This window comes from Mycobacterium sp. IDUB_5 (assembly GCF_055419565.1).
This window is the reverse complement of sequence record NZ_JBVAXX010000009.1, coordinates 1-227,780: the sequence shown is the minus strand read 5'-3', so window position 1 is coordinate 227,780 and position 227,780 is coordinate 1. Positions and strand designations below refer to the sequence as shown.

General features: G+C 68.6%; 219 protein-coding genes, 1 tRNA gene and 2 pseudogenes (1 of these 222 running past the window's edge). 141 read left to right on the top strand and 81 right to left on the bottom strand.

Annotated elements, in window-relative coordinates:
* The 5 genes in view from ACZY1G_RS26965 to sucB are tightly spaced (at most 14 nt apart) and all read right to left on the bottom strand, a layout consistent with a single transcriptional unit that may run on beyond the window.
* On the bottom strand, positions 1-603 hold the 5' portion of the coding sequence (locus ACZY1G_RS26965; RefSeq protein ID WP_463824078.1) for a DUF4191 domain-containing protein. It extends 153 nt beyond the left edge of the window; the window shows 603 of its 756 coding nt (coding positions 1-603); its start codon is at positions 601-603; the stop codon falls past the left edge of the window.
* 14 nt (positions 604-617) lie between these two features.
* Positions 618-1,562 (bottom strand): lipoyl synthase, encoded by a 945-nt coding sequence (gene lipA, locus ACZY1G_RS26960; RefSeq protein ID WP_463824077.1) that lies wholly within the window; start codon positions 1,560-1,562, stop codon positions 618-620.
* Entirely contained in the window at positions 1,559-2,245 is a 687-nt protein-coding gene (gene lipB, locus ACZY1G_RS26955) for a lipoyl(octanoyl) transferase LipB (protein ID WP_463824075.1), read from the bottom strand. The genes lipA and lipB overlap by 4 nt, the downstream gene beginning before the upstream one ends.
* Positions 2,246-2,255: 10 nt before the next feature.
* Positions 2,256-3,167, bottom strand: a complete 912-nt coding sequence (locus ACZY1G_RS26950) for a TIGR01777 family oxidoreductase (protein ID WP_463824095.1) — start codon at positions 3,165-3,167, stop codon at positions 2,256-2,258.
* 12 nt (positions 3,168-3,179) lie between these two features.
* Complete coding sequence (sucB, locus tag ACZY1G_RS26945) at positions 3,180-4,973, bottom strand: 2-oxoglutarate dehydrogenase, E2 component, dihydrolipoamide succinyltransferase (RefSeq protein WP_463824074.1); 1,794 nt, start codon at positions 4,971-4,973, stop codon at positions 3,180-3,182.
* Between the two features lie 166 nt (positions 4,974-5,139).
* Between sucB and ACZY1G_RS26940 the strand changes: the two genes are divergently transcribed.
* Positions 5,140-5,490 carry an oxidoreductase gene (locus ACZY1G_RS26940; protein WP_463818251.1) on the top strand — a complete coding sequence of 117 codons (351 nt, stop codon included), beginning with the start codon at positions 5,140-5,142 and terminating at the stop codon, positions 5,488-5,490.
* 4 nt (positions 5,491-5,494) lie between these two features.
* Positions 5,495-6,835, top strand: a complete 1,341-nt coding sequence (locus ACZY1G_RS26935; protein WP_463824073.1) for an SDR family oxidoreductase — start codon at positions 5,495-5,497, stop codon at positions 6,833-6,835.
* Positions 6,836-6,875: 40 nt separating this feature from the next.
* On the opposite strand, the gene ACZY1G_RS26930 is transcribed toward ACZY1G_RS26935, so the two are convergent.
* Complete coding sequence (locus tag ACZY1G_RS26930) at positions 6,876-8,408, bottom strand: leucyl aminopeptidase (RefSeq protein WP_463824072.1); 1,533 nt, start codon at positions 8,406-8,408, stop codon at positions 6,876-6,878.
* 40 nt (positions 8,409-8,448) lie between these two features.
* On the opposite strand from ACZY1G_RS26930, the gene gcvT reads away from it, so the two are divergent.
* Both gcvT and ACZY1G_RS26920 read left to right on the top strand, forming a co-directional pair.
* A complete protein-coding gene (gene gcvT, locus ACZY1G_RS26925) occupies positions 8,449-9,546 on the top strand; it encodes a glycine cleavage system aminomethyltransferase GcvT (protein WP_463824071.1) in 1,098 nt (365 codons plus the stop codon).
* 32 nt (positions 9,547-9,578) lie between these two features.
* The gene (locus ACZY1G_RS26920; protein WP_463818247.1) at positions 9,579-10,682 is read left to right on the top strand and encodes a branched-chain amino acid aminotransferase; all 1,104 of its coding nucleotides are present in this window, start codon (positions 9,579-9,581) and stop codon (positions 10,680-10,682) included.
* On the opposite strand, the gene ACZY1G_RS26915 is transcribed toward ACZY1G_RS26920, so the two are convergent.
* From ACZY1G_RS26915 to ACZY1G_RS26905, 3 genes are read right to left on the bottom strand one after another with little or no spacing between them, the layout of a single operon-like run.
* A complete protein-coding gene (locus ACZY1G_RS26915) occupies positions 10,679-11,410 on the bottom strand; it encodes an adenosylcobinamide-GDP ribazoletransferase (protein ID WP_463824070.1) in 732 nt (243 codons plus the stop codon). The genes ACZY1G_RS26920 and ACZY1G_RS26915 overlap by 4 nt on opposite strands.
* A 2-nt stretch (positions 11,411-11,412) precedes the next feature.
* The gene (gene cobT, locus ACZY1G_RS26910) at positions 11,413-12,456 is read right to left on the bottom strand and encodes a nicotinate-nucleotide--dimethylbenzimidazole phosphoribosyltransferase (protein ID WP_463824069.1); all 1,044 of its coding nucleotides are present in this window, start codon (positions 12,454-12,456) and stop codon (positions 11,413-11,415) included.
* 8 nt (positions 12,457-12,464) lie between these two features.
* Entirely contained in the window at positions 12,465-13,145 is a 681-nt protein-coding gene (locus ACZY1G_RS26905; RefSeq protein ID WP_463818244.1) for a DUF3043 domain-containing protein, read from the bottom strand.
* Positions 13,146-13,225: 80 nt separating this feature from the next.
* Between ACZY1G_RS26905 and ACZY1G_RS26900 the strand changes: the two genes are divergently transcribed.
* Positions 13,226-14,287, top strand: a complete 1,062-nt coding sequence (locus ACZY1G_RS26900) for a glycerate kinase family protein (protein WP_463824068.1) — start codon at positions 13,226-13,228, stop codon at positions 14,285-14,287.
* A gap of 111 nt (positions 14,288-14,398) precedes the next feature.
* Positions 14,399-14,776, top strand: a complete 378-nt coding sequence (locus tag ACZY1G_RS26895) for a HesB/IscA family protein (protein ID WP_463818242.1) — start codon at positions 14,399-14,401, stop codon at positions 14,774-14,776.
* A gap of 1 nt (position 14,777) precedes the next feature.
* Here ACZY1G_RS26895 and ACZY1G_RS26890 read toward each other — a convergent pair whose 3' ends face one another.
* The gene (locus ACZY1G_RS26890) at positions 14,778-15,446 is read right to left on the bottom strand and encodes an Rv0361 family membrane protein (protein ID WP_463824067.1); all 669 of its coding nucleotides are present in this window, start codon (positions 15,444-15,446) and stop codon (positions 14,778-14,780) included.
* A 192-nt stretch (positions 15,447-15,638) separates the two neighbouring features.
* On the opposite strand from ACZY1G_RS26890, the gene ACZY1G_RS26885 reads away from it, so the two are divergent.
* Positions 15,639-16,613: a carbohydrate kinase family protein gene (locus tag ACZY1G_RS26885; protein WP_463824066.1), complete on the top strand. Its 975-nt coding sequence runs from the start codon at positions 15,639-15,641 to the stop codon at positions 16,611-16,613.
* Here ACZY1G_RS26885 and asnB read toward each other — a convergent pair.
* Positions 16,610-18,541, bottom strand: coding sequence for an asparagine synthase (glutamine-hydrolyzing) (gene asnB, locus ACZY1G_RS26880; RefSeq protein WP_463824065.1), 1,932 nt, complete (start codon positions 18,539-18,541; stop codon positions 16,610-16,612). The two genes, ACZY1G_RS26885 and asnB, sit on opposite strands and share 4 nt — an antisense overlap.
* A 170-nt stretch (positions 18,542-18,711) precedes the next feature.
* Between asnB and ctaC the strand changes: the two genes are divergently transcribed.
* The 4 genes from ctaC to ACZY1G_RS26860 all read left to right on the top strand — a co-directional run bounded on the left by ctaC (position 18,712) and on the right by ACZY1G_RS26860 (position 21,831).
* On the top strand, positions 18,712-19,737 hold the full coding sequence (gene ctaC / locus ACZY1G_RS26875; protein ID WP_463818238.1) for an aa3-type cytochrome oxidase subunit II: 1,026 nt from the start codon (positions 18,712-18,714) through the stop codon (positions 19,735-19,737).
* Positions 19,738-19,745: 8 nt separating this feature from the next.
* Positions 19,746-20,165, top strand: coding sequence for a cytochrome c oxidase subunit 4 (locus tag ACZY1G_RS26870; protein WP_335330525.1), 420 nt, complete (start codon positions 19,746-19,748; stop codon positions 20,163-20,165).
* A 179-nt stretch (positions 20,166-20,344) separates the two neighbouring features.
* A complete protein-coding gene (locus ACZY1G_RS26865) occupies positions 20,345-21,208 on the top strand; it encodes an MmpS family transport accessory protein (protein WP_463818237.1) in 864 nt (287 codons plus the stop codon).
* Positions 21,209-21,213: 5 nt separating this feature from the next.
* Entirely contained in the window at positions 21,214-21,831 is a 618-nt protein-coding gene (locus ACZY1G_RS26860) for a DUF2561 family protein (protein ID WP_463824064.1), read from the top strand.
* Between the two features lie 108 nt (positions 21,832-21,939).
* Here the strand turns inward: ACZY1G_RS26860 and qcrB are convergent, their stop codons facing one another.
* Genes qcrB through ctaE form a run of 4 tightly spaced genes read right to left on the bottom strand, consistent with a single transcriptional unit; the run spans position 21,940 to position 26,319 of the window.
* Positions 21,940-23,634 carry a cytochrome bc1 complex cytochrome b subunit gene (gene qcrB, locus ACZY1G_RS26855; protein WP_463824063.1) on the bottom strand — a complete coding sequence of 565 codons (1,695 nt, stop codon included), beginning with the start codon at positions 23,632-23,634 and terminating at the stop codon, positions 21,940-21,942.
* On the bottom strand, positions 23,631-24,851 hold the full coding sequence (gene qcrA / locus ACZY1G_RS26850; RefSeq protein ID WP_463818234.1) for a cytochrome bc1 complex Rieske iron-sulfur subunit: 1,221 nt from the start codon (positions 24,849-24,851) through the stop codon (positions 23,631-23,633). Before qcrA ends, qcrB begins: the two co-directional genes overlap by 4 nt.
* Positions 24,848-25,660, bottom strand: a complete 813-nt coding sequence (qcrC, locus tag ACZY1G_RS26845; protein ID WP_463818233.1) for a cytochrome bc1 complex diheme cytochrome c subunit — start codon at positions 25,658-25,660, stop codon at positions 24,848-24,850. Before qcrC ends, qcrA begins: the two co-directional genes overlap by 4 nt.
* Positions 25,661-25,707: 47 nt before the next feature.
* Complete coding sequence (gene ctaE / locus ACZY1G_RS26840) at positions 25,708-26,319, bottom strand: aa3-type cytochrome oxidase subunit III (protein ID WP_335330519.1); 612 nt, start codon at positions 26,317-26,319, stop codon at positions 25,708-25,710.
* A 68-nt stretch (positions 26,320-26,387) separates the two neighbouring features.
* Here ctaE and trpD point away from each other — a divergent pair, with 68 nt between their 5' ends.
* A complete protein-coding gene (gene trpD / locus ACZY1G_RS26835; RefSeq protein ID WP_463818232.1) occupies positions 26,388-27,470 on the top strand; it encodes an anthranilate phosphoribosyltransferase in 1,083 nt (360 codons plus the stop codon).
* On the opposite strand, the pseudogene ACZY1G_RS26830 reads toward trpD, so the two are convergent.
* Positions 27,408-29,186: pseudogene (locus ACZY1G_RS26830) on the bottom strand (DEDD exonuclease domain-containing protein); the annotation flags it as partial. The gene trpD and the pseudogene ACZY1G_RS26830 overlap by 63 nt on opposite strands.
* A 153-nt stretch (positions 29,187-29,339) precedes the next feature.
* Between ACZY1G_RS26830 and ACZY1G_RS26825 the strand changes: the two are divergent.
* The 4 genes from ACZY1G_RS26825 to ACZY1G_RS26810 all read left to right on the top strand — a co-directional run bounded on the left by ACZY1G_RS26825 (position 29,340) and on the right by ACZY1G_RS26810 (position 32,806).
* The gene (locus ACZY1G_RS26825; protein WP_463824062.1) at positions 29,340-29,585 is read left to right on the top strand and encodes a hypothetical protein; all 246 of its coding nucleotides are present in this window, start codon (positions 29,340-29,342) and stop codon (positions 29,583-29,585) included.
* 152 nt (positions 29,586-29,737) lie between these two features.
* A complete protein-coding gene (gene ripC, locus ACZY1G_RS26820; protein WP_463824061.1) occupies positions 29,738-30,880 on the top strand; it encodes a peptidoglycan hydrolase RipC in 1,143 nt (380 codons plus the stop codon).
* Positions 30,849-31,664: a peptidase gene (locus ACZY1G_RS26815; protein WP_463824060.1), complete on the top strand. Its 816-nt coding sequence runs from the start codon at positions 30,849-30,851 to the stop codon at positions 31,662-31,664. The genes ripC and ACZY1G_RS26815 overlap by 32 nt, the downstream gene beginning before the upstream one ends.
* Positions 31,661-32,806 (top strand): glycosyltransferase family 4 protein, encoded by a 1,146-nt coding sequence (locus tag ACZY1G_RS26810; protein ID WP_463818228.1) that lies wholly within the window; start codon positions 31,661-31,663, stop codon positions 32,804-32,806. Before ACZY1G_RS26815 ends, ACZY1G_RS26810 begins: the two co-directional genes overlap by 4 nt.
* On the opposite strand, the gene ACZY1G_RS26805 is transcribed toward ACZY1G_RS26810, so the two are convergent.
* Positions 32,803-34,614: an AMP-dependent synthetase/ligase gene (locus ACZY1G_RS26805; RefSeq protein ID WP_463818289.1), complete on the bottom strand. Its 1,812-nt coding sequence runs from the start codon at positions 34,612-34,614 to the stop codon at positions 32,803-32,805. The two genes, ACZY1G_RS26810 and ACZY1G_RS26805, sit on opposite strands and share 4 nt — an antisense overlap.
* Positions 34,615-34,709: 95 nt before the next feature.
* Here ACZY1G_RS26805 and ACZY1G_RS26800 point away from each other — a divergent pair, with 95 nt between their 5' ends.
* The 6 genes and pseudogenes from ACZY1G_RS26800 to ACZY1G_RS26775 all read left to right on the top strand — a co-directional run bounded on the left by ACZY1G_RS26800 (position 34,710) and on the right by ACZY1G_RS26775 (position 38,935).
* Positions 34,710-35,099 (top strand): polyketide cyclase / dehydrase and lipid transport, encoded by a 390-nt coding sequence (locus ACZY1G_RS26800; protein WP_463818227.1) that lies wholly within the window; start codon positions 34,710-34,712, stop codon positions 35,097-35,099.
* Between the two features lie 99 nt (positions 35,100-35,198).
* Positions 35,199-35,636 (top strand): SRPBCC family protein, encoded by a 438-nt coding sequence (locus ACZY1G_RS26795; RefSeq protein ID WP_463818226.1) that lies wholly within the window; start codon positions 35,199-35,201, stop codon positions 35,634-35,636.
* Entirely contained in the window at positions 35,629-36,906 is a 1,278-nt protein-coding gene (locus ACZY1G_RS26790) for an ArsA family ATPase (protein WP_463818288.1), read from the top strand. The genes ACZY1G_RS26795 and ACZY1G_RS26790 overlap by 8 nt, the downstream gene beginning before the upstream one ends.
* A complete protein-coding gene (locus tag ACZY1G_RS26785) occupies positions 36,903-37,283 on the top strand; it encodes a hypothetical protein (RefSeq protein WP_463818225.1) in 381 nt (126 codons plus the stop codon). Before ACZY1G_RS26790 ends, ACZY1G_RS26785 begins: the two co-directional genes overlap by 4 nt.
* Positions 37,284-37,360: 77 nt before the next feature.
* Positions 37,361-38,086 carry a lysophospholipid acyltransferase family protein gene (locus ACZY1G_RS26780; RefSeq protein ID WP_463818224.1) on the top strand — a complete coding sequence of 242 codons (726 nt, stop codon included), beginning with the start codon at positions 37,361-37,363 and terminating at the stop codon, positions 38,084-38,086.
* A gap of 122 nt (positions 38,087-38,208) precedes the next feature.
* A pseudogene (locus ACZY1G_RS26775) lies at positions 38,209-38,935 on the top strand (hypothetical protein).
* On the opposite strand, the gene ACZY1G_RS26770 reads toward ACZY1G_RS26775, so the two are convergent.
* Positions 38,932-40,197, bottom strand: a complete 1,266-nt coding sequence (locus tag ACZY1G_RS26770; protein ID WP_463824059.1) for a glycosyltransferase 87 family protein — start codon at positions 40,195-40,197, stop codon at positions 38,932-38,934. The pseudogene ACZY1G_RS26775 and the gene ACZY1G_RS26770 sit on opposite strands and share 4 nt — an antisense overlap.
* A 96-nt stretch (positions 40,198-40,293) precedes the next feature.
* On the opposite strand from ACZY1G_RS26770, the gene ACZY1G_RS26765 reads away from it, so the two are divergent.
* From ACZY1G_RS26765 to ACZY1G_RS26755, 3 genes are read left to right on the top strand one after another with little or no spacing between them, the layout of a single operon-like run.
* Positions 40,294-41,166: a hypothetical protein gene (locus tag ACZY1G_RS26765; RefSeq protein ID WP_463824058.1), complete on the top strand. Its 873-nt coding sequence runs from the start codon at positions 40,294-40,296 to the stop codon at positions 41,164-41,166.
* Positions 41,166-41,654, top strand: coding sequence for a polyadenylate-specific 3'-exoribonuclease AS (locus tag ACZY1G_RS26760; RefSeq protein WP_335330574.1), 489 nt, complete (start codon positions 41,166-41,168; stop codon positions 41,652-41,654). The genes ACZY1G_RS26765 and ACZY1G_RS26760 overlap by 1 nt, the downstream gene beginning before the upstream one ends.
* A gap of 20 nt (positions 41,655-41,674) precedes the next feature.
* On the top strand, positions 41,675-43,063 hold the full coding sequence (locus tag ACZY1G_RS26755; RefSeq protein ID WP_463818220.1) for a class II 3-deoxy-7-phosphoheptulonate synthase: 1,389 nt from the start codon (positions 41,675-41,677) through the stop codon (positions 43,061-43,063).
* Between the two features lie 36 nt (positions 43,064-43,099).
* Here the strand turns inward: ACZY1G_RS26755 and ACZY1G_RS26750 are convergent, their stop codons facing one another.
* A complete protein-coding gene (locus ACZY1G_RS26750; protein WP_463824057.1) occupies positions 43,100-44,326 on the bottom strand; it encodes a protein kinase domain-containing protein in 1,227 nt (408 codons plus the stop codon).
* A 72-nt stretch (positions 44,327-44,398) separates the two neighbouring features.
* On the opposite strand from ACZY1G_RS26750, the gene ACZY1G_RS26745 reads away from it, so the two are divergent.
* The gene (locus ACZY1G_RS26745) at positions 44,399-44,803 is read left to right on the top strand and encodes an Rv2175c family DNA-binding protein (RefSeq protein WP_463818218.1); all 405 of its coding nucleotides are present in this window, start codon (positions 44,399-44,401) and stop codon (positions 44,801-44,803) included.
* On the opposite strand, the gene ACZY1G_RS26740 is transcribed toward ACZY1G_RS26745, so the two are convergent.
* The 4 genes from ACZY1G_RS26740 to ACZY1G_RS26725 all read right to left on the bottom strand — a co-directional run bounded on the left by ACZY1G_RS26740 (position 44,724) and on the right by ACZY1G_RS26725 (position 48,764).
* On the bottom strand, positions 44,724-46,280 hold the full coding sequence (locus ACZY1G_RS26740) for an alpha-(1->6)-mannopyranosyltransferase A (protein WP_463824056.1): 1,557 nt from the start codon (positions 46,278-46,280) through the stop codon (positions 44,724-44,726). The genes ACZY1G_RS26745 and ACZY1G_RS26740 overlap by 80 nt on opposite strands.
* A 2-nt stretch (positions 46,281-46,282) precedes the next feature.
* Positions 46,283-47,371: a bifunctional (2E,6E)-farnesyl/geranyl diphosphate synthase gene (gene idsA2 / locus ACZY1G_RS26735; RefSeq protein ID WP_463818216.1), complete on the bottom strand. Its 1,089-nt coding sequence runs from the start codon at positions 47,369-47,371 to the stop codon at positions 46,283-46,285.
* An 80-nt stretch (positions 47,372-47,451) separates the two neighbouring features.
* On the bottom strand, positions 47,452-48,102 hold the full coding sequence (locus ACZY1G_RS26730) for an LppM family (lipo)protein (RefSeq protein ID WP_463824093.1): 651 nt from the start codon (positions 48,100-48,102) through the stop codon (positions 47,452-47,454).
* Between the two features lie 74 nt (positions 48,103-48,176).
* Entirely contained in the window at positions 48,177-48,764 is a 588-nt protein-coding gene (locus ACZY1G_RS26725) for a GNAT family N-acetyltransferase (protein ID WP_463824055.1), read from the bottom strand.
* 229 nt (positions 48,765-48,993) lie between these two features.
* Between ACZY1G_RS26725 and ACZY1G_RS26720 the strand changes: the two genes are divergently transcribed.
* The 21 genes from ACZY1G_RS26720 to ACZY1G_RS26620 all read left to right on the top strand — a co-directional run bounded on the left by ACZY1G_RS26720 (position 48,994) and on the right by ACZY1G_RS26620 (position 70,998).
* Complete coding sequence (locus ACZY1G_RS26720; RefSeq protein WP_463818213.1) at positions 48,994-49,401, top strand: DUF3040 domain-containing protein; 408 nt, start codon at positions 48,994-48,996, stop codon at positions 49,399-49,401.
* A gap of 295 nt (positions 49,402-49,696) precedes the next feature.
* Entirely contained in the window at positions 49,697-50,131 is a 435-nt protein-coding gene (locus ACZY1G_RS26715) for a division/cell wall cluster transcriptional repressor MraZ (RefSeq protein ID WP_463818212.1), read from the top strand.
* Complete coding sequence (rsmH, locus tag ACZY1G_RS26710) at positions 50,106-51,206, top strand: 16S rRNA (cytosine(1402)-N(4))-methyltransferase RsmH (protein WP_463824054.1); 1,101 nt, start codon at positions 50,106-50,108, stop codon at positions 51,204-51,206. The genes ACZY1G_RS26715 and rsmH overlap by 26 nt, the downstream gene beginning before the upstream one ends.
* Before the next feature lie 5 nt (positions 51,207-51,211).
* Complete coding sequence (ftsL, locus tag ACZY1G_RS26705) at positions 51,212-52,219, top strand: cell division protein FtsL (RefSeq protein WP_463824053.1); 1,008 nt, start codon at positions 51,212-51,214, stop codon at positions 52,217-52,219.
* On the top strand, positions 52,216-54,180 hold the full coding sequence (locus ACZY1G_RS26700) for a peptidoglycan D,D-transpeptidase FtsI family protein (protein WP_463824052.1): 1,965 nt from the start codon (positions 52,216-52,218) through the stop codon (positions 54,178-54,180). Before ftsL ends, ACZY1G_RS26700 begins: the two co-directional genes overlap by 4 nt.
* A 52-nt stretch (positions 54,181-54,232) precedes the next feature.
* Positions 54,233-55,768, top strand: a complete 1,536-nt coding sequence (locus ACZY1G_RS26695; protein ID WP_463824051.1) for a UDP-N-acetylmuramoyl-L-alanyl-D-glutamate--2,6-diaminopimelate ligase — start codon at positions 54,233-54,235, stop codon at positions 55,766-55,768.
* Complete coding sequence (locus tag ACZY1G_RS26690) at positions 55,765-57,261, top strand: UDP-N-acetylmuramoyl-tripeptide--D-alanyl-D-alanine ligase (protein ID WP_463824050.1); 1,497 nt, start codon at positions 55,765-55,767, stop codon at positions 57,259-57,261. The genes ACZY1G_RS26695 and ACZY1G_RS26690 overlap by 4 nt, the downstream gene beginning before the upstream one ends.
* Positions 57,258-58,337 (top strand): phospho-N-acetylmuramoyl-pentapeptide-transferase, encoded by a 1,080-nt coding sequence (gene mraY, locus ACZY1G_RS26685; RefSeq protein WP_463818206.1) that lies wholly within the window; start codon positions 57,258-57,260, stop codon positions 58,335-58,337. Before ACZY1G_RS26690 ends, mraY begins: the two co-directional genes overlap by 4 nt.
* 1 nt (position 58,338) lies before the next feature.
* On the top strand, positions 58,339-59,781 hold the full coding sequence (murD, locus tag ACZY1G_RS26680; protein WP_463818205.1) for a UDP-N-acetylmuramoyl-L-alanine--D-glutamate ligase: 1,443 nt from the start codon (positions 58,339-58,341) through the stop codon (positions 59,779-59,781).
* Between the two features lie 9 nt (positions 59,782-59,790).
* Positions 59,791-61,323 (top strand): putative lipid II flippase FtsW, encoded by a 1,533-nt coding sequence (ftsW, locus tag ACZY1G_RS26675; RefSeq protein ID WP_463818204.1) that lies wholly within the window; start codon positions 59,791-59,793, stop codon positions 61,321-61,323.
* Positions 61,320-62,441, top strand: a complete 1,122-nt coding sequence (gene murG / locus ACZY1G_RS26670; protein ID WP_463818203.1) for an undecaprenyldiphospho-muramoylpentapeptide beta-N-acetylglucosaminyltransferase — start codon at positions 61,320-61,322, stop codon at positions 62,439-62,441. Before ftsW ends, murG begins: the two co-directional genes overlap by 4 nt.
* Positions 62,438-63,868 carry a UDP-N-acetylmuramate--L-alanine ligase gene (murC, locus tag ACZY1G_RS26665; protein ID WP_463818202.1) on the top strand — a complete coding sequence of 477 codons (1,431 nt, stop codon included), beginning with the start codon at positions 62,438-62,440 and terminating at the stop codon, positions 63,866-63,868. The genes murG and murC overlap by 4 nt, the downstream gene beginning before the upstream one ends.
* Positions 63,865-64,809, top strand: a complete 945-nt coding sequence (locus ACZY1G_RS26660; RefSeq protein WP_463824049.1) for a cell division protein FtsQ/DivIB — start codon at positions 63,865-63,867, stop codon at positions 64,807-64,809. The genes murC and ACZY1G_RS26660 overlap by 4 nt, the downstream gene beginning before the upstream one ends.
* 3 nt (positions 64,810-64,812) lie before the next feature.
* Complete coding sequence (locus tag ACZY1G_RS26655) at positions 64,813-65,625, top strand: alpha/beta fold hydrolase (RefSeq protein ID WP_463818200.1); 813 nt, start codon at positions 64,813-64,815, stop codon at positions 65,623-65,625.
* A gap of 191 nt (positions 65,626-65,816) precedes the next feature.
* Positions 65,817-66,983: a cell division protein FtsZ gene (ftsZ, locus tag ACZY1G_RS26650; RefSeq protein ID WP_463818199.1), complete on the top strand. Its 1,167-nt coding sequence runs from the start codon at positions 65,817-65,819 to the stop codon at positions 66,981-66,983.
* Between the two features lie 19 nt (positions 66,984-67,002).
* Entirely contained in the window at positions 67,003-67,716 is a 714-nt protein-coding gene (pgeF, locus tag ACZY1G_RS26645) for a peptidoglycan editing factor PgeF (protein ID WP_463824048.1), read from the top strand.
* Positions 67,713-68,528, top strand: coding sequence for a YggS family pyridoxal phosphate-dependent enzyme (locus ACZY1G_RS26640; protein WP_463818197.1), 816 nt, complete (start codon positions 67,713-67,715; stop codon positions 68,526-68,528). Before pgeF ends, ACZY1G_RS26640 begins: the two co-directional genes overlap by 4 nt.
* Entirely contained in the window at positions 68,525-69,193 is a 669-nt protein-coding gene (locus ACZY1G_RS26635) for a cell division protein SepF (RefSeq protein ID WP_463818196.1), read from the top strand. The genes ACZY1G_RS26640 and ACZY1G_RS26635 overlap by 4 nt, the downstream gene beginning before the upstream one ends.
* A 148-nt stretch (positions 69,194-69,341) precedes the next feature.
* Positions 69,342-69,632: a YggT family protein gene (locus ACZY1G_RS26630; protein ID WP_335330485.1), complete on the top strand. Its 291-nt coding sequence runs from the start codon at positions 69,342-69,344 to the stop codon at positions 69,630-69,632.
* Positions 69,633-69,847: 215 nt separating this feature from the next.
* Positions 69,848-70,666 (top strand): DivIVA-like cell division protein Wag31, encoded by an 819-nt coding sequence (gene wag31 / locus ACZY1G_RS26625; RefSeq protein WP_463818195.1) that lies wholly within the window; start codon positions 69,848-69,850, stop codon positions 70,664-70,666.
* Positions 70,667-70,677: 11 nt separating this feature from the next.
* Positions 70,678-70,998 carry a DUF308 domain-containing protein gene (locus ACZY1G_RS26620; RefSeq protein ID WP_463824047.1) on the top strand — a complete coding sequence of 107 codons (321 nt, stop codon included), beginning with the start codon at positions 70,678-70,680 and terminating at the stop codon, positions 70,996-70,998.
* A 6-nt stretch (positions 70,999-71,004) separates the two neighbouring features.
* Here the strand turns inward: ACZY1G_RS26620 and ACZY1G_RS26615 are convergent, their stop codons facing one another.
* Positions 71,005-71,673 (bottom strand): phosphoribosyltransferase, encoded by a 669-nt coding sequence (locus ACZY1G_RS26615; protein ID WP_463818193.1) that lies wholly within the window; start codon positions 71,671-71,673, stop codon positions 71,005-71,007.
* 107 nt (positions 71,674-71,780) lie between these two features.
* On the opposite strand from ACZY1G_RS26615, the gene ACZY1G_RS26610 reads away from it, so the two are divergent.
* On the top strand, positions 71,781-73,142 hold the full coding sequence (locus ACZY1G_RS26610) for a TIGR01777 family oxidoreductase (protein ID WP_463824046.1): 1,362 nt from the start codon (positions 71,781-71,783) through the stop codon (positions 73,140-73,142).
* Here ACZY1G_RS26610 and ACZY1G_RS26605 read toward each other — a convergent pair.
* Entirely contained in the window at positions 73,112-73,843 is a 732-nt protein-coding gene (locus ACZY1G_RS26605) for a type 1 glutamine amidotransferase (RefSeq protein WP_463818191.1), read from the bottom strand. The genes ACZY1G_RS26610 and ACZY1G_RS26605 overlap by 31 nt on opposite strands.
* Positions 73,844-74,040: 197 nt before the next feature.
* Between ACZY1G_RS26605 and ACZY1G_RS26600 the strand changes: the two genes are divergently transcribed.
* Together ACZY1G_RS26600 and ACZY1G_RS26595 are read left to right on the top strand one after the other, a co-directional pair.
* Positions 74,041-75,564: a GMC family oxidoreductase gene (locus ACZY1G_RS26600; RefSeq protein ID WP_463818190.1), complete on the top strand. Its 1,524-nt coding sequence runs from the start codon at positions 74,041-74,043 to the stop codon at positions 75,562-75,564.
* A 15-nt stretch (positions 75,565-75,579) separates the two neighbouring features.
* Positions 75,580-76,242, top strand: a complete 663-nt coding sequence (locus ACZY1G_RS26595) for a GntR family transcriptional regulator (RefSeq protein WP_463818189.1) — start codon at positions 75,580-75,582, stop codon at positions 76,240-76,242.
* A 1-nt stretch (position 76,243) separates the two neighbouring features.
* On the opposite strand, the gene ACZY1G_RS26590 is transcribed toward ACZY1G_RS26595, so the two are convergent.
* Complete coding sequence (locus ACZY1G_RS26590) at positions 76,244-76,912, bottom strand: response regulator (protein ID WP_463818188.1); 669 nt, start codon at positions 76,910-76,912, stop codon at positions 76,244-76,246.
* Positions 76,905-78,473, bottom strand: a complete 1,569-nt coding sequence (locus ACZY1G_RS26585; RefSeq protein WP_463818287.1) for a sensor histidine kinase — start codon at positions 78,471-78,473, stop codon at positions 76,905-76,907. The genes ACZY1G_RS26590 and ACZY1G_RS26585 overlap by 8 nt, the downstream gene beginning before the upstream one ends.
* 149 nt (positions 78,474-78,622) lie before the next feature.
* On the opposite strand from ACZY1G_RS26585, the gene ACZY1G_RS26580 reads away from it, so the two are divergent.
* The 4 genes from ACZY1G_RS26580 to ACZY1G_RS26565 are packed head-to-tail and all read left to right on the top strand — an operon-like array spanning position 78,623 to position 82,067.
* Positions 78,623-79,612, top strand: coding sequence for a Bug family tripartite tricarboxylate transporter substrate binding protein (locus ACZY1G_RS26580; protein ID WP_463818187.1), 990 nt, complete (start codon positions 78,623-78,625; stop codon positions 79,610-79,612).
* Positions 79,609-80,136, top strand: a complete 528-nt coding sequence (locus ACZY1G_RS26575) for a tripartite tricarboxylate transporter TctB family protein (RefSeq protein ID WP_463824045.1) — start codon at positions 79,609-79,611, stop codon at positions 80,134-80,136. Before ACZY1G_RS26580 ends, ACZY1G_RS26575 begins: the two co-directional genes overlap by 4 nt.
* The gene (locus ACZY1G_RS26570) at positions 80,137-81,678 is read left to right on the top strand and encodes a tripartite tricarboxylate transporter permease (RefSeq protein WP_463818185.1); all 1,542 of its coding nucleotides are present in this window, start codon (positions 80,137-80,139) and stop codon (positions 81,676-81,678) included.
* The gene (locus tag ACZY1G_RS26565; RefSeq protein WP_463818184.1) at positions 81,675-82,067 is read left to right on the top strand and encodes a universal stress protein; all 393 of its coding nucleotides are present in this window, start codon (positions 81,675-81,677) and stop codon (positions 82,065-82,067) included. The genes ACZY1G_RS26570 and ACZY1G_RS26565 overlap by 4 nt, the downstream gene beginning before the upstream one ends.
* Before the next feature lie 4 nt (positions 82,068-82,071).
* Here ACZY1G_RS26565 and ACZY1G_RS26560 read toward each other — a convergent pair whose 3' ends face one another.
* From ACZY1G_RS26560 to ACZY1G_RS26545, 4 genes are all read right to left on the bottom strand, one after another.
* Positions 82,072-83,655 (bottom strand): HNH endonuclease signature motif containing protein, encoded by a 1,584-nt coding sequence (locus ACZY1G_RS26560; RefSeq protein WP_463824044.1) that lies wholly within the window; start codon positions 83,653-83,655, stop codon positions 82,072-82,074.
* A 126-nt stretch (positions 83,656-83,781) separates the two neighbouring features.
* On the bottom strand, positions 83,782-84,096 hold the full coding sequence (locus ACZY1G_RS26555; RefSeq protein ID WP_463818182.1) for a Rieske (2Fe-2S) protein: 315 nt from the start codon (positions 84,094-84,096) through the stop codon (positions 83,782-83,784).
* Positions 84,093-86,558: a nitrite reductase large subunit NirB gene (gene nirB / locus ACZY1G_RS26550; RefSeq protein WP_463824043.1), complete on the bottom strand. Its 2,466-nt coding sequence runs from the start codon at positions 86,556-86,558 to the stop codon at positions 84,093-84,095. The genes ACZY1G_RS26555 and nirB overlap by 4 nt, the downstream gene beginning before the upstream one ends.
* Before the next feature lie 3 nt (positions 86,559-86,561).
* On the bottom strand, positions 86,562-86,915 hold the full coding sequence (locus tag ACZY1G_RS26545) for a molybdopterin oxidoreductase (protein WP_463824042.1): 354 nt from the start codon (positions 86,913-86,915) through the stop codon (positions 86,562-86,564).
* Positions 86,916-87,091: 176 nt separating this feature from the next.
* Between ACZY1G_RS26545 and ACZY1G_RS26540 the strand changes: the two genes are divergently transcribed.
* The 4 genes from ACZY1G_RS26540 to ACZY1G_RS26525 are packed head-to-tail and all read left to right on the top strand — an operon-like array spanning position 87,092 to position 93,056.
* The gene (locus ACZY1G_RS26540; protein ID WP_463824041.1) at positions 87,092-88,525 is read left to right on the top strand and encodes a nitrate/nitrite transporter; all 1,434 of its coding nucleotides are present in this window, start codon (positions 87,092-87,094) and stop codon (positions 88,523-88,525) included.
* A 2-nt stretch (positions 88,526-88,527) separates the two neighbouring features.
* Positions 88,528-92,460, top strand: coding sequence for a molybdopterin-dependent oxidoreductase (locus tag ACZY1G_RS26535; protein WP_463824039.1), 3,933 nt, complete (start codon positions 88,528-88,530; stop codon positions 92,458-92,460).
* A 21-nt stretch (positions 92,461-92,481) separates the two neighbouring features.
* On the top strand, positions 92,482-92,847 hold the full coding sequence (locus ACZY1G_RS26530) for a (2Fe-2S) ferredoxin domain-containing protein (protein ID WP_463824038.1): 366 nt from the start codon (positions 92,482-92,484) through the stop codon (positions 92,845-92,847).
* A gap of 32 nt (positions 92,848-92,879) precedes the next feature.
* A complete protein-coding gene (locus ACZY1G_RS26525; RefSeq protein ID WP_463824037.1) occupies positions 92,880-93,056 on the top strand; it encodes a hypothetical protein in 177 nt (58 codons plus the stop codon).
* Positions 93,057-93,185: 129 nt separating this feature from the next.
* Here ACZY1G_RS26525 and ACZY1G_RS26520 read toward each other — a convergent pair whose 3' ends face one another.
* The gene (locus ACZY1G_RS26520) at positions 93,186-94,043 is read right to left on the bottom strand and encodes an NmrA/HSCARG family protein (RefSeq protein ID WP_463824036.1); all 858 of its coding nucleotides are present in this window, start codon (positions 94,041-94,043) and stop codon (positions 93,186-93,188) included.
* On the bottom strand, positions 94,040-95,365 hold the full coding sequence (locus tag ACZY1G_RS26515; protein ID WP_463824035.1) for an FAD-binding oxidoreductase: 1,326 nt from the start codon (positions 95,363-95,365) through the stop codon (positions 94,040-94,042). Before ACZY1G_RS26515 ends, ACZY1G_RS26520 begins: the two co-directional genes overlap by 4 nt.
* A gap of 223 nt (positions 95,366-95,588) precedes the next feature.
* Between ACZY1G_RS26515 and ACZY1G_RS26510 the strand changes: the two genes are divergently transcribed.
* Positions 95,589-96,119, top strand: a complete 531-nt coding sequence (locus tag ACZY1G_RS26510) for a TetR/AcrR family transcriptional regulator (protein ID WP_463818174.1) — start codon at positions 95,589-95,591, stop codon at positions 96,117-96,119.
* A gap of 457 nt (positions 96,120-96,576) precedes the next feature.
* Here the strand turns inward: ACZY1G_RS26510 and ACZY1G_RS26505 are convergent.
* Positions 96,577-96,662 (bottom strand) — tRNA-Leu (locus ACZY1G_RS26505).
* 75 nt (positions 96,663-96,737) lie between these two features.
* Between ACZY1G_RS26505 and ACZY1G_RS26500 the strand changes: the two genes are divergently transcribed.
* Both ACZY1G_RS26500 and ACZY1G_RS26495 read left to right on the top strand, forming a co-directional pair.
* On the top strand, positions 96,738-98,072 hold the full coding sequence (locus ACZY1G_RS26500) for a M20/M25/M40 family metallo-hydrolase (protein ID WP_463818173.1): 1,335 nt from the start codon (positions 96,738-96,740) through the stop codon (positions 98,070-98,072).
* 26 nt (positions 98,073-98,098) lie between these two features.
* Positions 98,099-98,638, top strand: a complete 540-nt coding sequence (locus tag ACZY1G_RS26495; protein ID WP_463818172.1) for a YbhB/YbcL family Raf kinase inhibitor-like protein — start codon at positions 98,099-98,101, stop codon at positions 98,636-98,638.
* Here the strand turns inward: ACZY1G_RS26495 and ACZY1G_RS26490 are convergent.
* Genes ACZY1G_RS26490 through ACZY1G_RS26480 form a run of 3 tightly spaced genes read right to left on the bottom strand, consistent with a single transcriptional unit; the run spans position 98,635 to position 100,986 of the window.
* Positions 98,635-99,696: a quinone-dependent dihydroorotate dehydrogenase gene (locus ACZY1G_RS26490; protein WP_463824034.1), complete on the bottom strand. Its 1,062-nt coding sequence runs from the start codon at positions 99,694-99,696 to the stop codon at positions 98,635-98,637. The genes ACZY1G_RS26495 and ACZY1G_RS26490 overlap by 4 nt on opposite strands.
* Entirely contained in the window at positions 99,696-99,959 is a 264-nt protein-coding gene (locus ACZY1G_RS26485) for a DUF5703 family protein (protein WP_463818170.1), read from the bottom strand. Before ACZY1G_RS26485 ends, ACZY1G_RS26490 begins: the two co-directional genes overlap by 1 nt.
* 28 nt (positions 99,960-99,987) lie before the next feature.
* On the bottom strand, positions 99,988-100,986 hold the full coding sequence (locus ACZY1G_RS26480) for a YncE family protein (protein WP_463818169.1): 999 nt from the start codon (positions 100,984-100,986) through the stop codon (positions 99,988-99,990).
* Positions 100,987-101,163: 177 nt separating this feature from the next.
* On the opposite strand from ACZY1G_RS26480, the gene ACZY1G_RS26475 reads away from it, so the two are divergent.
* The 9 genes from ACZY1G_RS26475 (at position 101,164) to ACZY1G_RS26435 (ending at position 108,506) form a co-directional block, all read left to right on the top strand.
* Positions 101,164-101,475 carry a hypothetical protein gene (locus tag ACZY1G_RS26475; RefSeq protein ID WP_463818168.1) on the top strand — a complete coding sequence of 104 codons (312 nt, stop codon included), beginning with the start codon at positions 101,164-101,166 and terminating at the stop codon, positions 101,473-101,475.
* 44 nt (positions 101,476-101,519) lie between these two features.
* On the top strand, positions 101,520-102,350 hold the full coding sequence (locus tag ACZY1G_RS26470; RefSeq protein ID WP_463818286.1) for an undecaprenyl-diphosphate phosphatase: 831 nt from the start codon (positions 101,520-101,522) through the stop codon (positions 102,348-102,350).
* A complete protein-coding gene (locus ACZY1G_RS26465) occupies positions 102,347-103,057 on the top strand; it encodes a histidine phosphatase family protein (RefSeq protein ID WP_463818167.1) in 711 nt (236 codons plus the stop codon). The genes ACZY1G_RS26470 and ACZY1G_RS26465 overlap by 4 nt, the downstream gene beginning before the upstream one ends.
* Positions 103,058-103,099: 42 nt before the next feature.
* Entirely contained in the window at positions 103,100-103,687 is a 588-nt protein-coding gene (locus ACZY1G_RS26460) for a DUF3090 domain-containing protein (protein WP_463818166.1), read from the top strand.
* Positions 103,671-104,510 (top strand): SCO1664 family protein, encoded by an 840-nt coding sequence (locus ACZY1G_RS26455; RefSeq protein ID WP_463818165.1) that lies wholly within the window; start codon positions 103,671-103,673, stop codon positions 104,508-104,510. Before ACZY1G_RS26460 ends, ACZY1G_RS26455 begins: the two co-directional genes overlap by 17 nt.
* Positions 104,511-104,527: 17 nt before the next feature.
* Positions 104,528-105,295, top strand: coding sequence for a 3'(2'),5'-bisphosphate nucleotidase CysQ (locus ACZY1G_RS26450; protein ID WP_463818164.1), 768 nt, complete (start codon positions 104,528-104,530; stop codon positions 105,293-105,295).
* Between the two features lie 78 nt (positions 105,296-105,373).
* Positions 105,374-106,612 (top strand): cysteine--1-D-myo-inosityl 2-amino-2-deoxy-alpha-D-glucopyranoside ligase, encoded by a 1,239-nt coding sequence (gene mshC / locus ACZY1G_RS26445; RefSeq protein WP_463824033.1) that lies wholly within the window; start codon positions 105,374-105,376, stop codon positions 106,610-106,612.
* A 23-nt stretch (positions 106,613-106,635) separates the two neighbouring features.
* Positions 106,636-107,517: an SDR family oxidoreductase gene (locus ACZY1G_RS26440; RefSeq protein ID WP_463818162.1), complete on the top strand. Its 882-nt coding sequence runs from the start codon at positions 106,636-106,638 to the stop codon at positions 107,515-107,517.
* The gene (locus tag ACZY1G_RS26435; protein ID WP_463818161.1) at positions 107,514-108,506 is read left to right on the top strand and encodes a patatin-like phospholipase family protein; all 993 of its coding nucleotides are present in this window, start codon (positions 107,514-107,516) and stop codon (positions 108,504-108,506) included. The genes ACZY1G_RS26440 and ACZY1G_RS26435 overlap by 4 nt, the downstream gene beginning before the upstream one ends.
* On the opposite strand, the gene ACZY1G_RS26430 is transcribed toward ACZY1G_RS26435, so the two are convergent.
* Entirely contained in the window at positions 108,503-109,381 is an 879-nt protein-coding gene (locus tag ACZY1G_RS26430) for a PAC2 family protein (protein ID WP_463818160.1), read from the bottom strand. The genes ACZY1G_RS26435 and ACZY1G_RS26430 overlap by 4 nt on opposite strands.
* A gap of 249 nt (positions 109,382-109,630) precedes the next feature.
* Here ACZY1G_RS26430 and metH point away from each other — a divergent pair, with 249 nt between their 5' ends.
* Both metH and ACZY1G_RS26420 read left to right on the top strand, forming a co-directional pair.
* The gene (gene metH, locus ACZY1G_RS26425) at positions 109,631-113,413 is read left to right on the top strand and encodes a methionine synthase (protein WP_463824032.1); all 3,783 of its coding nucleotides are present in this window, start codon (positions 109,631-109,633) and stop codon (positions 113,411-113,413) included.
* Between the two features lie 4 nt (positions 113,414-113,417).
* On the top strand, positions 113,418-113,993 hold the full coding sequence (locus ACZY1G_RS26420) for a pyridoxamine 5'-phosphate oxidase family protein (protein WP_463818158.1): 576 nt from the start codon (positions 113,418-113,420) through the stop codon (positions 113,991-113,993).
* Here the strand turns inward: ACZY1G_RS26420 and ACZY1G_RS26415 are convergent.
* Positions 113,981-114,634 carry a nitroreductase gene (locus tag ACZY1G_RS26415; RefSeq protein WP_463824031.1) on the bottom strand — a complete coding sequence of 218 codons (654 nt, stop codon included), beginning with the start codon at positions 114,632-114,634 and terminating at the stop codon, positions 113,981-113,983. The two genes, ACZY1G_RS26420 and ACZY1G_RS26415, sit on opposite strands and share 13 nt — an antisense overlap.
* A gap of 237 nt (positions 114,635-114,871) precedes the next feature.
* Between ACZY1G_RS26415 and ACZY1G_RS26410 the strand changes: the two genes are divergently transcribed.
* The 8 genes from ACZY1G_RS26410 (at position 114,872) to ACZY1G_RS26375 (ending at position 121,911) form a co-directional block, all read left to right on the top strand.
* Positions 114,872-115,549 (top strand): HAD family hydrolase, encoded by a 678-nt coding sequence (locus ACZY1G_RS26410; RefSeq protein WP_463818156.1) that lies wholly within the window; start codon positions 114,872-114,874, stop codon positions 115,547-115,549.
* Positions 115,550-115,637: 88 nt separating this feature from the next.
* On the top strand, positions 115,638-117,110 hold the full coding sequence (locus ACZY1G_RS26405) for a sugar porter family MFS transporter (RefSeq protein ID WP_463818155.1): 1,473 nt from the start codon (positions 115,638-115,640) through the stop codon (positions 117,108-117,110).
* Positions 117,111-117,161: 51 nt separating this feature from the next.
* On the top strand, positions 117,162-117,443 hold the full coding sequence (locus tag ACZY1G_RS26400; RefSeq protein ID WP_463824030.1) for a phosphoribosyl-ATP diphosphatase: 282 nt from the start codon (positions 117,162-117,164) through the stop codon (positions 117,441-117,443).
* A gap of 14 nt (positions 117,444-117,457) precedes the next feature.
* On the top strand, positions 117,458-118,300 hold the full coding sequence (gene hisG, locus ACZY1G_RS26395; RefSeq protein ID WP_463824091.1) for an ATP phosphoribosyltransferase: 843 nt from the start codon (positions 117,458-117,460) through the stop codon (positions 118,298-118,300).
* Between the two features lie 38 nt (positions 118,301-118,338).
* A complete protein-coding gene (locus tag ACZY1G_RS26390; RefSeq protein WP_463818153.1) occupies positions 118,339-118,821 on the top strand; it encodes a DUF4126 family protein in 483 nt (160 codons plus the stop codon).
* A gap of 4 nt (positions 118,822-118,825) precedes the next feature.
* Positions 118,826-120,196 (top strand): FAD-containing oxidoreductase, encoded by a 1,371-nt coding sequence (locus tag ACZY1G_RS26385; RefSeq protein ID WP_463824029.1) that lies wholly within the window; start codon positions 118,826-118,828, stop codon positions 120,194-120,196.
* 70 nt (positions 120,197-120,266) lie between these two features.
* Positions 120,267-120,980 (top strand): TetR/AcrR family transcriptional regulator, encoded by a 714-nt coding sequence (locus ACZY1G_RS26380; protein ID WP_463824028.1) that lies wholly within the window; start codon positions 120,267-120,269, stop codon positions 120,978-120,980.
* On the top strand, positions 120,964-121,911 hold the full coding sequence (locus ACZY1G_RS26375; RefSeq protein WP_463824027.1) for a R2-like ligand-binding oxidase: 948 nt from the start codon (positions 120,964-120,966) through the stop codon (positions 121,909-121,911). Before ACZY1G_RS26380 ends, ACZY1G_RS26375 begins: the two co-directional genes overlap by 17 nt.
* Here ACZY1G_RS26375 and ACZY1G_RS26370 read toward each other — a convergent pair.
* The 3 genes from ACZY1G_RS26370 to ACZY1G_RS26360 are packed head-to-tail and all read right to left on the bottom strand — an operon-like array spanning position 121,908 to position 124,068.
* The gene (locus ACZY1G_RS26370; RefSeq protein WP_463818149.1) at positions 121,908-122,333 is read right to left on the bottom strand and encodes a pyridoxamine 5'-phosphate oxidase family protein; all 426 of its coding nucleotides are present in this window, start codon (positions 122,331-122,333) and stop codon (positions 121,908-121,910) included. The two genes, ACZY1G_RS26375 and ACZY1G_RS26370, sit on opposite strands and share 4 nt — an antisense overlap.
* Before the next feature lie 50 nt (positions 122,334-122,383).
* Entirely contained in the window at positions 122,384-123,181 is a 798-nt protein-coding gene (locus ACZY1G_RS26365; RefSeq protein WP_463818148.1) for a thioesterase family protein, read from the bottom strand.
* On the bottom strand, positions 123,178-124,068 hold the full coding sequence (locus ACZY1G_RS26360; protein ID WP_463824026.1) for a RecB family exonuclease: 891 nt from the start codon (positions 124,066-124,068) through the stop codon (positions 123,178-123,180). The genes ACZY1G_RS26365 and ACZY1G_RS26360 overlap by 4 nt, the downstream gene beginning before the upstream one ends.
* Before the next feature lie 84 nt (positions 124,069-124,152).
* Here ACZY1G_RS26360 and ACZY1G_RS26355 point away from each other — a divergent pair, with 84 nt between their 5' ends.
* Positions 124,153-124,983 carry a tRNA (adenine-N1)-methyltransferase gene (locus tag ACZY1G_RS26355; RefSeq protein ID WP_463818146.1) on the top strand — a complete coding sequence of 277 codons (831 nt, stop codon included), beginning with the start codon at positions 124,153-124,155 and terminating at the stop codon, positions 124,981-124,983.
* A gap of 3 nt (positions 124,984-124,986) precedes the next feature.
* On the opposite strand, the gene ACZY1G_RS26350 is transcribed toward ACZY1G_RS26355, so the two are convergent.
* From ACZY1G_RS26350 to ACZY1G_RS26340, 3 genes are read right to left on the bottom strand one after another with little or no spacing between them, the layout of a single operon-like run.
* Positions 124,987-125,283 carry a DUF503 domain-containing protein gene (locus ACZY1G_RS26350; RefSeq protein WP_463818284.1) on the bottom strand — a complete coding sequence of 99 codons (297 nt, stop codon included), beginning with the start codon at positions 125,281-125,283 and terminating at the stop codon, positions 124,987-124,989.
* 2 nt (positions 125,284-125,285) lie between these two features.
* The gene (gene lppK, locus ACZY1G_RS26345; protein WP_463824025.1) at positions 125,286-125,864 is read right to left on the bottom strand and encodes a lipoprotein LppK; all 579 of its coding nucleotides are present in this window, start codon (positions 125,862-125,864) and stop codon (positions 125,286-125,288) included.
* Between the two features lie 49 nt (positions 125,865-125,913).
* A complete protein-coding gene (locus ACZY1G_RS26340; RefSeq protein WP_463824024.1) occupies positions 125,914-126,375 on the bottom strand; it encodes an MTB12 family secreted protein in 462 nt (153 codons plus the stop codon).
* A gap of 174 nt (positions 126,376-126,549) precedes the next feature.
* On the opposite strand from ACZY1G_RS26340, the gene arc reads away from it, so the two are divergent.
* Positions 126,550-128,370, top strand: a complete 1,821-nt coding sequence (arc, locus tag ACZY1G_RS26335; RefSeq protein ID WP_463818143.1) for a proteasome ATPase — start codon at positions 126,550-126,552, stop codon at positions 128,368-128,370.
* Here the strand turns inward: arc and ACZY1G_RS26330 are convergent.
* Genes ACZY1G_RS26330 through ACZY1G_RS26320 form a run of 3 tightly spaced genes read right to left on the bottom strand, consistent with a single transcriptional unit; the run spans position 128,367 to position 131,313 of the window.
* The gene (locus tag ACZY1G_RS26330) at positions 128,367-128,975 is read right to left on the bottom strand and encodes a hypothetical protein (RefSeq protein WP_463824023.1); all 609 of its coding nucleotides are present in this window, start codon (positions 128,973-128,975) and stop codon (positions 128,367-128,369) included. The two genes, arc and ACZY1G_RS26330, sit on opposite strands and share 4 nt — an antisense overlap.
* Entirely contained in the window at positions 128,972-130,138 is a 1,167-nt protein-coding gene (locus ACZY1G_RS26325; protein ID WP_463824022.1) for a hypothetical protein, read from the bottom strand. The genes ACZY1G_RS26330 and ACZY1G_RS26325 overlap by 4 nt, the downstream gene beginning before the upstream one ends.
* Positions 130,135-131,313 carry a hypothetical protein gene (locus ACZY1G_RS26320; RefSeq protein WP_463824021.1) on the bottom strand — a complete coding sequence of 393 codons (1,179 nt, stop codon included), beginning with the start codon at positions 131,311-131,313 and terminating at the stop codon, positions 130,135-130,137. Before ACZY1G_RS26320 ends, ACZY1G_RS26325 begins: the two co-directional genes overlap by 4 nt.
* A 95-nt stretch (positions 131,314-131,408) precedes the next feature.
* Between ACZY1G_RS26320 and dop the strand changes: the two genes are divergently transcribed.
* The 8 genes from dop (at position 131,409) to ACZY1G_RS26280 (ending at position 141,407) form a co-directional block, all read left to right on the top strand.
* The gene (dop, locus tag ACZY1G_RS26315) at positions 131,409-132,917 is read left to right on the top strand and encodes a depupylase/deamidase Dop (RefSeq protein WP_463818140.1); all 1,509 of its coding nucleotides are present in this window, start codon (positions 131,409-131,411) and stop codon (positions 132,915-132,917) included.
* Between the two features lie 112 nt (positions 132,918-133,029).
* On the top strand, positions 133,030-133,224 hold the full coding sequence (locus ACZY1G_RS26310) for a ubiquitin-like protein Pup (RefSeq protein ID WP_046365221.1): 195 nt from the start codon (positions 133,030-133,032) through the stop codon (positions 133,222-133,224).
* Positions 133,221-134,138 carry a proteasome subunit beta gene (gene prcB, locus ACZY1G_RS26305; protein WP_463824019.1) on the top strand — a complete coding sequence of 306 codons (918 nt, stop codon included), beginning with the start codon at positions 133,221-133,223 and terminating at the stop codon, positions 134,136-134,138. The genes ACZY1G_RS26310 and prcB overlap by 4 nt, the downstream gene beginning before the upstream one ends.
* The gene (gene prcA / locus ACZY1G_RS26300) at positions 134,135-134,887 is read left to right on the top strand and encodes a proteasome subunit alpha (protein WP_463818138.1); all 753 of its coding nucleotides are present in this window, start codon (positions 134,135-134,137) and stop codon (positions 134,885-134,887) included. The genes prcB and prcA overlap by 4 nt, the downstream gene beginning before the upstream one ends.
* Positions 134,888-135,012: 125 nt before the next feature.
* Positions 135,013-136,503: an aldehyde dehydrogenase family protein gene (locus ACZY1G_RS26295; protein ID WP_463818137.1), complete on the top strand. Its 1,491-nt coding sequence runs from the start codon at positions 135,013-135,015 to the stop codon at positions 136,501-136,503.
* A 30-nt stretch (positions 136,504-136,533) separates the two neighbouring features.
* Complete coding sequence (locus ACZY1G_RS26290; RefSeq protein WP_463818136.1) at positions 136,534-138,069, top strand: APC family permease; 1,536 nt, start codon at positions 136,534-136,536, stop codon at positions 138,067-138,069.
* Positions 138,062-139,585, top strand: coding sequence for a GMC family oxidoreductase (locus ACZY1G_RS26285; protein WP_463824018.1), 1,524 nt, complete (start codon positions 138,062-138,064; stop codon positions 139,583-139,585). Before ACZY1G_RS26290 ends, ACZY1G_RS26285 begins: the two co-directional genes overlap by 8 nt.
* Positions 139,560-141,407, top strand: a complete 1,848-nt coding sequence (locus ACZY1G_RS26280) for a putative nucleotidyltransferase substrate binding domain-containing protein (RefSeq protein ID WP_463824017.1) — start codon at positions 139,560-139,562, stop codon at positions 141,405-141,407. The genes ACZY1G_RS26285 and ACZY1G_RS26280 overlap by 26 nt, the downstream gene beginning before the upstream one ends.
* A 4-nt stretch (positions 141,408-141,411) precedes the next feature.
* Here ACZY1G_RS26280 and ACZY1G_RS26275 read toward each other — a convergent pair whose 3' ends face one another.
* Genes ACZY1G_RS26275 through ACZY1G_RS26265 form a run of 3 tightly spaced genes read right to left on the bottom strand, consistent with a single transcriptional unit; the run spans position 141,412 to position 144,418 of the window.
* Entirely contained in the window at positions 141,412-142,494 is a 1,083-nt protein-coding gene (locus tag ACZY1G_RS26275; RefSeq protein WP_463824016.1) for a spore photoproduct lyase family protein, read from the bottom strand.
* Between the two features lie 56 nt (positions 142,495-142,550).
* Entirely contained in the window at positions 142,551-144,146 is a 1,596-nt protein-coding gene (locus ACZY1G_RS26270) for an alpha/beta hydrolase (RefSeq protein WP_463818132.1), read from the bottom strand.
* Entirely contained in the window at positions 144,143-144,418 is a 276-nt protein-coding gene (locus ACZY1G_RS26265) for a DUF7162 family protein (protein ID WP_463818131.1), read from the bottom strand. Before ACZY1G_RS26265 ends, ACZY1G_RS26270 begins: the two co-directional genes overlap by 4 nt.
* A 102-nt stretch (positions 144,419-144,520) precedes the next feature.
* On the opposite strand from ACZY1G_RS26265, the gene pafA reads away from it, so the two are divergent.
* Positions 144,521-145,879, top strand: a complete 1,359-nt coding sequence (gene pafA / locus ACZY1G_RS26260) for a Pup--protein ligase (protein ID WP_463824015.1) — start codon at positions 144,521-144,523, stop codon at positions 145,877-145,879.
* 26 nt (positions 145,880-145,905) lie between these two features.
* Here pafA and ACZY1G_RS26255 read toward each other — a convergent pair whose 3' ends face one another.
* On the bottom strand, positions 145,906-146,502 hold the full coding sequence (locus ACZY1G_RS26255; protein ID WP_463824014.1) for a class I SAM-dependent DNA methyltransferase: 597 nt from the start codon (positions 146,500-146,502) through the stop codon (positions 145,906-145,908).
* Between the two features lie 71 nt (positions 146,503-146,573).
* Here ACZY1G_RS26255 and ACZY1G_RS26250 point away from each other — a divergent pair, with 71 nt between their 5' ends.
* From ACZY1G_RS26250 to ACZY1G_RS26225, 6 genes are all read left to right on the top strand, one after another.
* Complete coding sequence (locus tag ACZY1G_RS26250; RefSeq protein ID WP_463818128.1) at positions 146,574-147,578, top strand: helix-turn-helix transcriptional regulator; 1,005 nt, start codon at positions 146,574-146,576, stop codon at positions 147,576-147,578.
* Positions 147,575-148,549, top strand: a complete 975-nt coding sequence (locus tag ACZY1G_RS26245; protein ID WP_463818127.1) for a helix-turn-helix transcriptional regulator — start codon at positions 147,575-147,577, stop codon at positions 148,547-148,549. Before ACZY1G_RS26250 ends, ACZY1G_RS26245 begins: the two co-directional genes overlap by 4 nt.
* A gap of 30 nt (positions 148,550-148,579) precedes the next feature.
* Positions 148,580-148,828 carry a Sec-independent protein translocase subunit TatA gene (tatA, locus tag ACZY1G_RS26240; protein WP_335330418.1) on the top strand — a complete coding sequence of 83 codons (249 nt, stop codon included), beginning with the start codon at positions 148,580-148,582 and terminating at the stop codon, positions 148,826-148,828.
* A gap of 75 nt (positions 148,829-148,903) precedes the next feature.
* Positions 148,904-149,869, top strand: coding sequence for a twin-arginine translocase subunit TatC (tatC, locus tag ACZY1G_RS26235; protein WP_463824013.1), 966 nt, complete (start codon positions 148,904-148,906; stop codon positions 149,867-149,869).
* Between the two features lie 5 nt (positions 149,870-149,874).
* On the top strand, positions 149,875-152,673 hold the full coding sequence (locus ACZY1G_RS26230) for a DEAD/DEAH box helicase (RefSeq protein WP_463824090.1): 2,799 nt from the start codon (positions 149,875-149,877) through the stop codon (positions 152,671-152,673).
* A 47-nt stretch (positions 152,674-152,720) separates the two neighbouring features.
* Positions 152,721-153,509, top strand: a complete 789-nt coding sequence (locus ACZY1G_RS26225; RefSeq protein WP_463824012.1) for a DUF4333 domain-containing protein — start codon at positions 152,721-152,723, stop codon at positions 153,507-153,509.
* A gap of 21 nt (positions 153,510-153,530) precedes the next feature.
* Here the strand turns inward: ACZY1G_RS26225 and ACZY1G_RS26220 are convergent, their stop codons facing one another.
* Positions 153,531-154,484 (bottom strand): 5'-3' exonuclease, encoded by a 954-nt coding sequence (locus ACZY1G_RS26220; RefSeq protein ID WP_463824011.1) that lies wholly within the window; start codon positions 154,482-154,484, stop codon positions 153,531-153,533.
* 66 nt (positions 154,485-154,550) lie between these two features.
* Between ACZY1G_RS26220 and ACZY1G_RS26215 the strand changes: the two genes are divergently transcribed.
* A complete protein-coding gene (locus ACZY1G_RS26215; RefSeq protein ID WP_463824010.1) occupies positions 154,551-155,684 on the top strand; it encodes a M24 family metallopeptidase in 1,134 nt (377 codons plus the stop codon).
* Here ACZY1G_RS26215 and ACZY1G_RS26210 read toward each other — a convergent pair.
* Entirely contained in the window at positions 155,681-156,094 is a 414-nt protein-coding gene (locus ACZY1G_RS26210) for a F420-dependent biliverdin reductase (RefSeq protein ID WP_463818122.1), read from the bottom strand. The genes ACZY1G_RS26215 and ACZY1G_RS26210 overlap by 4 nt on opposite strands.
* Before the next feature lie 35 nt (positions 156,095-156,129).
* Between ACZY1G_RS26210 and ACZY1G_RS26205 the strand changes: the two genes are divergently transcribed.
* Together ACZY1G_RS26205 and cbiE are read left to right on the top strand one after the other, a co-directional pair.
* Positions 156,130-156,891, top strand: a complete 762-nt coding sequence (locus ACZY1G_RS26205; RefSeq protein WP_463824009.1) for an SDR family NAD(P)-dependent oxidoreductase — start codon at positions 156,130-156,132, stop codon at positions 156,889-156,891.
* Positions 156,888-158,075 carry a precorrin-6y C5,15-methyltransferase (decarboxylating) subunit CbiE gene (gene cbiE, locus ACZY1G_RS26200; RefSeq protein WP_463818120.1) on the top strand — a complete coding sequence of 396 codons (1,188 nt, stop codon included), beginning with the start codon at positions 156,888-156,890 and terminating at the stop codon, positions 158,073-158,075. Before ACZY1G_RS26205 ends, cbiE begins: the two co-directional genes overlap by 4 nt.
* On the opposite strand, the gene ACZY1G_RS26195 is transcribed toward cbiE, so the two are convergent.
* From ACZY1G_RS26195 to ACZY1G_RS26175, 5 genes are read right to left on the bottom strand one after another with little or no spacing between them, the layout of a single operon-like run.
* Positions 158,038-159,117, bottom strand: coding sequence for a phosphotransferase family protein (locus ACZY1G_RS26195; RefSeq protein WP_463818119.1), 1,080 nt, complete (start codon positions 159,115-159,117; stop codon positions 158,038-158,040). The genes cbiE and ACZY1G_RS26195 overlap by 38 nt on opposite strands.
* A gap of 14 nt (positions 159,118-159,131) precedes the next feature.
* Positions 159,132-160,646, bottom strand: a complete 1,515-nt coding sequence (locus ACZY1G_RS26190) for a precorrin-2 C(20)-methyltransferase (RefSeq protein WP_463824008.1) — start codon at positions 160,644-160,646, stop codon at positions 159,132-159,134.
* Positions 160,647-160,653: 7 nt separating this feature from the next.
* Positions 160,654-161,280, bottom strand: coding sequence for a precorrin-8X methylmutase (locus ACZY1G_RS26185; protein WP_463824007.1), 627 nt, complete (start codon positions 161,278-161,280; stop codon positions 160,654-160,656).
* A gap of 9 nt (positions 161,281-161,289) precedes the next feature.
* Positions 161,290-162,420 carry a precorrin-3B synthase gene (gene cobG, locus ACZY1G_RS26180; RefSeq protein ID WP_463824006.1) on the bottom strand — a complete coding sequence of 377 codons (1,131 nt, stop codon included), beginning with the start codon at positions 162,418-162,420 and terminating at the stop codon, positions 161,290-161,292.
* Between the two features lie 35 nt (positions 162,421-162,455).
* On the bottom strand, positions 162,456-163,370 hold the full coding sequence (locus ACZY1G_RS26175) for a TauD/TfdA dioxygenase family protein (RefSeq protein ID WP_463818115.1): 915 nt from the start codon (positions 163,368-163,370) through the stop codon (positions 162,456-162,458).
* A gap of 240 nt (positions 163,371-163,610) precedes the next feature.
* On the opposite strand from ACZY1G_RS26175, the gene ACZY1G_RS26170 reads away from it, so the two are divergent.
* From ACZY1G_RS26170 to ACZY1G_RS26155, 4 genes are read left to right on the top strand one after another with little or no spacing between them, the layout of a single operon-like run.
* Positions 163,611-164,213, top strand: a complete 603-nt coding sequence (locus tag ACZY1G_RS26170) for an ABC transporter permease (RefSeq protein ID WP_463818282.1) — start codon at positions 163,611-163,613, stop codon at positions 164,211-164,213.
* The gene (locus ACZY1G_RS26165; protein ID WP_463824005.1) at positions 164,210-165,379 is read left to right on the top strand and encodes an ABC transporter ATP-binding protein; all 1,170 of its coding nucleotides are present in this window, start codon (positions 164,210-164,212) and stop codon (positions 165,377-165,379) included. Before ACZY1G_RS26170 ends, ACZY1G_RS26165 begins: the two co-directional genes overlap by 4 nt.
* Positions 165,376-166,158 carry an ABC transporter permease gene (locus tag ACZY1G_RS26160; RefSeq protein WP_463818113.1) on the top strand — a complete coding sequence of 261 codons (783 nt, stop codon included), beginning with the start codon at positions 165,376-165,378 and terminating at the stop codon, positions 166,156-166,158. Before ACZY1G_RS26165 ends, ACZY1G_RS26160 begins: the two co-directional genes overlap by 4 nt.
* Positions 166,155-167,132 carry a glycine betaine ABC transporter substrate-binding protein gene (locus ACZY1G_RS26155; RefSeq protein WP_463818112.1) on the top strand — a complete coding sequence of 326 codons (978 nt, stop codon included), beginning with the start codon at positions 166,155-166,157 and terminating at the stop codon, positions 167,130-167,132. The genes ACZY1G_RS26160 and ACZY1G_RS26155 overlap by 4 nt, the downstream gene beginning before the upstream one ends.
* A 258-nt stretch (positions 167,133-167,390) precedes the next feature.
* Here ACZY1G_RS26155 and ACZY1G_RS26150 read toward each other — a convergent pair whose 3' ends face one another.
* Together ACZY1G_RS26150 and ACZY1G_RS26145 are read right to left on the bottom strand one after the other, a co-directional pair.
* Positions 167,391-167,798, bottom strand: coding sequence for a VOC family protein (locus ACZY1G_RS26150; protein ID WP_463818111.1), 408 nt, complete (start codon positions 167,796-167,798; stop codon positions 167,391-167,393).
* A 19-nt stretch (positions 167,799-167,817) separates the two neighbouring features.
* Positions 167,818-168,639: an AraC family transcriptional regulator gene (locus tag ACZY1G_RS26145; protein WP_463818110.1), complete on the bottom strand. Its 822-nt coding sequence runs from the start codon at positions 168,637-168,639 to the stop codon at positions 167,818-167,820.
* Positions 168,640-168,670: 31 nt separating this feature from the next.
* Between ACZY1G_RS26145 and cobN the strand changes: the two genes are divergently transcribed.
* Genes cobN through ACZY1G_RS26110 form a run of 7 tightly spaced genes read left to right on the top strand, consistent with a single transcriptional unit; the run spans position 168,671 to position 177,690 of the window.
* Positions 168,671-172,249, top strand: a complete 3,579-nt coding sequence (gene cobN / locus ACZY1G_RS26140; RefSeq protein ID WP_463818109.1) for a cobaltochelatase subunit CobN — start codon at positions 168,671-168,673, stop codon at positions 172,247-172,249.
* 19 nt (positions 172,250-172,268) lie between these two features.
* Positions 172,269-172,649 (top strand): PPOX class F420-dependent oxidoreductase, encoded by a 381-nt coding sequence (locus tag ACZY1G_RS26135; RefSeq protein ID WP_463818108.1) that lies wholly within the window; start codon positions 172,269-172,271, stop codon positions 172,647-172,649.
* 3 nt (positions 172,650-172,652) lie between these two features.
* On the top strand, positions 172,653-173,048 hold the full coding sequence (locus ACZY1G_RS26130) for a PPOX class F420-dependent oxidoreductase (protein ID WP_463818107.1): 396 nt from the start codon (positions 172,653-172,655) through the stop codon (positions 173,046-173,048).
* Between the two features lie 47 nt (positions 173,049-173,095).
* Complete coding sequence (locus ACZY1G_RS26125; RefSeq protein ID WP_463818106.1) at positions 173,096-173,608, top strand: FxsA family protein; 513 nt, start codon at positions 173,096-173,098, stop codon at positions 173,606-173,608.
* A gap of 44 nt (positions 173,609-173,652) precedes the next feature.
* Positions 173,653-175,191: an amidohydrolase gene (locus ACZY1G_RS26120; RefSeq protein ID WP_463818281.1), complete on the top strand. Its 1,539-nt coding sequence runs from the start codon at positions 173,653-173,655 to the stop codon at positions 175,189-175,191.
* On the top strand, positions 175,184-176,908 hold the full coding sequence (lnt, locus tag ACZY1G_RS26115; protein WP_463818105.1) for an apolipoprotein N-acyltransferase: 1,725 nt from the start codon (positions 175,184-175,186) through the stop codon (positions 176,906-176,908). Before ACZY1G_RS26120 ends, lnt begins: the two co-directional genes overlap by 8 nt.
* A complete protein-coding gene (locus ACZY1G_RS26110) occupies positions 176,905-177,690 on the top strand; it encodes a polyprenol monophosphomannose synthase (RefSeq protein WP_463818104.1) in 786 nt (261 codons plus the stop codon). Before lnt ends, ACZY1G_RS26110 begins: the two co-directional genes overlap by 4 nt.
* A gap of 13 nt (positions 177,691-177,703) precedes the next feature.
* On the opposite strand, the gene rbpA is transcribed toward ACZY1G_RS26110, so the two are convergent.
* Entirely contained in the window at positions 177,704-178,039 is a 336-nt protein-coding gene (gene rbpA / locus ACZY1G_RS26105) for an RNA polymerase-binding protein RbpA (RefSeq protein WP_043409883.1), read from the bottom strand.
* A gap of 175 nt (positions 178,040-178,214) precedes the next feature.
* Between rbpA and ACZY1G_RS26100 the strand changes: the two genes are divergently transcribed.
* From ACZY1G_RS26100 to ACZY1G_RS26075, 6 genes are all read left to right on the top strand, one after another.
* On the top strand, positions 178,215-178,520 hold the full coding sequence (locus ACZY1G_RS26100) for a hypothetical protein (RefSeq protein ID WP_463818280.1): 306 nt from the start codon (positions 178,215-178,217) through the stop codon (positions 178,518-178,520).
* Between the two features lie 145 nt (positions 178,521-178,665).
* On the top strand, positions 178,666-179,400 hold the full coding sequence (locus tag ACZY1G_RS26095; RefSeq protein WP_463818279.1) for an ABC transporter permease: 735 nt from the start codon (positions 178,666-178,668) through the stop codon (positions 179,398-179,400).
* Positions 179,397-180,149 carry an ABC transporter ATP-binding protein gene (locus tag ACZY1G_RS26090; RefSeq protein WP_463818103.1) on the top strand — a complete coding sequence of 251 codons (753 nt, stop codon included), beginning with the start codon at positions 179,397-179,399 and terminating at the stop codon, positions 180,147-180,149. The genes ACZY1G_RS26095 and ACZY1G_RS26090 overlap by 4 nt, the downstream gene beginning before the upstream one ends.
* 20 nt (positions 180,150-180,169) lie before the next feature.
* Positions 180,170-181,189, top strand: a complete 1,020-nt coding sequence (locus tag ACZY1G_RS26085; protein WP_463818278.1) for an ABC transporter substrate-binding protein — start codon at positions 180,170-180,172, stop codon at positions 181,187-181,189.
* Between the two features lie 6 nt (positions 181,190-181,195).
* Complete coding sequence (locus ACZY1G_RS26080) at positions 181,196-182,290, top strand: LLM class flavin-dependent oxidoreductase (protein ID WP_463818102.1); 1,095 nt, start codon at positions 181,196-181,198, stop codon at positions 182,288-182,290.
* Positions 182,291-182,328: 38 nt separating this feature from the next.
* A complete protein-coding gene (locus ACZY1G_RS26075) occupies positions 182,329-182,898 on the top strand; it encodes a hypothetical protein (RefSeq protein WP_463818101.1) in 570 nt (189 codons plus the stop codon).
* A 13-nt stretch (positions 182,899-182,911) separates the two neighbouring features.
* Here ACZY1G_RS26075 and ACZY1G_RS26070 read toward each other — a convergent pair whose 3' ends face one another.
* Positions 182,912-183,592, bottom strand: a complete 681-nt coding sequence (locus ACZY1G_RS26070) for a hypothetical protein (protein WP_463824004.1) — start codon at positions 183,590-183,592, stop codon at positions 182,912-182,914.
* Between the two features lie 73 nt (positions 183,593-183,665).
* Between ACZY1G_RS26070 and ACZY1G_RS26065 the strand changes: the two genes are divergently transcribed.
* The 3 genes from ACZY1G_RS26065 to ACZY1G_RS26055 are packed head-to-tail and all read left to right on the top strand — an operon-like array spanning position 183,666 to position 187,561.
* The gene (locus ACZY1G_RS26065; protein ID WP_463818099.1) at positions 183,666-185,195 is read left to right on the top strand and encodes a carboxylesterase/lipase family protein; all 1,530 of its coding nucleotides are present in this window, start codon (positions 183,666-183,668) and stop codon (positions 185,193-185,195) included.
* Between the two features lie 18 nt (positions 185,196-185,213).
* Complete coding sequence (locus ACZY1G_RS26060) at positions 185,214-187,229, top strand: primary-amine oxidase (RefSeq protein ID WP_463824003.1); 2,016 nt, start codon at positions 185,214-185,216, stop codon at positions 187,227-187,229.
* Positions 187,230-187,234: 5 nt separating this feature from the next.
* Positions 187,235-187,561, top strand: a complete 327-nt coding sequence (locus ACZY1G_RS26055; RefSeq protein WP_463818097.1) for a YnfA family protein — start codon at positions 187,235-187,237, stop codon at positions 187,559-187,561.
* A gap of 4 nt (positions 187,562-187,565) precedes the next feature.
* On the opposite strand, the gene ACZY1G_RS26050 is transcribed toward ACZY1G_RS26055, so the two are convergent.
* Positions 187,566-188,459, bottom strand: a complete 894-nt coding sequence (locus ACZY1G_RS26050) for an SCO6745 family protein (protein ID WP_463818096.1) — start codon at positions 188,457-188,459, stop codon at positions 187,566-187,568.
* Positions 188,460-188,521: 62 nt separating this feature from the next.
* Between ACZY1G_RS26050 and ACZY1G_RS26045 the strand changes: the two genes are divergently transcribed.
* Entirely contained in the window at positions 188,522-189,265 is a 744-nt protein-coding gene (locus ACZY1G_RS26045) for a DUF4333 domain-containing protein (protein WP_463818095.1), read from the top strand.
* 2 nt (positions 189,266-189,267) lie between these two features.
* Here the strand turns inward: ACZY1G_RS26045 and ACZY1G_RS26040 are convergent, their stop codons facing one another.
* On the bottom strand, positions 189,268-189,969 hold the full coding sequence (locus ACZY1G_RS26040; protein WP_463824002.1) for a FadR/GntR family transcriptional regulator: 702 nt from the start codon (positions 189,967-189,969) through the stop codon (positions 189,268-189,270).
* A 162-nt stretch (positions 189,970-190,131) separates the two neighbouring features.
* Between ACZY1G_RS26040 and ACZY1G_RS26035 the strand changes: the two genes are divergently transcribed.
* Positions 190,132-190,644 (top strand): gluconokinase, encoded by a 513-nt coding sequence (locus ACZY1G_RS26035; protein WP_463824001.1) that lies wholly within the window; start codon positions 190,132-190,134, stop codon positions 190,642-190,644.
* Between the two features lie 29 nt (positions 190,645-190,673).
* Entirely contained in the window at positions 190,674-192,131 is a 1,458-nt protein-coding gene (locus ACZY1G_RS26030) for a GntP family permease (protein ID WP_463818277.1), read from the top strand.
* A gap of 23 nt (positions 192,132-192,154) precedes the next feature.
* On the opposite strand, the gene ACZY1G_RS26025 is transcribed toward ACZY1G_RS26030, so the two are convergent.
* Together ACZY1G_RS26025 and ACZY1G_RS26020 are read right to left on the bottom strand one after the other, a co-directional pair.
* On the bottom strand, positions 192,155-192,649 hold the full coding sequence (locus tag ACZY1G_RS26025; protein ID WP_463818092.1) for an RDD family protein: 495 nt from the start codon (positions 192,647-192,649) through the stop codon (positions 192,155-192,157).
* A gap of 104 nt (positions 192,650-192,753) precedes the next feature.
* A complete protein-coding gene (locus ACZY1G_RS26020; RefSeq protein WP_463818276.1) occupies positions 192,754-193,674 on the bottom strand; it encodes a DoxX family membrane protein in 921 nt (306 codons plus the stop codon).
* Positions 193,675-193,744: 70 nt separating this feature from the next.
* Here ACZY1G_RS26020 and xylB point away from each other — a divergent pair, with 70 nt between their 5' ends.
* Positions 193,745-195,139, top strand: a complete 1,395-nt coding sequence (gene xylB, locus ACZY1G_RS26015; RefSeq protein ID WP_463818275.1) for a xylulokinase — start codon at positions 193,745-193,747, stop codon at positions 195,137-195,139.
* A gap of 3 nt (positions 195,140-195,142) precedes the next feature.
* Here xylB and ACZY1G_RS26010 read toward each other — a convergent pair whose 3' ends face one another.
* Complete coding sequence (locus tag ACZY1G_RS26010) at positions 195,143-196,069, bottom strand: LysR family transcriptional regulator (protein ID WP_463818091.1); 927 nt, start codon at positions 196,067-196,069, stop codon at positions 195,143-195,145.
* Positions 196,070-196,104: 35 nt separating this feature from the next.
* On the opposite strand from ACZY1G_RS26010, the gene ACZY1G_RS26005 reads away from it, so the two are divergent.
* Positions 196,105-197,595 carry an FGGY-family carbohydrate kinase gene (locus tag ACZY1G_RS26005; protein ID WP_463818090.1) on the top strand — a complete coding sequence of 497 codons (1,491 nt, stop codon included), beginning with the start codon at positions 196,105-196,107 and terminating at the stop codon, positions 197,593-197,595.
* 6 nt (positions 197,596-197,601) lie between these two features.
* Here the strand turns inward: ACZY1G_RS26005 and ACZY1G_RS26000 are convergent, their stop codons facing one another.
* Entirely contained in the window at positions 197,602-198,357 is a 756-nt protein-coding gene (locus ACZY1G_RS26000) for an SDR family NAD(P)-dependent oxidoreductase (protein ID WP_463818274.1), read from the bottom strand.
* A 32-nt stretch (positions 198,358-198,389) separates the two neighbouring features.
* On the bottom strand, positions 198,390-199,445 hold the full coding sequence (locus ACZY1G_RS25995; protein ID WP_463818089.1) for a sugar-binding transcriptional regulator: 1,056 nt from the start codon (positions 199,443-199,445) through the stop codon (positions 198,390-198,392).
* A gap of 149 nt (positions 199,446-199,594) precedes the next feature.
* Between ACZY1G_RS25995 and eltD the strand changes: the two genes are divergently transcribed.
* From eltD to ACZY1G_RS25955, 8 genes are all read left to right on the top strand, one after another.
* Positions 199,595-200,683 (top strand): erythritol/L-threitol dehyrogenase, encoded by a 1,089-nt coding sequence (gene eltD / locus ACZY1G_RS25990; protein WP_463818088.1) that lies wholly within the window; start codon positions 199,595-199,597, stop codon positions 200,681-200,683.
* Positions 200,684-200,774: 91 nt separating this feature from the next.
* Positions 200,775-202,154 carry an extracellular solute-binding protein gene (locus tag ACZY1G_RS25985; RefSeq protein ID WP_463818273.1) on the top strand — a complete coding sequence of 460 codons (1,380 nt, stop codon included), beginning with the start codon at positions 200,775-200,777 and terminating at the stop codon, positions 202,152-202,154.
* 14 nt (positions 202,155-202,168) lie between these two features.
* A complete protein-coding gene (locus tag ACZY1G_RS25980; protein WP_463818087.1) occupies positions 202,169-203,125 on the top strand; it encodes a carbohydrate ABC transporter permease in 957 nt (318 codons plus the stop codon).
* 2 nt (positions 203,126-203,127) lie between these two features.
* On the top strand, positions 203,128-204,009 hold the full coding sequence (locus ACZY1G_RS25975; protein ID WP_463818086.1) for a carbohydrate ABC transporter permease: 882 nt from the start codon (positions 203,128-203,130) through the stop codon (positions 204,007-204,009).
* A complete protein-coding gene (locus ACZY1G_RS25970) occupies positions 204,009-205,115 on the top strand; it encodes an ABC transporter ATP-binding protein (protein ID WP_463818085.1) in 1,107 nt (368 codons plus the stop codon). The genes ACZY1G_RS25975 and ACZY1G_RS25970 overlap by 1 nt, the downstream gene beginning before the upstream one ends.
* Positions 205,112-206,239, top strand: coding sequence for an ABC transporter ATP-binding protein (locus ACZY1G_RS25965; RefSeq protein WP_463818084.1), 1,128 nt, complete (start codon positions 205,112-205,114; stop codon positions 206,237-206,239). Before ACZY1G_RS25970 ends, ACZY1G_RS25965 begins: the two co-directional genes overlap by 4 nt.
* The gene (gene derK / locus ACZY1G_RS25960) at positions 206,236-207,996 is read left to right on the top strand and encodes a D-erythrulose 4-kinase (protein ID WP_463824000.1); all 1,761 of its coding nucleotides are present in this window, start codon (positions 206,236-206,238) and stop codon (positions 207,994-207,996) included. The genes ACZY1G_RS25965 and derK overlap by 4 nt, the downstream gene beginning before the upstream one ends.
* Positions 207,997-208,002: 6 nt before the next feature.
* Entirely contained in the window at positions 208,003-208,473 is a 471-nt protein-coding gene (locus tag ACZY1G_RS25955; RefSeq protein WP_463823999.1) for a ribose-5-phosphate isomerase, read from the top strand.
* Position 208,474: 1 nt separating this feature from the next.
* Here ACZY1G_RS25955 and ACZY1G_RS25950 read toward each other — a convergent pair whose 3' ends face one another.
* Positions 208,475-209,065 carry a TetR/AcrR family transcriptional regulator gene (locus ACZY1G_RS25950; RefSeq protein WP_463818081.1) on the bottom strand — a complete coding sequence of 197 codons (591 nt, stop codon included), beginning with the start codon at positions 209,063-209,065 and terminating at the stop codon, positions 208,475-208,477.
* An 85-nt stretch (positions 209,066-209,150) separates the two neighbouring features.
* Between ACZY1G_RS25950 and ACZY1G_RS25945 the strand changes: the two genes are divergently transcribed.
* Both ACZY1G_RS25945 and ACZY1G_RS25940 read left to right on the top strand, forming a co-directional pair.
* Entirely contained in the window at positions 209,151-210,392 is a 1,242-nt protein-coding gene (locus ACZY1G_RS25945) for an FAD-dependent monooxygenase (RefSeq protein ID WP_463823997.1), read from the top strand.
* Entirely contained in the window at positions 210,389-211,816 is a 1,428-nt protein-coding gene (locus tag ACZY1G_RS25940) for an MFS transporter (RefSeq protein WP_463823996.1), read from the top strand. Before ACZY1G_RS25945 ends, ACZY1G_RS25940 begins: the two co-directional genes overlap by 4 nt.
* Positions 211,817-212,124: 308 nt before the next feature.
* Here the strand turns inward: ACZY1G_RS25940 and ACZY1G_RS25935 are convergent, their stop codons facing one another.
* Positions 212,125-212,496 (bottom strand): DUF1330 domain-containing protein, encoded by a 372-nt coding sequence (locus tag ACZY1G_RS25935; RefSeq protein ID WP_463818078.1) that lies wholly within the window; start codon positions 212,494-212,496, stop codon positions 212,125-212,127.
* A gap of 76 nt (positions 212,497-212,572) precedes the next feature.
* Positions 212,573-213,823, bottom strand: a complete 1,251-nt coding sequence (locus ACZY1G_RS25930) for an HNH endonuclease signature motif containing protein (RefSeq protein ID WP_463823995.1) — start codon at positions 213,821-213,823, stop codon at positions 212,573-212,575.
* Positions 213,824-213,997: 174 nt separating this feature from the next.
* Here ACZY1G_RS25930 and ACZY1G_RS25925 point away from each other — a divergent pair, with 174 nt between their 5' ends.
* Positions 213,998-214,864, top strand: coding sequence for an EamA family transporter (locus ACZY1G_RS25925; RefSeq protein WP_463818076.1), 867 nt, complete (start codon positions 213,998-214,000; stop codon positions 214,862-214,864).
* 18 nt (positions 214,865-214,882) lie between these two features.
* A complete protein-coding gene (locus tag ACZY1G_RS25920; RefSeq protein ID WP_463823994.1) occupies positions 214,883-215,239 on the top strand; it encodes a hypothetical protein in 357 nt (118 codons plus the stop codon).
* Positions 215,240-215,241: 2 nt separating this feature from the next.
* Here ACZY1G_RS25920 and ACZY1G_RS25915 read toward each other — a convergent pair whose 3' ends face one another.
* From ACZY1G_RS25915 to ACZY1G_RS25900, 4 genes are all read right to left on the bottom strand, one after another.
* Positions 215,242-216,099 carry an ABC transporter permease gene (locus tag ACZY1G_RS25915; RefSeq protein WP_463818074.1) on the bottom strand — a complete coding sequence of 286 codons (858 nt, stop codon included), beginning with the start codon at positions 216,097-216,099 and terminating at the stop codon, positions 215,242-215,244.
* Positions 216,096-216,971 (bottom strand): ABC transporter permease, encoded by an 876-nt coding sequence (locus ACZY1G_RS25910; RefSeq protein WP_463818073.1) that lies wholly within the window; start codon positions 216,969-216,971, stop codon positions 216,096-216,098. Before ACZY1G_RS25910 ends, ACZY1G_RS25915 begins: the two co-directional genes overlap by 4 nt.
* A 4-nt stretch (positions 216,972-216,975) precedes the next feature.
* Complete coding sequence (locus ACZY1G_RS25905) at positions 216,976-218,160, bottom strand: polyamine ABC transporter substrate-binding protein (protein ID WP_463818072.1); 1,185 nt, start codon at positions 218,158-218,160, stop codon at positions 216,976-216,978.
* 71 nt (positions 218,161-218,231) lie between these two features.
* Positions 218,232-219,353 (bottom strand): ABC transporter ATP-binding protein, encoded by a 1,122-nt coding sequence (locus tag ACZY1G_RS25900; RefSeq protein ID WP_463818071.1) that lies wholly within the window; start codon positions 219,351-219,353, stop codon positions 218,232-218,234.
* 369 nt (positions 219,354-219,722) lie between these two features.
* Between ACZY1G_RS25900 and ACZY1G_RS25895 the strand changes: the two genes are divergently transcribed.
* Positions 219,723-220,163, top strand: coding sequence for a type II toxin-antitoxin system Rv0910 family toxin (locus tag ACZY1G_RS25895; RefSeq protein WP_463818070.1), 441 nt, complete (start codon positions 219,723-219,725; stop codon positions 220,161-220,163).
* A 19-nt stretch (positions 220,164-220,182) separates the two neighbouring features.
* Here the strand turns inward: ACZY1G_RS25895 and ACZY1G_RS25890 are convergent, their stop codons facing one another.
* Complete coding sequence (locus tag ACZY1G_RS25890; protein WP_463823993.1) at positions 220,183-221,613, bottom strand: MFS transporter; 1,431 nt, start codon at positions 221,611-221,613, stop codon at positions 220,183-220,185.
* Positions 221,614-221,724: 111 nt separating this feature from the next.
* On the opposite strand from ACZY1G_RS25890, the gene ACZY1G_RS25885 reads away from it, so the two are divergent.
* Both ACZY1G_RS25885 and ACZY1G_RS25880 read left to right on the top strand, forming a co-directional pair.
* Entirely contained in the window at positions 221,725-223,134 is a 1,410-nt protein-coding gene (locus ACZY1G_RS25885) for a purine-cytosine permease family protein (protein ID WP_463823992.1), read from the top strand.
* 60 nt (positions 223,135-223,194) lie between these two features.
* Complete coding sequence (locus tag ACZY1G_RS25880; RefSeq protein WP_463823991.1) at positions 223,195-223,674, top strand: TspO/MBR family protein; 480 nt, start codon at positions 223,195-223,197, stop codon at positions 223,672-223,674.
* Here the strand turns inward: ACZY1G_RS25880 and ACZY1G_RS25875 are convergent.
* The gene (locus ACZY1G_RS25875; RefSeq protein WP_463823990.1) at positions 223,671-224,978 is read right to left on the bottom strand and encodes a lysine N(6)-hydroxylase/L-ornithine N(5)-oxygenase family protein; all 1,308 of its coding nucleotides are present in this window, start codon (positions 224,976-224,978) and stop codon (positions 223,671-223,673) included. The two genes, ACZY1G_RS25880 and ACZY1G_RS25875, sit on opposite strands and share 4 nt — an antisense overlap.
* On the bottom strand, positions 224,978-225,385 hold the full coding sequence (panD, locus tag ACZY1G_RS25870; RefSeq protein WP_463818065.1) for an aspartate 1-decarboxylase: 408 nt from the start codon (positions 225,383-225,385) through the stop codon (positions 224,978-224,980). The genes ACZY1G_RS25875 and panD overlap by 1 nt, the downstream gene beginning before the upstream one ends.
* A 215-nt stretch (positions 225,386-225,600) precedes the next feature.
* Here panD and ACZY1G_RS25865 point away from each other — a divergent pair, with 215 nt between their 5' ends.
* On the top strand, positions 225,601-226,590 hold the full coding sequence (locus tag ACZY1G_RS25865; RefSeq protein WP_463818064.1) for an iron-siderophore ABC transporter substrate-binding protein: 990 nt from the start codon (positions 225,601-225,603) through the stop codon (positions 226,588-226,590).
* 50 nt (positions 226,591-226,640) lie between these two features.
* On the opposite strand, the gene ACZY1G_RS25860 is transcribed toward ACZY1G_RS25865, so the two are convergent.
* The coding region (locus ACZY1G_RS25860) for a thioesterase domain-containing protein (protein ID WP_463823988.1) at positions 226,641-227,780 on the bottom strand (1,140 nt) is incomplete at its 5' end.

Genomic DNA, 227,780 nt, shown 5'->3' with positions numbered 1-227,780 from the left:
CTTGGTCAGATGACGCTCGAGCTTCGACAGCGGCACCTCACCCTCGCCGTTGCCGATGATCACGTCGTAGATCGGGACGTCACCCACGAGCCGGGCCGTGCGCTTCTTCTCCTGCGCCAACAGCGGCTTCAGCCGGTTCGGCGACCCCTCGGCCACGAAGATCACGCCCGGCCGGCCGATCACCCGGTGCACGGCGTCGAAGTGTCCCGTCGCCGCCACCCCGGGCGTCACCCGCCACTTTCCGCGCAGATTGTCCAGAGCCCACGCCGCCGCGCCGGTCTGCCCCTCGGCCTTGCGGTACACGGACTTCTGGGCGCGGCGACCGAAGATGATGAAGGCGACCAGCGCGCCCAGCACGATGCCCAGCGGGATCAGCATGAACATCGTGAAACCGCCGCCCGCAAACAGGCCGGCGGCCACGGACGCAGCCACGATCAGCACGAACGCACCGATCATGTACGGCAGCAGCCGCGTGTCTTCTTTGCGCTGGATCTGGAACGCCTGCCATAGCTGACCGCGCCGCTGCTTGGACGCGGCCTTGCGGGCTGCCTTCGCCTCGGCCTTCGCCGCTTTGACCTCTGCCGAGTTACGCGATTTCGCCATACCGGCAAGGATATCTATGACGAGGGCGTCGGTTGCGCGGACCGCGATGCGATTGTCTGCGCGTAGAGCTTCCCGGCCCGGTACGACGAGCGCACCAGCGGTCCGGCCAGCACTCCGGCGAAGCCGAGCTCAGTCGCGAACTGCTGATGTTCGACGAATTCGTCGGGGTGCACCCACCGCTCCACGGGATGGTGACGCGCCGACGGCCGCAGGTACTGGGTGATCGTGACGATGTCGCAGCCCGCGTCGTACAGGTCGCGCAGCGCGGCGCGCACCTCCTCCGGCGTCTCACCCATGCCGAGGATCAGGTTGCTCTTGGTCACCAGGCCATCGGCGCGGGCCATCGTCAGCACCGACAGGCTGCGCTCGTAGCGGAACGCCGGACGGATCCGCTTGAAGATGCGCGGCACCGTCTCGACGTTGTGCGCCAACACTTCTGGACGCGTCTCGAACACCTGCGCCAGCTGCTCGGGGTCGGCGTTGAAGTCGGGGATGAGCAGCTCCACGCCGGTGTTCGGGTTGAGCTCCTTGATCTGGCGGACCGTCTCGGCATAGAGCCACGCGCCGCCGTCGGGCAGATCGTCGCGCGCCACCCCCGTCACCGTCGAGTAGCGCAGCCCCATCGCCTGCACGCTCTCGGCGACGCGGCGCGGCTCGTCGCGGTCCAATTCGGCGGGCTTGCCGGTGTCGATCTGGCAGAAGTCGCAGCGGCGGGTGCACTGCTCACCGCCGATCAGGAACGTCGCCTCACGGTCTTCCCAGCACTCGAAGATGTTGGGGCAGCCCGCCTCCTCGCACACCGTGTGCAGACCTTCGCGGCGGACCAGCGATTTCAGCTCGGTGTACTCGGGCCCCATCTTGGCCCGCGTCTTGATCCACGGTGGCTTGCGCTCGATCGGCGTCTGCGCGTTGCGCACCTCGAGCCGGAGGAGTTTGCGGTTACCGGGATCGACACTCACTGCATCGATGCTACTGCGTGACCGGCCACGCGGAGGCGGCCGTCGAGCACGTCACACACCGCGTCGGCCACGGGAGTGAAGACGTCGTCGACGGTGACGCGGCGGCCGAGTTCGGCCGTCAGCGACGTGACTCCGGCGTCGGAGATCCCGCACGGCACGATCGAGCCGTACGCGCCCAGGTCGCAGTCGCAGTTCAGGGCGAAACCGTGCTGGGTGATCCCGCGCGCCACCCGGATGCCGATCGCGGCGATCTTGCGTTCCGGCCGGTGGCCGTCGGCAGCGAGCCAGACGCCGGAGCGGCCGTCGACGCGGCCGGTGGCCAGTCCGAACCCGGCGCACACGGTGATCAACGCCTCCTCGAGGCGGCGCACGAAGTTGACGACGTCCATCGGCTCGGCGAGGCCGACGATCGGATACCCGACGAGCTGACCGGGCCCATGCCAGGTGATTTTGCCGCCGCGATCGGTGTCGATGACCGGCGTGCCGTCGGACGGGCGTTCCTCGGGCAGCGTGCGCCGACCCGCCGTGTACACAGAGGGATGCTGCAGCAGCAGAAGTTCGTCCGGACCGCCGGCCAGGCGCTCCGTCACGATCTCGCGCTGCAGGTCCCAGGCCGCCTGATAGTCCACCGTGCCGAGCCGGCGCACCACGACTGGAGCGCTGCTCGACCGGATCGATTCCATGGAACCGACGTTACTCACGGCTGTCGTCGGTGGCGAACCTCAACGCCTCACCGATCGTGTTGTGGTGGAACCGGAAGCCGGCGTTCTCGAGCGCGGCCGGGATCGCACGTTGCCCACCCAGCACACCCTCGTCGGCGAACTCGCCCAGCACGGTGCGCAACGCGAACCCGGGCACCACGAACGGCGTCGGGCGATTCACTGTGCGTCCCAGCGCCGTCGTGAATTCCGCATTGGTGACCGGCGCGGGCCCCGTGAAGTTCACCGGTCCGGCCAGCTCGTCGTGGGTGATCGCGAACAGCAGCGCGCGGATCTGGTCCTCCAGGCTGATCCACGAGATGTACTGGCGGCCGTTGCCCAGCCGTGCACCCAGCCCCAGCGAGAACAAGGGGCGGATACGACCGAGCATGCCACCCGACTGCGACATCACCAGTCCCGTCCGGGGCAGGACGACCCGGACTCCCGCCCGGGACGCGACCATCGCGGCGGCCTCCCAATCCACGGTGAGGTGCGCCAGGAACGTCCGTCCGGGGGCGGCGGTCTCGTCGACGGGCCGTGAGCCGGTGTCACCGTAGTAGCCGACCGCGCTGGCGTTGATCAGCACCGGGACCCCGGCTTCGACCACGGCGCGGGAGAGCACCTCGGTGGGGCCGATGCGGCTGTCGCGCAGGCTCTGCTTGAACGCGCCCGACCATCGCTTCTCACCGACGTTGACGCCGCACATGTTCACCACGGCCGACACGCCATCGAGGGTGCTCGCGTCGAACTCACCGGTGTCGGGGTTCCAGTAGACCTCGTCGGCATTCGACGGCGCGCGTCGCACGATGCGGATCACCCGGTGGTCTGCCGAGCGCAGCGCATACACCAGCGCCGTCCCGATCACACCTGATGAACCCGCAATCGCGATGACCGAATCCGGGGGCAGAGACACCGTCGTCTACAACCCCAGGTCGGCCTCGAAAGCGCCCTCTTCGAGACGCCGTTTGATCGTGGTGACGAATCGGCCGGCGTCGGCGCCGTCGATGAGGCGGTGGTCGTAGGTCAGCGGCAGGTAGCTGACAAAGCGCACACCGATCGACTCGTTGCCGAACTCGTCGACGATCACCCGCGGCCGCTTGACGATCGCGCCCGTGCCCAGCATCGCCGCCTGCGGCGGCACCAGGATCGGGGTGTCGAACAGCGCGCCCTGGCTGCCGATGTTGGTGATCGTGAACGTGCCGCCGGAGAGCTCGTCGGGCTTGAGGTCACCCGAGCGGGCCCGCGCTGCGATGTCGGCGATGGCCCGTGCCAGCCCGCCCAGGGACAGGTCCCCGGCGTTCTTGATCACCGGCGAGAGCAGACCCTGATCGGTGTCCACCGCGAAGCCGAGGTGCTCGGCGTCGTAGTAGGTGATCTCCTTGGAGTCCTCGTTGTAGCTCGCGTTGACGTTCGGGTGCAGCTTGAGTGCGTCGATGACCGCCCGCGCGATGAACGGCAGGTAGGTCAGGTTGACGCCCTCGCGCTCGCTGAAGCCGGCCTTCGCCTTCGCCCGCAGCGACACGATCTTCGTCATGTCGACTTCGTGCACCTGGGTGAGCTGCGCGGTGGTCTGCAGCGACTCGCGGGTCTTCTTCGCGGTGATCTGCCGGATGCGGTTGGCCTTCTGCGTGGTTCCTCGCAGATGCGCCAGCGCGCCCTCGGGTGCTGGTGCCGGCGCGGACGTCTTGCCCGGAGCCTCGGCGGCAGCCGCCGGCTTCGACTCCTCGGCCGGCTTCTTGGCGGCCTCTGCCGCGGCCAGCACGTCCTGCTTGCGGATGCGGCCGCCGACGCCGGTGCCCTTCACCGACGACAGGTCGACACTGTGCTCGTTGGCCAGCTTGCGCACCAGCGGGGTCACATAGGGACCCGAATCGCCGGACGACGAGCTGGCTGCCGGCTCTGGCTCCTTTTTGGGCTCGGGCTTGGGTTCCTTCTTCGGCTCCGGCTTGGGCTCCGGCTTGGATTCCTGCTTCGGCTCTTCCTTGGCCTTGGCCTCGGGCTCGGGCTCGGGCTCCGGCTCGGGCTCGGGCTCCGGTTCGGGCTCGGGGTCGGAGTCGGCCTCCGCTGAGGCGTCTTCACTGGCATCGCCGATCTTCGCGAGCTCGCCGCCGACCTCGACGGTGTCGTCTTCCTCGGCCGTGATGGACAGCAGCGTGCCGGCGACCGGGGACGGGATCTCGGTATCGACCTTGTCGGTGGAGACCTCGACGAGCGGCTCGTCGACCTCCACGCTGTCGCCGACCTCTTTCAGCCAGCGCGTCACGGTGCCCTCGGTGACCGACTCGCCGAGCTCCGGCATGAGCACAGGCGTCGACTTGCCCGATCCCCCCGACGACTTCTTGGGTTCGGGCTTGTCCTCAGGCTCCTCGGCCTCTTCTGCCTCGGCCTCCGCCTCGGGCTCTTCTGCCTCGGGCTCCTCGGCCGGCTCCTCGTCGGAGCTGCCGCTGTCGTCGCTGCCGCTGTCGTCGGACTCGTCCGCGTCACCGATCACGGCGAGCTCGCCGCCGACCTCGACGGTGTCGTCCTCCTGGGCGACGATCTTCTTCAACACCCCGGACGCCGGGGACGGGATCTCGGTGTCGACCTTGTCCGTCGACACCTCCAACAGTGGCTCGTCCTCCTCGACCGTGTCACCCTCCTGCTTCAGCCAGCGGGTGACAGTCCCTTCGGTAACGCTCTCTCCGAGTGCGGGCATCTGGACGGAGATGGCCATAGTGTCGTGGCTCCCTTGCACGGTCGTTCGTGGTCGATTTCACGGTCTCGAGGTGTCGTTCCCCATCCTGTCACGTCCGATGCGACGTTTCGCCGCAGACGCGTGCACCGACCGCTCTGGCACTATCGAAAGCGAGGGGTTCGGCAGTGGGAAGGAGCGACCCCAGGTGGGATTGTTCGACGCGCTGAAGAGCCGGCGACGTGGTGCGCGCGCCGGCACCGATCCGGCAGCTGATCTGCGCTACCTGCAGCAATGGGTCGCCGAGCACACCGGTGTCGAGGCATTCGTGGAACCCAAGACCACCGTCACCGACGTGACCGTGGTGCTCGTGGCCGCCGATGGTGAATGGACGCGGCGCCGAGCAGGCGGCTACGCGGGCGCGCGCAAGCTGTCGGACCGGTTGAAGATCCCCGTCTACGACGTGCAGAAGGTCGGCTACCCGCAGCGCATGCGCGACTACGACGAGCGGCGCCGCATCGAGCGCAAACGCGCCGCCCGCGAGGAGTTGGACCGCTAGTAGCGTGCCGCTCGTGAACACCGACGAGCCGACCATCGTGGCGGTGCACGCCCACCCCGACTCGCCCCGACTCTGGGACGACATGGCAGCGCTGCTTGCCGAGGCGCGCATCGTGCACACCGACCCGGCCGGCCTGGCCGCGGCCCTCGCCGGGCAGCGCCCCGTCCACGTCGTCGCGCACGGGCGCGCGGTGCCCGCCGTGTGGGAGGCAATCTCGCGGCCGGACGCCGCGGTCGCGTCGGTGACGGTGTCGGAGCGGGGGCGGCGACGGTTCGGGCGGCGGACGACGGGTCCCGCGCGGCGTGTCGACGTCCCGGTGCAACTGATCGCTTCCGCCGGCCGCGCCGAGGACCTCACCGCGACGGTGCCGCGCCTGTGGCGGCGTGAAGTCGCCACCGGGCAGCCCGCCCCGGACACCCACCCTGAGCTCTTCGCCCGCGCGGTCAGCCAGTTCGTCGGGCACCTCGACGGCGCCCCCGCGGCCCGGGAGTTGCGGCGCGCCGAGGTGCGGCAGAGCCGGCGGCCGTTCGACGACACGCTGGTCTCCGTCACCGGTGCCGGCAGCGGGATCGGCCGCGAGACGGCGCTGGCATTCGCACGCGACGGCGCCGAATTGGTGATCAGCGACGTCGACGCCGACGGACTGGCCGAGACCGCCCGTCAGCTCGCAGAGGCCGGAGCCGCCGCGCACCGCTACGTCGTCGACGTGGCGGACGCAGCCGCCGTCGAGTCATTCGCCGACGAGGTCTGCGGCGAGCACGGGGTGCCTGACATCGTGGTCAACAACGCGGGCGTCGGGCATGCCGGCTACTTCCTCGACACCCCCGCCGAGGAGTTCGACCGCGTGCTCGACATCAACTTCGGCGGCGTGGTCAACGGGTGCCGCTCCTTCGGCCGGCGGCTCGTCGAACGGGGGGCCGGCGGGCACATCGTCAACATCGCCTCGATGGCGTCCTACACGCCGGTCAACATGATGAACGCCTACTGCACCTCGAAGGCGGCGGTATTCATGTTCTCCGATTGCCTTCGCGCAGAACTGGATTCGGCCGGCATCGGGGTGACGACCATCTGCCCGGGCGTGATAGGCACCAACATCGTCGACGCCACCCGCTTCTCGCTGCCCGACTCGCGTCGAGGCGAGACCGAGGCGCTGCGGGCGCGCGCCCGACGCGGGTTCTCGCTGCGCCGCTACGGGCCCGACAAGGTCGCCCGCGCGATCGTGACTGCCGTCCTCAAGAACAAGGCCGTCGAGCCGGTCACGCTCGAAGCCCGCGTGGTCTACGCGATCGCCCACGCCGCGCCGCCGGCCATGCGCAGCGCCGCCCGCGGCGGCAACTTCGTCTGAGGCGCGCTGCTCAGCCGTTGACTGCTCAGCCGTTTACTGCTCAGCCGTTGACTGCGATGTCCTCCAGGACCGCGAACATCGTCCGCGTCGGCACGCCGGTTCCGCCCTTGGGCGTGTAGCCCCATGGCCCGCCCGAGTTGTAGGCCGGCACCGCGACGTCGATGTGCGCCCAGGCGACGCCGTCGGCGACGAACTCCCGCAGATACGTGCCGGCCACCAGCATCCCGGCGTTGCGCGACGCGCTCACGTTCGCCAGATCCGCCACCGTCGACTTGAGATCGTCCTTCAACTCCTCGGGAAGCGGCATCGCCCAACCGTTCTCACCCACCGACTGGGAGATCTCGGCGACCCGGTCGCGGAACTCGTCGCTACCCATCACCCCGGGGGTGCGCGCACCGAGCGCGACCATCTGCGCCCCGGTCAGCGTCGACGTCTCGATCAGATAATCGGGCTCGTCCTCGCAGGCGCGCACGATCGCATCGGCCAGGATCAACCGGCCCTCGGCGTCGGTGTTGAGCACCTCGACCGTGATGCCGCCGTACTGGGTCAGCACATCGCCGGGGCGCTGTGCGGTGCCTGACGGCATGTTCTCGGCCATCGGCACCGTCGCGATCACGTCGATCGGCAGGCGCAGGCGGGCAGCCAGCACCACGGTCGCGATGACCGCGGCCGCCCCACCCATGTCAGAGGTCATGTGGTGCATGTTGGCCGCCGGCTTGATCGAGATGCCGCCGGTGTCGAACGTGATGCCCTTGCCGACCAGAGCCACGGTCTTGGCCTTGCGGCCCTTGCCACCGCGGTGTGCCAGGCGCACCAGCCGGGGCAGCCGCGACGAGCCCTTGCCCACGCCGATGATGCCGCCGTACCCGCCCTTGGTCAGCGCCTTGTCGTCGAGCACCTCCACCTCGAGACCAGCGTCCTCGCCCAAAGACTTTGCCCGCTTGGCGAATTCGTCAGGGAACAGGTGGCTCGGGGGAGTGTTGACGAAATCGCGCGCCGTGTTGACGGCCGTCGCGATGGCCTCGCCGCGAGCGGCGGCCTCCTTGGTGGCCGACTTGGTGTCCGCGGCCAGCGCCGTGATCTTGCGCAGGCCGGTGTCTTTCGGCGCGGTCTTGTCGCTGCGGAAGTCGGTGAAGCGGTAGGAACCCAGGATCAGGCCTTCGACGGCGGCTTCGGTGTCCAGCACCGACAACGTGGTCAGCACCGACTCCACACCGGAGAGCGATCGCGCGGCCGCGCCGGCCGCCCGGCGGATCGTCTCGGCGGGGTACTCGTCACGGCTCTTGCCCAGCCCGACCGCGAGCACACTGCCGACCGGTAACGACGCGACCGGAATGCGGGTCACCTGTTCCGCACTGCCCTTGGCGCCCAGTGCGGCCAGGGCGGCCTCGATGTCAGCGACCACGGCTGCGTCGAGATGCTGCGTCGCGACGAGGGTTGCGCGGGGTTCGTCATCTGCGGTGTTCACTGCGCTGACGACCGGCACGATCAGCACCGACGAGGTGACCTTGCGCTTGGGCAGCGCGCTGGCGACGGTGACGGCAGGGGACTGGTAACCGACTGAGGTGCTCACGGACATTCACCCTAGCCACTGCCTACTAGTGTGGTTCGGCGTGAGTGACACACCGTTGACCGGCCCGCTCGAAGACCGGCACCGCGAGCTCGGGGCCACCTTCGCCGAATTCGGGGGCTGGCTCATGCCGGTGTCCTACGCAGGTACCGTCGCCGAGCACACCGCCACCCGCACGACGGTCGGCCTGTTCGACGTCAGCCACCTCGGCAAGGCGCTGGTGAGCGGCCCCGGCTCGGCCTCCTACGTCAACGCCGCGTTCACCAACGACCTGGGCCGCATCGGCCCGGGTAAGGCGCAGTACACGCTGTGCTGCACCGACGACGGCGGCGTGATCGACGACCTCATCGCCTACTACGTCTCCGACGACGAGATCTTCCTCGTGCCCAACGCCGCCAACACCGCCGACGTCGTCGCCGCGCTGGTCGAGCGCGCCCCCGCCGGGGTGACGGTCACCGACGAGCACCGGTCACGCGCGGTGCTCGCCGTGCAGGGGCCCCGCTCGGGCGACGTGGTCGGCGGGCTCGGGCTGCCGACCGACATGGACTACATGGGGTACGCCGACGCGGTGTTCGACGGCGTCGACGTGCGGGTGTGCCGCACCGGCTACACCGGCGAGCACGGCTACGAGCTGCTGCCGACCTGGGATGAAGCCGCGGTGGTGTTCGACGCACTGGTCGAGAAGGTGCGGGCCGCCGGCGGTGAGCTCGCCGGGCTCGGTGCGCGCGACACACTGCGCACCGAGATGGGCTATCCGCTGCACGGCCACGAACTCTCGCGCGACATCTCGCCGCTGCAGGCGCGGTGCGGATGGGCGGTCGGCTGGAAGAAGGACGCCTTCTGGGGGCGTGACGCACTGCTCGCCGAGAAGGAGGCTGGGCCGCGGCGCACGCTGCGCGGCCTGCGCGCCGTCGGCCGCGGCGTGCTGCGCGGCGAGCTGACCGTGCTCGACGGTGACACCCCCATCGGCGTCACCACGTCCGGAACCTTCTCTCCCACACTTAAAGTCGGTATCGCGCTGGCGCTGATCGACACCGCCGCGGGCGTCGCCGACGGAGCCCGCGTGACGGTGGACGTTCGGGGCCGCGCCGTCGAGTGTGAGGTGGTCAAGCCCCCGTTCGTGGACACCCGCACGCGATAAATCTCTTCCCAGGCGGTTATACAATCGCCTGCATGACTGAAGGCCTCTCGTTCACCGTCGATCGCACCGCGAATCCGGCGAGTGACGAGGTACGGGCCCAGGTGCTGGCCAACCCCGGCTTCGGGAAGTTCTTCACCGACCACATGGTGTCGGTCGACTACACCGCCGAGCAGGGGTGGCACGACGCCCGGGTGCTGCCGTACGGGCCCATCGAGCTCGACCCGTCGGCGGTCGTCCTGCACTACGCGCAGGAGATCTTCGAGGGGCTGAAGGCCTACCGCTGGAACGACGGCTCCATCGTGTCGTTCCGGCCGGAGGCCAACGCCGCACGGCTGCAGACCTCGGCGCGCCGGCTCGCGATACCCGAACTGCCGACCGAGGTGTTCCTCGAGTCACTGCGCCAGCTCATCGCGGTCGACGGGCAGTGGGTGCCGCCGGCCGGCGGGGAGGAGTCGCTCTACCTGCGGCCGTTCGTCATCGCGACCGAATCCGGTCTGGGTGTGCGCCCCGCCGACCAGTACCGCTACCTGGTCATCGGCTCACCTGCCGGCGCCTACTTCCCGCGCGGCATCAAGCCCGTAAGCGTGTGGCTGTCCCACGAATACGTGCGGGCATCACCGGGTGGCACCGGCGCCGCCAAGTTCGGCGGCAACTACGCGGCGTCGCTGCTCGCGCAGGCCGAAGCCGCCGACCACGGCTGCGACCAGGTGGTGTGGCTCGACGCGATCGAGCGCCGCTACGTCGAAGAAATGGGCGGGATGAACCTGTTCTTCGTCTTCGGCAGCGGTGGCACCGCGCGGCTGGTCACCCCCGAGCTGTCGGGTTCGCTGCTGCCCGGCATCACGCGGGACTCGTTGCTGCAGTTGGCCACTGACGCCGGCTTCGCGGTCGAGGAGCGCAAGATCGACGTCGACGAATGGCAGAAGAAGGCCGCGGCCGGCGAGATCACCGAGGTGTTCGCCTGCGGCACGGCCGCCGTCATCACCCCGGTCTCCCACGTCAAGCACAGCGACGGCGAGTTCACGATCGCCGACGGCGAACCCGGCGAGATCACCATGGCGCTGCGCGACACGCTGACCGGCATCCAGCGCGGCACCTTCGCCGACACCCACGGTTGGATGACGCGACTGGGCTAGCGGATCGCGAGGCCGAGGGCTGCGACCGTCGTCGTCACCTCGACCGCGGCACCCAGCACGTCGCCGGTGATACCGCCGAACCGGCGTACGCAGTGTGCGACGAGCAGGGTGCTGCACGCGATTGCCGCCAGCACCGCCAGCGCCCCCTGCCACGGCCGATCACACACCAGCGCGGCCGCGGTCGCCGCAGCCACGGCCCACACGCCCGGCACCCACGCCGGTTGTGTCCCCGCGACCGCGCCGCCCAGCGCGCTGCCCGCTGCCGCAGGCACGCCACGGCGGCACGCCAGCACCACCGCGACGCGTCCCGCCATGACCGCGACGACCACGGCGGCCCAGCCCGCCTGCGCGAATGCAAGCCCCTGGATCAGGATCGTCGCCGCCACGGCGGCCACCCCGAACGGGCCCGCCGTACCTTCCCGCATCACTGCGAGCGCTCGCTCAGGCGGGCCGTAGCAGCCGAGCGCATCGGTGGTGTCGGCGAGGCCGTCGATGTGCAGGCCGCGGGTCGCCAGCAGCAGCGTCGCCACCACCAGCGCACCTGCCAGCGGACTGCCTGTGCCGAACGCCCAGAACCCTGCGGCCAGCACCGCGGCTGCCACCGCGCCCAACGCTGCGCCGGCGACGGGCAGCGCGGTGACCACACCGCGACCGACGAGCGCGGTGCGTGAGGCTGGAACCGGCAGGATCGTCGAGAACGCGAAAGCGCCTGCCAGTGAACGGATCACGGTCAGCCCTCGGAGATCCCGGCCTCTTCGAACGTGGCCATCGATGCGAGTGTCGCGACCGCGGCGCGCAGCACCGGCAGCGCCACCAGGGCGCCCGAGCCCTCGCCGAGGCGCATCCCGAGATCGACGATCGGCGTCAACCCCAGCTCGGTGAGCGCCATACCGTGCGCGGGTTCGGTGGAGCGGTGCCCGGCCTGCCACCACAGCCGGGCGCCGGGCGCCAGCCGCTCGGCGGCCAACGCCGCCGCGGTCACCACGACGCCGTCGAGCAGCACTGGGGTGCGCCGCAGCGCGGCCTGGGCGCAGAACCCCGTCATCGCCGCGAGATCAGCACCCCCGCAGATGCGCAGCAGCGCAATCGGATCCGCGGACAGCCGTTTGGTGCGGTAGAGCGCGTCGCGGATCGCGGCGGTCTTGCGTGCCCAGCCTGCGTCGTCGACGCCGGTGCCACGGCCGACCACGGCAACCGGTTCCGCCCCGGTCAGGGCGGCCACCAGCGTGGTGGCCGGCGTGGTGTTGCCGATGCCCATGTCGCCCGCGATCAGGAGGTCGGCGCCGGCGTCGACCTCCTCGTCGGCGATGCGTCTGCCGGCCTCGATGGCCGCGACCACCTCGTCGGGCGTCAGCGCGTCCTCGACGGCGATGTTGCCGCTCGAGCGGCGCACCTTGTGCGCGCCGACATCCGGCGACAGCGGCTCCTCGACGTCGACCGCGATGTCGACGACGCGCACTCCGGCGTCGGCGAGGGAGGCCAGCACGTTGACCGCGGCGCCGCCGGCGGCGAAATTGGCCATCATCGCCGCGGTGACCTCGGCCGGATAGGCCGATACTCCCGCCGCGGTGACCCCGTGGTCGCCGGCGAACACCACGACCCTGGCACGCTGGAATTGCTCTGGCGGGCAAGCGCTTTGGCACGACGCCACCCACACGGAGAGGTCTTCGAGGCGCCCCAGCGCCCCGGTGGGTTTGGTCAGCTGCGCCTGCCGGGTCCGTGCGGCGGCCGCTGCGTCGGAATCTGGGGCGGCGATCTCAGGGAAGTAGGACACCGACGGCGTCAGTCGATTTTCGTGCCACGCTCGACCTGCGGGCGCGGTGCGCGCATCCGCCGCAGCTGCGACGCGCGGCTGGCGGCGTAGAAGCCGAGCTTCCATCCGGACTCGGTGTTGCCGGGGAACTTCTGGTCGACCATTCGGTTCGCCCGGCGGCCTAGGAAGATGCCGTCGACGACCATGATCAGCACCAGTACCAGCATCGCCGGGGAGATCATCTGCTGCACCTGGACCGACGGCACCGCCAGCATGACCAGGATCAGCCCCAGCGCGGCCGGCATGAACAGACCGAGGATGTTGCGCCGGGAGTCGACCAGATCACGCACGTAGCGGCGCACCGGGCCCTTGTCCCGCGGCAGCAGGTAGGAGTCGTCGCCGGCCATCATCTTCTCGCGGCGCTCCGACATGGTGGCGCGGCGCTCGAGCTTCTCGGCCTTGCGCTCCTCTCGGGAGAGCTTCGGGCCGCGCAGCTCCTTGCGGCGCCGGCGAGCCTCGGCGCTCGTCATCGGCGCCGGCGCGACCGGTCCGCGGCGGCGGCTCGCCTCGTTGCGTTTCGGGGTGGGCCTGCCCTTGGGCGCCGTCGTCACGCGCCCACTCTGCGCGGCCTCCGCGGCGGTGTCGTGGGTGGAGGTCGAACCCGGACGATCATCCCCGGAGTCGTCGTTCTTGCGGCCCAGCAGTTTCACACGTGCCAGGTTACTTCGCGCGTGTCCGATCGACCCAGCCCGCCGTGCAGCACCCCCGACTGCGACCTAATCTTCCGAAGATGACCCGGACCGTCCTGATCGCGCCGGACTCCTTCGGCGACAGCCTCACCGCGGTCGCTGCGGCCCGCGCCGTCGCGACCGGATGGGAAAGCGCACGGCCGGACGATCAGCTCATCGTGGCGCCGCAGTCCGACGGCGGACCCGGCTTCGTCGACGTCCTGGCCAGCCGGCTGGGGGAGCGTCGCACCACGCGGGTCAGCGGGCCACTGACCGTCGACGTCGACGCCGACTGGGTGTTCGACTCGGGCCCGCCGGCGACGGCCTACATCGAATGCGCGCAGGCGTGCGGACTGGCGCTGCTCGGCGGCGGTCCCACGGTGCGTACCGCCGTGGACGCCCACACCCGCGGGGTCGGAACGCTGATCGCCGCTGCGCTGGAGGCAGGGGCGCGCCGCATCGTCGTCGGGCTCGGCGGCAGCGGCAGCACCGACGGCGGACGCGGCATGGTCGAGGCGCTCGGCGGGCTCACGGCCGCGCGCGATCTGTTGGCCGACGTCGACCTGATCGCCGCCAGTGACGTCGAACACCCGCTGCTCGGCCCCCGAGGCGCGGCCACGGTGTTCGGGCCCCAGAAGGGCGCCGATCCCGCCACCGTCGACGCACTCGAAGACCGGCTGACGGCGTGGGCTCAGCATCTCGACGACGCCGCCGGCCGAGCCATTCGGGACGAGCCGGGGGCGGGCGCGGCCGGCGGTCTGGGGGCGGCGCTGCTCGCGCTGGGCGCGCGGCGTGAATCCGGGGCCGCGATCATCGCCGAGCACACCGGCCTGGCCGCCGATCTCGACGCGGCGGACCTCGTCATCACCGGTGAGGGGCGTTTCGACGATCAGTCGCTGCACGGCAAGGTGGTCAGCGCGCTGGCCGCGGGAGCAGGCCGCCGGGGCGTGCCGGTGCTCGTCATGGCCGGTCAGGTCACGCTGTCGGAGCAGGAGCGCCGCGCCGCGGGAATCACGGCAGCCCACGCGATCGCCGAGCACGCCGGGTCGGTGCGGCGGGCCATTGACGAGGCGGCCGAGCAGCTCACCAGCCTGGCTGCCGCGGTCGCCGCCACGTGGACGTAGATGGGGAGAATGGGGTCAGACCGCGGGAATACTGTTCAAACGAGGTACCGTTGAAAGCGTGGGGTCACGGCGTTCGGGGCCTCACCCACGAACATCCACACAGGAGTATTCATGACTGTTCAGGACGAGTCGGCAGTGCAGGCAGGGCAGGCCACCGACGCCCAACACGGCGTGATCCTGACGGAGGCCGCGGCGAGCAAGGCGAAAGCGCTGCTCGACCAGGAGGGTCGCGATGACCTGGCACTGCGGATCGCGGTGCAGCCGGGTGGCTGCGCGGGCTTGCGCTACAACCTGTTCTTCGACGACCGCACCCTCGACGGTGACCTCACCGTCGAGTTCGGCGGGGTGAACCTCACGGTGGACCGGATGAGCGCTCCCTACGTGCAGGGTGCCAGCATCGACTTCGTCGACACGATCGAGAAGCAGGGGTTCACCATCGACAACCCCAACGCCACTGGCTCGTGCGCCTGCGGCGACTCCTTCAACTGATCTAGTACTGGCCTGCCGTGCGCGGCAGGTAGGAGCACACCAGCACGTCGTTGTCGACCGAGACCAGCTGAGCGATCGCCTGCTCGTCGGCATCGGCGGGCCGGGTGCTCGAGGAGCGGCTCTCCGGTGTCACCTTCATCGTGAACAACACCTGGGCCTGCGTCGGGGACGAGAGCACCATCTTGTCGATCGAGCTCACCTGTGCGCTGCTGTACTGCTTGCGGAACGCGTCGCTCGAGAGGCTCGCCAGCGCCAGATCCGAACGGCGCTCCTTGACCGCGTCGAACAATCCGCACAGGCTGTGGCGCGCCACCGTCTCGGCGTCGCCGCCCGACAGCGCATCGAGATAGTTCTGGATCGCCGCGCGCGCCGACGCCTCGGTCAACGCGCCGCCGGGGGAGTCATCACCGCCACCGCGGGTGAGAACCACCGCCGTCACCACGCCCGCGACCGCGAGCACCGCGATGACAGCCGCCACGATCGCGACCCAGCGCCGTCTGCGCGGAGGGTAGGGCACCGGCGGCGGCAGCGCGCCCGGATAGGCGGCGGCGAAGCCGGAATCGGGGTAGGGCTGGGGCTGCGCCTGCGGGTGCGGCTGGCCGTAACCTGCGGGGTAGTCCTGCGGTCCTGCTGGTCCGGCTCCGTAGTGGGGCGGGTAGGGACCAGTCATACATGAACTCCCGGGCAGGTCGGTGGGTTGCAGTCTGTGGATTGCGTTCAGGGATTGTGTTGCCTCTACAGTGGCCCAGTAGGGGCACTCATAGGCAGGTTAGCGCACGTGCGCAGGCTGCTCCGGCCGGCGAAGACTCCGCCGACGAGGCCCGACTAGGGTGTCTGACGACTTCACGAAGGGTGTAGCTGCGTGACCATTGCCGTGACCGGATCGATCGCCACCGATCATCTGATGCGCTTTCCCGGCCGCTTCTCCGAGCAATTGCTGGCCGACCACCTGCAGAAGGTGTCGCTGAGCTTCCTCGTCGACGATCTGGTGATGCACCGGGGTGGCGTCGCCGGGAACATGGCCTACGCGATGGGCGTCCTGGGTGGGCGGCCGACGCTGATCGGTGCGGTCGGTGCCGACTTCGACGACTACCGCGAGTGGCTGACCGCGGCGGGCGTCAACTGCGATGCGGTGCTGGTGTCGGACTCCGCCTACACCGCCCGGTTCGTCTGCACCACCGACGAAGACATGGCGCAGATCGCGTCGTTCTACCCCGGCGCCATGTCGGAGTCTCGCAACATCAAGCTCGCCGATGTCGTATCCCGCACCGGCACACCAGATCTGGTGATCATCGGGGCGAACGACCCCGAGGCGATGTTCCTCTACACCGAGGAATGCCGCGCGCTGGGCCTGGCGTTCGCAGCTGACCCGAGCCAGCAGCTGGCCCGCCTCTCCGGCGACGAGATCCGGCGGCTGATCGACGGCGCCACGTACCTGTTCACCAACGACTACGAGTGGGACCTGCTGCTGCAGAAGTCCGGCTGGTCGGAGGCCGAGGTGATGCAGCAGATCCAGCTGCGGGTCACCACGCTGGGCGAGAAGGGTGTCGACCTGGTCGGTCGGGACGGGACGTTCGTCCACGTCGACGTCGTGCCCGAGCGGCGCCGCGAAGACCCGACGGGCATCGGCGACGCGTTCCGTGCGGGGTTCCTCACCGGCCGCGACGCAGGGTTGTCGCTGGAGCGGGCCGCGCAGCTGGCCTCGCTGGTCGCGACGCTGGTGCTCGAGGCGCCGGGTCCGCAGGAGTGGACGTGGGACCGGGACGACGCGATCGCGCGGCTGACCGATGCCTACGGCGACGAGGCGGGCCGCGAGATCGCCCAGGCGCTCGCCTAGAGCTGGACGGGGTAGGTCGGCTCGCTGATCGTCGGCGTCACGCTGTTCTCGATGAAGATCGCGTGCCACAGCAGGAAGATCAGCACCGTCCACAGCCGGCGACTGTGATCGGCGCCGCCCATCCGGTGCTCGTTGAGCATCGCCCGCACCGCCGCCAGGTCGATCATCTCGCCTGCGCCCGACGATGCGATCATCGCGTACGCCCAGTCCAGCAGCTCGCCGGCCCGCAGCCAGTGCCTGATGGGCACCGGGAAGCCCAGCTTCGGACGGTGCAGCACATGCGCGGGAATGACCGGCTCCAGCGCCCTGCGCAAGGCGTACTTCGTCGTCGACCGGGTGATCTTCTGGTCATACGGCAACCGGGAAGCGACCGCGAACACCTCGGGATCCAGGAACGGCACCCGCAGCTCCAGTGAGTTCGCCATCGTCATCTTGTCGGCCTTGACCAGGATGTCGCCGCGCAGCCAGGTGAACAGGTCGATGTGCTGCATCCGCGCCACCGGATCCCAACCGGCCGACTGTGCATACACCGGCGCGGTCACGTCGGTGTGCGTCCACTCGGGGCGGAACCGCGCCAGGACCGCCCGCAGCTGCGCGTCGGAGAAGCTGCGCGCATTGCCGTAGTAGCGCTCCTCGAGCGTCAGCGACCCGCGGTGCAGCAGACTCTTGCCCCGCATGCCCTCGGGCAGCGGACCGGCCATCCGGCCGACGGACTTGCGCAGTCCGCGTGGCAGATAGTCGAACGGCTTCAGCGACAACGGTTCTCGGTAAATCGTGTAGCCGCCGAACAACTCGTCGGCACCCTCACCCGAGAGCACCACCTTGACGTGCTTGCGCGCCTCGCGGGCGATGAAGAACAACGGCACCAAGGCGGGGTCGGCCACCGGCTCGTCGAGGTACCAGACGATCTCGGGCAGTGCCTCGACGAATTCGGCCTGGCTCACCACCTTCGTCACATGCCGGGCGCCGATCGCCTCCGCCGAGGCGACCGCGACGTCGACCTCGGAGAAGCCGGCACGTTCGAAGCCCGTCGTGAACGTGATCAGCCGCGGGTTGTGCCGCATCGCCAGCGCCGCGATCGCCGTGGAGTCGATGCCGCCCGACAGGAACGCCCCGACCGTGACGTCGGCACGCATGTGCTTGGCCACCGAGTCCTCGAGCACCGCGGTGATCTCGTCGTAGCGGGTCTGTTCGCTGCCCGCCGCGAACGGCACGGGGGCGAAACGCGGGGTGAAGTACCGCGTGACCTCCGGCGCGGCACCGGGCCGCACCCGCGCATAGCTGCCCGATTCCAGCCGGCGTACACCGCGCTGCAGCGTCTCGGGCTCCGGCACGTACTGCAGCACGGTGTAGTGCTGCACGGCCCGCTCGTCGATGCTCAGATCGATGCCCAGCTGCCCGGCGATGTCGAGCAGGCACTTCTTCTCACTGCCGACGGCGGTGCCGCCGGGGCCGGTGGCCATGTAGAGCGGCTTGATTCCGAACGGGTCGCGGGCGCAGAAGAGCTCCTCGGTGACGGTGTCCCACAGCGCGAACGCGAACATGCCGCGCAACCGCGTGAGCGCCTCGGCGCCCCAGTAGTGGAAGGCGGCCACGATGGCCTCGCCGTCACCGTCGGTGTGGAAGACCGCGCCGTGCTCGGCGCGCAACGCCTCCCTCAGTTCGAGGTAGTTGTAGATCTCGCCGTTGAACACCAGCGCATAGCGTTCCGGCGCCTCGGCCGGCCCCCAGCGCAACGGCTGGTGGCTGTGGGCGATGTCGATGATCGACAGGCGGTTGAAACCCAGCACCACACGGTCGTCGTTCCAGGTCCCCGGCTCGTCGGGGCCCCGATGGCGCATCAGATGGCTGGCGCCGGAGACGGCCTCGACGAGGCTGGGGGAGACCTCATGGCCAGGATCGGTCACCAACGCCAACAGTCCGCACACGGCGTCAGTATGCCTAATGTCGCGCGCGCTCTCGGACAGGCGTGTGTGGGCACTTCCTGACATTGGTCCGGTCGCATGGAACTGCGGGGGAAGCGTGGTCTACGCTGCGTAGTATTCAATGCAGCCGTCTGACCGTCCGGCGGTCGATCGACTTGGTAGGAGGCGCCAACGTGCCCGCTCGTGGCCTGAAGTTGGTGGCATTGTCCCTGCTCCTGGGGGGGACGACGGTCCTGCTCAGTGGGTGCAGCTGGTCCGATGCTCTCGCCCTGGGATGGCCCAAGGGCATCACCCCGGAAGCTCACCTGAACCGCGAGCTGTGGATCGGTTCCATGATCGCCGCGCTCGTCGTCGGCGCGATCGTCTACGTGATGCTGTTCTGGACCGTGGTGTTCCACCGCAAGAAGAAGGGCGAGCAGGAACTGCCCCGCCAGTTCGGCTACAACATGCCGCTCGAACTCGCGCTGACGGTCACCCCGTTCCTCATCATCTCGGTGCTGTTCTACTTCACCGTCGTCGTGCAGGAGAAGATGCTGCACAAGGACCCCAATCCCGAGGTCGTCGTCGACGTCACCGCCTTCCAGTGGAACTGGAAATTCGGCTACCAGAAGATCAACTTCGGTGACGGCACCTTCACCTACGACGGCGTCGACAACGCCCGTAAAGAGGCCATGACCTCCAAGCCGGAGGGCACCTACGAGAACGGCGAGGAGCGCGTCGGCGCGATCCGGGGCCTCAACCCGGAGGACCGCACCTACCTGAACTTCGACAAGGTCGAGACGTTGGGTTCGTCGACCGAGATCCCGGTGCTGGTGGTGCCGGCCGGTAAGCGCATCGAGTTCCAGATCGCCTCGGCCGACGTCATCCACGGCTTCTGGGTGCCGGAGTTCCTGTTCAAGCGCGACGTGCTGCCGGACCCCAAGGCGAACAACTCCGACAACATCTTCCAGGTCAGCGAGATCAATCAAACCGGTGCCTTCGTGGGCCGCTGCACCGAGATGTGCGGCACCTACCACTCGATGATGAACTTCGAGCTGCGTGTCGTGGAGCCCAACGACTTCAAGGCCTACATGGATCAGCGCATCGCCGGTAAGACCAACGCCGAGGCGCTGCAGGCGATCAACCAGTCGCCGGTCGCGACCACCACCAAGCCGTTCGACACGCGCCGCGGTGAGCAGGCGCCCCAGGCGAGCAGGTAGGACAGCACATGCATATCGAAGCCCGGTTGTTCGAGTTCCTCACGGCGTTCTTCGCGCTGGCGACAGTCGTGTACGCGGTGCTCACCGCGCTGTTCGCCACCGGCGGCGTGGAGTGGGCCGGTACCACGGCACTGGCCCTGACCACGGGCCTGACGCTGATCACCGGCACGTTCTTCCGCTTCGTCGCCCGCCGGCTGGACACCCGCCCCGAGGACTACGAAGATGCCGAGATCGCGGACGGCGCAGGCGAACTGGGCTTCTACAGCCCACACAGCTGGTGGCCGGTCATGATCGCGCTGTCGGCCTCGGTCACCGCCGTGGGCATGGCGCTGTGGCTGCCGTGGCTCATCGTCGCGGGTGTCTGCTTCGTGCTCACCACGGTGTCCGGTCTTGTCTTCGAGTACCACACCGGGCCCGAGAAGCACTAGCCATCCTCGGCGTTGCGTGCCGCTGTCCGGGGCAAGGTCACAATCCGGCATGAGTTGGCCAGTGACCGCCTTCCTGTCCCGCACCGCGCCATCCCGGTTGGGTAGTGTTGCCGGCGCACCGCGAGCCGCCATCGGCGGTGATCGGCGCCCGAGAAGCTGGCTGAGAAGGATTGACGCACATGAGCGGGCCTAGAGGCGACGAGCCGGGCGACCGGTCTTCAGCCGACGAACCGACACAGGACGTCTCGGGTCTCACCCCGGACAGTGACGCCGGCGCGTCCGGCACCGGTGCGACCGACCAGTACTCGCAGGCGTACTCCGCGCCGGAATCCGAACAGTTCGTCAGCGCGCCCTACGTTCCCGCCGAATCATCGCTCTACGACTACGACAGCTACGACGCGCCGGCCGATGCCGGGGAGACCCCCGATCCGCCGCGGTGGCCCTGGGTCGTCGGCGTCGTCGCGATCATCGCCGCCATCGCGCTGGTGGTGTCGGTGTCGGTCCTGGTGACGCGCACCGACACGGACAACCTCGCGACGCCGGAGACCACCACCAGTGCGCCGCCACCGCCCGTGCAGGACGAGATCACCACCACGACGCCGCCACCCCCGCCGCCTCCGCCGCCGACCACCGAGGAACCGCCTCCACCCCCGCCGGAGACGGTGACGGTCACCGAACCGCCGCCGCCACCGCCGAGCACCGAGGAGCCTCCGCCCCCGCCGCCGACCACGACCGAAGCGCCGCCCCCGCCGCCCACCACGACGCGGGCAGGCCCACGCCAGGTCACGTACTCCGTGACAGGCACCAAGGCGCCCGGCGACATCATCACGGTGACCTACACCGATGCCTCCGGCCGCAGCCGCACCCAGCGCAACGTCTACATCCCGTGGTCGCTGACGGTCACCCCGATCTCACAGTCCGAGGTGGGCTCCGTGCAAGCGTCCAGCCTTTTCCTGGTCAGCCGGCTGAACTGCTCGATCACCACCAGCGACGGCACGGTGTTGTCCTCGAACACCAACAACACCGCCCAGACCAACTGCTAGCCGGTATGACGACCCCCGCTGCTCCCTACACCCCGGACCGCACCGACCGCATCCTGCTCGGCGGCTGCGCGGCCGCCTGGCTCGCCGCCCTGGGGGCCGGCGTCGCCGCGACGGTGGCGCTGGTCAACCTCGGCGGCGGCCGCACCGCGTCGACAGGGGACTCCGGGACACCCTGGTTTCTCTACGTCGTGATCGGCGTGTCCGCTGCGGTGATCCTCGCCGCTGTTCCGCTGCTGCTGCGGGCCCGCCGCGATGCGCGCGGCGACCGGGAGCCCCACGAGTCGACACCGCGTCCGACGGCGGCCGCCGGCGGGCAGGGGAGTGCACCGCCACGGGTCGCCGAAGCGCCCACCGAGAAGATCCGCGCTGTCGCCCCGCCCGTCGTCGCTCCCAGTGCGGCATCCTCTCCGCTGGTCGAACAGCTGACGCTGCGCTGCGCTGCCTCGATCGGCTGCGCGATGGGCGTTGCCTACGTGCTGATCGGGACCGCGACCTACCTGATGGCCGTCGACAACGACGTGACGTCCTGGGTGTTCTACGGGGCCGCCGGCGTCGTCACCGTCGCGATGGTCGGTCTCCCGGTGTACTTCCTGCGCGAGCTACGGAGCCACACCGACGCCTGATCGCCTCGGATCAGCCCCGGAGCGCAGCCCGAATCCGAGCCTGTATCCGCGCCCGCACAAAACGATGCGCCCCGGCCGGAGCCGGGGCGCATCGTCGTTGGTGTCTGATCAGTGATGACCGTTGTCGGACGACCCGTTGGAGTGGCCGTTCGACGACCCGTGGCCGTTCGATCCGTGACCGTTCGAGCCGTTGTGGCCGACCCGCTCACGCAGCGCCGTGAGAGCCCGATGCTCGGCCGCGTGGGCCGCCTCGGTGAGCGCATCGCGCTCGGACGCGGGATCTGCGCTGAGGAAGCTGCCCGAGCCGGGAGCGCCCGCCGAGCCGAGCTTGTTCATGCGCTTCGGCAGAGCCGCGCCCTGGTACTCGAGCGGGATGGCGTGACCGTGCTCGTCGACCGGACCCAGCGGCTGGTGCAACTCGATGTAGGCACCGTGCGGCAGCCGCTTGATGATGCCCGTCTCGATGCCGTGCTCGAGCACCGCGCGGTCGCTGCGCTGCAAGGCCACCGCCCAGCGGTAGGCGAGGTAGTACACGATCGCCGGCAGCACCACCATGCCGATGCGGCCGATCCACGTCGTCGCGTTCAGCGAGATGTGGAACTTCAGCGCGATGATGTCGTTCATGCAGGCGAAGGTCAGCACGATGTACAGCGCGATCGCTGCCGACCCGATCGCCGTGCGCGTCGGTGCGTCACGCGGGCGCTGCAACAGGTTGTGGTGGGCGTCGTCGCCGGAGAACTTCTTCTCCAGGAACGGGTAGGCGATCAGCAGCATGAACACCAGGCCCATGCCCAGCGCCACCCACACGCCCTGCGGGATGGTGTGGCCGAAGGGGTAGAACTCCCACGCCGGCCAGAGTCGGATGAGTCCGTCGGTCCACATCATGTAGAAGTCCGGCTGGCTACCCGCCGACACCTGGGACGGCTTGTAGGGCCCCAGCACCCAGATCGGGTTGATCTGCAGCAGGCCACCCATCAGGCCGAGGATGCCGACGGTGACGGCGAAGAACGCGCCGGACTTGACCGCGAACACCGGCATGACGCGAACGCCGACGACGTTGGTCTCGGTGCGGCCGGGGCCGGGGAACTGCGTGTGCTTCTGGAACCACACCAGGGCGAGGTGCACACCGATCAGCGCCAGGATGATCCCCGGGATCAGCAGGATGTGCAGCGCGTAGAGGCGGGGGATGAGGATCTCGCCCGGGAAGTCGCCGCCGAACAGCGCCCAGTGCATCCAGGTACCGACGACCGGGATGCCCATCGTGATGCCCGACAGCGCGGCGCGGATACCGGTACCCGAGAGGAGGTCGTCGGGCAGCGAGTAACCGAAGAAGCCCTCGAACATCGCCAGGATCAGCAGCAACGAGCCGATCACCCAGTTGGCCTCGCGCGGCCGGCGGAACGCGCCGGTGAAGAAGATGCGTGCCAGGTGGACCATGATCGACGCGGCGAACAGCAGCGCCGCCCAGTGGTGCACCTGCCGGACGAACAGACCGCCCCTGATCTCGAAGCTGATGTCGAGCGCCGTCTCGTACGCCCGCGACATCCCGACGCCGCGCAGCGGCTGATAGACGCCGTCGTAGGTGACGTGTGCCATGGACGGATCGAAGAACAGCGTGAGCCACACACCGGTGAGGAGCAGCACGATGAAGCTGTACATCGCGATCTCACCGAGCAGGAACGACCAGTGGGTCGGGAACACTTTGTTGAGCTGGCGGCGGACCGCAGCCGACGGGTGGTATCGCGAGTCGATCGCTTCGCCCTGGTTGGCGGCGATCTCGGCCATGTTGGGTCGTGGGCTCATGACTTGCGCTCCCAGAATGCCGGTCCGACGGGTTCGATGAAATCACCGTTGGCTACAAGGTAGCCCTCTTGATCGATGGTGATCGGTAGCTGCGCCAACGCGCGGGCCGCCGGTCCGAAGATGGGCCGTGCGAAGTGCAGCGCGTCGAACTGCGACTGGTGGCACGGGCACAGAATCCGGTAGGTCTGCTGCTCGTACAGCGACGACGGGCAGCCCAGGTGGGAGCACACCTTGGTGTAGGCGAACAGCTCGCCGAAGTTGAAGCTCTCCTGGCCCTGCCGCTTGACCACGCGCGACATGTCGCCGGGTCGGATACGGATGAGCATGACCGGGTTGCGCACACCCATCGCGATCTCGAACAGGTGATGCTCGGACTCGACGGTGGTGCCGTCGCCGTCGGATTCGCGCCACGGGAACACGGTTTCCATGCCGCCGGCGTCGATGTCCTCCGGGCGCATCTTGACGAACGGCGACTCGCCGGGCTGACCGGTGGCGCGCGCCAGGTAGATGGTCTCGCCCTTGTAGCGGGGCGTCCACCCCGACGTCCACAGGACGGCCTTCATGCCCTCGGCCGTCGGCACGACGGGCTTCCACGGGTTCTTGATCAGACCACCGATGAAGGCCACCGCGGTGCCGAGCCCGAACGCGCCGAACCCGATGCCGAGGGAGAGCCCGATCAGCTTGCGCCGCTTCAGCGTCGAGCCCTCCAGGGCGTCACCGAGGTTGGCGGCGACGGTGCGGCGGTGCAGTTCGGGGGAGGCGCCGTCGTGGCGCTCCTGGATCGAGATCTCCTCGGGGATGAACTTCTTCTGGAACAGCACTGCGCCGACACCGATCGCGAGGACCGACAGGCCGAACGTCAGGCCGTACAGCGGCGTCGTCAGGGCGTACAGCCACTCGCCCTCGGAGCCGAACGGCTTGTATTCCCACGGCCAGAACAAGAAGATCAGCAGCAGTGCCAGACCGCAGAAGCCGGCGAACAGAAGCCAATAGGCGACGGTGCGCTCGGCGCGCTTCTCGGCCTTGGTGCCCGGGACGGGCCAGCGCGGCTCCTTGTAGACGATCTCGACGCCGTCGAGCTTGCCGCCGAGTTCGAGCAGCTCCTCGCGAGACATCTCGGCGAGCTGCGCGTCGGTGGGCTGTCCCGCTTCACCCTGCTGACCGGGCGAATCAGTGCCCTTGCCGGTGTTCTCGTGGGTGCTGGTGGCGTCGCTCATGCCCGTGCTCCGATCCAGAGGGCGGCCGCGATGATGGCCACCATGCCGATGATCCACGCGACCATGCCCTCGGAGGTGGGCCCGAAGCCGCCCAGCCCGAGACCACCGGGCGTCGGCGTCTCGGCCGCTTCCTTCACGTAGGCGACGATGTCGCGCTTCTCGTCAGGGGACAGCTGGCGGTCCGAGAACTTCGGCATGTTCTGCGGGCCGGTCAGCATCGCGGTGTAGACCTGTGCGGGCACCGCCGCGGCTTCACCCAGATCGGGCGCGTACTTCCCCGACGACAGGGCGCCGCCCTTGCCGGTGAAGTTGTGGCAGGAGGCGCAGTTCAGCCGGAACAGGTCGCCACCGCGGGCGACGTCGTTGCCGATCAGCGACTGCGAAGCGATCGCGCCGTTCTCGTCGCGCGGGACGACGGGGCCGCCGCCGTTGGCCTGGACGTAGGCACCCAGCGCGTCGATCTGCGCCTCGTCGAAGGCGGGATCCTTGCGCATCGCCTGCGCCTCGCCGCGCATCGCGGGCATGCGGCCGGTGGCCACCTGGAAGTACACGGCGGCCTCGCCGACACCGATCAGGCTCGGACCGCGGTCGGCCACACCCTGCAGGTTCGCTCCGTGGCAGGACACACACGACGTCTCGTAGAGCTGTTGGCCGGTGCGCAGCATCGCCGAGGCGGACTCGTCGGCGACAGCCACCTGCGGCGTCGGCGTGAACGTGGCCGCCAGGCCACCTGCCACTGCCAGTCCGATCAGCAGCAACAGTGCCGCCGAGACGCGCCGGCGCAACCGGCGCTTGGACTTGCTTGTCATCGAACCCCTTCTTTTCTGCGGGCTGCCCGGCGTGCTCGTCGAATCCGTCATCGGACGAAGTAGATGACGGCGAACAGGGCGATCCAGACGATGTCGACGAAGTGCCAGTAGTACGAGACCACGATCGCGGCGGTGGCCTGCGCCGGGGTGAACTTGCTCATCCTGGTGCGCAGCAGCAGCAGGATGAATGCCACCAGACCGCCGATGACGTGCAGGCCGTGGAAGCCGGTGGCCAGATAGAAGACGGTGCCGTACGCGCTGCCGGGGATCGTCGTGCCCTCGTGCACCAGGTGGTAGTACTCGTAGCCCTGACCGGCGACGAAGAAGGCGCCCATCGCGAAGGTCAGCAGGTACCACCGACGCAGCCCGAACACGTCGCCGCGCTCGGCGGCGAACACGCCCATCTGGCAGGTGAACGACGAGGCGATCAGCACCAGCGTCACCGGCACGGCGAGATAGAGGTTCAGCTCGGTCGGATGGGGCGGCCAGTCACCGCCGGCCTGGGCGCGGGCCGTGAAGTACATCGCGAACAGGCCAGCAAAGAACATCAACTCGCTGGAAAGCCACACGATGGTGCCAACACTGACCATGTTCGGACGGTTCAGCGAATGCACACGCGACGTGATGGCGGTTCCCGAAGTCCCTACAGCGCTCGTCACAGGTGCAAGTATGACGCTTTGTAGTTGTCAAACTCCACCCGGGTCGAGCAATTCGTCATAATCGCGTCGTGACTCCTGCTTCCGCTGCGCACGACTCGTCTGTGGCCGCCCCGACGTGGTCGGTGATCCTCGGTCGACTGACCACCGATCAGTCCCTTCTGCCGGGGCAGGCGGCCTGGGCGATGGACGAGATCATGACCGGCGCCGCCACGCCGGCGCAGATCGCCGCCTTCGGCGTGTCGATGAAGATGAAGCGACCCACCTCCGCCGAGGTGGGCGAGCTCGCCGACATCATGCTCAAGCACGCCCACCGCGTGCCCACCGAGACGATCGGCACCGACACCGTCGACGTCGTCGGCACCGGAGGCGACGGCGCGAACACCGTCAACTTGTCGACGATGGCCTCGATCGTGGTGGCCGCCGCCGGCGTCAAAGTGGTCAAACACGGCAACCGCGCGGCGACATCGCTGTCCGGAGGCGCGGACACGCTCGAGGCGCTCGGGGTGCGCATCGATCTGGGACCGGACGAGGTCGCACGCTGTGTCGCCGAGGTGGGCATCGGGTTCGCCTTCGCCCCGCAGTTCCACCCGTCCTACCGGCACGCCGGGGTGGCCCGCCGCGAGATCGGGGTGCCGACGGTGTTCAACCTGCTCGGGCCTCTGACCAACCCGGCCGGACCGCGCGCCGGGTTGATCGGCTGCGCGTGGGCCGAGCTTGCGGAGGTGATGGCCGAGGTGTTCGCGACCCGCGGGTCCAGCGTGCTGGTGGTGCACGGGGACGACGGTCTCGACGAGCTGACCACGACGACGACGAGCACCATCTGGCGGGTGCAGGCGGGCACCGTGGACAGGCTGCGCTTCGACCCGGCCGCGTTCGGCTTCGCCCGCGCGCACATCTCCGAGCTGGTCGGCGGGGACGCCGAGTCCAATGCCGCCGAGGCCCGCGCGGTCCTGGGCGGGGCGAGCGGCCCGGTGCGCGACGCCGTGCTGCTCAACGCCGCCGGGGCTCTGGTGTCCCACGCCGGCCTATCCAGCGACGCCAAGTGGGTCCCGGCGTGGGAGTCCGGGCTCGCTCGCGCCAAGGAGGCGATCGACTCCGGGGCGGCCGAACAGCTGCTCGCGCGTTGGGCTCGGTTCACTCAGGAGCTCTGAGGAGTCGAGCTGCTCGGCAGCGACCCGGGCCGAGCGTGCCGACGCCGCCCACCCGGCCCAACGTCCGGCGGCGCCGACCGGCGAGCAGTACCCGGTGTCGGTGCGCACGATCCGCACACCGGGGTGGGTCAGCCAGCGCGCGATGAGCGCGATCTCCTCGATCAGTGCGCCGCCGTGCGGGGCCGCGCTCGGCAGTACGGTCTGGGCGGCCGCGCAGAGGGCCTCGACCACAGGCATCGGTGGCACTCCGCGAGGTGCCACGCCGGCGGCGGCGAGTTGGCCGTGCCGGATCACGGCCAGATGCCATCCACGCTCGCCGTCGGGCCGTGCCGCGATCAGTTCGCTGATCGCCGACAGTGCGCGCAGCCGCTGGCCGCGCCAGAGCACGTCGATGGCAGCGGACGCCCGGTCCCGCATCCGGGCCGCGGTCTCGTAGCGGTGCCGGTGCGCGAGATCGTCGATGTGGGCCAGGATGTCGCCGATCACCTCGCCGCTGTGTCCGTCGATCAGCGCGTGGGCTGCTTCGACCGCGGCGGCGTAGTCTCCGGCGCTCATGCCGCGCTCGGCGGGGCAGGGGGAGACCTCGACGTCGGGGCACGCAGGCCCGTGCGTGGCGCTGCGGGAGAGCCGCTTGGTGCAGGTTCGGATGCCGGTGAACCGGGCGATCAGTGCGCCCGCGTCGACGGCGTCGGCGCGGGCGCGGAACGGACCGATCGCGGTGTCCGTGCGCGGGCTGCGCACCGCGGAGAAGCGGGGGAACGCCTCGTCGGTGAGGGCCACCCACCACCAGCGGTGCGGGAACTTGGAGCGGCGGTTGTACGGGGGTGCGTGCGCGGCCAGCAGACGGAGTTCGCGCACGCCGGCTTCCAGATCGTGGGCGCACTCGACGTGGTCGACGCCGGTGGCCAGCGACGCCATCTCCTTCATCCGGGTGCGGGGGTCCGCCCCGGTGAAGTACTGATTCACCCGGCGCCGCAGGTCCTTGGCGGTGCCGACGTAGAGCACCTCGTTCGACGGCCCGCGGAACAGGTACACCCCTGGGGCGTGCGGCACAGACGTGGCCAGGCGGCGGTTGCGGCGTTGGGCCGGGGTCACGTCGGGCAGGTAGGACCGCAGCTCGGTGTAGGTCTGGATGCCCTGATTGCCCACCCGCTCGATCAGGCCGTGGAGGACGTCGACCGTGGCCCGGGCATCGGCCAGCGCGCGGTGGTTGGGCGTGGTGTCCGCCCCGAACAGCTGCGCGAGCGCTGAGAGGCGCACGCTGGGCGCCTCGTCGCGGGTCAGTACCCGGCGTGCCAGCCGCACCGTGCACAGCACCGGCGGCTTGGGCCACGGGACGTTGTTGCGCTCGGCGGCCGCGCGCAAGAACCCGACGTCGAAACCGGCGTTGTGGGCGACCAGCACCGCGCCGCGCGCGAATTCGAGGAACGCGGGCAGCACCTCGTCGATGCGCGGCGCGTCGTAGACCATGGCGGTGGTGATGCCGGTCAGCGCGACGATCTGTGGCGGGATGGCCCGGCCCGGGTCGACCAGGGTGGCGAACTCGCCGAGAACCTCGCCCCCGCGCACCTTGACCGCACCGATCTCGGTGATCTGGTCGTGGTGCTCGCCGCTGGACCGTCCTCCCGTGGTTTCCAGGTCGACGACGACGAAGGTGGTCTCGCGCAGCGTCAGGTCGGCCGCCGGATCGACATCGGCGAAGCTCAGCTGACCCATGCGCTGACCGTAGGACGGTGGGCCGACAAGTCGTCGACAGCCACGCGGGAGTCGGTCGCCCTTACTTGTCGGTCGCCCTCGCTTGTCGGTCGCCTTCACTTGTCGGTCACTGTCGATACCGTGCCCCTGACTGCGACTGAGAGGACCAAGGCCATGGGTTATGACCAGCCACGACAGGACGAGGACGCCGGCGCTTCCGGCACGGTGACCATCGACTGCGACGACTGCGCGGTGCGCGGACCGGGCTGCCAGGACTGCGTCGTCAGCGTGCTTCTCGGGATTCCCGAAAATTTGCTGGTGGACGAGCAGCGCGCCCTGGAAGTCCTCGCTGACGTGGGCCTGGCGCCGCGATTGAGGCTCGTGCCGCTGCATCGGCACGGGACGCCGGGAGTTGCCTGACGGTGCGTGGCGTCACCGCCGTCCCATCCTTCACAGGAGTAACTGTTAAATTTGCGTCTCCTGTTGGACAAGGCCGATGCCGTTTCGTAACCTGTCTGAGACCTAAGAGAGTTCGAGACGGCTCGTAACGCCAGTTGAAGGACGCATAAATCTTGACGCTCGACCGCGCGCATCGGAGCATCAGCCGTTTCTGGCGACCCGCAATCAGTGCCCTGGCCTCGGTGGCGGTTGCCGGTGCGCTCGCTGTGGGTACCGGCTACGCCGACCCGGCCAGTGACGCGCTGACCAAACTGAACGAGTTGTCGCGCCAGGCCGAGCAGACGACGGAGGCCATGCACTCCGCGCAGCTCGACCTGAACAAGAAGCTGGAGATCCAGCAGGCCGCAGAAGTCAAGCACGCCAACGATGTTGCGGCGGTGGACTCCGCCAAAGCGCAGCTGGCCGACTTCCAGCGCAAGGTCGACGATCTGGCCGCCGCCCAGTACATGGGAGGGCGGCCGTCCGGTTTCCAGGCCATGCTGACGGCGTCCTCGCCGCAGGGCCTGATCGACCAACTGTCGATCCAGCGCGTGATGGCCCACGAGATGTCGGCGCAGATGTCGCGCTATCTCGAGGTGGGCAAGCAGACCCAGGACGCAGAGAAGGCGTCCGCGGTGTCGGCCTCGGAGGCCAAGACCGCCGCGGAACAGGCCGCCGCCGTGCGTGCCGACCTGCAGTCCAAGCAGAGCCAGCTCCAGGTGCAGATCGCCGTCGTCAAGTCGCAGTACGACGCGCTGACTCCGCCTCAGCGCGAGGCGCTGGCCGCCATGCCGCCGGCCCCGCCCGTCCCGCCTGCCGCGGCGCCACCGGCCCCGCCTGCACCTGGTCAGGACCCGGCAGTGCTCGCCGCTCCGCCCGCGCCGCCGTTGCCAGGAGCGGTGCCGCCCGGCGATATCGCCCCGCCCGGGTCTCCCGAAGCGACCACCGTGATCCAGGCTGCACTGAGCCGGATCGGCTCGCCGTACTCGTGGGGCGCTGCCGGCCCGAGCGCCTTCGACTGCTCCGGTCTGGTGATGTGGTCCTTCCAGCAGGCGGGCATCTCGCTGCCGCACTCCAGCCAGGCGCTGGCTGCAGGCGGACAGCCGGTGTCGCGCGATCAGATGCAGCCTGGCGATCTCGTCACCTACTACTCGGATGCCTCACACGTCGGCATCTACATCGGTGACGGCATGATGGTGCATGCGTCCACCTACGGCACGCCGGTGCGAGTCGCTCCGGTGGACAATGCGCCGATCTACAACGTCCGCCGCTACTGATCGGGCCCGCTCGCGGCACCGTCTCGCGGCGCTCCTGTGTGCGGAAGCTCTGTGCGCCGTCCTGGTGATCGGCGGCGCTTACCCCAGGGCGCCCACAGCACCTGCTCTGGCGGCTCCGCCGTCGGCCTCGGGTGAATCGACGGCGGATTCTCCCGCACTACGCACCCTCATCACTCCGGACGGTCGCAGAGCCCAGCTGATCGACCTCGGCGGCGGCGCGGCGCCGCTGCTCGACCGGATCGCCGCTGAACTTCCCGCGGCCGAACAGGCCGTCACGATCTTCTGGGGCCCACAGTGGCCGAAGGACATCCCGATCGTCGTGGCCGGCTCGCCGGAGCAGTTCGCCGCACTCGCCGGCGCGGGTCCGGACACCGCCGCGACCACCACCGCCGAACGCATCACGTTTTCGCCCGCAGCCAGCGCGATGAATGCCGACGATCTGCGAATCGTGCTGCGCCATGAGCTCTTTCACTACGCCGCACGCTCCGCCACGGCGGCGGACGCCCCGGTGTGGCTGACCGAGGGGGTGGCCGATTACGTCGGCCGACCGGCGCCCACGGGCCGCGTCGACGCGCCCGCGCGGCTGCCCACGGACGCGGAGCTGAGCACGCCGGGCCCCGACCGGTCGCAGGCCTACGACCGCGCTTGGTCATTCGCCACCTTTGTCGCGCAGACCTACGGTCCGCCCCGGTTGCGGGAGCTCTACGTCGCGGCGTGCGCCCCCGGCCATCCGGACGCCGCGACCGCGGTGCGCACGGTGCTCGGGATCGACCTGCCCGCATGAGCCGCGTCCTGCTCGTCACCAACGACTATCCGCCGCGTCGCGGAGGCATCCAGTCCTACCTGGAGGCGCTCGTCGACCATCTCGTGGGTTCGCCTGGCTCGTCGGTGGAGGCGTTGACGGTGTACGCCCCGACGTGGAAGGGCGCCGAGGACTACGACGCGGTGGCCGCGGTGTCCGGCTACCAGGTCGTGCGTCACCCCACGACGCTGATGCTGCCCGAGCCCAGCGTCGCGTGGCGGATGCGGCGGTTGATCTCCGAGCACGACATCGACACCGTCTGGTTCGGTGCCGCGGCGCCGCTCGCGCTGCTGGCGCCGCTGGCGCGCGCCGCCGGTGCGCGCCGCGTCATCGCCAGCACACATGGGCACGAGGTGGGCTGGTCGATGCTTCCACTTGCGCGAACAGCGTTGCGGCGCATCGGAAACGACACTGATGTGGTGACCTACATCAGCGCCTACACACGGCGCAGGTTCGCCGCGGCGTTCGGGCGCAACGCGGCTCTCGAGCACGTACCGCCCGGAGTCGACGTCGACCGGTTCGCCCCTAACGAGGTGGCCCGCGCCGAACTGCGCGCCCGCTACCGCCTCGGAAATCGGCCCGTGATCGTGTGTGTCTCGCGGTTGGTGCCGCGCAAGGGTCAGGACATGCTGATCCGGGCGTTGCCCACGATCCGTGACCGGGTGCCCGGCGCTGCACTGGTGATCGTCGGCGGCGGGCCGTATCGCACCACGCTGCAGCGGCTGGCCCACAGTTTCGGAGTGGCCGAGCACGTGGTGTTCACCGGTGGGGTGCCGGGAGAGGAACTGCCAGACCACCACGCGATGGCCGACGTGTTCGCGATGCCGTGCCGCACCCGCGGCGCCGGGCTGGACGTCGAGGGCCTGGGCATCGTGTACCTGGAGGCGTCGGCGACCGGCGTGCCGGTGGTGGCAGGCCGCTCAGGCGGCGCGCCGGAGACGGTGGTCGACGGGGAGACGGGGTTGGTGGTCGACGGCTGGGACGTCGGCGCTATCGCCGCGGCGGTCGGTGATCTGCTCGCCGACCGCACCCGGGCTGCGGCGATGGGCGCAGCCGGGCGCACCTGGGCCGTCGAGAACTGGCAGTGGCAGATGCAGGCCGCGCGGCTGGCGCGGCTGCTCTAACTCTTGGCGTAGAGCGCTTCGATCTCCGCGGCGAATTTCTCGGCGACGACCTTGCGCTTCACCTTCAGCGTCGGGGTGAGCTCCCCGGTCTCGACGGTGAAGTCCAACGGCAGGATGCGGAACTTGCGTATCGCTTCGGCCTTCGACACCGCCTGGTTGGCCTTCTTCACCGCGGCGTCGATCTCGGCAGTCAGGTCGGGGTCCTCGGCCAGCTCGCCCACCGACGCGCCGGCCGGCTTTCCGTGACTCTGCTTCCACCCCTCGAACGCTTCGGGATCGATCGCGATCAGCGCCGCGATGAACGGCTTCGCATCGCCGACGGCCATCGCCTGACTGATCAGCGGGTGCGCCCGCAATTGATCCTCGAGCACTGCGGGTGCGACGTTCTTGCCGCCCGCGGTGACGATGATCTCCTTCTTGCGGCCCACGATCGACAGGAACCCGTCACCGTCGACGCTGCCGAGATCACCGGTGTGGAACCAGCCGTCGACGATCGCCTCGGCGGTCGCGGTCTCGTTACGCCAGTACCCGTCGAACACCACACCGCCGCGCACCAGCAGCTCGCCGTCCTCGGCGATCGCCATGCTGTTGCCGGGCAACAACTTTCCGACGGTGCCGACCTTCAGCTGGCCGATGCGGTTGGCGGTGATCGCCGCGCTGGTCTCGGTGAGGCCGTAGCCCTCGTAGATGGTCAGGCCGATCCCGCGGTAGAAGTGGCCGAGCCGTGCGCCCAGCGGTGCGCCACCGGAGATCGATGCGGTGCAGTCCCCGCCCATGGCTGCCCGCAGTTTGCCGTAGACCAGACGGTCGAACAGCGCGTGCTTGGCGCGCAACAGCAGGCCGGCGCCGCCCGTGTCCTGCGCCGTGCTCCACTCGATCGCGGTCTCGGCGGCGCGGGCGAAGATCGCCCCCTTGCCGCCCTCGCGAGCGTTGAGTTCGGCTGTGTTGTACACCTTTTCGAACACACGGGGCACCGACACGATGACCGTCGGCTTGAACTGGCCGAACATCGGCACGAGATTCTTGATGTCGCTCGTGTAGCCGACGGTGACACCGTTGGCAAAGGCGGTCATCGACAGGGCCCGGGCGAGCACGTGGGCCAGCGGCAGGAACACCAGCAGCCGCCCGCCCTTGCGCAGCAGGCTCGGGAAGCAATGGGCGGCGCCGCGGCTCTCGGAGAGCAGGTTGGCGTGGGTGAGCTGGCACCCCTTGGGCCTGCCGGTGGTGCCCGAGGTGTAGATCAGCGTGGCGGGATCGCTGGAGACGATGGCGTCGCGGCGGCGGTCGACCTCCGCAGCATCGGTGGCCGCGCCGGCGTCGGCCAGCTGATCGAGCGCCGAGGGCGCGGAGTCGATCGTGAAGACCTTACGGAGGTCGGGAAGGCCATGGGAGAGGGTGGCCTGCAGTTCCTTGACCGTCTGCGCGTGCGCGTCGGTCTCCACGAACGCCAGCACGGCGCCGGAGTCCTGGAGCACCCACTGCACCTGGTCGGCCGAGGACGTCTCGTAGATGGGTACGGTGACCGCGCCGATCGACAGGATCGCGTAGTCGAGGATCACCCACTCGTAGCGGGTTGCCGACAGCACCGCCACCCGGTCCCCGGGCTGCACCCCTTCGGCGATCAAACCTCTTGCTGCCGAACGGATCTGCTGAGCTGCCTGTCGGCACGTCACATCCGTCCACTGGCCGCCGACCAGTCGCTGGAAGATCACGTGGTCGGGATCGGCGGTCTCGTGCTGGTACACCGCAGCTGCCACGTTGTCGTGTTCGCCGACGGTGAACGATGCCGGTTCGGTGTACTCGCGCACGATGAATGCCCTCTCGCTTGACATGCCGCTATGCCGTGTACAGAGTAGTCGGCCCCACTGAGGCGGCACCGGAGCATGTGTGAAGGTGGACAGTCATGAACAGCATCCAGATCGCGGACGAGACGTTCGTCGCCGCGGATCCCGCGGCGGTGGGTGCCGCTGTCGCCGACCCGGCGAGCTGGGCCCGCTGGTGGCCGGATCTGCGGCTCACCGTGGTCGAGGACCGCGGCGAGCTGGGTCACCGCTGGACGGTGACGGGTGCACTGACGGGTTCCATGGAGATCTGGTTGGAGAAGGTGCTCGACGGGGTGGTGCTGCACTACTTCATGCACGCCGAGCCGTCGGGCGCTGCGGCCTGGGAGCTGGAAAAGATGAACCTCGCGAAGATGAATCATCAGCGGCGGGTGGCGGGCAAGGCGATGGCGTTCGAAGTGAAACAGACGCTGGAGGCGGGCCGCCCTGTCGGCGTGTCGCGGTTGGCCTGAGCGATAGCGGCTATACCAGGCGTCGGGAGGGTAGATTCGCCGCCAACGGCGGGGGATGTGCGGCTCGGCTCAGCACCGGAAGGACTGGAGAAGACTTCAGTGGCGGACAAGACGGCACAGACGATATACATCGACGCCGACCCCTCGACGGTGATGGACGTCATCGCCGACATCGGTTCCTATCCCGATTGGGTGGCCGAGTACAAAGAGGCCGAGATCCTCGAGGCCGACGACGAGGGTTATCCGCTGGTGGCCCGGTTGGTGCTCGACGCCGCGGTGCTCAAGGACGCCATGGTGCTGGCCTACACGTGGCCGGCCGATCATGGGTCGGTGACGTGGTCGCTGGTGTCGAGCACGTTGCTCAAATCGCTCGAAGGGGCATACCGGTTGGCGCCGAAGGGATCCGGGACCGACGTCACCTATGAGCTGTCCGTCGATCTGATGATCCCGATGATCGGTCTGCTCAAGCGCAAGGCCGAACGCAGGCTGACGGACACCGCGTTGAAAGATCTGAAGAAACGAGTCGAGGCTGACTGAGGGCACGGACGCCACCCGGTCGTCCGGGACGACGAAGATCAGCCTGTTCGTCGGCAAGGGTGGCGTGGGGAAGTCGACGCTGGCGACTGCGACAGCTGTGCGCGCGGCGCGCTCCGGGCTGCGCGTGCTGATCGTGTCGACAGACCAGGCGCACTCCACCGGTGACGTGCTCGGGGTGACGATCACGCCGACGGGCGAGCGGACTCCGACCCGCGTGCTGGCCGAGCTCGACACTGCCGACGGCGGCGGAGGGTCGCTGGACGCGCTGGCGCTGGACACGTTGGCCCTGCTGGCGGCGCATTGGCGCGATACGTCGGTGCTGCTCGCCGGGCGTTTCCCGGAATCAGACATCAGTGACCTTGCGCCAGAAGAACTTTCGGCTCTACCCGGGGTGCAGGAGGTGCTCGGCCTGCACGAAGTGGCGGAGCTGGCCGACTCGGGCAGCTGGGATCTGGTCGTCGTCGACTGCGCCTCGACCGCCGATGCGATGCGCATGCTCACCCTGCCCGCCACGTTCGGGCTGTACCTGGAGCGGGCGTGGCCCCGGCATCGCCGGCTGTCTACCTTCGACGATCCGCGGTCGGTGGCGGTGGTGCAGCTGCTGGAGCGCATCGGGGGCGGCACCGACCGGCTCGCCACGATGCTGACCGATTCGGCGCGTGTCAGTGCCCATCTCGTGATGACGCCGGAACGGGTGGTGGCCGCCGAGGCGGCCCGCACGCTGGGTTCGCTGGCGCTGATGGGAGTGCAGGTCGCCGAGCTGATCGTCAATCAGGTTCTGGTGCAAGACGATTCGTTCGAATACCGCAACCTGCCCGAGCATCCCGCGTTCGACTGGTATTCCGAACGCATCGGGGAGCAGCGGGCGGTGCTCGACGACTTGGATCGGGTGATCGGGGACGTCGCGCTGGTTCTGGTGCCGCATCTTGCCGGTGAACCGATCGGACCCAAGGCGCTCGGCGAGTTGCTCGACAACGCCCGCCGGCGCGACGGCTCGCCGCCGCCGGGCCCGTTGCGCCCGATCGTCGACCGCGAGTCGGGAAGCGGTGTGGAGGCGGTGTACCGACTGCGGGTGGATCTGCCTCAGGTCGACTCGTCGTCGCTGTCGTTGGGTAGGGTCGACGAAGACCTGATCATCGGCGTCGGCGGGATGCGCCGCCGCGTGCGACTGGCCTCTGTGCTGCGACGATGCATCGTCGTCGACGCCCAGCTCCGCGGCACCGAGCTGACAGTCCGTTTTCGACCCAATCCGGAGGTGTGGCCAGCATGAGCGGCGCTCACCCTGATCCGGGCCCGGAATTGCGGGCGCTGGCCCAGTCGATCCTCGATCGCGTAGAGCCGGCGATTCGGCTGGCCGCGGCGCGTGCGGCCAGCGCGCCGGACAGCCCCGGCCGCTGCCAGCAGGTGTGGTGCCCGGTCTGCGCGCTCGCGGCGCTGGTCTCCGGGGAGCAGCATCCGCTGCTCTCGGTGGTCGCCGAGCACAGCGTCTCGCTGCTGACGGTGGTCCGTGCGATCGTCAACGATCAGGCCGCGGGGGCAGCTGCGCCTGCCGCGCCACCCGAGTCGACGCTGCCACCGGACGGTGCTCCGGAGGGGCCACCACCGCCCGGCCGGTACCAGCACATCCCGGTCACGGTCGAGGAGTAGGCCTCAGCTGTGGTCGCCGGCACACGGCGTGGGTAAAGTTGGCACAGAGCGTCGCGGTCGGGTGAACTGGAGGGTCCATGTGGTACTGGCTGTTCAAGTTCGTCTTCATGGGACCGCTGCTGACCATGCTCGGCCGACCCAAAGTCGAAGGCTTGGAGCATGTTCCGGCCAACGGCGCGGTGATCCTCGCCAGTAACCATCTGGCAGTGGCGGACAGTTTCTATCTCCCGCTGGTGGTGAGCAGGCGTATCACGTTCCTGGCCAAGGCCGAGTACTTCACCGGAACCGGGCTCAAAGGGTGGTTAACCCGCTGGTTTTACACCGCGGCCGGGCAGGTGCCGATCGATCGCACCGACGCCGACAGTGCGCAGAGCGCGCTCACGACCGCACAGCGGATCCTCGGGGAGGGCAAACTGCTGGGCATGTACCCGGAGGGCACGCGCTCGCCGGACGGCCGTCTCTACAAGGGCAAGACGGGTCTGGCCCGGCTCGCGCTCGAGACACAGGTGCCCGTGATCCCGGTCGCGATGATCGGCACCGACGTCGTCAATCCGCCGGGCAGCAAGATGTGGCGCTTCGGTCGGGTCACGGTGCGGTTCGGCGCCCCGATGGACTTCTCCCGCTTCGAGGGCCTTGCTGGAAACCGCTTCATCGAGCGTGCGGTCATCGACGAGGTCATGTACGAACTGATGCAGTTGTCCGGCCAGGAGTACGTCGACCTCTACGCGGCCGACATCAAAGAGGGAAAAGGTGAGGCGGCCACCAAGCCGCCGACCCGCTTCCCGGAAGCCGCCGCGGGCTGACCGTCAGCGCCCCCTCCGCCCAAACCGACGTTTGGGCGGGAAAGTGCGAGTGATTCCCGCCATTTCGTCGATCTCGACGCCGGCGGGCGCGCCGTGTCGGACCTCGCGGCCACGATGCCGTCATGACAGAGGTCTTTCTCGGCCGCGACGCACTGGGTGACGGCGTTCCCCGCCACGATCTGCGTCGCTGGTACACGCAGATGTTCCGCGGGGTCTACATGCCCAAGAATGCCGTGCCCACGCTGGACGACCGGATTCTCGGTGCCTGGTTGACGTCCGACCGGCGCGGCGTCATCGCCGGCGTCGCCGCCTCAGCGCTGCACGGGGCCCAGTGGATCGACGCGCGCGAGCCGATCGAGCTGCTGGTGTCCGAACGCCGTCGACAACCCGGCCTGGTGATCCGGATGGACCGATACCGTCCCGACGAGATCACGGCGGTGGCGGGTCTGCCCGTCACCACCGCGGCGCGGACGGCGTTCGACCTCGGCCGTCACCAGCCCCGCGCACTTGCTCTGGGCAGACTCGACGCAGATCGCCGTCTCAACCGACGGCTTCGCGGCGGTGCTGGACATGGGGTGGCGTGACCTGCGACTGGCTGTCGAGTACGACGGTGCCCAGCACCAGACCGAACGCGCCCAGTACCTGAAGGACAGGCGGCGGCTGCCGACGCTCACGGAGCTCGAGTGGGAGGTGGTCACCGTCGTCAACGAGGACCCGCCCCGCGAGGTGATCGCGCGCGTGTACGAGGCCTACCTGCGCCGCGGTGGCGCCGAGATCGACGCAATGGCGTGCGCTTCTCGTACTCACCCGCTCAATCGTCGGTTTGGGCGGTTGGGGGACGCGGCCTAGGCCTGCACCGCGTCGACGGCAGGCACCGAGGTCGCCGCCCGGCCGCGGGCCGCCCCGGCCGTGACGGTCCCGGTGACGGCGATCGCCGCCAGCGCCCACCACAGGTAGGACGAACCGGCGAGCTGCCGCCACAGCGACGCGGTGGTCTCGCGGTGCTCGGGCAGCAGCGTGATCGGCGTCCACACCATCAACGCCAACCCCACCACGAACACCGCCGCCAGGCCGGCATGCCGCAACCGGACCGCGAGCACGGCCGTCGTCACCATCGCCGGCAACGTCCACACCCAGTGGTGCGACCAGGACACCGGTGACACCACCAGGCCGAACATCGCCACGCACATCAGCGCGAGCACCGGCTGCTCGGCGCGCAAAGCCCGTCGCACCGCCCACACCGTCAGCGCCAGCACCGCGAAGCACAGCACTGTCCACAGCACGAAGCGGACGTCCTCACCGAGACCCAGCCGGGCCAGCGCGCCCGCGATGTTCTGGTTGGTGTTCAGCGTCGCGGTGCCGATCCGGTCGGTGTTGCGCACGGTCTCTGTCCAGTACTCCCACGAGTCGCGCCACGCGAACGCGAAACCCAGCAGTGTCGCGCCGACTGCCGAGGCCACGGTCACGAGCAGCGCGCGGGTGTCGCGGCGCAGCAGGAAGTACAGCAGGAACACCGCGGGGGTGAGCTTCAGCGCGATCGCCAGGCCCAGCAGCATCCCGCGGGGCCACGGTGTGCGCCGCGGCACGCAATCGGCGATCACCAGCGTCATCAACACGACGTTGATCTGCCCGAAGTCGAAGTTCGCACGGATCGGCTCCAGGTAGACCACGGCGGGCGCGACGATCGCCGCGGCGAGGAAGCACCGGCGCAGCCAGGCCGGCTGAGCGGTGATCTGCGTCGTCGGCCACACGTCCAGGCGGGTCAGCAGCATCACCGCCGACACCAGCAGCAGGATCAGCGTGGTCACGGTGATCGCGACGCTGGCCGCCTCCAGACTCAGCATCGCGAACGGCGAGAACACGACCGCGGCCAGCGGCGGATAAGTGAAGGGCAGGTCGATGCCGCCGCGGGTGTGGAATATCGCGCCGTCGGCGTAGAGGGGCTGACCGTCCAGCCAGGCCCGCCCCCCCATGCGGTAGACGTCGATGTCGATCCGGTAGGGGACATGGCCCAGCAGCCGCCAGCCCACTCCGACCAGCGCGATCGCTGCCAGCAGGCAGAACAGCCGCCAGGCCAGCGCCGGCACCCAACCCCCCCGCAACGTCCTCATATCGCCGACCAGACTATCGGTGCGCACCGCGGCACCGGCGCGACCCCGGGCCGCGACACGCGCAGGTCGACGGGACTTTTGGCGTACGTTCTCCACGTGCACCCGACGCTGGACTTCGACTTCGGGCTCCCCGACGGCATTCCGTACTCCCGGTTGCCGCTGGTGTGCTGCCTGGTCGCGTTCATCCTGACGTTCTTCGTGACCCGCACGATCGTGCGGTACATCCGTAGCCACGCCGACAGCGATGCGCCCCGCAAGTGGTGGCAGCCGCGCAACATCTCCGGTGGCGGCGGGCTGCACATCCACCACGTGGTGATCGGTGTGATCCTGGTCATGGTCTCCGGGGTCGCGATGGTCACGCTGGCTGTCGACGGGGGAGTACCCGAGTTCACGGCCGCGTCGATCGTCTTCGGGATCGGCTCCGCGCTGGTGCTCGACGAGTTCGCGCTGATCCTGCACCTGTCCGACGTGTACTGGTCCGAAGACGGCCGGGCGTCGGTGGATGCGGTGTTCGTCGCCGTCGCAGTGGCGGGTCTGCTGATCCTCGGCTTCAATCCGCTGTCGTTCTTCGACGTCACGATCTGGCGTGACGACCAGTCCGTCGCCGCCCGTGCGATCGTGATCGGCACGGCGGTGCTCACGCTGCTGCTCGCGGTGATCGTGTTGCTCAAGGGAAAGGTGTGGACGGGGTTGGTCGGCATGTTCATCACCCCGCTGCTGATCGTCGGGGCCATCCGGCTCTCGCGTCCGCACGCGCCTTGGGCGCGGTGGCGGTACACCAAAAGGCCGCGCAAGATGCACCGCGCGCTGGAACGGGAACGCTGGCTGCGCCGGCCGGTCATCCAGGCCAAACTGTGGCTGCAGGACGCGATCTCAGGCATGCCGAAGTTCCCCGACGACGCCAAGGTCGACCAGGAGCTCGATCGCGAGATCCACGCCGCGCCGGCGCCCAGCAGGGACGTCGCGTAGTGCGGTACTTCTACGACACGGAGTTCATCGACAACGGGCGCACGATCGAGCTGATCTCGATCGGCGTCGCCGCCGAGGACGGCCGCGAGTACTACGCGATCTCCACCGAGTTCGACCCGGAGCGCGCCGGCCGGTGGGTACGCAAGAACGTGCTGCCCAAGCTCCCGTCCCCGGCGTCGAAGCTGTGGCGGTCCCGGCGCCAGATCCGTTCGGAGCTGGAGGACTTCTTCGGCGTCGACGGCGACGAGCCGATCGAGCTGTGGGCCTGGGTGGGCGCCTACGACCATGTGGTGCTGTGCCAGCTCTGGGGTCCGATGACGGATCTTCCGCCGGCGATGCCGCGGTTCACCCGCGAGTTGCGTCAGTACTGGGAGGACGCCGGCAGCCCGCGGATGCCGCCCCGGCCGCGTGACGCTCATGACGCGCTGGTCGACGCGAAGCACAACCTGGTCCGCTACCGGCTGATCACCGACGAAAAGCGGTTTTGACCCGTCGTTACGATGGACGGGTGAACTGGACCGTCGACGTACCCATCGACCAGCTGCCTGCGCTGCCGCCGCTGCCCGAGGATCTCCGCGCGCGCCTGGACGCGGCGCTGGCCCGCGAAGCACTGCAGCAGCCGAGCTGGGACGCCGGGCAGGCCGCCGCGATGCGCACCGTGCTCGAGAGCGTGCCGCCGGTCACCGTGCCGTCGGAGGTCGAGAAGCTCAAGGCGCAGCTGGCCGACGTGGCGCGGGGCAAGGCGTTCCTGCTGCAGGGCGGTGACTGCGCGGAGACGTTCGTCGACAACACCGAACCGCACATCCGGGCCAACATCCGCACGCTGCTGCAGATGGCGGTGGTACTGACCTACGGCGCCAGCATGCCGGTGGTCAAGGTGGCCCGCATCGCCGGGCAGTACGCCAAACCGCGCTCGTCGGACACTGACGCGTTGGGTCTGAAGTCCTACCGCGGCGACATGGTCAACGGGTTCGCCCCCGATGCCGCGGTCCGCCAACACGATCCGTCGCGGCTGGTGCGTGCTTACGCCAATGCCAGCGCCGCGATGAATCTGGTCCGCGCGCTGACGTCGTCGGGGATGGCCTCGCTGCATCACGTGCACGAGTGGAACCGCGAGTTCGTGCGGACCTCGCCCGCCGGCGCGCGCTACGAGGCGTTGGCCGGGGAGATCGATCGCGGTCTGCGGTTCATGAGCGCCTGCCGCGTCGACGACCGCAACCTCGACACGGCCGAGATCTTCGCCAGCCACGAGGCGCTGGTGCTCGACTACGAGCGCGCGATGCTGCGGATGGACACCGAGTCACCGACCGGGCCCAAGCTGTACGACCTGTCCGCGCACTACCTGTGGATCGGCGAGCGCACGCGCCAGCTCGACGGTGCCCATGTCGCGCTCGCCGAGGTGATCGCCAACCCGATCGGCATCAAGATCGGGCCGTCGACGTCACCCGAGCTCGCCGTCGAGTACGTCGAGCGGCTGGACCCCAACAACGAGCCGGGCCGGTTGACGCTGGTCAGCCGCATGGGCAATCACAAGGTCCGCGATGTGCTGCCGGCGATCATCGAGAAGGTGCAGGCGTCGGGGCACCAGGTGATCTGGCAGTGCGACCCGATGCACGGCAACACCCACGAGTCCTCGACGGGCTACAAGACGCGTCACTTCGACCGCATCGTCGACGAGGTGCAGGGCTTTTTCGAGGTGCACCACGCGCTGGGCACCCACCCGGGCGGTATCCACGTCGAGATCACGGGCGAGAACGTCACCGAGTGTCTCGGTGGCGCGCAGGACATCTCGGATACGGACCTCGCGGGCCGGTACGAGACGGCGTGCGATCCGCGACTGAACACGCAGCAGTCGCTGGAGCTCGCGTTCCTGGTGGCGGAGATGCTCCGCGATTAGGCAGGGGCGGAGATGCTCCGGGATTAGAGCAGGGGACTAGAGCAGGTTGGGCAGATTGGTGCCGAGCGTCCACGCGCCGGCGCCGGCCAGCCCCGCCAGTGTCACCACCGCGATGACCCAGAACAGCAGCGTCCGCCTCGCGCGCTGGCGGGCCCAGTAGAACTCCTCGAGGTCGATCCCGGCGAATCGCCCTGTCAGGGGCCGGTATTCGTCACCGAAATCCGAGTCGAGCTCCGATTCGTAGTCCGCAGATTCGTCGTTGGGTTCGAGCGAATCGTCGCGTTCCATCACCCGGGTGTGCCGCGGGCCTGCGAGGTTCGTCGTCGGTGCGTCGACGACGGACGCCGACTGGTGCATCGCGGAGTTGCGCGGGGCGGGCACCGTGAATCGGGGCAGTCCCAGTTCGGTCGCGATGACGTCGAGTTCCTCGGCCATCTCGGCAGCGTCGGCGAAGCGGCCCGCCGGGTCCCGAGACGTCGCGCACGTGACGAGCTCATCGAATTGCCGTGGCACACCGGCGATTCGGCTGCTCGGCGGGGGTACGTCGTGGTCCAGCCGCTGGTAGGCCACCGCGAGCGGATTGTCGCCGGTGAACGGTGTACTGCCGGTGAGCAATTCGTAGACGAGCACGCCTGCGGCGTACACGTCGCCGCGGGCGTCGGTGTCGCCGGCGGACACCTGTTCGGGCGCGAGATACGCGGCGGTGCCCAGGATCACGCTGGTCGCGGTGATCTTCGCCTCGGCCAGTGCCCGCACCAGGCCGAAGTCGGCGATCTTGACCTCGCCGTCGTCGCTGATGAGCACGTTCTCGGGTTTGACGTCGCGATGCACGAGTCCGGCGCGGTGGGCCGCGGCCAGGCCGGACAGCACCGGCCGCAGCACCGCCGCGACGGCATGCGGCGGCATCGGGCCGCGCTCTCGCAGCAATTCGCGCAGCGTGCCGCCTTCGACGAGTTCCATCGCCAGGTAGGGGGGTTCACCACCCGGGGTGCCGCCACCCTGGTCGTACACCGCGACCAGGCCGGGGTCCTTCAGCCGTGCCACCGCACGGGCCTCGCGCTGGAACCGGGTGAGGAAGTGCTCGTCGCCGGCGTAGCGGCTGTCCATGACCTTCAACGCGACCGGGCGGTCCAGCCGCAGATCGACCCCGCGGTACACCGCGGACATGCCGCCGGTGGCGATCAGTGCGCCGACCCGGTAGCGGCCGTCCAGCACTGCCCCGGTCAGCCCGCCGGTCGGCTGGAAGGTTTCCATCGGACTCATGGTACGAGCCGCGTCGCCGCCGACCCGCCAAGCGGCATCATCAGGTGCCGTCGTGGGCCTAGACTCTGTGCGATGAGCAGCATTCCGACTGCCGAGGATGTGTTGTCACCCGACGAGGACGTCTACGACGTGCCCACTGTCGCGCGGCTGTTGAAGGTTCCGGTGAGCAAGGTGCACCAGCACCTGCGGGAGCGTCACCTGGTCGCCGTGCGCCGCGGGCGTGAGGTGGTGATCCCGACGGCGTTCTTCGACGACAAGGGCAATGTGGTCAAGCTGCTGCCGGGGTTGCTCTCCGTGCTGCACGACGGCGGGTATCACGCGACCGAGATCGTGCGGTGGCTGTTCACCCCGGATCCGTCACTGACGATCCGGCGTGACGGGGCGTCCGAGGGGCTGCCTAATGCGCGCCCGGTGGACGCGCTGCATTCGCATCAGGCTCGAGAGGTGGTTCGCCGGGCGCAGGCGATGGCGTACTGAGCCCTGCGGCCGCTCGGTGCAGCCAGTACCACGCGCCCACCGCACACGCGGTCGAGAGCGCGACGTGGAACCACGAGTACATGCCGTGGGCCCCGTCGGGCCGCCAGGTCACCGTGATCCACGTCGAGAAGCCGGCGATCAGGGCGATCGCCCGCGGCGACTGGGCCAGGGCGGCCATCACCGCGAGCGGCCAGGTGTAGTACCAGGGCAGCGCCGCCGGGACGAACAGCACCACGATCACCATCAGCGTGGCGATGCCCATCAGGTTGTCGCGGTCGGTGCGCCGGTAGCGCCACCACAGCAGGGGCGCCGAGACGGCGATGATCCCGATGCCGATGATGCGCAGGATGTCCAGCACCGCATAGAAGTTGACGGGGATCACGAGGCCGATCACGGCGTTGGCGAAGTTCGCGATGGCCGTGGGGACGGTCAGCCAGTTGATGATCTTCACCGAGCCTGCCAGCGCGGTCAGCCAGCCCAGACCCACGCCGGCGGCCAGGGAGAGCACGGCGAACACGGCCGCGAACACCACGACACAGGAGGCGGTGGCGACCAGGAACGCCTTGACGGCCGAGAATCCGCGCCGCTGCTGCAGGGCGCGCGCCCACACCCACACCATGAACGGAAGGGCCAGGCCCGCGGTGGCTTTCACTGCGACGGCCACCCCGATGAGCGTCACGCCTGCCACGCACCGTCCGCCGAAGCACAGCGCGATCCCGGCCATCATCAGGCCGACCATGAGCATCTCGTTGTGCACGCCGCCCATCAACTGGATGATCACCAGCGGGTTGAGCACGCAGATCCACAGCGCCGCTGCCGTGTTCGCGCCGACGTGGCGGGCCACCCGCGGGACCGCCCAGATCAGCAGGGCCAGACCGGGCAGCATGCACAGCCGCAGCAGCATGGTGCCGGCGACGACGTCGTTGCCGACCAGCAGGGTCACGAACTTGGCGATCAGGATGAAGGCGGGCCCGTACGGCGCCGTCGTCGTCGTCCAGATCGGACTGACGTTGTCCAGCAACGAGTTCGCGTTTGCGATCGGGCCGACGAGGTAGGGGTCGAACCCGTCGCGCAGCAGCGCGCCCTGGGCGAGGTAGGAGTAGGTGTCGCGGCTGAACAGCGGCACGCTCAGCAGCAGAGGGGCCAGCCAAAAGCCGGTGGTGACCACCATCGTGTAGTGCGTTGCGGTACGGGCGATCACGTCGCGGCCCAGCCACAGCCAGGCCAGGAGCATCAGCACCACGCCGCTCCACAGCAGCAGCGACGAGAGCACCAGGCCGTGCCCGAATCTGAGCCAGGACAGGTGCATCGACTCGAGCACCGGATCGTGCAGCCGGGTGCTGCCGGCGCCGAGCCCACCGGCGGTGACCAACAGTGCCCCGAGTGCTCCGATCCAGGCGGGCTTGGCCTGTTGCGACGCCGCGAAGGCGCGGAACCGCGGTAGCGGCGGTGCGGGGGAGAGCGCGGGTGTCGTCATGCCTACGCGGTGCGGTTCGCGGCCAATCTGGCGAGCTCGGTCAGCCCCGCTCGGGCCTGCGCGTCGATGGGCGCGGAGTCGAGGATGCCGATCGCCGTCGCGGTCATGGTCTCGATGCGGTTCTCGACGGCGGCCAGCGCCCCGACGGATTCGATCAGCGCGCGCAGCTCGGTGACCGCGTCGTCGGACAGATCGGTGCCGATGGAGGTGCGTAACAGTTTGGCCGCGACCGGGTCCCGCTCCTCGGCCAGCGCGATGGCCTCGGCCAACAGGACGGTGCGCTTGCCGGAGCGCAGGTCGTCCCCGGACGGTTTCCCGGTGATCGCCGGATCGCCGAACACGCCGAGCACGTCGTCGCGCAGCTGGAACGCGATGCCGAGACCGGTGCCCACCTCGTGGAAGGCGTCCTGGATCTCGGGGCGGTCCGCGGCCGCTGCGGCGCCGAGCTGCAGCGGACGGGAGATGGTGTAGGAGGCCGTCTTGTAGGTGTTGACGGTCAGGGCCGCGGCCACCGTGTCGGCGCCGCTGGCCTCGTTGACGATGTCGAGGTACTGCCCGCCGAGCACCTCGGTCCTGATCGCCGCCCACACCCGATGGACTCGCCGCTGCGCGTCGGCTCCGATGGGCGCGGTGGCGACGATGTCGTCAGCCCACACCAGAGATAGGTCGCCGAGCAGGATGGCTGCCGACAGCCCGAACTGCTCGGGGGAGCCGTGCCAGCGCTGGTCGCGGTGCCGGTCGGTGAAGATGCGGTGCACGGTCGGCAGGCCACGCCGGGTCGCCGACGCATCGATCACGTCGTCGTGCACCAGGGCGCACGCGTGGAGCAGTTCCAGCGCCGAGAAGAGGCGCAGAACCGCGGCATCGGGCTCGGTGCCTGCAACGGCGCGCCACCCCCAGTAGGCGAACGCGGGGCGCAGCCGCTTGCCGCCGCGCAACACGAATTCTTCGAGGGCTTCGGTCAGTACTGCGTAGTCGGCACCGATGTAGGCCGCATCGCGGCGCCGTTCCTGCAGGTAGCCGCGAAGCTGTTCGGTGACGGCCGCGGCCAGCTCGACGGCCGACGGTGCCGTAGTGGCATTAGCATCCACGCTCAGCGGGCGCCCCTTTCTTGCGATCGTCTGCAGTGCTCAGCGTAGAGCCTGCGACCGGTCGGTGGTCGCCGCAGCGTCTAGCGGGGCTGTTCTTCGGGTTGCCCGGGCTTCGGCGAGCGGTCCCGGCTGTTGTAGGCGAGTGCGCCGATGATGCCGGCGACGATCACCGAGGCGACGCCGAGCCAGATGGCGGCACCGGTGAACGAGCGCGCACTGGGATCGGTGTAGCGGGCCTGGGCGTTCATGGTGCTGACGACGCCGGGCCGCAGTTTCCACTCGACCACCTCCGACGACACCTGGTCGCCGTTGGTGGAGGTGACCTCGCCGGGGAACGACACGGACAGCGACACGTCGGCCTCGGGGTCACTGAGCGAGGTCAGGTCCGCTCGGCCCTCGAGGATGACGAGGTCTCCGGCCCGACGCAGCGAGATGTCGACGCCGGCGGCGTCGCGGTTCATCCCGGCCAGCTGCGGGAGCTCGGCGAAGGTCAGGTCGGAGAAGACGGCCTGGGAGCCCACGTAGTCGTCGCGGTCGTAGTCCGACACCGCGACTTTCTGCGCGAACGGCAGGTTGTTGAGCAGTTGCGGACCTCTGTCGCTGTCGTCGCGCGGTTTTGCGGCGGCGACGATCTGACCGGACACCCGGTCGTCGGGGGAGACGGTCAGCGACGTGCGTACCCGGACGCACCCGATCAGCGAGGGGGCCAGCACCAGTAGCACGAGCACCATGGAGAGGACACGCCTGGAGGTCCGGCGGCGGTTGCGCACCCGGTCATCGTGCCAGACGACCACGGGGAGGTGCCCTACAGCGGCAGAGCGCGGCCGAGGATCGCGAACGCCCGCGGATCTCCGGAGAAGTGGTAGCCACGGATGACGTCGCCGAAGCCCAACCGGCGGTAGAGCCGCCAGGCCCGGTTCGCCTCGCCATTGATCTCGGGGGTGGACAGCAAGACGTGGTCCTCGTCGCGGTCGTCGAGCAGCCGCCGGATCAGCGCCTCACCCAACCCACGGCCCTGGGCCGTCGGCAGGATGTGCAGCTCGGTCAACTCGAAATAGCTGGTCATCAGCGTCGCGATGTGCGCGGCGCTGGCTCCGCTGCGGCGCAGCCCCGCGACCACCTGCTGCTGCCACCACTGGTCTGGTGCGCCGCAGTAGCCGTAGGCGACGCCGACCATGGGGGCGTCGGCTAGGTCCGTTTCGCCGGGATCATCGCTCGTCTGGACTGCGGCGACCGCCTTCCAGCCGTGCCTGCGGGTGTGCTCTACCCACATCGAGGCGCGCTGTTCCTCGGTGCCGCGGGGGTAGTGCATGGCGTCGACGTAGATGGACAGGGCGTCGCGCAGACGGCGCTGCATATCGACGGGCGACAGCTCGATCAGATGCGTCGCCAAGTATCTGCCTTTCCCTGCGAGGACCCGGTGGCCGTCACCATTATCGGATGGATCGCAGCGAACCATGACGCGCGTCGTACGTCGACAGTCCCTCGTCATAGAATCAGGGACCGAACTAGGTGGTACGGCTCAGATTCTGCTCGTATCATTGACGTTGAGTGCCCGTCCATGCGGGCACACCCTGATGTTTGAACGACTGAGACGCCCCCACGGCAAGAGGGAGGGACGAATGCCACTCTCCGATCATGAGCAGCGCATGCTCGATCAGATCGAGAGCGCGCTCTATGCCGAGGACCCCAAGTTCGCGTCGAGCGTTCGTGGCGGGACCTTGCGGGCGCCGTCGACGCGACGCCGCCTGCAGGGCGCGGCTCTGTTCGTGGTCGGTCTCGCGATGCTGGTGTCGGGTGTGGCGTTCAAGGCGACGATGATCGGCAGCTTCCCGATCCTGTCGGTGATCGGGTTCATCGTGATGTTCGGTGGTGTCGTGTTCGCCATCACCGGCCCGCGGGTCGGCGTCGCCGGTGAACGTCCGGCGGCCGACGCAGGCCCGGTGAATCGGCAGAAGCGGGCCAAGGGTGGTGGCGGTTCGTTCACCAGTCGGATGGAAGACCGCTTCCGCCGTCGTTTCGACGAATAGCGTTCCGCGCTTACAAGGGGCAGCCCATCAGGGCTGCCCCTCTTTTTTGCCCCACGACCCCCCACCGCGCCCCTTCGGCTTGGGTTTCGAGTGCGCTGAGCTGCGCTTTCATGCACAGACGAGCTGCCCGTCGTATCGCTTGAGGCTCTCGTCCATCCATGCTGACCTGGCACGAGTGGGGATGCGCGCGACATGTCGTCCGCGGTTCGGCGCAAAGTGGGGGAATGTGGGGTAAAGTGGCGGACAACGGAGCGACCGGGGTTCCGCCAGGGCGAGATCTGAGCGAGGTGGCGAGATGTTCTTCGGCACCTACACGCCCAAGCTCGACGACAAGGGGCGACTGACGTTGCCCGCCAAGTTCCGCGACGCACTGGCAGGAGGGTTGATGGTCACCAAGAGCCAAGATCACAGCCTGGCTGTCTATCCGCGGGCGGAGTTCGAGGAGATGGTCACCGAGATCTCCGGCCGGGCCAAGCGGGGCAATCCGCAGGCACGCGCGTACTTGCGCAACCTGGCCGCCAGCACCGACGAGCAGTATCCGGACGCCCAGGGCCGTATCACGCTGTCCGCCGATCATCGCCGCTACGCGAACCTCAGCAAGGAGTGCGTGGTCATCGGCTCGATCGACTTCCTCGAGATCTGGGACGCCCAGGCATGGCAGGACTACCAGGAGCTCCACGAAGAGAACTTCTCCGCGGCCAGCGATGAAGCACTCGGCGACATTATTTGACCTGGCCCCGCAGGCCCGTGCGGCGCGGCCTCTGCCCGAACCGGCCCTGACGTACTTCCCCGACGTCAGGTCCGTGCTCTCGGACAGGGACCTCGCCGCAGGGGCCGCCCCGATCGCTGAGGGTGCCGCGATGACCGACGAGCCGCACGTTCCGGTTCTGCTCGACCGCTGCGTCGAGCTGCTCGCGCCGGCGTTGACCCGGCTCAGCGCCGACGGCGCCGGTGCGACGCTCGTCGACGCCACCCTGGGTGCCGGAGGGCACACCGAACGATTCCTGACCGACTTCCCCGCGTTGCATGTCGTCGGACTGGACCGCGACCCCGAGGCGCTCCGGATCGCCGGCGAGCGGCTCGCCCCGTTCGGGGATCGGTTCACCGCGGTGCGCACCCGCTACGACGGGTTCGCGCTGACCGAGGTCGACGCGTTCCTGTTCGACCTGGGGGTGTCCTCGATGCAGCTCGACCAGCGCGAGCGCGGATTCTCCTATTCGACCGACGCGCCGCTGGACATGCGGATGGACTCCGATGCGCCGCTGACAGCCGCCGACATCCTCAACACCTACGAGGAGAAGCAGATCGCGCGGATTCTCCGCGAGTACGGCGAGGAGCGCTTCGCCGGGCGCATCGCCGCGCACGTCGTGCGTCGCCGCGCCGTCACCCCGTTCACGACGACCGGCGAATTGGTCGAGTTGCTCTACCAGGCGATCCCGGCACCTGCTCGCCGCACCGGCGGGCACCCCGGTAAGCGGACCTTCCAGGCGCTGCGCATCGCGGTCAACGCCGAGCTCGACGCGCTGCGGTTGGCCATCCCGAAAGCGTTGCGCGCATTACGGTCCGGCGGACGCATCGCCGTGATGGCCTACCAGTCCCTGGAGGACCGCATCGTCAAGGGCGAGTTCGCCGCGGCGACGGCGTCACGGACACCTCCCGGTCTGCCGATCGAATTACCCGGCCACGGACCGGAATTCGTCGCGCTGACCCGGGGCGCCGAACGCGCGAGTGAGCAGGAGATCGACCGCAATCCCAGAAGCGCTCCGGTTCGGCTGCGCGCGTTGGAGAAAGTTGGGGGGCAGTAACACTCATGAAGACCCAGAGAACAGCCAAGGCGGGCCCGAAGCCCAGCCAATCCGACAAGGCCCGTACGTCCTCCCGCGGCGCGGGCAAGGCATTGGGAACGGCCAAGAAGGCCGGACGCCGCCCGGTCCGCGATGCCGGGCGTGCGCCCGTCGACGCGTCACCGCGCGCACGTGCCGCGGAGCGCGAGTCGCGTCGGCAGCGGCCGGCGCCGCGCACGACGCCGATCACACGGCTCACCGACACACCGGCCCGGCCCAAGACCGCGAGCCAGGCCAAGGCCCGTGCGAAAGCGCGGAAGGCCAAGGCTCCCAAGATCGTCCGGCCGCCACTGCGGCAACGCATCCTCGTTCGTCTCGCCTCGATCGATCTCAACCCGCGCCGCCTCGTCGCCCGGGTTCCGTTCGTCGTCCTCGTCATCGGCTGCCTTGGCCTGGGTCTGGGCGTCACGCTGTGGCTGTCCACCGACGCCGCCGAGCGGTCGTACCAGCTGGGCCATGCGCGCCAGGTCAATCAGGCTCTGCTGCAGCAGAAAGAGGCGCTGGAACGCGATGTGCTGCAGGCGCAGGCGGCGCCCGCGCTGGCCGAGGCGGCCCGCAATCTGGGGATGATCCCGTCGCGCGACACCGCCCATCTGGTGCAGGACGCGTCGGGCAACTGGGTCGTCGTCGGCACTCCCAAGCCTGCCGAGGGTGTGCCGCCACCGCCGCTCAACGCCCCGCTGCCCGAGCCGGCTCCGCCCGCGCCGCCTGCCCCGCGCGTCGTAACGCCATCTGAGGTCCCGGTCCGGCTACCGTCGCAAATCATGCCCCTCACTGCGCCGCTGCCCGGCCAGGCGCCGTTGCTTCCGGGCCAGGTGCCGCCGCTTCCCGTTGCCGCTCCCGGCGCCGAGGTGCCGCACGCGGTCGCCGGTGCGCTGCCGGGCCCGATCCCGGCACCCGTCGATTTGGCCGTCCCCGCACAGCCCGCCCCGCCCGTCGACCCCGCCGCACCGGTGCCGGGCCCGCCGGCATGAGTCGCAAGGCGCAGCCCGCGCGCCGAACGACGCGCGCGGCCGGTGCCGAACGCTCGGCGCGGTCGCGCCGGGTGCGTCAGCCCAGCCACACCGCCGCGAGCGGGCTGCGCAGCGCGTCCTTCGTCTTCCGGCACCGCACCGGCAACGCGGTGATCTTTCTGCTCCTCGTGCTCGCCGCGGCCCAGCTGTTCACCCTTCAGGTGCCGCGAGCCGACGGGTTGCGCGCCGAGGCCGCCAGCCAGCTCAAGGTCACCGACATCGACGCCGCGCTGCGCGGCTCGATCGTGGACCGCAACAGCGACAAGCTGGCCTTCACCACGGAGGCCCGCGCGCTGACGTTCCAGCCGCAGCGGGTGCGCAAGCAACTGCAGGAGGCCTACGAAAACGCCACAGCCAAGGCGAAGGCCGCCGAGAGCGAGGACGGCGGCAGCGACGGTGGACCAGCGGTGCCGAAACCCGACGCCCGCTTGCGGGAGATCGCCGATGGCGTGGCGAAGCGGCTGGGCAACAGCCCCGACAGCGCCACGGTGCTCAAGAAGCTGCGCAGCAACGAGACGTTCGTCTACCTGGCCCGTGCCGTCGACCCCGCGATCGCCGACGCGATCACCACCGACTTCCCGGAGGTCGGCGCCGAACGGCAGGATCTGCGGCAGTATCCGGGCGGATCGCTGGCGGCCAACATCGTCGGCGGCATCGACTGGGACGGTCACGGCCTTCTCGGCCTCGAGGACTCGATGGACTCCGTCCTCGCGGGTACCGACGGCTCGGTCACCTACGACCGCGGCTCCGACGGCGTGATGATCCCGGGCAGTCTGCGCAACCGCCACGATGCGGTGAACGGGTCGACGGTGATGCTGACGCTGGACGACGACATCCAGTTCTACGTCCAGCAGCAGGTCCAGATGGCCAAGGAGGCCTCTGGGGCCAAGAACGTCTCCGCCGTCGTGCTCGATGCCAAAACCGGTGAGGTGCTGGCGATGTCGAACGACAACACATTCAACCCCTCCCAGGACATCAGCAAGCAGTCCACCCGGGAACTGGGCAACCTGTCGGTCTCCTCGCCGTTCGAGCCGGGCTCGGTCAACAAGATCATCACCGCGGCGTCGGTCATCGAGAACCACCTGTCCACGCCGGACGAGGTGCTGCAGGTGCCCGGTTCGATCGACATGGGCGGCGTCACGGTCCGCGACGCGTGGAACCACGGAGTGATGCCGTACACCACCACCGGCGTGTTCGGGAAGTCGTCGAACGTCGGCACGTTGATGCTGGCCCAGCGCGTGGGGCCGCAGAAGTATGCCGAGATGCTGCGCAAGTTCGGGCTCGGTCAGCGCACCGGCGTCGGCTTGCCGGGCGAGAGCGCGGGTCTGGTTCCGCCCATCGACCAGTGGTCAGGCAGCACGTTCTCCAATCTGCCGATCGGACAGGGTCTCTCGATGACCCTGTTGCAGATGTCGGGCATCTACCAGGCCATCGCCAACGACGGTGTGCGCATCCCGCCCCGGATCCTCAAGGCGACGATCGCCGCCGACGGCACCCGCACCGAAGAACCCCGACCGGAAGGTATCCGGGTGGTGTCGCCGGAGACCGCGCGCACAGTGCGCGACATGTTCCGGGCGGTGGTGCAGCGCGACCCGATGGGCATCCAGCAGGGCACCGGCCCCGCGGCGGCCGTCGAGGGCTACCAGATCGCCGGCAAGACGGGTACCGCGCAGCAGATCAACCCCGCCTGCGGCTGCTACTACGACGACGTCTACTGGATCACGTTCGCGGGCATGGCGCCTGCTGATGACCCCCGCTACGTGGTGGGCGTGATGATGGACGCGCCGCACCGGGCGGCCGACGGTTCGCCCGGTTCCTCGGCCGCGCCGCTGTTCCACAACATCGCGTCGTGGCTGCTGCAGCGGGAGAACGTGCCGCTGTCCAAGGATCCCGGTGCGCCGCTGACCCTTCAGGCGGGGTGACGCTCGCGGGCGGGCACGGGCCGGGTGCGGGGCTGGGTACTGTGGCATGGCCATGAATCTGCGCCCCGACCATCCCGCTGGCCTGCCGCTCGAGGAAGTGGCCCGTCTCATCTCCGCGGTGCACGCCCAGGTCGAGCCGCTCCCGCAGGTGCACCTGACGGGTGTGACGCTGCGGGGTCAGGACGCGCAGCCGGGTGACCTGTTCGCCGCATTGCCGGGCGCGCGGTCCCACGGGGCTCGTTACGCCGCCGACGCGGTCTCGCGCGGCGCGGTCGCGGTGCTGACCGATCACGACGGGCTGGCCGAGCTCCCGGCAGCCGGCGACCTCGGGGTACCGGTGCTGCTGCACGCCGAACCGCGCACGGTGCTGGGTGCGGCCGCGGCCGCCGTCTACGGGCATCCGTCGACACGTCTGCGGGTCATCGGCGTCACCGGAACATCCGGCAAGACCACCACCACCTATCTGATCGAGGCGGGTCTGCGCGCGGCCGAGCGGGTGGCCGGGCTGATCGGCACCGTGGGCGTGCGTATCGACGGTCGCGACGAGACGGGGGGACTGACCACCCCCGAGGCTCCCGACCTGCAGGCGCTGTTCGCGGTCATGCTCGAACGCGGGGTCGACACCGTGGTGATGGAGGTGTCCAGTCACGCGCTGTCGCTGGGCCGGGTGGACGGTACGGAGTTCGCCGTGGGCGGATTCACCAATCTGTCCCGCGACCACCTCGACTTCCACCCCACGATGGAGGACTACTTCGAGGCCAAGGCCAGGCTGTTCGATCCTGCCTCGCCGACACGCGCCGCCGAGGCGGTGATCTGCGTCGACGACGAGTGGGGCCGCGCGATGGCGCGCCGCGCCGACACCGCGGTCACGGTCGCCGTCGAGGGCACCGCTGACTGGGCGGTCGAGCAGATCCGCTCTCAGGGTGACGGCATCCAGGATTTCGTCGTCGTCGACCCCGCCGGGGTACACCACGGCATCGAGATCGGCCTGCCCGGCCGGTACAACATCGCCAACGCCGCGTTGGCGCTGGCGTTGCTCGACGCGGTCGGGGTGTCACCCGAGCAGGCGGTGCCCGGTCTGCGCACGGCGACGGTGCCGGGTCGGCTGGAGAAGGTCGACCGCGGACAACCGTTCCTGGCGGTCGTCGACTACGCCCACAAACCGGGTGCGCTCAAGGCGGTGCTGGAGACGTTGCGCAGCCAGTGCGCCGGGAGGATCGCCGTGGTGTTCGGCGCGGGCGGTAACCGGGACGCGGGCAAGCGGGGCCCGATGGGGGAGGTGGCCGCGGAGCTGGCCGACCTGGTGGTGGTCACCGACGACAATCCCCGCGACGAGGAGCCCGCGCAAATCCGGGCCGCGATCGTCGCGGCCGCGCAGGGCGCCCGTGCCGACGTGGTCGAGATCGGTGAGCGGCGCGCCGCGATCGACCATGCGGTGGCGTGGGCGCGCGAGGGCGATGTGGTGCTGATCGCCGGTAAGGGTCACGAGGCGGGCCAGACCAGCCAGGGTGTCACCCGGCCGTTCGACGATCGCGTCGAGCTCGGCGCGGCGCTCGACGCGCTGACCGCGGGGACGGAGAGCCGATGATCGATCTGTCGCTGGCTCAGATCGCCGACATCGTGGGCGGTCGGCTCGCCGATGTCACCGCCGAGGAGGCGGCCGCTCTGCGCGTCACCGGCACCGTCGAGTTCGACTCGCGCGCGATCGGTCCGGGTAGCCTGTTCCTCGCGCTACCCGGCGCGAGGTCCGACGGCCATGACTTCGCGGCGGCGGCGGTCGATGCGGGTGCGGTCGGCGTGCTCGCGGCTCGGCCTGTCGGCGTTCCCGCGGTCGTGGTGGACCCGGTGACCGCCGAGGACGGCGCGGCCAGTGTGCTCGAACACGACTCCGACGGCTCGGGTGCGGCGGTGCTGGCCGCTCTGGCGAAACTGGCGGCCGCGGTCGCCGCCGAGCTGGCCGCCGGCGGCCTGACGATCATCGGGATCACCGGGTCCTCGGGCAAGACCTCCACCAAGGATCTGATCGCCGCGGTTCTCGCGCCGCTGGGTGAGGTGATCGCTCCTCCAGGGTCGTTCAACAACGAGCTCGGGCATCCGTGGACGGTGCTGCGGGCGACCGCCGACACCGACTTCCTCGTCCTGGAGATGTCGGCGCGCCATCGCGGCAACATCGCCGCGCTCGCGCGGATCGCGCGGCCCTCGATCGCCGTCGTGCTGAACGTCGGCACCGCTCACCTCGGCGAGTTCGGCTCGCGGGAGGCAATCGCGGAAACGAAATCCGAACTGCCGCAATCAGTTCCAGCGTCCGGTGTGGTGATCCTCAACGCGGATGACTCGGTGGTGGCAAAAATGTCGGAGGTGACCGAGGCGCGCGTCGTGCGCGTCGGACGGTCCGGCTCGGCCACCAGTGGGATCGACGTGTGGGCCGACGACGTGAGCCTGGACGCGCTGGCGCGCCCGGAGTTCACGTTGCACACCGCCGCCGGGGAGGTCGGCGTCTCGCTGTCGGTGCACGGTGACCACCAGGTCTCCAACGCGCTGTGCGCGGCCGCGGTGGCGCTGGAGTGCGGAGCCACGCTGGCACAGATCGCGGACGCGCTGGCCGCCGCCGGGCCGGTGTCGCGGCAGCGGATGGCCGTCACCACCCGCAGCGACGGCGTGACGATCATCAACGACGCCTACAACGCCAACCCCGACTCGATGAGCGCCGGCCTGAAGGCACTGGCGTGGATGGGCCGCGAGGGGTCCGGGGAGGGGCGCACCTGGGCGGTGCTGGGTGAGATGGGCGAACTCGGCGACGACTCGATTACCGAGCACGACCGCATCGGCCGGCTCGCCGTGCGCTTAGATGTCTCTCGACTCGTCGTCGTCGGAACCGGGAGGCCTATGAGCGCCATGCTGAACGGGGCCGTGATGGAGGGCTCCTGGGGATCCGAGGCCACGCCGGTCGCCGATGCCGATGCCGCTCTCGATCTGTTGCGCGCGGAGCTAGCACCCGGTGACGTCGTGTTGGTCAAGGCGTCCAACGCCGCGGGCCTGGGTGCGGTCGCCGACGCGCTGATCGCCGAGGACGGCGCATGAGGCAGATCCTGATCTCGGTCGGGATCGCTCTCGCGGTGTCGATCCTGCTCACCCCGGTGCTGATCCGGCTGTTCACCCGGCAGGGTTTCGGCCACGAGATCCGCGAGGACGGGCCGCCCAGCCACGCCAAGAAGCGCGGCACCCCGTCGATGGGGGGCGTGGCGATCGTCGCCGGCATCTGGGCCAGCTACTTCGGCACGCATCTGGTCGGCGTGGTGATCGACGGCAAGGGGCCCTCGGCGTCGGGTCTGCTCGTGCTGGGCCTGGCCACCGCACTGGGCGTCGTCGGGTTCATCGACGACCTGATCAAGCTGCGCCGCGCCCGCAACCTCGGGCTCAACAAGACCGCGAAGACGGTCGGCATCCTCGTCGCCGCCGTGCTGTTCGGAGTGCTGGCCCTGCAGTTCCGCAACGCCGACGGACTCACCCCCGGCAGTGCTGAGCTGTCCTACGTCCGCGAGATCGCGACCGTCACGCTGGCGCCGGCGATCTTCGTGCTGTTCTGCGTGGTGGTCGTCAGCGCCTGGTCGAACGCGGTGAACTTCACCGACGGCCTGGACGGGCTGGCTGCCGGCGCGATGGCGATGGTGTGTGCCGCCTACGTGCTGATCACGTTCTGGCAGTTCCGCAACGCGTGCGCCACCAGCCCCGGCCTGGGCTGCTACAACGTGCGTGATCCGCTGGATCTCGCGATCATCGCCGCGGCCACCGCCGGCGCCTGCATCGGCTTCCTGTGGTGGAACGCCGCGCCGGCCAAGATCTTCATGGGTGACACGGGGTCGCTCGCGCTGGGCGGCGTCATCGCCGGTCTGTCGGTGACCAGCCGTACCGAGATGCTCGCGGTGGTGCTGGGTGCGCTGTTCGTCGCCGAGGTCACCTCGGTCGTGGTGCAGATCATGGCGTTCCGCACCACCGGCCGCCGCGTGTTCCGGATGGCGCCGTTCCATCACCATTTCGAATTGGTGGGCTGGGCGGAGACCACGGTGATCATCCGGTTCTGGCTGCTGACCGCGATCGCTTGCGGTCTCGGCGTGGCACTGTTCTACAGCGAGTGGCTGACGACCGTAGGGGCCTGACGTGAGTGACGTCATCGCAGAAGGCGCCGCGGTGCTGGTCGTGGGCGCCGGCATCACCGGTCGGGCGGTGCTGGCCGCACTGACCCCGCTGGGCGCACGAGCCACCCTCACCGACGACAGTCCGTCGGCGCTGACCGCCTACGCCCAGCAGGGCGGCGCGGTGATCGATCCGGCCGGCGCCGCCGCGACGATCGCGGGGTTCGACCTCGTCGTCGTCAGCCCCGGCATTCCGCCCGACGCCGCGGTGCCGACCGCTGCCGCGGCGGCCGGCGTGCCGGTGTGGGGGGACGTGGAGCTGGCCTGGCGGCTGGACCGAGCCGGGCACTACGGGCCGGCCAAGATATGGCTGGTGGTGACCGGTACCAACGGCAAGACCACGACGACGTCGATGTTGCACGCGATGCTGTGCGCCGCCGGCCGGCGGTCGGCGCTGTGCGGGAACATCGGCGAGCCGGTGCTGGCAGTGTTGGATCAGCCCGTCGACGTGCTCGCGGTGGAACTGTCCAGTTTCCAGCTGCACTGGGCACCGTCGGTTCGCCCGGACGCCGGTGCGGTGCTCAACGTGGCCGAGGATCATCTCGACTGGCACGGCTCGCTGGATGCGTACGCCCACGACAAGGCCCGCGCGCTGACGGGGCCGATCGCGGTCGGCGGCGTGGACGATCCGATCGCGGCCTCGCTGCTGGCCGAGTGCGCCGCGCCGACCCGGGTCGGTTTCCGGCTCGGCGAGCCGGCTGCGGGTGAGCTGGGCGTCGTCCACGGTCAGCTGATCGACAATGCGTTCGCCGATGGGCTGGTGCTGGCCGAGACCGCGGGCGTCCCCGTGGCCGGTCCCGTGGGTGTGCTGAACGCGCTGGCGGCCGCGGCGCTGGCGCGCGCGGTCGGGGTGCCCGCCGATGCGGTGGCGCAGGCGCTCGCGACGTTCTCGGTGGGCAGGCACCGCGCCGAAGTGGTCGCCGTGGTCGACGAGGTGACCTACGTCGACGATTCGAAGGCGACCAACCCGCACGCCGCCCGCGCGTCGATCAGCGCCTTCCCCCGCGTGGTCTGGGTGGCCGGCGGTCTACTCAAAGGTGCTTCCGTCGACGATCTGCTGGTGGCGGTGGCGAATCGCCTGGTCGGAGTGGTTCTGCTGGGTCGTGACCGCGCGATCGTGGCGCAGGCGCTGGCACGACACGCACCGGATGTCCCCGTTGTCGAGGTGCTGACGGGGGAGGATTCTGGGGTGGTTGAGAAAGCTGTGACAGGTGTGACTCACGCTCGGGCGGGTGACGGTCCGGTGGCCGACGCCGTCATGGCCGCCGTCGTCGACGCCGCACGCGGTCTCGCCGGGCCCGGCGACACGGTGCTGCTGGCACCGGCAGGCGCCTCCTTCGACCAGTTCCGCAGCTACGGGCACCGAGGCGACACATTCGCCGCGGCCGTGCGCGCCGCGATCCGGTAGCGGGTCCCCATGAGCGCGATCCTCGCCCGGCTGCGCCACCGGCGCGCCAATCCCGCGGCCGATGACGCGGGGACCTCACTACCGGCGCTGACGTCGGGCCCGCACGACTCGAGCGGTGCCGTGCCGGCGCCGCGCACCCGTGTCGGGGCCTGGCTGGACCGGCCGATGACGTCGTTCCACCTGATCATCGCCGTCACCGCCCTGCTCATCACGATGGGCCTGACGATGGTGCTGTCGGCCTCGGGCGTCTACTCCTACGACATGGACGGCTCGCCGTGGGCGGTCTTCGGCAAGCAGGTGCTGTGGACGGCGATCGGCCTGCTGGCCTTCTACATCGCGATGCGCACGCCGGTGGCGGTGATGCGGCGTTTCGCGTTCAGCGGCTTCATGTTCACGATCGTGCTGCTGGTGCTGGTGCTCATCCCTGGCATCGGCAAAGAGGCCAACGGTTCGCGTGGCTGGTTCGTTGTCGCCGGGTTCTCCATGCAGCCCTCGGAACTCGCGAAGATCGCGTTGGCCATCTGGGGTGCGCACCTGCTGGCGGCCCGCCGCATGGAGCAGGCCTCGCTGAAAGAAATGCTGGTGCCCCTGGTGCCGGTCGCGGTGATCGCGCTGGCGTTGGTGGTTTCCCAGCCGGATCTCGGGCAGACGATGTCGATGGGTGTGATCCTGCTCGGTCTGCTCTGGTACGCCGGTCTTCCGCTGCGGGTGTTCGTCACCTCGCTGGGCGCGGTGGTCGTGTCGGGTGCGGTGCTGGCAATGACGGCCGGCTACCGATCGGCGCGCGTGCAGGCCTGGCTGAACCCGGGCGCTGATGCGCAGGGCATGGGCTACCAGTCCCGGCAGGCCCGCTTCGCGCTGGCCAACGGTGGCGTGTTCGGGGACGGTCTGGGACAGGGCACCGCGAAGTGGAACTACCTGCCCAACGCCCACAACGACTTCATCTTCGCGATCATCGGCGAGGAGCTCGGCTTCATCGGGGCCGCGGGACTGCTGTGCCTGTTCGGGCTGTTCGCCTACACCGGCATGCGCATCGCCCGGCGCTCGGCCGATCCGTTCCTGCGGCTGCTCACCGCCACGGCCACGCTGTGGGTGCTCTCGCAGGTGTTCATCAACGTGGGCTACGTCGTCGGCCTGCTTCCGGTCACCGGGCTGCAGCTGCCGCTGATCTCCGCCGGCGGCACGTCGACGGCCACCACGTTGTTGATGATCGGCATCATGGCCAACGCCGCCCGCCACGAACCGCAGGCGGTCGCCGCCCTGCGGGCCGGCCGCGACGACCGGGTCAACCGGCTGCTGCGCCTACCGCTGCCCGCCCCCTACGTACCGACCCGCGCCGAGGCAGTGCGTGACCGCCTGAAGTCCCGCTCGAGCCGGGCCGCCAAGCAGGCCGCCAAGCCCAGCCCGAAGCCCGCGAAAGCCGCGCGGTCGCGAACGGCGAAGCGCCCGGTGCGCTCGGCCACCCCGCCTGTCGGTTATGGTGCTGGCCAGCGCAATCCGGGCCGACGGGCCCGCACACTGGAAGGTCAACGTCACGGGTGAGCGGTATCTCGGTCGTTCTCGCAGGTGGGGGCACGGCCGGTCACGTCGAGCCCGCGATGGCCGTTGCCGACGCGCTCACCGCACTCGACCCTGGAGTGCGGATCACCGCATTGGGCACAGCCCGTGGCCTGGAGACCCGGCTGGTTCCCGAACGCGGCTACCACCTCGAGCTGATCACTCCGGTCCCGCTGCCACGCAAGCCCTCGGCGGATCTGGCCAGGCTGCCGCTGCGGGTGCGTCAGGCGGTGCGCCAGACGCGGGCGATCTTCGACGACGTCGCGGCCGACGTCGTCATCGGCTTCGGCGGATACGTCGCTGTTCCCGCCTATCTAGCGGCCCGCAACATGCGCCCGGGCCGGCGCATTCCGGTCGTCGTCCACGAGGCCAACGCCAGCGCGGGCTGGGCGAACCGGGTCGGGGTCCGCTCGGCGGCCCGCGTCCTCGCCGCGGTGCCCGACCCGGGGCTGGGCCCCGTCGAGGTCGTCGGCGTGCCCGTCCGTGAGGCCATCACGTCGCTGGACCGCGCCGCGCTGCGCGCCGATGCGCGTGCGTTCTTCGGCTTCTCCGACGACGACACGGTGCTGCTGGTCTTCGGCGGCTCGCAGGGCGCCCAGTCGTTGAACCGCGCAGTCGCCGGGGCCGCGGAAGCTCTTGCCCGGCACGGCATTGCGGTGCTGCACGCCCACGGTTCGAAGAACACGCTGGATCTGCGGACGCCGGCGCCCGGCGATCCGCCCTACGTCGCGGTGCCGTACCTGGACCGCATGGATCTCGCCTATGCCGCCGCCGATCTGGCGATCTGCCGGTCCGGGGCGATCACGGTCGCGGAGGTGAGTGCGGTCGGTCTGCCCGCGGTGTACGTCCCGCTGCCGATCGGCAACGGAGAGCAGCGGCTCAACGCGCTGCCCGTGGTCACCGCGGGTGGTGGGCTGCTGGTCGAGGATCGTGAGCTCACCCCCGACCTGGTCGCCACGACGGTGACCGGTCTGCTGACCGACCGGGCCCGGTTGGCGGCGATGACGTCGGCGGCGAAGCTGGCCGGTCACCCGGATGCGGCGCGGCGGGTGGCCGAGGTGGCTCTCGAGGTGGCCCAGGCGCGCAGCGGGCGGCGGAGATGAGCTCCGAGCCGCTGCCCGCGGAGCTGGCGCGGGTGCACATGGTCGGCATCGGCGGCGCCGGGATGTCTGGCATCGCAAGGATTCTGATCGACCGCGGCGGTCTGGTGTCCGGATCGGACGCCAAGGAGTCACGCTCTGTGCTCGCGCTGAGGGCGCGTGGTGCGCAGGTACGCATCGGTCACGACGCGTCGGCGCTGGACATGCTGCCCGGCGGGCCGACGGCGGTGGTGACGACTCACGCCGCGATCCCGAAGACCAACCCGGAGCTGGTCGAGGCACGCCGGCGCGGGATTCCGATCATCCTGCGGCCCGCCGTGCTGGCCGAGCTGATGGTCGGGGACACCACGCTGATGGTGACTGGCACGGCCGGCAAGACCACGACCACCTCGATGCTGATCGTGGCGTTGCAGCACTGCGGGTTCGACCCGTCGTTCGCTGTGGGCGGTGACCTCGGCGAGCCCGGCACCAATGCTCACCACGGCAGCGGTGCGTTCTTCGTCGCCGAGGCCGACGAGAGCGACGGCTCGCTGGTGCAGTACCGGCCCGACATCGCGGTGGTCACCAACATCGAGGCCGACCACCTGGACTTCTTCGGCTCCGAAGAGGCCTACGTCGCGGTGTTCGACGCATTCGCCGAACGGTTGCGTCCCGGCGGAGCGGTGGTGGTCTGCACCGATGATCCCGGCGCGGCCGCGTTCGCCGAACGGACTGAGGCGCTGGGTATTCGGGTGTTGCGCTACGGCACCGGGACTGCCGACGGGGACGGCCTGGCCGGTGCGCTGCTGCAGTGGCGGCAGCGCGGAACGGGCGCGGTCGCCACGGTGGCGCTGGCGGGGGAGAGCCAGCCGCGCACCATGAGGCTGGCCGTGCCGGGACGGCACATGGCGCTCAACGCGCTGGCCGCGTTGCTGGCCGCCACGCAGGTGGGCGCCGCGGCTGAGGACGTCCTCGACGCGCTCGCCGAATTCGAAGGTGTCCGTAGGCGTTTCGAGTTGGTGGGCACCGCTGCCGGGGTACGCGTCTTCGACGACTACGCCCACCACCCGACCAAGGTCACGGCGGCGCTCACCGCGGTGCGCGCGCTGGTGGACGAGGCCGGCGGCCGTTCGGTGGTGGTGTTCCAGCCGCACTTGTATTCGCGCACAGCCACATTCGCCCGCGAGTTCGGCGAGGCGCTGAGCCTGGCCGACGAGGTGTTCGTGCTCGACGTGTACGCGGCCAGGGAGCAGCCCCTGGCCGGTATCAGTGGCGCGACGATCGCCGAACACGTCAGTGTGCCGGTGCGATACCTGCCCGATTTCTCGACGGTCGCCGCGACGGTGGCGGCGGCCGCGCAGCCCGGGGACGTGGTGGTGACCATGGGCGCGGGCGATGTGACGTTGCTGGGCAGTGAGATTTTGACTGAGATCCTGGCCGCGCTGCGATGACCGAGCCGCCTGATAGTGACGCTGCCGCACCCGAACCGACGGCCGCTCCTGAACCGACGGCCGCTCCTGAACCGACTGAGGCCCCCGAACCGGACGACGGGCAGGACACATCCGAGCCCGTCGACGTCGAGGGGCCGCGCCGCCGGGCCCGCCGCGAGCGGGAGGAGCGGCGCGCCGCGCAGGCACGGGCGACCGCCATCGAGGCCGCCCGCCGTGAGGCCAAACGGCGCACGCTCGGCGCAACCCCGTCCGACACGGCGACGGTGGGGCGGGGCACGGTGCGCGGGCTCAAGGTGCTGCTGTGGACCGCGGTCGTCGCCGTCGTTGTCGTCGGCATCGGCCTGCTGCTGTATTTCACGCCGATCATGTCGGCGCGCACCATCGTCGTCGTCGGGTTGGGCGCGGTGACGCAGGACGAGGTGGTCGCCGTGGCGGGGGTGCCGCCCGGCACACCCCTGCTGCAGGTCAACACCGACGCGGTGGCCGAGAAGGTCGCCGAGATCCGCCGGGTCGCCAGCGCGCGCGTGCAGCGGGAGTACCCGTCTACGCTGCGCATCACGGTGGTCGAGCGGGTGCCCGTCGTCGTCCGTGACTATCCCGATGGTGTGCATCTGTTCGACAAGGACGGCGTCGACTTCGCGACCGGACCGCCGCCGCCGGGCATCCCGTATCTGGACGTCGAGAACCCCGGACCCGACGATCCGGCCACCAAGGCCGCGCTCGAGGTGGTGACGTCGTTGCGGCCGGAGGTTGCCTCGCAGGTGGGCCGGGTCTCGGCGCCGTCGGTCGCGGCGATCACGCTGACGTTGATCGACGGCCGCACCGTCGTGTGGGGGACCACCGACCGCACCGAGGAGAAAGCGCTCAAGCTCGGGGCGCTGCTCACCCAACCCGGCAAGACCTACGACGTGTCGTCACCGGACCTGCCAACGGTGAAGTGACACATGGCGACGATCGATGTACGGGGCTGCCGATTGCACTACGACAGCGTCGGTCACGGTTCGCCGATGGTGCTCGTGCATGGAACCGGCACCGACTCGTCGACATGGGAGCCGGTGATCGACCTGCTGGCCGAGCGCTATCGCGTCGTGGTGTACGACCGGCGTGGCTACGGCCGCTCCCGGCATCATCCGGTGCGCGACTTCCGAAATCACCGCGATGATCTCGAGGCCATCCTCACGCAGGTCTGCCAGGAGCCTGCGCATGTGGTCGGTTGGAGCGCCGGGGGATGCGTGGCGATGGCACTGGCCGCAGGAACTCCAGCACAGCGGGCGCGCATGCGGTCATTGTGCGTCGTCGAACCGCCTTTCCACAGCACCAGGCTCATGGACCGTTCGGTGCTCTCGACGACCGTGCGGGTCAAGGTCAAACAACTGAGGGGCGACCCGGTGGGCGCGGGCGAGGTGTTTTTCCGGTCCGTCTACGCGCGCCGGTCGGGTGGCAATGCCTATGACGAGATCGACGAGCGTGCTCGCGAGCGGATGCGCGCCAACGTCCACCCGGTGCTCGCCGAGTTCGACCCGTCGTGGTTCGGCGTATCGGCTGATTTCGTCTCCACCAGGGCCGCGGCTTCCTCCACCGTCCCGATGACCTGGGTGCGTGGCGATCAAAGCCCCATGTGGCTCGAGCGGACGTATGAGCGCTTCGCACGTCGCCGGCCCGATCTGCGGTCGGTGGTCCTCGCTGGCGCCGGGCATCTCCTCCACGTGGAGGATCCGACGGGTTTCGTGGCGGCGGTGAGCTCTGCTGCTCACTAGCCCTGCCGGAAACCGCGCAACATTTGTCGTGTCGCCTCGGCGCGCCTGCTCGGCATGTGTGCAACCCGGCCCTACCGTTCAGCACATACGGAACAACTTGACATAACTCTAAGCCTCTAGTTGAGATTGAGGGTTTGTCGCAGCGGTTATCCGTTATAGGACAGGCAACCAGGGCAGGAAAGGGCGATGCGATGACCCCCCCGCATAACTACCTCGCTGTGATCAAGGTGGTCGGCATCGGCGGTGGCGGCGTCAACGCCGTCAACCGGATGATCGAGCAGGGTCTCAAAGGCGTCGAGTTCATTGCGATCAACACTGACGCGCAGGCGTTGCTGATGAGCGATGCCGACGTCAAACTCGATGTGGGGCGCGATTCGACCCGCGGCCTCGGCGCGGGGGCTGACCCCGAGGTCGGCCGCAAGGCCGCCGAGGATGCCAAGGACGACATCGAGGAGCTGTTGCGCGGCGCCGACATGGTGTTCGTGACCGCCGGTGAGGGTGGCGGTACCGGCACCGGCGGTGCGCCGGTGGTGGCCTCGATCGCCCGCAAGCTGGGCGCTCTGACGGTCGGCGTGGTGACGCGTCCGTTCTCGTTCGAGGGCAAGCGGCGCAGCAATCAGGCCTCCGACGGCATCCAGTCGCTGCGCGAGAGCTGCGACACGCTCATCGTGATCCCGAACGATCGCCTGCTGCAGATGGGCGACGCCGCGGTCTCGCTGATGGACGCCTTCCGCAGTGCCGACGAAGTGCTGCTCAATGGCGTGCAGGGCATCACCGACCTGATCACGACCCCCGGCCTGATCAACGTCGACTTCGCCGACGTCAAGGGCGTCATGAGTTCCGCGGGCACCGCGCTGATGGGTATCGGCTCGGCCCGCGGCGACGGTCGCGCGCTCAAGGCCGCCGAGATCGCGATCAACTCGCCGCTGCTCGAGGCCTCGATGGAAGGTGCTCAGGGTGTGCTGCTCTCGGTCGCCGGCGGCAGTGACCTGGGGCTGTTCGAGATCAACGAGGCCGCCTCGCTGGTGCAGGAAGCCGCCCATCCCGACGCCAACATCATCTTCGGCACCGTCATCGACGACTCGCTCGGCGATGAGGTGCGCGTGACCGTGATCGCCGCCGGCTTCGACGCCGCGGGTCCCGGACGCAAGCCCGTGACCGGTGAATCGACGGCCGCGGCCGCTGCGCAGCCGATCGCTCCGGGCAAGGCGGGCCGGGTCGGTTCGTCGCTGTTCGAGTCGGCCGATCCGGCGAGCGTGCCCGCAGCCCACACCAACGGCGCGACGGTGCGCATCGGCGGCGGCGATGACGGCATCTCCGACGACGATGTCGACGTGCCGCCGTTCATGCGCCACTGACGCGCCGCACCTCTCGCACGTGATGTTCCGGGTGCGCCGTGTCACCACCACCCGCGCCGGCGGGGTGTCAAAACCCCCCTTCGCGACCTTCAACCTCGGTGACCACGTTGGCGACGATCCCGCTGCGGTGGCGTCCAATCGGAGTCGGCTCGCCACGGCCACCGGTCTGGGGACCGACGGTGTGGTGTGGATGAACCAGACCCACAGCACGCGGGTGGCGGTGGTGGATCGCGGTGGCGAGACCATCGACGACACCGACGGCCTGGTGACGACGACGCCGTCGCTCGGGCTCGCGGTGGTGACAGCCGACTGTGTCCCCGTGCTGCTGGCCGATGCCCGCCACGGTGTGATCGGCGCGGTGCATGCCGGTCGCGTCGGGGCCGCGGGCGGGATCGTGCCGCGCGCGGTCGAGGTCATGGTCGAGGCCGGCGCCCGCGTGGACGACATCTCGGTCTTGTTGGGTCCCGCCGTCAGTGGACCCAACTACGAGGTCCCCGCCGAGATGGCCGACGAGGTGGAGCGTCTCCTGCCCGGCAGCCGCACCCGCACTAGACGTGGCACGCCCGGTCTTGACCTGCGCGCCGGTATCGCGCGGCAGCTGCACGCACTCGGTGTCACCGCGATCGACGTCGACCCGCGCTGCACCTATGCCGATCCGAACCTGTTCAGCCATCGCCGCGGCGCGCCGACGGGCCGGCTGGCGTCTCTGATCTGGCTGGAACCGGCACCGTGACCGCCGACCGCGAACAGGAGTTGCACGACAACCTCACGCAGCTGCGCGACCGGCTCGTCCGAGCTGCCGAGGCGGCGGGCCGCCCACCCGACGAGATCGAGCTGCTCCCGGTCACCAAGTTCTTCCCGGCCTCCGACATCGCCACGCTGTATGGACTGGGCTGCAGGTCTTTCGGCGAATCGCGCGATCAGGAAGCCACCCGCAAGGTCGACGAGCTACCCCAGCTCGCGGGCAAGGTCCGCTGGCACATGATCGGCCGCATCCAGCGCAACAAGGCTCGTTCCATCGGTACCTGGGCCTATGCGGCGCATTCCGTCGACAGCCCCAAAGTGGTTGCGGCGCTGGCCCGCTCAGCAGAGGACGCGCTGCAGAGTGCGGCGCGCGGCGCGCCGCTGCGGGTGTTCGTGCAGGTCAGCCTCGATGGCGACGAGAGTCGGGGCGGCGTCGACGTCGACGCGCCGCAGCGGCTCGACGCGCTGTGCGCCGCAGTCGACGAGGCGCCCGCCCTGACGCTGGTCGGGCTGATGGCGATCCCGCCGGTCGGCGCCGACGCCGACGCGGCTTTCGCGCGGTTGGCGCAGGAACGTGAGCGCGTGCAGCAGTGGTGCGGGCGACCGCTCGAGCTGTCGGCGGGCATGTCCGGGGACCTCGAGGCGGCGGTGCGACACGGATCGACGTGTGTGCGTGTCGGTACCGCGCTGTTGGGCGACCGACCGCTAACGTCTCCACCAGAAGTCACACGAGTCACACCTTCATCACAGACAACACATTCCGGGCATCGGTCATCACCGCACGAGGGGTCCTCACAATGAGCACACTGCACAAGGTCAAGGCCTACTTCGGTATGGCCCCCATGGACGATTACGAGGACGACTACTACGAGGACGACGAGCGCGGACCCGCCCGCAGCTACCGCCGCCCCCGTGAGGATCGCTTCGAGGACGAGGGCTACACGCGCGGCTACGACGACCTGCCCGAGGGTCGGCGCCGCGAGTACGACGAGCCCGCCGCCTACCGGGTTGGTATGCCCGGCGCCATGGCCGGCGGCTTCGACGACGGACGATTCGAGGCCCGGATGCGTTCGCCGCGTGAATTCGACCGCACGCCACCGCGTTTCGGTGCGATGCGGGGATCGACTCGCGGCGCGCTGGCCATGGACCCCCGCGGCATGGCCGAGCTGTTCGAAGCCGGCAGCCCGCTGGCGAAGATCACCACGCTGCGCCCCAAGGACTACAGCGAGGCGCGCACGATCGGTGAGCGCTTCCGCGACGGCACCCCGGTGATCATGGATCTGGTCTCGATGGACAACGCCGATGCCAAGCGGCTCGTCGACTTCGCCGCCGGCCTGGCCTTTGCGCTGCGTGGCTCGTTCGACAAGGTGGCCACGAAGGTCTTCCTGCTGTCGCCGGCCGACGTGGACGTCACCGCGGAGCAGCGTCGCCGGATCGCCGAGGCCGGGTTCTACGCCTACCAGTGATGCCTACCAGTGATGCCTACCGGTAGCGCCTATCCGTAGCGCGAACACCAGCGGTCGCGCACCCCTCGTGCACGGGTAGGCTGGCGAAGCCGGTGCGGTCTCGCGCCGGCTTCCCCGTCACATCTGCTGGGAGTGAGGTCACCTTCCGTTGGGGCTCTTCTTCGAGATCCTGGGATTCGCGCTGTTCGTCTTCTGGCTGCTGCTGATCGCGAGGGTCGTGGTCGAGTTCATCCGCTCGTTCAGCCGGGACTGGCATCCGCGCGGCGCGACTGTGGTGGTCCTCGAGGTGATCATGACGTTGACGGACCCACCGGTGAAGTTGTTGCGGCGCATCATTCCGCAACTGACCATCGGGGCGGTGCGCTTCGACCTGTCCATCATGGTGCTGCTGCTTGCGGCGTTCATCGGTATGCAGCTGGCGTTCGGCGCGGCGGTCTGACACCGGCCTGGAACAGGGCGTTTGTGGCGTCCGGCCCGGCAGCGGGCAGGATAGCCCTGCGGTGGGCGCCCGGTCGCCCAGGTGGAGTTTCGATGTATTTATCGCCCTCGACTGCAACCGCAGGGTCTGGTGTGACAGGATGGACGCCAGTTACCTTCAAGCCAGGCTTTACACTGTGAGATCGTTTTGACGATCCAGACTCAAGGGGGCAGACGATGCCGCTCACTCCTGCCGACGTGCACAACGTTGCTTTCAGCAAGCCACCCATCGGCAAGCGCGGCTACAACGAGGACGAGGTCGACGCGTTCCTCGATCTCGTCGAGAACGAGCTGTCCCGCCTGATCGAAGAGAACACCGACCTGCGGCAGCGCGTCGCCGAGCTCGACTCCGAGCTCGCCTCGGCGCAGTCCGGTGGGGCGGCCGCGGCCGCCCAGCCGACTCAGACCCTCCCGGTGTACGAGCCCGAGCCCGAGCCCGAGCCGGAACCGCAGCCGGTGTACGAAGCACCCGCGGCGCAGCAGGCCGCACCGGCCCCCGAGGATCAGCACCTGCGGGCAGCGAAGATCCTCAGCCTGGCGCAGGACACCGCGGATCGCCTGACCAACGGCGCCAAGTCCGAGTCGGAGAAGATGCTCTCGGACGCCCGTGCGCAGGCCGACGCGATGGTCGCCGAGGCACGGCAAACCGCCGAGACCACGGTCACGGAGGCGCGCCAGCGGGCCGACGCGATGCTCGCCGATGCGCAGAGCCGTTCGGAGGCGCAGCTGCGGCAGGCACAGGAGAAGGCCGACGCTCTTCAGGCCGACGCCGAGCGCAAGCACTCCGAGATCATGGGCACGATCAACCAGCAGCGCACCGTGCTCGAGGGCCGGTTGGAGCAGCTCCGGACGTTCGAACGCGAGTACCGGACCCGTCTGAAGACCTACCTCGAGTCGCAGCTCGAAGAGCTCGGTCAGCGCGGCTCGGCCGCTCCGGTCGACTCCGGCGCCAACAGTGACGGCGGATTCAACCAGTTCAACCGGGGAAACAACTAGCCTCGTAGTCCATGCTCATCGTTGCGCTCGTCCTCGCGGTCATCGGCCTCGCGGCCTTGGTGCTGGCCGTCGTCACCAGCAATGCACTGATCGCGTGGGTCTGCATCGCGGCCAGCCTGATCGGCGTGATCCTGCTCATCGTCGATGCGCTGCGCGATCGGTCGAAGGGGTCTGCCGACGAGGCGGCCGAGGCGGATGCCGCCGACGCCGCCGACGAGGCCGTCGAGGACTACCCCGACGAGGCGCCCGTCGCCCTGGACGACGATGACTACCCCGACGAGGAGCCCGTGCCCGCCACCGAGCGGTCCGACGAGGGCCCGACCAAGAGCTGAAAAGCGCTAGTCCGCAACCCTTTTCGTTGTTGCGGTGGACAGCACCTCGCGGACCTCGTCGTCGGTCAACTGGTGGAAGTCTGCGTAGGCCTGCCCCACTGCGCTGAAGTCGGCTGGCACGACCGAGCACACCACGTCGTCGGCCACCGACGCCAGAGCGCGACACACCGACCGTGGCCCCACGGGAACGCCGACGATGACGTGGGTGGCCCCGAGCCGGCGAACCGAGCGGACCGCGGCCGCCATGCTGGCTCCGGTGGCGACGCCGTCGTCGACCAGGATCACGGTGCGGTCGCCGACGTCGAGGGGCACACGCCCGCCCCGGTATGCGCGTTCGCGTCGATGGAGTTCGGCGGTCTCGCGTTCCGCTACCGCGCGCACTTCGGCGTCGCTCAACCCGAGGCTGCCGATCACGTCCTCGTTCAGCACGATGGCGCCGCCGGTGGCGACCGCACCCATGGCGAGTTCCGGCCACTGCGGTGTGCCGAGCTTGCGTACGAGGCAGACGTCGAACGGCACCTGCAGAGTGGCCGCCACTGCCCAGCCGACCGGCACCCCGCCCCTCGCCAAGCCGAGCACAGTGAGGTCCGGTCGGTCGCGGTAGATGGCGAGGTCCCGCGCGAGCACCTCGCCCGCCTCGCGGCGGTCGTGAAAGGGTCGCGCGGCACTGGTCATGTCACACCTTCGTGAGGAGTATCGCTTCCGGGTACCCCGTCCCGCGGTGAAGCGGGGCAATCCGGACCCCACATGGTGACGAATGACTGATCGACGACGGGAGAGTCATGGGCATCGACTACGACAGCGTGGTGGAGCACCCGCTGCGTGACGTGTGGGAGTGGCACGCGCGACCGGGCGCCATGCGGCGACTCGTTCCGCCGTGGCAGCCGATGACCGTGGTCTCCGAAGCGCAGTCGCTTTCCGACGGCGTGGCGGTGCTGGGCCTGCCGGGCGGGCTGCGCTGGGTGGCCCGCCATCAGCCCGACGCCTACGTCGCCGGGCACCGATTCGTCGACGAACTCTCGTCCGACGGAGTGACGTCCTGGCCCCCGCACCTGGCCGGGCCGTGGCGGCACACCCACACGTTCGACGAGGGGGGGTCAGGCACCCGCATCAACGACCGGGTCGAGTCGGTGGTGCCTGCGTCGCTGCTGCGGCCGACGTTCGCCTACCGGCACCGGCAGCTGATCGGCGACCTCGCGGCGCACCAGCGCGCCGAGGTGGCGGGGACGCAGCCACTCGTCATCGCAGTCACCGGCGCGTCGGGTCTGGTCGGCGCGGCGCTGTGCGCGTTCCTCACCACCGGCGGGCACCGCGTGATCCGGCTCGTGCGGCGGCCCGCCGAGAACGCCGACGAGCGTCACTGGGATCCGGCGGCGCCTGCCGCGGATCTGCTGCGCGGCGTGAACGCCGTCATCCACCTGGCCGGCGAGTCGATCGCAGGCCGCTTCACCGATGCTCATCAAAAAGCGATCCGCGACAGCCGAATCGAGCCGACCCGCCGCCTCGCCGAAGCGGCCGCCGCGACGGAGGACGGCCCGTCGACGTTCATCTGCGCGTCGGCCATCGGCTACTACGGCTACGACCGCGGCGATGTCACGCTGACCGAGGACGGTTCACGCGGCGACGGGTTCCTCGCCGAGGTGGTGACCGACTGGGAGGCTGCGACCGTGCCTGCCGCGGACGCCGGGTTGCGCGTCGTGCTGGTGCGCACCGGGATCGTCCAGGCAGCCGCGGGCGGCACGCTGAAGCTGCTCCGTCCGCTGTTCGCCGCGGGTCTGGGCGGGCGCGTCGGCGACGGTAGGCAGTGGCTGTCCTGGATCGGGTTGGACGACCTGGTCGACGTCTACCATCGGGCGCTCTACGACGCGGAACTCCAGGGTCCCGTCAACGCGGTGGCCCCGGAGCCGGTGCGCAACAGCGAGTACACCAAAGAGCTTGCGCGCGTGCTGCATCGGCCCGCGCTGCTGCCCGTGCCGAGCCTCGGTCCCCGCGTCCTGCTGGGCGCGCAGGGCGCTCGTGAACTGGCCGAGGCGAGCCAGCGGGTGCTGCCGACCAAGTTGCTGGCCGCCGGGCACCCGTTCCGTCACAACCACGTCGCTGAGGCGCTCGCCCATCAGCTGGGGCGGGAGCTGCCTACCACGTGAGTGACGAATCCGGACACCAGCGTCCGGATTCGCCCGGCGACGTCACCGGCGAGATCGGCTGTGCGGGTGAGTAACTGGTCGTGATCGAGGCCGGCCGCGGCGACGTCACCGTCGCGATCGTCGGCCAGCCACGTGCTCAGCAGGTCGGTGTCGATCTCCGGGTGGAATTGCAGGCCCAGAGCGCGGCCGAGCAGAAAGGCCTGCGAGGCGTTGGGGGTTCTGGCGAGCTCCGTGGCGCCAGGAGGCAGTGTCCATCGGTCGAAATGCCATTGGAACCACGGACCGCCGGGCACGATGTCGGGCCGATCGCTGAGCACGTCGTACCAGCCGATTTCGGGCCGCGGTGAGCGCGCCACCGAGCCGCCGAAGGTCTGGGCGAGCAACTGACCACCGAAGCAGACGCCCAGCAGCGCGACCCCGGCGTCGGTTGCATCACGCAGGAGCGCCATCTCGGCGCCGACCCAGGTCTCGCGCAGCGCGGGATCGTAGACCGGCCAGCGCGCGCCGAGCGGCACGATGACGTCGTAGTGGGTCGGATCGGGGAACGTCACCTCGATCGCGGGGGAGTCCACCCGATCGGGCGGTACCACCTGGAAATGGTCGACGTCGAAGCCGTGCTCGGCGAACGCCTCGCCGAGCAGTGCCTCGGTGGCCATGTGCTCGTTGCGCAGGAACAGAACCTTGGATGCCACGCCGGTCATTATCCCGTCTTCGTGTTGACCTTGCCCCCGGGGGAGGCATCACCGTGGTGCCTGCTGTCGCGACGGGAATACCCGCGCGTCGTTCCACGATGTGCAATGTGCAATATATTGCCAAGGGATTCGGGACCGGCGAGCGGGTGCGCACACCGTGATCTGGCGCCGGATCGCTCGACAACACAGGAAGACGAGGACAATTCGTGGACAGTTACGACTACGTCGTGGTGGGTGCGGGGTCAGCAGGATGCGTCATCGCGGCGCGCCTGTCCGAGGACCCGTCGGCTCGGGTCCTGCTGCTGGAATCCGGCGGCGAGGACAGCCACCCGCAGATAGCGACGCCGCCGCTGTGGCCCACGCTGTGGGGCACCGAGGTCGACTACGCATATGACACTGTGGCGCAATCCGGGACCGGTGGCCTGCGACATGCCTGGCCGCGCGGGCAGACCCTCGGGGGCAGCGGCAGCATCAACGCGATGGTGTACCTGCGGGGGCATCCGAGCGATTTCGACGGATGGGCCGCGCAGGGATGCCGGGGTTGGGATCACGCGTCGGTGCTTCCCTATTTCCAGCGGATGGAGAGCGTTCCTGCGGGTGATCCGGCACACCGCGGACGGAGTGGACCGCTCCAGCCGGCACCGGTCGCGCCGGATGAGGCAAACACGCTCTCGGGGGTGTTCGTTCGGGCGGCAGCCGCAGCCGGATATCCGATCACCGATGACTTCAACGGCGCCCGGTCCGAAGGTGTTGGATGGCATGATCTCTCGATCACCGATGGTCGTCGCCAGAGTGCTGCCCTCGCATATCTGCATCCGGCGCGAGCCCGGCCCAACCTCACGGTGGCAACGGGCGCGCGGGCGCATCGGCTTCTCGTCCAGGACAGCCGCTGCGTAGGTGTCGAATATCGCAGGGGCGGCCGTGTTCTCCGCGCGTACGCCGAGGCTGAGGTGATCGTCAGTGCCGGAGCGGTGGATTCGCCCCGTCTGCTCCTGCTCTCCGGTGTGGGGCCGGCCGCCGAACTGACCGAGGCCGGCATCCCCGTCCTCCACGATCTTCCCGGGGTCGGGCGCAACCTGCATGACCATCCGCTGTGCGGTGTGGTGTGTGAAGCGGCGCAACCGATTCCGGCGGGCAAGACCAACCTCGCGGAGACATCGATGACGTGGCGCAGCGATCCGTCCCTCGACGGCCCGGACATGCAGTTGATGTTCATCCACGTGCCGTTCCACCCCCCGCACCTGTCCGCGCCGGTCAACAGCTTCACCGTGGCCGTGGCGATGGTGCCGGAGTCCCGCGGGAGCGTGCGACTGGCCGGACCGAACCCGCAGACACCGCCGATCATCGATCCCGGCTACCTGACCGCGGAATCGGACGTCCGGCGGATGGTGCACGGCGTCGACGTCGCGCGCGAGATCCTGGCTGCGGAGCCGTTTCGGGACTGGTACGCCGGCGAGGTGCTCCCCGGCGCCGACGTCGTCGATCGCCGGGGACTGCGGGACTTCGTCCGGCGTGCAACGGGGACCTACTACCACCCGGTCGGCAGTTGCGCGATGGGTATCGGTGCCGACGCGGTGGTCGATCCGCAACTGAAGGTGCAGGGCCTCGAGGGTGTGCGCGTCGCCGACGCGTCGATCATGCCGCGCATCGTCGGAGTCAACACGAACGCCGCGACGATGATGATCGCCGAGAAGGCAGCGGCGATGATCAGGGAGAGTGCGCGACGCTGATATACGATACTTTGCATGCCGGTACCGGTCGAGCGTGGCAGACATCGCCGATCGCTGCTGCGCGAGCAGGCCTACGAGTCCCTGCGCGACGCGATCGTCAACGGCACGCTGGCACCCGGAGAGAAGCTGCGAGATCCGGAGCTCGAGGAGTGGTTGGGAGTCAGTAGAACCCCGATCCGCGAGGCGCTGGCTCGGCTGGAGGCCTCGGGCTTGGTGCACACGGTGCCCGGCCGGTCGACGGTGGTCTCGGCCATCGAGGGCCGTGCCGTGCTCAACGCCCAGGACGTGGCCGCCGCCATGCACGCATTGGCGGCCCGCACGGCGGTACCGCTGATGGACAGGGCCGACTACGCCGAGATGGCTCGCGCGAACGAGGCATTCGCGGCAGCGCTGGCAAGCGGGGACGCGGAGGCGGCCATCCGCGCCGACGACGAATTCCACGGCGTCGCGGTGCGGGCCAGCGCCAATCCGGTGATCGCACAGGTGCTCGACCAGGTGACCCCGGTGTTGAGGCGTTTGGAGTACCTCCGGTTCTCGTCGCTGTCGGGCCGGAGCTCGATCGCCGAACACAAACGGATTCTTGCGCTGTGCCGCAAGGGAGATGCCGATGGTGCCGCCGAGGCCGCGCAGCGCAACTGGCTGACGCTGACCCAGATCGTGGACGACGCCGACAGCTAGCTCAGCGGGCCATCCGGTATCTGCGTTCGGGCCGACCCACCCCGTACTGCAGACGCAGCTCCACCGTTCCGGCGCTCAGATAGTGCTCGAGGTAGCGGCGGGCACTGACCCTCGAAATGCCGACCAGGTCAGCGCATTCGGCGGCAGAGACCTCGCCGGCGTCGCGTACGGCCGCGAGAACCAGCTCGCCGGTCTCGGCGCCCAGCCCCTTCGGTAGCACCTTCGCGGCTGCGGGCACCGTCGGCCCGCCGAACAGTGAATCGATCAACGACTGGTCCACACCGCCCGCGGTCTCCAGTGCGTCGGCGCGAGCGGCGTAGGCAACCAGCTTGGTCTGCAGCTGGTCGAATTCGAAGGGCTTGATCAGATAGTCGGCCGCCCCGCCGTCCAGCGCGCCGCTGACCGTGTCGAGTTCGCGCGCCGCGGTGATCATGATGACGCCCACTCTGTCGCCGTCGGCCCGCAACCGCTGGAGCACGTCGAGTCCGGTCATGTCCGGCAGGTACACGTCGAGCAGGATCAGGTCGGGATGGTGTTCCCGCGCGGCGCGCAGCGCCTCGCCGCCGGTGCGGGCCACACCGACGACGCGGAAGCCGTCGACCCGGTCCACGAAGCGCCGGTGGATCTCGGCGACCATGAAATCGTCGTCGACGACCAGCACGTCACGCATCGGTGCGCACCCCCTGTAGGCGCACGGTGAACTCGGCGCCGCCGTCGGGGACGTCACTCACGCCGACGCTCCCGCCGTGTGCGGCAGTGACGAGCCGCACCAAGGCCAGACCGATCCCGCGCCCGCCGGGCACGTCCGGTTTGGACGTGACCCCGCGGGAGAAGATCGTCTCCCGAAGATGCTCGGGTACCCCGGGTCCGGTGTCGCGCACGATGATCTCCAGTCCGTCGCTGTCGTCGATCTCCACCGTCACGACGGGTTCCGGCGCCCCGACCGAGACGTCGACCGCATTGTCGATCAGGTTGCCCAGCAGCGTGATCACGTCGGTGGCCAGTGCGGGGTCCAGTGGTGCCAGATGCGACTCGGGCGACAGCGCGAGGGCAACCCCGCTCTCGGCCGCCAGCGAGGTCTTGGCGATCAACAGCGCCGCCACCGCGGGATCGGAAATGCGTTGTGTGACTGCATCGCTGATCTCCGCCCGGCGCCGTGTCAACGTGCCGACCAGATCGCGCACGGCGTCGTATTCGCCGAGTTGGACCAGCCCGGAGATCGTGTGCAGTTGGTTGGCGAACTCGTGAGTCTGCGCCCGCAGGGTGTCGGTGACACTCTTGTGGGAGGACAGCTGGCCTTGCAGCGCAGCGAGTTCAGTGCTGTCGCGCATCGTGGTGACGGTACCGATCCGCTCACCGCCGCTGGTGGCGGCACGGCGGCTCAGCGCCAACACCCGCGTCCTGGTAGCGATCACCGTGTCTTCTGTGTCATCAGAGGCCGATCGGGTCGACCCGCCCGGGATCAGCAGGGCCACCACGGCGGGATCGATCCCCACCTCGTCGACCCGCTTGCCGACCGCGTCGGCGCCCACCTCCAGCAACTCCTGGGCGCTGTCGTTGAGCACGGTGATCTCTCCGTCGTTGTTGACCGCGATGACGCCCTCTCGAATGCTGTGCAGCAACGCTTCTCGGTGATCGGCCAGGCTGGCGATCTCCGTCACCTCCAGACCGCGGGTGTGCCGCTTGATCCGGCGCGACAGCAGGTAGGACGCGACGAGGCCGAGGGCGGCTCCGAGGCCGAGGTAGACCAACAGCCGCTCACCCGCACCGGACAGCAGCGCCCACACCGACGGATAGCCCTCGCTGACCGAGGCGATCGCCAGCACGTCACCGTCGGGGGACAGGATCGGCACCTGACCGACCAGGCTGTGTGTGCCGTCGACATCCGCGTCGCCGTACCAGGCGCGGCCCTCATCGGCGCGACTCGGCCCGAGATCCACCCGCGCCCCGACCCGGGAGGGATCCGAGGACACCCACACCGTGCCAGAAGGGGCCAGGATCTCGGCCAGGGTGGCCCCCGACAGCGCGACCGCCCGGTCGACTTCCGGGGCCAGGATGCGGCTGGCGAAGGGATCGGCGGGCGCGCGTTCGATGCGTTCCCGCACGATGGGTGTGGAGGCCATGTTCTCGGCCACCGCGATCATCCGTGTACCGCGCGCCTCACGGAATTCACTGGTCGACTGGGCCACCGACACCGCCCCGACCGCGATCAGCACGACCGCGACCACCATCAGCTGGAACGCCAGGAATTGGGCGGCCAGGCTGCGGGCGAGCGGGATGTTCTTAATGACCAGAATTTCCTTTGCGTTCTTATGCGTGACCTGAGTCACTGTCGGGGTCCAGTATTGCTGAGCATCACAATCGACTGACGGAGGACGACATGTTCGCATCGGGCCGGCGCACACCGGTCGCCGGCATCGTCCTTGCCATGATCGCCGCACTGCTGTTCACAGCATGCGGTGTGACGCGCGGCGAGGACACCGGGCTGCATCGGCTACGCATGATGGTGCCGAACAGCCCGGGCGGCGGGTACGACCTGACTGCGCGCACCGCGGTCAAGGTCATGGAAGACGACAAGATCACTGGCCGCGTCGAGGTCTTCAACGTGATCGGCGCCGGCGGAACCGTCGCGATGGCCCGGCTGATCAACGAAAAAGGCAACGGCGACCTGATGATGATGATGGGTCTGGGCGTGGTGGGCGCGACGTTCACCAATGGCTCCAAGGCCCGAGCCTCCAATGCGACCGCGCTGGCCAAGATGGTGGAGGAGCAGGAGGGCATCCTGGTCCCGGCGTCCTCACCGTTCAAGACCGTGGCCGATTTCGTCGCGGCATGGAAGGCCGACCCGGCCAAGGTCACCGTCGGCGGCGGCTCGAACCCGGGCGGCCCCGATCACCTGTTCCCTATGGAGACCGCCAAGGCGGCGGGCGTCGACCCGACGAAGGTCAACTACGTGTCGTACGACGGCGGCGGCGATCTGCTGACGGCGTTGCTGGGCAACAAGATCGCCGCGGGCACCTCCGGTCTCGGCGAGTACGTCGACCAGATCGAATCGGGCCAGGTGCGGGTGCTCGCCGTGTCGGGTGACGAGCGGGTCGAGGGCGTCGACGCGCCCACGCTGAAGGAGGCGGGTATCGACCTGACCTTCACCAACTGGCGCGGAGTGCTTGCGCCGCCGGGGATTTCCGACGAGGACCGGGACGCGATGATCAAGGTGCTGGAAGAGATGCACGCGACCGACGCCTGGAAAGAGGCGCTGGTGAAGAACGGGTGGTCCGACGCCTTCATGACGGGGCAGCCGTTCGAGGACTTCCTCGCGGAGCAGGACCAACGGGTGGAGACGACGTTGACGGATCTGGGGCTGGTATGAGCGAGATCGAGCGGACTGAGCAGACCACGGAAGCGCCGGCCCGGCCGGACTACGCGCAGTATGTCGTCTGCGCGGTGATGGTGGTCGTCGGCGCATTCCTCGTCTTCAACGGTGTGACGATGCCCGGCGGTTACGCCAAGGTCGATCCCGTTGGGCCCCGGTTGTTCCCGATCGCCATCGGTATCGGCCTGCTGGTGATGGCGGTGGTGTTGGCCATCGCGATTCCCCGCGGGTCCCGCGGTGAAGCCGATGCGGGTGAGGACATCGACCCGAACATGCCCAGCGACTGGCGCACGGTCGGCCTGCTCGTCGGTCTCTTCATCCTGCTGATCGTGCTCGTGCAGCCGCTCGGGTGGGCGATCGCCGGGGGACTGTTCTTTGCCGGGTGCGCCACCGTGCTCGGCAGCAAGCATTACGTGCGCAACATCGCGATCGGTGCCGTGCTATCGGTCGCCAGCTTCTACGCGTTCTACTCCGGGCTCGGAATCCCGCTGCCCGCAGGCGTTCTGGATGGGATTCTGTAAATGGGAAACTTCGACTGGCTCCTTCAGGGCTTCGCCGAGGCCGCCACCCCGATGAACCTGCTGTACGCCGTGATCGGCGTGCTGCTGGGCACCGCGGTCGGCGTGCTACCGGGCATCGGGCCCGCAATGACGGTGGCTCTGCTGCTGCCGATCACGTACAACGTCAGCCCCAGTGCGGCGTTCATCATGTTCGCCGGCATCTTCTACGGAGGCATGTACGGCGGCTCCACTACCTCGATCCTGTTGAACACCCCGGGCGAATCGTCGTCGGTGATCACCGCGATCGAGGGCAACAAGATGGCGAAAGCGGGGCGGGCCGCGCAAGCCCTTGCCACAGCGGCGATCGGATCGTTCGTCGCGGGGTCGATCGGTACCGCGCTGTTGGCCGCGTTCGCACCGGCGATCTCGCGCTTCGCCGTCACGCTCGGCGCGCCGTCGTACCTCGCGATCATGCTGTTCGCGCTCGTCGCCGTCACCGCCGTGCTCGGATCGTCGAAGATGCGCGGGTTGATCTCTCTGCTGCTGGGCCTGGCGATCGGCATCGTGGGCATCGACTCGCTGACCGGACAGCCGCGCGCCACGTTCGGCATCCCGTTGCTCGCCGATGGGATCGACATCGTCGTGATCGCGGTCGCGGTGTTCGCCCTCGGTGAGGCGCTGTGGGTGGCCGCGCATCTGCGCCGCCGCCCGGCCGACGTGATCCCGGTGGGACGCCCGTGGATGAGCAAGCAGGACTGGGGCCGCTCGTGGAAGCCGTGGCTGCGCGGCACCGCGTTCGGGTTCCCGTTCGGTGCACTGCCCGCCGGTGGCGCCGAGCTGCCGACGTTCCTGAGCTACATCACCGAGAAGAAGCTCTCGAAGCATCCCGAGGAGTTCGGCAAGGGCGCCATCGAAGGCGTCGCCGGGCCGGAGGCCGCCAACAACGCCTCGGCTGCAGGCACGTTGGTGCCGATGCTGTCGCTCGGTCTGCCGACCAACGCGACCGCCGCGGTGATGCTGACGGCGTTCGTGTCCTATGGCATCCAGCCGGGTCCGACGCTGTTCGAGAAAGAGCCGCTGCTGATCTGGACGCTGATCGCCAGCCTGTTCATCGGCAACTTCCTTCTCCTGGTGCTGAACCTGCCGCTGGCGCCGCTGTGGGCCAAGCTGCTGCGCACCCCGCGGCCCTACCTGTACGCGGGCATCCTGTTCTTCGCCACGCTCGGCGCGTTCGCGGTCAACCTGCAACCGCTCGATTTGGTTCTGCTGCTGATCTTCGGGCTCATGGGTCTGATGATGCGGCGCTTCGGACTTCCGGTGCTACCGCTCATCATCGGCGTCATCCTCGGCCCACGCATCGAACGCCAACTGCGGCAGAGCCTGCAGCTCGGCGGCGGCGACTGGGGCAACCTGTTCACCGAGCCGGTCGCGATCGTCACCTACATCCTGATGGCCTTGCTGCTGCTCGCACCGCTGGTGCTGCGGTTGATGCACCGCAGTGAGGAATCGTTGCTGGTGGTCGAGGACGACAAGGATCAGAAGGAAAAGGCGGGTCAGCTGTGATCGTCATCGGGTATACCGCAGATGAGTTCGGCCAGGCCGCGCTCGAGCACGGCATCTCCGAGGCCAAGCTGCGCAACACCGACCTGTTCGTCATCAACGCGACATCCGGTGAATCGTATGTGGATTCGCGATTCGCCGGCGAAGCGGAGCTACACGACGTCGAGGCGCGCCTTCGGGAATGCGGGGTTGCCTACCAGCTGACCCAGCCCGTGGGTGTCGACGCCGCCGACGAGCTGCTGACCGCGATGAACCGCGACGAGGCGCAACTGCTCGTCGTGGGCATCCGGCACCGCAGCCCGGTCGGCAAGCTCCTGCTGGGCAGCGTCGCTCAGAAGTTGATCCTGGAGTGCCCCAAGCCGGTGCTGGCGGTCAAACCCCCCGAGGGGTGATCCGCTAGAACGCTGGGATCGACTCGCGCAGATGCTGCTCCGCCCAGGGCGCGTTACGTTTTCGCTCGGCGTCAACGCGTTGTCGCCTCGCCTGCATGCGGGTGATCCGCCGCTTCGGCATGGCGAGGCCGGCACCTTGTCTCGGGGGTGGGGCGCCGCACTCGTCGACCGGTGCGGTGGGTTCGGACAGTTCGGGGAACAACAATCGGCTGCCCGGGTAGCTCGTCGAGATGTGGCCGTCAGGGTCTGTGAAAACGATCGTCCCATCGGGGTGCTGTACGTTCGACCAGCCCGGCCAGAAGGTTTTCAGCAGATGGTGCTGACGGCAGTATCCAGCCAGATTCGACGCGCACGTCGGTCCCCACGGATACGGGATCGTGTGGTCGAGGTCGTCGACGGGCCGGGTGCAGCCGGGGTGACGGCAGGTCAGGTCTCGTCCTCGCACGAAGTCGGCCAATGCTTGCGAGGGTCGGTAGCGCGGTTCCGGCGTGGCCCGGCCGGGATGGATCAGCTTCGTGGTCCTGGCGTGCATCGCGAGTTGTGCGACGACCGCCGCGGGCAGCACCGGACCGCCGAGGACTATGCCGGGCGACGCCGGACTGAACTCGCCGGGGTCTGCGTTCACTTCGGCGATGAGCTGAGGAATGGTAAAGCCGCCCAACGGTTTTGACACCATCTTCGGCGATGTGCCCGCCAGAGCGCGACGCTGCGCGGTGGGATCGCCTGTCCGTGGCTGTGGTATTTCGGCCGCGGGCTCGGGGTCTGTCGGCGTTCCGTTGCCCACGCCGCCGACGGCGTCCTCACGGGCGATGACATGGATGACGACCCCGCCGACGGGGGGTCTGGCGGCGGCGTCGCAATCGGGTTCCTCGCACATGCAGGGCAACCGGTCCCAGCCGAAGCCCATCGCTCCCAACGCTGCAGCGCGGCGCTGATCCAACGTGCGCGGATCCCGCTCGCACACCGTGCGGGCCAGCAGGTCGGCGCGCCGGTCGAATGCGGCGCCGTCTGTGGCGGTGACGGTCGCGTCCACATGTGCGACTCCGGTGGAGCCATCGGTGTACACGGTGACCCCCGTCGTCCGCACCACTTCCTCCGCCCGGCGCACCGCATACGGATCGTGACGCAGCACGAGGGTGTCGATGTCGGCCTCGGTCTGACTCAGCGACTTGACACCCCACATGCGCAGCTGCCCGGCCAGCTCAGCATCGATCGCCCGCAGTGCGGCAGGGTCCTGCACCAGCGAGGTCCGACTGCAGATGGTGCGCACCAGCAGATAGGTGATCAGCCCCTCGGCGAAGACCGCGGCGACCTCGGGCAGTCGATCCCGCAGTATGACTGCATTGGTCAGCAGCGCGTTGACCATCCCACTGGTGAGTGTCTGCGCCGCCCCGATCTGCGCACACACCGACGACCAATTGTCGCAACGCCACTGCTCGCGTTCGGCCGAACCCGAGGAGGCGTAGGCCCGCTCGAGCAGATCGGCCATCGCCGACAACCGCGCCGCGCAGGCGGCGTTCTCGACCCGCGCATACGCCCGCACCCGCTCACCAGGGGTGGTGGCGCCGCTGACGAAACGTTCGAACATACCGTCGAATCTATGCGCGTGCCGCTGCTCTCCGCCACGCCATCTGCGGTCAGCTGTGGATAACGACCACGCCGTGAATAAACCGCCTGCGCAGCGTGATTCGTGTCAGACCTCTGTGGTAACGCCCTACAGGGTCAGCCTGATCGTCCCGTCAACAACCTGCACGGGGTAGCTGCGTACCGCGAAGTCGGTGCCGGATACCGTGCCGGATACCTCAGTGCCCGTGGACAGGTCGAAGGTGTGCCCGTGCAGCGGGCACACCACCACGCAGTCGTCGGTGAGCCCGTCGGCGAGCGGGCCGCCCCGATGCGGGCAGACCGCGTCGAGCGCGCGCAGCGTCTCGTCTCGGAGGCGAAACACCGCCACCTGGCGCCCGCCGACCGCGAACGTGCGTCCCTCGCCTAGCGGTATCTCGTCGAGCGAGCCGACCTCAACGGTCATCGCACCGGCACCTGGGGGAGCGGCAGCAGCGGCAGCGACGTCCGAAACTGCCCGTTGGTCTGAGGCTCTCGACCATCGAGCCACGGATCCCGGTACGCGTCAACCGACTTCTGCATCCGCTCGTCCAGCCCCGCGGCCAACCCGTCGGCGTCCTCGACCACCACTGCCCGGATGTGGTCGATCCCGACCCTCGGCACCCAGCTGTACGTGCGCTCCAACCACTTTGCGCTCTCCCGGTAGTACTGCAGGAATCGGCCCGTCAGCGTCATCACCTCGTCGGCGGAGTCCACCGTCGCCAGCAGGTCACCTTTGCGGATGTGCGCCCCGGCCGCCCCACCGACGTAGATCTCCCAGCGGCCGCCCTCGACAGCGACCACCCCGAGGTCCTTGCACAGCGCCTCCGCGCAGTTGCGCGGGCACCCCGTGACGGCCAGCTTCATCTTCGCCGGGCTGGCCAGCCCCTGATAGCGCTCTTCGATCGCGATGCCCAACGCCGTCGAGTCGCCCACCCCGTAGCGGCAGAAGTCGCTCCCCACACAGGTTTTCACCGTCCGGAAACTCTTGCCGTAGGCATATCCGGACGGCATGTCCAGATCTGCCCACACCGCGGGAAGGTCCTCTTTGCGGATGCCCAGAAGGTCGATCCGCTGACCACCGGTGCACTTGATCATCGGGATGTCGTATTTGTCGGCGACGTCGGCGATCTTGCGCAGCTGAGCGGCGCTGGTCACGCCGCCCTTCATCTGCGGCACCACCGAGAACGTGCCGTCCCGCTGGATGTTGGCATGCACGCGATCGTTGATGAACCGGGCGTCGCGTTCGTCGACGAACTCGTCGGCCCACATCATCTCCAGCAGCGACGCGAGCGCCATCTTCGAGCCGGCGTCGGGCTTGCCGTCGGGAGCAAGCGCAGCGAACACCGATGACACCGAATGCAATTGGAGTTCACGGATGTGGCTCATCAGAGTCTGCTTGTCGTACGGCAACGCGGGTACGTACCAGGACGCCGACGGATCCTCGGTGACAGCACCTCCGGCCGCCCACTCCACGACCTGGCAGACCAGCTCTTTACAGGAGCCACACCCCTTGCCCGCCTTGGTCTTCGCCATCACTCCGGTCACCGACGTCGTACCGTCCTGCACGCATTCCACCAGCGCGCCCTTGGACACACCGTTGCAGTTGCACACCTGGGCGTCGTCAGCGAGCTCGGCGATACCGACGCCGACCTCGGGGGTGCCGATGTCGAACATCAGCGCCACCCGCTCGTCGGGTAGCGGCAGCCCGCTGTCGAACGCCTGGGTCAGGAACGACACCTTGGACACGTCGCCGACCAACGTGGCGCCCACCAGCTTGCCGTCGCGGATCACCACGGTCTTGTACACGCCGTGTTTGGGTTCGCTGTACTGCACGAACTCGTCATCGGGATGCTCGGGTGCCTTGACGCCCATCGAGGCGACGTCGACCCCGGCCACCTTGAGCTTCGTCGCCACCCGCGAGCCGTGGTAGGCGGCGGTGACGTCCGCGCCGGTGAGATGATCGGCCAGCACGCGGGCCTGCTCCCACAGCGGGGCCACCAGACCGTAGACCTGGCCGCGATGCTGGGCGCACTCGCCGACGACGTAGACGTCGTCGTCATCGATCGAGCGCATGTGGTCGTCGGTGACGATCGCGCGTTCCACCGTGAGCCCGGCCCGTTGTGCCAGGCCGACATTCGGCCGGATGCCGGCGGCGATCACCAGCATGTCGCAGTCCAGCCGGGAGCCGTCGGAGAACCGGATGCCGGTCAGTCGCCCGTCGGTCACCAGGACCTCACTGGTGCGCTTCTCCGTGTGTACCCCGATGCCCAGCGATTCGACCGATGCCCGCAGGATCGCCCCAGCGGGGTCGTCGAGTTGCGCGTTCATCAGCGTGGGGCCGGCATGCACGACATCCACTGCGAGACCGCGGTTCTGCAGCCCGCGCGCGGCTTCGAGACCCAGCAGACCGCCCCCGACCACGACCGCCTTGGTGCGGTGCGCCGCCTCGGCGATCATCGACGCGGTGTCGTCGAGTGTGCGGAATCCGAAAACCCCGTCGGCCAATGTCTTGTCGTCGGCCCACAGTCCGGCCATCGGCGGGAAGAACGAGCGACTACCGGTCGCGAGGATCAGCTTGTCGTAGTGCAGTGTGGTGCCGTCGTCGGCGTGTACGAGGTGCGCGAACGTGTCCAGCCGCACCACGCGCACCCCGGCGCGCAGCTCGATGTCGTTGTCGGCGTACCAGTCCAGCGCATTGAGGTAGATGTCGGTCGGATCGTCGGCCCCGGCCAACACGTTCGACAACAGGATGCGGTTGTAGTTGCCGTACGGCTCGTCGCCGAAGACGGTGATCTGGAACTGCTCACCACCGCCCCGGGCGAGGATCTCCTCCAGCGCGCGGATGCCGGCCATCCCGTTGCCGACGACGACGAGGCGTTGCGCCACCGTCTACACCTCGACCAGACCGAGATCGACGATCACGGTTCCCGCCACCCCGTCGGGCGCGCTCACGTAGAGCTCGAGCTCGGTGTCGGCGAGCAGATCCTCGACGACTCGTAGCGCAACATGGGTGGCGCCCTTGGCGGCTATCGGGAAGTACCGCATCGGAGCGCCGTCCCGATAGAGCACGACGCTGATCATCTCGTCGGTCGAATTGCCGCCACGGAAGTACACAGGTTGCGCGATGGCGCCCGCGGGCACCACGTACCGCAACGAGGCATCTACGGGCAGGGGCGCGTCATAGCCGCCCCCGGCAAAGGCGAAAACCCCTTGCAGGAAACGCGGACTGCTTCCATCGGACATCCTGTGAAGCTAGGAGCCCCGTGTTTCCGTATGGTTTCGGCGATGCTGCGCCCGTGGATACCCCCGCTCACATCGCGGGCGCCTCACGGTGAGCCGGCAGGCGATGTGAGGGCGAGTTTTCTTCTGCGTCATCGAGGTGCAACGGGTAGGGAATGACCTGGGCTTTCACTGACCCCATGGCAACAGCGACATCCGGAACAGCGGGCAAGCGCGACATCGAGCACTGGGATCCCGAAGACACCCAAGCCTGGGAGGCGGGCGGCAAGGACGTCGCGCGCCGCAATCTCGTCTGGTCGGTGATCGCCGAACACGTCGGCTTCTCCGTCTGGTCGATCTGGTCGGTGATGGTGCTCTTCATGCCGCAGAACGTCTACGGCATCGACGCGGCGGGCAAGTTCTACCTCGTCGCGGTGCCGACGCTGGTGGGTGCGTTCATGCGCATCCCCTATACCATCGCCCCGGCCCGGTTCGGCGGACGGAACTGGACGATCGTCAGTGCTCTGCTGCTGCTCATCCCGACCCTGCTGACGCTGTACTTCATGAAGAACCCGGCGTCCTACACCACCTATCTGGTCGTCGCCGCCTTCGCCGGCTTCGGCGGCGGGAACTTCGCCTCCTCGATGACCAACATCAACGCGTTCTACCCGCAGCGGCTCAAAGGCTGGGCGCTCGGGCTCAACGCCGGCGGCGGCAACATCGGCGTACCGGTCATCCAGCTCATTGGCCTGCTGGTGATCGCCACCGCCGGCAACACAAGGCCCGAGATCGTCTGTGCGGTCTACCTCGTGGCGATCAGCGCGGCCGCGCTGGGTGCGGCGCTGAAGATGGACAACCTGCGGAACCAGAAATCGAATCTCGGCGCACTCACCGAAGCGCTGCGCTTCAAGCATTCCTGGGTGATGAGCTTCCTCTACATCGGCACCTTCGGTTCGTTCATCGGCTTCTCGTTCGCCTTCGGCCAGGTGCTGCAGATCAACTATCTCGCCGGCGGCGACAGCCCCGCTCAGGCCTCGCTGCACGCCGCTCAGATCGCCTTTCTCGGGCCGCTTCTCGGTTCGATCTCGCGTCCGTTCGGCGGCAAGCTCGCCGACCGTATCGGCGGCGGCAAGATCACGCTCTACACCTTCGTGGCGATGATGTTCGCCGCCGGCATCCTGATCGTCGCGGGGACACTGGATGACGCGCAGGCTGGCGCGGCCACCGGCGGTCAGATGGCGGGCTATCTCGCCGGTTTCATCCTGCTGTTCGTGCTGTCGGGCATCGGCAACGGCTCGACCTACAAGATGATTCCGTCGATCTTCGAAGCCAAGGCCCAGGGTCGCGACGATCTGGACCGTGAGCAGAAGGCCGCGTGGTCGCGGGCGATGTCGGGTGCGCTGATCGGATTCGCCGGCGCCGTCGGCGCGCTGGGAGGCGTGTTCATCAACATCGTGCTGCGGGCGTCCTACGTCGGCGACGCGAAGTCGGCGACCAACGCGTTCTGGGTGTTCGGCATCTTCTACGTGGTCTGCGCCATCGTGACCTGGGTCGTGTTCCTGCGCCTCGGGGAGAACCGTGCCCGCAGCGGTGAACACCTCGGACGGTCGGCCACGCCGGTCGCCGCCGGATAAACATGCCACGCACCGCCTGTTCGTACTGCGGTGTCGGGTGCGGGATCTCGGTGCAGACCCGCCCCGACGCCGCGACCGGCGCACCTGTCATCGCGACGGTGTCCGGTGACACCCTGCACCCGACGAACGCCGGTCGGTTGTGCACCAAGGGGGCGACACACGCGGAGATGATGGCCGCCACCGACGGCCGCCTGACGACGGCGCTGATGCGGCCCTCGCGCGGAGCCGACCCGGTGGCACTCGACGTGGACGACGCACTCGCCGAGGCGGGCCGGCGGCTGCGCGCGATCGTCGACGAACACGGCCCCGACGCGGTGGCGATCTACGTCTCGGGACAGATGTCGATCGAATCGCAGTACCTGGCTACGAAACTCGCCAAGGGTTTCCTGCGCACAGTCCACCTGGAATCCAACTCGCGCCTGTGCATGGCCAGCGCCGGAGTCGGCTACAAGCAGTCGCTGGGCGCCGACGGACCGCCAGGGTCCTACAACGACTTCGATTGCACCGACCTGTTCTTCGTGATCGGGTCCAACATGGCCGACTGCCACCCGATTCTGTTCCTGCGGATGGCCGATCGTCTCAAGGCCGGTGCGAAACTCATCGTCGTCGATCCCCGTCGGACCACCACCGCCGACAAGGCCGATCTGTACCTGCAGATCCGGCCCGGTACGGATCTCGCCCTGCTCAACGGCATTCTTCATCTGCTCGTCGCCGAGGGCGCAATCGACGAGCAGTTCATCGCGGAGCACACGGAGGGCTGGGAGGCGATGCCGGCCTTCCTCGCCGACTACCCGACGGACCGCGTGGCCGACATCACCGGGCTCTCCGAAGCCGACATCCGCACGGCGGCGACGATGATCGCCGAAGCGGGGGAGTGGATGACGTGCTGGACGATGGGTCTGAACCAGAGCACCCACGGCACCGCCAGCACCATCGCGATCTGCAACCTGCATCTGGCCACCGGCGCGATCTGCCGGCCGGGCAGCGGGCCGATGTCGCTGACCGGGCAGCCCAACGCCATGGGCGGGCGCGAGATGGGGTACATGGGTCCGGGTCTGCCGGGGCAGCGCGCCGTGCTCTCCTCGCGCGATCGCGCGTTCGTCGAAGAGCAGTGGGGGCTGGAGCCGGACACCATCCGCACCGACGTCGGGCCGGGCACCGTCGAGATGTTCCGCAGAATGGCCGACGGGCAGATCAAAGCCGTCTGGATCATCTGCACCAATCCCGTTGCGAGCGTTGCGAATCGCGCTACAGTCCTGGCGGGTTTGGAGGAAGCCGAGCTGGTGATCGCGCAGGACGCGTACGCCGAGACCGCCACCACCCGCCACGCCGACATCGTGTTGCCGGCCACGTTGTGGGCGGAAGCGGACGCGGTGATGGTCAACTCCGACCGCACCATGACGCTTTTGGCGCAGGCGATTCCGCCGCTGGGGGAGGCCCGCCCGGACTGGGAGCTGATCTGCGGGGTCGCTCGCCACCTCGGTTTCGGCGACGATTTCGATTACAAATCCAGCGAAGAGATCTTCGACGAGATCCGCCGGTTCTCCAATCCGGACACCGGCTATGACCTGCGTGGCATCACCTACGAGCGGCTGCGCGGCGCTCCTGTGCAGTGGCCGTGCCCGCCCGAGGACGATCCCGCCGGATCGCCGGACCGCAATCCGATCCGCTACCTGAACGACGGTGTTTCGCAAACCCTGTTCGTCGGCGCCGACGGTCACCGCCCACGCCTGGCGTTCCCGACTCCGTCTCGGCGTGCCGTGTTCCATCCGCGGCCGCACGTCGACGCCGCGGAGCGTCCCGACGATGACTACCCCGCCGTCTTGAACACCGGTCGGCTGCAACATCAGTGGCATACGATGACCAAGACCGGCAGGGTCGCCAAGCTCACCAAGCTCAATCCCAAGCCGTTCATCGAGATCCATCCCGACGACGCCGAGGCCGCGCAGATCGCGAACGGGAGCGCGGTCGAGGTGGTGTCCCGGCGGGGCCGTGCGGTCCTGCCGGCCCTTGTCACCGATCGCGTCAGACCGGGGAACACGTGGGTGCCGTTCCACTGGAACGACGAGCACGGTCCGGACCTGACTGTCAACGCGCTGACCAACGACGCGGTCGATCCCGCGTCACTGCAGCCGGAGTTCAAAATCTGTGCGGTGCGGCTGGCACCTCTGCCCGCGCCGGATATGGCCGAGCACGAGAAGTTCTATGTCCAAGGGTTTCTCGCCGGCATCGAGCAGGGCCGACCGGGTGTCCCGGTGCTACCCGCCGACGCCCCGCTGAGTATGCAGACCCGGCTGTTCGTCGAGGGCATGCTGGCCGGCCGCTACTCTCGCGCACCCGAGACATCCACGCCCGATGGACCTTTGGTGCTGTGGGCGTCGCAGACCGGCAATGCCGAGGAGTTCGCGGAACAGGTCAGTCGGCGGCTCGGCGGGGCGCGCCTGGCGGCGATGGATGACGTCGACGTCGCGGAGCTCACCGACGCGGGTGAGGTGGTCATCGTCACCAGTACATTCGGCGACGGCGGTCCGCCTGACAACGGAACCGCCTTTTGGGAGCGGTTGGCCGACGAGGACGCTCCTGCACTCGGCGGGCTGCGCTACTCGGTGCTCGGTCTCGGTGACCGCTCCTACGGCAACTTCTGCGGCCACGCGAAGTCTCTGGATGCCCGGCTGACCGCGCTGGGAGCCACCAGGGTGCTCGACCGCGCCGACTGCGAGGTTCACGACCAGGCACCGATGACCCGATGGGCGGACGCGGTGGTCGAGACGCTGACCGGTGAGGCGCCCACCGAGACCGAGGCGCCTTCGGCCCCGACGTTGTTCACGCGGGCGAGTCCCGTCGACGCGCCTCTGTGCCGCAACGTGGCGCTCACGCCACCCGATGCGGCGAAAGAGGTGCGGCAGTTCGGGTTCGACATCAGCGGCCACGACGTCTCCTACGCTGCGGGGGACTCGCTGGGCGTGTACGTGCGGAACTCCGAGAGCACCGTCGAAACGTGGCTGCGGGCAACAGGATTCACCGGTGGCGAGGACGCGCTCGTCGACGGTGTGACGATGCCGTTGAGGGAGGCGTTGACCACTCACTACGACGTGTGCAAGGTGACTGCCGACCTGGTCTCCTTCGTCGCCGAGCATGCCCGGGACGCGTCATCGCTGCGGCGGCTGCGCAACGATCGACGGGAGTGGGATCGATGGCTGCTCAATCGCAACGCTCTCGATCTGGTGGCGCAATTCGGGGTGCGTGCCGACCTCGAGTTGTGGCAGGAAGTGCTGGTGCGCTTGACCCCGCGGCAGTATTCGATCTCGTCCAGCCCATTGGTCAGTCCGCACGAGGTGCAGCTGACCGTGTCGGTGGTGCGCTACCGCAATCCCGGCGGAGAGTTGCGCGGCGGGGTCGGATCGACGCACCTGGCCGACCTGCCCGACGGGACACCGGTGCCGGTCTTCTTGCAGCGGTCACCACATTTCCGGCCGCCGACGGACCCGAGCACCCCGATGATCATGGTGGGCCCGGGCACCGGCGTCGCGCCGTTCCGCGGGTTCCTGCAGGATCGCCGCGCCCGCGGCCACACCGGGCCGAACTGGCTGTTCTTCGGCGATCAGCACCGGGCGCAGAACTTCTACTATCGAGAAGACCTGCAGGACATGGTCTCTGACGGGTTTCTCAACCGTCTCGACCTGGCGTTCTCGCGCGACCAGGCTCAGAGGATCTATGTGCAGCACAAGATGCTGGACTACGGCGCCGACGTGTGGCGGTGGCTGGAGGACGGCGCGCACTTCTACGTGTGTGGGGACGCGACGCGGATGGCCAAGGACGTCGACGACGCCCTCACAGCGATCATCCGAACCCACGGCGGCATGAACGACGAGGCCTCGCGGGCCTACAAGCGGGGGCTGGTCGCCGACAAGCGGTACGTGCGCGACGTCTACTGACCGGCTGGCAGGATCGCGACCGTGGCCCTCGATCGAACCAAGCCCACCGTGACCATGTGCCGGGGATGTTGCTGCGGCACCTCCGCAAAGCATCCGGACCATGATCACAATGCCCAAGTCGTTTCGCTGCGCGCCCAGTTGGTCGGCGTCGCCGATCTCCGGATCACTGACTGCCTGGGACCGTGTGAGCGGTCGAACGTCCTGGTGGTCACGCCGTCAACGGATGGGCATCGGCGCGGCGGGCGATCAACCTGGCTCGGATATGTTTTCGACGAGACGGCGGGATCGACCATCGCGGAGTGGCTGCGCGACGGCGGGCCGGGCGTGTCGGAATTCCCGCGCAGCCTCCGGCGGCACCGCTTCAACAGGCCGAGAAAGCGACGCTGAACTCTGCCGGCGGTCGAATGTATGTTCGTAGTATGTCGGAGGTGCGGGAGGCGGTGGCGGGTTACGCACTGCCGTCGATGCTGTGCTCGCGTGCGGTCTCGATCGATCCACTGCTGCGGAGCTCACGGAGCTGCTCGACGCGGTGGAATCCGCCGGCTGCCGGCTCCCGGCGGCCCGTCCTTGCAGAGACGGCGGCCGCCCAGGGCTGAGGGTCGGATCACGCCCGAGCATGTGGAGATCGTCCGTAAAGCCGTCGACAACCTGCCCGGGTTCTGTGACGCGACCACCCGGGAGCGGTTCGAAGCCGACGTGGTGCGCAGGGTGGCTCGGGTAAACGTCTAGATGAGATCGCTCTGACGTGCCATCCACTGCGCGAGATTCTCGACACCCGGCGACAGCTCGCGGGTACGGGTGAAATCGGCTTGGTAGGCCGGTATCCGAGCGAACCACTTGAACATGGCTTCTTGGTCATCGTCGCCGAGTACTTCCAGGGGCGCCGCCACGTATGTGGCCGCGGCCCCGAGACGGTGTCCGACGATGTCGGCGATCTGCGAGCCTGTCAACTCGTCACCTGCTATCTCCACCGGCGGCGCCTTGGGATCGCCATTGCTCAGGAGCGCTGCGGCGACATCGCCGATGGTGGCCACTGACACCATCTGCAGCGGGATGCCGTCGGGCAGCGGCATGCGCACAACGATCTCGTCGCCATCCCGGGTGATCAGCTGGCGGAGATTCTCCATGAAAAACGTGGGTCGAACGATGTTGACGGTCGTCAGCCCCTCCAGCGCTTCTTCGACTCGGCGTTTGCTTTCAAAATGGGGAATGTCTGTATGGCGCTCGGCACCTCCGACGGAGCTGTAGACCATGAACGGCACCTCGGCGTCGCGCGCGGCGCGGGCGATGACGTTGCCGTGGCTGACCTCGCCATCAGTGCCACGCGGGCCAGCGAAGCTGGTCATTGCGAAGGCCGCGGAGACACCGGTGAAAGCTCGACGCAGGCTGGCCTCGTCGTCAAGGTCCGCCCCGACGACCTCGGCGCCGCGTGCCTTGAGCGCCTGGGACGCGTCGCGGGTGGTGTCACGGGTCAGTGCCCGAACCTCGAACCCGCGACGCAGGAGAGCGTCGACGGTGGCCGAGCCTTGCTGACCCGTGGAGCCCACGACGGCGATCGGGCCGTCGGTCGGGGAGGTGGTCATGAGCAATGTCCTTCCCTGGTTTGGACGCGACTGGGATGGAACACGCCCGTTGAATTGACAGCTCGTTGAATGTTCGTCAGTCGTCTGCGGTCTGCGACGCTGAATGCATCGAGGTCTCCGTGCTGCCCGTCGGCGAAAGGCACTGCGCCGCGGCCGATATCGATCTCCGAGATGAGTTCGCGTAGCTGCGCGAGACTGGCGAGCACAGCCGGGTGATCGCCGGGCTCCGGAGCTGCGCCGACGGCATGCAGCAGAAAAGGGCTCGGTGGCGTTGTCATGGCTCCGGTGCGGGTGCCCGGGTTGGATCCCACGTTGCGGAACTCCACCATCGACAGATGGTCGAAGTCGGCTGCTGCGGTGAGGATGTCGGCGGCACGAGCGGGAGCTGTGGCGTTGACCCAACGCCCCATTCCGAGTGCGGGTGTGCCCGCCGGCGGGTCGAGATGGATGCCGGCAAGCGTTTGGGCGTCTGCCATTCCCCAGGTGTCGACCGTCGGCAGCGGCGCCGCCGCTAGTGCCTCACGAAACGGGGTGGCTGACTCTGCCCCGAGCGGAGCGGCAACCGCGAGATGAACGACTGCACGATCACGCAGTGTCGGTGGGAACGGTGGACCGGGTGGGGTGTGTAGGAGGGAAATGCTCGAGGCGACCTCGGCGCCCACCAGTGCGGCGTTCCACGCCTCGACGACATCGTGTAAATGCTCGGCGGGCCAGAGCATGAAGCCCGCGTGCACATCGGACACGGGGAAGATGTCGAAGACGAGGCTCAGGGCCAGACCCACTCCGCCGCCGCCCCGGTAGGCCCAGATCGCGTCACGATCGACAGCGTCGGGGGCGTCATCGCAGGCCACTCGCCGCGTCCCCGACCCATCGAGGTAGATGACTTCGCGTAGTGCATCGGCGGCCAATCCGAACGACGGCGTCAACCAGCCGACGCCCCCACCGAAGGTGTAACCGGCAACCCCGACATCGGGTGCCGAGCCCGCTGCGCCAAGCAGACCGTGGGGATAGGCCGCCTGGTTGACGCTGTGCCAGGTCGCACCCGACCCCGCCGTGACCACCCTGCGCCCGGCGTCGACGACAACAGAATCCAGACCCGCGGTGTCCACCAACAGTGTGTCGCCGCCGAGGTCACCGGTGACACCGTGTCCGGTGGCCTGCACGGCGATCCGCAAACCAGCTGACACCGCGTACTTCACAGCTGCCAGTGCCGATGCATCATCTAGGACCGATGCGACCGCAGCGGGGCGCTGTCGGGCCGACGAATTATGCGGAGCCGTCGCACGCGTGTAGGGCTCACTCCCCGGAAAGAAAATGGTCACCTCGGCGACCTCGTGCGTCGACGGATAGGCATACAGGCCATTACACACTATTCGGATGAATCCGTCCGCTTATGGCGTATCTGGGTAGGGGCGGCTGCCCAGCGGCACGTCGTTGGGCCACACTTGACCCATGTCGAGAGGGGCTACTGAGGAGCCGGTACCGATACCGGGACGCCGGGCGCTACGCCGAGATGCCCAGGCAAACCGGGAACGCATCCTTGCTGTGGCTGCAGAACTGATCTCCCGTGATGGCGCCGCGGTGCCGATGGCCGATATTGCCAATGCAGCAGGCGTGGGTATTGGCACTCTGTACCGCAGTTTCGCCGACCGCGATGCACTCATGACGGCGTTGCAACACCGAGCGCTGGCCATCCTGGAAGAAATACTCGAACGCATACAGGCCAGCGGCCACACTGGCCCGTCGGCCATCGAGACCTATCTGGTGGAGTGTCTTGCCGTCGCCGACCACCTCATTCTCCCGCTCCGCGGCCACCCGGCCCTGCTCGATCAGCACGCCCTGCGGGCCCGTGACCGGATTCATGCCGCGATCGAGAAGCACCTGAGTACTGGGCGGACAGAGGGCACCATCCGGCGCGACACCACCGCACTCGACGTCATCGTCTGCGCCTCCATGATTGGTCAACCACTGCACGCGTCCCTGAACTGGCCGCTGACGGCTCGACGTCACATCGCTGTTTTCATCCGCGGTATCCGTGCCGTCACCCCCGACGGTACTGCGGCGTCCCCGAGCTGAGCTCCCTGCGTGCTGTCGTGACAAGTGTTGTCCACCAACGACATTGAGACTTGATCGGTGATGACAGCCGCGTGATCAGGGCCAGGAAGAACACCGGCCCCGCCAGATGGCACTGGCTTTCGCGGCGACGTCAACGGATCAAGCGGCTGTACCGTCGAAACTCCGACCCCGAACCGACATCGAGCATCCGGACCCGAGCCCTGAACTTCCGCGCATCAGCCTTCACAAGCGGAGTGTTTGATCCGAATTGCAGGGAAGGTTCACTGTCAGCGGCGTCGTGCCGCGTACGTGGCGGCGCCTCCACATTGCCGGCGCTGACTGCAGTTTGCCGTCCCAGTCGTTGCGTCGCCCGTCTCGACGTCAATGCCGTCAGACTGGACGCCGGACTCGCTGCATTACCTGGGTGAACCCGCCGTGATCGGTCGTTCGGACGCGCTGATGCGCGGTACTTGCGTTGTGTCCGAGGGGGGACTTGAACCCCCACGCCCGTTAATAGGGCACTAGCACCTCAAGCTAGCGCGTCTGCCATTCCGCCACTCGGACCTGTTCGAAGGCAGCTTAGGTTAACGGATCGGTGGGCTCGGACCCAAACCGGGAGCGGGTGGTAGGAAAGGGAGCGTGAGCGGTCCCCTGACTCCCAGCGATGAGGTCGTCGACCTCGTCAGTTCCCTGATCCGCTTCGACACCTCCAACACCGGTGAGCTTGCCACCACCAAGGGGGAGGCCGACTGCGCCCGCTGGGTCGCCGCCCAGCTCGAAGAGGTGGGTTACACCTGCGAGTACGTGGAGGCCGGCGCGCCGGGCCGGGCGAACGTGTTCGCCCGCCTCGAGGGCGCCGATCGCTCACGCGGCGCTCTGATGCTGCATGGTCACCTCGACGTCGTACCCGCCGAGGCGTCCGACTGGAGCGTGCACCCCTTCTCCGGCGCGGTCGAGGACGGCTATGTCTGGGGCCGCGGCGCGGTCGACATGAAGGACATGGTCGGCATGATCATCGCGGTCGCCCGGCACTTCAAGCGCGCCGGCATCACACCGCCGCGCGACCTGGTGTTCGCGTTCGTCTCCGACGAGGAGGCCGGCGGCAATTACGGCTGCAAGTGGTTGGTGGAGAACCGCCCCGACCTGTTCGATGGCGTCACCGAGGCCGTGGGCGAAGTCGGCGGCTTCTCGCTCACGGTGCCCCGCCGTGACGGAGGTGACCGGCGCCTCTACCTCGTCGAGACCGCCGAGAAGGCGATGATGTGGATGCGCCTGACCGCCCGCGGCCGGGCCGGGCACGGGTCGATGGTGCACGACGACAACGCCGTCACCGCTGTCGCCGAGGCCGTCGCCAAACTCGGCCGCCACCAGTTCCCGATCGTGCTGACCGAATCGGTCGAGCAGTTCCTCGCCGCGGTCAGCGAGGAGACCGGCTACACCTTCGACGCCACCTCGCCCGACATCGAGGGCGCGGTCGCCAAGCTCGGCGGCATCGCCCGCATCGTCGGTGCCACACTGCGCGACACCGCGAACCCGACGATGCTCAAGGCGGGTTACAAGGCCAACGTCATCCCCGCCACGGCTGAGGCCATGGTCGACTGTCGCGTGTTGCCCGGCCGGCTCGCCGCGTTCGAAAAGGAGATCGACGAGATCATCGGCCCCGACGTCAAGCGCGAGTGGGTGACCGAACTTCCCTCGTACGAAACACCTTTCGACGGCGAGCTACTGGAGGCGATGAACGCCGCGATCCTGGCGGCCGATCCGGACGCGCGCACCGTGCCCTACATGCTCTCCGGCGGTACGGACGCCAAGCACTTCGCCCGCCTGGGTATCCGCTGCTTCGGGTTCGCGCCGCTGCGCCTGCCGCCCGAGTTGGACTTCGCGGCGTTGTTCCACGGCGTCGACGAACGGGTACCCGTGGACGCGTTGACCTTCGGCGCGCAGGTGCTCGAACACTTCCTCCTGCACAGCTGACCCTCGACCGAAAGGACGCCTCTGTCATGGCTTTTGACTACGATCCCTACTCCTTCCTCCCCGAACTGCCCAGCTTCACACTCACCTCGCAGTCCTTCGCCGACGGCGACACCTGGGGAAACGAACAGGTCAGCGGGATCATGGGTGCCGGCGGCGAGGACGTCTCGCCCCAGCTGAGCTGGTCCGGCTTCCCCGAGGAGACCCGCAGCTTCGCGGTCACGGTCTACGACCCCGACGCACCGACCGGTTCGGGGTTCTGGCACTGGGCGGTGTTCAACCTGCCCGCCACGGTCACCGACCTGCCCGCCGGTGTCGGCGACGGCAGCAGCCAAGGCTTCCCGGGGGACGCTGTCACGCTGTCCAATGACGCAGGACTCAAGCGGTTCATCGGCGCGGCCCCGCCGCCCGGCCACGGACCGCACCGCTACATCGTCGCCGTACACGCCGTCGACGTGGAAAAGCTCGACGTACCCGCCGATGCCACGCCGGCATACCTGGGCTTCAACCTGTTCAGCCACGCGATCGCCCGCGCACTCATCACGGGGACCTACGAGAACAAGGGCTAGTCGGACGCCGAGCCGACGGCGTCGCTGAGGCTGCTGAAACCGTTGCGGTGCAAGCGTTCTGCAATACCGCGGTTGATTGATGCAGCCCACGAACCGCCGCCGTAGACGAAGCCGGTGTACCCCTGCAACAGAGAGGCACCCGCGGTGACTCGCTCCCACGCGTCGTCGGCGGTCTCGATCCCGCCGACGCTGATCAGCACCAGGGAGTCTCCGACCCGCCGGTGAAGCCGTCGCAGCACCTCCAAGGAGCGGCGCGCCACCGGCGGTCCGGAGACACCCCCGGCGCCGAGTGCCGCCACCCCGGGGGTGCGCAAGCCGTCTCGCGAGATCGTCGTGTTCGTCGCGACGATCCCGGACAGTCCGCATGCGACGGCGAGGTCGGCGACGGCATCGACGTCGTCGTCGGCCAGGTCGGGTGCGATCTTGACGAGCACCGGCGTCGACGTCGCTGCGACGACCGCGTTCAGGATCGGGCGCAGAGACTCGACCGACTGCAGGTCACGCAGCCCGGGAGTGTTCGGCGAGCTGACGTTGACCACCAGGTAGGCGCACAGCGGCCCGAGCAGGCGGGCGCAGTCGGCGTAGTCGTCCACCGCGTCCTCGGGCGTAGTGGTCTTGTTCTTGCCGATGTTCACCCCGATGGGCACCTCGGGGGTGGCCCGCGCCAGCGTGCGTACCAGTGCCGACGCGCCATGGTTGTTGAAGCCCATGCGGTTGAGCAGCGCGCGGTCCTCCGGCAGCCGGAACAGTCGGGGGGCCGGATTGCCGGGCTGCGGTCGCGGTGTCACGGTGCCGACCTCGGCGTGTCCGAAACCCAGCGCACCCCACGTCTGTGCGCCCAAGCCGTCTTTGTCGAACCCTGCGGCCAACCCGAGCGGTGCAGGGAACCGCACCCCGAACACCGTGCTGGCGACAATTGGATCGTGGTCAGAGTACTTGCGCGCCAATGCATGTCGTGCAAAACCGGGGGTGGTGGCGCCCCGCAGGGCGGCGAAGACTGCGTGATGTATCCGTTCGGGCGGAACCAGGAACATCGCGCGCCGCAGCGCTGCGTACATCACAGCGCCGGCAGATCAGGACCCTGCGCAGCGTCGCCACGCTTTTTGCGGCGCAACAACACCCGTCGGCTGCCGTCGGTGTAGAGCCGCACGCGGGTCAGCTCCCATCCGCGGTACTCCGCCTCGATCGACAGGCGCACCGACGCGCTCACCCGGGTCACGTCGGGCGGCAGACGCAGCGGAATCCATTCGTACTCGCCCGGATCGTCGGCGACGGCCTGACGCCACGTCGCCGGCATCCTGCCCCGCGAACCCGTACTCATCGCTGTTCTCGGCTCTTCGCGCAAGCGCTCATCGCGTCGCCCCGGGGATCACCTGGACACCGTCGCCACTGCCGGACACCACATACAGGGTGTCCGACGCATCGTCGAATGCCAGTGTGTTCGGTTGCCGCACGGTTCGATATCGCACCTTCTCGACGGGTATCCCAGTCGCCAGATCGTATCCAACGACCGTGTTGGTCGCCGTCTGGGCAACCCAGGCGAGTCCGGTTTTCTTCCCGCTGCCCGAGGCGGTCAGCCCGTACGGCGCATCCGGTACGGGGTAGCGCTGGCGCAACATCAGCGGATCGACCCCGTAGACGAGCAGTTCACCGCCGCGGGTGTCGGCGACCAGGACGCGGCCGTTGGGGTCGGCGGCCATCGTGGTCGCGCCATCACCGGCGCGCAGTGCCAGATCGGCCGCGGTCCCGTCGGTGTTCAGGCTGGTCACCGACGTCTGCCCACGGTCGAGGACCACCGCGGTGTCGCCCTGGGTGACGATGTCGTCCACTCGGGCGAAGATCTTCAGCGACGCGGCGACCTCGTTGTCCGGTGACAAGGTGTAGACCGTGCCGCCCGCGTCGCCGAGCACCATCCTGCCGTCGCTGCGCCGCGCGATTGCGGTGAACTCCGCGTCCTCACGCCCGGCGATCGGCACCTGGGAGACAGACCGTGTCCTGACGTCGACCACCGAATAGCCCCCGCGCAGGGCCACCGTCACCTTCCCTGGCCCGTCGGCGGACATCGCCGTGGCGCCACCGGGAAACCGAATCGGGTTCTGCGCGCCATCCGGGCTCATGACCGTCACCGTCGCTCGATCCGGTGCGTCGGCGCTGAGCACGACCAGCGCGCGAGTGGCCGGGTCGACGAGCGCAGCGAACGCACCGGCGGGGCCTGGCCGCACGCTGCCTGCGGGCGAAGCGGTCACCGGCGGTGAGTCAGCGGCGCGGGCCGGTGAGATCGTCGGCGGCGGGGCATCCGCCTTGTCCGAGGAACACCCGGCGACCAGCAGGATTGTCAGCGCCACCACACCGTGACGAAACGGCAGACAAACTCTGTTTGAACGGCGCTGCAATGGGTAGCTCCCCGTCGTGCGTCCAGATCTTGATCGAACAGCCAGTGTAGGCGCCAGAAATTCCGCATTCGGAAAGGCCTTTCGGCCCTATCCGGACGGTGCGAACGGCTGGGCGAGCGTATGGTACAGACCATGACACTGGCCATGGACCGCAGCGCGAGCCTCCGCGGCTTCGTGCTCGAGGACATCATCACCGGTGTGCATGCCAGTGGCTACGGCCAGGTGGGGGACGGACGCACCTTCTCGTTCCACCTCGAGCGGCTCTGGCTCGTCGTCGAGGTGTACCGGCCCCGCCTGCGCGGCCTGGTCCCGTCGAACGAGGACATCGTTGCCATGGCCACCCGCAAGCTCACCGACATCGATCTGACGGATGAGCGGAGCATGGCCGCGGCGGTGCGCGACGCCGTCGCCGAAGCGCGTCCGGTGGCGCGGAACGGACGCTGACACCGCGCCACGGTACGGTCGTCGACGTGACTGACGCCCCCGCCATGTCGTGGCTTCAGGTCGTTGTTCTCTCGATCCTCCAGGGCCTCACCGAGTTCCTACCGGTGTCGTCGTCGGGGCATCTCGCGATCGCGTCGCGCATCTTCTTCGACGACGATGCCGGCGCGTCGTTCACCGCGGTCAGCCAGCTGGGGACCGAGGCGGCAGTGCTGCTGTACTTCGCCAGAGACATCGGACGCATCATCAAGGCCTGGTTCAACGGCCTCTTCGTCGCCGCGCATCGCAGTGCCGACTACTGGCTCGGCTGGTGGGTGATCATCGGCACTCTGCCGATCGGCATCATCGGTCTGCTGTTCAAGGACCAGATCCGCACCGGCGCGCGCAACCTCTGGTTGGTGGCCACCGCGCTGATCGTGTTCTCCGCCGTGATCGCCGCGGCGGAGTACTACGGCCGGCAGGCCCGGCGGGTGGAAGAGCTCACCTGGCGCGACAGCGTCATCGTCGGCTTCGCCCAGTGCCTGGCGCTGGTGCCGGGCGTCTCACGGTCGGGTGCCACGATCAGCGCCGGGCTGTTCCTCGGGATGAACCGCGAGCTCGCGGCCCGCTTCGGCTTCCTGCTCGCCATCCCGGCGGTGTTCGCCTCCGGCCTGTTCTCGCTGCCCGACGCGTTCGACCCGGTCGGCGAGGGCATGAGTGCCACGGGACCTCAACTGCTGGTCTCCACGGTGATCGCGTTCGTCGTCGGATTCGCCGCGGTGGCCTGGTTCCTGCGCTTCCTCGTCCGCCACAGCATGTACTGGTTCGTCGGCTACCGCGTCGTGCTCGGCACGGTGGTGCTGATCCTGCTCGGCACCGGGGTGGTCGCAGCGACATGACCGTTCTCCTGCTGAGGCACGGGCGCTCCACGTCGAACACCGCCCACACGCTGGCCGGCCGCTCCGAAGGGGTGGACCTCGACGACCGCGGGCGCGAGCAGGCCCAGGCGCTGGTCGAGCGGCTCGGCTCGTTGCCGATCAGGGCGATCGTGCGCTCGCCGCTGCTGCGGTGCGAACGCACCGTCGAGCCGCTGGCCGCCGCGCTGGGCCTCGAACCGGTCGTCGACGAGCGGATCGTCGAGGTCGACTACGGGTCGTGGACCGGCCGCACGATAGGCGAGCTGGTAAAGGAACCGTTGTGGGCCGTCGTGCAGCAGCAGCCCAGTGCGGCGGTGTTCCCCGACGGGGAGGGCCTGGCGGCTGTGCAGGCGCGCTCAGTGGCTGCCGTGCGCGAACACGATCGGCGGCTTGCCGAGGTGCACGGGGCCGACGTCCTGTGGATCGCCTGTACCCACGGCGACGTCATCAAGTCGGTGCTCGCCGACGCGCTCGGCACGCACCTCGACAGCTTTCAGCGCATCAACGCCGACCCGGCGTCGATCAGCGCCATCCGCTACACGGCGATGCGGCCGTTCGTGATCCACGTCAACCACACGGGTTCGGCGCTGAACTCCGCGCTGACGACTCCACCGGCGGCAGAAAAAGCCGACGCGAAGACCGACGAGGTGCCCAGTGGTGACGCCGTGGTCGGCGGTTCAACCGGATGAGCTGCGCACGGCATTTTGGACGACGGTATTTTGGGCAGAGTCATGTCCCGTGAAATTCACGTCTTCCGCACACCCGACCGTTTCGTGGCCGGGACCGTCGGCGAGCCCGGGAACCGGACCTTCTACTTGCAGGCCGTGCACGACACCCGCGTGGTCTCGGTGATCTTGGAGAAGCAGCAGGTGGCCGTGTTGGCCGAACGGATCGCAGCGCTGCTGCTGGAGATCAACCGCCGCTTCGGGACACCGATCCCGCCGGACACCGGTGAGGTCGACGATCTGAGCCCGCTCGTGACGCCGGTCGACGCGGAGTTCCGGGTCGGGACGATGGGACTGGGCTGGGATTCGGAGGCGCAGACCGTCGTCGTGGAGCTACTCGCGGTTTCCGACACCGAATTCGATGCGTCGGTGGTCCTCGACGACGCCGAGGACGGGCCCGACGCGGTGCGGGTCTTCCTCACTCCCGAATCCGCGCGTCAGTTCGCGACCCGGTCGAACCGGGTCATCTCGGCGGGCCGGCCCCCGTGCCCGCTGTGCGACGAACCACTGGACCCCGAGGGCCACATCTGCGTCCGAACCAACGGCTACCGGCGCGGCGCGCTGGCCGGGTCCGACGATGACGACGACGTCTGAGGTCCTCGAGCGCGGTGAACTGAGTGTCCTCGGACGCATCCGCTCCGCGAGCAACGCGACGTTCCTGTGCGAGGCGACGCTGGCCGACGAGGTCGTGCACTGCGTCTACAAGCCGGTGCGCGGCGAGGCCCCACTGTGGGATTTCCCCGACGGCACCCTGGCGGGCCGCGAGGCGTCCTCGTACCTGATCTCCGAGGCGTTGAGCTGGAACCTGGTGCCGCACACCATTGTTCGTGACGGTCCGGCCGGCCCGGGCATGGTGCAGCGATGGGTGGACCAGCCCGGTGACGCGGTCGCCGGCGGCGACGATGGTGACGAGGGCGACGACGAGACTGCCGAGCCGACCGGTCCCGATCTGATCGACCTCGTGCCCGCAGGCAAGGTGCCGCCCGGCTTCCTGCCGATCCTGCAGGCCTACGACTACGCCGGCGACGAGGTGACGCTGGTGCACGCCGACGACGACCGGCTGCGCCGGCTCGCCGTGTTCGACGTGCTGATCAACAACGCCGACCGCAAGGGCGGTCACGTGCTCAGCGGTGTCGACGGCCGCGTGTACGGCGTCGACCACGGCGTGACGTTGCACACCGAGGACAAGTTGCGCACCGTGCTGTGGGGGTGGGCGGGCAAGCCGGTCGACGATCAGACGCTGGCCGACATCGAGAGGCTCCGCGACGCCTTGGGCGGCGACCTCGGCGCCGAGCTGTACTGTCACATCACGCCGGCCGAGGTCGCCGCGTTGCACGCCAGAGTGGTTGCGCTGCTGCGTAATCCGGTGATGCCAACACCTGACCGGCGCCGTCCGATCCCGTGGCCCGCGTTCTGATGCGGTCTACTGATCCGGTGGACCTGACCGACGCAGCGCTGGCCGCGACCGTGGCCGCCGAGGCCGGTGAGCTGCTGCTGTCGATGCGCACGCAGTTCGGGTTCTACGACCCCTACGAGCTCGGCGACGCCGGTGACATGCGCGCCAACACGCTGATCCTGGATCGGCTGCATCGCGCCCGCCCCCACGACGCAGTGCTCTCCGAAGAGGCCGCCGACGATGTCTCGCGCGTCCATGCCGACCGGGTGTGGATCGTCGACCCCGTCGACGGCACCCACGAGTACTCGATGCCCGGCCGGGCGGACTGGGCCGTCCACATCGCGCTGTGGCAGCGCACCAACGAGGGCGGGGGAGCGATCACCGATGCCGCGGTCGCCCTCCCAGCACGCGGCGAGGTGTACCGCACCGACACCGTCGCACCGCCGCCACCCCGCGCCGACGGCCCCATCCGCATCACTGCCAGCTCGAGCCGGCCGCCGGCGGTGCTGTGGCGCATGCGCGACGAGCTCGACATCCAGCTGGTGCGCATCGGGTCGGCGGGTGCCAAGGCGATGGCGGTGGTGCGCGGCGACGTCGACGCCTACATCCACGCCGGCGGGCAGTGGGAATGGGACTCAGCCGCACCGGCGGGCGTGCTGTGGGCCGCGGGACTGCACGCCACCCGGATCGACGGCTCGCCGCTGATCTACAACCGCCGCGACCCGTACCTGCCCGACCTGCTGATGTGCCGCCCCGAGGTCGCTGAACCGCTCCTGGGCGTCATTCACTCGGTCGGTCGGCGGTGACCCCCGCAGGCCACGGCGGCGCCGGGAATGAATCGGCCCGCGGCGTTGTCGCACACCCTGATGTCTAGAGTCGATGCCATGCAATCGTGGTCGGCGCCGAGTGTTCCGGTGCTCGCAGGTCGGGGTCCGCAGCTGCGGCTCTACGACAGCGCCGACCGTCAGGTGCGCCCGGTCAGCGCGGGTGCCACCGCCACCATGTACGTCTGCGGGATCACGCCCTACGACGCCACGCATCTGGGCCACGCGGCCACTTATCTGACGTTCGACCTGGTGCACCGCGTCTGGCTGGACAGCGGCCACGACGTGCACTACGTGCAGAACATCACCGACGTGGACGACCCACTGTTCGAGCGCGCCGAGCGCGACGGGATCGGGTGGCGCGAGCTCGCCGACCGCGAAATCGACCTGTTTCGTGAAGACATGGCCGCGATGCGCGTGGTACCTCCCCGCGAGTACGTCGCCGCCACCGAAGCCGTCAACGAGGTCGTCGAGGTCACCGAGAAGCTCCTGGCGTCCGGCGCGGCCTACGTTGTCGACGACGCGCAGTACCCCGACGTCTACTTTCGGGCCGACGCCACCGTCCAATTCGGGTACGAGTCTGGCTACGACCGCGACACGATGCTCACGCTGTTCGCCGAACGTGGCGGCGACCCCGACCGGCCGGGCAAGGCCGATCCGCTCGACGCTCTGCTCTGGCGGGCGGAGCGCCCCGGGGAACCCAGCTGGCCTGCGCCGTTCGGGCCGGGCCGACCGGGCTGGCACGTCGAGTGTGCGGCGATCGCGCTGACCCGGATCGGTACCGGACTCGACATCCAAGGCGGCGGAAGCGATCTGATCTTCCCGCACCACGAGTTCTCCGCCGCCCACGCCGAATGTGTCACGGGGGAGCGGCGATTCGCCCGCCACTACGTGCACGCCGGCATGATCGGCTGGGACGGCCACAAAATGAGCAAGAGCCGCGGCAACCTGGTGCTGGTGTCCCAGCTGCGCCGCGACGGCGTCGACCCCGCCGCGATCCGACTCGGCCTCTTCGCCGGCCACTACCGGGAGGACCGTTACTGGAGCCCCGCGGTCCTCGAGGAGGCGCAGCAGCGCCTCCACCGGTGGCGCAGCGCGACCTCACTGGCCGGCGCGCCGGACTCCGCAGACGTCATCGCCCGGGTCCGGCAGTACCTCGCCGACGATCTGGACACGCCCAAAGCCATTGCCGCGCTGGATGGTTGGGCCACCGACGCGCTGTCCTACGGCGGCCACGACGCCACCGCCGCGCAGACGGTCGCCACCGCGGTCGACGCCCTGCTGGGAATCGTGCTCTGACCCTCGTGGAGTAGGTTGCCGCCATGGCATCGGTGGCAGGCAAGACGGCATTCATCACAGGCGGGGCCCGGGGCATCGGCGCGGAAGTCGCGCGCCGACTGCACGCCAGAGGCGCGAACCTCGTCCTCACCGATCTCGACGACGGCCCGCTCGCGGAGTTGGCCGAGGAACTCGGTAGCGCGCGTGTGCGCACCGTGATCGCCGACGTGCGCAGCCTGCCGGCGATGGAGGCCGCGGCCGCCCAGGCGATCGAGACGTTCGGCGGCATCGACATCGTGGTGGCCAACGCCGGCATCTCCACGTACGGCTCGGTGCTGCAGGTCGACCCCGAGGCGTTCCGCACGTTGATGGACGTCAACGTGACCGGCGTGTTCCACACGGTGCGCGCGACGCTGCCCGCGGCGTTGGACCGACGCGGCTACGTGCTGATCGTGTCATCGCTCGCGGCCTACGCGGCCGCACCCGGGCTGGCTCCCTACAACGCATCCAAAGCCGCCGTGGAGCACTTCGCCAACGCGCTTCGGCTCGAAGTGGCCCACCGCGGGGTCGACGTCGGATCGGCACACATGTCGTGGATCGACACCCCGCTGGTGCAGGACGTCAAGAAGGACCTGTCGACGTTCCGCGAGATGCTGAGCAAGCTGCCGTACCCGCTGAGCAAGACGACCTCGGTCGAAGCCTGCGGCAAAGCGTTCGTCGCCGGCATCGAGGGGCGCAAACGCCAGGTGAACTGTCCCGGCTGGGTGGGTGCCATCCGGTTGCTCAAGCCGTTGCTGTCCACCCCGCTCGGGGAGCAGCCCGTCCGTCGATTCGTGCCCGATCTGTTGCCGCGGATGGACGCCCAAGTCGCGGCACTCGGCCGGTCGATGGGTGCCCGCACCCACGAGTTGGAAAAGCGGTCGTGACGACGGCAGATCTGGTTCTCTCGGGCGGCGGAGTCAAGGGGATCGCATTGGCCGGCGCAGTGGCGGCCCTGGTCGAGGCGGGATACACACCCCATCGGGTGTCGGGCACCTCAGCCGGAGCGCTGGTGGGCGCCGTCCTCGCCGCAGCCGCCCAGCACGGCGAGCTGAACCCGGCGATGCTCAGCGATCTCGCGATGACCATCGACTACCGGCGCTTCCTGGACCCGGGCCCGATCGAACGCATCCCGGTCCTCGGACCGCTGCGCGGCGTCGTCAGCGGCGACGGCATCTACCGTGGGCAGGCGCTGCATCGCTGGGTGGACGAGCAGCTGGCGCGCTTCGGGGTCAGGACGTTCGCCGATCTGGCGATCGACGATCCGTCTCTGCCTCCAGAACGGCGCTACCGACTGGTGGTCACGGTCGCCGATGTCACCCGCGGCCAGCTGGTGCGCCTGCCGTGGGACTACCGGCGCGTCTACGGCCTCGATCCCGATCAGCAGTCGGTGGCCGATGCGGTGCGCGCCTCGACAGCCATCCCGTTCTTCTACCGTCCCGCAATCCTGACCGGCGCCGACGGGACGGAGTCGACGCTGGTCGACGGCGGGCTGCTGTCGAACTTCCCGATCGACTCGCTCGACCGCACCGACGGTGGGCGGCCGCGCAGGCCGACGTTCGGCGTGACGCTGCTGCCGACGCTCCCCGCCGAGAACGAACAGGTGATCCCTGCGCTTCGGCCGCTGCACCTGTTCGGCGGCCCGACCCTGCTCGAACAGGTGGTCACCACGATCCTGGTCGGGCGCGACCAGGCTTACCTGGATCAGCCGTGGGTCAGCGCGCGAACGATCCGTATCGACACCAGCGACGTCGGGGTCCTGGATTTCGACCTGTCGCAGCCGCAGAAGACCGCCCTCTACGACGACGGCGTTCGGGCCGGGGAGGCCTTCCTGAGCACGTGGAACTGGCAGGAGTACCTGTCCCGCTTCCGCTAGCGGCCGCGCCTGCGCAGGTAGCGCTCGAACTCCGCCGCCAACGCGTCACCGTCGATCTTGCCCAGCGCGTCGTTCATGTCGACCTCGGCGTCGCCGCGCTCCTCGAGGGACTGCACGTACTCGGCGATCTCGTCGTCCTCGGCGGTCATCTCGCTGACCGCCTGCTCCCACTCCTCGGCCTGGGCCGGCAAGTCGGCCAGCGGCACCTCGATGTCGAGGACGTCCTCGACGCGGCGCAGCAACGCCACCGTCGCCTTCGGATTGGGAGGTTGGGACACGTAGTGCGGCACCGCAGCCCAGAACGTCACCGCGGGGATGCCGGCCTGGACGCAGGCGTCCTGGAACACCCCTGCGATACCTGTCGGCCCCTCGTAGCGGGTCTCCTCCAGACCGAACGTCTTCGCCGAATCCGAGGAGTAGGCCGCCCCGGACACCGGCACAGGGCGGGTGTGCGGAGTGTCGGCCAGCAGCGCGCCGAGGATCACGACGGTCTGCACGTTGAGCTTGTCGGCGATCGCCAGCAGTTCCGCGCAGAACGTGCGCCACCGCATGTTCGGTTCCACGCCGTGCATCAGCACGATGTCGCGGTCGGCCCCCGGCGGCCGGCAGTGCGAAATCCGCATCGAGGGCCACACCAACTCGCGGGTCACGCCGTCGACCTGCCGGATCACCGGCCGATTGACCTGATAGTCGTAGTAGGACTCGTCGTCGATCTCGACGATCGTGTCCGCCTCCCAGATCGCGTCGAGATGCTCGACTGCATCGCTGGCCGCGTCACCCGCGTCATTCCAGCCCTCAAAAGCCGCAACGACGATCGTGTCGCGCAGGTCGGGCAGGTCAGGTCGCTTGGGACCGCCGAAATCCGGGTGGGTCACCAATCCAGCCTAAGCCCTCCGGGGGTCAGATGACGGGCATCGACCCGCCCCCCGGTGCGGCACCGGTGGCCTCCGACGAAATAGGCTCGGCAGCACACGGGTTGATCCCCAGCAGGCCACCAGCGACAGGCGTCCTGAAGTCGGTTGTGCAACGACGTAGACTCATGCAGGTCGAGAGGCGTTGCAACGGGTCCCGGTGGTATCCGCCGGTATCCGCCACGCTCGGCAGAGTCAAGGACGCCTTCCGTCATGGAAGGAGTGCACGTGACTGCTGTTACATCGAGCACTACAGCAACTGACTTCACGCCGAACGTCCGCCCGGACTGCACCGAAGAACTGCAGGCCGCGCTGCGCGAACGCATCTTGGTGATCGATGGTGCGATGGGTACGGCGATCCAGCGGGACCGGCCCGACGAGGCGGGGTACCGCGGCGACCGGTTCACCGAGTGGCCGACCGCACTGCAGGGCAACAACGACCTCTTGACGTTGACGCAGCCGCAGATCATCGAGGGCATCCACCGGGAGTACCTCCAGGCGGGCGCCGACATCCTCGAGACCAACACGTTCAACGCGAACGCGGTCTCACTCGCCGACTACGACATGGCCGATTTCAGCTACGAGCTGAACTACGAGGGCGCCGCGCTGGCCCGCAGGGCCGCTGACGAATTCAGTACCCCCGACAAGCCGCGCTACGTCGCCGGCGCGATCGGACCGACGACACGTACCGCGTCGATCTCCCCGGACGTCAACGACCCCGGTGCCCGCAACGTCTCCTACGACCAGCTGGTGGCCGCCTACCTCGAAGCCGCCAACGGCCTGGTCGACGGTGGCAGCGATCTGCTGATCATCGAGACGATCTTCGACTCGCTGAACGCCAAGGCGGCGGTGTTCGCGGTGGAGACGCTGTTCGAGCAGCGGGGCCGCCGCTGGCCGCTGATCATCTCCGGCACCATCACCGATGCCTCCGGCCGCACCCTGTCCGGTCAGGTCACCGAGGCCTTCTGGAACGCGATCCGGCACGCCAGGCCGCTCGCCGTGGGGCTGAATTGCGCGCTGGGCGCCCCCGAGATGAGGCCCTACATCGCCGAGGTCGCGCGCATCGCCGACACGTTCGTCTCCTGCTACCCCAACGCCGGTCTGCCCAATGCGTTCGGCGAGTACGACGAATCGCCCGAGCGGCAGGCCTCCTACATCGCCGAGTTCGCCGAAGCGGGCCTGGTCAACCTCGTCGGCGGATGCTGCGGCACCGCGCCGCCCCACATCGCCGAGATCGCCAAGGTCGTCGACGGCGTGAAACCCAGGGATGTGCCCCGCGTCGACATCGCGACCCGGCTGTCGGGCCTGGAGCCGCTGAACATCACCTCCGATTCGCTGTTCGTCAACATCGGTGAGCGCACCAACATCACCGGGTCGGCCCGGTTCCGCAACCTGATCAAGGCCGAGGACTACGACAGCGCACTGTCGGTGGCGTTGCAGCAGGTCGAGGTCGGTGCGCAGGTCATCGACATCAACATGGACGAAGGCATGATCGACGGCGTCGCCGCGATGGACCGGTTCACCAAGCTCATCGCGGCCGAACCCGACATCAGTCGCGTGCCGGTGATGATCGACTCCTCGAAGTGGGAGGTCATCGAGGCGGGCCTGAAGAACGTGCAGGGCAAGCCGATCGTGAACTCGATCTCGCTCAAAGAGGGCGAGGAGAAGTTCGTCCGCGAGGCGCAGCTGTGCCGCAAGTACGGCGCTGCGGTGGTCGTGATGGCCTTCGACGAGCAGGGCCAGGCCGACAACCTGGAGCGCCGCAAGGAGATCTGCGGGCGGGCCTACCGCATCCTGACCGAAGACGTGGGCTTCCCGGCCGAGGACATCATCTTCGACCCGAACTGCTTCGCACTCGCCACCGGCATCGAGGAGCACGCAACCTACGGCATCGACTTCATCGAGGCGTGCGCCTGGATCAAGGAGAACTTGCCGGGCGTGCACATCTCCGGCGGCATCTCGAACGTGTCGTTCTCGTTCCGCGGCAACAACCCGGTGCGCGAGGCGATCCACGCGGTGTTCCTGTTCCACGCCATCAAGGCCGGCCTGGACATGGGCATCGTCAACGCGGGCGCACTGGTGCCCTACGACTCGATCGACCCGGAGCTGCGGGACCGCATCGAAGACGTCGTGCTGAACCGACGTGAGGACGCTGCCGAACGGCTGCTGGAGATCGCCGAACGGTTCAACAAGACCGACAAGACCGAGGAAGTCGGCGCTGCCGAGTGGCGCTCGCTGCCGGTGCGCGAACGCATCACCCACGCCCTGGTGAAGGGCATCGACGCCCATGTCGACGACGACACCGAGGAACTGCGCGCCGAGATCGAGGCGGCCGGCGGGCGACCGATCGAGGTCATCGAGGGTCCGCTGATGGACGGCATGAACGTCGTCGGTGACCTGTTCGGGTCCGGCAAGATGTTCCTGCCCCAGGTGGTGAAGTCGGCGCGCGTGATGAAGAAGGCCGTGGCGTATCTGCTGCCGTTCATCGAGGCGGAAAAGGCTGCGCCCGTCGAAGGTGAGGCAGTCAAGAAGGACACCAACGGCACGATCATCATGGCGACGGTCAAGGGCGACGTCCACGACATCGGCAAGAACATCGTCGGCGTCGTGCTGCAGTGCAACAACTACGAGGTCATCGACCTCGGCGTGATGGTGCCCGCACAGAAAATCCTCGACGCGGCCAAGGAACACAACGCGGACATCATCGGGCTCTCGGGTCTGATCACGCCGTCGCTCGACGAGATGGTGAACTTCGCGGTCGAGATGGAACGCGAGGGTCTCGAGATCCCGCTGCTGATCGGCGGGGCGACGACGTCGCGCGCCCACACGGCCGTCAAGGTCGCGCCGCGGCGCAGCGGACCGGTGGTGTGGGTCAAGGACGCGTCGCGTTCGGTGCCCGTCGCCGCGGCCCTGCTGGACGACCGCCAGCGGCCGGCGCTGCTCGAGGCCACCGCGAAGGACTACGCGTCGCTGCGCGAGCGGCACGCTCAGAAGAACGAGCGGCCGATGCTGACGCTGGAGAAGGCGCGCGCCAACCGGACACCGATCGACTGGGACGGCTACACGCCGCCGGTGCCGGCTCAGGGTCTCGGAGTGCGGGAGTTCCTGGATTACGACCTGGCGGAGCTGCGCGAGTACATCGATTGGCAGCCGTTCTTCAACGCCTGGGAGATGAAGGGTCGGTTCCCCGACATCCTGAACAACCCGGCCTCGGGTGAGGCGGCCCGCAAGCTGTACGAGGACGCCCAGGAGATGCTCGACATCGCGATCAAGGAGAAGTGGCTGACCGCCAACGGGGTCATCGGCTTCTTCCCCGCCAACGCCGTCGGTGACGACATCGAGGTCTACACCGACGAGAGTCGCACCGAGGTGCTGACCTCGCTGCGCAACCTGCGCCAACAGGGCGAGCACCGCGACGGGATCCCCAACCGCAGCCTCGGCGACTTCATCGCGCCGAAGGACACCGGGTTGGCCGACCATGTCGGTGCCTTCGCCGTGACGGCGGGGCTGGGCAGCGGCGACAAGATCGCGGAGTTCAAGAAAGCCAACGACGACTACAGCGCGATCCTGCTGGAGTCGCTGGCCGACCGGCTGGCCGAGGCGTTCGCCGAGCGCATGCATCAGCGGGTGCGGCGGGAGTTCTGGGGCTACCAGCCCGACGAACAGCTCGCCAACGAGGAGCTGATCGGGGAGAAGTACGTCGGAATCCGTCCTGCGCCAGGCTATCCCGCCTGCCCGGAGCACACAGAGAAGGTGACGCTGTTCGATCTGCTCGACGTCACCGAGCGCACGGGCATCGAGTTGACCGAGTCGATGGCGATGTGGCCCGGAGCGGCGGTCAGCGGCTGGTACTTCTCCCATCCGCAGTCGCAGTACTTCGTGATCGGGAGACTGGCCCAGGACCAGGTCGCCGACTATGCCCGGCGCAAGGGCTGGACGCTGGCCGAGGCCGAGCGGTGGCTCGCACCGAATCTGGGCTACAACCCGGAGGACTGACCAGGTGGCGAAGGAGTTCGCGCGACTCGACGAGTCGCTGCGGGAGTTCATCGCCGCCCAGGCGATGTTCTTCGTGGCGACGGCGCCGTCGTCGGGAGGTCGGATCAACCTGTCGCCCAAAGGGTATCGGGACACCTTCGCGATCCTCGACGAGCACACGGTCGCCTATCTCGACCTGTTCGGCAGCGGCGCGGAGACGATCGCACACCTGCGCGACAACGGCCGGATCACCGTCATGTTCTGCTCGTTCAGCCGCCAGTCGCGCATCCTGCGGCTGTACGGAACAGGGCGGGTCGTCCGGCCGGATGACGCCGAGTTCGCGCGCGTGGCATCGTGTTTCGACGGGGAGCATCCGGGAGTCCGGGCGGCTATCGTGGTCGACGTCGAGCGCATCGCCGACGCCTGTGGGTTCGCGGTGCCGTACTACGACCTCGTCGACGAGCGGCCGGTGCTCGACGACTACCACGCCACGGTGAGCGAGGAGAAGTTCGCCCGGCGCATCGCCGGAGACAACGGGCGCAGCATCGACGGACTCCCAGCCCTGGAACCCGACCACCCGCTGCCGCGTCAGCCGTCGTAGAAGACGACGTTGTCGGCGACGGCGTTGCGGGGGATGTCGAGGAAATTCGCCGCGAACGTCGGATCGGCGTAGCCGACGCATATGCCGCACAGCACGGTCAGGTCGTCGGGGATGTCGAGGACCTCTCGGGCGACGTCGGGATAGAGCGCGGTGGACACCTGCAGACAGGAGTCGAGTCCGCGGTCGGTGAGAGCCAGCAGCAGAGTCTGGAGGAACATGCCGACGCCGAGAGCGTCGGGCAGCCCCAGATCGCGGTGCATGCAGACGATCCCTGCGACCGGTGCGCGGAAGAAGTCCCAGTTGCGCAACTGGGCGTTCCAGCGCCCCTCGGCGTCGTCTCGCGCGACGCCCATCGCGCCGTAAATCAGGGCACCCAGCTGGCGCCGCAGGTGGCTGTGCGATTCCGGGATGCCCAATGACGGCGGCGGGGTCTGCCGCACCGCGGCCGTGAGCGCGGCAGCAAGGCGGTCGCGCCGGGCGCCGGTGGCCAGGAACAGCCGCCAGGGCTGGACGTTGGAGTTCGACGGTGCACGCATCGCAAGGGTCAGCGCTTCGTTGAGCAATTCCTGCGGAACGGGCTTGCCCGGCAGGAACATCCGTGTGGAGTGCCGACGTCTGATGATCTGGTCGAGGTCTGACACGGTGCCTCCTGGCCGGCGGCCGATACGCGGGGATCTTTACGGGGTTGCGGGTTCAGCATTGTCGACCGGCGCGACCATGTCGACACCCGGCCGGCCGAGCATGGTCACCAGGACGCGCATCGGACGGAGCCTGGCACACCCGTGGTCTGCGCGCGCTATCGCCGCGGCAATGTGATCGTCGCCTCGGTGCGGGTCGCAGATTGGCTCGCGGCGGCGCACCCGTGACACAATTGCCGGGTGCAAGCGGTGCTGTGGGATATGGACGGCACGCTCGTCGACTCCGAAAAGCTGTGGGACGTCTCGCTGTCTGCCCTCTACGAATCGTTCGGCGGCGAGATGAGTCGCACGACCCGGACCGCGCTCGTCGGGGCCTCGGCGGAGGAGACGATGGTCACCGTGTACGCGGAGTTGGGCCTCGATCCCGATCCGGCCGCGATGGCTGATTCGATCCGGTGGCTGCACACCTACACCGGAGAGCTGTTCGACCGAGGCCTGCCGTGGTGTGACGGCGCCCGCGAGATGCTCGATTCGCTTGCCGCAGAAGGCGTTCCGATGGCTCTCGTCACGAACACCCAGCGTGCGCTGACCGAGCGGGCGCTGAACAGCATTGGTAGACACTATTTTTCGGTGACGGTCTGCGCCGACGAGGTGGCCAGCGGCAAACCGGAACCCGACCCGTACCTGCGTGCGGCGGAGCTGCTCGAGCTGCGGCCTGCCGAATGCCTGGCAGTGGAGGATTCGGTCACCGGGGCGGCAGCGGCGGAGAAGGCCGGCTGCGCAGTGTTGGTGGTTCCCAACGACGTGCCCGTCCCCGGCGGTATTCGGCGCCGGCACGCTGATTCGCTCACCGGTCTCGGTGCCGCCGACCTGCGGCGCATCTTCGTCGAGATCGATCGCGAGCTGCGCAGCGCATAAACCCCCGCACTTGTGGGAATGCACCCGACCGTCGGTCACGAGTGATTGAATGTGACGGGTATCACGCAACGGTGCGGAAGGGTGTCTGATGGCCGGTCACGGTGGTCCAGTCGGGGAAGGCCCCGAGATCTTCGCCAAGGACGAGGACTTCTCCTCGGGCAAAACCGCGATCCGCATCGCGTCGGTCGCGGCGCTCGGCGGGTTGTTGTTCGGCTACGACAGCGCGGTGATCAACGGGGCGGTCGACTCCATTCAGGAAGACTTCGGTATCGGCAACGCCGAGCTGGGCTTTGCGGTGGCCTCGGCACTGCTCGGCGCCGCCGCCGGCGCGATGACGGCGGGTCGCATCGCCGACAAGATCGGCCGCATCGCGGTCATGAAGATCGCCGCGGTGCTGTTCCTCATCAGCGCCTTCGGCACCGGTTTCGCGCACGAGGTGTGGACGGTGGTGCTGTTCCGAGTCGTCGGCGGCATCGGCGTGGGTGTCGCCTCGGTGATCGCGCCGGCCTACATCGCAGAGACGTCCCCGCCCGGAATCCGCGGACGGCTCGGCTCGCTGCAACAGCTGGCCATCGTGTCGGGCATCTTCGCCTCGTTCGCGATCAACTATCTGCTGCAATGGCTCGCCGGCGGTCCCAACGAGCCGCTGTGGCTGGGCCTCGATGCCTGGCGGTGGATGTTCCTGGCGATGGCGGTGCCCGCGGTGCTCTACGGCGCGCTAGCCTTCACCATCCCCGAATCGCCGCGCTATCTGGTTGCCAGCCACAAGATTCCCGAAGCGCGCCGCGTCCTGACGATGCTGCTCGGGCAGAAGAACCTCGAGATCACGATCAGCCGCATCCAGGAAACGCTGGAGCGCGAGGACAAGCCGTCCTGGCGCGATATGAAGAAGCCGACCGGTGGGATCTACGGCATCGTCTGGGTGGGCCTGGGCCTGTCGATCTTCCAGCAATTCGTCGGTATCAACGTGATCTTCTACTACAGCAACGTGCTGTGGCAGGCCGTCGGCTTCAGCGCTGACGACTCCGCGACCTTCACCGTGATCACGTCGGTCATCAATGTGCTGACCACGCTGATCGCCATCGCGCTGATCGACAAGATCGGCCGCAAGCCGTTGCTGCTGATCGGGTCGACGGGCATGGCGGTCACGCTGATCACGATGGCGGTGATCTTCGGCCAGGCGACGCTCAACCCCGACGGGACTCCCAGCCTGCCCGGCGCGTCCGGGACGATCGCTCTGATCGCGGCCAACCTCTTCGTCGTCGCGTTCGGCATGTCCTGGGGCCCGGTGGTGTGGGTGCTGCTCGGCGAGATGTTCCCCAACCGCATCCGCGCCGCCGCGCTCGGCCTCGCGGCCGCAGGGCAGTGGGCGGCCAACTGGCTGATCACCGTCACCTTCCCCGGCCTGCGCGAGCACCTCGGCCTGGCATACGGCTTCTACGGCCTGTGCGCAGTATTGTCGGGGCTGTTCGTGTGGCGCTGGGTGATGGAGACCAAGGGCGTGTCGCTGGAAGACATGCACGGCGAGATCCTGCACCAGGACAAGACCGCCGCCGGCTAGGGCTCTCCAGCCGCGTTCGCCACCGACCGATCGCGGCTCTTCCTGCCCGGCGTGACAGAATCGGCCAACGTGAAGACCTTCGACGCCCTGTTCGCCGAGTTGAGCGAGCGGGCCCACACGCGGCCCGCAGGTAGCGGCACCGTCGCCGCGCTGGACACCGGGGTACACGGCATCGGCAAGAAGATCCTCGAGGAAGCCGGTGAGGTGTGGCTGGCCGCCGAGCACGAGAGTGACGACGCGCTGGCCGAAGAGATCAGCCAGCTCCTCTACTGGACGCAGGTCCTGATGCTCTCGCGCGGTCTCACCCTCGACGACGTGTACGGGAAGCTCTGACCGTGGCCCCCACCCTGCGCGTCGCCGTCCCCAACAAGGGCGCCCTCAGCGAATCGGCGTCGGAGATCCTGTCCGAAGCCGGCTATCGCCGCCGGACGGACCCCAAGGACCTCACGGTCGTCGACCCGGCCAACAACGTCGAGTTCTTCTTCCTGCGGCCCAAGGACATCGCGATCTACGTGGGTTCGGGGCAGCTCGACCTCGGCATCACCGGCCGTGATCTTGCGGCCGACGCCGACGCCCCTGTGAGGGAGCGGCTTGCGCTCGGCTTCGGCGCCTCCACCTTCCGCTACGCCGCCCCCGCCGGCCGCGACTGGCAGATCTCGGACCTGACGGGCAAACGCATCGCGACCGCCTACCCGAACCTGGTCCGAAAAGATCTGGCCGACAAGGGAATCGAAGCCACCGTCATCAGGCTCGACGGAGCCGTGGAGATCTCCATCCAGCTCGGGGTGGCCGACGTCATCGCCGACATCGTCGGATCGGGACGCACCCTCGGGCTGCACAACCTGGTGGCTTTCGGCGAATCCCTCTGCGATTCCGAGGCGATCCTGATCGAGCGCGCCGATTCCGCGCCGAATCCCGCGCGTGACCAGCTGGCCGCGCGGGTCCAGGGCGTGGTGTTCGGTCAGCAGTACCTGATGCTCGACTACGACTGTCCCCGTACGGTTCTCGATCGAGCGACAGAGGTGACGCCAGGTCTGGAATCGCCGACCATCGCGCCGCTGGCCGATCCCGCGTGGGTCGCCGTCCGGGCGCTGGTGCCGCGCCGCGACGTCAACGCGATCATGGACGAACTCGCCGCCATCGGCGCCAAAGCGATCCTGGCATCGGACATCCGGTTCTGTCGCTTCTAGCGTGTTAGCGTCGCGGTGTCCAACGACGGAGGTCGCAGATGACGCAGGTCCTTGTTCTCGTGTTCGCGCTCTTGATCGGGGTGATCGCTGGCCTGCGTGCCATGACCGCCCCGGCCGTCGTCGCCTGGGGTGCACTCCTCGGCTGGATCGGCGTCGACGGCAAATGGTCGGAGTGGGTGGCACACCCCATCACCGTCGCCGTGCTGACGATCCTGCTGGTCGTCGAACTCGTGACCGATCAGCTGCCGAAGACGCCGAGCCGAAAAGTGCCGCCCCAGTTCATCGCCCGCCTGATCACCGGCGGCTTCGCCGGCGCAGTCATCGGCAGCGCGTCCTTCCACACCTTCATCGGGACCGGGGCCGGCATGATCGGGGCCGTCCTCGGCACGTTGGCCGGGGCCGAGCTCCGCAGCCGCGTCGCCGCGGCACGCGGCGGCAATGACCGCCCCGGCGCGTTCGGCGAAGACGCACTCGCCGTCATCGGTGGTGTCGTGGTCGTCTTCCTCGTGAGCCTGAGCTAGCTCCATGACACAGAAATTCGACGCGATCATCGTCGGTGCGGGACAGGCAGGTCCACCGCTGGCCGGCCGACTCACCGCGGCGGGGCAGAAGGTCGCCGTCATCGAACGCAAACACGTCGGCGGAACCTGCGTCAACACCGGCTGCATTCCCACCAAGACGCTCGTCGCCAGCGCCCATGCCGCCCACATCGCCCGACGCAGCGCCGACTTCGGCATCGGGACCGGGGACGTCACCGTCGACATGGCCGCGGTCAAGGCGCGCAAGGACCGCATCAGCATCGGCGACCGGGAAGGCCTCGAATCGTGGCTGGACGGCATGGACGGCGCCACGCTGATCCGCGGCCACGCGCGCTTCGAGGACCCGCACACCCTGCGCGTCGACGACCAGGTGCTCCAAGCCGACCGCATCTTCCTCAACGTCGGCGGCCGTGCCGTCGCCCCGGACATGCCAGGGCTCGCCGACGTCGACTACCTGACCAATGTCGGCATCCTCGAACTCGACGTGGTGCCCGAGCATTTGGTGATCATCGGCGGCAGCTACATCGCACTGGAGTTCGCCCAGATGTACCGGCGTTTCGGCGCCGAGGTGACCGTCGTCGAGAAGGGCCCCCGGCTGACCTCCCGGGAGGACGAGGACGTCTCCGCGGCCATCCGAGAGATCCTCGAAGGCGAAGGCATCCAGATCGTCACCGGGGCCGAGGGCATTTCATTTGCCAAGCAGGAGAACGCATTCACGGTCACACCGCACGCCGGCGCTGATCCGATCGCCGGATCGCACCTGCTCGTCGCAGTCGGGCGACAACCCAACACCGACGATCTCGGACTGGACGCCGCCGGTGTCGAGACCGACAAGCACGGCTACATCACCGTCGATGACCAGCTGCGCACCAATGTCGCCCACATCTGGGCGATGGGGGACTGCAACGGCCGCGGCGCGTTCACCCACACGTCATACAACGACTTCGAGATCGTGGCCGCCAACCTTCTCGACGACGATCCGCGCCGGGTCAGCGACAGGGTGATGACCTACGCGCTCTACATCGACCCGCCGCTCGGTCGCGCCGGCATGACCGTCGACGAGGTGCGCCGTTCGGGACGGAAGGCACTGGTGGGCAAGCGGCCCATGACGCGGGTCGGGCGAGCGGTGGAGAAGGGCGAGACGCAGGGCTTCATGAAGGTCGTCGTCGACGCGGAGACCGAACAGATTCTCGGCGCCGCGATTCTCGGCGTCGGAGGCGACGAGGTGATCCAGGACATCCTCGACGTGATGACCGCGAAGCTGCCCTACACCGCGATCTCACGCACCATGCACATCCACCCGACGGTCAGTGAGTTGGTACCGACGATGCTGCAGGAGCTGACCCCGCTGGACTGAGCGCCGCCCCTTGACTGTGGCATGAGTCACAGTAATATGACCAGTGGTCATATCAAGCCTGGGAGGCGCGATGCCCACGGTCACCTGGTCCCGTCTCGGCGGTGAACGCCGGGCTGCGGTGGTGGCCGCGGCCGAGGCCGAGTTCGCCGCCCACGGCTTCTCCGGAGGCAGCCTCAACGTCATCGCCCGGCGCGCGGGGGTCGCTAAAGGCAGCCTCTTCCAGTACTTCGCCGACAAGCGCGACCTGTACGCACACATCACCGACGTCGGCAGTCAGCGGGTGCGGACGTACATGGAAGACCAGATTCGCGACCTCGACCCGACCCGACCGTTCTTCGACTTCCTCACCGACCTGCTCGACGTCTGGGTGGCCTACTTCGCCGAGCATCCCCGGGAGCGGGCCCTGCACGCCGCGGCGAGCTTCGAGGTCGACACCGATGCCCGGGTCAGCATCCGCGCGGTCGTCCACCGCCATTACCTGGAGGTGCTGCGACCACTCGTGAACGGCGCGCGTGAGCGCGGCGACGTGCGTCCCGACGCCGACCTCGACGCGCTGTTGTCGCTGCTGCTCATGCTGTTGCCCCACCTCGCGCTCGCGCCCTATGTGCGCGGCATGGATCCGTTGCTCGGTCTCGACGAACTGTCGCCGGACCAACCGGCCTTCGTCGTCCGCCGATACGTCGCGGTGCTCGCCTCCGCTTTTGGATCCCACGGATCCCACACTCGTCAGACCTTGCCCATCGCATCGCATGAAGGAGAACACCCCTATGTCCCACACCCCTAGGACACGTTCGGATTCGCTCGCCGCGGGCGGCCTCAACTGGGACAGCTTGCCACTCAAGCTCTTTGCCGGTGGTAACGCGAAATTCTGGAATCCCGCCGACATCGACTTCTCCCGCGACCGAGCCGACTGGGAGGCGCTGACCGATCTGGAACGCGAGTGGGCCACCCGGCTGTGCGCGCAGTTCATCGCCGGCGAGGAGGCCGTCACCCAGGACATCCAGCCGTTCATGGCCGCGATGCGGGCAGAGGGCCGCCTCGGTGACGAGATGTATCTGACGCAGTTCGCGTTCGAGGAGGCCAAGCACACGCAGGTGTTCCGGCTCTGGCTCGACGCCGTCGGGGTCACCGACGACATGCAGGTCTTCCTCGACGACCTGCCCACCTACCGCACGATCTTCTACGAAGAGTTGCCGGCCTCACTCGATGCGTTGGTCTCCGACCCGTCGCCGGCCGCCCAAGTGCGAGCGTCGGTGACGTACAACCACGTCATCGAAGGCATGATGGCGTTGACGGGATACTATGCGTGGCACCGCATTTGCGTCGACAACAACATCCTTCCCGGGATGCAGGAACTGGTCCGCAGGATCGGCGACGACGAACGGCGACACATGGCGTGGGGCACATTCACCTGCCGGCGCCACGTCGCCGCCGACGACAGCAACTGGGCGGTGTTCGAGAGCCGCATGAACGAGCTCATCCCGTTGGCGCTCAAGAACACCGACGACGCCTACGACCTCTACGACGAGATCCCATTCGGCCTGGAGAAAGACGAGTTCCAGGCCTACGCCGCCGACAAGGGGATGCGCCGATTCGGCACGATCAGCAGCGCGCGAGGTCGACCGCTGGCCGAGATCGATGTCGACTACTCGCCGCTGCACCTCGAGGACACCTTCGCCGACGAGGACCGCAAGGCGCTGGCTACTTCTGCCTAGAGTTCGTCGGAAAAGTCCGCGGTGAGCCAGCGGTCGGGGCGGACCAGGAAGATCACGCTGTGGCCGCCCTCCATGGATGCCACGAACGCGCGTCCGCCCTCCTCGCCGAGGTAGCGGATCGCGATGGTCTCCTGGATGTCCCGGGGCGACGGGTCCAGTGTGTCGACCACGGTGCCCTCGACGGTGACGTATTGGTACGGCGGCTCCTCGCGCTGGACCACCAGGGTGATCGCCCCAGCCTCGCGGATCAGTCGCGCTTTGCGCGACGACGCACTGGTGTTGATGCGGATGAGACCGTCGACGTAGTCGTACCAGATCGGAACGCTGGCCGGCGGCCTGCCGTCCGAGGCCGCCACCGCCAGCACACCCACGTGCAGATCAGTGAGGAACTTCTGCCGTTCGTCGTCCGAGAAAGCCTTCATGGTGAGGCGCAACAGTGCCGCAGATCACTGTTATTCCCGCGGCAGCTGCCTCACGCCTGGCGCTGCACGAACAGCGTCTGGGCGCAGGTGCCGACGAACCCGCTGCGGTCGAAGACCTCGGCGGTGGTGACCCCGATGCCGTCAGGGCCGATCGACGCCCGCGCGCGCAGCCCGAAGTCCTGGCCAACGGGGAGCCGATGCAGGTGCACAACGGTGTCGGTGTTCATGAAAACGAATTGCGTGGGATCGAGAACCGCGCCCGTACCGTTCGCCGAATCGACGACCATCGCCAGACGTTGCAACGCCGTCGTCGGCTCCGAATCCACGAGCGGCACAAGGGGAGTGAGCCACGCCTCGAACGCTGCGCCCGGCGCGGTGGCCTGCCTGCGCCAGCTCACCGTCTCCAGGTACCCGGCGGCGCCGTCCCAAGCGTGCGTCAGGCCGGCCGTCTCGCCCTCGGGCATCGGGGGGTAGCGGTCGATGGCGGCATCGGCGGTGTCGCTGGTCGCCAACAGCCAGGCCGTCACCCTCGCGACTGCCCGCGTGGTGCCGTCCGGGCGGTCGACTACCATCTCGGCGACCATCAGCGCGATCCGCGTACCGGGCCGGTCCACCCACGCGCGCACCTTCACCTGCTCCACCGGGATCGCGCCGAGGATGTCCAGGGTCAGGCGCCCGACGCGCATGCCGGTGCCTTCGGCGAGGCGCTCGATCGCTCTGGTCAGCAGAGCCAGCGGCGGCGAGCCGTGCTGGATCTGCGGATCCCAGTTGCTGCGGGTGCCGTCGGTGGACTCGAACACCGCGAACTCGCCGTCGACGCCCCGGGAGCGGAACAGGCAGTCGATCACGCCGCGGTCCCCGGCGCGCGCAACACCGCATCGGGATCGCCGTCATCGGGAGGGCCGGCGGGGATCTGCGGCCAGCCCGGGTAGGGGGGCGGGGTGCCGCCGAACGCCGGGCAGAACGACTGGTAGGCGCACCAGCCGCACAGTCGCGACGGGTTGGGCCGAAAATCGCCTGTGGCGCCGGCAGATTGGATGGCAGTCCAGATGGCCATCAGCGTCTTCTCGAACCTCAGGAGCTCGTCGAGTTCGGGGCTGTAGTCGAGGACCTGGCCGTCGGCGAGATAGATCAGCCGCAACCGCGTCGGCTGCACGCCACGAGAACGCAGCAGCGCCACGGCGTAGAACTTCATCTGGAACATCGCCTTGAACTCGGCCAGCGCGCGAGCCGCGGGCGGCGCCTTGCCGGTCTTGTAGTCGACGACCCGCACCTCGCCGGTGGGCGCGACGTCGATGCGGTCGATGAATCCGCGCAGCAGCGTGCCGTCGGCCAGCTCGACCTCGACGCGCTGTTCACATGCCTGCGGATCGAAGCGCGTCGGGTCCTCCAACCGGTAGTAGCCCGCCAACAGAGACCTGGCCTCCTCGAGCAGGACGGCGCGCATCTCGGGGCCGATGTCGTCGGCCAGTGCCGGCTTCTCGGCGAGCACGCGCTCCCACGCCGGGGACGCCAGCTCCAGTGCCGCCTCCGGTACCCGCTCGGCGGCCGGCAGGAGGTAGAGCTGCTCCAGTGCGGCGTGCACCACCGATCCGCGCACCTGCGCTGTCGACGACGGCTCGGGCAGACGATCGATCGCGCGGAACCGGTACAGCAGCGGGCACTGCTTGAAATCGCTGGCCCGCGACGGGGACAGCGCCGGCCGGCGCATCTCCCGATCGGGCTGCTCGTTCACGAATCCCACCCTAGAACCGGCCGCCGACAGATCGGGGTAACCCGGCCGTAGTCGGCGACGCCGGTGCTGGCAGGCTGGTCAGCTGTGCGCAGAACCGGTCCGTTCGACGTGGGTGACCGCGTGCAGCTCACCGACGCCAAGGGCAGGCGCTACACGATGCTGCTCAAGCCGGGCGGGGAGTTCCACACCCATCGCGGCATCATCTCGCTCGACCAGGTGATCGGACTGCCCGAGGGCAGCGTCGTGCGCTCCACCAACGGCGACCAGTTCCTGGTGTTGCGTCCGCTGCTCGTCGACTACGTCATGTCGATGCCGCGCGGCGCGCAGGTGGTGTATCCGAAAGACGCCGCGCAGATCGTGCACGAGGGCGACATCTTCCCCGGCGCCCGGGTGCTCGAGGCGGGCGCGGGTTCGGGTGCGCTGACGTGCTCGCTGTTGCGCGCCGTAGGACCCGAGGGCCGCGTCACGTCCTACGAACTGCGCGAGGATCACGCCGAGCACGCGCTGCGCAACGTGACGACGTTTTTCGGTGCGGCCCCGGACAATTGGGAGCTGGTCACCGCCGACCTGGTCGACTACGCCGGACCGGAGGTCGACCGGGTGGTGCTGGACATGCTGGCGCCGTGGGAGGTGCTCGGCCGCGTCGGCGAGGTGCTCGTCGCGGGCGGTGTGCTGATGATCTACGTCGCCACCGTCACGCAGCTGTCCAAGACGGTCGAGGCGCTGCGCGAGCAGCAATGCTGGACCGAACCGCGCGCCTGGGAGAGCATGCAGCGCGGCTGGCACGTCGTGGGTCTTGCCGTGCGGCCCGAACACACGATGCGCGGCCACACCGCGTTCCTCATCAGCGCGCGCAAACTCGCGCCCGGCGCGATCGCGCCGATTCCGTTGCGCAAGAAGCGTCCGACGGTCTAGCTCTCACTCGTCGTCACTGCGCCGCAGGCTCCGCCGGACCGAGAGCAACTCGACCTCCGGACGTGCCGCGACCAGACGTTCGGCGGCATCGAGCACCGTGACCACATGGGCTCGGTCGCCGCCGACGAGCGCGATCCCGACGGCCGCCCGGCGGTGGAGATCCTGGTCTCCCGTCTCTGCGGCCGACACCGAGAAACGGCGGGCCAACTCGGCGACCAGCGGCCGCACCACCGAACGCTTCTGCTTCAACGAATGCACGTCGCCGAGGAGCAGGTCGAACTCCAGCCAGCCGATCCACATGCTCACCGAGGCGGCGGGGGTGGCGGTGAAGGAGGGGGTGGCGGCGGTGCGGAGGGAGGGGGAGCGGCAGGTGCATCCAGGGCCAGCAGTTGATCGGCGGTCTGACGCGTCAGCTGCCACGAGCCGGCCTCGGGCGCGAACTGCATCGGGTAGGTGAACTGTGAGCCCGGCGGGGTGGCCAGCGTGATCGTCACGGTCGCGACGACGTCACCGGTACCGTTCTGCGTCCAGCCGAGGTCGCGCGCCTCGAACGTCAGCGGCAGAGCGCCGTTGTCGCGCAGCGCGGCGGCGAAGCGATCCAGGCCGGCGGCCTCGCCCGGGGTGCCGTTTTCGATCAGCGAGATCTTGGCATCGCCGGGGACGGCGGGATCGGACAGCCGGGCCAGGACGTCGGTCAGGGCGGACGGTTGGGGCAGCGGCGGGCCACCCGGTGCGGGTGGGGCGGGGGCAGGAATGCCCGCCGTCGGCGTGGGCGAGGTCTCGACGGAGGTCGCCGCCGGAGGTGCCGGCGCCGGGGCACACCCACCCAACGCGAACGCCGCCACAATGGTGGCGGCGCCGCGGTGAAGAGGGTGACGCACCGGCGTCATCGATCGGTAAGGATCAACGTTTTCCAGCTGATCGAAGAGATCAGCCGAGCATCCCGGACAGCGTCCAGAGCGAGGACTGCGAGAGCTGCCAGCCCGTCGGGCTGGGACCTTGAACGAAGCTCAGCGGCATCGACCGGGACTGTCCGCTCGGTAGCGTGGCGGTGACATTGGCTGTGGCGACATTGCCGTTCAGGTCGACGTCGGCGACGGTCGCGGTCAGCGGGAAGTAGCCTTTTTGCACCGCGCTGTTGTACTTGACAGCGACACCTGCACCGGTGAACTTGCCCAGACCCTGCACGTAGGCCTGCTTTCCGTCGAACGAGCCACCCGAGCCGAGGGCATTGACGGTCTGGGTCAGCGGACCGGCCAGATCCGGCGCCGGCGCGAGCGGCGCATTGACCACGACCGGGTTGGCGGAGGCCACGCCCGCACCGACTGCAATCGAGGTCACACCCACGGCCGCGGCACCCGCGAGTGCGGCTGCTGCGGTCCCAGCGGTCACGCTGGTAAAGAGGGATTTGAGGGTCACGACGGTCCTTCCGTTCGGACGAACTGATGTACAGAGGCTAACAGTGTTGCTGGTGTGTCGAATTCCTAGAGCACACACAATGGCTGAATCGCCGGTAGCGTTGAAGTTGTTACCGCACCAACTCCCGGTGTGGGAAAGGAGCTCAGAATGAGTGAGACCGAGCATTCCGGAACATCCCCCGAGAGAAGGCTGTCCCCTGAGGACGCTGCCGAGTTGGAGCAGCTCCGTCGGGAAGCCGCAATCCTGCGCGAACAGCTAGACGGTGCGGTGGGCCCGCAGAGCAGCGCGCGGGCCGCGCGCGACGTCCATCAACTGGAGGCGCGGATCGATTCACTGGCGGCCCGCAACGCCAAGCTGATGGACACCCTCAAAGAGGCCCGCCAGCAGTTGCTGGCGCTGCGTGAGGAGGTCGACCGGCTCGGTCAGCCGCCCAGCGGCTACGGCGTTCTGCTGGGGGTCCAGGACGACGACACCGTCGACGTCTTCACCTCCGGTCGCAAGATGCGGCTGACGTGCTCCCCGAACATCGACACCAAGGTGCTCAAGAAGGGCCAGACCGTTCGCCTGAACGAGGCGCTGACGGTGGTCGAGGCGGGCCACTACGAATCGGTCGGCGAGATCAGCACGCTGCGCGAGATCCTGTCCGACGGGCACCGCGCCCTGGTCGTCGGCCACGCCGACGAGGAGCGCATCGTGTGGCTGGCCGAGCCGCTCGTGGCTGCCGAGCACCTGCCCGACGTCGAGGACCCGAGCCTCGGCGACGATCAGCCGCGCCGGCTCCGTCCCGGTGATTCTCTGCTGGTCGACACCAAGGCCGGCTACGCGTTCGAGCGCATTCCCAAGGCCGAGGTCGAGGACCTGGTGCTCGAAGAGGTGCCGGACGTCAGCTATCACGACATCGGCGGCCTGACGCGGCAGATCGAGCAGATCCGTGACGCCGTCGAGTTGCCGTTCCTGCACAAGGACCTGTACCGGGAGTACTCGCTGCGACCGCCCAAGGGTGTGCTGCTCTACGGTCCCCCCGGCTGCGGTAAGACGCTCATCGCGAAGGCGGTGGCCAACTCGCTGGCCAAGAAGATGGCCGAGGTGCGTGGCGACGACGCCCGGGAGGCGAAGTCGTACTTCCTCAACATCAAGGGTCCCGAGCTGCTGAACAAGTTCGTCGGCGAGACCGAGCGACACATCCGCTTGATCTTCCAGCGCGCGAGGGAGAAGGCGTCCGAGGGGACGCCGGTGATCGTGTTCTTCGACGAGATGGACTCGATCTTCCGCACCCGAGGCACGGGCGTGAGCTCCGACGTGGAGACCACCGTAGTGCCGCAGCTGCTCAGCGAGATCGACGGTGTCGAGGGCCTGGAGAACGTCATCGTGATCGGCGCCTCCAACCGTGAGGACATGATCGACCCGGCGATCCTGCGGCCCGGCCGCCTGGACGTCAAGATCAAGATCGAGCGGCCCGACGCCGAGGCGGCCCAGGACATCTTCAGCAAGTACCTCACCGAGCAGCTGCCGATCCACGCCGACGATCTCTCCGAGTTCAACGGCGATCGCCGGCTGACCATCAAGGCGATGATCGAGAAGGTCGTCGAGCGGATGTACGCCGAGATCGACGACAACCGGTTCCTGGAGGTCACCTACGCCAACGGTGACAAGGAAGTCATGTACTTCAAGGACTTCAACTCCGGCGCCATGATCCAGAACGTCGTCGACCGGGCGAAGAAGAACGCGATCAAGTCCGTGTTGGAGACCGGTCAGCCGGGTCTGCGTATCCAGCACCTGCTCGACTCGATCGTCGACGAGTTCGCCGAGAACGAGGACCTGCCGAACACCACGAATCCCGATGACTGGGCCCGTATCTCGGGCAAGAAGGGCGAGCGGATCGTCTACATCCGCACGTTGGTCACCGGGAAGTCGTCGAGTGCCAGTCGGGCCATCGACACCGAGAGCAACCTGGGGCAGTACCTCTAGCTCAGCAGCGAGTAGCTGTTGGTCAGGCCGTCCTGGAGCACCTGGGCGGCCTGACTGCTGGTGTCGACACGCAGTTCGGTCTCGAGGGTGCGGGTGCGGTAGACCCAGCCCTCGGGAAGCGTCAGTCGGTCGGACAGATCCGGCAGGTCGTCGTAGCCCAGCGCGGGGTCGACGATCTGGCTCCACGTCTGCATCACCCAGTTCCCACCGTCGGTGTCGACGAGCTCGAACACCGGGGCGCCGGCGTCGAACACGAACACCGCGTTACGCGCCACCGTGTTCGGTACGTACGGTGCGGGAGTTATCGACGACAGCGTGACCGTCGCTTGCCGGTACATGTCCAGCCCGCCGAACGTGACGATCTCGCGGTCCCTGCCCATGTCCTTCTCGATGGCGTCCATCAACCAGTAGCGCGGCCCGTTCAGCACGGCCGCCAGCGCGCCGTGCTCGGTGGCCAGCGTCTGGGCGTCGAGCCGGCTCCACAGCTCCGGCGGGCAGTCGTTGAGCGGATAGGTGTTGTAGACGGTTGCCTGAGGACCCTCCGGACCGGCGCTGACCAGTAACACTTCGCCGTAGCGCTTACCCCGCAATCCGGTGTTCCTCATGGGTTGCACTCCTCTCGGTGCATCGCCAGGTAGGTGTCGCGGCCTGCCAGGCTGACCGCGACGTCGGAGATCAGTGGTTCGAAGAAGCGCTGACGGTAGAGCGGGTCGACGCTGGTGCTGACCGTGAAGTACAGGCCGGAGAGCACGGCGACGAACAGCGACATGTGCACGACCGTCTGCGGTATCGGCACGTGGACCCCGAACCACGTTCCGTCGCAGGGCGGTACTCCGACCGGGCAACTCTGTTCACCCGACCACAGCACGATGACGTCGGAGGGGACGGTGACGAAGCCCAGGGCGAGGAAGAACACGAACAGGCCGGCGGTGAACAACACCACCTGGATCGCCTGGGCGACCACCATCACCGCGACGACGTTGACCTTCTCGGGTCGCGACAGCGGTGTCGGCGTCCCCGGGTACAGCCCTGCCAGCGGGGTGTCGGCGAGCAGCGCTGCGGGATCGGACTGCCGGGTCCGGTCCTGACGGAGCGCGCTGACCTCGTCGCGGATCGTGGCCACCATGAACGCCAGCGCGACCGCGGCGAGGAATCCGACCGTCTGCCAGAGCCTTTCACGCGTCATGCGGGCTGACAGTTGCCAGAGTTCGCCCGTGAAGTAGACCACGACGGTCAGCATCAACAGCGGCAGCGCCCGGCTCATCAACGTGCCGAGCGCACCGACCTGCTCCCACGCGAAACGGAAGGCCCACAGCGCGATCGAGCCCAGTCCGATGTAGGTCAGCCAGATCGTCAGCAGCGTCACCGTCAGGACGACCGGCACTTCCGCCGCTGCCGCGGCCGACCACCCGGACACCATGACGGGCATCGCCAGGACGAAGATCCCCATCACCGCCAGGGCCGCGGTCCGACGGCCCATCCGCGCGGCGGTGGTGGAGCGCCGGTGCAGGACCTCCAGCGCGAACGGCGCGGCAGCCAATACGACAGCAATGCCGGCCAGTCGCACCAGTACTCCGACGTCGGGACTCTCGCCGGTCCACTCGGCCAGCAGAAGAACGGTCGCTGTCAGTGCGCCGACCCCGGCGACCGCCGGCGCCGAGCGGGCGAACAGCGCGCGGGAGCGGACCCGCCGCGTCAGCACCAGCGGCAACCCGCGATGCAGGAACCACTCGTGGATCTGCCGGGTCGCGGCGGCCTGCCCTCTCATACGTCCCCGTTCTGCGCACGATTCGGAGTCACCGTCGCCGTGCGGTAGCGGTCACGCGCCACCAGCGTGAGCAGCAGGTCCTCGATCGACGGGTCGACGAACTGCCGGCGGTACTCCTTGTCGGTGACCGCGCGTGCCGCCAGGTACATGAACGTCAGGGCGGTCAGGAACATCGTGAGCTGGATCAGTGCCCCGGGGATCGGCAGTGTCATGCCCAGCAGCTGGCCGTCGCCGGGGCTGCCGCCGGTCAGGGCGTCCAGCAACTCGGGACTGATCAGGATCAACCCCAGAACACCGAACAGCGCACCCGTCACCACAGCCACCGTCAGCACCTGGATGATCTGCGAAAGGGCAAGCACGAAGACGACATTCGTCCGTTCCGGCCGCGACAGCGGGACTCGTCGCGGCCGATCGGGCATCGACTCGAACGGAGTGCCGACGAGCATCTGGGCGTGCTCGGGCCGCTTCGCCTCCGGCGTCAGGATGGGGCGCGCGAGGCCGAGTGTGCTGGACACCAGAAACGACGCAGCCACGGCGAACAGGAACAGCAGGGCCAGCCACAACCTGCCCCGGCTCACCGTCGACGCCATCGTCCACACCGGACCGTTGAAGAACACGAGCACGGTCAACAGCATCACCGGCAGCGCCCGCAGCAGCAGGCTGCCCACCGATGCAAGATTGCGCAGCGTCACGCCGGCGACCCAGCCGAGCACCGACCCCAGTCCCGTCGCGGTGCCCAGCAGGATCACCCCGATCACGACCCCCTCGACCACCACGTCCACGACGATCCGCGCGCTCGGACCACCGAACACCGCGGCCACACCCGCCACCGCCACCGAGGCTGCCGACACCGCTTCCCGTCGCCGACGGTGAGTGATGCGCGAGACCAGCCGGCCCACGGTCACGGCCGCCGGCGCCACCAACACCACGATCGCGAGGACGAACCATTCCGTGCGGGTCGGGGTGCCGTCGATGTCGATCGTGTGCTTCCCGGTCGCCGCGACGACCACGACGGAGAACGCCATGCACACCCCGAACGCGGCCAGCGCCGGCGCCGACCGGGCCCACACCCCGCGCACCAGCGTCCCGGGCCGCAGCACCGCGGGCAGGCCTCGGCGCAGGAACCACGCTTCTGCGGCCGAGCGCAGGTCGGTGTCGCCGGATCGGGTGATCATGATCGCCCTCATTGCACCATGCCGCCCAGCTCATCGACGGTATTCCGGACCGGGCAGCTGTGAGCCGATCATGGCGCACCTCTACGCTGGTCGATATGCAACGGATCATCGGAACGGAGGTCGAGTACGGCATCTCCTCGCCGTCCGACCCGACCGCCAATCCGATCTTGACGTCCACCCAGGCGGTCCTGGCCTACGCCGCGGCGGCCGGCCTCCAGCGAGCCAAGCGCACGCGCTGGGATTACGAGGTGGAATCCCCGCTGCGCGACGCCCGGGGCTTCGATCTGAGCCGCTCGTCCGGGCCGCCACCTGTCGTCGATGCCGACGAGGTCGGCGCGGCCAACATGATCCTGACCAACGGCGCCCGGCTCTACGTCGACCACGCCCATCCGGAGTACTCCGCACCGGAGTGCACCGACCCGATGGACGCGGTCATCTGGGACAAGGCCGGCGAGCGGGTCATGGAGGCCGCGGCCCGTCACGTGGCGAGTGTGCCCGGGGCGGCGAAACTGCAGCTCTACAAGAACAACGTCGACGGCAAGGGCGCCTCCTACGGTTCCCACGAGAACTACCTCATGTCGCGCCAGACGCCGTTCTCGGCCGTCATCGCCGGCCTGACCCCGTTCCTGGTGTCCCGTCAGGTGGTCACCGGCAGTGGCCGGGTCGGGATCGGACCGTCCGGCGACGAGCCGGGCTTCCAGCTGTCGCAGCGTTCGGACTACATCGAGGTCGAGGTCGGCCTGGAGACGACACTCAAGCGCGGCATCATCAACACCCGCGACGAGCCGCATGCCGACGCCGACAAGTACCGGCGCCTGCACGTCATCATCGGCGACGCCAACCTGGCCGAGACGTCGACCTACCTCAAGGTCGGCACCACCTCCCTCGTGCTCGACGTCATCGAAGAGGGAGCGCAGGTCGGCATCGATCTGAGCGATCTCGCGCTGGCCCGTCCGGTGCACGCCGTGCATGTGCTCTCCAGGGATCCGTCCCTGCGGGCGACGGTGGCGCTGGCCGACGGTCGGGAGCTGACCGGCCTTGCGCTACAGCGCATCTACCTCGATCGGGTGGCCAAGCTCGTCGACAGCCGTGACCCCGACCCGCGCGCCAACAACGTTCTCGAGACGTGGGCGCACGTGCTCGACCTGCTCGAGCGGGACCCGATGGAGTGCGCCGACCTGCTCGACTGGCCGGCCAAGCTGCGTCTGCTCGAAGGTTTCCGAAACCGGGAGAACTTGAGCTGGAACGCGCCCCGGCTGCACCTGGTGGACCTGCAGTACTCGGATGTGCGGCTGGACAAGGGCCTGTACAACCGACTGGTGGCCCGCGGCTCGATGAAGCGGCTGGTCACCGAGCAGCAGGTGCTCGACGCGGTGGACAACCCGCCCACCGACACCCGGGCCTACTTCCGCGGGGAGTGCCTGCGTCGCTTCGGTGCCGACATCGCGGCGGCCAGCTGGGATTCGGTGATCTTCGATCTCGGCGGTGACTCGTTGGTGCGCATCCCCACCCTCGAGCCTCTGCGAGGCAGCAAATCCCATGTGGGTGCGTTGCTGGACTCGGTCGACAGCGCGGCCGAGCTCGTCGAGCAACTCACGAACTGATCGGGCTATCCCCGGCAATCCGGTGGCTGACCGGTAGTGTGAAGGAACGGCGGGCGGGACGGCTCGGCATCTGAGGATGTCACGCCTGGAGTGAGAGACGCAGGAGGCAGCGATGGCGCAGGAGCAGACCAAGCGCGGCGGCGGAGGCGGCGAGGACGACGACCTCACCGGCAGTACGGCTGCCGGCCAGGAGCGCCGAGAGAAGCTGACCGAGGAAACCGACGATCTGCTCGACGAGATCGACGACGTCCTGGAAGAGAACGCAGAAGACTTCGTGCGTGCGTACGTGCAGAAGGGTGGACAGTGACCTGGCCGCATCGCGATCAGACCTCTGCCAACCCCGTACCGGGAGCCTTTGACGCCTTGCCCGCAGGCCTGTCGCACGGCGGTGTGAACCCGTCGTCGTTCTCCGATTTCCTGCGCCACCAGGCCCCTCATCTGCTTCCGGGTGCGGGCGGCGCGGTGCCGACCGCCCTGCCGACCGACATCGTGCCGCACGGCACCACGATCGTCGCGCTGAAGTTCCCGGGCGGTGTGCTGATGGCGGGGGATCGTCGCGCCACTCAGGGCAACATGATCGCCAGCCGTGACGTGCAGAAGGTGTACATCACCGACGACTACACGGTCACCGGCATCGCGGGCACCGCGGCCATCGCGGTCGAGTTCGCCCGCCTCTACGCCGTCGAGCTCGAGCACTACGAGAAGCTCGAAGGCGTTCCGCTGACGTTCCCTGGCAAGATGAATCGGTTGGCCACCATGGTGCGCGGCAACCTGGGCGCTGCGTTGCAGGGCTTCATCGCGCTGCCGCTCCTGGCCGGTTACGACCTCGACGATCCGAACCCGGAGGCAGCCGGGCGCATCGTGTCGTTCGACGCCGCCGGCGGCCACAACGTCGAAGAAGAGGGTTATCAGTCCGTCGGCTCGGGCTCGATCTTCGCCAAGTCGTCGATGAAGAAGCTGTACTCCCGGGTGAGCGACGCCGATTCCGCGCTGCGCGTGGCCATCGAGGCGCTCTACGACGCCGCCGACGACGATTCGGCCACCGGTGGTCCGGACCTGGTGAGGGGCATCTACCCGACCGCTGTGGTGATCACCGCCGACGGCGCAGTCGATGTGGCCGAGCAGCAGATCGCCGGGCTGGCCCGCGAGATCATCGAGAGTCGTTCGCGGGCAGACACTTTCGGCCCCGACGCCGAGCGCGCTAGAGGTGAGCAGCTGTGAGCTTCCCTTATTTCATCTCACCCGAGCAGGCGATGCGGGAGCGTTCCGAGCTCGCCCGTAAGGGAATCTCCCGCGGCCGCAGCGTGATCGCGCTCGCCTACGCCGACGGCGTGCTGTTCGTCGCCGAGAACCCGTCGCGTTCGCTGCAGAAGGTCAGCGAACTCTACGACCGCGTCGGCTTCGCCGCTGTCGGCCGGTTCAACGAGTTCAACAATCTGCGCAGCGGTGGTATCCGATTCGCCGACACGCAGGGGTATGCCTACTCCCGTCGCGACGTCACCGGGCGCCAACTGGCCAACGTGTACGCCCAGACGCTGGGCACCATATTCACCGAGCAGGCCAAGCCCTACGAGGTGGAGCTGTGCGTGGCCGAGGTGGCCCACTACGGCGAGACCAAGCCGCCCGAGCTGTACCGCATCACCTATGACGGGTCGATCGCCGACGAGCCGCACTTCGTGGTGATGGGCGGGACGACGGAGCCGATCTCGACCGCACTGACCGAGTCCTACTCGGAGGGCCTGAGCCTCAGTGATGCCGTGTCCACCGCGGTGACTGCGATGGGTGCGGGCGGAAACGGCAGTGAACCGCGCGCACTCGGCCCGGGCACCCTGGAGGTCGCGGTGCTCGACGCCAACCGGCCGCGCCGGGCGTTCCGCCGCATCACCGGAGCCGCCCTGGAGGCGCTGCTGCCGGCATCGCCTGACAGCAGTGCGCACGAGCAGGCTGCGGCAGAGAACACCGAAGGCTGAATCTCTTCTCCTGCCACCGTGACGGTCCCGCCCGTTCCTGACGAACAACCGCGCGCGCAGTGCCCTGACTGGGTAGTGTCCCCGCTGGCGACGTCGAGACACCAGGCGAGGAGGCCGAAGCGGGCATGGACGGTCAACCTGACCTCTGTATCGGTGGTGCCTGGCGGCACGCCTCTGACGGTGGCACACGCGAGATCGTCAACCCCGCCGACGGCAGCGTCGCCGCGGTGGTCGACGAGGCCACCCCGGACGACGCGCTTGCCGCGGTGGCGGCGGCGCGCGCCACCTTCGACGAGGGAACCTGGAGCGCCACCACGGCATCCGAGCGTTCCGAGCTGCTGCACCGCATCGCCGAGTTGCTGCAGCGCGACAAGGAAGATCTCGCGCTGCTGGAAACCCGCGACACCGGAAAGACGTTGGCGGAAAGTCGTATCGACATCGACGACGTCACGTCGGTGTTCCGCTACTACGCGCGCCTAATCGGCGTCGAGGCCGACACGCTCGTCGACGTCGGTGACCCTGCGGTGATCAGCCGGGTGGTGGCCGAGCCGATCGGTGTGTGCGTGCTCATCGCACCGTGGAACTATCCGCTGTTGCAGATGTCGTGGAAGGTGGCCCCGGCGCTGGCGGCGGGATGCACCATGGTCGCCAAACCCAGTGAAGTCACCCCGCTGAGCACCATCGCGTTCGTCCACCTGCTCGACGAGGCGGGTGTGCCGCCCGGTGTGGTGAACCTGCTGCAGGGCAGCGGCGCAACGTTGGGCGCCGCGCTCACCGACAATCCGGACGTCGACTTCATCTCGTTCACGGGCGGCCTGTCGACCGGGTGCACCATCGCCGCGACCGCCGCCGCGCACGTCACGAAGGTGGCCCTCGAGCTCGGTGGCAAGAATCCCCACATCGTCTTCGCCGACGTCCGTGACAGCGGCGACTGGGACGCCGCGGTCGACCACGTCCTCACCGGGGTGTTCCTGCACTCCGGTCAAGTGTGTTCTGCGGGCACCCGGGTCATCCTCGAAGAGTCCATCGCCGACGACTTCGTCGCCGCACTCGCCGAACGGGCGGCCACGATCCGCGTCGGCAACGGGCTCGACTCGGCGAGCGAGACCGGGCCGCTGGTGTCCGAGCAGCATCGCGCCAAGGTCGAAAGCTATGTGGCGCTGGGTGTTTCGGAAGGGGCCACGCTGGTGTGCGGCGGCAAGCGACCCGACGACCCCGCCCTGGCGAATGGATACTTCTACCTGCCCACCATCTTCGACCACTGCGACCGGTCGATGCGCATCGTCACCGAGGAGACGTTCGGACCGATCCTCACCGTCGAGCGTTTCACGACCGAGGACGAGGCGATCGCGTTGGGCAACGACACCCGCTACGGGCTCGCTGCCGGTGTGCGCACCTCGGATTCGGCGCGCGGCGAGCGCGTGGTGCGCGCCCTGCGGCACGGCACCGTGTGGCTCAACGACTTCGGCTACTACACCGCCGCCGCGGAGTGGGGCGGCTTCGGTGCGTCGGGTAACGGGCGCGAACTCGGACCCTCCGGATTGGCCGAATACCAAGAGCTCAAACACATCTGGCACAACACGGCCCCCGCTGCCGCGGGCTGGTTCACTAACTGAGGGCAGTCCCGGAGTAGAAGGGCAACACGCATGGTGATCAAAGATCCCCACCCCGACAGCGGCATGGAGGATTTCGGCTACAAGGAATCCTTGGACCGCAGCATCGGCAAGTTCGCCAGCTTCGCTGCCGGAGTCAGCTACATCTCGATCCTCACCGGTACCTTCCAGCTCTTCTACTTCGGATTCTCCAGCGCCGGGCCGGCGTACCTGTGGTCGTGGCCGATCGTGTTCGTCGGCCAGATGGCCGTCGCGCTGTGCTTCATGGAGCTCGCGGCCAAGTACCCGGTCGCCGGGTCGGTCTACAACTGGAGCAAGAAGCTGGCCAGCCGGATCGTGGGATGGACGTCGGGCTGGCTGATGCTGACCGCGTCCATCGTGACGATCTCGGCGGTGGCGCTGGCCTACCAACTCAATCTGCCGAGGCTGTGGAGCGGGTTCCAGATCATCGGCGATGGCACCGGTGAATACGACTACGCCGCCAACGCGGTGCTTCTCGGCACGATCCTCATCGCGTTCACCACGCTGGTGAACGCCCTGGGCGTGCGGTTGATGTCGATGATCAACAGCGCGGGCGTGTTCATCGAACTGATCGCGGCGGTGCTGATCGCGGTGCTGTTGGCCGTCAACATCGAGCGTGGCCCCGATATCTTCTTCTCCACCAACGGGTACGGCGCCGAGGAGTCGATGGGCTACCTGGGCGCGTTCCTGGTCGCGTCGCTGGCATCGGGGTATGTGATGTACGGCTTCGACACGGCCTCCTCGCTCGGTGAGGAGACCGTCGAACCACGGCGAACCGCACCCAAGGCGATCCTGCGGGCCATCCTGGCGTCGTTCGTGATCGGCGGTGCGATCCTGGTGTTCGCGGTGATGGCCGCGCCGAACCTCGAGGACCCGAAGCTGGGGGAGAGCTCCGGCGGGCTGCAGTACATCGTCGAGTCGGTGATGTGGGGACCGCTGGGCAAGATCTTCCTCGTCTGCATCGTGGTGGCGGTGACGGTGTGCACGCTGGCCGTGCACACCGCGGCGATCCGGCTCACCTTCGCGATGGCACGCGACAACGCGCTGCCCTTCGGCGAGCGGTTGGCCACGGTGCACCCGAAGACCCAGACCCCCATCGTCCCCGCGGTCACGATCGGCGTGATCTCGGTGATCATCCTGGTCATCAACATCGAGCAGCCCAAGATCTTCACGGTGCTGACCTCGATCGCGATCATCATGATCTACCTGGCCTACCTGATGGTCACCGGTCCGCTGCTCAAGAAGAGGCTGCAGGGACAGTGGCCGCCCGCTGACCTCAAGGAGGGCGGCTACTTCACGATGGGCAAGTGGGGTCTGCCGGTCAACATCGTCGCGGTGGTCTGGGGTGTCGGCATGGCACTGAATCTCGCCTGGCCGCGAGCCGCCGTCTACGGCGAGCCCTGGTACAACACCTGGGGCGCGTTCGTGTACATCGGCGTCATCCTCGGCGCCGGGCTGCTGTGGTATGCCGTCAAGGGCCGCAACCACATCGGCACGCTGGAGTCGCATGCTGCCGCGACGGTTGCGGAGGCCCGCACCGATGGCTGAGACGGGCGTGTTCGACTACGTCATCGCCGGTGGTGGCACCGCGGGCTGCGTGCTCGCCGCCCGGTTGTCCGAGGATCCTGACGTCACGGTCTGCCTGATAGAAGCGGGTCCGTCGGATGTCGACGACGACAAGATCCTGGTGCTGGCGGACTGGATGCACCTGTTGGACTCCGGGTACGACTGGGACTATCCCGTCGAACCGCAGGAGCGGGGCAACTCGTTCATGCGCCATGCACGCGGGAAGGTGCTCGGCGGGTGTTCGTCGCACAACTCCTGCATCGCCTTCCATCCGCCCGCCGAGGCGCTCGACGAGTGGGCGGCCATGGGCGCGACGGGCTGGAGCGCCGCCGAGGTGCTCCCGCTGGTCGATCGACTCACCCAGACGGTGACGCTGCGTGACGTTCCGCCCGAAGACCCCTGCGGCGCAGCGGTTCTCGAAGCTGCCGCGATGGTCGGGCTTCCCACGGTGTCGTTCAACCGCGGGCAGACGGTGCGCAACGGCGCCGGCTGGTTCCAGATCAATGCCGGCGAGGACGGTATCCGCAACTCGACATCGCACGCGTTCCTGCACCCCATCCTGGGCACGCGCAAGAATCTGGAGCTCCGAACCGACACGTGGGTATCGGAGATCCTGTTCGACGACGCCCTGCGCGCCACCGGGGTGCGGTACCAGCGGCCGGATCTGACCGGTTACGACACCATCGCGGCCCGGCGCGAGGTGATCGTGACCGCCGGCGCCATCGACACTCCGAAGTTGTTGATGCTCTCCGGAATCGGGCCCACGGCGCATCTGCGGGAGATCGGCATCGACGTCCGGGTCGACTCACCGGGCGTGGGCGCCAACCTCGACGACCACGTCGAGGGCCTCGTGTTCTGGGAGGCCGCCCAGCCGATGGTGACGACCTCCACTCAGTGGTGGGAGATCGGGCTGTTCACCACGATCGACGAGGGTGTCAGCCAGCCCGACATGATGATGCATTACGGCAGCGTGCCATTCGACATGAACACGCTGCGTCGCGGCTATCCGACCACCGACAACGGATTCTGTCTGACGCCCAACGTGACTCAGGGCCACTCGCGCGGCACGGTGCGGCTGCGCACCCGCGACTTCCGCGACCGTCCCCGCGTGGACCCCCGCTACTTCACCGACCCCGACGGCTACGACGACAGGATCATGCTCGCGGGCGTGAAGCTCGCCCGCCGGATCGCCGAGCAGTCCCCGCTGGCGCCCTGGATAGCGCGCGAGCTCGCGCCGGGACCCGACGCCACCACCGATGACGAGCTGCTCGACTACATCCACCAGTGCCACAACACCGTCTATCACCCGGCCGCGACCGCGCGGATGGGTGCGCCGACGGACCCGATGGCGGTGCTGGACCCGCAGCTGAGGGTCAAGGGTGTCACGGGTTTGCGTGTGGTGGACGCCTCGGCGATGCCGAAACTGCCTGCGGTGAACCCGAACATCACGGTGATGACGATGGCGGAGAGGTGTGCCGATCTCATCCGAGCAGGCTGACCGGGCCGGGCTGGCCGAGTTCCTGGCCGCGCACACCCCGTTTCAAGCCGCGACCGACGATGAGCTGACCGCGCTGGCCGAGGGTGCCGCGATCGAGACGTTCCCGGCCGACGTCGTGGTGGCCGATTACGCATCCCGCGTGCCCGATGCGGTGTGGATGGTTCGCGACGGTCTGGTCACGCTGCGCGGCAGCGGGGACGGCGTGTTCATCGACGATGTCGGCCCGGGCGGGATCTTCGGCTACCTGCCTCTGCTCAGCGGCGCCGGAATGGACTTCCAGGCAAGGACGTCCGCGCCGAGTACGCTGATCCGCCTACCGGGTGCCCTGGTGCAGCAGCAGTTCGCCAAACCGTCCGGCCTGGCTTTCCTCGCCGCGTCGGGATGGAACCGGGCCGCCGAGCGGGCGACCATCGCGCCGGCCACCGATGCCCGTCCGGTGTCCGAGCTGGTGCACGGCGATGTCCTGCTGGTGCAGCCGGACGAGACGGTGCGCGACGTGGTGATCAGGATGACCGGCCACCACGTGTCGTACGCCCTGATCCGCTTGCCCGACTCGAGTTTGGGCATCTTCACCGACCGTGATCTGCGCACCCGGGTGGTGGCCGCCGGGCGGTCGGTCGACGTTCCCATCGCATCGGTGATGAGCGCACCGGCCCGCACCGTCACCTCGGATCTGACGGCCGACAGCGTGCTGATGGAGATGCTGGAGTGCGGGCTGCGGCACATGCCGGTGCTGACGCCGCGGGGAGAGGTGCTCGGCGTCCTCGAAGACGCCGACCTGCTGGCGGCCTCGGCGCGACAGAGTTTCCTGCTGCGCCGCTCGATCGCTGCGGCCGATGACGCCGCCCAGTTGCGCGAGGTGGGCCGCCAGGTCACCGGGACGGCTGTCGCTCTGTTCCGCAACGGCACCAAGGCGGTGGCGACCAGCGCCATCCTGTCGGTGGTCGTCGACAGCCTGGTGCGGCGCGCCTTGGAAATCGTTGTCGCACAGGCGGGCAACCCGCCACCAGAGGGATTCGCCTGGCTCACGCTCGGTAGCGTCGCGCGGCGTGAGGCGATGCCGTCCTCCGACGTCGACAGCGCGGTGTCATGGCGCGACGACCTCGGCGCGCACGCCGGCAAGTTCCGGCAGATCGCCGCCGAGGTCCACCAGCTCCTCGCCCAGGCCGGGTTGCCGACCGACCGCAACGGTGCCACCGCCGACAAGGCGAAATTCTCTCGCTCGCAATCGGAGTGGCGGACCGCAGCCCAGGGCTGGCTCGCCGAACCGTTGATCGGCCGAGGGTTGATGTTCTCCTCGCTCCTGATCGACGGCCGTGTGGTGTGGGGCGATCCGGGGCTGCACACCGTGCCGTCGGCGTACCACCGCATCCGCGAGCAGTACCCGGAGGCGTTGCGGCTGCAGCTGCTCGACGCGCTGTCGGGCCGGATGCGCACCCGCTCGCTGCGAGACGTGTTGTCCCGGCGCGGAGGCACATTCGACCTCAAGAACCATGCGGTGACACCGATCGTGAACCTCGCGCGCTGGGGCGGCCTGGTGGCCGGGGTCACCTCGGCCGCGACCCCGACCCGGCTCGCCGCGGCCGCGCAAGCCGGCGCGCTCACTGAGCGTGACGCCGGCACGCTGACCGAGGTGTTCACGATGCTCCAACGCATGCGGATGGCTCATCAGGTCCAGCAGATCACCGCCGGACGGCCGCCAGGAGACATCGTCGCGTCTTCGGAGCTGTCCCCGCTGGATCGCAGCCAACTCGGCGACGGCCTGCGCGAGATCGCCGCCGTGCGACGCCGTGTCGGCACGGTCGGGTTGTCCGGGCTGTAGGGGTTCAGGTCCAGTACAGCGTGCGGGCGGCGGGCAGAGTCGCGGCGATCTCGCTGTCGAACCACGAATGCATTTGCGCCATGGTCTCTTTGGGATAGACGTACTTGGCCGCGCCGAACTTGCCGAACTTGCGGGTGCGCACGGCCTCGTCCATCTCCAGTTTCGTGCGCGGATACCACGACGTCAGCACCTCCTTGCTGGCGGCGGTGAACCGGTGGGTGATGCATTCGACGGTCAGTTCGAGCTCGGGAATGCCGGCGGTCGCCTCGGCCACGGATCGCAGCAGCGCGCCGTAGGAGTTGCGCCAGTCGTCGATCGGCATGATCGGAGCGATCGTGAGGCCCACCGGATAGCCCGCCGCGGCGAGCTGGGCCAGCGCCGCCACGCGGCGCGGCAGGCGGGCGGTGCCGCCCTCGAAGCGCCCCGCGACCTCCCCGGCGTTGACCGACACCCGCACCCTGGTGCGTCCCCGGTGAGGGAGAGCGAGAAGCGGCGCGACATCGTCGTATTTGGTGGTGAAGCGCAGGCCCACCGGCGCAGCCCAGGGGTGGGTGCCGACGTGGCTGATCGCGGCCGACAGAGAGCCGGTCACGTGCTCGAGTGCCAATGGATCGGTGTAGCAGGACGCCTCGAACGTGGTGCCTTCGCCGGCGCGAGCCGAGGCTGACGTGACGGTGCCGCGGCCCACGTGGTCGTCCATCCCGGCCAGGATCTCGGGCAGGTTGGCGTACACCCGGGTGATCGGCGGCCCGTTCAGCGATCCGGCGAGATAGCAGTACTGACAGTGCCCGGGGCAGCCTTCGGCGAGGTCCATCCGCCAGTCGGCGCTGGGCGGGATCGGCTGCATGCGGCGCTTCGACGGCGGCGCCACGACCACGGCCAACGTGCGCTTGGCCGCTGCGTACGTCGTTCGCTCGTCGGCACCGCGCAGTGACGGGAGCCGATCGCCGGCGAGCACGTCGATCGCCGGCACGCCGGCGGCTTCGCACCGTCGGATGATCTCGGCGCCATGCGGTAGCTCTGCGGCCGAGCGGGTGACCAGAACGCGCTGCGGAATCCACAGCACTGGGGAGGGGGTGATCGTCATCGCTTGGGAAGCAACAGGATTGATCTTGTCCTGATTCCGGGGTTGCAGCCCCGGGATCAGCGGCCGGCATCGAGTAGCGCCCGGTGCCACGTGGCGGTGTCCCCGGTGATCACCGCGAGGATCGTGCGCCACGAATCCGAGGGACGATTCAACATGCCGCTGTGCGCGCTGAACCCGGCCACCAGGCTGCCGTCGTCGTACCGACCGGTGGCCAGTGGGATCACGCCGGGCATCTCGTCGGGGTCGGCGCCGTGAGGTCCGCCCGGGATGCCCTGGACCATCTCGATGAAGTCGCCGGGCGCGGTCATCGAGAACCGCACCACGTTCGGGTTGCGGTTGTGCCACTCCGCCGGGTCGTCGATTCCGACGCCGGCACCCGCCGCCGCAAGGAACAGGGTGCGGTCCGACGTCATGCCCAGCGACTCGGCCGTACCGACGATCGAGCCGCCGTAGGAGTGTCCGATGACCGTCACGAGCACGCCGGGGGCGACCGTGCGCTCGACGTCCTCGGTGAACGCGACCAGCCGAGGTGCCATGTCCAGCGCCGTGCGCGGATCGGCCGCGTCGAGCAGCACCGCCAGCGGGTTGTGGACCTGCGGGAACGGGCCACCCAGATAGGTGATCATCGCGACCTCCCCGCCGGAACCTGCGACGAACCGGCGGGCCGTTGCGACATTGGCCGCCGAACCGTCGATCGTCGTGTTGACGCCGGGCACCAACACCGCGACGTCCCGTGCGGAGGCCAGATCGCCGTGCAGCTCGATCAGCGACGCGCGGGCCGGATCGAAGCCGAGGATCTGGCGTTGGATCCGGCCACCGGCCTGCTTCGGATCGTCCACCTCGGCGAGCAGCTCCCGATAGAGCGCCAGTCGATGCCGCGAGCCGTCGTCGTCGCCCGACTCGGCGAGGATCGCCTCGGCGATGTTGATCCGGTTCGCGGCGACCCGTAGCGGCCAGGGCACGCCGTCGGTGTTGCCCACTTCGTGGGGGAACTCGGCCACCAACCGGTCGCGCTGTTGTTCGGTCATCGCCGCGATCTGGGCGGCGATCGCATCCTGACCCATCCTGGGCCACGCACTCACGGCGTCGGCCGGCATCGTCGTGGGCGGATCGGTCCTGTCGTCGGCGCCGAGCGCTCCGGTGATGTCGGCGGCCGCGTCCCCGTCGGCGGTGGCCAATCGTCGGAGAGCAGCGGTGATCTGATCCTGCACCTCCGCGGCGCGCACGGCGAGGATCTGCGCGATCGTCGCGGCATCCCCGCCGGTCAGCAACACGAGCAGCGGGTCCGCCTCACCGGCCGGGGCCACCGACCCGTCGTCGGCGACGGTGAATCCGTCGTGCCGGGCCGTCTCCACGATGTCCAGCAGATCGGTTCTGGCCGAGGCGATCTGGTGGCCACCGTCGCTTGCGGCCACCGACGCCGCGACCAACGCCCGCGCCCGGGCGGCGGCTGTGGCCGCGAGTTCGCGGGCCCGCTGCGCCGCGGCGTCGGCGGCGTGCCCCGCCCAGTGGTCGCGGCTGGACTCGATCAGTGCGGCAACGTCGTCGGCGGCGTCGTCGATGCGGCGCGCGGTCGCGTCCCAGCGCTGCGCGAGCTCGGCGAGTGACTCCGGCCGCCACGTCTGGGCCTGCGTGAGCGTCGGCGGCGTCACCCGCCCAGCCGGTCGCCGCCGTCACGGTCCGCCCGCTCGAACCCCTCGGCCGATCGGCGGGCGGCCAGCGACCATCCCCGCAGCCCGGCGACCATGTCGTCGAACTCGTCGGTGAGTGCTGCGGCGCCCGTCACCTCGGCGACGGCCGAGCCTGGCAGCGCGGCCGGGTCGAGCGTCGGGCACCGCAGCGCCTCGATGTCGTCGGCGATCCCGGCGATGCGGTCGGCGAGCTGCGCCAGGCGTTGGACGTCAACTCTCGTGATTTCCCCCATGGCTCATGCTGGCACCCGGAGATCCCCGTACCGGGAGTTATCCACAGGCGTCTTGGGCGTGGGCGCCCACGCATGCGCCGACCAGCTTGTAGTCTCGATGAGGTGCAGCGACGGATCATGGGCATCGAGACCGAATTCGGCGTGACCTGCACCTTTCACGGGCATCGCCGGCTCAGCCCGGACGAGGTCGCCCGCTACCTGTTCCGGCGGGTGGTGTCGTGGGGCCGCAGTAGCAACGTCTTCCTCCGCAACGGCGCGCGCCTGTATCTGGACGTGGGCAGCCACCCCGAATACGCGACGGCCGAATGCGACAACCTCATCCAACTGGTCACCCACGACCGGGCCGGGGAGCGGGTGCTCGAGGATCTGCTCATCGACGCCGAACAGCGATTGGCCGACGAGGGGATCGGCGGCGACATCTACCTGTTCAAGAACAACACCGACTCGGCAGGCAACTCCTACGGCTGCCACGAGAACTACCTGATCGTGCGGGCCGGGGAGTTCTCCCGGATCTCCGACGTGCTGCTGCCGTTCCTCGTGACGCGCCAGTTGATCTGCGGTGCGGGCAAGGTGCTCCAGACACCCAAGGCGGCGACGTTCTGTCTGTCGCAGCGTGCCGAGCACATCTGGGAGGGCGTCTCGAGCGCCACCACTCGTTCGCGCCCGATCATCAACACCCGCGACGAGCCGCACGCCGACGCCGAGAAGTACCGGCGTCTGCACGTCATCGTCGGGGACTCCAACATGTGCGAGGCCACCACGATGCTCAAGGTGGGCTCGGCATCGCTGGTGCTGGAGATGATCGAAGCCGGCGTCGCGTTCCGGGACTTCTCACTGGACAACCCGATTCGGGCGATCCGCGAGGTCAGCCACGACCTGACCGGGCGGCGTCCCGTCCGGCTGGCCGGCGGCAGGCAGGCCAGCGCTCTGGACATCCAGCGTGAGTACTACGCGCGCGCCGTGGAGTACCTGCAGACCCGCGAGCCCAACACGCAGATCGAGCAGGTCGTCGATCTGTGGGGCCGTCAGCTCGACGCAGTGGAGGGTCAGGACTTCGCGAAGGTCGACACCGAGATCGACTGGGTGATCAAGCGCAAGCTCTTCCAGCGCTACCAGGATCGCTACAACATGGATCTCTCCGACGCCAAGATCAGCCAGCTCGATCTCGCCTACCACGACATCAAGCGGGGCCGCGGTGTGTTCGACCTGCTGCAGCGCAAGGGTCTGGCGACCCGGATCACCACGGACGAGGAGATCGAGGCCGCGGTCAACACTCCGCCGCAGACCACCCGGGCCAAGCTGCGCGGCGAATTCATCAGTGCCGCGCAAGAAGCGGGCCGTGACTTCACGGTCGACTGGGTGCACCTCAAGCTCAACGATCAGGCGCAGCGCACGGTGCTGTGCAAGGACCCGTTCCGGTCGGTGGACGAGAGGGTCAAGAGGCTCATCGCTTCTATGTAGATCGAGCTTCTATGTAGACCCAGCTTCTATGTGATCGATGTGAGTTGGTGCACCGAGACCGCGTACTCGCCGCCGTCGAAGGGTGCCTGTTCCCACGTCGCCCACCGGTGCATCAACGTCAGACCGGCTGTGGCGGCGATGTCGTCGTAGCGCTGCAGCGTCAGCCGGCCCGCCAGGAGCTGGAACCCCGCCACGAGCAGCCCACCGGGGGTGAGCCGCTGGGCGAGCTGCGCGACGACTGCGGCCTCGGTGCCCTGGTCGAGGAAGATCATCACGTTGCCCGCAAGGACGACCACGTCGAACTCGTCGGGAACCACGGTGGCGGCGTCGACGAGATTGGCCTGCACCCAGCGCAGATCGGGAGCCTTGTCCCGGGCGACCGTCAGCATCGCGGGATCGGCATCGACACCGACCACCGAGAAGCCGCGGTCGGCGAGCTCGATCGCGACCCGCCCGGTGCCGCAGCCGGCGTCGAGCACCCGGGTGCCGCCGCAGGTGCGCAGCAGCGACTCCACCAGGTCGGCTTCGCCGTGCACACTGCGTCCGGCCGCTTTCAGCCGCTCCCACCGGGCGTCGTAGTCGGCGCCGCGGGGCCGGTCGGAGGACTGCCAGCGGCTGCTCATCGCCTCATGCTGCCATGGCGCGCCGCGACAGCCGTCCGAGCCCACCGCCGATTCGTCCTAAGCTCTACGCCGTGGGGATTTCGAAAGTCGAACGGTTGATGAACCTCGTCATCGCGCTGCTCTCGACGCGCACGTTCATCACTGCCGACCGGATCCGCGAGACCGTCTACGGCTACTCCGACGGGTCCAGCGACGAGGCTTTCTCCCGCATGTTCGAGCGCGACAAGAACGAACTGCGCGATCTCGGCATCCCGCTGGAGACCGGTCGCGTGTCGTCGACTGACCCCACCGAGGGGTACCGGATCAACCGCGAGGCGTATGCGCTGCCTGCCGTCGAGCTGACCGCCGACGAGGCCGCCGCCGTCGCGGTGGCCACCCAGCTGTGGGAATCGCCCGAATTGATCACCGCGACCCAGAGCGCACTGCTCAAGTTGCGGGCCGCCGGCGTGGAGATCGAAGCCGTCGACGAGCTCGACGTGACGATCACGTCGACGGCGGCGCTGCCCGGGTTGCGCGGCTCCGAGGAAGTGTTGGGAATCCTGTTGTCTGCCATCGACTCCGGGCGTGCGGTGCAGTTCCCGCACCGGCCGTCGCGCAGCGAGCCGTATGTCACGCGCACGGTCGAGCCGTGGGGGGTGGTCACCGACCGGGGCCGCTGGTATCTGGTCGGCCACGACCGCGACCGCAACGCCGTGCGGACGTTCCGGCTCTCGCGCATCGGCGCCGAGGTGACGCCGATCGGTGAACCCGGCTCGGTGGTGCGCCCGCCGGAGGTCAACCTGCGCGAGATCGTCGCACGGGTGGTGGGGGACTGGCCCGGGGCCGGGCAGGCCCGGGTCTGGGTCGCCGACGGGCGAGCGACGGCGCTGCGCAGACAGGCCACCGTGGTCGGCGCGAAGACACTCGGTGGGCGGCTGGGGCAGGAGATCACCGTGGACGTCGGCATGTTCGACCGGCTCGCCCGCGAGATCGCCAGCTACGGCGCCGACGCCGTGGTGCTCGAGCCGGCGTCCCTGCGCGAGGACGTCATCGCGCGCCTGCAGGCCCAGGCCGGTGTCGAGAAGGTGCAGGCATGACCGCGCTGAGCACCCGGCTGGTCCGGCTGTTGAACATGGTTCCCTACTTCCAGGCCAACCCGAAGATCACCTACGACGAGGCCGCCGCCGACCTGGGGGTGAGCGTCAAACAGCTGCGTGACGACCTCAACCAGCTGTGGATGTGCGGCCTGCCCGGCTACGGGCCCGGCGATCTGATCGATTTCGAGTTCTCCGGCGACACCATCGAGGTGACCTTCACCGCGGGCATCGACCATCCGCTGCGGCTCACCTCGCCCGAGGCCACCGGCATCCTGGTGGCCCTGCGTGCCCTGGTCGACGTGCCCGGCATGGTCGATCCGGAAGCCGCGCGCAGCGCGATCGCCAAGATCGAATCCGCGGCGGGCAGCGCCTCGGTGGAGGGCACCGCGGTCGACGAGCCGGCGCCGGCGGAGAGCGAGGCCGCCGCGGCGGTCCGTACCGCGGTGCGCGGCGACCGGGCGCTGGCCATCGAGTACTACTCGGCCTCGCATGACATGCTGTCGGCCAGGGTGGTGGACCCGATCCGCGTGGTGCTGGTCGCCGACCACAGCTACCTCGAGGCGTGGTGCCGCACCGCCGAGGCCGTCCGGCTGTTCCGGTTCGACCGGATCGTCGACGCCCGGGTGCTCGACGAACCGTCTGCGCCGCCGCCTCCGGCGGTGCAGGCCGGCCCCGACACGTCACTGTTCGACCCGGACACCGCGGACCCGTCGCTGCCGACCGCGACGCTGCGCGTGGACCGGTCGGCGTCGTGGATGTTCGACTACTACCCGCTGCGGGTGCTGGCCGAGTTTCCCGACGGATCGTGCGACGCCGCGATGACCTACGCCTCCGATGACTGGATGGCCAGGTTCGTACTCGGCTTCGGGTCCGCGGTGCGGGTTCTCGAGCCGCAACCGCTTGCCGAGCGGGTGCAGCGGGCGGCCGTCGCCGCGCTGGACGCCTATCGGGTGGGCCCCGACGGCGGGTAGACTCGGCCGCAACGTCTGGAGGTAACCAAATTGGGTGGTCTACAACCCTGGCACTGGATCATCGTCATCGCCGTGTTCGTGCTGCTCTTCGGTGCCAAGAAGCTGCCGGACGCAGCCCGCTCCCTGGGTAAGTCGATGCGCATTTTCAAGTCCGAGATCAAGGAGATGCAGGCCGACGGCAAGTCGGACCAGCCCACCCAGATCTCCTCGGAGCGTGTGTCGGACGCCGAGCGGCCCGTGGGGCACACCGAGCCGTCGTCGGACAAGCGCCCCGCCTGAATCGCCACCTCGACGCGACGCGGGAGCTGACCGCGTCGTGATCGGAGTGCCTGTCGACAGGTAACCCACGTCGTCGTGCAGATCCCCGGACTCTTCAAGAAGCTCGATCCCCGTCGACGCCGGTCGCGGGTCAACCCCGACGGCACGATGTCGTTGGTCGAGCACCTCACCGAGCTGCGTACCCGTCTGCTCATCTCTGCCCTCGCGGTGATGCTCACCACGATCATCGGTTTCGTCTGGTACAGCCACGGTGCCTTCGGGCTGCCCAGCCTGGGCGACTGGCTGCGAGGCCCCTACTGTTCTCTGCCTGCGTCCGCGCGCGCCACGATCGCCCCCGACGGCGAGTGCCGCCTGCTGGCCACGGCACCGTTCGACCAGTTCATGCTGCGGCTCAAGGTCGGCCTGACCGCCGGCCTGGTGATGGCCTGCCCGGTGTGGCTCTACCAGCTGTGGGCGTTCATCACCCCGGGCCTCTACAGCCGGGAGCGCCGGTTCGCGGTCGCGTTCGTCACGGTGGGGGCGACGCTGTTCATCACCGGCGCGGTGCTGGCCTACGTGGTGCTGTCCAAGGCACTGGGATTCCTGCTGACGGTCGGCAGCGACGTCCAGGTGACGGCCCTGTCCGGCGACCAGTACTTCGGCTTCCTGATCAACCTGCTGCTGGTGTTCGGCATCAGCTTCGAGTTCCCGCTGCTCATCGTCATGCTCAACCTGGTCGGCGTGCTGACCTACGAGCGGCTGCAGGCGTGGCGGCGCGGGCTCATCATGGGCCTGTTCGTTTTCGCGGCGTTCGCCACGCCCGGCTCGGACCCGTTCTCGATGTTGGCGTTGGCGCTGGCGCTCACCGTGCTGCTGGAGGTGGCGATCCAGATCGCCCGCGTCAACGACCGCCGCAAGGCGCGCCGCGCACTCGACACCGTCGGCGACGACGAGGCCGCCCCGATCGGCGCAGCCGAACCGGTCGGCGCAGTTGAACAGGTCGAGGCGCCGTCACCGGTGCCGTCACCGTCGCGGCTGTCGATCGACGACGATGCCACCTAGAGATGATGCGACCTGAGGCGCCCCCAGAGGTGACCCCTGACTCGGTCTCGGCGTTCACCGAGCTGCTCCCGTTCGCGCTGGACGGATTCCAGCGCAGGGCATGCGACGCGCTGGCGCAGGGCCACGGGGTTCTGGTGTGCGCACCCACGGGTGCGGGCAAGACGGTCGTCGGCGAGTTCGCTGTGCACCTTGCGCTCGCGGCGGGCCGAAAGTGCTTCTACACCACGCCGATCAAGGCCCTGAGCAACCAGAAGCACAACGATCTGGTGCGCCGGTATGGCCCGGAACGCATCGGCCTGCTCACCGGCGACCAGAACATCAACGGCGACGCCGACGTGGTCGTGATGACCACCGAAGTGCTTCGCAACATGCTCTACGCTGATTCTCCTGCCCTGCAAGGACTTTCGCATGTCGTGATGGACGAGGTGCACTTCCTGGCCGACCGGATGCGCGGCGCGGTGTGGGAGGAGGTGATCCTGCACCTGCCCGACGACGTGCGGCTGGTCAGCCTCTCGGCGACGGTGAGCAACGCCGAGGAGTTCGGTGGCTGGATCCAGACCGTGCGGGGCGACACCACGGTCGTGGTCGACGAGCACCGGCCGGTGCCGCTGTGGCAGCACGTCATGGTCGGCAAGCGCCTGATGGACCTGTTCGACTACCGGGCCTCGGGGCCTGCGCGCGGCGGCATGGTTGCTCACGGTGACCTGCTGGTCGACCCGGAGTTGTTGCGCCACATCGCCCACCGCCGCGAAGCCGACCGGCTCGCCGACTGGCAACCCCAGGGACGGGGAGGCCGTGGCGGCCGTCGGGAAGGTCAGGGCGGCCGCCGCCCCACGGTCTACCGGACGCCCGGCCGCGCCGACGTCATCACCGTGCTCGAGCAGCGCGACCTGCTCCCCGCGATCACGTTCATCTTCTCCAGGGCCGGCTGCGATGCCGCGGTCAAGCAGTGCCTGCGCTCGTCGTTGCGGCTCACCACCGACTCCGAACGATCGCGGATCGCCGAGATCGTCGACCGCCGCACCGCTGACCTCAACGACTCGGACCTGATCGTCCTCGACTTCCACGAGTGGCGCGAGGGCCTGCTGCGCGGTCTGGCCGCCCACCACGCGGGCATGCTGCCGGTGTTCCGGCACACCGTCGAGGAGCTGTTCACCGCGGGCCTGGTCAAGGCGGTGTTCGCGACGGAGACCTTGGCGCTCGGCATCAACATGCCGGCCCGCACGGTGGTGCTCGAGCGGTTGGTGAAATTCAACGGTGAGCAGCATCTGCCGCTGACGCCGGGGGAGTACACGCAGCTGACGGGCCGGGCGGGCCGGCGCGGTATCGACGTCGAGGGTCACGCGGTGGTGTTGTGGAACCCCGATGTCGACCCGGCGGAGGTGGCCGGGCTGGCGTCGACACGGACCTTCCCGCTGCGCAGCTCGTTCGCCCCGACCTACAACATGACGATCAACCTGGTGCACCAGATGGGCCCTGAGCAGGCGCACCAGCTGCTCGAGCGGTCGTTCGCGCAGTACCAGGCCGACCGGTCGGTGGTCGGGTTGGTGCGCGGCGTCGAGCGGGCGGAGAAGATGCTCGACCAGCTCGCCGCCGAGTTCGGCGGTCGGGGAGCGCCGATTCTCGACTACGCCCGGCTGCGGGCCCAGATCGGCGAGCGGGAGCGCACGCAGTCGCGGGCATCGCGGCTGCAGCGCCGGCAGGCCGCCAACGACGCGCTGACAGCGTTGCGCCGCGGCGACATCATCACGATCACCCATGGCAGGCGAGGCGGGTTGGCTGTCGTGCTCGAGCCTGCCCGCGACGACGACGATCCGCGCCCACTGGTCCTCACCGAGACCAGGTGGGCGGGCCGGATCTCCTCGGCCGACTATTCAGGGGCGATCGGACCGATGGGTCGCATGACGCTGCCCAAACGCGTCGAGCACCGAAATCCCCGCGCCCGCCGCGATCTGGCCTCGGCGCTGTTGTCGGCCGCGGAGGGGCTCGACGTCCCGTCGGCACGCAGGCGCCGCAGCGGTCCGGCCGCCGAGCCCGACGTCGATCCCGAGTTGGTCGCGCTGCGGGACCGGATGCGTGCCCACCGGGCCCATCAGCTGCCCGACCGGGAAGAGAAGGCGCGCCAGGCCGAGCGCTACCTGAAGATGGAGCGCGACAACGAGGCGCTGCGTCGCAAGATCGCGGCCGCGACGAACTCGCTGGCGCACACCTTCGACCGGATCGTCGTCCTCCTCACCGAGCGGGGTTACGTCGCGGGTGACGGCGACATGCGCTCGGTCACCGCGGACGGTCGCCTGCTGGCCCGCATCTACAGCGAGTCGGATCTCCTCGTCGCCGAGTGCCTGCGCACCGGGGTGTGGGACGACCTCGACGCTGCGGAACTCGCGGCAGCCCTGTCGTCGGTGCTCTACGAATCGCGCCGGGACGGGCACGGGCCGACGGACGGATCCGGCGTGCCGACGGGCCGGCTGCGGCGCGCGCTGAACCGAACCCGCCGGCTGTGGACCGAGCTGCGATCGGACGAGCAGCGGCACCGGCTCCCGCCGAGCCGCGAACCCGACGACGGTTTCGTCGCCGCGATGTACCGCTGGGCCAGCACGGGGGATCTCGCCTCGGCGCTGGCCGCCAGCGACCCCGGCACCGGTGTGACGATGCCGGCAGGTGATTTCGTGCGATGGTGCCGTCAGGTGCTCGATCTCGCCGATCAGGTGCGCACCACCGCGCCCTCGCAGGCGTTGCGGACGACCGCGAAACGCGCCATCAACGACGTTCGGCGCGGCGTCGTCGCCGTTGATGCCGGGTAGTGTGTGGCCAGCTACACCGCCACAGCCGCGCACGACCGAGGAGAGAAATGAGCGGACCGCAGGGATCTGATCCGAACCAGCATTGGCCGGGTCAACAGCCTGAGTCTGGCGCGGAGCAGCAGCCGTCGAGCGAGTCGGCAGCCAACCAGGGTTGGCAGCCGCCGTCCGGGTCGCAGCAGCCGCAGGCGCCGGACCAGCAGTCCTGGCAGCCGCCGGCGTACACGCCGCAGCAGTACCCGCAGTACCAGCAGCCGACGGCGCCGCCTGCCTATCCGCCGCAGCAGTACGCGCCGACGGAGCAGTACGGCACCAGTCCCACCGGTTATCCGCCGCCGGGGCAGTACGGCCAGCCCGGTGCCTACGGTCAGCAGCCCCAGTACGGGCAGCCCGGCGCCTACGGCCAGCCGGGTCAGTACGGCCAACCAGGCCAGCCGGGACAACCCGGTCAGTACGGGCAGTACCCGAACTACCAGGCCCCGGGCGGCGAAGAGGGCTCCAAGAAGTCGATGGCGGTCATCGGCACCATTGTCGGCCTGCTCGCCGCGATCATCGTCGCCGTCGTCCTGGTCCTCGGGTTCTGGAAGCCGGGCTTCTTTGTCACCACCAAGCTCGACGTCAACGCCGCGCAGACCGGTGTGCAGCAGATCCTGACCGATCAGACCAACGGATACGGCGCCAAGAACGTCAACAACGTCAAGTGCAACAACGGCGTCAGCCCCACCGTGAAGAAGGGTGACACCTTCAACTGCGAGGTCAGCATCGACGGCACCAAGCGCCAGGTGACGGTGACGTTCCAGGACGACAAGGGCACCTACGAGGTGGGCCGGCCCAAGTAGGTCATCCGGCCCGTCAGTTCATCAGGGCAGGCCGTCGAGCGCCTTCTGCAGGCGCCCGACCGACGACGACACGCCGTAGCGTTCGGCGAGTTCGGCGACTTTGCGCGGGTGCTCGGCGGCCAACGGCAGCGTGTCGTCGGCCGTCGAGAACCGCACCGGCGCATCGGTCGCGACGCGCACCACGGGTTCGGCCGCCGCGAGGTAATCGGCCGCCGAGCGCAGCTTCGCCCGCTGGGCTTTGGGGAGCGTGGATTTCGGGTCGTCGATCGCGGTGCGCAGCTCGGCCAGCGACCCGTACTTCGTGATCAGCGTGGAGGCGGTCTTCTCGCCGATGCCCGCGACTCCCGGCAGGCCGTCGGACGGGTCGCCGCGCAGCAGTGCGAGCTCGGCGTAGGCCGGCCCGGCGCGATCGATCGGCACCCCGTAGGTCTCGGCCACCTCGTCGGGCCCGTACTTCGTGGCCTTGGCCAGGCCGCGGCCCAGGTAGAGCACTCGCACCGGGGTCGGCTCGTCGCGGACGACCTGCAGCAGGTCGCGGTCGCCGCTGACGACGACGACGGGGTCGCGGGTCTCCTGGCTCGCGAGCGTGCCCAGCACGTCGTCGGCCTCGTGTTCGGGCGCGCCCGCGGTGGCGATACCGAACGCGTCGAGGATCTCCATGATCATGTCGACCTGCGGGGTCAGCTCGTCGGGCACTTCCTCGACGTCGGGCTCGTCGCCCGGGTTCTCCTGAACGACTCGATGGGCCTTGTACGACGGCACCAGGTCGACGCGCCATTGCGGGCGCCAGTCGTCGTCGCGGCACACGACCAGACGGCGGGGCTGTTCGCGGGTGATGACGGTGGCGACGGCGTCGAGGAACCCTCGCAGCGCGTTGACCGGGCGGCCGTCGGGTGCGGTGATCGACGACGGCACACCGAAATACGAGCGGAACCACATGCTCGCACCGTCGAGGAGTACCAGGGGAGCAGTCACCCCGCCATCCTGCCAGGCCCGTTTCCCCGGCTCGCGCAAAGGAACCGGGGCACTAGCCTGGTGGGTATGAGTGCAGCGTCCCGATTCAGCACCGACGTGTACGCCCACCGCTTGAGCGCCGCGGCCCACGCCGCCGCGGACGCCGGGCTGGCCGGTCTGGTCATCACCCCCGGCTACGACCTGCGCTACCTCGTGGGCTCGCGCGCACAGACCTTCGAGCGGCTGACCGCGCTGGTGCTGTCAGCAGACGGCGCCGCAACGATCGTGGTGCCGCGCATGGAGCTGGCATCGCTGAAGGAATCGGCCGTTCCCGACCTCGACGTGACGGTGCGTGACTGGGTCGACGGCGACGACCCCTACGCGCTGGTCGCCGACGCGCTCGGCGGTGGCCCGGTCAGCGTCGCGGTGACCGACGCCATGCCGGCGCTGCACCTTCTGCCCCTGGCCGGCGTGCTCGGCGCGGTGCCCGTGCTCGCCACCGACGTGCTGCGCACACTGCGCATGGTCAAAGACCCCGCCGAGGTCGACGCGCTCAGCAAGGCCGGCGCCGCGATCGACCGGGTGCACGCCCGCGTGCCCGACTTCCTCGCCCCCGGCCGCACCGAGGCCGACGTCGCCGCCGATATCGCCGAAGCCATTGTCGCCGAAGGACATTCCGAGGCCGCGTTCATCATCGTCGGGTCCGGCCCGCATGGAGCCGATCCGCACCACGAGTGCTCGGACCGCGAACTGCAGGCCGGCGACGTCGTGGTCGTCGACATCGGCGGGCCGTACGAGCCGGGCTACAACTCCGATTCCACCCGCACGTACAGCATCGGCGAGCCCGACCCCGAGGTGGTCCGCCGCTACGCGGTGCTGCAGCGTGCCCAGCAGGCGGCGGTGGCGGCCGTCCGCCCCGGTGTCACCGCCGAACAGGTCGACGCCGCAGCCCGCGACGTACTGGCCGCCGAGGGGTTGGCCGAGTACTTCGTGCACCGCACCGGGCACGGCATCGGCCTGTCGGTGCACGAGGAGCCCTACATCGTCGCCGGCAACGACCTGCCGCTGCAGGAGGGGATGGCCTTCTCCGTCGAGCCTGGCATCTACTTCCCCGGGCAGTGGGGCGCGCGCATCGAGGACATCGTGATCGTCACCGCCGACGGCGCGGTGTCGGTGAACAACCGGCCGCACGACCTCGTCGTGGTGCCGGTGAGCAGCTAGCTGTCGCCGCGGTCGAGCAGGCCCGAGGAGCCGAGCACCCGCTCGACCCGGACCTCGATGACGACCCGCTTGGGGTTCGGGCGCGGCGTGCGATAGCGCTGCGCGTAGCGCCGTTCGGCGTCGCGCACCTTGTCGGCCTCGGTGTAGACCGTGGATGTGCCCTCCAGCGAGAGCCAGCGCGCGCCGTCGACCTGGCTGAGCACCGCGACGCCGCGCTGATCGGCGTTGACGGCCTTCTGCGAGCCGCCGGTGGTGATGACGCGGGCGATGTGCGTGGTCGGGTCGAACGTGAATCCGACGGCGACCACGTGCGGAGACTGATCAGCCCGCAGCGTCGTGAGCATCGCCAGATGCCGCTCGGTCAGGAATGCGATCGCATCTGTGGTCAGCCGCGTGGTTGCCTTGCCCATCGTGGTCCACGCTAGCGCAGGACATAATCGCAGCCATGAAAGACACGGCTGAGCGGGCCGACACCGATCTGGTCGTGGTGTTCGGCGGCCGCAGCGAGATCGGCGTCGAGGTGGCACGGCGGTTGGCCCGCGGCGCGACGATCGTGCTGGCGGCCCGCCGCCCCGACGATCTCGAGGCCGAGAGCGCGACGCTGCTCGGCGACGGTGCCCGCGCGGTGCACACGCTCGCCTTCGACGCCGACGACCTCGGTTCCCACCGCGACGTCGTCGCGGGCATCGTGGAGCGCCACGGCGCGATCGGTACCGCCGTGCTCGCGTTCGGCATCCTCGGCGACCAGGCCCGGGCCGAACGTGATGCCGCGCATGCGGCCGCGATCGTGCACACCGACTACGTCGCCCAGGTCAGCCTCCTGACGGTGCTCGCCGAGACGATGCGGGCCGCTGGCCAGGGAAAGTTGGTCGCGTTCTCGTCGGTCGCCGGAGTTCGGGCGCGGCGCGCGAACTACGTCTACGGCTCGGCCAAGGCCGGGCTCGACGCCTTCTGCAGCGGGTTGACCGACGCGCTTCACGGCACCGGCGTGCGCCTGCTGCTGGTACGGCCCGGCTTCGTGATCGGCCGGATGACCGAGGGGATGACGCCCGCACCGCTGTCGAGCACTCCGGCGCAGGTCGCCGACGCCACCGTGGCCGCGATGCGGCGCGGACGCAGCGTGGTGTGGGTGCCCAGCACGCTCGTCGCGCTCGCGGCGGCGTTCCGCGTCACCCCGCGCCCGGTGTGGCGGAGGTTGCCGAGATGATCGTCGTCGTCGGGATCGGCGCCGACGGGATGGCCGGACTCGCGCCACCGTCACGCGACGAATTGACAAGAGCCACCGTCATTTACGGTTCGGAGCGTCAGCTGGCACTGCTCGACGACAGCGTGCGCGCTGTGCGGCGGCCGTGGCCGAGTCCGCTGCTGCCCGCGATTCACACCCTGCTCGACGGCGCGGACGGCGACGTCCACGTGATCGCCAGCGGCGACCCGCTACTGCACGGCATCGGCAGCACACTGATCCGCGCTCACGGCGCGGACCGGGTCGCGGTCCTGCCGCACGTGTCGTCGGTGACGCTGGCGTGCTCCCGCGTCGGGTGGGCGGTGCAGGACACCGAGGTGATCAGCCTGGTGTGGCGGCCGGTGCACACCGCGGTGCGCCGCGGGGGGCACGCCGTGATCCTCTCCCAGAGCGGCTCGACCCCGGCCGAACTGGCGCGTCTGCTCACCGACGTCGGGCGTGGGGATTCCGAGCTCACTGTGCTCGAACAATTGGGCGGCCCGAGGGAATTGCGTCGATCATCGACCGCGCGGGAATGGGCGCAGCGGCCCCCCGCAGACGTTGACAATCTCAACGTGATGGCGGTGCGCTACCTGCCCGATGATCGCCGCGTCGGCGCGCTGCCCGACGATGCGTTCGCCCACGACGGTCAGATCACCAAGCAGGCGATCCGTGCGGCCACTGTGGCCGCGCTGGCGCCCCGCCCAGGAGAACTGCTCTGGGACGTCGGCGCGGGGTCGGGCAGCGTCGCGATCGAGTGGTGCCTGACCGGCCCGGCATGCCGGGCCGTCGCGTTCGAGCGGGATCAGGCCCGCCGGGCCCGGATCGAGGCCAACGCTCGCGCGTTCGGTGTGCCGGTCGAGGTGACGTTCGACGCGCCCGAGTCCTTCTCGTTCACGCCGTCGCCACACGCGATCTTCGTCGGCGGTGGCATCAGTGCGCCCGGGCTGATCGAAGCATGCTGGGAGGCGCTGCGCCCTGGCGGCCGCCTGGTGGCCAACGCCGTCACAGTTGAATCGGAAGCTGTTCTCGCGCAACGGTATTCAGAACACGGCGGGCAGTTGCGCCGGTACCAGCACTACGCCGGGGAGGCAGTGGGCTCGTTCACCGGCTGGCGCCCCGCCATGCCCGTCACGCAGTGGTCGGCGACGAAGCCTGATACGACCTGATCAGCTCGATGGTGCCGAGTTCGCGCACCGCCCGGCAGCCCCGGCTCAGCATGGCCAGGATCATCTCGTCCCCACGGTCGGTGGAGGTGGAGAACGCGAAGCCCAGCGCCGTCAGGAACGGTGCCTGCAGGGCGCCGAGACGGTAGTCCTGCCAACAGGTGTCGACGTCGTAGTCGGTGACGCCGTACCGGCACACCGCGGCGTGGTAGCGGCGCACCAGATCGTGTTCGACCGCGGCCCGGACCTCCGGTAGCAGGCTGGTCGCGGTGAAGTACGCGAGATCGCGGGCGGGCAGGCCGAGCCCGACGGTCTGCCAGTCCACCACGGTGACCTGCGTGCGGTCAGGGTCGAACAGCAGGTTGTCGAGCCGGTAATCGCCGTGCAGCAGCGAGAAGCGCTCCGGCTCGGCCGACAACCACGGCGTCACCAGGTTCATCGACGTCGTCAGCGTCTCGCGGTCGGCGTCGCTGATCCGCTCGCCGAGGCGGTCGAGGGTGATGGTGGCCGCCATGGCCGACACGTCCCCCATGCCGGCGGCCGCCGCGTCGTCGCCGGGTTTGGGCATGATGATCGAGGTCAGCTCGTACCAGCGCCGCTGACACCAGCTCGGCGCATGCAAGCCGGCCAATGCGTCGACGGCCAGTGCCGCCTCTTCCGGTGTGCACCCGGCGAGCTGGTCGCCCTGTTCGGCGGGCGCCATGTCGGCGAGAACCAGCACGAAATCCGTTCCGTCCGAGGAGATGTCGCTGTGCAGGCACGGCGGTACCGGCACGTCGACATCGGCACTGACCGCGGCGTAGAACTCGACCTCCGACTTGTATCCGAGCGCCACCCGCTCACGCACCGCGTCGTCCTGTGCGGGCAGCTTTACCGCGAATGTCGCTGGCAGGTCCGTCGGGGCGCCGTAGGTCGCGGTCACCCGGTAGGTGGCGCCGGTCTGGCCGGTGCCGATCGGTGTCACCGTGGCGTCGGTGACGGGGGTGTCCAGCACCGAGCTCAACCATGTCGCCGTGATGTCGGCCGGCATGCGGGGGATGGTCACGGGCGCGCCTTCCGTCACTGCGAGGGATAGTGCCGCGGGGTGAACACCCGATCGGTGCTCGATCCTGCCGAATACCACTGGGTCTGTGAGGATCCGACGATCAGTAGGCACCGCATGTCCACGTCGGCGGGGTCGAGGTCGGCCAGCCGCACCACCCGCACCGATTCGGTCGGCCCGGCGACATCGCGGCCGATCACGACGGGGGTGCCGGCATCGCGATGCTCGAGCAGCAGGTCCCGCATCGCACCGACCTGCCAGGTGCGCGTCTTCGACGCCGGGTTGTAGATGGCCAGCACCATGTCGGCACGTGCGGCCGCCTCCAGACGCGCAGCGATGACGTCCCACGGCTTGAGGCGGTCCGACAGCGAGATGACGGCGTAGTCGTGGCCGAGAGGGGCGCCGACGCGACTCGCCACCGCCTGGGCGGCCGTCATCGCAGGGATCACCCGCACCTCGACACCGGGCCACTGTTTGGCTTCTTCGAGTACCGCGGTCGCCATCGCGAAGACTCCGGGGTCCCCGGAGGAGACCACGGCCACGGCGTGGCCCTGCTCGGCCAGTGAGCAGGCCAGGCGGGCGCGGGCGGGTTCGTCGGTGTTGTCGCTGGGATGCCTGCGCTGGCCCTCGCGCACCCCGACGCGGTCCAGATAGGGGCCATAGCCGATGAGGTCGGTGGCCGCGGCCAGCTCGCGGCGGCTCTCCGGGGTCATCCAGGCCGTGGCACCGGGACCGAGTCCGACGACGGTGACCGATCCGGTGCTCGACTCGGTGGTCGATCCGGTGGTCGATCCTGGGGCGTCCGGGGCCTGCATCGGCCCGGGCAGCATGGTCAGCGCGAAGTAGGGCACCGACCCGTCCTCGACGTCGGCGGCCGGCAGCACCCGCTGACGCGACGTGCTGGCCCGTTCCACGTAGTAGGTGTCCTGTAGCCGGCCCGCGGCCGCAAGTGCTTGCCGCACAGCAGGATACGAGCGACCGAGTTTCATGATGATGGCCGCGTCGGTGTCGGCGAGGCGGCGTTCGAGCTCCGCGGGCGCCATGGTGCCGGGAAGGATGGTCAGCACCTGGTCGCCCTGGACCAGCGGTGTCGACACGGCCGCCGACGCGGCGCTGACCGACGTCACCCCCGGCACGATCACCGCGTCGAAGCGCTGCGTGAGCCGGGTGTGCATGTGCATGTACGAGCTGTAGAACAGCGGATCGCCCTCGGCCAGCAGCGCCACGTCGCGCCCGGCGTCGAGGTGCGCGGCGATGCGTGCGGCCGCCTCGCGGTAGAAGTCGTCCATCGCCCCCGCGTAGCCGCCGGGGTGATCGGAGGTCTCGGTGGTGACGGGGTAGACCAGGTGTTCCTCGATCTGGCCTTCGCGCAGGTAGGGCTCGGCGATGCCGCGCGCGATGCTGCGGCCGTGGCGAGCGCTGTGGTAGGCGACGACGTCGGCGGCGCCGATCACCCGAGCCGCCTTGACCGTCACCAGCTCGGGGTCGCCCGGCCCGAGGCCGACTCCCCACAACGTGCCGCGGCCGGTCATTGCTCGCTCATTCGATGGTCGTCGCAATCGCGTTGACGGCGGCGGCGGCCATCGCGCTGCCCCCACGGCGGCCGGTGACCACCAGATAGGACATGCCCCGCGGATCGTCGATGAGCTCCTGCTTCGACTGCGCGGACCCGACGAAGCCCACCGGGCCGCCGAGCACGGCGGCCGGCGGCGCGACGCCCCCGTCGACGAGCTCGAGGAGCCGGAACAGCGCCGTGGGGGCGTTGCCAATGGCCATCACGGCGCCGGGCAGCCGTTCGGCCCACAGGTCGATCGCCGCGGCCGAACGAGTGGTGGCGTGCTGGGCGGCGAACGCCGGTGCCCGCTCGTCGGCGACCAACGAGACCACCTCGTTGTCGGCGGGCAGCCGGGAGCGGGTGATGCCTGCGGCGACCATCGACGAGTCGCACAGGATCGGGGCGCCGGCGGCGAGCGCCTCGTAGGCACGGACGACGACGTCGGGGGTGTAGGCGACGTGGTCGGGCACGTCGGTCTGCCCGCAGGTGTGGATCAACCGGACCACGACTCGCGCGACGTCGGCGGGGAAGGACGACAGGTCCGACTCGGCACGGATCGTCGCGAACGACTGCCGGTAGATCTCCCCGGCATCGCGGATGTAGTCGAGCACTCGATCACCCTACGGGTGGGGCCGCCGCGGCTGGTAGCCGTCTCCGGTGGCGATCAGCACGTCCGCGTCAGCGGGGCTGCCGCAGGCCCGGTCGCAGCCGACGAAGTGGCGGTGCCGCGGCGACTCCCCCTCGTGCAGTGCCGCTGTCGCGTCGGCGCGGACGTCGGCGAGCGCGTGGGTGCACCCCGGGCGGCCCGTGCACGCCGACACAGCCAGCCACGGCGAGGCGTCGTCGAACACGAATCCCAGGGGAGCGAGCACCCGCAGCGCCGCGTCGGCCACGCCGTCGTCGAGATCGGCAATGACCACCGATCGCCACGGGGTGATCACCAGAGGTGCCTGTACCGCGGCGAGGTAGCGGGCCAACTCCGCCTCGAGCACACCCAGCGGCACCGCGGCGCCGAGCGCGATCCGGTCGTCGTCCTGGGTGAGCCAGCCGACCGGGGGGCGGGTGCACACCGGCCACGTCCGCCCGACCTCCTCCGTCGGCGCCAGGCCGCCGAGACCATCGAGGACACTGCCGGGGGTCGCCAATTCCTTTATCCGCCAGGCCTTTCCGCGCACCTCGACGAACCGGCGGGCGATGGCCAGCAGCGTGTCGACCGCGTCTTCGGCAGCGACCCGAACCCCGGTGTCGGTGCCGGACAGCACGACTGTCATGGTGTCCGCGTCGACGGCACACACGGCGGCATCGGCACCCATGCCGGCGATGTCGCCGCGGCCGTCGTCGAGACCGAACAGGAAGCGCCCCGGCAGATCGGCCAACGTCGGGTCCCGCTGCAACGCCTCATCGAGCGCGTGCACCATCGCACGCACGTCGAGCAGCCCGCCCTGGCGGCCCGACAGCGGGGACGCGACGATGTTGCGGATCTTCTCGCGGTCGGGCGACGGCAGCAGGCCCGCCTCGGCGAGGCGGGCGGCGAGTTCCTCCGCATCGCGGATGCCGCGGATCTGCAGGTTGCCCCGCGAGGTCAGCTCCAGGGCCGGTGCGGCGAGATCGAGCGCCGCGGTGGCGATCGCCTCCATCTGCTCAGCGGTCAGCATTCCCGCCGGAAGCCGGACGCGGGCAAGGTCGCCGTCGGCAGCGCGGTGGGTCTGCAGCGCGCCGGGACAGGCGTCGGTGTCCCGGGTTCTGGCCATCCGACCACGGTACGTGGCGGAGTGAGGTGGTGCGCTCAGCTGGCCAGACGGACCGGGACGACGATGTCGGAGTAGCCCGATGCGTCGCCGGCGATCACACGGCTGCGCTGCCCGTGCACGTCGACCGGGACGTCGCCGGCCAGCGTCACCCGGCTCAGCCGCCGGAACTGGTTGTCGTAGTCGGCGACGGCGTAGTGCTGAGTGGCACGGTTGTCCCAGACGGCCAGATCGCCGAGTTCCCAGTTCCAGCGCACCGTGTGTTCCAGCTTCGTGATGCGGGTCTGGAACAGGTCGAACAGCGCCGCGGATTCCGTGCGTCCGAGGCCCACGAACCCCTTGACGAAGTTGCCCAGCAGCAGGACCCGCCGACCCGTCTCGGGGTGGATCCGCACGACCGGGTGCTCGGTCTCGTAGTAGTCGGAGACGAACTCCTCCCGGTATTGACGTTCGGTGTCCTCCAGCGCCTCTCGTCGGCCGTCGATGTCGCGGGCGTAGTCGTAGGTGTTGGTGTGCACCGCCCAGAGGTTCTCGGCCAAGGCGCGCAGCGGCTCGGGCAGCTGGTCGTAGGCGGCCTCGGTCGACGCCCACGTGGTGGTTCCGCCGTAGGGCGGCAGGGTGACGGCGCGCAGCAGTGACGCCTTGGGGATGCGGTCGACGAACGTGACGTCGGTGTGCCAGCTGTTGGCTTTGTCGTAGCGCGAATCGATCGGAAGCACAGCCCGGCCGCGCGACGTCACTGTCGGGTGCGCGATGGTCGGCGTACCGAGGGACCGGGCGAACGCCAGCTGGCCGTCGTCGTCGAGATCGTGCTGGTTCCGGAAGAAGATCACCTTGTGCTCGAGCAGGGCGTCGTTGATCTGCGCTGCGGTGGCCGCGTCCACGCCTGCGGCCAGATCGACGCCCTCGATGCGCGCTCCGATCACCGCACCCAGCTTGACCACACGAACCATCGAGCCACCTCCTCGCAGTCTTCTCGCCGCGAGTGTCCTCGCGACGGTGCGGACCGCCCAGGGTTTGGTTCACCGAGAACTGAACTCGGGCCGTTTCGCCCGATAAAGGATCGGGTAAGGCAGCACGACGGGCGCATGGTGCGTCAGCAAAGGCGCGCGGAATCGGGGGAGCTGGGGAGTGACGCGGTGACCTCGAATTCCACGGTGTGGGGGTATGTCTCCACGCACTACGAGCAGCTGATGTTCGACTCGTATCAGCACGTCAGCGCCGTCGTGCAAAGCGTCCTGATCGCGACCGTCATCGGCGTGGCGCTCGGGGTGCTGACCTATCGCAACTCGCTGGCGGCAAATCTCGCCACGACGACGTCGAGCGTGATCCTGACCGTGCCGGCGTTCGCCCTGCTGGGTCTGTTGATTCCGCTCTTCGGGCTCGGGGTGATCCCGAGCGTCGCAGCCCTGGTGCTGTACTCGCTGCTGCCCATCGTCCGCAACACGATCGTCGGCCTGAACTCCGTGGACCCGGCGCTGACCGATGCGGCGCGAGGTATCGGCATGAGCCGGCTGGGCACGCTGACGCGCGTGGAACTGCGGCTCGTCTGGCCCGCCATCCTGTCGGCCATGCGGTTGAGCACGCAGATGTCGATGGGCGTGCTCGCGATCGCGGCCTACGTCAAGGGCCCCGGCCTGGGCAACCTGATCTTCGCCGGGCTGTCGCGCGTCGGCAGCCCCACCGCCCTGCCGATGGCCCTGACCGCCACGCTGCTGATCGTGATCCTCGCACTCGCGCTCGACGCCCTGCTCGTCCTCCTCGGGCGACTCACCACATCGAAAGGTGTTCGATGACAACCGATGTCACCGGGGTTCGCATCGAACTCGACCACGTCTCCAAGGTCTACCCGGGCGCGAAAACACCTGCGGTCGACGATGTCTCGCTCGACATCCCCGCCGGGGAAATCGTCGTGTTCGTCGGTCCGTCGGGGTGTGGGAAGACCACTACGATGCGCATGATCAACCGGCTCAGCGAGCCGACGTCGGGCCGCATCCTCATCGGTGACGACGACGCGCTGTCGATCAAACCGACGGAGCTGCGCCGCTCGATCGGCTACGCGATCCAGCAGGCGGGCCTGTTCCCGCACATGACGATTCGGCAGAACGTCGCACTGGTGCCGGGCCTGCTCAAATGGGACCGTCAGCGCATCACCGACCGGGTCGACGAACTGCTCGACCTCGTGGGCCTCGAACCCGCTCAGTACGCCGACCGGTACCCGCGCCAGCTCTCCGGTGGGCAGCAGCAGCGAGTGGGCGTCGCGCGCGCACTCGCAGCGGACCCACCGGTGCTGCTGATGGACGAGCCGTTCGGTGCCGTGGACCCGATCACGCGCAGCACGCTGCAGGATGAATTGCTGCGGCTACAGGACGAACTGCACAAGACCATCGTCTTCGTCACCCACGACTTCGGGGAGGCGGTCAAACTCGGCGACCGGATCGCCGTGCTCGGCCAGCAATCCGCGGTACTGCAGTACGACACCCCGCAGAACATCCTCGCCAGCCCGGCCGACGACACCGTGGCCGGCTTCGTCGGCTCCGGCGCGTCGCTGCGTCAGCTCGGGCTGCTGCGCGTGAAAGACGTTGCGCTGGAATCGCGTCCGTCCGTGCGCCACGACGACACCGTCGATCAGGTGCGCGCGACCATCGCTGCAAGCGACTACGACTGGGCGGTGGTGCTCGACGGTCGCGAGCGGCCGGTCAGCTGGGTGCGCGTCAATCGGTTGCGGCATGCCGCCACGCTCGCCGACGCGGTGGAGCATCTCGATGTGGTCAGCACTCAGGCGACGCTGGAAGACGCTCTCGAAGCGATACTGGCCGAGCAGCACGCGTCAGCCGTCGTGACCGGCCCCGGTGGCCGGTACGAGGGCGTGGTCACCCTCGACACGCTCATCGACACGATCACGCGGCTGCGCCGCAATGCCGAAGACGCCACCGATGCGGACGGCGGCAGCCCCTCGTGACCACGACCGAGACCGCCCAGAGCGCTCCAGGCGGTGCGCCGGCACGCACCAACGCCGAGCGGGTGCGGTTGTACATCCAACCCGTGCTGGTGCTGATCGTCGCGGCGGCCGTGGTGTTCTGGGCGTTCGATCGCGAGCTGACCGCCACCCAGCGGGAGAACATCAACCCCGCCAGCGTCGCGACGCTGATCTGGCAGCACCTGCTGATCACCGCGGCGGTCACCGCCATCGTCGTGCTGATCGGTGTTCCGCTCGGCGTCCTGGTCACCCGGCCGGGCGCAAAACCGTTGCGGCCCCTGGTCATCGGTATCGCCAACATCGGGCAGGCGGCGCCCGCGATCGGCCTGCTGGTGCTGCTGTTCCTGCTCACCTCGCGCACCGGCTTCTGGATCGGTGTGCTGCCGATCGCGCTCTACTCGCTGCTTCCGGTGCTGTCGAGCACTATCCTCGGAATCGACCGGGTCGACCGTGCGCTGATCGATGCGGGTCTCGGGCAGGGCATGTCGCGCGCCGCCCTGCTGACGCGCGTCGAACTACCGCTCGCGGTGCCGTTCATCCTCGCCGGATTGCGGACCTCGCTGGTGTTGGCAGTCGGCACGGCCACGCTGTCGTTCCTCGTCAACGCCGGCGGTCTGGGCATCCTCATCGACACCGGATACAAGCTGCAGGACAACGTCACGCTGATCCTGGGCAGCGTGCTCGCGGTGTGTCTGGCGCTGCTGGTGGATTGGCTGGGCGGGCTGGCCGAGTTCTACGTGGGCCCCAAGGGTCTGCGATGAACGCCCGCCGGCAGCTGGCCGCGCTCGCCGCCGTCGTCATGCTGGTGACGACCGCGTGCGGGTTGGGCTCGGGCAGCGCGGTACCGCTGCAGGTCGGGCCGGGCTCGATCAAGCCCACACCCGGCCTGGAGGGTGTGCAGATCACGGTCGGCTCCAAGGAGTACACCGAGCAGGTCATCCTCGGCTACATCCTCGAGTACACGCTGGCGGCGGCAGGGGCGCAGGTGCGGGACCTGACCGGCATCGTGGGCAGCCGCAGTACCCGGGGCGCGCAGCTGTCCGGTCAGGTCGACGTCGCCTACGAGTTCACCGGCAACGCGTGGATCAACTACCTGGGCCACGAGAAGCCGCTGCCCGACACGCGCAAGCAGTACGAGGCGGTGCGCGACGAGGACCTCGCACGAAACGACATGGTGTGGCTGGAGCCGGGGCCGATGGACGACACCTACGCGCTGGCTGCCAGCACCCGCACCGTGGAGCGCACCGGCGTGCGGACGCTGTCCGACTACGCCGCTCTGGTCACGCGCGACCCTGCCGCGGCGCGTACGTGCGTCGACACCGAGTTTCGTGCCCGTCAGGACGGATTCCCCGGCATGGCAACGGCTTACGGCTTCGACCCGGCCCGCGCGAACACGCCGATCCTGCAGGTTGGGATCATCTATCAGGCCACCGCCGACGGCACGCAGTGCGATTTCGGTGAGGTCTTCACCACCGACGGCCGCATCGCCGCCTTGAACCTCACGGTGCTGACCGACGACAAGCAGTTCTTCGCGCACTACAACCCGTCGGTGACGATGAAGCGCAGCTTCTTCGAGGCCCACCCCGAGATCGCGGACGTGACGGCGCCGGTCACCGCGGCGATCACCAACGAGGTCATCACCGAGCTGAACAAACAGGTGGACGTGGACGGCCGCGACCCCAGCGTGGTCGCGCGCGACTGGATGGTGTCGCAGGGGTTCGTGACCGCGGGCTGACCCGAAAGTGATCGTCGTCACACACCTCGAACGATAGTTCCGTGCCACACCTTTCCCGCTGAGAACCCGGTACCGGCGGTACCGTCACGCCTCATGAAGCCCCTGCGGTCAGCAGGGTCGTGGGAAAGGAACCCCGTCGTGGGAAAGGAGCAATGATGTTCGCACTCATCGCATTCACCGTCGTCGTCGCCGGGCTCGTCGTCGTCGCGGGCACGCCCTATCGGCAGACCTGGTACAGCCGCTGGAGCCGCTGATCGCTCAGCTCAGCGACGGCCGGTAGGTTCCGAAACTCCAGATGTTGCCGTGCGGATCGCGCGCTGCGAAGTCGTGGGAACCGTAGTCCTGATCGCTGATCCCCTGCACGATCTCTGCGCCGGCCGCGGCTGCCCTGTCATGCAGCGCGTCGACCTCGGCCGCGCTGTCGACGACGACGTAGACGACGACAGGACCCGGCAGCGCGAAGACGCTGTCGCGCTCGGCGTCGCCGACCATCACCACTCCGGTACCGATCCGGACCTCGGCGTGCTGCAGCGGCAGATTCGGCTCAGGTGGGACGAGCAGCGCAGGGATCGCGCCGAAGGCGTTCGAGAGCCAGCCGATCGCCTCGCGTGGCTCGGTGAAGTGCACGATGGGGATCGCGCCGGACGCGTGCATGGGTGTGGTCATGCATCGAACGGTAGGCCGGTCAACCACCCGGGTCTTGGACGGAATTGACTTCGGAATTGACCACGGCGCGCAGCGCCGCCGGGGTGAGGCCGGAGAGTTCACGGACGTCGCGGCACAGGTGCGCGTGATCGAAATAGCCGCAGTCGGCGGCGATCGCTGACAGCTCGGCGCCGGCGCGCACCTGCCCGAGGGCCCGCTCGAAGCGCACGATCCGTGCGACCGTCTTCGGCGGTAATCCGATCGCGTCGCGATACCGCGCGATCAACCTGCGATGACTCCAGCCGAGCTCGTCGGCCAGCGGCCCGATGGCGGTGCGCCCGCCGCTGGCGGTGATGCGTCCCAGCGACCAGGCCACCCCGGGGTCGATGTCCGGCGCGTCACCCAGTCGGGCCAGCAGCATCGCGTCGACGAGTGCGAAGCGGTCCTCCCAGCGGTAGGTCTCCCCGATGCGCTGGACAAGGTCGGCGGCACCGCGGCCGAGCACGGCCTCGACCGGCACCGAGCGGTTGGCCAGCTCCGAGAGCGGAAGCCCGAGGATGCGGCGCGCACCCAACGGCGTGAGGTCGATCTGCAGGCAGTGCGCGGAGCCGCCGTGCCCCACCAGCACCGGCGCGTCCGTGAGACCCGCCACGAAAGACTGCAGCCGCAGCGGCGCATCCCGCTGGTGGGCGACGGTCCAGCCCGCGTCGAGATCGATGATGATCGGCACGAACGTACAGGCCACCTCGCGGAACGTGACCGGATCGACGCCGCGCTCGCAGAACCCCTCGTAGCGCAGCACCACTCCGCGCAGCGAGGGGTCCGGGGTGCCGACTGCGACGCCCGAGGTCCCCTCAGTCACAGAGATCACCGTAGTCCGGTACGAATGGGGGGTGACGACCGTTCTGCTGCTGTCCACATCGGACACCGATCTGATCACTGCCCGCGCATGCGGGGCGCGCTACCGGTGGGCCAATCCGTCGCGGCTGGTCGACGGTGAGCTCGAGGAACTCCTGGCCACCGCCGACGTCGTGGTGGTCCGGATCCTCGGTGGCTACCGCGCCTGGGAGGACGGCATCGACGCGGTGGTCGCCAGCGGGGTGCCTGCCGTGGTGGTCAGCGGCGAGCAGGCGCCCGACGCCGACCTGATGAACCGCTCGACAACGCCGGCGGGCGTCGCTCTGCAGGCCCACGTCTATCTCGCGCAGGGCGGCGTCGACAATCTGTCGAACCTGCACGCCTTCCTGTCGGACACACTGCTGATGACGGGTTTCGGGTTCGCCGAGCCGACGAGCACACCGGCCTGGGGTGTTCTGGACCGACCTTCCGGACGATCCGACGGACCCGTCGTCGCCGTGCTGTTCTACCGTGCCCAGCAGTTGGCGGGTAACACCGCCTACATCGAGGCGCTGTGCGACGCGATCGACGCTGCAGGAGGAGTGCCGCTTCCGGTGTTCTGCGCCTCGCTACGCACGCCCGAGCCCGAGCTGATCGAACTGCTCGGCACCGCCGACGCGATGATCACCACGGTGCTCGCGGCCGGTGGCGCGACGCCCGCGGCCGTGTCAGCAGGCGGGGTCGACGACGCATGGAACGTGGCTCACCTTGCCGCCCTTGATGTTCCGATCCTGCAAGGTCTGTGCCTGACGTCGTCGCGCGCCCAGTGGGAGGCCAACGACGACGGGATGTCGCCACTCGACGTCGCCACCCAGGTCGCCGTCCCGGAATTCGACGGCCGGATCATCACGGTCCCGTTCTCGTTCAAGGAGATCGACGACGAGGGCCTCATCACCTACGTCGCCGATCCCGAAAGGTGCGCCCGCGTGGCCGGATTGGCCGTGCGCCACGCCCGGCTGCGGTCGGTACCTGCTGCCGACAAACGGGTCGGCCTGGTCTTCTCCGCCTACCCCACCAAGCACGCCCGCATCGGCAACGCGGTGGGTCTGGACACCCCCGCCAGCGCGATCGCCCTGCTGGGCGCCATGCGTGATGCCGGCTACGACGTCGGCGAAGTCCCCGGCCTCGACGCCGGCGACGGGGACGCGCTGATCCACGCACTCATCGAACGCGGTGGCCAGGATCCGAACTGGCTCACCGAGACTCAGCTCGCCGGCAATCCGATCCGGGTGTCTGCCAAGGATTATCGGGCCTGGTTCGCCACGCTGCCCGGCGAGCTCGCCGACGCGGTGGTCGAGCACTGGGGACCGCCGCCGGGAGAGCTGTTCGTCGATCGCACTCACAATCCCGACGGTGACATCGTCATCGCCGCCATGCAGTGCGGCAACGTCGTGATCCTGGTCCAACCGCCCCGCGGTTTCGGCGAGAACCCCGTCGCCATCTACCACGACCCCGATCTGCCCCCCAGTCACCATTACCTCGCGGCCTACCGGTGGTTGGACGGGGCCTTCGGTAACAGCTTTCACGCCGACGTCGTCGTGCACCTCGGCAAGCATGGCAACCTGGAGTGGCTGCCGGGCAAGACGCTGGGCATGTCGTCGTCCTGCGGCACCGACGCCGCGCTGGGCGACCTGCCGCTGGTCTACCCGTTCCTGGTCAACGATCCGGGGGAGGGCACCCAGGCCAAGCGCCGCGCCCACGCGACGCTGATCGATCACCTGATCCCGCCGATGGCGCGGGCCGAAACCTACGGCGACATCGCCCGCCTGGAGCAGCTGCTCGACGAGCATGCCAACATCTCCGCGCTCGACCCGGGCAAGCTTCCCGCGATCCGCCAGCAGATCTGGACGTTGATGCGCGCCGCCAAGATGGATCACGACCTCGGGCTCGAGGACCGGCCCGACGAGGACTCCTTCGACGACATGCTGCTGCACGTCGACGGGTGGCTGTGCGAGATCAAGGACGTGCAGATCCGCGACGGTCTGCACATTCTCGGTCAGCGGCCCGTGGACTCCGGCGAACTCGACCTCGTGCTGGCGATCCTGCGGGCCCGTCAGCTGTTCGGCGGGGAACAGACGGTTCCCGGTCTGCGCCAGGCCCTCGGACTGGCCGAGGACGGCCACGACGACCGGACCGCCGTCGACGAGGCCGAGGCCCGAGCCCGCGAACTCGTTGCGGCGCTGCAGGACAGCGGTTGGAACGCCGACGTCGTCGATGCGCTGACCGACAACGACGACGTTGCGGCGATCCTGCGGTTCGCGGCCACCGAGGTGGTGCCGAGGCTGAGGCAGACCGCGGGGGAGATCGACCAGGTGCTGCGGGCGCTCGACGGCCACTTCATCCCGTCGGGTCCGTCAGGATCACCGTTGCGCGGACTGGTCAACGTACTGCCGACCGGACGCAACTTCTACTCGGTGGACCCGAAGGCCGTGCCGTCGCGGCTGGCCTGGGAAACCGGTGTGGCGATGGCGGATTCGCTGCTCGAGCGGTACCGGGCCGACCACGGGCGCTGGCCGGAATCGGTCGGACTCTCGGTGTGGGGCACCTCCGCCATGCGCACTGCCGGTGACGACATCGCCGAGGTGCTCGCGCTGCTCGGGGTTCGCCCCATCTGGGATGACGCGTCACGGCGCGTGGTCGACCTCGAAGCCATCCCGCTCGAGGAGCTCGGCCGGCCACGGATCGACGTGACCGTGCGGATCTCGGGGTTCTTCCGGGACGCCTTCCCACATGTGGTCGCGATGCTCGACGACGCGGTGCGATTGGTCGCGTCACTGGAGGAGTCCGACGACGACAACCTGGTGCGCGCGCACGCACAGGTCGACCTGGCGGAGCACGGTGACGAGAGACGAGCGACGACAAGGATTTTCGGTTCCAAGCCCGGTACGTACGGTGCCGGCCTGCTACAGCTGATCGACAGCCGCAACTGGCGCGACGACGCCGACCTCGCCGAGGTCTACACCGCGTGGGGCGGCTTCGCGTACGGCCGGGGGCTCGACGGCGCATCCGCCACGGACGACATGAACCGGGCCTACCGGCGAATTGCCGTGGCCGCCAAGAACACCGACACCCGTGAGCACGACATCGCCGACTCCGACGACTACTTCCAATATCACGGCGGCATGGTCGCCACGGTGCGAGCGCTGACCGGCACCGCTCCGGCGGCCTACATCGGGGACAACACACGACCCGACGCCGTGCGCACACGCACGCTCTCGGAGGAGACCACCCGCGTGTTCCGGGCCCGGGTCGTCAACCCGCGCTGGATGACCGCGATGCGCAGGCACGGTTACAAGGGTGCCTTCGAGATGGCCGCGACAGTCGACTACCTGTTCGGCTACGACGCGACCGCGGGTGTGATGGCCGACTGGATGTACGAGCAGCTTTCTGAGAGCTACGTGCTGGACGACGAGAACCGCAAGTTCATGAACGAATCCAATCCGTGGGCGCTGCACGGGATGGCCGAACGCCTGCTCGAGGCGGCCGGGCGCGGCATGTGGTCGGCACCCGAGCAGGCCACCCTCGACGCGCTGCGGCAGGTGCTGCTGGAGACCGAGGGCGATCTCGAGGGCTGATCCCGCTACATTTGGTGCTATGCCCGTGACGTTCGCCCAGGTCGCCAAGTCCGAGTACATCCTGCTCACGACGTTCACCAAGGACGGCAGGCCGAAGCCGACCGCGATCTGGGCGGCGCCGGCGGGGGACAAGCTGATCGCCATCACCCAGGAGAAGTCGTGGAAGGTCAAGCGCATCCGCAACACCTCCCGGGTGACGATCGCCCCGTGTGACCGGGGCGGCAAACCCAAGGGCGAGGCGGTGGAGGCCACCGCGAAGATTCTCGACAAGTCCGCCAACGCTGCCACCTACGACGCGCTCGGCAAGCGCTACGGCCTGCTGGGGAAGGCGTTCAACTTCTTCTCCAAACTGCGGGGCGGCATGGACAAGAACGTCACCATCGAGTTGGCGGCGAGCTGACCCATGGCACCCACCTTCGGCGACGTCTACCGCGAGAAGTACCTGCTGCTGACCACGTTCACCAAGGACGGCAAACCGAAGCCCACCCCGGTCTGGGGGGTCCCCGACGGCGACAAGCTGCTGATCATCACCGACGACGGGTCGTGGAAGACCAAGCGGATCAACAACACTCCGCGCGTGACGATCCAGAAGTGCGGCGTCCTCGGCAAGGTCAAGGGTGAACCCGTCGAAGGTGTCGCCCGGATGCTGCCCAAGTCCGAGACGCGCAGGGTGTTCACCATGATCATCAAGCGTTACTGGAACCACGCCTGGTACTTCATTCCCCAGGCGATCCTGCGCGGCGGTATCGACAAGGTGCACGCCGCCATCGAGGTGACCGCACCTCCCTCCGGCAGCTAGGAACCGGCAGCTAGGAACCGAACGCGCGCCCCGGACGTTGACCGGACATGGCGATGAGGCTCTTCGTGCTCTACATGGTGGTCGAGATGGCCGTGCTGGTTGCGCTGACCGCGACGATCGGTTTCGGCTGGACGATGCTGGCAGTCGCGGGCACGTTCCTGCTCGGCCTCGCGCTGGCCGGCTCCCAGCTGCGCCGCCACCTGCGCCGTCTACAGACCGGGCTCACCGCTGACAACGCCGCCGGGGTGGTCACCGACAGCGCACTCGTGGCTCTCGGTACGGTGCTCGTCGTGATTCCCGGCCTCGCCAGCTCCGTCGTCGGCGCACTCCTGCTGCTTCCCCCCACGCGTGCGCTCGCGCGTCCCGTCGTCACCGCGATGGCGGCCCGCCGGGCTCCGCTGATCGTCGGCGCGGGCACTGCGACGCCATTCGCCTACCGGCCCGCCCGCGGCGCGTACACAGGTGGCGACTACATCGACGGTGAGGTCATCGACATCGTCGATGCGCCTGTGGACGCCACGCCCGAGTCCCAGGCCGAACTCCGCCGTCTGCCGGAGTGAACGCCACCCGCCTCCTGATCGGTGGGCGCATCCACAGCGCCGCCATGCCCGACGCCACGGCGATGGCCGTGCGCGACGGTGTGATCGCCTGGCTCGGCAGCGACGCCGTCGGCTCAGAACAGTTCCCCGACGCCGAGATCGTCGATCTCGCGGGCGGGTTCGTCGCCCCGGCATTCGTCGACAGCCACGTGCACGTCACGGCCACCGGCCTGAGTTTGACCGGACTTGACCTGCGGGAAGCGACCTCGCGCCCGCACTGCATGGATCTGCTCGCCGCCTTCGCCCGCACCCGTCCCGACGGGGTGCTGTGGGCGCACGGATGGGACGAATCGGGGTGGCCCGACCGGACGCCGCCGACCGTCGACGACGTGGACGCCGCGGTGGGACCCGGCCGCATGGCCTACCTGGCCCGGGTGGACGTGCACTCCGCGGTGGCCTCCACTGCGCTGCAGCGCGCCGCGGGAGTGTCCGGCCATGGGCCGCTGACCGCCGACGACCACCACCGCGTGCGCCGGGTGGCCCGCGAACACCTGACCGCCGGCCAGCGCGACGACGCCCGACGGGCCACCCTCGACCTCGCGGCGTCGCGCGGCATCGTCGCCGTCCACGAATGCGCGGGACCGGAGATCGGCGGTCTCGACGACTGGCGGGAATTGCGCGCGCTTGACCACGGTGTGGACGTGGTCGGCTACTGGGGTGAGGCGGTCGACTCCGCCGACGCCGCCCGCGCACTGATCGCCGAAACAGGTGCGCAGGGGTTGGCCGGTGACCTGTTCGTCGACGGCGCCCTCGGCTCGCGCACGGCCTGGCTGCACGAGCCCTACGCCGACGCACCGCCAGGATGCGCAGCCCCGCACGGCAACACGTATCTGAATGTCGACGCGATCACCGCGCACCTGATGGCCTGCACCGAAGCCGGCGTCACGGCCGGCTTCCACGTCATCGGCGACGCTGCCGTCACCGCGGTCGTACAGGCGCTGGGCGCCGTGGTCGACGAGCTCGGCAGCGTGGCCGTCGCCCGCTGCGGGCACCGCCTCGAACACCTGGAGATGGTCACCGACGAGCAGGCCGCGATGCTCGGCCGCTGGGGTGTGATCGCCAGTCTGCAGCCCGCCTTCGACGCGCTGTGGGGTGGTCCGCACGGCATGTATGCCCAGCGTGTCGGGCCGACGCGTGCGTCGGGGATGAACAATTTCGCGCTGTTAGCATCCCAAGGCGTGCCCCTCGCTTTCGGCTCCGACGCCCCGGTGACCGACATGGACCCGTGGTCTGCGGTGCGCGCGGCCACCGCGCATCAGACACCCGGCAGCGCCGTGTCGGCCCGCGCCGCCTTCGCGGCCGCCACCCGGGGAGCCTGGCGCGCCGGCGGTGCCCGCGACGGTGTGACCGGCACGCTCGTGCCAGGAGCGCCCGCCTCCTACGCCGTGTGGGACGCCGACGAGTTCGATGTCACTGCCCCCGCGGACGCGGTGCAACGCTGGTCCACCGATCCGCGCTCTCGGGTTCCTGTGCTGCCCCGCCTGGACGGCGCTGCGCCGCGATGCCGGCAGACGGTGCATCGAGGCGTGGTCCTCCATGGCTGAGGCCACCGAACGAAAACCCCAAGCCGAATCCGTCACCGCCGAACCGCCTTCTCGCCGAGCGCGGATCGGCCGTGTCGTGCTGAACCGCGCGGTGCTGGACCGGTTGCCGCAGTTGACCGTTGCTCTGCTCGGCGGGCTGATGTTGTGCCTCAGTTTTCCGCCATTCGGCTGGTGGTTCGCCGCCATCGCCGCCTTCGCCGCGCTGAGCTGGGTGCTGACCACGCCGTCGGTCACCGTCAAGGGTGGGTTCGGCTACGGGCTGCTGTTCGGTCTGGCGTTCTACATCCCGCTGCTGCCCTGGATCAGCGGGCTGGTCGGACCCGTCCCATGGCTGGCGCTCAGTGCGCTCGAGGCGTTGTTCCCGGCGCTGTTCGGTGCCGTCGCGGTCGTGGTTCGCAGCGTGCCCGGCTGGCCTCTGTGGTTCGCCGGCCTGTGGTCTACGCAGGAGTGGCTGAAGTCGACGGTGCCGTTCGGCGGATTCCCGTGGGGTGTCGTCGGCTATTCGCAGACGCAGAGTCCGGCGCTGCCGCTGGCGTACTTGGGGGGCGCCCCGCTGGTGTCCTTTGGTGTCGCCCTGGTCGGTTTCGGTCTCGCGGCGATGACCATCGAGGTGGTCAGGTGGTGGCGCAGCGACCACGCCGCGCGCACCGCCAAGCCGCCTGCGGTGGTCGTGTCGGGCCTGTGTGTGGCGGTCGTGCTGCTCACCGCGGCCCTGGCGTGGCCGCACGTCCGCAAATCCGGCGCCAGCGTCGGCGACGAGCCACCGGTCACCGTCGCGGTCGTCCAGGGCAACGTGCCCCGTCTGGGCCTCGAGTTCAACGCGCAGCGCCGTGCCGTGCTCGACAACCACGTCAACGAGACGATCCGCCTGGCCGACGACGTGCGGGCGGGCCGGGCACCGCAGCCCATGGTGGTGATCTGGCCGGAGAACTCCTCGGACATCGATCCGCTGGCCAATGCCGACGCCGCCAAGGAGATCTCCGCCGCGGCCGCAGCGATCAGGGCACCCATCCTGGTAGGCGGCGTGCTCGCTGCGCCCGGGTACCGCCGCGACAACCCGGTGTCGACCAATTCGGTGATCGTGTGGAACCCCGACACCGGGCCCGCCGACCGCCACGACAAGCAGATCATCCAGCCGTTCGGCGAGTACCTGCCGTGGCGCAGCTTCTTCAGCAGGCTCTCGTCGTACGCCGACCGGGCCGGCTACTTCGTACCGGGACACGGCGACGGCGTGGTGCGGGCGGCCCGGGTACCGATCGGTGTCACCACGTGCTGGGAGGTGATCTTCGACCGGGCCGCGCGCGAGGCCGTCCGCAGCGGTGCGCAGATGCTCGCCGTCCCGGCCAACAACGCGACCTTCGACGAGGCGATGAGCGAACAGCAGCTCGCGTTCGCGCGGTTGCGGGCGGTCGAGCACGATCGCTACGTCGTCGTCTCCGGGACGGTCGGCATCAGCGCGGTGATCTCGCCGGCAGGTCGCGAGCTGGCGCGCACCCAGTTCTTCGAGCCCGCCTACCTGGATCAACAGATCCGGCTGCGGACGTCGCTGACCCCGGCGACCCGGTTCGGTCCCTACGTGGAGGCGGCGCTGGTGGCCATTGGCGTTGCGGGACTTCTGGCAGCGATGCTGCACAATAGTTTCTTCGCGGGCCGCGTGGAGGCCCTGAGAACGAAGCGTCGGAAATCGACGTCCGAGAACGGCAAAGGAGCCTCATGAGCGTCCCCGGTAGCGCCGGTGGCCAGGAAGCCGGGGCGAAACCCAGCGCACGCACCCTCGTGATCATCCCGACCTACAACGAGCGCGACAACCTGCTCAAGATCGTCGGCCGGGTCACCGAATCGGCGCCGCAGGTCCACGTGTTGATCGTCGACGACGGCAGCCCCGACGGCACCGGCGCGCTGGCCGACGAGCTCTCGCTGGCCGATCCCGACCGCGTCCACGTCATGCACCGCAGCTCCAAAGACGGCCTCGGCGCCGCGTATCTCGCCGGCTTCGCCTGGGGGCTGAGCAGGCAGTACACCGTGCTGGTGGAGATGGACGCCGATGGCAGTCACGCCCCCGAGCAGCTGTACCGGCTGCTCGATGCCGTCGACGGCGGCGCCGATCTGGCGATCGGGTCACGCTACGTCGGCGGCGGCGAGGTGCGGAATTGGCCGCGCCGGCGGCTGGTCCTGTCCAAGACCGCCAACGGTTACTCCCGCATCCTGCTGGGTGTCGACATCCACGACATCACCGCCGGATACCGGGCGTACCGCCGCGAGGTTCTCGAGAAAATCGACCTGGGGGCCGTCGATTCGAAGGGCTACGGATTCCAGGTGGACCTGACCTGGCGCTCCATCAACGCCGGGTTCACGGTCGTCGAGGTACCGATCACGTTCACCGAACGTGAGCATGGCGTCTCGAAGATGGATGGTTCGACGATCCGCGAAGCCATCCTCAAAGTCGCCCAGTGGGGTATGCGGGCCCGGTTGGACCGGGCCCGGGGCGTTGCCCGCTGAATGGGCCCGCTGATCAGCCCCGGCGGCGGGTTTTGATGATCTCGAGGCGCTCCTTGAGCAACTCCTCGAGCTCTTCGACCGAGCGCCGCTCGAGCAGCATGTCCCAGTGGGTGCGCGGCGGCTTCACCTTCTTGGGCTCGGGCACATCACCTTCGATGAGCGTGCCCTCCATGCCGTTGCGGCACAGCCAGGTACCCGGGATCTCGGCATCGTCGGCGAACGGAACGTCGAATTCCTCGCCGTTGTCGGTGCGGTAGCGCGCGACCTGACGCGGCGCCAAGTCGTGGTTGCGGTCCGTCTCGTAGCTCACAGCTCCGAGGCGGCTGCCCCTCAAGACACGATCAGCCATCGTCAACTCCTCTTCAGCATGTGGTCCGGGGTATTCAACGCAGATCTATCCAACGGAGTTCCCGACTCGGCCCCTGATGATACCGGGATCTGAGTATCTCCCGGTTTAGAGTCGGCCCGTGACCGCCTCCCCGGACCGGCTGGCTCCCCCTCGCAGATCCCGCACACGCCCTCAGATGTGCCGGTGGTGTGGACGCGAAGTGGCTGACGCCGGGATGGGTAGACGGCGGCAGTACTGCCGCCAATCGTGTCGGCAGCGGGCCTACGAGCAGCGCGCCCTGGTCAAGGGGTCGGCGGTGGCCGAGGATGCGGTGGTGCTGAGCGCCGAGGAAGCCTCGGTGCTGTCCGACAGGGTCTATCAGGTGCGCTGCGCAGCGGAGGACATGGCGACCGCCCTCGAGGAGGGCGCCGAGGCGAGTGAACTCCGGGAATTGTGTGATGCCGTCATGCGCGCGGCGCGCGCCGCCGACGGGTGGCGCTGACCCCGCAGCTGTTTCCGTCACGCCGAGTCAAACGCTTCAGGGGAGAACCGGCCGGGCGTAGCGTCGCCTGACCGTGACCAGTCCCGCTGACCTGGCCGTGCCGTCGGCCGCCGCAGCCCCGCGCGTCAGCCCCCGGCGTAGGTGGATGCTCATCCGCCTCGCTTCGCCGTTCGTGCTGCTGGCCCTCTGGCAGATCGGCAGCGCGATCGGGCTCATACCCCAGGACGTGCTGCCCGCACCCTCGCTGATCGCCGAAGCGGGGGTCGAGCTGATCAGAACGGGCCAGCTCGCGGATGCCCTGGCCGTGTCGGGGGTCAGAGTCATCCAGGGCCTGCTGCTGGGTGGCACGGTCGGGATCGCGCTCGGCATCGCTGTCGGCCTGTCCACGTGGTTCGAGGTCACCATCGATCCGCCGATGCAGATGGTCCGTGCGCTGCCGCACCTCGGATTGATCCCCTTGTTCATCGTGTGGTTCGGCATCGGGGAATTGCCCAAGGTGCTTCTCGTCGCGCTCGGCGTGAGTTTTCCGCTGTATCTCAACACCTTCTCGGCCATCCGCCAGGTCGACCCCAAATTGCTCGAGACCGCGCAGGTGCTCGGCTTCTCGTTCTGGCAGAAGCTGCGCACCATCATCGTGCCCAGCGCGGCGCCACAGGTTCTCGTCGGTCTGCGGCAGTCGCTGGCGATCGCGTGGCTGACCCTGATCGTGGCCGAACAGATCAACGCGGACAAAGGAATTGGATTCCTGATCATGAACGCGCGTGACTTCCTGCGGATCGACATCATCATCTTCGGTCTCATCATCTACGCACTGCTGGGCATCGGCACCGACGCCGTGGTCCGCGCACTCGAGAACAGGGCAGCGAGGTACCGGACATGACCCTCACCACCGACGCATCCAGCCGGGTGATTGCACAGCGCGCCGACAGCGCAGGCGAGCTGCGCGGCGTGAACAAGTGGTACGGCGACCGCCACGTGCTGACCGACCTCTCGATCCACATCGGCCGCGGCGAGATCGTCGCCCTGATCGGCCGCAGCGGATCAGGCAAGTCGACCGTCCTGCGTGTGCTCGCGGGATTGTCGACCGACCACACCGGTGAACGCGTGGTGGCCGGTGCGCCCGCCGTGGCTTTCCAGGAACCGCGGTTGTTCCCGTGGCGCGACGTTCGCACCAACGTCGCCTACGGCGTGACCCGCGCGAGGTTGTCGAAGGCAGAGGCGCAGACCCGCGCCGAACAGGCGCTGGCCGACGTCGGCTTGGCCGACCGCGCGTCTGCGTGGCCGTCGACGCTCTCCGGCGGGCAGGCACAGCGAGTTTCGCTCGCCCGCGCGCTGGTCGCCGAGCCGCAACTGCTGCTCCTCGACGAACCGTTCGGGGCGCTGGACGCGTTGACCCGGCTCTCGATGCGCGCCCTCCTGCTCGACCTGTGGCGGCGCCACAGCTTCGGCGTTCTCCTGGTGACCCACGACGTCGACGAGGCCGTCGCGTTGGCCGATCGGGTTCTGGTGCTCGAGGACGGAGCGATCGCGCACACCCTCGACATTCCGGACCCGCGGCGCGCCCCCGGAGAAGGCCATACCGACCGCTACCGCGCCGAGCTTCTCGACACGCTCGGCGTGCAGTCCTGACCATCGTCGACGAGGGGGCCATCATGTCCAGGGTTGTTGCAGTGATCGCCGCGGTCAGTCTGCTGTTGGCGGGTTGCGTATCGCGACAGGACGTCTCGGGCGCCCAGAAGCCTCCCGAACAGGTACCTCTGGCAGAGTTGGGAGATCTGACCCTGCAGGTCGGCGACCAGAAGGGTGGCACCGAGTCGTTGCTGCGCGCCGCAGGTGCGCTCGACGGTCTGCCCTATCGAATCGCGTTCTCGACGTTCACGTCCGGGCCGCCGCAGATCGAAGCCGCGACAGCGGGCAAGATCGACTTCGCGATCACAGGCAACACCCCGCCGATCTTCGGTGCCGCATCAGGCGCCAAGGTGAAGGTGGTCTCCGCCTACGATGGCGGCGGTACCGGCGATCAGGTTCTCGTGCATCAGGATTCACCGATCACCTCGATCGCAGATCTGCGAGGCAAGAAGATCGCCGTTGGAAAAGGTAGCTCCGCGCACGGCCACATCCTCGCCCAACTCAAGAACGCGGGACTGACCCCGGACGACGTCACGTTGATCTTCCTCCAACCGGCCGACGCGCTGTCGGCATTCAGTCAGCGTCAGGCCGACGCGTGGGCAATCTGGGATCCGTACACGGCGCAGACTGCTGCGCAGCTGCCGGTGCGCTCCATCGGGCAGGCGAAGGACGTCACCAACGGCTACTGGTTCGGCGTGGCCTCGGACCAGGCGCTGGCTGACCCGAAGCGCAACACCGCGCTGGCCGACCTGCTGGTCCGGTTCGAGAAGGCCGCGAGGTGGGCCCAGCAGAACCGCGAGCAGTGGGCCACTAGCTACGCCAAGGCGGTCGGGCTGAGCCCCGAGGTGGCCACGGTCTCACAGTCTCGCAGCCTGCGGTTGCCGACCGAGCTGGACGACGATGTGGTGGCCTCCGAGCAGAAGATCGCCGACCTGTTCGCCCAATCGGGCCAAATCGCCTCACCGGCACCAGATATCAACAAGTGGGTGGATCGCAGATTCAACGACGTACTCCGTCCGCTGTTCGTCTCGACCAATTAGGAACCCATGCCCTCCGCGAAATTCTTCTGGTTTCTGCCCACCAACGGAGACAGCCGCTCCATCGTCGGAGCTTCGCATGCGTCGTCGCACCACACAGTGCCCGCCGGATACCGGCCGCCCACCCGGCGCTACCTCGCCGAGATCGCACGGGCGGCCGATCGGCTCGGCTTCGAAGGCGTGCTCACCCCGACCGGTACATGGTGTGAAGACGCCTGGCTCACGGCCTCGGCGCTGCTCGCCGAGACCGAGCGTCTGAAGTTCCTCGTGGCGTTCCGTCCGGGTCTGGTGCCGCCCACGCTCGCCGCGCAGCAGACGGCGACCCTTCAGCGATACTCCGAGGGGCGGGTGCTGCTCAACATCGTCAGCGGCGGAGATGATCGGGAGCAGCGTCGCTTCGGCGACTGGCTCGACCATGACCAGCGTTACGCGCGCACGGGGGAGTTCCTGCACATCGTCAACGCGATCTGGCGGCAAGAGTCGCTGGATTTCACGGGCTCCTTCTACGAGGTGGCAGACGCACGGGTGTCCGCAGCGCCAGATCCGTTGCCGCAGATCTACTTCGGCGGCTCGTCGGCGGCGGCGCTGCCGATCGCAGCCGAGTACGTCGACGTCTATCTCACGTGGGGTGAACCGCCGCAGGACGCGGCGGCCAAGATCGCGCGGGTGCGGGCCTTGGCCGAAGAACGCGGCCGCCGGGTGCGATTCGGTATTCGTCTGCACACCATCAGCCGCGACACCTCGGAGGCGGCGTGGGCGGTCGCTGATGCACTGCTGGCAGACCTGTCGCCCGATCAGATCGCTGCGGCCACCGCGCTGCACGCTCGATCGGAGTCCGAAGGTCAGCGTCGGATGACAGCGTTGCACGGCGGACGCATCGACCAGCTCGAGATCTACCCCAACCTGTGGGCGGGCGTCGGTCTGGTGCGTGGGGGCGCTGGTACAGCGCTGGTCGGCTCGCACGAGGAGGTGGCCAATCTGATTCTCGAGTACCACTCCCTGGGTTTCGACGAGTTCATCCTGTCGGGCTACCCGCACCTGGAAGAGGCCTACTGGTTCGCCGAGGGCGTGCTGCCGATCCTGAAACGCAAAGGAGTCGCCTGACCGGCCGGGTGCGGCGAAAATCTGGTATCTCTTGCGGCGTGGACGAATGGTTCGAGCGCAGCCCGTTCGTCGGGTTCGTCCCGTGGATCATCTACTGGGTGGTGGCTGACGGCCCGAGCACCTGGTTGTTCGGTGCGATCTGCGCGGTGCTTGCGACGGTGATCCTGGGGGTGTCGGCCGGCTTCGCCGGGGTGCGCCTGCTCGACGTCGTCACCGTCGTGTTCTTCACCGGTGTGACCGTGGTGGGCCTGGTCATCGGCGCCGAGGACCGGGACTGGATGGACACCTACGCCACGACGCTGTCGAGCGGAGTGCTCGCGGCGATGACTCTGGGTTCGCTGGCGTTCGAGCCGTTCACCGCCCAATACGCGCCGGCGTCGGCGCCGCGGCAGGACTGGGAGGAGGCCGCGTTCCGCCGCACGAACCAGGTGTTGACGCTCATGTGGGCACTGGTGTTCGCGCTGATCGCGGTGCTCGGCTACCTCGCGGCCACCGCACCGATCACGGTGCACCTCACCAAGGCGGTGATCCCAGTCGTGGTGATCGTGGGGGCGGTGGGCATGACCCAGGCCTATCCGGGCCGAGCCCGGGAGAAGGCGCGACCGTAGATCCCCTGAGGGATCAGCAGCGGAACGCTGTTCCGACACCGGCCGGAGGCGTCATCGGCTGCAGACAGCCGAACGGAGCGACGCCGTCGGCGCTGATGCGCACCGCCGAGCGGCGGGCGTAGTTCACGCAGTAGAGGCCGGCGGCGTCGCTGCGGCAGCGGGTGTCGCCGATGCTCAGGGCGCCCCCGCTGGGCAATTCGGGCCCCGATCCGGCGATGAACGGTCCCGGATCTGCGCGCAGCGCCCCGACGCGCAGCTCGTCACCGGGGAAATCGACCCACCCCGGCTTCCACACTCCCTCGGCGTCCGGCGGTGGGGGCGGCGGTGCGGTCAGGTCCAGCAGGCATGTCAGGCCGTCCGCTGTGGTCATGCACTGGGTGGTACCCGACGGGGCCCCCGAAGCGGCGGTGAAGGCGACGTCGTCACCGAGACGGGTGGTGACTCCGTCGCGGAACGCGACGTGGAAGGTGGCGGCGTCGGCGGGTGTCCCCGCCTCGATGAACGCGATGACCTCGTCGATCGACGCGCCGTCGGGCGGCGCTGCCGCGGCCGGCGTGGTCGACGGAGCGACAGCGGTGCTGGTGGTGGCCGTGGGCCTGGCCGCGTTCTGCGATGCCGACTCCGGCCTGCCGTCGGTCGATTGTGCGCAACCGGCGACCAGGGTCGCCGCTGCGAGCAGGCCGGCCATGCGCATTCCGCCAGGCTAGCTGCCCGACACGGCACGGCTGGCGAGGCAGGCCGGGCGTCGATTCGCTACCGTCGGGAGGATGCACGAGCACACCGTGCGGGTCAGAACCGCATCCGGCGTCGTCGAGGGGTTCACCCGCGATGGCGTTCACCGCTGGCGGTCCATTCCCTACGCCAAGCCGCCCGTGGGGCCGCTGCGCTTCCGCGCACCCGTCCCGGTTCAACCGTGGTCGGGGGTGCGGCACTGTCACGGGTTCGGGCCGTGTGCACCGCAGCAGCGCATGTACACGCTCCTGCGGCCGGGCAAGTACCAGCCGATGAGCGAGGATTGTCTGACGCTCAACGTGGTGGCTCCCGCCGGGTCCGACAGCGAGCCGCACGCCCGTTCCGACAGCGGGCCGCTCCCGGTGATGGTGTTCATCCACGGCGGTGGCTACCTGCTGGGGAGTTCGGCGACTCCGATCTACGACGGTGCCTCGCTGGCGCGGCGTGGGTGCGTGTACGTGTCGGTGAACTACCGGCTCGGCGCGCTGGGCTGCCTGGAGTTGTCCTCGCTGTCCACGCCTGAGCATCCGATCGACGACAACCTGTTCCTGCGGGATCTGGTGATGGCGTTGCGGTGGGTGCGTGAGAACGCCGCCGCGTTCGGAGGTGACCCCGACAACGTGACGATCTTCGGCGAGAGCGCCGGTGCCCACGCGGTCGCGACGCTGCTCGCCACTCCTGACGCCGGTGGACTGTTCGCCCGGGCGATCGCGCAGAGCCCCAGCAGCGGCATGACCCGCGGAGCCGATGTCGCCGAGCAGTACGCCGTGCGGTTCGCCCACCTCCTGGGCGCGACGGAATCCGATGCAGCCGAGGTGCTGATGCGCACCCGACCCGCGGAGCTGGTGATGGCGCTGGAAGCGCTGATCATCGAGGGGCAGCGAGAGATGTTGGGCGCCTTCGCAATCGGGCCCGCCTTTGACACCGAGTACCTGCCGACCAATCCTGCTGACGCGATGGCCGACGGGACGGCGCATCGCGTCCCGCTGATCGTGGGGACCAACGCCGACGAAGGCAAGCTGTTCACCCGTTTCCTCAAACTGTTGCCGACCACCGAGACGGCCATCGAGCGCCTGTTCTCGCAAGCCGAACCCGGTGTGCGCGAACGGATTCTGGCGGCCTACCCGGGTTATCCGAACCCCAAGGCCTGCGTACGGCTCGGCGGCGATTTCGTCTTTGCGTCCGCGATGTGGCAGATCGCCGAAGCGCACAGCCGGCACGCGCCGACGTATGTGTACCGCTACGACTACGCGACGCGTGCCCTGCACCTGTCGGGGCTGGGCGCCACGCACGCGATGGAGTTGCTCGCGGTCTTCGACGTCTATCGGTCCCGATACGGCAAGCTGCTGGCCGCCGGCCTCGACGCACGCGTCGCGGGAAAGGTCAGCGACGACATCCAGAAGCGGTGGCTGGGCTTCGCCTCAGGCGGGACACCGGGCGGTGACTGGCCGCAGTACGACCACGACGAGCGCGCGGTCATGGTGCTGGACAGGCGGCGTCGCGTGGAGCACGATCCGCACGCGGAGCGGCGCGAGGTGTGGAAGACGTTCGAGTTCGCGCAATAACGTGCTGACCGCTGCGCGGTGTGGTTGCGTGAACGGGTGCCTGATGCGCTCCCCACACCTGCAGACCACCCGCTCGACCCGCTCGACGAGGCCGAATTCCGCACGATCGCCGCGCTATTGCACCGCGAGCACGGCGTGCAGGCGGCACCGTCGGGGGAGCGCAGAGGGTGGCGATTCGCCTCGATCGAGCTGATCGAACCGTCCAAGGCCGAGCTCGCCGACTTCGACGCCGACGCACGGCGGCCCGTGCGCCGTGCGTCGGTGGTGTGCTTCGACCGCAGCACGAACGCCACCTACAAGAGCGTGGTCTCGCTGACCGACGACCGCGTCGAGTCGTTCGAGCACGTCCCCGGTGTCCAGGCCAACTTCACCGTCGACGAGTTCGCCGAGTGCGACCGACTTCTGCGCAGCCACCCCGACGTCATCACCGCGCTGCGAGGTCGTGGCGTCACCGACATCGACCTCGTGTTCTTCGACACCTGGACCTACGGTGACGCGGTGGCGCCGCCGGAGTTGCGCGACCGGCGCATCGGCTGGTCGGACAGCTGGGTCAAGGGCGCGCCCGGTGCCAACCCGTACGCACGGCTGCTCAGCGGTCTGCACTGCGTGATCGACCTCAACGCGATGGAGCTGGTACGCATCGAGGACGTCGGACCGTTCTCGCCCTCCGGCGGTGCGACGCCGCCGGAGGTGATGGGGGAGTACGTACCTCGGCACATCCCGGACCGGATTCTCGGCCGCAGCCGCCGGGAACCGCTGAAGCCGCTGCACATCACCCAGCCCGAGGGGCCGTCGTTTTCCGTCGACGGGAATCTGGTGACGTGGCAGAACTGGTCGCTGCGTGTGGGTTTCAACCACCGTGAGGGGATGACGCTGCACACGGTCCGGTACCGGGACGGGGACCGTGACCGGTCGGTCGCCCACCGGATGTCGTTCGCCGAGATGGTGGTGCCCTACCGCGATCCATCACCGGATCACTACCGGCGCACCGCTTTCGACATCGGGGAGTGGGGCCTGGGCTTCATGACGACGTCGTTGGAGCTCGGCTGTGACTGTCTGGGGGAGATCCGGTATCTCGATGCCGTGCTGCACGACAGCGCGGGGGAGCCGTACCGCATCACCAACGCGATCTGCCTGCACGAAGAGGACAACGCCGTGCTGTGGAAGCACGTCGACCACGACATCGGTGCCGAGGTGCGCCGCATGCGCCGGCTCACGCTGTCGTTCCACGTCACCGTCGCCAACTACGAATACCTGGTCTACTGGCGTCTCTACCAGGACGGCAACATCGAATGCGAGGTCCGCGCGACCGGCATCATGGTGACCACGCCCTTGCCGGCCGGTGCGCCCAGCCCCAACGGCACGATCGTCGACGAACGCACGTATGCGCCTTTCCACCAACACTTCCTGGTGGCCCGCCTCGACATGGACGTCGACGGCACGGACAACACGGTCGTGATGAGCGAGTCGGCGGCAGAGCCGATCGGTCCCGAGAATCCCTACGGCCTGTCGGTCGTGACGCGCAATGTCCCGCTGCGCAGCGAGAAAGAGGCCCGCCAGGATGTCGACTTCGGCACGCAGCGCGCCTGGAAGGTGGTCAACCCCAACGTGGTCACCGGACTGGGCGCCCATCCGGCGTACAAGCTCGTGCCCACCGGTGCCATCCCGCCGATGTTCGACCCCGGCTCACCGGTGCTGCAGCGTGCGGGGGTGATCGCCCATACCCTCTGGGTCACCCCGAACCGTCCCGACGAGCGTTGGCCTGCAGGCGAATTCGTCAACCAATCGGCTCGGGACACCGGATTGACCCAGTGGACGGCTGCCGACCGGCCGATCGAGAACACCGACGTGGTGCTCTGGTATGTGTTCGGTATCCACCACATCACTCGGCCCGAGGACTGGCCGGTGATGCCCGCCGACATCGTCTCGTTCTGGCTCAAGCCCTTCGGCTTCTTCGATCGCAACCCCGCACTCGACGTCATCGACACCCCGCCGCAGGCGTGTCACACCTCGAGTACCAGCGCGCACCACTGAGCCCCATGGTCGCCAAATCCGCCGCACTGTTCGTTCTCGCAGCGGTTCTCGAGATCGGCGGGGCGTGGCTGGTGTGGCAGGGAGTGCGCGAACACCGAGGTTGGCTGTGGATGGGGGCCGGTGTGATCGCCTTGGGCGCTTACGGATTCGTCGCCGCGTTCCAACCCGACGCCCACTTCGGCAGGGTGCTCGCCGCGTACGGTGGCGTGTTCATCGCCGGCTCCCTGCTCTGGGGTATGGCCCTGGACGGGTTCCGCCCGGATCGCTGGGATGTGGCAGGCGCGCTGGTGGCCCTGCTGGGCGTGGCGCTCATCATGTACGGGCCCCGCTGAGGGGTCATCGGAGATGGGCGTGGGCGTCGTCGAGATCGTCGCGACGCAGCCCCATCGGCGTGCCTGCGGGCACGTCGCCCGCCGCGATCACGGCGCGGGTGATCGGCGTCAGTGCACCGAACAGCGCCTCGACCTCGTCATCGTCGAGCGCGTCCAGGGCGGGCAGGGCGAGCGCGTCGGTCCTGTCCTCGATGTGCTGTTTCAGCGCGCGGCCCTGGTCGGTGATGGCGCCGGCGTCGTCGAGCAACCCGCGCTCTCGCAACGCATCACTGTGTGCGGCCCACTGTGTGTCGTCGTAGTCGCGGCTGCGCCTGATCATCTGCTCGGGCACCCGGCCGGCAGCGGCGTGCAGCACGTTGCATTCGCGGCCGGACAGACCTTCGGCGGAGAGCGCGGCGACGTGGCCGTCGCCGCGATGCTCGCGCAGCAGGGTGGCCGCGTGCCACAGCCGTGGCAGTGGCTCGCTCGGCCACGTCAGCGATCGGTTGGCCGCGTACAGCACGCGACCGTCGAGGTCGGCACCCACCGCCGCGCGAGCGGCCAGCTCCGCCGCGGTCTGTGCGTCTGCGTCGGTGACACCGCTGCGCCGCAGCGCCGCCACCGCGCCCTCCTCACGGGCGCGCAGGGCGTCGGCCGGAGGAGCCACATCCCACGCGGCGGGCAGCGCTGTGGCGACCCGATCTGCGGTGAAGTTGTAGAACGCCGCGGTAACGACTTCGGCCGGGACGATGCCCAGCGGTGCGGACCGGGCGGCGAAGTAACCCATCCAGAAGCCGCGGTAGCCGAGGCCGTCCAGGGCCGCGCGGGCCTCCGGCGCGAAGTAGGTCACGGCGTGGACCGGCTCGATCCGGTCGAAGAAGCGGCGGGCGAGCGTGATCGGGCGAGAAGGGTTGCGCACCCCCGCAGTCAATCACCCCGCGGGCGCAGGTCTGCTAACGTCCCCAGCACCGTGGGTCGGGGGTGACGGGCAGGCAGATGGCCAAGCTGATCGGGGTGTTCGCCGGGCTGGCTCTCGGCTGCAGCGTCCTGCCGGCCTGCAGTTCGCCGGTGAGTTCCGACGCGATCCCCGCCGTGGCGCCCGAGGATCTGCAGGCCGACATCGCTGCGCGCCTGGCGAAGGCGGGGGAGAAGCCGGAGTCGGTGGTCTGCAAGGAGCCGCTGGTCGGTGAAGTCGGGCAGTCTGCTCGATGCGACGTGGTGCTGAGTCCGACGAACAGCTTCGAGCCGATCGTCACCGTCACCGACATCGACGGCGCCTCGATCGTCTACGAGATGATTCCCGCGCTGTCTCGACCTCAACTGGAACGTGCCGTGGCGCGACTGGTGGCGAGCACGCCGGACGCGGTGGCGTGCTTCTCGGGGCTGCCGGGTCGTGCCGGTGCGGTCGCACAGTGCGATGTGTCCGCCGGGGGTACTCCGGTGCGTCGCACGGCCACGGTCACCAGCGTCACGGGGCTGACGATGACCTTCGACGTGGTGCCGCTACTCACCAAGGAGGAGCTGGAGTCGTCGCTGCTCGACGAGCTCGCCGCCAGGGTGAACAGGCGACCGGACTCGGCGGTGTGCGGCGGCAGCCTGGAGGGCCGGGTCGGCAACACCGTCGACTGCACAGTGGTGTCGGGCACGGAACGGGCCGAGCTGGTGCTCACGGTGACCGCCGTCGACGGCACCAAGATCGACTACACCTATGCGCCCCGGCGCTGATCTCAGTCGTCGCCGGCGACGGCCGAGGCCGCCTCGTCGATGATCGCCCGCATCGCCGTCTCGGCGGCATCGGGGTCGCCCAGCCGGACCGCACGGGCCACCTCGTCATGCAACGCGATCGCCGCCGGGTTGGGGGTGTCAGGCATCATGCCGTGATGAGTGCGGCCGGCGAGCACCTCGGCGACCACATCGTAGAGGGCGCGGAACATCTCGTTACCGCTGGCCTCCAGGAGTGTCCGGTGAAAAACCTTGTCGGCCAACAGGTACGACTCGAGGTCCCCGGAGCGCCCGTGCATCACCATGTCGGAGACAGCCGCGGCCATGATGCGGCACTGGTGCGGATCGGCGCGCTGCGCGGCCAACGCGGCGGCTGCCGGTTCGAACCCGCGTCGCAGTTCCGACAGTGAGGCGAGTTGCCGGGCGCGGTCGTCGGAGTCCAGGCGCCATCGGATCAGTCGGGGGTCGAAGACGTTCCACGCGGTGGCCGGCTGGATCGTGATGCCCACGCGGCGGCGTGAGGCCACCATGCCCATGGATTCGAGCACGCGGATGGCCTCCCGGGCGACGCTGCGCGACACCTGGTAGCGGGCACAGACGCCGTCCAGGTTCAGGACGTCCCCGGCTGCGTGGGTGCCGGACACGATGGCCGCGCCCAGCGCGCTCAGCACGCTGCCGTGTAGCGCTGCGGACGGCGTCTCGGACACGCAATCATCCTGTCATACGCGGCAGCCACCTCGAATAATCAGATAGATATCGATATCTACTTGCAATCGTATGCCTATTAAGGCATCGTGTGTGACGGCAGGCACAGCAGGGAAGTCGGCGCGGTAGCCGGCTCCGGAAGTGGGCCGCGTGAGGAGAACAAGGTGGCGTCACCCGTGGTGGTCATGGGCGTATCAGGTTCGGGCAAGTCGACTGTGGGCGCCGCCTTGGCGCAGCGGCTGCGGGTGCTGTTCGCAGACGCGGACGACTTCCACCCCGCCGCCAACATCGCCAAGATGACGGCCGGCCATCCCCTGGACGACGACGACCGGTATCCCTGGCTCGAAGCAATCGGCGACTGGCTGATGCAACGCTGCGAGGACGGCGGGGTGATGAGCTGTTCTGCGCTCAAGCGCAGCTACCGGGAGCAGTTGCGCCGGCATTGCCCGGGTGTGCTGTTCCTGCACCTCAGCGGTACGCCGGACGTCATCGCCCGCAGGCAGGCGAGCCGGCCAGGGCATTTCATGCCCGCGTCGCTGTTGGCCTCGCAGTTCACGACCCTCGAGCCGCTGGACGCCGACGAACCGGGCACCACCATCGACGTCGATCAGAGCATCGACGCCATCATCGACACCTATTGCACCACAACAGCTTCGGCGATCGAACAGGAGAAGTGATGATCTCGTCACCCACATCACCAGCGACCATGCTGACCGTCCTCGCGGCGGACACCGAGTTACCGGAGCCCGTCGCATCGGGCTGGCAACTCGTGGTGGCGGCACTGGCGGGTATCGCACTGATCGTCGTGCTCATCACCGTGGCGAAGCTTCATCCGTTCCTGTCGTTGATCTTCGGCGCGCTGGCCGTCGGGATCGTCGCGGGCATGAACGTCGGCGACGTCCTCGGATCGTTCTCCGACGGATTCGGTACCACGGCGGCCGGTGTCGGCATCCTGATCGCGCTGGGCGCGATGTTCGCGAAGCTGCTCGCCGATTCGGGTGGTGCCGACGAGATCGTCGACACCATCGTCGGCCGCGCCTCACCACGTGCACTGCCGTGGGCGATGGCCGTCGTCGGTGCGATCATCGGTCTCCCGATGTTCTTCGAGATCGGCGTCGTGCTGCTGATGCCCGTCATCTACCTTGTCGCCAAGCGCTCGGGTCTGTCGTTGATCACCATCGGAATCCCCGCTCTGGCAGGCCTTTCCGCGATGCACGGGCTCGTCCCACCGCATCCCGGTCCGCTCACCGCGATCGACCTGCTCGGAGCCGACCTCGGCGTCACGCTCGCCCTGGGTGTGGCCGTGGCGATCCCCACCGTCATCGTCGCAGGGCCGCTGTTCGGGAAGCTGGCCGGACGCTGGGTCGTCATCGACATTCCGGACCGCTTCAACGCTGACGACGTCCGTGGCGGTGGCGATGGGAACGGCGGCACCGGCAGCGCGGGCCCAGGTGAGGCCGGGCGCGGCGGCATGCAGACGGTCGCGCAGCGCACCCGCCCGAGCTTCGGCATCACGATCTTCTCCGTGCTGCTGCCGGTCGCGTTGATGATGGGTAAAGCGCTGGTCGACATCTTCATCGACGACGAGAACAACGTGCTGCGACAGACTTTCGACATCCTGGGCCGGCCGCTGATGGCGCTGCTGATCGCCGTGATCGTCGGGATCTTCACGCTCGGCCGCGGGGCCGCGATGACCCGCGATCAGATCGTCAAATGCATCGAATCGTCGCTGCCGCCCGTCGCGGGCATCATCTTGATCGTCGCCGCGGGCGGCGGGTTCAAACAGCTGCTCGTCGACACCGGCATCGGCACGCTGCTGGCCGACTGGGCCAAGGGCGCCAATGTCTCGGTGGTCCTGCTCGCCTGGACACTCGCGGTGCTGATCCGGCTCGCGACGGGCTCGGCCACGGTCGCCACCATCACCGCGTCGTCGCTGATGCTGGGTCTGGTCGAGGGCTTGAGCACCGGTGAGGTGTCGCTGGTGGTGCTCGCGATCGGTGCCGGCTCGCTGTTCTTCTCCCACGTCAACGACGCCGGCTTCTGGCTCATCAAGGAGTTCTTCGGGATGAGCGTCGGACAGACCATCAAGAGCTGGTCGGTGATGGAGACGGTGCTCTCGGTGACTGGCCTGATCCTGGTGCTGCTGCTCGGACTCGTCATCTGAGTCCAGCGGCGGGCCTCAGGCTTTCAGGGGGCCTTCAGCACCTGGGTGCCGCCGGCGAGCTCATCGTGCTTGCCCTGCTTGGTGGGGCTGCTGTTGATCGTCACCGCGATGACGACGATCGCCACCACGCCGAGCAGGCCGCCGATGAACGGGATGATCGGCAGCAGCGTCCACGAGTTGCGGATCGCCGACTGTGCGGCAGTCGGTTTGGGTGCACCGCCGGGACCGTGCACACTGAGGCCGAGCAGCTTCTTGCCCGGGGTCCAGCCCTGTGTGACCTCGAACGCCACGTAGTAGGCGAAGCTCAGCGCGCCGGTGAACAGCCCGGTGATCCAGACGTTGGACATCGCGCCGATCGCGAAGACGATGATGCTGCCGACGATGCCGACGATCAGACCGTCGATGAACCGGGCGGCGAAGCGCACGCCGACGCCGCCGGGTTGGGCGCCGCCGCCGGGCGGCGGGTACGACCCCGGGTAGCCGTATTGGCCGGACTGCGGGGGATAGTCGCTGGTCATCGGGGAGCTCCTTGTGGCGGCGGCTGGATTGCGAGCTCACCGTACCCAGCAGGAAGCCCCCGCGAAAGGGCTTCGCGGGGGCTGCTGCTTCTTCTGTGCAGGGGTCAGCGCAGCTGCTTGCGGCGCTTCTTGACCTCGGAACCCGCGGTGTCGGCCAGTTCTGCGGCGCGCTCGCGTGCGATGTCGGCCGAGCGAAGGGCGCGCTCACGGGCGGCATCGGCCAGCTCGGGTGCACGGTCGCGTGCCACGTCGGCGAATTCCTCGCCACGTTTGCGGGCCAGCACCGCCCACTCGCCGCCGCGTTCGCGAGCCACCTCGGCGAGTTCACCGCCGCGTTCGCGCGCGACCTCGGCGAGTTCGCCGCCGCGTTCGCGCGCGACCTCGGCGAGTTCGCCGCCGCGTTCGCGCGCGACCTCGGCGAATTCGCCGCCGCGTTCCCGCGCTATGTGGGCCAGTTCGCGACCGCGCTCAGCGCCGACCTGCAGGCCGTGGCCCAGCTTGTCGGCGAACTCGCTGTCCGCCAACGAACCGCCGGCGGCCGCGCCGACGGGAAGTGCGGCTGTCACCGCCTCGGCGGCTTTGCGTGCTGCGCGCCGGCCGCGCCAGCCGAGCGACGGCTTACCCTCGGTGTCCACCGCGGCGATGATGAGGCCTCCGATGAGGCTGATGTCGGTGACGAACGCGCGCCGCTCGTCGGCCTTGCGCTGCGGATCGGTCTCGTTCCAGAAGTTGTGTCCGCCGAGGGAACCCGGCACCACGGTCAGCGCCAGCGCCGCCGATGCGAACCGCGGGAGCTTCCCCGTCGCCAGCAGCAGCCCGCCGCCGATCTGAACGGCCGCGTTGATCCGGGCCACCGTCTCGGCATCCGACGGCAGGTTGGTGCTGACCGGATCGGGGAGCTTGCTGAGCCCGTCGAGAGTGTTCTGCGTGGACTGGGCTGCGGGTTTGGGGCTCCGCAGGGCCTCGACCCCTCGGGAGATGAACACGGCGGACAGCATTGGACGCGCAACGCGACGGATCAACATGCCGGACATGTTCCCACGCGATTCGGCGACCAAACCCGACCGGGTGACGTGCCGGGGTAGCTTCGCAGGCGTGCCACTCGTCGCGGGAATCGACTCGTCCACCCAGTCGTGCAAAGTGCTGATCTGTGATGCCGAGACCGGCCGAACCGTCCGGTCGGCCACCAGTGCCCACCCGGGCGGCACCGAGGTGGCGCCGGCGCACTGGTGGGACGCGCTCCGAGCGACGTTCGACGAGCTGGGCGGCATCGACGACGTCGCTGCAGTCTCCGTCGGCGCGCAGCAGCACGGCATGGTGTGCCTGGACGCATCGGGGAACGTCGTCCGCGACGCGTTGCTGTGGAACGACACCCGCTCTGCCGGTGCGGCGGCCGATCTGGTCGACGAACTCGGCGGCCCCGACAGATGGGCACAGCGCACAGGCGTCGTGCCCGTCGCCGCCATCACCGCCACCAAGCTGCGGTGGCTGGCCGATCACGAACCGGAGCATGCCGATGCCACCGCCGCGGTCTGCCTCCCGCACGATTGGCTGACATGGCGGCTGTCGGGCGCCACCGACATCGGCGAGCTGACCACGGATCGCAGTGACGCCAGCGGCACGGGGTACTTCTCAGCCGCGACCGATTCCTACGACGTCGAACTGCTCGAGCTGGCAATGCGCGGGCGACGCCCGACGCTGCCGACCGTCGTCGACCCCGCCGGTTCGGCGTCGCAGACCGCCCACGGCGCGCTCCTGGGGGCCGGCGCGGGGGACAACGCCGCGGCCGCGCTCGGCCTGGGCGCCGGGCCGGGCGACTGTGTGGTGTCGCTGGGCACCTCGGGTGTGGTCAGCGCCGTCGGTGGGACGGCGCCGTGCGACCCCGAGGGCATCGTCGCGGGGTTCGCCGATGCGACAGGACGGCAGCTGCCGCTGGTCTGCACGCTCAACGGGGCGCCTGTGCTCGCCGCGGTGGCGCGCATGCTCGGCGTCGAGTTCGACGAGTTCGACCGGCTCGCGCTCAGCGCTGCCGTCGGCGCCGACGGCTTGACGCTGGTGCCGTATCTCGACGGGGAACGCTCACCCAACCTGCCCGACGCCACGGGCGCGCTGCACGGCATCACCACGCGAAACCTCAACTCCGCCAACATCGCTCGGGCCTCCGTCGAGGGTCTGCTGGCGTCCATGGCCTACTGCATCGACAAGATTCGCGCACACGGCGTCGCGGTCGACCGCATCATCTTGATCGGCGGCGGGGCACGCTCGGCGGCGGTCAGAGCGGTGGCGCCGGCCGTTCTCGGTGCGCCCGTGTATGTTCCGGCACCGGCGGAATACGTCGCGCTCGGCGCGGCGAGGCAGGCGGCCTGGGCGCTGGCGGGTGGCCAGAACCCACCGCAGTGGTCCCTGGCGGACACCACCGTCCACGAGGCAGAGCCCACGCCGGAGGTTCTCGACCGTTACCGAATGGCCGAGGGCCTGACCTTCCGCTGATCCTCACGTGAGCCGTGCGGCCTCAGGCCGTGGCCACATCGCGCGCGGCAGCGGTTCGCCCGGGGGCGGTCGCACGGCGTCCAGCACGGCCCGTAGCGGCGGCCAGTCGGCGCGCCCGATCCTGGTGACGGCGTACGCGGTGAGCACGACGTCGGGGCCGGTCAGGGGCAACACCGTCACCCCGGCGGCGGTGGGGCGCTCGATCGGCAGAAGTCCCACCCCGTAGCCCGCGGTGATCAGTTCCTCCACCAGATCCAGGCTGTCGATCTGATGGGCGATCCGCGGGGTGAAGCCGGACAGCGACGCCAGTGTGCGCACCGCATCCTCGTCAGCGGTGTTGCGGGAGTTCACGATCCACGTCTGGTCGGAGTAGTCGCGCAGCGTGGTCATGGTGCGCGCGGTGCCACTCGGCACCCCGAGACCCCAGCGGATCGACCAGAGCGGCACCGATTCCAGCAGAGCCCCCGGGGATGCCGGCGCCAGGTTGTAGTCGTAGGTGAGCGCCAGGTCCAGGTCGTCGGCGGTCAGCAGCCGAAACGCTTCCACCGGCTCGTACTCGCTGATGATGAAGTCCACCTGCGGCAGTCGTCGGCGAAACGCTGCGGCGATCGGCAGCAGCGACACGCGGATTCCGGTCGCGAACCCGCCGACACGGACGGTGCCGGCCGGGTCGGCACCGGCGTCCAGATCCAGTCGTGCGCGGTCCACCGCCGCGAGGATGGTCACCGCGTGATCGGCCAGGCGCCGTCCCGCCGGGGTGAGCCGCACCCGTCGGCCCTGCGGCTCGATCAGTTGCGCCCCGGTCTCGCGTGTCAGGGCGGCGATCTGCGCCGACACGGTCGAGGTGGTGAGGTGGTACTCGTCGGCGACCGCCCGCATCGAACCGAGGCGCGACAGTGCGAGGAGCAGCTGGAGTCGACGGAAGTCCACGCCAGCGATTGTGCTCCTGCACGTAGGGTTGGGTCGTGGACACGCTGCTCGGCATCGACATGGGAACAGGAAGCACCAAGGGAGTTCTCGTCGACAGCTCGGGCACAGTGCTGGCCACGGAGACCATCGCTCACGGGATGGATCTTCCGCGGCCGGGGTGGGCCGAGGTCGACGCCGAGGCGGTGTGGTGGCGTGAGGTGTGCGCGATCAGCAGCGCGCTGATGGCCCGCCAACCGGCCAACGCATCCCTGGCCGGCGTGTGTGTCAGCGGTGTGGGTCCCTGCCTGGTGCTCTGCGACGCCGATCTGCGCCCGCTGCGGCCGGCCATCCTGTACGGCATCGATACCCGTGCGCACGCCGAAATCGACTCGTTGACAGCGGAATTGGGCGAGGACAAGATCCTCGAACGGGCGGGCACCTTGCTGTCCAGTCAAGCTGTCGGGCCGAAGATCGAGTGGGTGCGCAATCACGAGCCGCATGTGTTCGACGCCGCTGCCGGCTGGTACGGCTCCAACTCCTTCATCGCCGCGAAGCTCACCGGCGAGTATGTGATGGACCACCACACCGCGAGCCAGTGCGACCCGCTGTACGCCACCCGTGACTTCGACTGGAACCGGGAGTGGGCCGAGCGCATCTGCGGGCCGCTGCCGCTGCCGTCCCTGGTGTGGCCAAGCGATGTCGTCGGACAGGTCAGCGCCGTGGCCGCCCGCGAGACGGGATTGCCGGCAGGCGTTCCGGTCGCCGCGGGGACCGTCGACGCGTACTCGGAGGCGTTCTCGGTCGGCGTGCGCCGTCCCGGGGACCAGATGCTGATGTACGGCTCGACGATGTTCCTGGTCCAGGTGATCGACGAGTACCACAGCGATCCCACGCTGTGGACCACTGCAGGAGTCGATCCCCGAACGCTGGCGCTCGCAGCAGGCACCTCGACGGCGGGCACGATGATCAACTGGCTGCAATCACTCACGGGCAAGCCCTCTTTCGAGGAACTGACCGCCGAGGCGTTGGCCGTGCCCGCGGGTAGCGAGGGGCTGCTGATGCTGCCGTACCTGGCTGGTGAGCGCACTCCGGTGTTCGATCCGAACGCCCGCGGTGTGCTTGCCGGTCTCACCTTGCGGCACGGGCGCGGGCATCTTTTCCGGGCGGCCTATGAAGGTATCGCCTTCGGCATCCGGCAGATCCTGGACCGGTTCGACGACGCCCACGAGGCACGTCGCACCGTCGCGGTCGGCGGCGGTCTCAAGAGCCCGGTGTGGGCGCAGGCGGTCAGCGATGTCACCGGACGCTCGCAGCTGGTGCCCGAGCAGGCCATCGGAGCAAGCTACGGTGACGCACTGCTGGCCGGTATCGGGGTGGGGTTGGTTCCGCCCGAGACGGATTGGGCCACGATCGAGCGTGAGATCACGCCCGACCCGAGCAATCGAGCCCGCTACGAGGAGCTCTTCGCGACGTGGGCGCAGCTGTATCCGGCCACGCGGGAGCAGGTCCACCGGCTGGCAGCCGCCGACGCCGGCACCGTCGACTGAGCCGGCTCAGCCCATCGTGTAGCCACCGTCGACCGGAAGGTCGACGCCGTTGATCATGCTCGCCGCATCAGAGCACAGCCACACCACCGCGTCGGACACTTCGTGCGGAACGGCGAAGCGGCCCAGCGGGATTCGGGCGATCATCGGCGCAGCCTTGGCTTCCTCGCCCCACACCCTCTGGCCCATCTCGGTCAGCACGACCGTGGGGCACACCGAGTTCGCGCGGATGCCGTGCGGTCCCAGTTCGCGAGCGAGGACCTTGGTCGCCATCACCAGGCCGGCCTTGGATGCGCAGTAGGCGTAGTGCTCCGGTAGCGGGGCCAGCGCTGCCGCGGAGGCGACGGTGACGATGGCGCCACCGGTGCCCTGCTCCACCATGAGCGCTCCGACCTGGGCTGCCAGGAGTGCGGGAGCCCGCAGGTTCACCGCGAGCGTGGCGTCGAAGTTCTCCGCGGTGGTCGCGACGACAGGTTCGGGCAGCGAGATGCCGGCGTTGTTGACGAGGATGTCGAGACCGCCGAACGCCTCGGGAGCGGTGCGGCTCAACGCCGCCGGACCCTCTGGGTCGGCGAGGTCGGCCACGACGGCACGGACCTCGACTCCGTACTGATCGCCGAGCGACTGTCGCGCCTGCGCCAGTTCGGTCTCGTCGCGCCCGCTCAGTACCAAATGGGCGCCGGCAGCGGCGAACGCACGGGCGATGTCGGCGCCGATGCCCTTGGTGGCGCCGGTGATCAGCGCGCGCTTGCCGTCCAGCCGCATCGCCCCGGAGTATCTCTGCTCGGCGGTGGTGGTCACGAAACCTCCTGTGCTACCTGCGCATCGGTGGGGTCATCGGTGGCCGCCAGCAGCGCCTCGGCGGTACCCGGATCGGTGACGAGTCGGTTGAAGTACCCGCCGCGGGCGCCGGCGGTGATGGATTCCACCTTGTCCTTGCCGACAGCCACCGCGATCGTGACCGGGATGTGGCGCAGTGTCTCCAGTTCCAGCGCGATCAGCCGTTCTGCACCGTCGAAGTCGACGGGGGTGCCGTTGCGGTCGTAGAAGCGCGAGCACACGTCGCCGACGGCGGCGCGCAGCGACGTCGAGCCGGTCGGCACGAATTGGGGGATGTCCGAGCGGGTCAGCGGTGGCGCGCCGACACCCATCAGCGCGCACCGGGCATGCGGCCACTGGTGCAGCACGCGCTGGATGCTCGGATCCTCGAGCAGGGAGTCATACAGCGCGGGTCCCGGAAGTGCCGGTGCGAAAAGGTAGTTGGCACGCCCGCCGACGCGATTGGCGACCAGCCGCGTGATCTCGTTGGTCTGATACCACTCGTAGGGCTGGTCGTTGCCGCCGACAGTGGGGGTCACCACCACGCCGGGCAGCGAGGTGAGTTCGTGCTGGGCCAGCTCGTAGACCGTGCGGCCGGAGGAGACCAGCAGCACGTCACCCGGGAGCAAACCCGCTTCGGCGAGCGCCCGTGCCGTCGCCGGCGCGAGCACCCGCCCCATGATGTCGACGACGCTGCGTCCGGGTCCGGGCGCGGGCAGAGGCGGCGACAGGTAGACGGTGTTCAGATTCAGGGCCCGGGCCACCCGGTCGGCCAGCTCCGTGGGTCGGGCTTGGGCCGGCGGGACCACCTCGATACGCACGATGCCTTGGCGTTTCGCCTCGGCGAGGAGCCTGCTCACCGTCGCTCGGCTGGTGCCCAGTTGCTCGGCGATCTCGGCCTGGGTGGCCTCGTCCTCGTAGTAGAGCCGCGCTGCTGTGTAGAGCAGGGTGGCGGGGAAATGACTGCTCTCCGGCTCGGGCGCGGCGCCATCGGGCTTCGCCGACGAGGTGGCGGGCGCGGGCGGCCGAGACATGGGCAAAGTATGACACCGAACGTCTGCTCTGGAAAGAAGTTCATTGAACAGATGTTCTGGACAGATGTGCACCGCCTTCGCTACTGTGACTCCGAACACAGAGGGAGGAACCTGCGTTGTCTGATCAAACCGCGTCGTCCGATCGAAGAATGTCCGCTCAGATCCCCGAGAAGATGCAGGCAGTGGTCTGCCACGGGCCCCACGACTACCGACTCGAGGAGGTTGCGGTCCCCCAACGCGGTCCTGGCGAGGCGCTCGTGAAGGTCGAGGCGGTCGGTATCTGCGCCAGCGATCTGAAGTGCTACCACGGTGCGGCGAAGTTCTGGGGAGACGAGAACCGGCCCGCCTGGGCGGAAACCATGGTGATCCCCGGCCACGAATTCGTCGGCCGCGTCGTCGATCTCGACGAGATCGCCGCCTCCCGCTGGGGCATCGCCGTGGGCGACCGGGTGGTCTCCGAGCAGATCGTGCCGTGCTGGGAGTGCCGATTCTGCAAGCGGGGCCAGTACCACATGTGTCAGCCCCACGACCTCTACGGCTTCAAGCGGCGCACCCCGGGGGCGATGGCCAGCTACATGGTCTACCCCGCGGAAGCGTTGGTGCACAAAGTTTCTGCCGACGTCGCACCCCAGCATGCCGCCTTCGCCGAACCGCTGTCGTGCTCATTGCATGCGGTGGAGCGGGCGCAGATCCTCTTCGAGGACGTCGTGGTGGTCGCCGGCTGCGGACCCATCGGCCTCGGTATGGTCGCCGGCGCCCGCGCCAAGAACCCGATGCACGTCATCGCGCTCGACATGGCGCCCGAGAAGCTCGAGCTCGCCAAGCTCTGCGGCGCCGACATCACGATCAACATCGCCGAACAGGACGCCGTGGAGATCGTCAAGGAACTGACCGACGGCTACGGCGCCGATGTGTACCTGGAGGGCACCGGACATCCCTCGGCGGTTCCGCAGGGGCTCAACCTGTTACGCAAGCTCGGCCGGTACGTCGAGTACGGCGTGTTCGGCAGTGACGTGACCGTCGACTGGAGCATCATCAGCGACGACAAGGAACTCGACGTCCTCGGCGCGCATCTGGGTCCCTACTGCTGGCCCGCGGCGATCAAGATGATCGAGTCCGGTGTGCTCCCGATGGACAAGATCTGCACCCACCAGCTGCCACTGACCGAGTTCCAACAGGGTCTCGACCTCGTCGCCAGCGGCAAGGAATCGGTCAAGGTCTCCCTGATCCCCGCCTGAACTAGGGACGTCACGAAAAGCACCCCAGAAAAGGACCCCGATGAGTCTGTTCTCGAATCCCCCTATGGGGCAGCAGTTCTCGCGTCGAAAGATGCTGACGGCACTGGGTGTGGCCGGCGCCGCGGCCGCCAGCGTGCCGGTGCTGAGTTCGTGTGGCGTGGGCGGCAAGGCCAGCATGCCCAACGGCGCGGACGCGGTGACCGGTGGGTTCGATTGGCGCAAGGCGGCCGGCTCCACCATCAACATCCTGCAGACCCCGCACCCGTACCAGCTGTCCTACCAGCCGCTGCTCAAAGAGTTCACGGAGTTGACGGGCATCAACGTCAACGTCGATCTGGTGCCCGAGGCGGACTACTTCACCAAGCTGAACACCGAATTGGCCGGCGGCTCCGGCAAACACGACGCGTTCATGCTCGGTGCCTACTTCATCTGGCAGTACGGCCCGCCCGGGTGGATCGAGGACCTCAATCCCTGGCTGTCCAACAGTGCGGCGACCAACGCCGAGTACGACTTCGAGGACATCTTCGACGGGCTGCGCACCTCGACGCGCTGGGACTTCGAGTTGGGCCAGCCGCTCGGGACGGGCGGGCAGTGGGCGATCCCGTGGGGTTTCGAGAACAACGTGGTCGCCTACAACAAGCGGGTGTTCGACGAGAAGGGCATCACGCGGTTGCCCGACAATCTCGACGACTTCATCCAGCTGGCCATCGACCTGACCGACCGTTCCCAGAACCGTTACGGCATCTCCACACGCGGCTCCAAGTCCTGGGCCACCATCCATCCGGGCTTCATGACGCAGTACACCCGCGAAGGCGCCGTCGACTACACCTGGAACGGTTCGGAACTCATCGCCGAGATGGACAGCGACAAGGCGATCGACTTTACGAAGAAGTGGATCGCCATGCAGCACGAGGCAGGTCCGACATCGTGGACCACCTACGACTATCCCAACGCCACCGGCGATCTCGGAGACGGCAAGGCGATGATGGTCTACGACGCCGACAGCGCCACGTACCCGAAGAACAAGCCGGGTGCGAGCAAGGAGGCCGGCAACATCGCGTGGTACGCGGGGCCGGCCGGTCCGGACGGCAACTACAAGACCAACCTGTGGACCTGGAGCTGGGCGATGAGCGCGAACTCGCGCAACAAGCTTCCTGCGTGGTTGTTCATCCAGTGGGCAACGGGCAAGGAGTCGATGAACAAGGCCGTCGAGGGTGGTACCTACGCGGATCCGGTCCGAAAGTCGGTGTTCGACACCACATTCAAACGGGTCGCCGCCGATCAGTTCGGCTATCTCGAGGCGTTCGAGACGGTCATCGGCCAGTCCAAGATCCAGTTCACCCCGCAGAAGAAGTTCTTCGACACCACCCAGAACTGGGCGGTGGCATTGCAGGACATCTACGGCGGTGAGGACGCAGCGTCGCGGTTGCGCAGCCTCGCCAAGACCAACACGTCCAAGGTCAACCTCTAGGAGCTCTGGCATCGATGACGACTCAGACATCCAAGGCGCCTGCGGCGTCGCCGCGGCCCGATGCCTCGGCCGGCGCACGCAAGCTCCCCGAGGTGCCGACCTGGCGCCGCAAGTTGCGGCCCTATCTGCTGTCGATCCCCGCCCTGGTGATCGTCATCGGCATCCTCTACCCGTTCTTCGTCGGCGCGTACTACGCCTTCCTCAACTACGCTGCCGTGAACCCGAATCCACACTTCGTGTGGTTCGACAACTTCGCCTCGGTCCTCGGGGACCGGGTGTTCTGGCAGAGCGTGAAGGTCACCGCGATCTTCGCCATCGCCGCCACCGCGATCGAGACGGTGCTCGGCGTCGGGCTGGCCCTGCTGCTCAACCGGTCCAGCATCATCGGCAAGATCTTCGAGAAAGTCCTGATCCTGCCGCTGATGATCGCCCCGGTGATCGCGGGCGTCATCTGGAAGCTGATGTTCAACCCGCAGTTCGGCATCCTCAATCACGTTCTCGGCCTGGGCAACACGTTCGACTGGCTGTCGGCGAGCAACGCCCTGTTCTCGGTGATCCTGGTCGACGTGTGGATCTTCACCCCGTTCGTGGCGATCCTCGTGCTCGCGGGCATCAGGTCCCTGCCCAAGGAGCCGTTCGAGGCGTCCGACGTCGACGGCGCCAGCTGGTTCTTCATGTTCCGCAAGCTGATGCTGCCGATGCTGTGGCCCTACATCCTGGTCGCCGTGATCTTCCGGTTTATGGACAACCTCAAGGTGTTCGATCACATCTTCGTGCTGACCGCGGGCGGCCCCGGCGTGGCCACCCGCACCCTCCAGATCGGCGCCTTCGAGGACTCGATCATCAACCTGGACTACTCCCGGGGCAGCACCTACATGCTGCTGCTCTGGATCATCGTGTTCATCACCGCGCGCTACCTGGTGAGCGTGCTCGGAAAAGCGCAGCGCCGCGCTGCCGGAGCGGAGTCGTAATAATGGCCCTCAACCTGTCCCGAGCCGAACTGCAACCCGGTCAGCGGCGCTGGTCCATCGGCGCCGTGGCCGCCGACGTCGGTCTGGTCATCTGGTTCGTCTTCTCGCTGTTCCCGATCTTCTGGATGCTGATGCTGGCCTTGAAGAACGCCGAACAGCAGACGACGACGTACTTCTCGTTCAGTCCGACATGGTCGAACTTCGCGACGGTGGTGTCCGACAAGGGCACGCAGATGACGAGCGTGGACTTCAAGGCGTCGCTGCTCACCAGCCTGCTCAATTGTGGTGGCGCGGTGATCGTGTCGCTGGTGATCGGCATCCCGGCCGCCTACGCCGCGGGCCGCTGGCAGTACCGCGGCAGCAACGACCTGATGTTCCAGATGCTGTCGTTCCGATTCGCCCCCGAGCTGATGGTGATCGTGCCGCTGTTCGTGATCTACAACCAGATCGGCCTGTTCGACACCAAGGTCGGGATGATCTGGGTGCTGCAGCTGGTCACCATGCCGCTGGTGGTGTGGATTCTGCGGTCCTACTTCCAGGATCTGCCCGCGGATCTGGAGCAGGCGGCACTCCTCGACGGCTACACGCGCCGGCGCGCCTTCCTGATGGTGGCGCTTCCGATGGTGCGCCCGGGTATCGCGGCGGCAGCGCTGCTGGCGTTCATCTTCGCCTGGAACAACTATGTGTTCCCGCTGATCCTGGCCGACAGCAACGCCGGCACCGTCACCGTCGCCATCACCAAGTTCCTGGGCGGCGGCGGCCAGGCGTACTACAACCTCACGGCTGCCGCGGCGTTGATCGCCGCGCTGCCACCACTCGTCCTCGCACTGACGATCCAGCGATACCTGGTGCGGGGCCTGTCATTCGGGGCGGTGAAAGCCTGATGGCCACGGTTACGATCACCAACATCTGCAAGACCTACGGCAAGGACGTCCGCGCGGTCGACGGCATCTCCCTCGACATCGCCGACGGCGAGTTCTTCGTGATCCTGGGCCCCAGCGGCGCCGGCAAGACGACCACGTTGAAGTCGATCGCCGGACTCGTCGACGTCGACTCGGGTTCGGTGTCGATCGGCGGAGTGGACATGACAGCGGTGGAGCCCTACCACCGCAACGTGGCGATGGCGTTCGAGAGCTATGCGCTCTACCCGCAGAAGACCGTCGCCGAGAACCTGGCGTCGCCGCTGAAATCGGGTCGCACAGGCACGTACTCGGAGGCCGAGCGCACCAAGCGCATCGACCAGGTCACCACCACGCTGGGCATCGATCACTTGAAGAACCGGTTGCCCCGGGAACTGTCGAACGGTCAGCGCCAGCGCGTGGCGCTGGGTCGGGTGCTGGTCCGTCCGGCCGATGTCTACCTGCTGGACGAGCCGCTGAGCCATCTGGACGCGAAACTGCGTGCGGCCATGCGGGCTGAGCTGAAGCAACTCGGCGCGATGTCGAACACCACCACGATCTATGTCACGCACGACTACCAGGAGGCGCTGGCGCTGGGTGACCGCATCGCGGTGATGCGCGAGGGCCGGCTCATGCAGATCGGTACACCTGAGGAGATCTGGCGCCGGCCCGCAGACACGTTCGTCGCGCGCGCCCTCGGCCAGCCCGAGATCAACCTGCTCGACGGTGTCGTCGACGACGGCCGCATCCGGCTGGGTGACGGTTCGCTCGACGTGCCGGTACCTCCGGACGTGAACTGCGAGCGCGGCACCCGCGTCCGAGTCGGATTGCGCCCGTGCGATATTCACGTGACCAGCCGGGAGGGTTCGTTACGCGGGCGCGTCCAACTCGCTGAGCGACTCGGCCGCAACATCGAGCTGACCGTCGACGTGGGCGGGGCGCAGTTGATCGCACTCACCTCCGGACGCCACGGAGTCGGTGAGGGAGACGACATCACGATGCGCATCGCCGAGTCCGACGTGCACGTGTTCGCCCCGGGCGACGGGGACACCAGCCGGTTCAGTGACCAGACCCTGGAGGCAGTGCAGTGAGCGTCGCGACGGACAACTCCACTCAGCAGGGCGCGCAGAGCCTGACGTTGCGCGACCTGGTGAAGACCTACTCGTCACGCGGCCGCGATGCGGTGACCGCCGTCAAGGGCATCGACCTCGACATCCGGCCGGGGGAATTGGTGGCGTTGCTCGGCCCGTCGGGGTGCGGCAAGACCACCACGCTGCGGATGATCGCCGGGTTGGAAACGGTGACCAGCGGGTCGATCAAGATCGGTGAGCGTGAGATCTCCCAGTTGCCCGCTGCCAAGCGCGGGATCGGCGTGGGCTTCGAGAGCTACGCGTTGTATCCGCCGCTGTCGGTACGCGACAACCTGCTCTACGGACTGAAGGCCCGCAAGGTCAAGGGCGCCGAGAAGATGGTCGCCTCGATCTGCGACCGGCTCGAGATGAACGATCTGCTGTCGCTGCGGCCTGCCAGCCTGTCCAGCGGTCAGAAGCAGCGCGTGGCACTGGCCCGCGCGCTGGTACGCAACCCCCCGGTGCTGCTGCTCGACGAGCCGCTGAGCCACCTCGATGCCTCCGCACGCAACCGCGTGCGACGCGAATTGAAGGTGCTGCAGCGCGAATTCGGCTACACGACGATCGTGGTCACCCACGACCAGGTGGAGGCACTGTCGCTGGCGGATCGGCTCGCCGTCATGGACGGTGGCGTCGTGCAGCAGTTCGGAACGCCCGACGAGGTGTTCGACGACCCGGCCAACCTGTTCGTCGCCGGCTTCGTCGGTGAGCCCGCGATCAACGTTCTGCCCGGCGTCGCGAGGGTGCGCGACGGCCGGGTCCATGTCGAGATCGGCTCTGGCGCAGGATCTCTGGCAACGTCGGCGACCTCGGTCAGTGACGGTACCGCGGTCACGGTCGGCATCCGTCCGCAGGATTGCGCGCTGGCCGAACGGGGCACCGACGGCCTCGCTGCGACCGTCGCCTACTTCGAGCACCTACTGGAGTTCGGCCTGGCGACCACGACGGTGGCGGGCATCGAGGACGGTATCGTGGTGCAGACCCCGGCCGAAAAGAGCCACGAACCCGAGCAGCACGTTGCGGTGACGGCGCCGGCAGAACGGGTCTACCTGTTCGACGCCGACACCGGGGAGCGACTGCGATGACCAAGCTGTACAACGACCCCGCCCGGTTCACCGAAGACATGCTCGTCGGGTTCCTGGACGCCAATGCCCGCTACGTCGCCGGAGTGCCGGGCGGTGTGGTGCGTGCCCATCAGACCCGCCCGGGCAAGGTCGCGGTCGTCATCGGAGGCGGGTCGGGCCACTACCCGGCGTTCTGCGGGACGGTCGGTGTCGGGTTCGCCGACGGTGCGGTGGTCGGCAACATCTTCACCTCGCCGTCGGCGGAGGAGGCCGCGTCGGTGGCTCGTGCCGCCCACGGTGACGCGGGCGTGCTGTTGACCACCGGCAACTACGCGGGAGACGTGATGAATTTCGGCCTCGCGGTGACACAGTTGCGCGGTGAGGGCATCGATGCCGAGTACTTCGCCGTCACCGACGACGTCGCGAGCGCGCCCCGGGGCGAGGAAGCGAAAAGACGCGGTATCGCCGGTGATTTCACCGTGTTCAAGTGTGCGAGCGCCGCGGCCGAGGAGGGCCTCGATCTGGCGGGTGTGGTCCGGGTCGCCGAAGCATCGAACGCGGCGACCCGCACGCTGGGCGTGGCGTTCGACGGCTGCACGATGCCGGGTGCCGACCATCCCCTGTTCACAGTGCCCGAGGGCACGATGGGCGTCGGCCTCGGTATCCACGGCGAGCCGGGCGTGGCCGACGAGCCGATGCCGACCGCCGAGTCGCTCGCTGAAACGCTGGTCGACGGTGTGCTCGCCGATCGTCCAGACGCGACGTCCAAGCGGCTGGCGGTGATCCTCAACGGCTTGGGCCGCACCAAATACGAAGAGTTGTTCGTGGTGTGGGGGACGGTGGCGCGGCTGCTGCGGGATCGCGGCTTCGAGATCGTCGAGCCCGAGGTGGGCGAGCTCGTCACCAGCCTCGACATGGCCGGCTGCTCGCTGACCGTGATGTGGCTCGACGACGAGCTCGAGCGGTACTGGACCGCGCCGGCCGACACCCCGGCCTATCGCAAGGGCGCGCCGGCCACCGGGGACGCGGCTGCGACCACCGGAGAACGACGCAGTGCCCAGGAGCTGCAGGCGAATTCGTCGACGCCGGCGTTGGACGAGCTCGCCGATGACGAGGGTCGCCGCGGTGCGCAGGTGGTGCTGCGTTCTTTGACCGCGATGGCCGGCATGCTGGCCGAGGCGGAGGACGAGCTCGGTCGCATCGATGCCGTCGCCGGTGACGGCGACCACGGCAGGGGAATGGTCAAGGGCAGCTCGGCCGCCTGTTCGGCAGCGCAGCGCGCGGTCGATGCGGGCGGTGGCCAGGGATCGGTGCTCGCCGAGGCAGGCAAGGAGTGGGCAGCCAAAGCCGGCGGTACGTCCGGGGTGTTGTGGGGCGCGTTGTTGTCGGCCCTCGGCGCACGACTGGGTGATACCGGCCGGCCCGCCGGTGACGCGGTGTCCGGCGGAATGCGCGACGGCTACGACGCGTTGGTCTCACTCGGCGGCGCGTCGCCGGGGGACAAGACGATGCTCGACGCCCTGCTGCCGTTCGTCGACGACTTCGAACGGCGGGTCGCCGACGGCACACCGTGGCAGGAGGCGTGGGGCGCGGCGGCCGAGGTCGCGGCCGAGGCCGCGAAGGCCACAGCCGACATGCGCCCCAAGGTGGGGAGGGCCCGGCCGCTGGCCGAGCGCAGCGTCGGCACCCCCGACGCCGGCGCGACGTCGCTGGCCATGTGCCTGCGCACCGTCGCGGACACGCTGAATTCGACTCGCACAACAGCGAAAAGGAAGTGACCCGTCATGGCAGGGCTCCGCATCGTCGTCGGCTCCGACGACGCCGGCTTCGACTACAAGGAAGCACTCAAAAACGATCTGCAGGCTGACGACCGGGTCGCCGAGGTCACCGATGTCGGGGTGAGCGCCGAGGAGAACACGGCTTACCCGCACGTCGCTGTGGCCGCCGCGCGCATGATCGCCGAGGGGAAGGCCGACCGCGCACTGCTGGTCTGCGGAACCGGGCTGGGTGTGGCGATCAGCGCGAACAAGGTGCCGGGTATCCGGGCGGTCACCGCGCACGACAGCTTCTCGGTGGAGCGTTCGGTGCTGTCGAACAATGCCCAGGTGCTGTGCTTCGGGCAGCGGGTGATCGGCCTCGAACTGGCCCGCCGGCTCGCCAAGGACTGGTTGGGTTACGAATTCGACCCGGCGAGCGCCTCGGCCGACAAGGTCGACGCGATCTGTTCGTACGAACCGGCGCAAGCCAGCAGCTGAGTCACCGCCGGCTCACCAGCGGCAGGAACACGTCGTCGACGATCTCGGTGATGGTGTCCCGCGGTACCGCGGCCATCGTCATGAACAGTTCGTGGCGCAGTAGGTCGGCGGGCAGATTGAGGATCCGGGGCGGCGGCATGCTCGCCAATTCACCTCGTGCGACAGCGCGTTCGGCGATCTGCGCCATGATGCTCGGCCCGTCGGGGACGAACAGCGCGCGTAGCTTTGCCGGCGATCCACCTGCCTCGTCGTAGTAGGCGCCCAGGAGGGCGGCGAACAGCCCCATCGTGCGCGCCCGGCGATCGTTGAAGTCGGTGAGCACCGCAAGGACGTCGCCGCGGAGTGTCCCGGTGTCCGGGACGGGAATCACGTCGATCTCGCCGCGACGGCGGATCACGGCCTCGAGAAGATCCAACCGCGTCGGCCAGCGGCGGTACACGACAGACCGTGCGGCCTGTGACCGGGCCGCCACCGCCTCGATCGTGAAGCCCGCGTAGCCGGCGTCGAGCAGCTGCTCCCAGCCCGCGTCCAAGATCGCGGACTCGAGTTCAGCGCCGCGTCGCCGATGGGTGACTGTCACCTTAGAGGACACTTGCGTAGCTTAACGCACAGAGCTAGCGTGTCGAGAGTAAGCAACGCTCCTGTAGCTTATTTCATCCGACATGTGTGGGGCTCTCATGACACGTAAAGCTCTGATCTCCGGCGCGAGCATCGCCGGCCCTGTTCTGGCCTTCTGGCTGGCCGAGGCAGGCTGGCACGTCACGGTCGTCGAACGCGCAGACCAGTTGCGCACCAGCGGTTATCCGGTCGATGTTCGCGGTACCGCCGTCGACGTGGTCACCCGCATGGGCCTTCATGAGCGGCTGGTCGAGCATCGATACCGGCACGTGCCGGTGGACCTGCTCAGCCCGCGCGGGCACTCGTTGTGCACGCTCGATTACGGCAATCTGCTCGGCTCCTCGGGGGACGGTGACGTCGAGATCTCCCGGGGAGAGCTCAGTGAGGTGTTGTTCCAGGCGACCGCCGACCGCGTCGAATATGTGTTCTCCGAGTCGATCACCGCGCTGCGGGAGTTCGACGACGGGGTGGAGGTGACGTTCGAACGCCGTCCCGCCGAGATCGTCGACGTGGTGATCGGCGCCGACGGTATCCATTCCAATGTCCGCGCGCTCGCCTTCGGGCCCGAGGCGCGCTATCTGCGTCACCTCGGGCCGTACGTGGCGGTGTGGGACCTGCCTGAGGCGGCCTTCGCGCCGGGAACCGGTTACTTCTACTCGCATCCGGGACGCACGGTTCTGGTCGAACGCCCTGCCGACGGTGCGCCGGGCCGGGCGTTCGCGACGTTCGTTCACCCGGCGCCGGGAACCGTCGACCGCCACGACGGCGCGGCATTGGTGGGTGCGTTCCGCGAGGCATTCGCCGACGATCGTTGGCGCACAGCCGAAGTCATCGACACGATGGCTGACGCCGGTGATCTCTACGTCGACACGGTCAGTCAGGTGCGCATGCCGCACTGGAGCTCTGCTCGGGTCGCGCTGGTCGGCGATGCGGCGTACGCGCCGGCGTTCCTGTCCGGGCAGGGCACGAGCATCGCGATCGCGGGTGCGTACGTGCTGGCCAGTGAGCTGTCCGCGCACGAGAGAGCGCGGGATGCCTTCGCCGCCTACGAGCACCGGATGCGTGAGTACGTGACGATGAACCAGGACCTGGCGCTGCGCACCGACGGTACGGTCCTCGTGCGAACGCCCGCTCAGCTGCTGCGTCGCAACGTGAAGCTGTGCGCCGTGCCGTGGTTGCAGCGGCTCGGACTGCTCGGCCTTCTGCAGGGGCCCCTGCGGACCGCCGCGACGAGCCTGGCGCTACGCGACCACGATCTGAACCGTCGGTCAGAGACATTGCCACGCAACGCTCGCCGATGAACCGAATCGTCGGGTGGGCGGTGATTCTGGTCCTCGCCAATGTCGTGGCCGATGTCGTCGTGGGATCGCCGATGATGATCATCCCGCAGTTGCTCGATCGCTTCGACACCGACGAGACGGCCTGGTTGACCACAAGCGCGCTGCTGGCCGGCGCCGTGTGGTCGCCGCTGCTTGCGAGGGCCGCCGACCTACACGGCAGGCGCAAGGTGATGGTCTTCACTCTCGGGTTAGCCTGTGCGGGAGCGCTTCTCTGTGTCGCTGCGTCGAGCCTGTGGGTGTTTCTGATGGGCCGTGTTCTGCAGGGCGCCGCGTTTGCCGTCGTCTTCCTGTCGGTGGCTCTTGTGATGAATGTGTGCTCCACGCAGGTGGCGACCGTCATGGTGGGTTTCGTAACCTCCGCCTCGTCCGTGGTGGGAATCGTCGAGCCGGTGGTGATGAAACCGATCATCGACGCATTCGGTCCTCGCAGCGTTTTCGTCGCCGCAGCAGTGCTCGCGGCGGTGTCCGCACTGGGTGTGCGCATGCTCGTCCCGGAATCGTCCATCCAAAGCGGAGGTCGCCTCGACGTCCTCGGGGCGCTTCTTCTCGGTGGCGGGCTGAGCGCGCTGTTGGCCTGCGTCAGCCTCGGCGCCGACGCCGGTTGGTTGTCACGCGAGATGGTCTGCCTCATGGTCGCGGGCGGTGTTGCGATGAGTGCATGGTCCTTTCGTTCGTCGCGGATCGCTGATCCGATCATCGATCTGCAAGTGGTGAGCGGTCGTCTTGTGCTCACCCTGACGGCTCTGCTGTTGGCGGCCGGGGCCTTCCGATCCATGCTGCAGCTGATGGGTGTCATCGCCTACGTGCCTGCCGAGCAAGGCCTCGGGTACGGCCTCGGTTCTGGGGAGGCGGTCGCCGCGCTGTTCGCCGTTGCGAACCTCGGGATCGCGGTCGGAGGCGTGGGCGCCGGGTGGCTGGCCCTGCGTGTCGGTTCCGAAGTCGCGCTGCTGGGCGGCATTGCGATCGGGGCGGCGGCGACCTGTGCGATGACGGTCGGTGTGTCGGCGCTGTCGGTGGCGATGGTCTGCAGTGCGCTGATGGGGGTGGCGGCGGGCGCCATCGGTGCCGCCGGGTACACGGTGGCGACAGGCAGCGCTGCTGAAGGCAGCCAGGCTATGGTCGCAGGGTTGGTGTCCGTCGTGATGGCGTTGGGCTCGGTGCTGGTGACCATCGTGGGCACCGAGATCCTCGAAGCGACGAGGGTTCCTGATGCATCGTTTTCCGGTGCCCCGGTCAGCACAGCGACGGGCGTCCACGTGTACGTCTCGACCGCAGGAGTGCTGCTCGCGCTCGCCGCGGTGCCAGCGACTGTGCTCGCTCGCGGCCGTGGGCCCCGGCCCTGCCGCGACGGTAGCCGGCGACTCGGTCAGGCACTCAGTAGCTGATCGCAGATCATCTGGTGTTCCTTATCGACCGAAATCGGCTGAAGCACAACGGAGTTAGCGCCGCACTCGGTCAGCTGGGTGATCGCCTCGCGGCACGTCGTAGCGTCACCCGAAACAGTCCCGCCCCGCTTTGCGGGAGACGGCTGACCGACTCCGATACTTCCCGTAGGCACGTCGTCAAGCTGCTGACCATCGTCGGCTGATCCGGGCGAGGCGAACAGGCGCAACGTGGGAAGACATCGCTACGGGCACTGCGCGGTCTGCAACACCGGGCTGGCCGGAACGCGCCCTTGACGCTGGCACGGCACCTACGCGGGGGCCGGGATCGTCGCCTGGAGCACCGCCTCGACGAGCGCGTCGGCGCGCAGGTGTTCGAAGCGCTGATACTCCGGATCGTTGATCATGTCGACGAAGTGCTGACGGCTGGGGTAGCGCACGAGGGCCACCATGTCCCAGTCCTGGCCCGGTTCTGCGGACAGCGCGACGCCACCGCTGCCGACGTAGAGCACATCGACGCCGTACTTCGATTGCACGCCGGTGCTTTCGAACTGTGCGATGTATTCGAGGTAAGTGTCCCGGCCGCCGTCAGGGCGGAAGCGAAGAAGATTCAGCATCACCACGGGGCCGCCGCTGTCCTCGCTGATGTACGAATCCAGTGCCGTGGTGTCGAGCGTGATCATGGTGTCTCCTCGTTGTCGGTACCCCACCCGCACACTAGGCAGGGGTACCGACAACAACGGTTGGCCGATCGGCGCGTCAGTCAGGTGGCGGTGGTTCGTAGGGCTGGTACCACCACCAGTTCGCGCGTTCGCCGGTGGGCCCGGGACACGGTGCGACGTCCGGTGGGGGTTGGGTGGGTGGTCGGGCCAGGGAGGCTGAGGTGAGGGTGTGGCCGGCGGCGTCGGTGACGACGAGGTGGTCGGCGGGTCCGTTGATGGTGATCAGGCCGCGGTGATGGGCCCGGTGGTGGTACGGGCAGACCAGCGCGAGATTCCACAGTTCGGTGGGTCCGCCGTCCTCCCAGTGGACGAGGTGGTGAGCGTGCAGCCCGCGCGTGGCCCCGCAGCCGGGCACCACACAGCTGCGGTCGCGATGCTCCAGCGCACGGCGGAGCCGCCGGTTCACCGTGCGCGTCGATCGGCTGGCGCCGATCACCCGCCCCTCGCGGCGGAACCACACCTCGCATGTGGCGTCGCACATCAGTTCCCGGCGTTCGGCATCGGTGAGCGCCGGACCCAGATGCAGCGCCGCGACATTGTCCGCGACGTCGACGTGCAGGACGACGGTGGTGCGCTGCCCATGCGGCCGCGTGGAAGCCTCGGCATCCCAACTCATCTGGACCAGCCGCAGGAACGCCGCCGCCATGCTGGGCACCGGTGCCCGCTCATCCGGATCGCCGGTGTTCCATTCCGCCACAAGAGCGTCGCGATGGGATCCCAGAGCAGCTTCGAACGCTGCGCTTTCCGTGTGGGGTAGCGCGATCTGCCAGTACGTGTACTGCTCATCAGTGCGCGAGGTGATCGACGGGACCGGCCCCGACTCGGACGCTGGCTCGTCCTCGTCGTCATGGAGGTCTTCAGACGCGGGCGCGGGCTCGGGCTTCGGTTGCATGCTCAGTGCGGTGCGCAGCTGAGTCACGGTCGCGCACTGGGCCAGCGTCGCGAAGTGATCGTCGGAGCCGGGCAGTCCGCGTTCGGCGATCGCCCCGACCTGGTCCACAGACAGCCGACCCTCCGTCAATCCTGCGATGCACCGGGGGAATTCGTCGTAACGGTGGGCGATTGCGGCGATGGTCTGCGCCCGCGACGGCGACACCCCGGCCTTCCACGCCAGCCAGTCTGTCGTCGACCGGGCCCCGGCCGCCGCCCACAACTGATCCCGGTCGATCTCCGCAGCGATCTCCACGATCCGCGCATCGACCGCGTTGCGCTGCCCCGTCACCTCCGCCAACTCGTCATGCAGCACCGACAACCGCTCGTCGATCGCGAGAGAACTGATAGGGGTCATGCCTTCAACCTGCCGGCGCCATCTGACATCCAGCCGCCCAACCCACCGCCCGACCGCGTCCGCCTGGGGATGAAAACAGCTCTGGGGACAACTCCTGAACGTCCGGTAAATACGAACGGTATGTCCGTCAGAATCAGGTGGACCGCAACAGTCGGCGTCCCGTTCAATGCAGACATGACTTCGCAAGGGGCACGGTCGGGCGCCACGATGGCAGTTGGCGCAATGGCCTGCGTGCAGCTGGGCCTGGCGTTCGCCGTGACGCTCATCGACGACATCGGCGTGGAAGGGGTCGCGTGGCTGCGCCTCATGTGGGCCGGTGTCCTTTTGCTCGTCATCGTGCGACCGCGGTGGGCGGCGTTCACGCGCCGTTCCTTCCTGATGTGCGTCGTCCTCGGTGTCGTCACAGCTGGAATCACGTTGCTGTACATGGCAGCTATCGCCCGCATTCCCCTCGGGACGGCCAGCGCGCTGGAGTTCCTCGGCCCGCTCGCGGTCGCCGTCGCTCGCGGGCACGGCCGCGGTCGGCTGCTGTGGCCGGGTCTGGCGGCGGTCGGCGTCGTCCTGCTGACCGAACCGTGGAGCGGCACCGTCGACCAGGTCGGCGTCGCCTACGCTCTCGGCTCCGCCGTGTGCTGGGCCGGCTACATCCTGCTCACCCAGAAGGTGGGCGACGAGGTCGCCGGCATCGCGGGCCTCGCCGTGTCGATGCCGGTCGCGGCTTTGTTCGCCACCGCTGTCGTCGGCCCGACCGTGATTCCCCGGATCGACGCCGACATCCTGCTGCTGGGCCTCGGCTTGGCCATCCTGCTCCCGGTGGTGCCGTTCGCGCTCGAGCTGTTGGCGCTGAGGCGCCTCACCACCGCGGCCTTCGGCACGCTGATGAGCCTGGAGCCTGCATTGGCGATGCTGGTCGGTCTGGTGATCTTGCACCAGGTGCCGGGGCCGTTGGGCGTGTTCGGCGTCGCCTTCGTGGTCGCCGCGGGCGCCGGCGCTGCCCGCTCGGGGGCCCGCGCCCAACCTGTGCCTCTGGAGGTCGGCTGAGCGGTTACCGTGTCAGACATGGGCAGAGGAATCTTCGGCTCACCCGTGGTGGGCCTCGTCAACGGCGGCGCGGCTCGCGTGATGCACGCCCCGGTGATCGGTCCGCTGGTGCGGCGCACCATGGTGGTCATTCGATACACCGGGCGGCGTTCGCACCAGACGTTCCAGACGCCGGTCAGCTATCAGCGCTCCGGTGACGAGGTCGTCATCCGCGTGATGGCGCCCGACCAGAAGACCTGGTGGCGCAACTTCACCGGCGTCGGCGGTCCCATCACTCTGACCGACTTCGACGGTGCCGATCGGACCGGTCACGCGGTGGCGCAGCGGGATGATCGCGGCCGCGTGACGGTCCGGGTGTGTCTCGACGCGAGCTGAGCTCAGGCCTCGAAACGCTTGCGGCGGTACAGAGTTCCGATCGCCAGCAGAACCAGGCTGATCACCAGGATCGCGGTGGCCAGCACATTGATCTGCGGCGGCACGGCGGCCTTGACCGCGGCGTTCACGTAGAGCGGATAGGTCACCGTCGAGCCGCTGACGAAGTAGGTGATGATGAAGTCGTCGAGTGACAGGGCGAACGACAGCATCGCCGCGGCGACGATGCCGGGCACGATCAGCGGCAGAGTCACCTTGAAGAACGTGCGGGCGGGGCTCGCGCCCAGATCCAGCGATGCGTCTTCGAGGGTCCAGTCGAAGCCTCGCACGCGTGCCCGCACAGTCATCGCGATGAAGCTGACCTCGAAAGCGATGTGCGACAGCAGGATCGTGGTGTACCCGGCAGCCCAGCCCAGATCGAGGAACAGCGTCAGCAGCGCCGCACCCATCACGACCTCGGGCGCGGTCAGCGGAAGCACCAGGAAGGTGTCGACCGCACCTTGGCCACGCCAGCGCTGGCGCACCAGCGCGATCGCGACCAGCGTGCCCAGCACCAGCGCGACGGCCGTCGACACCGCGGCGACGTTGAGGCTGAGCTTGAGCGCTTCGGTCAGGGGTGGATATTTGAACGGGTGCGCCCAGTTGTTCAGCGTGAAGCCCTGCCAGCTGTAGTTGAACTTTCCGGCCGGCTTGTTGAAGGAGAACAGGATGATCACGAAGATCGGCAGGAAGAGGTAGAGCAGCACCAGCCCCGCCGAGATCCGCAGGAGCAGGTCACCCCAATTGCGCCGCGCCCTGACCTTTTTCGCGGTGGGCGTCCGCTGTGCCGCGGTGGCGACCGCTGCGCCGGCCTGGGTCGTCATACCAGGTCCTCCGTCCCCAGCGCACGCGTGTAGAGCAGCACGCCGACCAGGATCAGCAGCATCAGGCCAAGGCTCAGCGCGGCCGCCGCGGGATAGTCCTTGACCACCAGGAACTGCTTCTGGATGACGTTGCCGATCATCGTGGTCTGCGTGCTACCCAGGTAGTCGGCATTGATGAAGTCGCCGACCGCGGGAATGAACACGAGCATGCTGCCAGCCAGCACGCCCGGCATCGACAGCGGCAGAATCACCTTGCCGAAACTTCGCCCGGCCGAGGAGTACAGGTCCTTGGACGCCTCGAGCAGCCGCGGGTCGATCTTCTCCAGGCTGACGTAGAGCGGCAGGATCATGAAGATGATCCAGTTGTAGGTGAGGCCGCCGATCACAGCCCAACTGGTCGAAAGCAGCCGCCCCTCCTCTGGCAGCAGACCCACCGCACCCAGCGCGCTGACCACCCAACCCTCGTCGGCCAGGATCGTCTTCCATGCGATCGTGCGGATCAGGAACGTCACGAAGAACGGCAGGATCACCAAACCCAGCAGCAGGTTCTTGTAGCGGCCTGCCTTGAACGCGATGACGTACGCCAGCGGAAACGCCAGCAGCAGACACAGGATCGTGGCGGCGAACGCGTAGCCGAACGACCGGAAAATCTGGTCCTTGTAGAGCACGAACGCGTCGGTGAAGTTACCGAAGTTCCAGCCGAATTGGAGCGTCGGCATGAACACCGAGCCGCCGGTCGTGGACAGCGAGGTGCGGGCCAGGGAGAAGAACGGCACGACGAAGAACACCGCGAGATACACGAGCGCGGGCAAGACCATGAGGTAGGGAGCGATCTTGCTCCGCTGCCTGCTGCTGCTGGCTACACCGGCCATCGGCTCAGCCGCCGGTGACGGCGGCGTAGGCGGTGTTGTACTCCTGCGTCTGCTCGTCGGTGAGCGGAGCCCAACCCTTCGACTTGTCCAGCGTCTCCTTCGACGGGTTGATCAGCGGGTTCTTGGCGGCGGCCGGATCGACCTTCTCCAACTCTTCGGTCATGTCCGACAGCACCGGCACGTACTGCACGAAGGCGACCAACTTGGCGTAGTTCGCCCGGTCGTAGACGTAGTTGATCCACGCCTCGGCGGCCTTCTGGTTCTGGGTGGTGTAGGGGATCACCATCGTGTCGACGAACGTGGTGGCGCCGGACTCCGGGACCACGAACTGCAGATCGGGGTTGTCGGCCTGCAGCTGCACCACATCGCCCGAATATGCTTGTGCGACAGCGATGTTGCCGGCGGCGAGGTCGTCGGCGTAGTCGTTGCCGGTGAAGCGGCGGATCTGGCCCTTGTCGTTCTGCTCGCGTACCAGGTCGATCGCCTTCGTCACGCTCTCGGAGGTGGGGTTCTCCGGCGAGTTGCCCTGCGAGAGCATGATCATGCCCAGTGCATCCTGCGAATCGGAGAACAGACTGACCCGGCCCTTGAACGCCGGATCCCACAGGTCGTTGATGGACGTGATGTCCCGGCCCGTGGCCGCACGGTTGTAGGCCAGCCCGACGAGTCCCGACATGTAGGGCGCGGTGAACTTACGGCCCGGATCGACACTAGCTTCCAGCAGATCGGGGCGGATGTTCTTCTTGTTCGGCACGCCCTCGTCGCTGATGTCGTTGAGCCAGCCGAGTTGATGCAGCCGGGTCGCCATGAACGACGTCGGCACCGCCAGATCGCAGCCGATGTCCTGCTTGCGCGACAGCGGTTCCTTGACCTTGGCGAACCACTGCTCGTTGTCGTTGAAGTCTTCCTTGTAATCCACCGTGATGCCCGAGGCCGTCTGGAACGCTGCGACGAAGCCGTCGGCCATGTAGAGCGGCCAGTTCGAAATGCGCAGTGTGCCACTGGCCGGGCCGCTGTCCTGGCTGCTCGAACTGGCGGTGTTGCTGTCGGATCCGCCGCAGGCGGCCAACACGGTCGAGCCGAGGCCCAGAGCCGCGGCAGCAGCCGCGCTGCCGCCGAGGAATCGGCGGCGCGACGTGCGGTTCGCGGTGAGGCGGGCGAGCAGGCGGGGGTCGAACTCGGGGGACATGGCGAGGCGTACCTTTCGTCGGGTCCAGAGAAGGGGTGGGGTCGAAACGGGTGGGTCGGCCCGCGGGACGATCAGGAGTCGTCGAGCATCTCCTCGAGGTCCTCGGTGGTGGGGATGTCGGCACCGGGCAACACCAGCGACGCCTCGGGTGCCCACCCCACATGGACCTCGTCACCGGGGCGCAGCATCGGCAGATCCTGCTCGGGCCCCACATGGGCGATCACCGTGGACTCGTCGGGCGCGGCCAGCGACAGGCGCACCACCGGTCCCTGGAAGGTCAGGTCTGTGACCGTGGCGCGCACCGAGGCGACGTCGCCGGTCGGGGCGTCCATCGACACGCGAACGCGTTCGGGTCGCACCATCAGCGTGGCGTGGCCGCCGGGTTCGATCGTGGTGTCACCGGGGCGTGCTTTGAGCGTCGAACCGAGCACATCGATCTCGACGAAGTCGCGATTGACGCGGCCCGTCTGCCGCCCGGCCCAGAGGTTGGCCTGGCCGATGAAGCTCGCCACGAAGACCGTCGAGGGCCGGTCGTAGATCTCGGTCGGAGAACCGATCTGGTCGACGTTGCCGGCGTTCATGACCGCGATGCGGTCACTCATCGTCAGCGCCTCTTCCTGGTCGTGGGTGACGTAGATGAACGTGATGCCGACTTCGCGCTGAATGCGTTTCAGCTCGAACTGCATGGCGTGGCGCAGCTTGAGGTCCAGGGCGCCCAGTGGTTCGTCGAGCAAGAGCGCGCTGGGGTAGTTCACCAGCGCCCGCGCGAGCGCGACGCGCTGCTGCTGTCCGCCTGACAACTGGGAGGGCTTGCGTTCGGCGAAGTCGGTCAGCCGGACGATCTCGAGGAGCTCGTCGACGCGCTTACGAACTTCCTGCTTGTCCTTCTTCGTGCTGCGCGGTCCGTAGGCCACGTTGTCCCACACCGTCATGTGCGGGAACAGCGCGTAATGCTGGAAGACGGTGTTGACGTTGCGCTTGTTCGGTGGCGTCTTCGACACGTCGCGACCTTCGAGCCGGATGGCGCCCTCGGTCGGCGTCTCGAATCCCGCGATCATCCTCAGCGTGGTCGTCTTGCCGCAGCCGGAGGGGCCCAGCATCGAGAAGAACTCGCCCTGGGCGATGGTGAAGTCGGCCTCCGAGACGGCGACGTAGTCGCCGAAGCGTTTCGTCACGTGGTCGATCTCGATCACGGGGCCGCTCTTGGCGCGGGTCGCGTCGCGTCCCGCAGACCCTGACGTCTGGTCTGCTGCGGTGGTGTGTGTGCCGGTCAGGGCGGATCCTCCTCGAACGTCGGCCGTCGTGGCCGTAGTAAACCTTCGCGGATCGCGCCGCCCTTCGCAACCGTTTCCGCAACGAATTTACATTCTTACAATGGAATCCTTCGCCCAAACCGCAATCAGTTGCGAGAACCGGCGCGATTCAGGATTTAGAGACGCGAGCCACTCACGCAGGACCGGGGGCGCTGCGGCCGGCGAACTTCGTTATCTGTATGAGTCTGCCGCTCGGCTGCGGCCTTTGTCGCCGTTTACCGCCCGTAGCCCGCGGGGTAGTGAAGGGCCATGGCCGCAGTCGATGTATCCGTGAGCTCGGATCTGAGCCCCGAACGGGCATGGACCCTGGCGTCTGACCTCAAGCGCTTTGACGAGTGGCTGACGATCTTCGGAGGCTGGAAGAGTCCGGTGCCCGACGAGATCGAGGTCGACACCCAGGTCTCCTCACTGATCAAGGTCAAAGGTTTCCGCAACACCATCCATTGGCGTGTAACGCGCTACGACGAGCCCAAAGCAATCGAGCTGATGGGGAACGGACGCGGGGGCGTGAGCATCTCGCTGAGTCTGACCGTCGACCCCCACGACGCCGCTGGAACGCGGGGATCGTCGTTTCGCGTGGTGGCCAATCTGTCCGGCGGTCTGCTCAACACGCCGGTGGGGAACGTCGTCGCCCGGGTGATCAAGGGCGATGTGAAACGTTCGGTGTGCAACCTCGCCGAACTGCGCTGAGCCGACCGGAGCTGCCGGGTCACCCCCACTCGTGGTTCATCGCCCGCGTCTGGAAGCGGGCGTCCGGCGCGGGTGGCGCTGTCCGGGGCCGCGAGGCGGCGATCAACACCATCGCGAGGAGCGCGGTGACCGCACCCGCCGCGAAGATCACGACGAAGCTGCTCTCGAGCGGGACACCGGTCGAATCGGTGCGGCCCAGCAGCACCGCGACCACCGCCGCAGCGGTGGAGCTGCCGACGGTGCGCGCGATCGCGTTCATGCCCGTCGCCACGCCCGTCTCTCCGGCGTCGCTGTCCCCGACGACGAGCGCGGGCAGCGCGCCGTAGCCGAGACTGATGTAGCCGTTGGCCAGCACGCTGGCGATGATCACCTGCCACGGCGTGGAGTGCACGAAGGCTGCCAACACGAACCCGACGATGCCGGCCATCGCGGCGACGACCAACACGGGGCGCGCGCCGAACCGATCGATGAACCGGCCACTGACCAAGGCGACCACGAAGCCGGTGACAGCTCCGGGTAAGAGGTACACGACGCTCGCCTGCAGCACCGTAGCGTCGAATCCATAGCCGTCCGGACCGCCCGGCATCTGGACGAACTGCGTCAAGCCGAGGAACGCGAAGTACAGGCCCATGCCGACGAACACCGTGGCCACATTGGTCAGCAGCATCGAGCGCCGGGCCAGCATCCGGGTCGACACCAGGGGCTGGCTCACCCGTCGCTCCCACTGCCACCAACCCACGAGCACGACCACGCCCCCCGCCAGGCAGGCCACTGTCCGCGTCGAGCCCCACCCCCATGAATGGCCTTGCGTGATGGACAGCAGCATCGCCGACAGGCCCACCGCGAGGCCCAGTGCACCGACCCAGTCGATGGTGCCTGCAGTGGAACGCGGTCGGTTGGGCACGACAGCGATCACGATCGCGAGGACGAGCACGCTGAAGCCGGTGGTCAGCCAGAACACGCGGTGATACCCGGCGTCGCCGCTCATCAGCAGACCCACCACGACCAGACCTGCGCCACCACCGAAGCCCAGCGTTCCCGACAGGACGGCCATCGCCGATCCGATGCGATGCTCGGGGAGTTCCTCGCGCAGGATCGCGATGCTGATCGGATACAGGGCGAACGAGGCCGCCTGTAGGACGCGCGCCAGGATGAGCAGCGGCAGCGAGGTCGTCGTCGCCGCGAGGAGCGAGCCGGCGAGGACAACGGCGAGCACCGTGAGAAGCACGTGCTTCTTGCGATGCAGATCGGCGAGGCGGCCGATCAGCGGTGTGGCCGCCGCCGCGGCGAGCAGATTGGCGGTGACGACCCAGCTGACCGCGACCGTGGATGCGCCCAACTGGTCGGCGATCACCCCCAGCACCGGCACCACCGCGGTCTGCAACACCGCCACGGTGAGGACCACCACACTGAGTCCGACCACGAGCAGACGAGGCGCACTGTTGGCCACGCCCCCTCCGATCGTTAGCACGTCTTGATTCGTGTTCGATTATGGACTCTTCTCCCGCGAGGTCGGCAACCCGGGACGCCGCGGGTGGGGCGTCCGTGATCGAATGTGGCCATGGCTCAGGGAAGCTCGCCGCAGGTCCGATCCGCCGCACTGACCGGGCCGGTCTTCACCGGCCATCGGCCGTCGGGCGCCGGCGATCTGTCGATGGAGACGCACGGCATCGCGCCCATTCCGACCGATCAGCGCTACGGCGGTCCCGGCCGGCTCTTCACGGTGTGGTTCGCGCCCCAGGTGAACATGACGGGAGTCTTCACCGGCACGTTGGCGATCGCGCTCGGCCTCGGATTCTGGCTGGGCATGCTCGCGATGCTGATCGGCACTCTGCTCGGGTCTCTGGTCGTCGGTTACCTCTCGACCTGGGGGCCGCGCACCGGCGCCGGTCAAATGCCCAACGCGCGGATGGCTTTTGGCGGGACAGTTGTAGTCCCCGCTGCGCTGCAATGGATTTCGTCCATCGCATGGGATGCGCTGGTCGGCCTGTTCGGTGGCGAGGCGTTGTCGGTGTTGCTCGGGATTCCGTTCTGGGCAGCGGTGCTGATCGTGCTCGGGGTACAGGGCGTGGTCGGCGTCTTCGGCTACGAGTTGATCCACCGGTTGCAGGCCGTCCTGACGGTGGTGTTGTTCGTGACGTTCGTCGTGTTCACCGTCAAGTTGATCGGCGGCCATGACATCGTTGCGCCGGCCACCGCGGCCGGCCCGGACCTGGTCGCCGCGTTCGTCCTCGAGGTGACGATCGCGTTCAGCCTGGCGGTGTCGTGGGCCACCTACGCCGCCGATTTCAGTCGCTATCTGCCCGCCGATGTCTCGCGGGCCAAAGTGTTCGCGTTCACGACGGCGGGACTCCTGCTGGCCTACGCGTTCGTGCAGGGCATCGGAATCGCGGCGGCCGAACTGGTGGGTGAGCAGACCGCCGAAGGTGTGCGCGCGGTGATGGGCGGGGGAGCGTTGGGGGCCGTGGCGCTGCTGGTGATCGCGATAGCGTCCATCGGGTCCGGGGTGATGAACGACTACAGCGGGTCGCTGGCCCTTCAGACCGTGGGCGTCCGGGTGCGCCGGCCGATCTCTGCGGTGATCGTCACCGTCCTCGCGTTCGCTCTGATCCTGTGGCTGCATGCGGCGGACACCGCGCAGCGCTTCACCGACGTCCTGCTGCTCGTCAGCTACTGGATTCCGGCGTTCGTCGTGGTGCTGGTGATCGACTGGCGGCGCCGAATGGCGGGGCGCGACACCGTCGATCCTGCCGAGGAGTCCACCAACAGGCGCGACGCGGCCGCGGCGCTGATCGTGTTCGTGCTCGCCTACGTGGTCGCAGTGCCGTTCATGAACACCACCCTGATCCACGGACCGATCGCGACAGCCTGGCACGGTGCCGACATCGCCTATTTCGTCAACGCGGCGGCAGCGGCCGTGCTCTACGGCGGCTACCGAATCGTCACCGCTCGAGGTGCCGCCCTTCGGTAGCGTCGGTGGATGTAACGCCGCCAGCAAGGCCGCCGGAAAGGCCGCCGGAAAGGGTCACCGATGCCCTCGAACACTCTCGCCAAGACCTCGGGCGCAGCGCTCGCCACTGCCGTCGTCGGCGGGCTGGCCAGCAGGCCCGCTCAGTCGCCCTGGTACGCGCGCCTGAAGAAGCCGTCCTTCCAGCCTCCGCGGCAGGCGTTCCCGATCGTGTGGCCGATCCTCTACACCGACATCGCGGTGATGTCGGCCTCGACGATCGATGCCCTCGAGGAGCAGGGCCGGCATGACGAGGCACGCGCCTACACCCGAGCGTTGACGGCCAATCTGGTGCTGAACGCCGGATGGAGTTGGATCTTCTTCAATCAGCGCCGGCTCGGCGCCGCCGCGGTGGCAGCGGCGGCTTTGGCCGTCAGCAGCACCGACCTGGCGCGCCGGGCCGCGTCCGTACAGCCTGCCGCGGGTGCGGCGCTGGCTCCCTATCCGCTGTGGTGTGCCTTCGCGACGGCGTTGTCGACCCGTATCTGGCAGCTCAACCGCTAGGGGCGGCTCAGTTCCACTTCCCGCTGATGGGCCGACACCGTCTGGCCGGCGCCGATCGACGCCAGGATCTCTCCGCTGCGGATCGCGATGTTCGACAGCAGCGATGAGGTCAGTCCGTGGGTGTGCTCGGTGTTGCCCTGGACGTAGAGCCCCCCTGCGGTGGGTGGCTCGGTGACGAGCCGATAGTCACGCGAGACCGCGGGACGCCCGTCGTGATAGACCAGATCGGCGTGAAGGGGCCCGAGGATCGCGCCGAGCGCGGCTGGTGTGAATCCGGTCGCGTAGATCACTGCGTCGCAATCGATTCGGTCGATCCGGCCGGACGGATGGTGACGGATGTCGACCGAGATCCCGTCGTCGTGTTCGTCTGTTCCGCACACGCTGGATGCGCCGCGGAGGTACAACCGTCGTGGTCCGGTGACCCGCTCGGCGTACTCGCGGGCATACAGATCCTCGATCAGCGGCATGTCGACCGCGGAGTAATTGGTGCTGCGGTGGTAGTCGAGCAGCTGGCGCCGGACCGGCGGGCTGGCGCTGTAGAAGTCGTCGACAGCGTCGGGATCGAACACGCGGTTGGCGAACGGGCTGTCGTCAGCGGGACTGTAGCCGTACTTGGCGAAGACTCCGTGCACCTCGATCGAGTCGATGTCGTGCAGATACGCACAGACCTCGGCTGCGCTCTGCCCGGCACCGACGACGACGAACCGGTTGTGGCGTCTGGTCGGTAGGCGATCGAGGTCGTGAAGGAAGTTGTGGTTGTGGATCTTTCGCGGCGACGGGGTGACGTCGGGCGGCAGTTGGGGTTGGAGCCCGCCGGCGATCACCACGTTGCGGGCCCGCAGGGTCCCGGCGTGGGAGCCCGTCACCTCGATCTCGAAGAACTCGCCAGCATCGCGGACCGCGGTGACGCGTGACCCGTAATGCACGGGGGACGCGACCTTGTCTGCTGCCCAGCGCAGATAGTCGTGGAACTCCACGCGTGTCGGAAAGAACGTCTTGTAGTTGATGAACTCGGTCAGGCGGCCCCGGTCGGTGAGGTAGTTCAGGAACGTGAACTCACTGGTGGGGTTGCGCTGGGTGGCGAGATCTTTGAGGAACGAGATCTGCATGGTCGCGCCCGGAATCAACATGCCGGTGTGCCAACCGAACTCCGCCTTGGCCTCCACGAACTGAGCCGTCAGCGGTACGGCCGCTGTGTCGTTGTGTTCGCGTAGCGCGATGGCCAGCGCGAGGTTGGACGGGCCGAAGCCGACGCCCACGAGGTCGAGCACCTGCTCGGTCGACGGTCGGTCGAACGTTGTCATCACGCTCCTGCCATCTGGTCGAGCGCGCCGGGGACGGGTTCGGACGGGTCCGTTCCCAGGCCGACGATGCGGTTGGCGGTGTCGACGTGGACGACCGCACTGCGGTGACGTTCCAGGTCGGACTGCGCGACGCCGACGAACGACATGATGATCACCAGATTGCCCGGTGAGATCAGATGTGCTGCCGCACCGTTGATTCCGATGATGCCCGAGCCGGGCTCCCCGGTGATGGCGTACGTGACCAGTCGTGCGCCCGAGGTGACGTCGACGACGTGCACCTGCTCGCCTTCGATGATCCCCGCGGCGGACATCAGATCCGCGTCGATGGTGATCGAACCCACGTAGTGCAGGTCGGCCTGGGTGACCGTCGCCCTGTGGATCTTGCCTCCGAGCATTGTGCGCAGCATTTCACCTCCAGTTGTCAAAATAAGGCTAGCCTATGTTTATTGATCTGCAAGACCTACGTCCCCGGTCACACGGCGCCAAAACTGTTGGCGGCCAACGCGGCCGAATGTCGAGCGGTGCGCGGACATGCAGACGCAACGCAACCAGCGCCTAGTAAGTTATGCGAGGCTAAGCTAATCTGCTCGCGCGAACTATACCGAACGAAAGGGACACCAGCGTGACCGAGCAGCAACATCGAGGGCGCCGCAGAGGGCGTGCCGCCGCGACCGTACTGGCAGCGTTGCTGCTCGTCGCCGCGCTGGTGGGCTGTGGGTCGTCGTCGACCGAGACGCCGCAGGCGCAGACGGTGACGATCGCCCACAAATTCGGCGAGACGAAGGTTCCTGCCGACCCGAAGCGGGTCGTGACCGTCGGCTGGACCGACCAGGACTTCGTGCTGCCTTTCGGGGTCATTCCCGTCAGCACGCGGGAGTTCTTCACCGAGTACAACGGCTACCCCTGGGTCAAGGCGGCGACCGACGACAAGGGTGTCACCACCTGGGGTGCCGACACGATCGACTTCGAAGCCATCGCCGCGCAGAAGCCGGACGTGATCTTCGCGATCTACGAGACGATCGACCGCCAGACCTATGACAGGTTGTCGTCGATCGCGCCGACCGTGATCCAGTCCGGCGACTACGCCGACGAGGAGACGCCGTGGGATGTCCAGCTGCTCACCACCGGAACAGCGCTCGGAAAGAAGGACCAGGCGGAGAAGCTCGTCGCGGAGGTCAAGGGCAAGATCGCCGATGCGCGGTCCGCGCACCCCGAATTCGAGGGGAAGACGCTCGTCGTGGACTTCGGCCCGGAAAACGGCGGGCACTATCTGCTGCCCGAGAACGACCCTCGCCGTTCGCTGTTCACCGCGCTGGGCTTCAAGACCCAGGACGTCCACGGTGATGTCAGCGAGGAACGGCTCGACCTGCTCGATCGCGACGTGTTGTTCGTCAACGGTGCCACGCAGGAGCAGATGATGTCCTCGCCTGCATTCTCCCGGCTGGGTGTGGTCCGTGACGGACGGACGCTGTACACCACATTCGAGTCGAACCTCAGCGGTGCGCTGACCTACAGCGGCCCCCAGGCGCTGATGTACGCCCTCGACGTGCTCACCCCGCAGTTGGCCAATGCTCTTGCGGGTCGGCCGGTCGCCGACCTCGCCAACGCCTGACCGCAGCCTCGACAGACCCCGCCGGCGCACTGCCGGCGGGGTTTGTCGTGTCAGGACCCGTCCTCGCGCGTCAGCATCGCGACCAGCGCCGGGCCGTACTCGTCGAGGGCTGCGATGTCGAGGAGGTCGGAGTGTCGGAACGGGACCGGCACCGCGGTCAGTTCGCCGCCGACGTGCGGCCGCCAGGCCGGTGATGCCGTTCCCCATTGATCCACCTCCTCGGCCGCGTCGACGAAGAACACGTCGCCGTCGTAGCGGCCGTAGTCGGCGTCTGCCGTGAAGTGTTCTGCGGCAATGTAGTTCTCTATCGCCGCCGCGACGTGCTGGTCGTCGAGCACCGTGATCGCGTCGCCCTGGGACTTCATGAGGTCGATGGCCTGCTCGACGGTGATCCTGTCCTCCGGGTGGACCGGGAAACCCATCTCGGCGAGTACACGGGTCAGGACCGCATCCCGATCCAGTGTGCGGCCCGCCTCGGTGACTTCGGGGTAGGAGTCCAGCATCCCGACGAATCCGATGCGCCGACCACGCCGACGGAGCGCCTGCGCGGTCATCAGCGCGACCGCGCCACCGAACGACCACCCGAGTAGACGGAGGGGCCCGGTGGGAGCGATCGCCTCGATGCTGTCGGCATAGCTGGCTGCCAGAGTGGTCAGGTCGCCGGGCAACTCGCCACCCGAGAACAGCGGTGACTGCAAGGCGTACAGCGGGATGTCCTTCGGGAGAACATGTTTGAGCCCTGCGTAGGGCCATCCCAGGCCACTGGCCGGGGGCAGGCAGAACAGCGGGGCTGCGGTCCCCGTTGCGCGCAGCGCCAGGACCGGTGCGAAGCTCCCGGCGCCGGCGCTGTCGGAATGCCCCGACAGCAGGGCATCCACCGCCGCGACGCTCGAGGCGACCATCAGGTCGGCGACCGACAGGTCCTCTGCCGGACCGGCGAACTCCCGGCGCAACGCCGAGGCAAGCCGCACCAGGAGCAGTGAATGTCCGCCCATTTCGAAGAAGTCGGCGTCGATCGAGTCCACCGACGTACCGAGCACATCACCGAAGAGGTCGCATAGTCGACGGTGCCGCTCGGTAGTGGGCGGGCGACGACCTCCGCCGCCGGTGACCACCGGGTCGGGTAGGGCCTTGCGGTCGAGCTTTCCGCTGGGGGTGAGGGGGAAGGCGTCGACCCTGACGAACGCCGC

Coding starts and splice junctions, on each gene's coding strand:
- lipB (WP_463824075.1), bottom strand. CDS start 2,245: ATGGAATCGATCCGGTCGAGCAGCGCTCCAGTCGTGGTGCGCCGGCTC.
- sucB (WP_463824074.1), bottom strand. CDS start 4,973: ATGGCCATCTCCGTCCAGATGCCCGCACTCGGAGAGAGCGTTACCGAA.
- ACZY1G_RS26920 (WP_463818247.1), top strand. CDS start 9,579: ATGACTGAAGGCCTCTCGTTCACCGTCGATCGCACCGCGAATCCGGCG.
- ACZY1G_RS26900 (WP_463824068.1), top strand. CDS start 13,226: ATGACCCGGACCGTCCTGATCGCGCCGGACTCCTTCGGCGACAGCCTC.
- ACZY1G_RS26895 (WP_463818242.1), top strand. CDS start 14,399: ATGACTGTTCAGGACGAGTCGGCAGTGCAGGCAGGGCAGGCCACCGAC.
- ACZY1G_RS26890 (WP_463824067.1), bottom strand. CDS start 15,446: ATGACTGGTCCCTACCCGCCCCACTACGGAGCCGGACCAGCAGGACCG.
- ACZY1G_RS26870 (WP_335330525.1), top strand. CDS start 19,746: ATGCATATCGAAGCCCGGTTGTTCGAGTTCCTCACGGCGTTCTTCGCG.
- ACZY1G_RS26865 (WP_463818237.1), top strand. CDS start 20,345: ATGAGCGGGCCTAGAGGCGACGAGCCGGGCGACCGGTCTTCAGCCGAC.
- ACZY1G_RS26860 (WP_463824064.1), top strand. CDS start 21,214: ATGACGACCCCCGCTGCTCCCTACACCCCGGACCGCACCGACCGCATC.
- qcrB (WP_463824063.1), bottom strand. CDS start 23,634: ATGAGCCCACGACCCAACATGGCCGAGATCGCCGCCAACCAGGGCGAA.
- qcrA (WP_463818234.1), bottom strand. CDS start 24,851: ATGAGCGACGCCACCAGCACCCACGAGAACACCGGCAAGGGCACTGAT.
- qcrC (WP_463818233.1), bottom strand. CDS start 25,660: ATGACAAGCAAGTCCAAGCGCCGGTTGCGCCGGCGCGTCTCGGCGGCA.
- ACZY1G_RS26825 (WP_463824062.1), top strand. CDS start 29,340: ATGGGTTATGACCAGCCACGACAGGACGAGGACGCCGGCGCTTCCGGC.
- ACZY1G_RS26815 (WP_463824060.1), top strand. CDS start 30,849: ATGCGCCGATCTACAACGTCCGCCGCTACTGATCGGGCCCGCTCGCGG.
- ACZY1G_RS26810 (WP_463818228.1), top strand. CDS start 31,661: ATGAGCCGCGTCCTGCTCGTCACCAACGACTATCCGCCGCGTCGCGGA.
- ACZY1G_RS26800 (WP_463818227.1), top strand. CDS start 34,710: ATGAACAGCATCCAGATCGCGGACGAGACGTTCGTCGCCGCGGATCCC.
- ACZY1G_RS26785 (WP_463818225.1), top strand. CDS start 36,903: ATGAGCGGCGCTCACCCTGATCCGGGCCCGGAATTGCGGGCGCTGGCC.
- ACZY1G_RS26780 (WP_463818224.1), top strand. CDS start 37,361: ATGTGGTACTGGCTGTTCAAGTTCGTCTTCATGGGACCGCTGCTGACC.
- ACZY1G_RS26770 (WP_463824059.1), bottom strand. CDS start 40,197: ATGAGGACGTTGCGGGGGGGTTGGGTGCCGGCGCTGGCCTGGCGGCTG.
- ACZY1G_RS26750 (WP_463824057.1), bottom strand. CDS start 44,326: ATGAGTCCGATGGAAACCTTCCAGCCGACCGGCGGGCTGACCGGGGCA.
- ACZY1G_RS26745 (WP_463818218.1), top strand. CDS start 44,399: ATGAGCAGCATTCCGACTGCCGAGGATGTGTTGTCACCCGACGAGGAC.
- ACZY1G_RS26740 (WP_463824056.1), bottom strand. CDS start 46,280: ATGACGACACCCGCGCTCTCCCCCGCACCGCCGCTACCGCGGTTCCGC.
- ACZY1G_RS26730 (WP_463824093.1), bottom strand. CDS start 48,102: ATGGTGCTCGTGCTACTGGTGCTGGCCCCCTCGCTGATCGGGTGCGTC.
- ACZY1G_RS26720 (WP_463818213.1), top strand. CDS start 48,994: ATGCCACTCTCCGATCATGAGCAGCGCATGCTCGATCAGATCGAGAGC.
- ACZY1G_RS26715 (WP_463818212.1), top strand. CDS start 49,697: ATGTTCTTCGGCACCTACACGCCCAAGCTCGACGACAAGGGGCGACTG.
- rsmH (WP_463824054.1), top strand. CDS start 50,106: ATGAAGCACTCGGCGACATTATTTGACCTGGCCCCGCAGGCCCGTGCG.
- ftsL (WP_463824053.1), top strand. CDS start 51,212: ATGAAGACCCAGAGAACAGCCAAGGCGGGCCCGAAGCCCAGCCAATCC.
- ACZY1G_RS26700 (WP_463824052.1), top strand. CDS start 52,216: ATGAGTCGCAAGGCGCAGCCCGCGCGCCGAACGACGCGCGCGGCCGGT.
- ACZY1G_RS26695 (WP_463824051.1), top strand. CDS start 54,233: ATGAATCTGCGCCCCGACCATCCCGCTGGCCTGCCGCTCGAGGAAGTG.
- ACZY1G_RS26690 (WP_463824050.1), top strand. CDS start 55,765: ATGATCGATCTGTCGCTGGCTCAGATCGCCGACATCGTGGGCGGTCGG.
- mraY (WP_463818206.1), top strand. CDS start 57,258: ATGAGGCAGATCCTGATCTCGGTCGGGATCGCTCTCGCGGTGTCGATC.
- ftsW (WP_463818204.1), top strand. CDS start 59,791: ATGAGCGCGATCCTCGCCCGGCTGCGCCACCGGCGCGCCAATCCCGCG.
- murC (WP_463818202.1), top strand. CDS start 62,438: ATGAGCTCCGAGCCGCTGCCCGCGGAGCTGGCGCGGGTGCACATGGTC.
- ACZY1G_RS26660 (WP_463824049.1), top strand. CDS start 63,865: ATGACCGAGCCGCCTGATAGTGACGCTGCCGCACCCGAACCGACGGCC.
- ACZY1G_RS26655 (WP_463818200.1), top strand. CDS start 64,813: ATGGCGACGATCGATGTACGGGGCTGCCGATTGCACTACGACAGCGTC.
- ftsZ (WP_463818199.1), top strand. CDS start 65,817: ATGACCCCCCCGCATAACTACCTCGCTGTGATCAAGGTGGTCGGCATC.
- ACZY1G_RS26635 (WP_463818196.1), top strand. CDS start 68,525: ATGAGCACACTGCACAAGGTCAAGGCCTACTTCGGTATGGCCCCCATG.
- wag31 (WP_463818195.1), top strand. CDS start 69,848: ATGCCGCTCACTCCTGCCGACGTGCACAACGTTGCTTTCAGCAAGCCA.
- ACZY1G_RS26620 (WP_463824047.1), top strand. CDS start 70,678: ATGCTCATCGTTGCGCTCGTCCTCGCGGTCATCGGCCTCGCGGCCTTG.
- ACZY1G_RS26615 (WP_463818193.1), bottom strand. CDS start 71,673: ATGACCAGTGCCGCGCGACCCTTTCACGACCGCCGCGAGGCGGGCGAG.
- ACZY1G_RS26610 (WP_463824046.1), top strand. CDS start 71,781: ATGGGCATCGACTACGACAGCGTGGTGGAGCACCCGCTGCGTGACGTG.
- ACZY1G_RS26605 (WP_463818191.1), bottom strand. CDS start 73,843: ATGACCGGCGTGGCATCCAAGGTTCTGTTCCTGCGCAACGAGCACATG.
- ACZY1G_RS26595 (WP_463818189.1), top strand. CDS start 75,580: ATGCCGGTACCGGTCGAGCGTGGCAGACATCGCCGATCGCTGCTGCGC.
- ACZY1G_RS26590 (WP_463818188.1), bottom strand. CDS start 76,912: ATGCGTGACGTGCTGGTCGTCGACGACGATTTCATGGTCGCCGAGATC.
- ACZY1G_RS26585 (WP_463818287.1), bottom strand. CDS start 78,473: ATGGTGGTCGCGGTCGTGCTGATCGCGGTCGGGGCGGTGTCGGTGGCC.
- ACZY1G_RS26580 (WP_463818187.1), top strand. CDS start 78,623: ATGTTCGCATCGGGCCGGCGCACACCGGTCGCCGGCATCGTCCTTGCC.
- ACZY1G_RS26575 (WP_463824045.1), top strand. CDS start 79,609: ATGAGCGAGATCGAGCGGACTGAGCAGACCACGGAAGCGCCGGCCCGG.
- ACZY1G_RS26570 (WP_463818185.1), top strand. CDS start 80,137: ATGGGAAACTTCGACTGGCTCCTTCAGGGCTTCGCCGAGGCCGCCACC.
- ACZY1G_RS26560 (WP_463824044.1), bottom strand. CDS start 83,655: ATGTTCGAACGTTTCGTCAGCGGCGCCACCACCCCTGGTGAGCGGGTG.
- ACZY1G_RS26555 (WP_463818182.1), bottom strand. CDS start 84,096: ATGACCGTTGAGGTCGGCTCGCTCGACGAGATACCGCTAGGCGAGGGA.
- ACZY1G_RS26545 (WP_463824042.1), bottom strand. CDS start 86,915: ATGTCCGATGGAAGCAGTCCGCGTTTCCTGCAAGGGGTTTTCGCCTTT.
- ACZY1G_RS26540 (WP_463824041.1), top strand. CDS start 87,092: ATGGCAACAGCGACATCCGGAACAGCGGGCAAGCGCGACATCGAGCAC.
- ACZY1G_RS26535 (WP_463824039.1), top strand. CDS start 88,528: ATGCCACGCACCGCCTGTTCGTACTGCGGTGTCGGGTGCGGGATCTCG.
- ACZY1G_RS26525 (WP_463824037.1), top strand. CDS start 92,880: ATGTCGGAGGTGCGGGAGGCGGTGGCGGGTTACGCACTGCCGTCGATG.
- ACZY1G_RS26520 (WP_463824036.1), bottom strand. CDS start 94,043: ATGACCACCTCCCCGACCGACGGCCCGATCGCCGTCGTGGGCTCCACG.
- ACZY1G_RS26495 (WP_463818172.1), top strand. CDS start 98,099: ATGGCTTTTGACTACGATCCCTACTCCTTCCTCCCCGAACTGCCCAGC.
- ACZY1G_RS26490 (WP_463824034.1), bottom strand. CDS start 99,696: ATGTACGCAGCGCTGCGGCGCGCGATGTTCCTGGTTCCGCCCGAACGG.
- ACZY1G_RS26485 (WP_463818170.1), bottom strand. CDS start 99,959: ATGAGTACGGGTTCGCGGGGCAGGATGCCGGCGACGTGGCGTCAGGCC.
- ACZY1G_RS26475 (WP_463818168.1), top strand. CDS start 101,164: ATGACACTGGCCATGGACCGCAGCGCGAGCCTCCGCGGCTTCGTGCTC.
- ACZY1G_RS26470 (WP_463818286.1), top strand. CDS start 101,520: ATGTCGTGGCTTCAGGTCGTTGTTCTCTCGATCCTCCAGGGCCTCACC.
- ACZY1G_RS26465 (WP_463818167.1), top strand. CDS start 102,347: ATGACCGTTCTCCTGCTGAGGCACGGGCGCTCCACGTCGAACACCGCC.
- ACZY1G_RS26460 (WP_463818166.1), top strand. CDS start 103,100: ATGTCCCGTGAAATTCACGTCTTCCGCACACCCGACCGTTTCGTGGCC.
- ACZY1G_RS26455 (WP_463818165.1), top strand. CDS start 103,671: ATGACGACGACGTCTGAGGTCCTCGAGCGCGGTGAACTGAGTGTCCTC.
- mshC (WP_463824033.1), top strand. CDS start 105,374: ATGCAATCGTGGTCGGCGCCGAGTGTTCCGGTGCTCGCAGGTCGGGGT.
- ACZY1G_RS26440 (WP_463818162.1), top strand. CDS start 106,636: ATGGCATCGGTGGCAGGCAAGACGGCATTCATCACAGGCGGGGCCCGG.
- metH (WP_463824032.1), top strand. CDS start 109,631: ATGGAAGGAGTGCACGTGACTGCTGTTACATCGAGCACTACAGCAACT.
- ACZY1G_RS26405 (WP_463818155.1), top strand. CDS start 115,638: ATGGCCGGTCACGGTGGTCCAGTCGGGGAAGGCCCCGAGATCTTCGCC.
- ACZY1G_RS26390 (WP_463818153.1), top strand. CDS start 118,339: ATGACGCAGGTCCTTGTTCTCGTGTTCGCGCTCTTGATCGGGGTGATC.
- ACZY1G_RS26385 (WP_463824029.1), top strand. CDS start 118,826: ATGACACAGAAATTCGACGCGATCATCGTCGGTGCGGGACAGGCAGGT.
- ACZY1G_RS26380 (WP_463824028.1), top strand. CDS start 120,267: ATGCCCACGGTCACCTGGTCCCGTCTCGGCGGTGAACGCCGGGCTGCG.
- ACZY1G_RS26375 (WP_463824027.1), top strand. CDS start 120,964: ATGTCCCACACCCCTAGGACACGTTCGGATTCGCTCGCCGCGGGCGGC.
- ACZY1G_RS26370 (WP_463818149.1), bottom strand. CDS start 122,333: ATGAAGGCTTTCTCGGACGACGAACGGCAGAAGTTCCTCACTGATCTG.
- ACZY1G_RS26350 (WP_463818284.1), bottom strand. CDS start 125,283: ATGTGGATCGGCTGGCTGGAGTTCGACCTGCTCCTCGGCGACGTGCAT.
- arc (WP_463818143.1), top strand. CDS start 126,550: ATGAGTGAGACCGAGCATTCCGGAACATCCCCCGAGAGAAGGCTGTCC.
- ACZY1G_RS26330 (WP_463824023.1), bottom strand. CDS start 128,975: ATGAGGAACACCGGATTGCGGGGTAAGCGCTACGGCGAAGTGTTACTG.
- ACZY1G_RS26325 (WP_463824022.1), bottom strand. CDS start 130,138: ATGAGAGGGCAGGCCGCCGCGACCCGGCAGATCCACGAGTGGTTCCTG.
- ACZY1G_RS26320 (WP_463824021.1), bottom strand. CDS start 131,313: ATGATCACCCGATCCGGCGACACCGACCTGCGCTCGGCCGCAGAAGCG.
- dop (WP_463818140.1), top strand. CDS start 131,409: ATGCAACGGATCATCGGAACGGAGGTCGAGTACGGCATCTCCTCGCCG.
- ACZY1G_RS26310 (WP_046365221.1), top strand. CDS start 133,030: ATGGCGCAGGAGCAGACCAAGCGCGGCGGCGGAGGCGGCGAGGACGAC.
- ACZY1G_RS26295 (WP_463818137.1), top strand. CDS start 135,013: ATGGACGGTCAACCTGACCTCTGTATCGGTGGTGCCTGGCGGCACGCC.
- ACZY1G_RS26290 (WP_463818136.1), top strand. CDS start 136,534: ATGGTGATCAAAGATCCCCACCCCGACAGCGGCATGGAGGATTTCGGC.
- ACZY1G_RS26285 (WP_463824018.1), top strand. CDS start 138,062: ATGGCTGAGACGGGCGTGTTCGACTACGTCATCGCCGGTGGTGGCACC.
- ACZY1G_RS26275 (WP_463824016.1), bottom strand. CDS start 142,494: ATGACGATCACCCCCTCCCCAGTGCTGTGGATTCCGCAGCGCGTTCTG.
- ACZY1G_RS26265 (WP_463818131.1), bottom strand. CDS start 144,418: ATGGGGGAAATCACGAGAGTTGACGTCCAACGCCTGGCGCAGCTCGCC.
- ACZY1G_RS26255 (WP_463824014.1), bottom strand. CDS start 146,502: ATGAGCAGCCGCTGGCAGTCCTCCGACCGGCCCCGCGGCGCCGACTAC.
- ACZY1G_RS26245 (WP_463818127.1), top strand. CDS start 147,575: ATGACCGCGCTGAGCACCCGGCTGGTCCGGCTGTTGAACATGGTTCCC.
- ACZY1G_RS26230 (WP_463824090.1), top strand. CDS start 149,875: ATGCGACCTGAGGCGCCCCCAGAGGTGACCCCTGACTCGGTCTCGGCG.
- ACZY1G_RS26225 (WP_463824012.1), top strand. CDS start 152,721: ATGAGCGGACCGCAGGGATCTGATCCGAACCAGCATTGGCCGGGTCAA.
- ACZY1G_RS26215 (WP_463824010.1), top strand. CDS start 154,551: ATGAGTGCAGCGTCCCGATTCAGCACCGACGTGTACGCCCACCGCTTG.
- ACZY1G_RS26210 (WP_463818122.1), bottom strand. CDS start 156,094: ATGGGCAAGGCAACCACGCGGCTGACCACAGATGCGATCGCATTCCTG.
- ACZY1G_RS26205 (WP_463824009.1), top strand. CDS start 156,130: ATGAAAGACACGGCTGAGCGGGCCGACACCGATCTGGTCGTGGTGTTC.
- cbiE (WP_463818120.1), top strand. CDS start 156,888: ATGATCGTCGTCGTCGGGATCGGCGCCGACGGGATGGCCGGACTCGCG.
- ACZY1G_RS26190 (WP_463824008.1), bottom strand. CDS start 160,646: ATGACCGGCCGCGGCACGTTGTGGGGAGTCGGCCTCGGGCCGGGCGAC.
- cobG (WP_463824006.1), bottom strand. CDS start 162,420: ATGGCCAGAACCCGGGACACCGACGCCTGTCCCGGCGCGCTGCAGACC.
- ACZY1G_RS26175 (WP_463818115.1), bottom strand. CDS start 163,370: ATGGTTCGTGTGGTCAAGCTGGGTGCGGTGATCGGAGCGCGCATCGAG.
- ACZY1G_RS26170 (WP_463818282.1), top strand. CDS start 163,611: ATGTTCGACTCGTATCAGCACGTCAGCGCCGTCGTGCAAAGCGTCCTG.
- ACZY1G_RS26165 (WP_463824005.1), top strand. CDS start 164,210: ATGACAACCGATGTCACCGGGGTTCGCATCGAACTCGACCACGTCTCC.
- ACZY1G_RS26155 (WP_463818112.1), top strand. CDS start 166,155: ATGAACGCCCGCCGGCAGCTGGCCGCGCTCGCCGCCGTCGTCATGCTG.
- ACZY1G_RS26150 (WP_463818111.1), bottom strand. CDS start 167,798: ATGACCACACCCATGCACGCGTCCGGCGCGATCCCCATCGTGCACTTC.
- ACZY1G_RS26135 (WP_463818108.1), top strand. CDS start 172,269: ATGCCCGTGACGTTCGCCCAGGTCGCCAAGTCCGAGTACATCCTGCTC.
- ACZY1G_RS26130 (WP_463818107.1), top strand. CDS start 172,653: ATGGCACCCACCTTCGGCGACGTCTACCGCGAGAAGTACCTGCTGCTG.
- ACZY1G_RS26125 (WP_463818106.1), top strand. CDS start 173,096: ATGGCGATGAGGCTCTTCGTGCTCTACATGGTGGTCGAGATGGCCGTG.
- ACZY1G_RS26120 (WP_463818281.1), top strand. CDS start 173,653: ATGCCCGACGCCACGGCGATGGCCGTGCGCGACGGTGTGATCGCCTGG.
- lnt (WP_463818105.1), top strand. CDS start 175,184: ATGGCTGAGGCCACCGAACGAAAACCCCAAGCCGAATCCGTCACCGCC.
- ACZY1G_RS26110 (WP_463818104.1), top strand. CDS start 176,905: ATGAGCGTCCCCGGTAGCGCCGGTGGCCAGGAAGCCGGGGCGAAACCC.
- rbpA (WP_043409883.1), bottom strand. CDS start 178,039: ATGGCTGATCGTGTCTTGAGGGGCAGCCGCCTCGGAGCTGTGAGCTAC.
- ACZY1G_RS26100 (WP_463818280.1), top strand. CDS start 178,215: ATGTGCCGGTGGTGTGGACGCGAAGTGGCTGACGCCGGGATGGGTAGA.
- ACZY1G_RS26095 (WP_463818279.1), top strand. CDS start 178,666: ATGCTCATCCGCCTCGCTTCGCCGTTCGTGCTGCTGGCCCTCTGGCAG.
- ACZY1G_RS26090 (WP_463818103.1), top strand. CDS start 179,397: ATGACCCTCACCACCGACGCATCCAGCCGGGTGATTGCACAGCGCGCC.
- ACZY1G_RS26080 (WP_463818102.1), top strand. CDS start 181,196: ATGCCCTCCGCGAAATTCTTCTGGTTTCTGCCCACCAACGGAGACAGC.
- ACZY1G_RS26070 (WP_463824004.1), bottom strand. CDS start 183,592: ATGCGCATGGCCGGCCTGCTCGCAGCGGCGACCCTGGTCGCCGGTTGC.
- ACZY1G_RS26065 (WP_463818099.1), top strand. CDS start 183,666: ATGCACGAGCACACCGTGCGGGTCAGAACCGCATCCGGCGTCGTCGAG.
- ACZY1G_RS26055 (WP_463818097.1), top strand. CDS start 187,235: ATGGTCGCCAAATCCGCCGCACTGTTCGTTCTCGCAGCGGTTCTCGAG.
- ACZY1G_RS26030 (WP_463818277.1), top strand. CDS start 190,674: ATGCTGACCGTCCTCGCGGCGGACACCGAGTTACCGGAGCCCGTCGCA.
- ACZY1G_RS26025 (WP_463818092.1), bottom strand. CDS start 192,649: ATGACCAGCGACTATCCCCCGCAGTCCGGCCAATACGGCTACCCGGGG.
- ACZY1G_RS26020 (WP_463818276.1), bottom strand. CDS start 193,674: ATGTTGATCCGTCGCGTTGCGCGTCCAATGCTGTCCGCCGTGTTCATC.
- ACZY1G_RS26000 (WP_463818274.1), bottom strand. CDS start 198,357: ATGCGGCTGGACGGCAAGCGCGCGCTGATCACCGGCGCCACCAAGGGC.
- ACZY1G_RS25995 (WP_463818089.1), bottom strand. CDS start 199,445: ATGTCTCGGCCGCCCGCGCCCGCCACCTCGTCGGCGAAGCCCGATGGC.
- eltD (WP_463818088.1), top strand. CDS start 199,595: ATGTCCGCTCAGATCCCCGAGAAGATGCAGGCAGTGGTCTGCCACGGG.
- ACZY1G_RS25985 (WP_463818273.1), top strand. CDS start 200,775: ATGCTGACGGCACTGGGTGTGGCCGGCGCCGCGGCCGCCAGCGTGCCG.
- ACZY1G_RS25980 (WP_463818087.1), top strand. CDS start 202,169: ATGACGACTCAGACATCCAAGGCGCCTGCGGCGTCGCCGCGGCCCGAT.
- ACZY1G_RS25975 (WP_463818086.1), top strand. CDS start 203,128: ATGGCCCTCAACCTGTCCCGAGCCGAACTGCAACCCGGTCAGCGGCGC.
- ACZY1G_RS25970 (WP_463818085.1), top strand. CDS start 204,009: ATGGCCACGGTTACGATCACCAACATCTGCAAGACCTACGGCAAGGAC.
- derK (WP_463824000.1), top strand. CDS start 206,236: ATGACCAAGCTGTACAACGACCCCGCCCGGTTCACCGAAGACATGCTC.
- ACZY1G_RS25955 (WP_463823999.1), top strand. CDS start 208,003: ATGGCAGGGCTCCGCATCGTCGTCGGCTCCGACGACGCCGGCTTCGAC.
- ACZY1G_RS25945 (WP_463823997.1), top strand. CDS start 209,151: ATGACACGTAAAGCTCTGATCTCCGGCGCGAGCATCGCCGGCCCTGTT.
- ACZY1G_RS25940 (WP_463823996.1), top strand. CDS start 210,389: ATGAACCGAATCGTCGGGTGGGCGGTGATTCTGGTCCTCGCCAATGTC.
- ACZY1G_RS25935 (WP_463818078.1), bottom strand. CDS start 212,496: ATGATCACGCTCGACACCACGGCACTGGATTCGTACATCAGCGAGGAC.
- ACZY1G_RS25930 (WP_463823995.1), bottom strand. CDS start 213,823: ATGACCCCTATCAGTTCTCTCGCGATCGACGAGCGGTTGTCGGTGCTG.
- ACZY1G_RS25925 (WP_463818076.1), top strand. CDS start 213,998: ATGACTTCGCAAGGGGCACGGTCGGGCGCCACGATGGCAGTTGGCGCA.
- ACZY1G_RS25920 (WP_463823994.1), top strand. CDS start 214,883: ATGGGCAGAGGAATCTTCGGCTCACCCGTGGTGGGCCTCGTCAACGGC.
- ACZY1G_RS25915 (WP_463818074.1), bottom strand. CDS start 216,099: ATGACGACCCAGGCCGGCGCAGCGGTCGCCACCGCGGCACAGCGGACG.
- ACZY1G_RS25910 (WP_463818073.1), bottom strand. CDS start 216,971: ATGGCCGGTGTAGCCAGCAGCAGCAGGCAGCGGAGCAAGATCGCTCCC.
- ACZY1G_RS25905 (WP_463818072.1), bottom strand. CDS start 218,160: ATGTCCCCCGAGTTCGACCCCCGCCTGCTCGCCCGCCTCACCGCGAAC.
- ACZY1G_RS25895 (WP_463818070.1), top strand. CDS start 219,723: ATGGCCGCAGTCGATGTATCCGTGAGCTCGGATCTGAGCCCCGAACGG.
- ACZY1G_RS25885 (WP_463823992.1), top strand. CDS start 221,725: ATGGCTCAGGGAAGCTCGCCGCAGGTCCGATCCGCCGCACTGACCGGG.
- ACZY1G_RS25880 (WP_463823991.1), top strand. CDS start 223,195: ATGCCCTCGAACACTCTCGCCAAGACCTCGGGCGCAGCGCTCGCCACT.
- ACZY1G_RS25875 (WP_463823990.1), bottom strand. CDS start 224,978: ATGACAACGTTCGACCGACCGTCGACCGAGCAGGTGCTCGACCTCGTG.
- panD (WP_463818065.1), bottom strand. CDS start 225,385: ATGCTGCGCACAATGCTCGGAGGCAAGATCCACAGGGCGACGGTCACC.